Genomic DNA, 223,863 nt, shown 5'->3' with positions numbered 1-223,863 from the left:
CTGCATGGCGATGACGTGATGGTCGATTTTGCCATGCGCTATGGCAACCCCTCCACCGCGTCAAAGGTGCAGGCCATGGTCGCGGCGGGCTGTGAGAAAATCCTGTTTTTCCCGCTGTATCCGCATTACGCAGGGGCCACTTCGGCCACTGCCAATGACGCGTTCTTCCGCGCGCTGATGCAGGAAAAACGCCAGCCCTCCGCCCGCACCGTGCCGGAATATTTCGACCATCCGCTGTATATCGACGCCTTGGCGCAATCGGTGGAGCGTGCCTATGCCGGGCTTGACCGGCGGCCCGATGTTCTGGTGGCCAGCTATCACGGCATGCCGAAACGCTACCTCATGTCGGGCGACCCCTACCATTGCCATTGCCAGAAAACCTCGCGCCTGCTGCGCGAACGGCTGGGCTGGGAAAAGGGCAGTATCGACACCACGTTCCAGTCGGTCTTCGGCCCCGAGGAATGGCTGAAACCTTATACGGTTGAACATGTGGCGGCACTGGCCAAGGCGGGCAAGAAGCACATCGCCATCATGGCACCGGCGTTTTCTGCCGACTGCATCGAAACGCTGGAAGAGATCAACGGCGAGATTCGCGAGGCGTTTGAACACGCGGGCGGTGAGAGTTTCACCTACATTCCCTGCCTGAACGACGATCCGGCGCATATCGCGGCGCTGGTGGCGATCATCGGCGAAAACCTGGGCGGCTGGTTGCGCTGACCGCGCGTTTCAGTCTGCTGATTTCACAAAAGAAAAAGGCGGTGGTTGATGCCACCGCCTTTTTGCATTCGAACGTGCGCCGATCAGGACGAAGCGGCAGCAGCGATAACCAGCAGCAGCAGCAGCGGAACAACGATGCCGCCAGCCGACGAAGAGGTCGCGGCTTCAACAACAGCCGGTTCCATTTCCGGTGCAACGACAACCGGGCCACCAGCGAAAGCGGTGGAAGCAGCGACCGTCAGAGCGGCGGCGAGTGCAAGTTTCTTCATGTTAACCTCCAGTTATTGCGCAGCACCGAATGTTGCAGAGGCGATGATGCGCACCCAAGACTGTACCTCGTAGTTTTTTCTAACCAGCTTAGGGCAAGGAATGCAATCTGGCTCGTGCAGTTCGCCGCGCGCTTAGTGTGGCATCGTCAAATTAGCAACACCTGTGTTCCCACTTTGGTCAGGTCGAACAATTCCAGAATGTGCTCATTGTAAAGACCCACGCAACCGTTGGAAGATTTGCGGCCGATCTTGCGCGTGTCATGGGTGCCGTGGATGCGGTAATAGGTCCACGACAGGTAAAGCGCGCGCACGCCCAAGGGGTTGTCGGGCGAGCCGCCTTCGACCACGTCGGGCCATTCGGGGTTGCGTTCCTTCATCGCCGGCGTGGGCCGCCAGCTGGGGTTCTCGACCTTCTGCGTCACCTCGGTCTTGCCGCGCCGGGTCAGATCCTCGGACAATGGCACCGATGTGGGATAGAGCTTGTACACCGACTGGTCTTCTGACCAGTAGTGCAGCGCCCGCGAGGTCAGATCGACCAGGATGGCCCCGTTGTTCGTATTGGCAAAATATGGCCGCCAGTCCAGCATGCGGAAACTGGAGATGTTGTTGCGCACAGTGCTGGAGGCACCGGATTCGAAAACCGTCGTGCCATCCTGTGCCCAACCGGGCACCGCCATCGCTGCGAGGCCAGCCGCCGATGCCCCCAGCAGCGCCCGACGGTTGAGCCTCATGTCGTGATCGGCACTCATCCGCTTAACTCCTTGCCTGTTGTCCATTCCCTAGAATATCGCCTTGTGGGTTGGCCCGCAAATCAAACAGATGTCAATTGCCGCGGTTGCGAAGGTGCCGCCGCGACACGGGGGTTTGATCGACACGGGGGTTTGAACCTCGCGCTGGCTTTCTGTATGACGGCAGCGCAACCTTTCGGGTGGGAATGATATGAAACGAATGTCTGTCGTGATGCTCTGCGGCCTGCTGGCCCTGTCTGCCTGCGCGACCTCCCCGGCTGTGCAACTGGGCACCGATGGCAAACCACTGCCGCAGCTTTACCGGATCAACCCGGGCGACGAGGCGCGGATTTCGTTTCGCCTGCTCGATTCGGTCAACGCATTGCGCGGCGCAAAGGGTGCCGGGCCGCTGGCATTCAACGCACAGCTGAATGCCGCCGCCGCCGCGCACGCGCGCGACATGTCGGTGCAGAACCGGCCCTGGCATTTCGGGTCTGACGGGTCTTCGCCGCTGGTGCGGGTGCAGCGTGTAGACTATCCGGGCCGGCTTTATGGTGAGCTGATTTCCGAAACCTACCAGACCGAACTGGAAACACTGTCGGCCTGGATGGCGCAGCCCGACACCCGCGATGTGGTGCTGGACCCGAACGCGCGCGAGATCGGTTTTGCCTGGTTCCAGGAACCGACAGGCAAGATCTGGTGGACAATGGTAACAGGCGGTTAAGCCACGCCAGCCAATGGACAAACCGACAAAAAGGGGGCCTTGGCCCCCTTTTTCGCACCGCCCGGATGCCCGAAACCAGATGTCTAGGGCAGTATGTGGATGGTCGTGCCGTCCTTGATCATGGCATAGACCGTCTCCATCTCCTTGTCGGTGACGGCGATGCAGCCATGGGTCCAGTCGCCCCGGTTCTGGCCATTCCAGTTCGACCGGCCATGGATGAAAATGTCGCCGCCCGGCGATTTGCCTATGAAATTGGCATAGGCCACATCCTGCGGCCGGGGGTAGTTTATGCCGACCGACAAGTGAAACTGGCTGTTCGGGTTGCGGCGGTCCACCACATAGGTGCCCTCGGGCGTTCGGCCGTCGCCCTCATACTGTTTGTGGCCATCGGGGTTGAAGCCCAGCGCCACATCGTATTTCTTCAGCACCCGCTCGTTGTGCAGCAGATACATTTTGCGGTCCGCCTTGTGGACCTGCACGCTTGTCACCTTTGGCCCGTTGTAGGTCTTGAACTTTGAACTGCCGCAGGCGGTCAGGCCGATGGCCACCACCAGCATCAGTAGGATTCGGATCACCCGCATTTTTGTACTGCCCCATGCGCTTTTTTTCCAAATGCATAGCGAAAATTGCCGGATTTGCCTAGGCATGGAATCGCCCGCGCCTCTCACGCCATGGTGATGTGTGTCAGCGTTGCCGCGAAAACCGCGCAACAAGCTCCACATGCGCCGCCCAGCGGAACTGATCGACAACCTGCACCCAATCCAGACGGTAGCCGCCGGCCAGCAGCAGTTTCGCGTCACGCGCAAATGTTACCGGGTTGCAGGACACAGCGGCGATCACCGGCACGCCCGACCGGGCCAAGGTGGCCATCTGCGCCTCGGCCCCTGCGCGGGGCGGGTCGATGACCACGGCCTGAACGTGGCGGAACTCGTCAGGCTCCAGCGGGCGGCGGAACAGGTCGCGCAACTCATGCGTCACGCGGTGCAGGCCTTCGGCCATGCGCCAGCCCTTGTCCAGCGCCGCGACCAAGGCCGCATCGCCCTCCACCGCATGCACTTCGGCCTGCGCAGCCAGCGGCAGGGCAAAGGTGCCCGCGCCGGCAAACAGATCGGTGATGCGGCGCGCGGGGCCCACAGCCTCAGCCACCGTAGCCAGCAGCGCAGCCTCGCCCTGCATGGTCGCTTGCAGGAAACCACCGGGCGGCGGGGCGACCAGCGCCTTGCCGAACCGCTGCATCGGGGCCAGCCGCAGCGCCACGACCTCGCCGTTCCAGGTCAGCCGCGCGATGCCGTGCGATTCCGCCACCCGCGCCAGGTTCAGCCGCAATTCGGCATCCAGCGGCTTGCCCCCCGTCACCGCCACATCCGGCCCGGCCAGACTGCGCGTGACATGCAGCGCCACTTCGGCGGACCGTGACGCGCCGGTGACGACCAGCGCCTCCAGCCCCGGAAAGGCCGCCATCAGATCGGGGTGCAGCAACTGGCAGTTGGGCACCGGCACCAGCACATCCGACGCGCGGGCGTGAAAGCCCAGCATCGCCCCGCCCTTGGTGCGCTTGCCCGCCAGCGTGGCGCGGCGGCGCGACCGGGGGGGCGAGGTGACAATGGGGCGGAACGCAGCCTCCAGCCCCTGCCCGGCCAGTGCCGAACGCACGACATCCTGTTTCCAGCCCGCCACAAACGGATCAGAGGCGTGTTGCAGCAGGCAGCCGCCGCAGGTGCGGGCATGCACGCAGGGTGCGCGCACCCGGTCAGGCGATGGGGTGATGATGCGCGGCGCGGTCATGCGGTCGCCCGTCACCTCGCCCTCCACCACCTCACCCGGCAGCATCTGCGGGATGAACACGGGCCCATCAGGGCCCTGCGCGATGGCGTCGCCCAGATGGCCCAGCCGCTCGATGGTCAGAATCACTCGGCAGCCCCTTTCAGATCGTCATCATCAACCCCGATGAAGCCGCCCGATTGCCGGTTCCAGTAGCGCGCGTAAAGCCCGTTCTGCGCCAGCAGCGCCTCATGGCTGCCCTGTTCCACGATGCGGCCCTGGTCCAGCACCACGATCCGGTCCATTTCCGCGATGGTGGACAGGCGGTGGGCGATGGCCAGCACGGTCTTGCCCTGCATCACCCGGCCCAGCGATTCCTGAATGCTGGCCTCCACTTCGGAATCCAGCGCCGATGTCGCCTCGTCCAGCACCAATATCGGCGCGTCCTTCAGGAACGCCCGGGCCAGCGCGATACGCTGCCGCTGCCCGCCCGACAGTTTCACGCCGCGCTCGCCCAGAAAGGCATCGTAACCTTTGCGGCCATTGTGGTCGGCCATCGCGGCAATGAACTGGTCCGCCTCTGCCGCCCGCGCCGCGGCCTGCATTTCGTCATCCGTCGCATCGGGGCGGCCATACATGATGTTGTCGCGGGCTGATCGGTTGAACATCGCGGTTTCCTGCGTGACCATGCCAATCTGCCGCCGCAGGCTTTCCTGCGTGGTCTGGCGCACATCCTGCCCGTCGATCAGCACCCGGCCCTGTTCGGTGTCGTAAAGCCGCAACAGCAACGCCACCAGCGTGGATTTGCCCGCCCCCGACGCCCCCACGATGCCCAGTTTTTCGCCTGCCGCGACGGTCAGGTCGATTCCCTTGACGCCTGCACGGCCGTGGCCGTAGCCGAAGGTCACATTGTCGAACGTGATTTCGCCCTTCACGCGGGGCAGGTCCACCGCACCCGCATTGTCGGCCAGAGTGTGCGGCACAGACAGCGTGCGCATGCCATCCTCAACCTCGCCCACCGAGGTATAGATCGACATCAGCGTGAAACTGACCCAGCCCGACATCTGCGCAATGCGCGTGGCGACCGCCCCCGCAGCGGCAATCGCCCCCGCCGTGGCCAGCCCCTGCTGCCACAGCATCAGCGTGCCGCCGATCAGCAGCACCGGCAAAATGCCCGCCAGCGTCATCAGCGACAGCCGGAACCAGGTGGAGATCACGCCGAATTCCAGCGAACGGTCGCGGAACACCTCCATCGCCTCGATCGCCACGCGGTCCTCGAAGGCCGCATGGGCGAACAGTTTGACCGTCTTGATATTGGTGATCGTGTCCACCACCTGCCCCGACACCATGGCGCGGGCCGAGGCGCGGGCGGCAGAATTGACCCGGATACGCGGCATGAAGAACCGGATCAGCAGGATATAGCCCACCAGCCAAAGGCCAAGCGCCAGCGCCACGCGCCAGTCCACCGCCAGAAGGAAAATCACCGACCCCACCACCGAAGCCAGGGCAAAGGCCACCGTGTTGATCACTTCTGTCGCCACATCGGTCACGGCGCGCGCGGCCTGCATCTGCTTTTGCGCGATGCGGCCGGCAAAATCGTTGTCAAAGAACGTGACTGCCTGCCCCAGCGTCCAGCGGTGCAAACGGCTAAGAACCAGCGGCATCACATTCGGCCCGACGATGATCGAGTTTGTCGCGGCGGCCACGCCGAACGACAACGGCCGCAGCACCATGTAGAACAGCACGAAAGACGCCAGCAGCCAGCGCTGTTCTGCAAAGAACGCCTGCGGCCCGCTTTCCAGCGCCGCATCAATCACCCAGCCCAGGATCAGCGCCGATATCACCTCCAGCGAGCCGGTGACGCAGGACACCGCCCCCGCCAGCCACAGCATCGGCCATGATCCTTTCAGCGCCCAGCGCATGAACGGCCACAGCACCTGCGGCGGCGGGCCGTCGGCGGGGCGGAAGGCGTCTATCCATCCGCCCAGCGAGATCAGGGCCTTCATTCCGCAGCATCCTCCGTTCCGATGAACCCGCCTGATTGCCGCGCCCAGAACCGGGCATATAGCCCGCCACGGGCCAAAAGCTCGGCATGGCTGCCCAGTTCGGCAATCTTTCCGTCATCCAGCACCACGATCCGGTCCATTGCCGAAATGGTGGACAGCCGGTGCGCGATGGCGATCACGGTCTTGCCCTGCATCACACCGTAAAGCGTATCCTGAATCGCCGCCTCGACCTCTGAATCCAGCGCCGAAGTCGCCTCGTCCAGAATCAGGATCGGCGCGTTTTTCAGGATCACCCGCGCAAGGCCGATGCGCTGGCGCTGACCGCCTGACAGTTTCACGCCGCGTTCGCCCACATGGGCGTCATAGCCCCTGCGGCCTTGCGGGTCTTCCAGCGTTGCGATGAATTCATCCGCCTCTGCCTGCCGCGCGGCCAGCATCATGTCCGCCTCACTCGCATCGGGGCGGCCATAGAGGATGTTGTCGCGCACCGAGCGGTGCAACAGGCTGCTGTCCTGCTGCACCATGCCGATGTTGCGGCGCAGGCTGTCTTGCGTCACGGCGGAAATATCCTGCCCGTCGATCAATATCCGACCGGCCTCGGCGTCGTAGAACCGCAGCATCAGCTTTACCAGCGTCGATTTGCCCGCGCCTGAACGGCCCACCACGCCAATCTTTTCCCCCGGACGCACTGACAGGCTGACGCCCTGCAACCCGCCCGAACCGCGCCCATAGTGGTGCGACACACCCTCCAGCGTGATGGCCCCCTGCCGGAAATCCAGCGGTTTGGCACCGGGCTTGTCCACCAGCGTGACGGGCTGGGCAATCGTCTCCATCCCTTCCGCCACCACGCCCAAGGCCTGCACCAGACTGGTCGTGGCCCACATGATCCAGTAGGTCATGTTGTTCAGCCGCAAGACCAGCGTGGTGGCAGCCACCACCACACCCACCGTCGCCTGCCCCTGATACCACAGCGCAATCGACCAGCCGGTCACAGACACGATCAGGAACCCGTTCAGCAGCGTCAGCGTCACATCCATCGAGGTGATGATGCGCATTTCCTTCATGAAGGTCTGGCGGGCGAATTCAATACTTTCGCGTGCATAGGTCAGTTCGCGGTCGTGATGGGCGAACAGTTTCACCGAATGGATGTTGGTATAGGCATCCACCACCCGCCCCGTGATGGCCGAACGCGCATCGGAACTGGCCTTGGATGCCGGGCCTGCACGGCGCAGCGTCCAGCGCACCAGCAGCGCGTAAAGCCCGAACCAGACGATCATCGGCAGCATCAGCCGCGGGTCGGCGTCGCCCAGCATGATCAGCGAGCCGACCACCGTGGTTGCCGCAAAAGCCACGGCATCGAAGGTCTGGAACACCGCGTCGCCCGCCGCAGGTGGCGTCTGCATCACCCGGTTGGCGATGCGGCCCGCAAAATCACTCTCGAACCAGCCAACGGGTTGGCGCAACACATGCGCATGCGCCCGCCAGCGTATCATGGTGCCGAAATTGGGCAGGATGGTGTTGTGCAGAAGCGCCACATCGGCCCCCACGATCACCGTGCGCACCACCAGAATGGCAAAGGCCACCAGCAGAAATTCGGTGCCGTAGTTCGCCCAGACCTCTTGTGGGGTGGCACTGGTCAGCAAATCCACCAGCCGCCCCACATACCAGATCAGCGCCACATCGGCGAAGGCCGCAATCACCGACAGCACCCCCGTCACCGCGAAAACGGTGCGGAACGGCAGCACATATTCCCTCAGGAACGGCCAAAGCCGCCGGGGGGGCGTGTCGCTGGGTGTATAGGGGCCATAGGGATCGACGAGGCCTTCGAAGAAACGGAACACGGGCGTGCCTCTTTCTCAGGTTGCTGCGACGATATAGCGCCATTGCCGGGGAAGGGAAACCTCAGCCGGGCAAAGACAGCAGTTCCCCGCGCGTCAGGGCAAAGCCGGAGCCGATCCACGCGGCCTCCATTGCCCGCAACCGCGCGCCCAGCGCAGGGCCGCCGAGGCCGGGCAGGTCGGCGGCCCTGACCGGAAATCGGCTGGCCGCCCCATGGGCAGCGTCCGCTTCCCAGCCCGGTGGCGGCAGGAGTTCCAGCAAGGCGGCGCGGGTCAGGATGATGTCAGCCGCCAGCGCCGTGCCGTGGCGGTAGCCCAATTCGCCAGCCCCTTGCATGCCTTCGATACCGGCGCGGATCAGCGCCTGTTCGGTGGCCTCGACCCGTGACAGGCGCAATTGCGCTGTGGCATCTGCACCGCCCAGCACGGCCAGACGGCGCGGCCAGCGCGGGGGCATGCCGCCCTCCAGATGCACCAGAACCGGCAGGGCGCGGGCATCGGCGCCCGGCAACACGCGGGCCAGCACACCGGCCTGCGCCATGGCGGCCACCGCAGGCGCGGGGTCGCGCGCGGCCAGCAGCTTGCGCATCTCGGACCCCACACGTTCGCGCGACAGCGTGTCTATCCCGGCGGCATGCGCGGCGCAGGCGGCCAGCCCCTCGGCATCCAGCCCTGCGGCCACATCGCCATAAACCGCATGAAACCGGAAGAACCGAAGGATGCGCAGATAATCCTCGGTGATGCGGGCATCAGGGTCGCCGACAAACCGCACCCGCCGCGCCAAAAGGTCGGGCAGGCCACCCAGCGGGTCGATCACCGCACCCTCCGCCGTGGCGTAAAGCGCGTTCATCGTGAAATCGCGTCGCGCCGCATCCTCGGCCACATCGCTGGCAAAGGCCACCACGGCATGCCGCCCATCGGTCGCCACATCGCGGCGAAAGGTTGTCACCTCATGCGCCACCCCGCCTGCGATCACCGTCACCGTGCCATGGTCCAGCCCGGTGGGCACCGCGCGGAAACCGGCCGTTTCTGCCAGAACAGTCACCGCCTCGGGCCGCGCATCGGTCGCAATGTCAATGTCGCCCACCGCCTCGCCCAGCAGCGCGTTGCGCACGCAGCCGCCCACGAACAGCGCCTGATGCCCTGCCCCGGTCAATGCGGCACAGACCGCTTGCGTGGCAGGGTTGGTCAGCCATTCGCCCGTCACCCTCAAGATGCCAGCCTGTCGGCCAACCCGCGCAGCATGCGCGCGGTGGCCCCCCAGATGTAATAGGGGCCGTAGGGCACGGCATAATAGCGCCGCCACTGGCCACGCCACAGCCGGCGTTCAACCTTGTAATGGTCCGGGTTCAGCACATGGGCCAGCGGCACGCTGAACACCTCATCCACCTCGCCCGCCTCGGCCACGGGGTGAAAATCGCCCGCCACATGGGCCAGAACCGGCGTCACCAGATAGCCGGTGACGGTTTCATGCACCGGCAGCAGGCCCAATACCTGCACCGCCGCCTCGGGCAGGCCAATTTCCTCGCGGGCCTCGCGCAGGGCCGCCGCCTCGGGCCCCGCATCGCCCGCGTCGATCTTGCCCCCGGCAAAGGCGATCTGCCCCGGGTGATGCTTCAGCCGCGACGACCGTTTCGTCAGGATCACCTGCGCGCCCTGCGGCCTGTCCCACACGGCAACCAGCACAGCAGCCGGGCGCAGCACGCGGCCCGGTGGCAGCACGATGCCGGGGTTAAGATCAAAATCCGATGATGCGCCGGTTTCGGCTGTCAGCGCCCGGCGCAGATCGTCAGGCCGCATCTCCCGCTACCCCTGCACCCAGCGTCGCCGGATCAAATTCGTAATGTGCGCCACAGAACTGGCAATCGGCGGTCAGCACACCATCGTCGTTGATCATCTCGGCGATGTCATCAGCGGAATAGATCGACAGGGTTTCGCGCACCCTGTCGGGCGCGCAGGAACAGCCGAAACGCACGGGCTGGGCATCATAGACGCGGGGTTCCTCCTCATGGAACAGGCGCACCAGCAGGTCGGTGGGCTGCACGGTTGGGCCGATCAGCTCCAGCTCCTCCACCGTATCCAGCAGCATGTTGGCGCGGGTCCAGTTCTCGCCGGCCTCGCCGTCCAGAATATCGGCATGCTGCAACAGCCCGCCCTCTCCCGTGCCGCCCGCATCGGCCACAAAGGGCGAGGCTTTGGGCATGTGCTGCAACATCACTCCGCCCGCGCGCCATGCCTCGCCCGCGCCCGGCATCTGCGAGCGGCCAAAGGTCAGCGCGAATCGGGTGGGCAATTGTTCGGACTGGGCAAAATATGTCTCGGCGCAGGCCGACAGCGACCCCCCCGCCAAGGGCGTGATGCCCTGATAGGGCACCGTGCCCTCGCCCTGGTCGATCAGGATGGCAAAATACCCCTCGCCGATCTGGTCGAACGCCGGCCCTGCGGTCAGCGCATCCGCCTCATAGCCCGCATAGGCGCGGATGCGCGCGGGGGCCCCGTCATCCGTGGGGCCATAATAATCGGTGGCGATGAGGCGCACCGCACCGCTGCCCCTGATCTGCAACGACAGTTTCCAGCGCAGCTTTATCGTCTGGCCGATCAGCGCGGTGATCAGCGCCGCCTCGGCCACCAGCGCCTCGATCTGCGGCGGATAGTCATGTTTCGACAGCACCTGATCCAGCACACCGTCCAGCCGCGCCACGCGGCCGCGGATGTCGCAACGGTCAAGCTGAAAGGGCAGGACGGTATCGTCCCAGGCGATTTGAGATCCGAGTGTCATGGGGTTTCCTTGAGGCGCAAGCCTTGGCATACCGCGCCTATATAGGCACGGCAACCGATGCACCAAGGGCAACAGCATGATCAGACGCTTTGGCGACGCCCCAGACCCCGCCCGCCGTTACATCCGCCGCCCCGGTGTCTATGCGATCCTGCTGCGCGAGGGGCAGATACTTGTCACACATCAGGCCGATCCCGTGCCGGAAATCCAACTTCCGGGCGGCGGCATTGACAAGGGCGAACACCCGATCCCCGCCCTGCACCGCGAGGTGATCGAGGAAACCGGCTGGCGCATTGCGGTGCAGCGGCGGCTCTGGGCGTTCCGGCGGTTCACCTACATGCCGGAATATGACCTGTGGGCGGAAAAGCTGTGCACCGTCTACCTTGCCCGCCCGGTGCAGCGGCTGGGGCCACCGACAGAGCCGGGCCATACCGCCATGTGGCTGCCTGCGGCCAGTGCGATCGCCGCATTGGGCAACCCCGGCGATCGCGCGATGCTGACGCGGCTGCTGGGTGGCGCGCCGTGACCGGCTTTCAGCCGCTGTAGTGGAACAGCACGCCCGACACGTCATCGGGAAAGTCGGCCCCGCCGGAATGGCTGTTCAGGTTCCACATCAGCGCCTCCAGCAGATCATCGCTGCCAAGGGCGGCATTGGCGGCCAGAATATGCGCGAGGCCCTGCTGCCCCAGTTCGGTGCCAGCCGGGTCGGGGCATTCCGTCACGCCATCCGACAGCAGCAACAGCCGGTCGCCGGCGGCAAGCCGGGCATCGGTCCGGGCATAGCTTGCCCCGTCGATCAGCCCGATCGGCAGCCCACCCTGGCCCAGAAACTCCACCTCTCCGGATGCGCGCAGCAGCGCCGGATGCGGGTGGCCCGCCTGCACCAGCGCGACATGACCCGTTGCAAGATCAACCTCGGCATAGGCAAGGGTAAAATACTGATCCACCTGAATATCCTGCAACATCAGGCGGTTCAGCCGCTCGGCTACCGCCTCGGGGGGCCAGGCGCCACCCTTTGCGCCCGCAATCAGCGCGATGTTCTGATCGGGCGATGCCCCCGAAAGCAGCCCCGCCAGCCGCGCCGTCATCATCGCCGCCGCCACGCCATGCCCGGCCACATCCACCGAATAAAGCGCAATCCGACCCGGGCTGATGTCGAAACTGCCCACCAGATCCCCCCCCACATGGCCCGAAGGGCGCAGCAGCAACGTCGCCGTGCCGCGCCCGAAATTGCGGCGGCGTTCGCGCATCAGCGTCTGTTGCAACTTGCGCGCCTCGATCAGGTCGCGGTCAAGCGAGTCATACAGCTTTTGCAACTCGGCCAGAGTCGCCCCGACCAGCCGGTTTTTCTGCACCAGCTCTGCCTGCATGCCCAAAATCCGCTCGCCCGCCCGCAGCCGCGCGTGCAGTTCATGCGCGCTGACGGGTTTCGTCAGGAAATCATCGGCCCCGCCATCCAGCCCGTCGGCCACCTCGGCCTTGTCGGATTTGGAGGTGAGCAGGATGAAATAGCCATAGCCCTCGCGCGGCAAGGCGCGGAAAAGCTGGCAGAACTCCAGCCCCGACAGGCCCGGCATCACCCAGTCTGACAGGATGATGTCAAATGCTGTCGCCCGGCACAGATCCAGCGCCTCTTCCGCCGATGCGGCCTCGGTCACGCGGTAGCCCCGGCGCAGCAGCGACAGGCACAGAATGCGCCGCTGCGCCCGGCTGTCATCCACGATCAGCACATGACGGGCCACCGCCGGTTGCGGCGGGGCGGGCAGCGGCATGGGTATTCGTGCTGACAAAGGCCACCTCGCAGAGCGTTTCCGCCGGTATCGCGCCGTGGCCTTAACGCCGGGTGAAGGCTAAAATGCTTTGTTTCTACAACCTGCGGTATTACAGCTTGTTAATGCCACTGGCGCAACTTGGGTCACGTGCGCAGGCAGCAGGGAGGGTGTGATGATTGACTGGGTGCGCGTGGCAGAACTGCGGTCTGAAATCGGGGCGGAAAGTTTCACCGAGGTGGCCGAGCTTTTTCTGCAAGAGGCGGATGAGGCCATCGCACGGCTGGCAGGCACTCCAGCCCCCGAATCAATTGAGGGTTCGCTGCATTTTCTGAAAGGCAGCGCGCTGAACCTGGGTTTCAGCGATCTGGCCGCATTGTGCCAGGACGGCGAACGCATGGCCGCCGCCGGTGCGCCGCAGGATGTCGAACTGGCCCGGGTGCGGCAAAGCTATGCCCAGTCGAAGGAAGAATTTCTGCGCGGCATGTCGCGACTGTCAGCCGCCTGATGCGGGATCAGATCAGAAACTCGGCCAAGGCTTCATCGCCGGTAATATCGCGGTAGCTGAACCCTGCCTCGTCCATCGTCGCGAAAAGGCGCTGGAAATTCTCGGCCTTGCGCGTCTCTATCCCGATCAGCACGGAACCGAAGTTGCGTGCCGATTTCTTCAGATACTCAAACCGGGCGATGTCATCATCCGGCCCCAGCATCATCAGGAATTCGCGAAGCGCGCCGGGGCGTTGCGGCATCCGCAGGATGAAATATTTCTTCACGCCCGAATAGCGTTGCGCGCGTTCCTTCACCTCTGGCAGGCGCTCGAAATCGAAATTCCCACCCGATGTCACACACACCACCGTCTTGCCCGCGATCTGCCCGGCCAGTTCCGGCAGAACATCGACCGACAGCGCACCCGCGGGTTCCAGCACGATGCCTTCGATGTTCAGCATTTCCAGCATGGTTACACAGATGCGGTCCTCGGGTGCCAGCAACACCTGTTCGGGGCGCACCCAATCCAGCATCGCAAAGGTCTTGTCCCCCAGCCGCGCCACCGCCGCGCCGTCAACAAAACTGTTCACCTTTGCCAGCCGCGTTGGCGCACCCGCCTCGATTGCCGCCAGCAGGCTGGCCCCGCCCGAAGGCTCCACAAAGCGGTAGTCGGTGGCCGGGGCCATGGCGCGCAGATAGCCGGTCACACCCGACGACAGCCCACCGCCCCCCACGGGCAGAATCACCAGATCAGGCGCGGTCCCTAACTGATCCAGCATTTCCACGGCCACCGAGGCCTGCCCTTCGATTACATCGGCATCATCGAACGGCGACAGGAAATGCGCGCCACGGTCGCGGCACAGCGCCTGCGCGGCCGCCAGCGTCTGATCGAAATAGTCGCCGGTCAGCACGATCTCGACCCCCTCGCCGCCAAAGGCCCGGGTCTTGTCGATCTTTTGCTGCGGCGTCGTCACCGGCATGAAGATGATGCCCCGCACCCCGAAATGCCGGCAGGCAAAGGCCACCCCCTGCGCATGGTTGCCCGCGCTGGCGCAGACAAACTGCATCTGCGCCGGCTGGTTCGCCCGCACCTTGCGCATCGCGTTGAACGCGCCGCGCAGTTTGTAGCTGCGCACAGGCGTCAGATCTTCGCGCTTCAGCCAGATATCGGCCCCATAGCGCGCCGACAGATGGTCGTTGCGCTGCAAAGGCGTCTCGGGGAACAGGTCGCGCAGGGCGAGTGTGGCCGCACGGGCGGCATCGGTGAACTGGGTCATCGGGCGGAAATGGCGCAAGGCGCGGGTTTTGGCAAGGAAACATGGGCCAAAAGCAACGGAATTGTATCGGTGACGGGGCTGTTCTTGCCCTTCATGCCGTTTGCCAGTAATCGCGGACCAAACCGCGAGGGAGCAGTGCCATGTCGAAACCGAAGAAAGTCGTCCTCGCCTATTCCGGCGGGCTTGATACCTCGATCATCCTGAAATGGCTGCAGACCGAATATGGCTGCGAGGTTGTCACCTTCACCGCCGATCTGGGGCAGGGTGAGGAGCTGGAACCCGCGCGGGCCAAGGCGGTGACGCTGGGCATCGCGCCGGAAAACATCCACATCGTCGATGTGCGCGAGGAATTCGTGCGCGACTTCGTGTTCCCGATGTTCCGGGCCAACGCCTTGTATGAAGGGCTTTATCTGCTGGGCACATCCATCGCCCGGCCGCTGATTTCCAAGCATCTGGTGCGGATCGCCGAGGAAACCGGGGCCGATGCCGTGGCGCATGGTGCGACCGGCAAAGGCAACGATCAGGTGCGGTTCGAGCTTTCCGCCTATGCGCTGAACCCGGCCATCAAGGTGATCGCGCCGTGGCGCGAATGGGATCTGACAAGCCGCACCAAGCTGATCGAATTTGCCGAGGCCAACCAGATTCCGATCTCCAAGGACAAGCGCGGCGAGGCGCCGTTTTCGGTGGATGCCAACCTGCTGCACACGTCATCCGAGGGCAAGGCGCTGGAGAACCCGGGCGACGAGGCCCCGGATTATGTGTATCAGCGCACCGTTGCGCCGGAAGATGCGCCTGATACTGCGGAAATGCTGGAAATCACCTTCGAGGCAGGCGATGCCGTGGCGATCAACGGCGAGGCGATGAGCCCGGCCACCATCCTGACCCGCCTGAACGAAATCGGCGGGCGGCATGGCGTGGGGCGGCTGGATCTGGTGGAAAACCGGTTCGTGGGCATGAAATCGCGCGGCATCTATGAAACCCCCGGCGGCACGATCTTGCTGGAGGCGCATCGCGGGATTGAACAGATCACCCTGGATGCGGGCGCGGGCCATCTGAAAGACAGCATCATGCCGCGTTACGCAGAACTGATCTACAACGGGTTCTGGTATTCGCCCGAACGCGAGATGTTGCAGGCGCTGATCGACAAATCACAAGAACATGTGTCGGGCACGGTGCGGGTGAAGCTTTACAAAGGATCTGTGCGCACGGTGGCGCGTTGGTCTGACCATTCGCTTTATTCCGAAAAGCATGTGACGTTCGAGGAAGATGCGGGTGCCTATGACCAGAAGGATGCGGCAGGTTTCATCCGCCTGAATGCGCTGCGGCTGAAACTGATCGCCACGCGGAACGCGCGGGTGGCGAAAAAGGGCTAACATCGGGGGGCCGTGCGGCATAGCTGTGCGGCCCTTTTTCTGACGCAAAGGCGCGATTGCATGGCGCTGAACCACTCGATTCTGCCACCATCACGCAAGGAATGCCGCCATGACGCTGGAAAGCATCGCGGAAAAGATCAATGCCAATCTGGGCGGTCAGGCCTTTGAAGGCTCGTTGAAATTCGACTGTGCGCCGGACGGAGTGATCGTTCTGGCTGATGGCGCGGCCAGCCTGGATGACCGCGAGACAGACTGCACCTTGCGGATTTCGCAGGACAATCTGGTGAAACTGCTGACGGGAAAGCTGAACCCGATGACGGGCATGCTGACCGGCAAGCTGAAGATTTCGGGCGACCCGGCGGTGGCGATGAAGCTGGCGAAACTGCTGGGTTAGGGGCGCAGGCGGTAGGCGGCCAGCCTTTCGTAAAAGGGCAGCGCCTGATCTGACAGGCGCTGATAGTCTGCCGACAGCACTGGGAACGGCCCTTCCGCCGCCTCAAAACCTGTGGAACGATGCACCGCGCCATACCAATGCGGGGCCCAGACACCGTCGGCGGCGTGGCCACCGGCAGGCCAGTGCAGCATGTTTTCCGTCCATGAAATGCCCAGCGCAGCGCAAAGCCCGGCCAGCGCGCGCGCCGGATCGGCGCGGATTTCGGCGCTGTCGATGACTAGCGGCGCATGGCCAAGCCATTGGCAAACCTCGTCAAACAGATCTGCCTGTTGCACAAAGCCGATGTCGGCCAGCGTGGGGCCTTCGCGCTTTTTGGCATAGGAGGCGACGACGCGGGCGGGGTGGCGGATGAGGAACACGTTTGTGAGGCTGCGCATGAAGGCCCGGTCAAACTGGGGGATCATGTGCACCGTCATGTGCTTCTGGTAGAAAAGCGGCTGATCCGTCGGGGCCGCGCAGGCAAGGGCGACCGAGGCGGGGTCGGGGTCATGTGCCGCGATGATTTCGGCCCGCATCGGGTGGTCGATGCCGGTGGCGGCGAGGTAGGCGGCGTAGAACGGCTCGTCCCAGACGGTGCAATCGCCCCGGGCGGCGAAGGCATACATCAGGGCGGTGGACAGGTTCCGGGGGCCGGACCACATGGCGATTTTCATGATGCACATTGCGTATGATTTCGATGCACAGGTGATGCAGACGGCGGGTGCGTCATGCCGCCACCAGTTTCTTGTAAAGATCACGCAGGTGCTGCGTCATCGGCCCCATGTCACCCGTGCCGATCTGCCGCCCGTCAATCACGCCCACCGGAGTTTGCGCACCGAAGGTGCCTGTCAGAAACGCCTCGTCCGCACTGTAGGTATCGACGAGAGAGAAGTTCCGCTCATACACCGGGATGCCGTTGGCGCGGCACAGCGCGATGACCTTGGCGCGGGTGATGCCGTTCATGCAATAGTCGCCGGTGCTGGTCCAGACCGCGCCTTTTTTCACGATGAAGAAGTTGCAGGCGTTGGTGGTGTTCACGAAACCATGCAAGTCCAGCATCAGCGCCTCATCCGCGCCAGCCTTTTCGGCGGCGATGCAGGCGAGGATGCAGTTCAGCTTGGAATGGCTGTTCAGCTTGGGATCCTGGGTCATCGGCAGGCCGCGCAGGTGGGGCACGGTGGCCAGACGGATCGGGCGGGGGAGTTTGGGTCTGGAATGTTCCATGATGATCGCCACGGTGGGGCCTTGCCGCGCCAGTTTCGGGTGCTGGAAGGGGCGTGATTTCACGCCGCGCGTCACCATCAGCCGGGCATGGGCATCGGTGGTCATGCCATTGGCGGCCTGGGTATCCAGCACCGCCTGAATGACCTGATCGGGCGTCATGGCGATATCGAGGTCAATCGCCTTGGCCGCCTCGAACAGCCGTTCGATATGTTCATCGATGAAGGCCCAGCGGCCATCATAAAGCCGGATACCCTCCCACACGCCATCGCCCAGCATGAAGCCCGCGTCATAGACGCTGACCACGGCCTGCGCCTTTGGCAGGATGCGGCCGTTGACATAGATCCGGATCGCCTCGTTGCGGGTGTCTTCTTCGGCCTGATGGGTGGATATGTGGTCGGTCATCGCATGCTCCGCTTTCGGGGCAGGCTAGACGGGGCGGCGGGCCGCGCCAAGGGGGGCCGATCACTGGTGCGTGAGATCACGGGGCGGTGAGTGGACGGCGGGGCGGGGTGCGCCCATCGTTCCGCCAACAGGAGGATTTGGCATGATGAAATTTGCGGTGATGGCGGCGGTGATGGCCTTTGGCGGGGCGGCACAGGCGGCGACGGAAAAGGCGCTGCTGGCGGGGGGCTGTTTCTGGTGCATCGAGGCGGATTTTGAAAAGGTGCCGGGGGTGCTGGATGTGGTATCGGGCTATACCGGCGGGACCACGGAAAACCCGACCTACAAACAGGTGACGCGCGGCGGCACCGGGCATTACGAGGCCGTCGAGGTGACGTTCGACAACAGCAAGATCAGCTATGCGCAGATCCTTGATCTGTTCTTCCGGTCTGTCGATCCGACCGATGCGGGCGGGCAGTTCTGTGACCGGGGCGACAGTTACCGCACGGCGATTTTCGCCACACCCGCCCAGACGGCAGCAGCGGAAAAGGCCAAGGCAGCGGCGCAGGCGGCTTTGGGCCAGACCATCGTGACGCCGGTGGAGCCTGCGGGCAAGTTCTGGCTGGCCGAAGATTACCATCAGGATTACGCCAAGGGCAGCAATATCATCATCACCCGGGCCGGGCCGAAATCGCAGGCCAATGCCTATAAATTCTACCGCGAATCCTGTGGGCGGGATCAGCGGGTAAAGCAGTTGTGGGGCAGCGCCGCAGCCTTTGCCAGCTAGCGGGCGGCCAGAAAGGCATCAACCTCGGCCGCAGTCGGCATGGCCTGGGCGGCCCCTGCGCGGGTGACCTGAATGGCCGACGCGGCGGCGGCGCGGCGCATGGCCTGATCGGGGGCAAGACCCGCGTCCAGTGCGGCGGCCAGCGTGCCGATGAAGCAATCGCCCGCGCCGGTGGTATCCAGCGGGGTGACGCGGAAGGCGGGCATGGTCAGCGTGGTGGCACCCGGGGTCAGCCATTCGGCACCGTCGGCGCCCTTGGTCACGATCATCGGCACGTCGGGCAGCGCGCCAAGGCCTGCGCGCAGTTGGGCGGCCTCGCCCTCGTTCATCACCAGCAGGCTGGTATGGGGCAGCACCGCCCGCACGGCGGCCAGATCAAAGGGGGCGGCGGAATAGATGACGCGCAGGCCACGGGCGGCGGCCAGTTGCGCGGCCCCGGCCTGCATCGAGGTTTCGTTTTGCAGCAGCAGCGTGTCGCGCGGCCCTGCGGTGCCGAGGGCTGTGGCCACGGTGGCCTCTGTCAGGCTGCGGTTGGCGCCGGGGTAAAGCACGATGGAGTTTTCGGCCCCGGCATCGACATTGATGATGGCATGACCGGTAGGCTCTGCCCCCTCGGCCACATGGGTCACATCCACGCCGTAACCTGCCATGGCCTCGCGCGCCCAGCGCCCTTCATTGCCCACCGCGCCGATATGCAGGATGCGAGCGCCTGCGCGGGCGGCGGCGACCGACTGGTTCGCGCCCTTGCCGCCAAGGCCCATGGTGTAGGATGCGGCCTCCAGCGTTTCGCCGGGCGCGGGCAGGTGGGGCACGCGGTAGACATGGTCGATGTTGATGGAGCCGAGGTTGTAGAGGGTCATTGCATGTCTCCGTTGCGTCGGGTGGGTGCCTTTGTCATCCCGGCCCGATCCTTGCGGATCGGGCGTTCGGCGGAAAATGGTCCCCCGGACCGTTTTCTTGTCCGCCTCACCCCACCTTGCAGGCCGTCATCACGGCCATGTTCAGGATGTCATTCACCGTGGCATTGGTGGAACAGATCTGGATCGGCTTTTTCACCCCGGTCAGGATCGGGCCGATAACCGTGGCCCCGGCCATTTCCTGCATCAGTTTGACCGAGATCGAGGCCGAGTGCCGGGCGGGCACCACAAGGATATTGGCGGGGCCGGTCAGGCGGCAGAACGGGTAATGCGCCATGGCTGCCGGGTTCAGCGCCACATCCACCGTCATTTCGCCCTCATACTCGAAGTCGACCTTGCGGGCGTCCAGCACCTTGGGGGCCTGATGCATCTTTGTCGCGCGTTCCGACACCGGATAGCCGAAGGTGGAAAAGCTGACGAAAGCCACGCGCGGCTCCAGCCCCAGATTGCGGGCCACTGCGGCGGCCTTTGTGGCAATGGTGGCCAGATCTTCGGAATCGGGCCATTCATGCACCAGTGTATCGGCGATCAGCACGATTCGGCCCTTGTGCAAAAGCGCCGTCACACCCACGGCCCCATCCGTCGCGCGGGCATCGAACACATGGTTGATCAGTTGCAGCACATGCGCCGACTTGCGGGTGGCACCGGTGATCAGCCCGTCACCATGGCCATGTTGCAGCATCAGCGCGCCGAACACGTGGCGGTCACGCGCGGCCAGACGGTGAACGTCGATCCGGTCAAAACCATCGCGTTGCAGGCGGGTGTAGAGAAATTCCTTATACGTCTCCAGATGGCGGGAGTTGGCGGCATTCACCACCTCCAGCTCGCGGAAGGCATCGGCCAAGCCCGCGGTTTCCAGCTTTTCGCGCACATCGGATTCGCGGCCCACGACCAGCGCCTTGCCTAGACCGGCGCGCTGCCAGGCCACGGCGGCGCGCAACACGCGGGGATCGTCACCCTCGGCAAAGATCATGCGGGCCTGCGCCTGTTTGGCGCGGGCATGGATGCCTTGCAGGATGGATGCCGTCGGGTCCATCCGCGATTTCAGCGCCTGCACATAGCCGGGCATGTCGATGATCGGGCGGCGGGCCACGCCGGTATCCATGCCCGCCTTGGCCACAGCGGGCGGGATGATGTAGATCAGCCGCGGGTCAAACGGCGTGGGGATGATGTAATCGCGCCCGAAGCTGAGCTTGCGGCCATAGGCCATTGCCACCTCATCCGGCACATCCTCGCGCGCAAGGGCGGCCAGAGCCTTGGCGCAGGCGATCTTCATCTCGTCGTTGATGGCGCGGGCATGGATATCCAGCGCACCACGGAACAGATAGGGAAAGCCCAGAACGTTGTTCACCTGATTGGGGTAATCGCTGCGCCCGGTGGCCACGATGGCATCGGGGCGCACGGCATGCGCCTCTTCAGGGGTGATTTCGGGGTCGGGGTTGGCCATGGCAAAGATGACAGGGTTTTCCGCCATGTTCGAGACCATTTCGGGCGTGACCGCGCCCTTGGCCGACACGCCCAGAAACACATCGGCCCCCCGCATCGCCTCGTCCAGCGTGCGCAGGGGGGTGTTGGCGGCATGGGCCGATTTCCACTGGTTCATGCCCTCGGTGCGGCCCTGATAGATCACGCCCTTCGTGTCGCACATGATGCAATTGTCATGTTTCGCACCCATGGATTTCAGCAGTTCCAGACAGGCAATGCCCGCCGCCCCCGCGCCGTTCAGCACGATACGCACATCGCCGATCTTCTTGCCGCTGAGTTCCAGCGCGTTGATCAGCCCGGCCGCACAGATCACCGCCGTGCCGTGCTGGTCATCGTGGAACACCGGGATGTCCATGATTTCCTTCAGCCGCTGTTCGATGATGAAACATTCGGGGGCCTTGATATCCTCAAGGTTGATGCCGCCGAAGGTGGGGCCCATCAGCGACACGGCCTTGATGATCTCTTCCGCGTCTTCGGTATCAAGCTCTATGTCGATGGCGTTCACGTCGGCAAAGCGTTTGAAGAGCACGGCCTTGCCCTCCATCACCGGCTTGGAGGCCAGCGCCCCCAGATTGCCCATGCCCAGAATGGCCGTGCCGTTGGAAATCACGGCCACCATGTTGCCCTTGACGGTATAGTCATAGGCGGTTTCCGGGTTGTCGGCGATGGCCTGCACCGGCACGGCGACGCCGGGGGAATAGGCAAGGCTCAGGTCGCGCTGGGTGGCCATGGGGGTGGTGGCCACGACCTCATACTTCCCCGGTTTCGGTTCCAGATGATAGGCCAACGCCTCTTCCGGGGTGATCTTGGTCTTGGTCATGGCAGGCTCCCTCCCAGCGGTTCGTTGTCATACCGCCCTGCCGGGCTTGCCACAACGGATTTGCGCCCCGGGCATTTGCCGCTTTTCCCCCCGGATGCGGTTTTGTAGGGTCGCCCGATCAGTCAGGAGACACAGGTGAGCGACGAAACCGTCACGCCGATGATGGCGCAATATCTGGAGATCAAGGCGCAGAACCAGGGCGCCATCCTGTTCTACCGGATGGGCGATTTCTATGAGATGTTCTTTGACGATGCCCGGCTGGCCGCCGAAGCGCTGGATATTGCGCTGACCAAACGCGGCACCCATCTGGGCGAGCCGATTGCCATGTGCGGCGTGCCGGTGCATGCCGCCGAAGGCTATCTGCTGGCGCTGATCCGCAAGGGGTTTCGCGTGGCCATCGCCGAGCAGATGGAAGACCCGGCCGAGGCGAAAAAGCGCGGGTCGAAATCGGTGGTGCAGCGGGCGGTGGTGCGGCTGGTGACACCCGGCACGCTGACCGAGGATTCGCTGCTGGAGGCGCGGCGGCACAATTATCTGGCCGCCTTTGCCGAGGTGCGGGACGAAGGCGCGCTGGCCTGGTGCGACATTTCCACCGGCGAGTTGCGGGTGATGCCCTGCCCCGTGGTGCGCCTGCCCCCCGAACTGGCGCGTCTGGCCCCGCGTGAGGTGCTGCTGGCCGAAGGATCGGGCCTTGCCGCGCTGGTGGAGGAGGCGGGGGCCGCGCTGACCACACTGGCGCGGGCCAGCTTCGACAGCACGGGCGCAGAAAAGCGGCTGTGCGCGCTGTTCCATCTGGCCACGCTCGAAGGGCTGGGCACTTTTACCCGGGCCGAGGTGGCGGCCATGGGGGCGCTGATTGACTATCTGGACCTGACGCAGCGCGGCAAACTGCCCCTGCTGCGCCCCCCGGTGCGGGAAGCGGTTGGCGGGGCGATGCAGATCGACGCCGCAACCCGCCGCAATCTGGAGATCACGCAAGGGCTGTCAGGCGGACGCGAGGGGTCTTTGCTGGCGGCGGTGGACCGCACGGTGACAGCCCCCGGCGCGCGTCTGCTGGAACGGCGGCTGTCCAGCCCGTCCTGCGACCTTGCGCTGATCCGGGCACGGCTGGAGGCGCTGCGGTTTGTGCTGGAACAGGGCAGCCTGCGCACCGACCTGCGCGAGGCGCTGCGCCGGGTGCCCGACATGGACCGCGCGCTGTCACGCCTTGCGCTTGACAGGGCAGGGCCGCGCGACATGGCGGCGATCCGCACGGGGCTGACGCAGGCGGGGGCCATCGCGGCCCTGATGCCCGGTGATGCCCCGCCGGTGCTGGCGGATGCAGGGGCCGCCCTGACCGGCCATGACGCGCTGACCGGGCTTCTGGACCGCGCGCTGGTGGCCGAACCCCCGCTGCTGGCGCGCGACGGCGGCTTCATCGCCCCGGGATTCGATGCAGAACTGGATGAGACACGCCGCCTGCGCGACGAGGGCCGCGCGGTGATTGCCGGCATGCAGGCCGATTTCATCACCCAGACCGGTATCCAAAGCCTGAAGATCAAGCACAACAACGTGCTGGGCTATTTCATTGAAACCACCGCCACCCATGCCGAACGCATGAAGGCCCCGCCACTGTCGGAAACCTTCATCCATCGCCAGACCACCGCCGGGCAGGTGCGCTTCACCACCCTGCGGCTTTCGGAACTGGAAACCCGCATCCTCAACGCGGGCAATCACGCGCTGGAAATCGAAAAGCGCCATTTCGTGGCGCTGCGGCGGGCGGTGCTGGATCAGGCGGGGCCGGTGGGGGCCGCGGCGCGGGGGTTGGCCGAGATTGATCTTTGCGCGGCACTGGCCGATCTGGCGGCATCCGAGGATTGGGCCGAACCCCGCATCGACCTCAGCCGCGCGTTTCATGTGACGGGCGGGCGGCATCCGGTGGTGGAACGCGCGCTGCGCCGCACCGGCACGCCCTTTGTCGCCAATGACTGCGCGCTGACCGGGGCCGACACACCCGCAATCTGGCTGCTGACCGGGCCGAACATGGCGGGCAAATCCACCTTCCTGCGGCAGAACGCGCTGATCGCCCTGCTGGCACAGGCCGGGTCATATGTGCCCGCGACCTCGGCCCATATCGGCCTGGTCAGCCAGCTGTTCAGCCGGGTGGGGGCCTCGGATGATCTGGCGCGCGGGCGTTCCACCTTCATGGTGGAAATGGTGGAAACGGCGGCGATCCTCAATCAGGCCGACGACCGGGCATTGGTGATCCTTGATGAAATCGGGCGCGGCACGGCCACTTATGACGGGCTTTCCATCGCCTGGGCCACGCTGGAACATCTGCATGACGTGAACCGCTGCCGGGCGCTGTTCGCCACACATTACCACGAGATGACCGCGCTGGCGGGCAAGCTGCCCGGGGTGGAAAACGCCACCGTCACCGTCAGGGAGTGGGACGGCGAGGTGATCTTCCTGCATGAGGTGAAAAAAGGCGCGGCTGACCGCAGCTATGGCGTGCAGGTGGCGCGGCTGGCGGGCCTGCCCGCTGCGGTGATCGAGCGTGCCAAGACGGTGCTGGAGGCACTGGAATCAGGCGAGCGCCAGGGCGGCGCACGGCAAAAGGCGCTGATCGACGATCTGCCCCTGTTCCGCGCCGCGCCGCCGCCCGCGCCCAGACCCGTGATCCGCGAATCAGCGGTGGAAGAGCGGCTCAAACACGTGCTGCCCGATGACCTGACACCGATCGAGGCGCTGAAACTGGTCTACGAGCTCAAGGGCCTGAGCGGGGCCTGAGCCAGGCCTGAACCACTTTCTTTCTTCATTTTCTGCCCGGAAATATCCTCGGGGGTGGGGTCCGGGGCGGGGGCAGACAGCCCCCGCCCCGGCGTGTTCAACCCAAACTCAGCCTTGCGTATTCGACGACACACCCACCTGCGCGGGGCGCAGCAGGCGGTCGTGCAAAAGGAACCCCTCGGTCATCACCTGGATGATCTGGCCCGCCTTGGTGCCAGCCACCGGGGCCTCGAACATCGCCTGATGCTGCTGCGGATCAAAGGTGTCGCCGATCTGCGGCGCGATGGTGGTCACGCCGTGCTTGGTCAGCACATTGCGCAATTCGCGCAGCGTCAGTTCCACCCCCTCGAACATGGCCGAGGCTTGGGCGCGCTGCTCGTCCGTCGCCACGGCCAGGGCACGGGTCAGGTTGTCATAGACCGGCAGCATGTCGCGGGCGAGTTTCGATCCGCCATATTGTTCGGCCTCGCGCCGGTCACGTTCGGCCCGTTTGCGGCTGTTTTCCGCATCGGCCAGCGTGCGCATGAAACGGTCGCGCAATTCGTCGCGCTCGGCGCGCAGGGCGGCCAGTTCGTCGTCCGCGATGAAATCCTCGATCTCTTCGATCCCGAGATCCCCCGGTGTTGCCTGATCCTGGGCCATGTCGTCTTTCCTTCGTTTCGTCATCCCGTCATCCCTTGCCGCGTTCGGAAAGTATCCGCCCGACAAGCTGCGCCGTGTAATCGACGATCGGCACGATGCGGCCATAGTTCAGCCGCGTCGGACCAATGACACCCACGGCACCGATGATCTTTCGATCCGCGTTCATATAGGGAGAGACCACCAGAGAGGAACCCGAAAGTGAGAACAACTTGTTCTCCGACCCGATAAAAATGCGCACGCCCTCGCCGGTTTCGGTCAGTTCCAGAAAACGCGCGATGTCGCGCTTGCGTTCAAGATCGTCAAACAGGGTGCGGATACGCTCTACATCCTGCACTTCGGGCCGACCGTCGATCAGATGCGACTGGCCGCGCACGATCAGCCGTTCGGATTGTTCGCCGGCGTTTTCCCACAGCGCAAGGCCGCTTTCCACCAGATCACGCGCCAGGCTGTCGATCTGCTGGCGGCGCGCGGCGATGTCATGGCCGATGGTCTGGCGCAGTTCCGACAGGGTCTTGCCCTCGGCCAGCGCGTTCAGGAAATTCGCCGCCTCGCGCATGGATGACGGGGTTTGCCCCGGCGGCGGGGTGAACACGCGGTTTTCCACATGGCCATCGGCAAAGACCAGCACCACCAGCGCGCGTTCGGCCCCAAGGCTCACAAATTCGATATGGCGGATCGGCGCCTCGTGTTTCGGTGTCAGCACCAGACTGGCGCCGCGGGTGATGCCCGACAGCGCGGAACCCACGCGGTCCAGCAGCGTGGCCACATCGGGTTCGTTCGTGCCCAGCGTCGCATCCATCATCTCGCGGTCCGCATCGGCGACGGTGCCGACCTCCAGCAAGCCATCCACGAACAGCCGCAGGCCCAGTTGCGTGGGCACCCGGCCCGCCGAGATGTGCGGGCTGTCAAGCAGGCCCAGAAACTCCAGATCCTGCATCACGTTGCGCACGGTGGCGGCGCTGACCTTTTCGCTGAGGCTGCGGGTCAAGGTGCGGGAACCCACCGGATCGCCGGATGCCAGATAGCCTTCGACCACGCGGCGGAACACCTCGCGCGAGCGGTCATTCATTTCGGACAGGAGTTTCGGGCTGTCGTTCATCGGGCATGCTTTCCGCAGGTTGCCGAGAGTATCGGCGCGCTGGCGGCTTCGTCAATGGCGCTTGGGCGCAACAAGGGTTGCATCGCGGGGTGCGGGATGGGTATCTGGCGGCATGCAGAAAAAGGAACGTCCGATGCGCCCCTCTGGCCGTGAACTGAATGAAATGCGTCTGGTTTCGATTGAAACGGGTGTGATGAAACATGCCGAAGGCTCTTGCCTGATCAAGATGGGTGAAACGCATGTGCTGTGTTCCGCCACCATCGAGGACAAGGCACCGCCGTTTCTGAAAAACACCGGCCTTGGCTGGGTGACGGCGGAATATGGCATGCTGCCCCGCGCCACCAACAGCCGCAACCGGCGTGAGGCGGCTGCGGGCAAACAGTCGGGAAGAACACAAGAAATTCAACGGCTTATCGGTCGCGCCTTGCGTGCGGGGGTGGACCGTTCGGCTTTGGGCGAACGTCAGATCGTCATCGACTGCGATGTGTTGCAGGCGGATGGCGGCACACGCTGCGCCTCGATCACCGGGGGCTGGGTGGCGCTGCGGCTGGCGATGAACAAGCTCTTGAAAACCGGGGCCATCGTGTCTGACCCGATGATCGACCATGTGGCGGCGGTATCCTGCGGCATCTATGCCGGGCAGACCGTGCTGGACCTGGATTATGCCGAGGATTCGGCGGCGGGCACGGATGGCAACTTCATTCTGACCGGCAAGGGCCGGCTGATCGAAGTGCAGATGTCGGCAGAGGGTGCCACATTCTCACGCGATGAGATGAACGCGCTGCTGGATTATGCCGAAGCGGGCGCTGCAGCGCTGGTGGCCGCACAGAAGGCAGCCCTGGGGTGAGGCGCTTTGACAGCGACCGGCTGCTGGTGGCGACCCACAACCGGGGCAAGCTGGAAGAGATCGCCAAACTGCTGGAGACTTTCGGAATTGCGGTGACTGCGGCAGGCGAAATGGGCCTGCCAGAGCCGGTGGAAACCGAAAGCACATTTGTGGGCAATGCCCGGATCAAGGCGCATGCGGCGGCAAAGGCCACCGGCCTGCCCGCGCTTGCGGATGATTCGGGCATATCGATTGACGCGCTGGATGGTGCGCCGGGCGTTTATACCGCCGACTGGGCCGAAACCCCGCAGGGCCGGGATTTCGTGATGGCGATGCACAAGACCTGGGCCTTGCTCGAATCGCAAGACGCCCCCCTGCCCCGGCTGGCGCAGTTTCGCTGCACGCTGGTGCTGGCCTGGCCCGATGGGCATGACGAGGTGTTCGAGGGCGTGATGCCCGGGCAGGTCGTTTGGCCGATGCGAGGCGATCAGGGGCATGGCTATGACCCGATCTTTCAGCCCGACGGATTCGACGTGACCTTCGGCGAAATGGACCGCTGGCAGAAAAACCAGATCAGCCACCGGGCCGATGCGTTCCGCAAACTGGTGCAGGGGTGTTTCACATGAAGCGTATTTCCACCGGGTCGCCGTTCGAGGCGACGATGGGCTATTCCCGCGCCGTGGTGAAGGGAGGCTGGTGTTTCGTGTCAGGCGTGACCGGCTATGATTATGCGACGATGGTGATGCCTGAGGGCGTGGCCGCGCAAGCGCAGAACTGCTTTGCCACCATCGCGCGGGTGCTGGACGAGGCCGGTTTCGCCATGGCGGATATTGTGCGGGTGCAATACACCGTCACCGATGCGGCGCTGGTTGATGCGCTGATCCCCGTTCTGGGGGCGGCCCTGGGCGAGTTTCGCCCGGCGGCGACGATGGTGATCGCGGGTCTGATCCGGCCCGAGATGCTGGTAGAGATCGAGGTGACGGCCTTCAAGGGCTGATGCCTTTCGGAGGCGATGATGGACGATTGGCGCAACGGGGGCTTCGGGCTGTATCTGCACTGGCCGTTCTGCCAGTCGAAATGCCCCTATTGCGATTTCAACAGCCATGTCGCGGCGTCGATTGACCAAGGGCGCTGGCAGCGGGCCTATCTGGCCGAGATCGACAGGATTGGCGCCGAAACACAGGGACGGGTGCTGAACTCGGTATTTTTCGGCGGAGGCACGCCTTCGCTGATGGAGCCTGAACTGGTGGCCGCGATACTGGAGCGGGTGCGCGCCACCTGGCCTGCCGCCAATGATTGCGAGATCACGCTGGAGGCCAACCCCGGATCGGTGGAGGCCGGGCGTTTTGCCGGCTACCGCGACGCGGGGGTGAACCGCATCTCCATGGGCATTCAGGCGCTGAACGATGCCGACCTGCACCGGTTGGGACGGCTGCATTCGGTGGCCGAGGCGCGAGCGGCGTTTGATGTGGCGCGCGGACTGTTTGACCGGATCAGCTTTGACCTGATCTATGCCCGGCAGGATCAGGGCCTGGACGACTGGCGGCACGAATTGCGCGAGGCGCTGGCGATGGCGGCCGACCACCTGTCGCTATATCAGCTGACCATCGAGGATGGCACCGCCTTTGGCGACCGTTTTGCGCGCGGGCGGCTGCGGGGTCTGCCAGCGGAGGAGCTTTCGGCCGACATGTATGCGGTGACGCAAGAGATTTGCGAGGCGGCTGGCCTGCCCGCCTATGAAGTGTCAAACCATGCGCGGCCGGGTTCCGAGTCACGGCACAACCTGATCTATTGGCGGGCGGGCGACTATGCGGGGATCGGCCCCGGGGCGCATGGACGGCTGACGCTCGGTGGGGTGAAACTTGCCACCGAGGCACCGAAAGCGCCGGGCGACTGGTTGCAGCGGGTGGAACGCGGCGGGCATGGCGAGGTGCCGCGTGTGGCGCTGGATGCGCGCGACCGCGCGTTCGAATACCTGATGATGGCGCTGCGGCTGCGCGAAGGGCTGGATCTGACACGGTATCAGGCGATGGGTGGCCAGTTGAATTCCAGCAAAATCAATGAGTTGGTTGAAATTGGCATGATCGCGCGCGATGATTCGCGCCTGTGGGCCACGGCGCAAGGCCGCATGGTGCTGAATGCCGTCATCACCGAACTGGCTGGAGATTGAGCATGGCGCGGGCACCGGGCACAAGGTGCGCAACAGTCCGGCGGAGCGTCTGATGCGGCTGTTCTGGGCTTTCTGCGGCTTTGCCGCGCTGGCGCTGGGGCTGGTGGGCATCTTTCTGCCGTTGCTGCCAACGGTGCCCTTCCTGCTGCTGGCGGCATTCTGCTTTGCCCGGTCTTCCGAACGGATGCACCTGTGGCTGACGACGCATCCGGTGCTGGGGCCGCCGATCCGCGATTGGCAGGCGTCTGGTGCGATCAGCCTGCGGGCGAAACGGCTGGCCACGGCCTCGATGGCCGTGGTGCTGGTGCTTTCAATCGTGCTGGGGGTGCGCCCACTGATCCTGTCGATTCAGGCGGTGGTGCTGGCCTGCGCCGCATTGTTCATATGGACCCGTCCCTCGGCATGACCGACAGCACGCGGCAAAGATTATCAAGATCTTCCAGCGTGTTGTAGCGGATCGTCAGCAAGCCAGTCTCGCCTCCCGGCTCATGATCGATGCTGACCGCCATGCGCAGATTGGCCGACAGGTCAGCTTCCAGCGCGCGGGTGTCGGCGTCTTTTTCCACCCGACGGCCACGCGGGCCGCTGCCGGGGCTGGACTTGCTGGTGGGCGTTTTCGCCAGAGCCTCCGTCTCGCGCACTGAAAGGCCACGCGCGATGACGGTTCTTGCCAGTTCTGACGGGTTGGCCGTGGTGATCAGCGCGCGGGCATGGCCGGCGCTCAGCTTGCCCTCGCGCAGCCAGGCCTGCACATCATCGGGCAATTGCAGCAGGCGCAGCAAGTTGGCAATGTGGCTGCGGCTTTTCGACAGGGCTTCGGCAAGCTTTTCCTGCGTATGGCCGAAACGGTCCATCAGCTGACGAAATCCCATCGCCTCTTCGATCGCGTTCAGATCAGCGCGCTGGATGTTTTCGATGATGGCGACTTCCAGCACCTCGGTATCGTCAAATTCACGCACCAGCACGGGCAATTCGTGCAACTGCGCCAGTTGCGCTGCGCGCCAGCGGCGTTCGCCTGCGACAATCTCGAACTGGTCAGTTCCCGCAATGGCGCGCACGATCAGCGGCTGGATCACGCCCTTCTGGCGGATGGAGTTCGCCAGATCTTCCAGTGCCTCGGGGCCGAAATCGCGGCGAGGCTGGTTGGGATTGGGGATCAGCTTTTCAACCGGCACCAGCATGTCGGCGCGGCGCGGTGTGGCAGGGCTTTCGACATCGACGTTGATGTCAGCCATCAGCGCCGAAAGCCCGCGCCCCAGGCCGCGGCGTTCCAGTTTCTTGTCGTTCACGATGCCTTCTCCCGTTGCTGCAAGGCCATCCCATGCCGGGCGGCAATCTCGGCTGCCAAAGCGCGATACGCCTCGCTGCCCTTCGAGGTGCTATCGTAACTGAGCACCGGCAGCGCATAGGACGGCGCCTCGCTGACCCGCACATTGCGCGGCACGATGGTGGAGAAAACCAGATCGCCCAAGGTCTGCCTGGCGTCATTTTCCACCATCTGCGACAAGTTGTTGCGCTTGTCATACATCGTCAGCAGCACGCCCTCGATCCGCAGCCCCGCGTTCGCCGTCTGTCGCACTTCGCGGATCGTCAGCATCAATTGCGACAGGCCCTCCAGCGCGAAAAACTCGCTTTGCAGCGGCACCAGGACCGAATGGCACGCCACCATGGCATTGACCGTCAGCAGGCTGAGCGAGGGCGGGCAGTCGATCAGGATGTAATCAAACAGAAAATCGTCAATCGCGGGCTGCCGCAGCGCGTCATGCAACAGAAAGCTGCGCTTTTCATTGGCCACCAGCTCCATGTCTGCCGAAGAAAGATCGGCATTGGCCGGGCAGATCATCAGGCCCGGGAACTTGGTGGACAGGATCACATCGGCCAGCGGAGCCTCGTCAAGCAACAGGTCATAGGTGGTAAAGCGCCGCTGTGCCGTCTCTACCCCCAGCCCGGTCGACGCGTTGCCCTGCGGGTCCAGATCCACCAGCAGCACCTTGGCCCCCAGTTCGGCCAGCCCGGCGGCCAGGTTGATGGCCGTCGTGGTCTTGCCAACCCCGCCCTTCTGGTTGGCGATGGCAATGATGCGCGGCGGCTTGGGTCGCGTCGGATCAACCATGCGGCAGGCCTTTCAGTTGCAGGATCACGGCACCGGCTTCGGTGACGCTGGGGTGGATATCAACCTCGAAGGCCCATTGCCCGCGCGCTTCGGCCAGTTCGCTGGCGTGGCTGGCACCCTTCATGAACAGTGCCGTGCCCCGGGCCGACAGATGACGTTGCGCAAACCCGCAAAGAAGCGTCAACGGCGCGAGGGCCCGCGCCGACAGGACATCGGCATTCAGCGGTGCAATTGCGTCGATTCGTTCGGCCAGCACCTGCGCTTTGAGCCCCAGCGTCTGGCAGGACTGCCGCAGGAACGTGGCCTTGCGCTGATCGGAATCCACCAGAGTGAAGCGGCTGCCGGGCTGCAATTCCGCCCCAAGCACGGCAACAACCAACCCGGGAAAACCGCCTCCACTGCCCAGATCGGCCCAGTGCAGCGGCCCGGGCGGTGCAAGCCGGTAGATCTGCGCAGAATCAAGGATATGGCGGCTCCATGCATCGGCGAGCGTTGACTTCGATACAAGATTGATCGCCGGATTCCACTTGCCCATCAAGGCGACCAGGGCCTCAAGCCGCTGGATTGTTTCACGTGAAACACCCAAGGCCGCGAGTGGATCATTGTGCAGCGTCATCCGGCCACCTTTGCCCGATGGTCCCGGCGAAGCCGCGCCAAGATCAACGTCAAGGCGGCGGGGGTAATGCCCTCTATCCGGCTGGCCTGTGCAATACTGCCCGGCTGCACACGCGCCAGTTTCAACTTCAACTCATGCGACAAGCCGGCAAGAGCGGCATAGTCGAAGCCGGCCGGGATTTGCAGCGCCTCATCGCGTTTGAGGTCGTCGGCATCCTGCTGCTGACGATCGACATACTGCGCGTAAAGTGCGTCTGCAGCCGTCTGTTGCCGAATTGCACGTGGCATTGCTGCAAATTCGGGAACAAGCTGCTCGATCATCTCCGGCGATACTTCCGGAAAGGACAACAAGGCAAAGGCCGATTTGCGTATGCCGTCCTGACTGACCTTGACCCCAAGATCATTGATCTGATGCGGTGTGAGCGAGACGGCGTCCAATGCGTGCCTTGCTCGCGCCAATTGCTCGGCTTTGGCCGCAAAGGCTGTGCCGCGGGCTTCACTGACACAGCCCAAGGCGATGCCAAAAGGCGTCAGCCGCTGATCGGCATTGTCCGCCCTAAGCGTCAAGCGGAACTCGGCACGCGAGGTGAACATGCGGTAAGGTTCGGTGACGCCGCGCGAGACAAGGTCGTCAATCATCACCCCGATATAACTGTCGGCCCGGCTGAACAGAGCAGGCTCGCGGCCAAGCGCGACCAGAGCTGCGTTAAGTCCGGCCACCATGCCCTGCGCCGCTGCTTCCTCATAGCCGGTGGTGCCGTTGATCTGACCGGCCAGATACAGGCCGGGGCGCGATTTCAGCTCCAGCGTCGGACGCAGCTCTCGGGGGTCGAAATAATCATACTCAATCGCGTAGCCTGGTTGCAGGATCGACACATTCTCCAGCCCCCTGATGCTCCGCACATAGACCTCTTGCACCTCGGCGGGCAACGAAGTGGAGATGCCGTTGGGGTAAACCGTGTGATCCTCAAGCCCTTCTGGTTCCAGAAACACCTGATGCTGGGTCTTGTCGGCAAAGCGCACGATCTTGTCTTCAATCGAAGGGCAATAGCGCGGGCCAACGCCTTCGATATGCCCACCATACATGGCAGAACGGCCAAGATTCTCGCGCACGATGTCATGGGTCAGCGAGTTGGTATAGGTAATCCCACAGGTGATCTGCCGGGCCGACGGCGCATGATTGAGGAAGGAGAACATTACCGGCTCGTCATCGCCGGGCTGCATCTCAAGTCCAGACCAGTTGATCGTGCGGCCATCCAGCCGCGGCGGGGTGCCCGTTTTCAACCGCCCCCGCGCAAGGCCAAGGTCTGCAAGCCGGGCCGCAAGCCGCAGCGACGGGGCAGCCCCCATGCGGCCCCCCGGGTGCCGCTTGTCCCCGATATGGATCAGGCCATTCAGGAAGGTGCCCGAGGTCAGCACCACCGCATGCGCCGCGATCTGCGTTCCGTCGGCCAGCTCAACGCCAGTCAGGGCCGTACCTTGCAGCAAAAGGTCAACCACCTCGCCTTCCAGAATATCCAGTCCGGGCTGCGCGGCCAATATGGCCTGCATCGCCTTTCGGTAAAGGCTACGGTCGGCTTGTGTGCGCGGGCCCTGCACAGCGGGGCCCTTCTTGCGGTTCAGAAGCCGAAACTGGATACCGGCCTGATCAGCCACACGGCCCATCACGCCATCCAGCGCGTCAATCTCGCGCACCAGATGGCCCTTGCCCAGGCCACCGATGGCGGGGTTGCAAGACATGACACCCAGGTTGTCGCGCGACAATGTTGCCAGGGCGGTCCGGGCGCCCAGACGTGCGGCCGCTGCGGCAGCCTCTGCCCCGGCATGGCCACCACCAATCACAATCACATCATAATGTTTCACGTGAAACATCCTCATTTTCCGATGCAGAAACTGGCGAAGATTTCGCCCAGCAGCATCTCGACATCCACACGACCCACCAGCGCGTCCAGCGCCCGGATTGCCCGGTGCAGCGCCTCGGCGGCAAGCTCGGCCCGCATCGCCCCTGTGATTACCTCAGCCTGCGCCGATTCCATAGCCCCGATTGCGGCTATGATAGCCAGCCGGTGCCGTTCGCGCGTGAAAATGCCGGCTGAGGCGCTGCGCTGTTGCAAGGTGTGGGCGATGGCGGCCACCAGATCTGCCACTCCCGCCCCGGTCTTCCCCGAAACAGCCAGCCCCGTCGCGATGTGCAAATCCGCCTTGCCCTGCACTACAATATCCCCAGGCTGCACGGGCATGGCGGGCGCATCACCATCCAGCAGGAATACCCGCAAATCTGCCGCCTGTGCCCTTTCAATCGCGCGGCGGATGCCCAGACCTTCCACCAGATCGCCTGTTTCTCGCAGACCGGCGGTATCAAGCAGCGTGACGGCCAGTCCGGCCAACTCCATGCGCACTTCGATCACATCGCGCGTCGTGCCCGCAACCTCTGACGTGATGGCCGCCTCGCGGCCGGCAAGCGCGTTCAGCAGGGTGGATTTTCCGGCATTCGGGGCGCCAACGATGGCCACTTCAAAGCCATCCCTGATCCGCTCAGCCATACGCGTGCCCTCAACTTCAGCGCGCAGGGCCGATAGCAAGTTATCAAGCAACCCCGACACTTCGGGCGTTACGTCAACCGGCACATCTTCATCGGCAAAGTCGATGGTCGCTTCGATCAGCGCCGCCGCGCGGATCAGGTCGCGCCGCCACCCTTCAGCGCGCGCGCCCACTGCGCCCGACAAGACATGCAGCGCCTGCCGCCGTTGTGCCTCGGTTTCCGCCTCTATCAAGTCAGCCAGCCCCTCGACCTGCGCAAGGTCGAGACAGCCGTTTTCCAGGGCGCGGCGGGTGAATTCCCCGGGTGCAGCCAGCCGCAAACCGGGTTGTTCCGCCAGCGCCCGCAGCACGGCATTCACGGTCGCAGTGCTGCCATGCAGATGCAGTTCGGCGACGTCCTCGCCGGTAAAACTGGACCCCTTGGCGAAAAGCAGGACCAGGGCCTCATCCAGCACGACCCCATCCCATACAAGACGCCGCAGCGCGGCTTGCCGGGCAACGGGCAGGCTCACACCAAACGCCGCTACCGCCTGATGCGCCCGAGGGCCGGAAACACGCAACACCGCCACCCCGGCCTTGCCGCGTGCGCTGGCAAGGGCATAGATCGTATCCATTGGCTAACCCTTTGATTCAGAACACTCAGGTGTTCATCGAATCGAAGAACTCCGCATTCGATTTGGTCTGTTTCAGCTTGGAGATCAGGAACTCGATCGCATCCGTGGTGCCCATCGGGTTCAGAATCCTGCGCAGCACATAGGTTTTCTGCAGGTCGGTCTTTTCAACCAGCAGGTCTTCCTTCCGCGTGCCCGATTTGAGGATGTCCATCGCCGGGAACACGCGCTTGTCTGCAACCTTGCGGTCCAGCACGATTTCCGAGTTGCCGGTGCCCTTGAATTCTTCAAAGATCACCTCGTCCATCCGGCTGCCGGTATCAATCAGCGCCGTCGCAATGATGGTCAGCGACCCGCCTTCCTCGATGTTCCGCGCCGCACCAAAGAACCGCTTCGGCCGCTGCAACGCATTGGCATCCACACCACCGGTCAGCACCTTGCCCGACGACGGCACCACCGTGTTGAAGGCGCGGCCCAGACGCGTGATGCTGTCCAGCAGAATCACGACATCACGCTTGTGCTCGACCAGCCGCTTGGCCTTTTCGATCACCATTTCGGCCACGGCCACGTGCCGCGTCGCTGGTTCGTCAAAGGTCGATGACACCACCTCGCCCTTCACAGACCGCTGCATGTCGGTCACTTCCTCGGGGCGCTCGTCGATCAAAAGCACGATCAGATAACATTCCGGGTGGTTGGTGGCGATGGAATGCGCGATGTTCTGCAACAGCACCGTCTTGCCGGTGCGCGGCGGCGCCACGATAAGCCCGCGCTGCCCTTTGCCGATAGGCGCCACCAAGTCGATGATCCGGGCCGAGCGGTCTTTCAGTGTGGGGTCTTCAACCTCCATCTTGAAACGCTCGTCAGGGTAAAGCGGGGTCAGGTTGTCGAAATGAACCTTGTGCTTGGCTTTTTCCGGATCATCAAAGTTGATCCGCGTCACCTTGGTCATGCAGAAGTATTTTTCGGTTTCACGGGGCGCGGCGATAACGCCTTCGATCGTGTCACCCGTGCGCAGCGAGAATTGCCGCAAAATCTCGGGGCTGACATAGATGTCATCCGGGCCCGGCAGATAGTTGGCCGACGGACTGCGCAAGAAGCCGAAACCGTCTTGCAACACTTCCAGCACGCCATCGCCGCCGATCTCCCAGCCTTCCTCGGCATGTTCCTTCAAGATCGAGAACATCATCTCACCCTTGCGCATCGAAGGGGCGTTCTCGATCTCCCATTCCTCGGCCATCGCCAGCAGGTCGGCGGGCGTCTTGGCTTTGAGTTCGGCGAGGTTCAGGCGTTCAATGGTCATGGGAAAAGCGTATCCTTGGCGCTGCCCCGGTGGGGCCTGCATCGGTCATGAATGGGAAATGCGGTGGGCCGGACGGCCCTGCACCGTCGCAATTAAGCGGCGCTGCGCAAAAAGTCAACCAGACAGCGGGCAGTTCAGAACTTCACGATCACCGACAAAACGATCACGATCATCAGCAGGGTCGGCACCTCGTTCATCATGCGGTAGCGGCGGCCGTTCAGCGTGTTGCGACCAACGGCAAAATCCTTGCGGCGCAGGCCAAGCCAATGGTGGAACCAGGTCATTGCCAGCACCGATGCTGCCTTGGTCCAGGGCCAGACCATGCCCCAGTCCACGATGCCTGGCGTGAACACCAGCGCAAGGCCAAAGACCCAGGTGGCCACCATAGCGGGGTTCATGATGGCGCGCAGCAGGCGCACTTCCATGATGCGGAACAGCGTGTCAACCGCCGCGCCCTGTTCGGCGTGATACACGAACAGGCGCGGCAGATAGAACAGGCCCGCCATCCACGCGATGACCGACATCACATGGAAGGATTTCACCCAAGGATACACATCCGCCAGAAAGCTTCCCATGCCAGTCTCCTTGTGCTGCCCTTCTCTTAAAGAAAGAGTCTAAGAAAAGGAATGATGCAGTAGGGGCGGTGGGTAACAGGATTAAGACATTCATCCCGTGATTCATCCCCAGTTCACGATCTGTGGAAAACGCTGTGCATGCATGCGGAAAACCGCCGATTGTGCATTTTTATTACATATAAAACAACAGCTTGCGTTTCCTGGCGCTGTGGAGAACTTTGGTTCCATTCGTGCACATGGCGCAGGAACCTCATTCTATCCCGTGTTCGTGTGGCGGGCACTGCACAGGTGGGTAACTGGCCCGGGCGGGTTGACAAATCGGCCCACGCTCCGCACCAACGGGGTCACAGCCTGATCTCGCCGATTTCGCCGTCAGGAACATAAGCAGATTATCCACAGCATCGCCCCATGACACCAAGCCTTGTCCTCGCTTCAGCATCGCCCATCCGCAGTCTGTTGCTGGCGCGCGCGGGCGTGGCGGTGCAGGCCCTGCCCGCGCGCATCGACGAAGGTAGCATCCGAGCCGCTCTGGAGGAAGAGGCGGCCAGCCCGCGCGACATTGCCGATACGCTGGCTGAACTTAAGGCGCGCAAGATCGCTGAACGGCACCCCGATGCGGTGGTGATCGGCTGCGACCAGGTTCTTGCCTTTGCTGGCCGTGTCTGGGGCAAACCTGCCGATGTTGATGCAGCCCGGGCACAGTTGCAGATGCTTCGTGGCCAGACCCACCAGCTTTTGTCGGCGGTCGTGATATACGAGGGCGCAAAACCAGTCTGGCGGCATATGGGAGAGGTGCGGCTGACCATGCGTGACATTTCCGATGGCTGGCTCGACAGCTATCTGGCCCGCAACTGGCCGGACGTGGCCGATTCGGTTGGCGCCTACAAGCTGGAAGAGGAAGGCGTGCGCCTGTTCACCGCCATCGAGGGCGACTATTTCACCGTTCTGGGCCTGCCGCTGCTGCCCCTGCTGGGCTATCTGGGACTAAGAGGTTTCATCACCACATGACCGACCATCCGCGCATTCCGCTGGCAGGCGTCATCGGATCACCGATTGCCCACAGCCGTTCCCCGATCCTGCATGGCTACTGGCTGAAACGCTATGGGCTGAAGGGGCATTATGTGCCGCTGGACATCGCGCAAGCCGACCTGCGCAACGCATTGCATATGCTGCCGAAACTGGGTTTCGTTGGGGTCAACGTGACCATCCCGCACAAGGAGACCATCCTGGCGCTGGCCGATATTGTCACCGACCGCGCGGCTCTCATCGGGGCGGCCAACACGCTGATCTTCCGCAATGACGGGCGCATCCATGCCGACAACACCGACGGTTCGGGCTTCATCGCCAATCTGCGGCAGAACGCGCCGCATTGGGTGCCGCAGGCCGGGCCAGCCGCCGTGTTCGGTGCCGGTGGTGCGGCCCGCGCGGTGGTTGCCGCGCTGATCGAGGTGGGCGTGCCTGAAATCCGTCTTGCCAACCGCACCCGCCCCCGGGCCGAGGCCTTGCGGTCAGACTTCGGGGCGAAGGTCATCGTGCAAGACTGGGTGCAGGCCGGCAACATGCTGGAGGATGCGATGACGGTGGTGAACACCACCTCGCTGGGCATGGTGGGAAAACCCGATTTCCGGGTGCCGCTGGATGCGCTGAACCCCCGCGCGCTGGTCACGGATCTGGTCTACACCCCGCTGAAAACAAACCTGCTGATCGAGGCCGAGGATATGGGTTGCACCGTGGTCGATGGTCTTGGCATGCTGCTGCATCAGGCCGCCCCGGGGTTTGAACGCTGGTTTGGCCACCGCCCCGAGGTGGACGCCGCCACCCGCGACGCCGTTCTGCGCGGATGAGGCCGTTTCGTCTGGGGCTGACAGGCTCCATCGGCATGGGCAAATCGACCACGGCGGGGTTCTTTGCGGCCGAAGGGGTTCCGGTATGGGATGCCGATGCCGCCGTTCACCGGCTCTATGCGCCGGGTGGTGCGGCGGTGGCCCCGCTTGCCGCATTGCACCCGGCCGCCGTGGCGGCGGGGAGCGTTGACCGCAACGCGCTGAAATCATGGATCGCCGCCGATCCGGCCGCGCTGAAGCGTATCGAAACGATTGTTCACCCATTGGTCGCCGCTGACCGTGCCGCCTTTCTGGCCGATGCCACCGCCGACATCGTGCTGTTCGACATCCCCCTGCTGTTCGAAAAGGGCACCGAAGCGGACATGGACGCCACCCTTGTCGTCACAGCCCCCCCTGCCCTGCAACGCGCCCGCGTGCTGGCCCGCCCCGGCATGACAGAGGCGCAGTTCGCCACCATCCTGGCCCGCCAGATGCCGGATGCTGAAAAACGCGCCCGCAGCACCCATATCATCGAAACCCTGGGGCTGGAGGCGGTGCGCCATGCCGTCCGCGCCCTGATCGCCCATATCCGCGAGGCCCATGATGCGTGAGATTGTGCTGGACACCGAAACCACCGGCTTCGAACCCTCCGAAGGCCACCGGATCGTCGAGATCGGCGCGGTGGAGCTGTTCAACCACATGCCCACCGGCCGCACCTATCACCAGTATATCAACCCGCAGCGCATGATGCCGAAAGAGGCGTTCGAGGTGCATGGTCTGGGCGATGATTTCCTGCGTGACAAACCGCTGTTCAAGACGGTGGGGCCGGCATTCCTTGACTTCATCGGAGATGCGACGCTGGTGATCCACAACGCCAGCTTTGACATGAAATTCCTGAATGCCGAACTGGGCTGGGCTGGCCTGCCGCTGCTGCCCCTCGACCGGGCGCTGGATACGCTGCTGATCGCGCGCAAGAAGTTCCCGGGCTCACCCGCGTCGCTCGATGCGCTGTGCCGCCGCTTTGGCGTGGACAATTCGGCGCGCGAAAAGCACGGCGCGCTCTTGGACAGTGAAATTCTGGCCGAGGTCTATCTGGAACTGATCGGCGGCAGGCAGCCCGATTTCGCCTTGCCGTCCGAGGCGCAAGCGCGGCGCGACGACAGCGGGCCACAGATGGCGTGGCGCCCGCAGCCCCGCCCCGCGCCGCTGCCGCCCCGGATCACCGAGGCGGAATCTGCCGCCCATGCGGCCTTTGTGGCCAAACTGGGCGACGGCGCGATCTGGCTGAAACGTAGTTAGCGGATCACGATACCAGTGTGGGCTGTTCGGCCTTTTGCGCCTCGGCGCGGCGGGCAAGCTCCATGCGGTAAAGCGCCACGAAATCCACGTTGTCCACGTTCACCGGCGGGAAGCCCCCGTCACGCGTCACGTCGGAAATGATCCGGCGGATATAGGGGAACAGCAGGCGCGGGCATTCGATCAGCAGAAAGGCATGCATCTGCTCTTCAGCCACGTTTTCGACGTGGAAGATGCCGGCATATTCCAGCTCCATCAGGAACAGGGTTTCGTTGCTGGCCTTGTTCTTTGATGTGACGCGGAACTTGGCAATCACCTCAAACTGATGATCCGCCGTGCGTTTGCGGGCATCAAGGCTGACCTGCACCTGCATGTCGGGCTGCACGTCTGTGCCTTGCAGCCCCTTGCGGGCCACCATGTTTTCAAACGACATGTCGCGCACGAACTGCGCCAGAACCTGCATCTTGATCTGCGGCGGGGCCTCGGGGGCGGCACCATTGGTTTCGGTCATCACTTTCTCCTGCTGACGCTGCAATCCCCGGCTTTTGCCGGTTTGTGCCCCTGTCTAGCAGGTCAGATGCGGCCTCTCAATGCCGTGTCCAACCGGAGGGGCGGTTTGCGGGCGGGTCGATCCGCCCTGAGTCAAGGTCAATGTATTCGCCGTCGATCGGCATGTCGCGCGCCGGGCGCTGCGGCATCGTCTGAAACCGCATCCGGGTGGCCAGAACTGCGATCAGCACCCGGCGCAGCGGCGGGATCAGCAGCAAAAGCCCCAGCGTATCGGTGAAAAATCCGGGCAGGATCAGCAGCACACCGGCCACAACCGTCAGCGCGGCATGGGCCAGGGGTGACAGCGGATTGGCTGCCTGCGGCCCGGCGGCCCGCATCTGTGCCACAGCCTGCACCCCCTGCCGCCGGATCACCGCACCCCCCAGCAGCGCCGTGCCCAGCACAATCGCCAGCGTCGGCCACAGGCCCAGCCAGGCCCCCACCGTGACGAACAACGCGATCTCGATCAGCGGCACGGCAATGATAATGGCAAACAGCCACATGGCGGGCCCTTTCTGGCAACGCTTTCTTGCGGGCGTGGCGGTGGACTTGGCCGCACCCCTATCCTACATAGGAAACAACGGGGCTGGTTTCCAACCCCCAACATCACAGGGGCCACAGCCCCGCCGCCCGACCGAGGTTAAAGATGAGCTCTTCCCTGATCCAACTGCTTGTTCTGGCCGGGATCGCCGTGTTCCTGATCATCAAGCTGAAGAATGTGCTGGGCACGCGCGAAGGCTTTGAAAAGCCTGCAATCCCGGCGGAAGATGCCCGCCCCGGCCCGCGCCGCGATTTCGAGGTGATCGAGGGAGGCCCCGACCGCGACATCACCGATCATGTGCCTGATGGCAGTCCCTCGGCCAAGGCGCTGGCGGCGATGAAACTGGCCGAGCCCAGTTTTTCGGTGAACGAGTTCCTGCAAGGCGCGCGCGGCGCCTACGAGATGATCCTGATGGCCTATGAAAAGGGCGAGATCGACGCGATCCTGCCCTTCCTGTCAAAGGACGTGTATCAAAGCTTTGCCGATGCGGTCGAGGCGCGCGAGCGCGAAGGCCTGACGGTCGAGGCGAACTTCGTGGGCTTGCGTGAATTGTCGTTGCACGAGGCCAGCTTCAACACCACCACGCGCGAGGCCGAGATTGTGGTGCGCTTTACCGGCGAGCTGACCTCAGTGATCCGCAACAAGGCGGGCGAAGTGATCGAGGGCAGCCCGACCGAGGTGAAAAGCCAGCGCGATCTGTGGAGCTTTGCGCGGCGCATGGGGGCCGATGACCCCAACTGGCAACTCGTCGCTACCGGAGAGTGATGCGTGCCGCGCTCCGCGCCCTGGCGCTGTGCGCCGTGACGGCGATCGGGGGCGGGGCCGCCGCCGAGGAAGTGCTGCATTTCGAGGAGCTTGACGGCTGGGCGCAGGATGACCACCGCGCGGCGCTGCTGGTGTTTCGCGAAACCTGCGACCTGCTGAAGGCACCTGAATGGGGGCCCTTGTGCAAATTCGCGCAGGATGTGCCCGCCACGCCCGATGCCGCGCGCGGGTTTTTTGAACTGTTCTTCCGCCCCGTGCTGATCGGCACGCCCCCCGCCCTGTTCACCGGCTATTACGAGCCGGAACTGGCGGGCTCCCCCGTGCGCACGCCGCGCTTTGCCTATCCGCTTTACGCCAAGCCGCCGGAAATGCGCGAGGGTATGGTCTGGCGCAGCCGGGCCGAAATTGAAAGCGGCATCCTGCGCGGGCGGGGGCTGGAGGTGGCCTGGCTGGATGACCCGGTGGAGGCCTATTTCCTGATGGTGCAGGGGTCAGGCCGCATCGTGATGCCCGACGGGTCAACGCTGCGGCTGGGTTATGGCGGCAAGAACGGCCACCCCTACCGCAGCATCGGGCAGGAACTGATCCGCCGTGGCACGCACCGCTTGCAGGATGTGTCGGCGCAGTCGATCAAGGCCTGGGTGCGCGGCAACCCGGCGGCTGGCGCGGCGCTGCTGAACCACAACCCGTCTTACGTGTTCTTCCGCAAACTGCCGGATCTGCCGCCGGAAAAGGGCCCGATCGGGGCGATGGGCCGGTCGATCACCGGCATGCGGTCAGTGGCCATAGACCCCAAGTTCACCCCTTTGGGTGCCCCGGTCTGGGTGGAGAAAGATGGGCGCGACCCGCTGCGCCGCCTGTTCATCGCGCAGGATACCGGCGGGGCGATCAAGGGTGCGCAGCGGGCGGATATCTTCTATGGCACGGGGCTGAAGGCCGGCAATCAGGCGGGCACGGTCAAGGATGGCGGGCGCATGCTGGTGCTGTTCCCGATCGACCGCGCCTATGCCATGCTGCCCGACGGCTGACGCCATGGCCCGCCGCCGCACCCTGCGCCCCGAGGAGGAAGAGCTTTGGCATGCCGTGACGCGCACCGCGACAGCCATGCACCCCGGCAAGGTGAAAACTCACAATCCCCGCCCGCTGGATCTGCCCGCCGCGCCGGAACCCAAGGCCATCGCCCCTGCCCCTGCCTTCAACCGCTTCCGCATTGGCGAAAAGGTCCGCCACGCCCCCGTGCATGACATTCTGCCACCGCTGCGCGATCAACTGGCCGCAGCGCCCCTGCGGATGGATGCCAAGAACTTCGCCCGGATGGCGCGCGGCAAACTGGCCCCCGAGGCGCGGATCGACCTGCACGGCATGACCCTGGCCGAGGCGCATCCCGAACTGGTGGGCTTCATCCTCAACGCCCATGCGGCGGGGCTGCGGCTGGTGCTGGTGATCACCGGCAAGGGCAAGCAGCGCCCCGACCACGGCCCGATCCCGCAGCGCATGGGCATCCTGCGCCATCAGGTGCCGCAATGGCTGCACCTGCCCCCCTTGGGCCCCTGCGTGCTGCAAGTGGCCGAGGCGCATCTGAAACACGGCGGCGGCGGGGCGTATTATGTGTATCTGCGGCGCGGGCGTTAGCGAGATAGACCGTCTGCGATGTCTGCCACGGGTGACAGGATCACCTCGGTCGCGTTCTGCAGCGTCAGCACGACGCCCGGCAACAGGTCTATGCGCCCGGCCTGGTCTGCGTCAAAGGCCGCGTTCACATCGCTGATGCCCGCCAGAAGACGGATAAGCGCCGGCGATGTGGCCAAGGTGAAATGCCCGTCGCCCTCGGCATAGGCCGCGGTATCCAGATAGGTCACGTTCAGATCGGCCACGGGCGTGATGTCGGCCATGTTGCCCAGCCGTTCACGCTGCCCGGTGATGCGCGCCGAAAGCCCCAGTGCGCGGTCGCGGTTCGACCCGAAGATCAGGAACGGCTGAGGCAGCACACCAATCGCATGCGCCTGCGAGCGGAACACATCGACATCAATATCCGGTGAAATCAGCAGCACGCCCGATATCCGCCCCAGTCCCTGCCGCTGTTTCCGAATGGCCATCTGGCGCAGGGTTTCCATGGTCAGCATCGCGCCCAGAGAATGTGACACCAGATAAATCCGGTCTGCCCCGGCGGCAGAGACTTGCTCGATCAGCCCCTCCAACCCGTCGCGCGCAAAAAGCGCCGAGTCGCGGTCCTGGACATAGCCCAGCGGCTTGCCCGCCGAGGGCCAGGAGTAATGCACCGTGATGCCGGGCAACTCCAGATCGTTGGACAGTTGCGCGATGCGGTAGAGCCCCTCGGCAAACGTGGTGTTGAACCCATGCACAAAGATCACCGCCTCGCGTCCGCCGCGCGGGTCACGCGCCATTGCTTGCGACAGGTCGGCACGAAACACAGGCTCGCCGCCATACAGTTTCTCGGCCACGGTCACGAAATCTGTCAGCGGGTCAGCCTTGCGGCCACGCGCTGGCCAAGTGATTGTCCCCAATTCATGCTCTGCCGGGATCGAGATATCGTAGCGTGCAAAGGCGGTTGCCTCTGATCGCATGGCGCCGAAACTGCCACTTTCAGGGTTCACGGCGCGGGTGGTGCCCACGAACACCGTGCGCATCACACCCAGACCCGCCGCTGACGGATCCACCGTCATGGTGCCGCGCGGCGTGCAGCCTGCAAGCACCAGAACAATCAGCAGCAAACGGATCATGCCCACGCCCTTCGCAACTGTCAGCCCTGCATGGGTGACACGAAAGGCGCGGTCAACCCCGTGCGGTGGGCAGGCTACAGCACATATCGGCTGAGATCCGCCGAACGCGACAGGGCGCCCAGGTTCGCCTCCACATAAGCGGCGTCCACCGTCACCGCTTCGCCGCCCCGGTCGGGCGCGCTGAACGACAACTCTTCGAACACACGCTCCATCACCGTGTAAAGCCGTCGCGCGCCAATGTTTTCCACGCTGCGGTTCACCTCGGCGGCAATGCCCGCCAGCGCCGCGATGCCATCGTCGGTAAAGCGCACCGTCACCTTTTCGGTGCCCATCAGTGCCGCATATTGCAGCGTCAGCGCATTGTCGGTTTCCGTCAGGATACGCACGAAATCGCCCTCGGTCAGCGGCTGCAATTCCACCCTGATCGGCAGGCGACCCTGCAATTCGGGCAGCAGATCCGACGGTTTGGCAATATGGAAGGCACCGGATGCGATGAACAGGATATGGTCGGTTTTCACCGGCCCGTATTTGGTCGATACCGTGGTGCCCTCGATCAGCGGCAGCAGGTCGCGCTGCACGCCCTCGCGGCTGACATCGGCCCCCCTCGCATCCGACCGAACGCAGATCTTGTCGATTTCATCCAGAAAAACGATGCCGTTTTCCTGCACCGCCTCCAGCGCCTGCGCCTTCACCGCCTCGTCATCCAGCAGTTTGTCCGCCTCCTGCCCCAGCAGCAGGTCATAGCTTTCCGCCACCGTCACCCGCTTGCGCGTGGTGCGGGCGCCAAAGGCCTTGAACATGTCCTGCAACCCCTGCATCTGGGTTTCCATGCCGGGGGCCATGGGGAACATGCCGCCCAAGGGGCTGGCACTGTCCTGCACCTCGATCTCGATCAATGTGGCGTCAAGCTCGCCGGCCCGCAGCCGGCGGCGGAACATGTCGCGCGTCTGGTCGCGGGCGTCCTTGCCCGCCAGCGCCTCGATCACCCGTTCCTCGGCGGCGGCCTTGGCGCGGGCGCGCACATCCTCGCGCATGCGCTCGCGGGTGTCGATCATGGCGGCATCCACCAGATCGCGGATGATGCTGTCAACGTCGCGGCCCACATAGCCTACCTCGGTAAACTTCGTCGCCTCCACCTTCAGGAACGGCGCGCGGGCCAGTTTGGCCAAACGTCGGCTGATCTCGGTCTTGCCCACGCCGGTGGGGCCGATCATCAGGATGTTCTTGGGATAGACCTCGTCGCGCAGGTCATCGGCCAGTTGCTTGCGCCGCCAGCGGTTGCGCAAAGCCACTGCAACGGCGCGTTTGGCGTCCTGCTGGCCGATGATATGGCGGTCAAGCTCGGAAACGATTTCGCGCGGCGTAAGGTCGGTCATGACACTCTCCTGTCAAGGGTTTGCGGCAGGGACGGAACATTCGGCGACCGCACTCGTTGGGTCATCACAACCGAAACGGAGGATGGACGATGGCCGAACCGCATGAACTGACCGCAAAATTCTGGAAGGCGCTGCAATCCGACAGGACGATGATGCTGGGTCTGGCTGGCCATGACGACGCGCATACACGGCCGATGACGGCGCAGGTCGAGGGGGATCAGGGGCCGATCTGGTTTTTCACCAGCACTGACAGCGAACTGGCCGCGGCGCTGGGCACCGGCATGGGTGCGCGCGCCATCGCGACCTTCACCTCGAAAGGGCATGACCTGTTTGCCTGCGTTCACGGCAGCCTGGCGCGCGATACCAACCGCGCGGTGGTGGACCGGCTGTGGAACAGCCACGTCGCGGCCTGGTATGAGGGGGGCAAGGACGACCCCAAGCTGGTGCTGCTGCGGCTTGATCCTGCAAGCGCGGAAATCTGGCGCGACGGGTCCAGCCTGTTCGCGGGCCTGAAGCTGCTGCTGGGGGCCGACCCCAAGGAAGACTACAAGGACAATGTGGCCAAGGTGGCCCTGTCCTGACCGTGGCGCGGCGTGGGGTAAAAACCCTGCGCCGCCAGCCACTTGGGCCGGTTCATTTTGCAATCCGTTCCACCGTCAGGTTGCCGTTGGTGTAAACGCAGATGTCGGCGGCGATGGCCATGGCGCGGCGGGCGATGTCTTCGGCAGGCATGTCGGTGGTCATCAGGCCACGCGCCGCAGCCAGTGCGAAATTGCCGCCCGAACCGATGGCTGCGACGTCATGTTCGGGTTCAAGCACGTCACCGGCGCCGGTGATGACGTAAAGATCGGCCCCGTCGGTGACGATCAGCATCGCCTCAAGGTTGCGCAGGTATTTGTCCATCCGCCAGTCTTTTGCCAGCTCCACCGATGCGCGGGCCAGTTGGCCGGGCATCGCCTCCAACTTTTTTTCCAGCCGTTCCAGCAGGGTAAAGGCATCGGCGGTCGATCCGGCGAAGCCTGCCACCACGGGAAAGCCCCCCGGCATCAGCCTGCGCACCTTGCGGGCAGACCCCTTGATAACCGTGGCTCCCAGGCTGACCTGGCCGTCACCGGCCACCACCACCTCGCCGCCGCGCCGCACCGCCAGAATTGTCGTGCCGTGCCAGCCGGGAAATCTGTCATCCGCCATGATGGCCCCCGCCTTGTTCCATCCCTATATGGCGGCAGGCGGGCGGCGTCACAAGCCCCGCACCACCCTGCACAACCCATGCACGGGTGGCACGGTTGACAGCAGACGCAGCGCAGCCAAGACTGGCGACCGCCAGCAGGGGTGAAACAGTGTCGGACCGCGTGCTTCATCTGTATCTTGCCCCGGCGATGCGCGCCGATGCCGAGGCAGGGCAGGTGAACATCGTCAACCGGATTGCGGCGGCGGTGGCCCCTGCAGGGCTGCGGCTGTCCTTTCACGACGACACCGAGGCGGAACGGCAAAAGGCCGCGCGCCGCGCAGGGTGGTCGCTGTTTCACATGCAGCCGCCCATTGGGCCGCGCACGCTGTGCCTGCGGCGGGCGTATCATTATCCGTTCTGGCAGATCGAATCGGTGGCCGAACGCTGGCAATTCGATGTGGCGCTGGCCCGGTTTGATGCGGCCTCGGTCGATCCGGCGCAGGCGCGAGGCTTTGCCCGGCGCTGGCGGGAAAAGCTGCTGGGCGATCCGCCGGTGACGCGCGAGGGGTTCATCTTCGTGCCGTTGCAGGGACGGCTGACCGAGCACCGGTCCTTTCAGGCGATGAGCCCGCTGGACATGATCCGCGCCACATTGGCCGCCGATCCGGCACGCCCCCTGCTGGCCCGGCTGCACCCGAAAGAGGTTTATACCGCCGCCGATCACCGGGCGCTGGCCGCGCTGGCCAAGGCGAACCCGCGGTTTCAGATGTCAGATGCCCCCGGCCCCGACCTGCTGTCGGCCTGCGACTATGTGGTGACGCAAAACTCGGCCATGGCGCTGAGCGGGCTTTTCCTGCGCAAACCGGCGGTGCTGTTCGCGGACATCGACTTTCACCACATCGCCGGATCAGTGCGGCGCGACGGGCTGGCGGCGGCCTTTGCCAGCGTTGCGGGCGAGCCGCAGGATTTTGACGCCTATCTGTGGTGGTTCTTCAAACGCCACACGATCAATGGCGGTTCACCCGAGGCGGAAGACCAGATCAGGGCGCGGTTTGCCCGGCATGGCTGGCAGATCTGACGGGCGGCAGACATGACAAGGGGCACCCCGCAGGGTGCCCCGTTGCCCGGATTTGGCCCGGTCAGATAGCGGTGGCGATCCAATTGGCCAGCGCGGCCTTGGGGGCGGCGCCGACCTTGTTCGACACGACTTCGCCGTTCTTGAACATGAACAGCGCCGGAATGCCCCGCACACCCAGACGTGCCGGGCTGTCGGGGTTTTCATCGACGTTGATCTTCACGATCTTCACCCGGCCCGCATATTCGGCGGAAAGTTCTTCCAGCGCGGGGCCGATCTGGCGGCAGGGACCGCACCATTCGGCCCAGAAATCGACGATGACCGGCACGTCCGACTTGCGGACTTCGGCGTCGAATGTGGCATCGGTAACGGCTACGGTGGCCATGTTGGCTCTCCTGATGATGGGTTGAAAACAAACGTAAGGAGGGGGCGCGCGCCCGTCAAGGGATCGTGGCCGAACGCAAGGCCGACCCCAGCATATCGCATGGCAGCAGCATCAGTTGCGCGGTTTTTGTCCAGAGTATCGCCACTTCGACCTGCCGGTCGGGGTAAATCTGGCGCAATCCTTCGGCATAGGCGGCCATCTGGCGCATCAGGCCGGGCGGCACATCCCCGGGCTGGGCGGGCACCAGCGCGTTGGATTTGTAGTCCACCGCCAGCAACTTGCCCGGCGACAGGATCAGCCGGTCGATCGTGCCCAGCATGCGGTGGCCAAGGATATCGGCGGTGATGGTCACTTCGCGCAGGGCATCGGGGGCAAAGAAGCTGGCCAGCGCGGGCGCGGCCAGCAGGGCCTGCACCTCGGCCAGCAGGATGTCGCGGCCCTCGACCCCCGGCAGCAGGGCATCGGTCAGGCCGGGCCACAGCGCCGCATCCTGCCCCGGCAGATGTTCCAGCAGCAGGTGCAGCCGAGTGCCGCGCAGTTTGGCCGCCTCTTCGCCCAGCAGGGCCGCCTCGCCCGGCAAAGCCTTGGCCCCGCCAAGGTCAGAGGGCGACAGAAGCTGCGGCGGGCGCTGCGGCTCGGCCGCGGGGGAATTGGCCCAAGGGGGCAGGGTGGGCAAGGTATCCGCCGCCGCGGGTGGTGCGGGGGCATCTGCGGGCCAGTCGCCCTCTGTCAGCCGCAGGCCATTGTCTGCGGCCTCGGCCCCCGCTGCCACCATGCCCTGCCGGATCAGATCGTGCCATGCGTCGCCGCGTTCCAGCTTGCCCGCCGCCGCCACGATCAGCCAGCATTGTGCCCGCGTCATCGCCACATAAAGCAGGCGCATGTTTTCGGCGGCGGCCTGCGCCTTGCGGAAATCGCGCGCATTGGCAATCAGCGCCGGGCTGTCAGGTGCCGGGGTTTTCCAGACCGGCACGCCATCGGCCAGAAAAATCTCGCCCCGTTCCGGCGGGTCGCGGTCGGCGGTGTCGGGCAGGATGACCACCGGCGCCTCCAGCCCCTTGGCACCGTGCACCGTCATCACGCGGATACGGCCGCCCGCCGCATCCATCTGGCGTTTCACCTCGACATCATCGGTTTGCAGCCAGCCCAGAAAGCCGGTCAGGCTGGGCACATCGCTGCGTTCATAGGCCAAGGCCTGCGACAGCAATTCATCAATGCCATCTTCCGCCTCGGCCCCCAGCCGCGCCAGCAGGGCCTGCCGCCCGCCATGCCGGGTCAGCATGCGTTCGATCAGGTCATAGGGGCGCAGGTAATCGGCCTGGTCGCGCATGTCCTGCAACACGGCCACCGTGGCGGTATGTGAAGGATCGTTCCGCAACGCCTGCCACAGATACCCCTTGCGCGGCTGGGCGAGGGTGTAAAGCTGCGCTTCCGTCCAGCCGAACAGGGGTGATTTCAGGGCTGCGGCCAGCGATAGGTCATCTTCGGGCGTGGCGAGGAAGGCCAGCAGCGCCGCCAGATCCTTCACCGCCAGTTCGGCCCCCAGCTTCAGCCGGTCAGCCCCGGCGATGGGCAGGCCCGCCGCCTTGCAGGCCGCGATGATGGCGGCGAAAATGTCGGACCGGCGCTGCACCAGGATCAGCACGTCACCCGCATGCATGGCGCGAAACCGCAGCTCGCCCGGCGGGGCGTGGGGGTCGGGTATCTGCGTGCCTGCGTCGATCATCTGGCGGATTCGGGCGGCCACGGCGCGGCCCAGACGGGCGGCGTGGTGTTCCTCGGGCAGCATATCCACCGGGTCGAACCAATGCTCCGGCTCGGGGTCGCTGCCGGCTGCGATCAGCGGCCACAGTTCCACCTTGCCCGGCATCTGCGCCTTGAAGGCGATGTGGCGCAGGCTGCCGCCCAGATCGGCGCTGCGGCGTTCATCAAAGGTCAGATCGACCAGCCGCAAAAGCAGCGGCGCAGACCGGAAGGAATGCAGCAGGTCCAGATCCTGCAAGGGCTGGCCCGCCTCGCCCAGACGGGCGGCGAAATGCGCCTTCATCCGGTCGAAGGCCGCCACATCGGCCCCCTGGAACGAATAGATCGACTGCTTCTTATCGCCCACCACAAAGATGGTGCGGGCCACATCCCGCGCACCCCGGCCTGCGGTGAATTCCTGCGCCAGAAGTTCGATGACGCGCCACTGGTCGGGGCTGGTATCCTGCGCCTCGTCCACAAGGATATGGTCGATGCCACCATCCAGCCGGAACAGCACCCATTGCGCCACGGACGGGTCTGTCAGCAACGCCTTGGCCCGGGTGATCAGGTCATCGAAATCCAGCCAGCCGCGCGCCGCCTTGCGCGCCGCATAGACCGGCAGGAAGGCGGCGGCAAAGGCGTGCAGGGTGGCAGTTTTCTGCGCGGCTTGCAGCGCCTGCCGCAGGGGGCGGGCCTGTTCGACGCGCCGCATCAGGGTGTTCAGCCGGTCTTGCAGATGCGCGAGTTTGGGCCGGGTTTTCAGGGTGGCCAGTTCGTCAAGCTTTGCCGTGAAGCTTTTACCTTCGACCTTGGAGACCCCGAACAGGAGCGCGCCTTCCAGTGCGCGCTGGGTGCCAAGGTCAGGCGCGTCCAGTGACAGCGCGGCGAGTTTGTCAGCCGCTTTCACGTCATTCGTTGAACCTGTTGCCAGTATCGCCGCCGCCTGCGCCAGCAGATCCGCCTCGCCGCCCAGCAACACCTCGGCCAGCAATGCGTGGGCATCAAGGCCGGGCGGCAGGCCGAACAATGCGCGGCTGGCGGCGTCATCCAGCGGGGTGGCAAAGCCCTCGCGCTGGCCGGCGATTTCCTGTGACAGCCGGGCGAAATCCTCGCCCGTATAGGCGCGGGCCAGGGCCTGCACAGCGGCGGGGGCCAGGGTATCGGCCAGCTCCTCGACAATTTCCTCTCGCAGCAGCGTGGCGGCGCGGTCATCCATCTCGGTGAATTGCGGGGAAACGCCCGCCTCCAGCGGAAAGCGGCGCAGCAGGGTGGCACAGAAGGAATGGATGGTCTGGATGCGCAAGCCACCGGGCGTTTCGATGGCGCGGGCGAACAGGCGGCGGGCCTGCGCCAGCGTGTCGTTGTCGGGTGCCGCGCTCATGCCCAGTGTCAGAAGGGCGGCGCGCAGGGCGGCATCATCCAGCATCGCCCATTCGCCCAGACGGCGGAACAGCCGGTTCTGCATCTCGGACGCCGCCGCCTTGGTATAGGTCAGGCACAGGATGCGCTGGGGCTGCACGCCGTCCAGCAAAAGCCGCGCCACACGGTCGGTCAGCACGCGCGTCTTGCCTGAACCGGCATTGGCCGACAGCCATGTCGATGCGGCGGGCTCTGCCGCCTGCACCTGCCGCTCGGTTGCGTCATCGCGCCTCATGCCGCATCCTCCGGATCGGGCGGGCCGACATCTGCGGGCAGGGGGGCATCGTTCATCTCCCATTCGCCGAAGCGGGCCAGATGGTCGTAATCGCCGGGGAAACGTTCGGCAAACACCGCGCGGCGGGCGGCATAGCCCTGTTCGCGCTGGGCGTAGCGGGCGATCAGACGGTGCAATTCCTGCCACACGCGGCCCAGATCGGCGGGCGTCACATCCTGCGCTTCCACCTTGGGGTTGGTGCCAAGGCCGATGTAGCTGATCCGGGCCACCTCGGCGGTTTCCAGCCCCTTGAAGGCGGCGCGTTCGGCCATCGCCGCCTCCAGCAGCAGTTGCTTGTCGAAGGCGGCCTGCTGTTTCTTGCTGGGGGGCGTGCCTGTCTTGTAATCATAGATATGCAGGCGGCCGTCGGGCAGGATGTCGATCCGGTCGGGCGTGGCGGTCAGGGTGAAGGGCAGGGGGTCAAGCCGCACCTTGCCCATCTCCTCGATCACCACGGGGGTGCCGGATTCCGCCGCATCGACATCCAGAAAGAAATCGGCGGCGCGTTCCAGCCGGGCGTGCCACAGCGCGCGGGCGGCGGGCCAGGGGGTTTCGGCGGCCAAGACCCGTGCAGCGATGGCCAGCAGACGCGCGCGCGCCTCGGGACGGGATTCGGGTTGGCGGGTTCTGACGAAATCCTCCAGCACCAGATGCAGCACCGATCCGCGCAGCCGCGCATCGGGGCTTTGGCGCAGGGGATCAAGCGGTTTCAGCCGCAGGATATGTTTGGCATAGATCGCATAAGGATCGCGGATCAGGGTGCGGATGCCGGTGACGGCCAGTTGCGCGGGCCTGACGGCCACCGGCGGGCGCGGGGCCGGGCGGCCGGCGGAGGGCATGGTGGCGGCGGGCATTTCCAGTTGCGCGGCCAGTGCCAGCCAGCCTTGCCCGCGCTGGCGCATGCCCGCCAAGGCGGCAACCCCGCCCTGTTCGCCCAGACCCCCCATCAGGTTCATCAGCCGGTTCAGCCAGCGCGAGGGCACGGTTTCAGCCTCGGCATCGCGGGTGGCGCGGGTCAGCACTACCTCGGGCGCGGTTACTGCCTGCTGATAGTCATGCGCGGAGAGGCCTATGCGGCGTTCGGGCAGCAGCAGCCCGGCCTGAAGCCGCATCTGCCGGTTCATCCACGGATCGGGCGGTGGCAGTTGCGGCCAGATGCCATCGTTCAGCCCGCCCAATATCACCAGATCGGCCCCCTGTTCACGCGCCTCGCGAGGCCCCAGGATGGTGATCAGCGGATGCGGCTCTGCCGCCTCGCGCACTTCGCCGCGCTGGATCAGCGCATCGAAAAGGTCGGTGTAATCGGCGGGCGTCAGGATGCCGCCGTGCGGGGCCTCGGCGGCAAGGTCGGCCATCAGTGCCAGCGCCGCCTCGCCCGCCGCTTCGCGCCACAATTCGCCGGTGGTGGTGCCGCCGGGGCCGGTTGCCAAAGCCTCGGCCAGCGCCAGGTGATGCGCCACGTGATCGGTCAGCGGGCGCGATGTGATGGCATCCACCCCGGCCAGCGCCTGCCCCAGCCACGCGGCCCATTCTACCACGCCCGGCCCGGGCTGCGCTGCGGCCCATGCCGCCAGATCGGCGGGCGAGGGGAATGGCGGGCCGTGGCGGCGCAGGCGCAGTTCCAGATCGCGGGTCCAGCGCAGGTGGTTGCCCCGGTCGGCCCCGGTGGCAGTCAGCGGGTGCTTCAAGAGCACCAGCAGCGCCTCGCCGGTCAGCCGCTGGCCGAACAGCCGCGTGACATGCCGCAGCAGCCGCCCCGGGGCCGACAGGGCCAGTGGGCGGCCCGCCGAATCGTCGGGGCGGATGCCCCAGCGGTCCAGCGCCGCCGTGACCTGCCGCGTCAGGCCCCGGTCAGGGGTGATCAGCACGGCGCTGCGGCCCTGTTCCGCCGCCTGCCGCAGGATCAGCGCCACCGCCAGCGCCTCGGCCCGGGGGCCGGGGGCCTCGATCAGCGTCATGCCTTGGGCGGCAGCGGCCAGATCGGTGAACTGCCGCCCCTCGGTCAGCCACTGGTCGGTCACGGGCGCGGGGCGCAGCGACAGGCTGATCAGCCGCCCGCGCAGGGTGGGTGGCGGGGCCTCGGCCAGCCAGGGGTGAACAGCCTGAGGCCCTACCCCCAGCGCCAGCATCAGGCGGCGAAAGCGGAATTGCGGATGATCCTCGGCCGTCAGCGCGTCATCGAGGCCCTGCCACACTGCCAGCGGTTGATCGAAATCATACCCCGGCAGCAACAGCGCGCCTTGCGGCAGCGCCGCCACTGCCTGCATGAACAGCGCCGTCGTGCCGCGTGACCCGGTGGAGCCTGCCACGATCACCGGCCCCTGCGGCGGCGCGGCTTGCCACTGGGCTGCCAGCCGTTCGACCGCCATGCGCTGCCGTGCCTCGGCATCCGGCGCGTCCTGTGCGGCGAAAAGCGGCGTCACGATGCGCATGAATTCGCGGGTGCGCTGCCAATGCGCGGAATGGTCGGCCACATCCAGCGCGGCAATCGCCTCGGGGCTGACGCCTTCGCCCTGCATCTCGTCCATCAGCGCGGCAAGGCTGTCGGCCAGATCATAGAGTGCGGCGCGCGGTGCTACATCGGGCTGTGCCTCCAGCAGGCGGGCGATGAGCTGGGTAAGCTCCAGCCTTCGGCGCAGGGGCGGCACGGCTGCGGGCAGGCCAGGCACCAGTGCTGCGATGTCTGTCAGCAGCCGGATGCGCGGCAGAAAGCCCGCGCCGGATGCCGCGAAAATCGCCGTCACCCGGCGGCGCATGCGCTGGGTGTTCACGAAAAGCTGCACCTGTGCCATCGCCTCGGGTGGCTGGCCTGCCAGCCTTTCGCGCAGGCCCCGCACCAGCAGCGCCGGAAAATCGACCCCGGGTGGCAGGGCGAACAGGCGGGGTGCGAGGCCGTCAAACATCGGCGGCCAGCAGGGCTTCGGCGGCGGCAATGCCTGCGGGCGTGCCCACATCGCACCATCCGCCCGGGTGGATCAGGCCAAAGGCGCGGCCCCGGGCAATCATCCGGTCCCACAGCCGGTTCAATGAGAACACCTGTTCATGAATATTGGCTAACCCCTCGGTGTGGATGATCTGCGCGCCCAGATAGACCACGCCATCTGTGCCGTTTGCCCGGCTGATCCGCCCGTCGCCGTCCAGCAGGAAATCGCTTTTGCCCGGCGCGCGGCCTGCTTCGCCGGCTGGCAGCAGCAGCAAAAGCGCGTCCATCCGCGCCGGATTCCATGCGTTCAGCAATGTTGTCAGCGGGTTGGGGCCAGACCACACAACATCGGGGTTCAGCGTCAGCACCGGCCCCGTGCCCAGCAGCGGCAGGGCCGCACGCAGACCGCCGCCGGTTTCCAGTATGGCCTCACGCTCCCACGACAGGGCGACATCGGGGCGGCTGGCCAGATGCGCGGCCAGCTGATCGCCCCGGTAGTGCAGGTTGACGACCTTGCGCGCGATGCCCGCCTGATCGGCCAGTTGAAGCGCATGGTCGATCAGCGGGCGGCCCGCCACCGGCAGCAGTGGCTTTGGCCGGTCGGCCGTCAACGCGCCCATGCGGGTGCCGAAACCGGCGGCAAACAGCATCAGGGCTTCGGGGCGCATTGGGCGGTGATCCTTTCCAGCAGCGCAGGCGTGGGTGCGGGCAGCAGGGTGTTGCATATCGCGGCAAGGGGGGCCAGCGCCGGATGCGCCAGATTGCGTTGCAACTGCGCCCAGACCCGGGGGATCAGCGCCACATACTGCGGCTTGCCCGCCACAAGGCAAAGCCGGGCAAAGATACCCAGAATGCGCAGGGTGCGCTGGGCCCCCAGCACCGCATAGCTGGCGGTGAAGGTGTCAGGCAGCCCGTTGGCATCGGCAAAGCGGCGGATCATGGCCGCCTCGACCACGGGCGGCACATCGCGCCGGGCATCTTGCAGCAGCGACACCAGATCATAGCCCGGCTGCCCCAACTGGGCCAACTGGAAATCCAGCAGCCCCACGCGGGCCAGCCCGTCGCGCCCCGGCAGCCAAAGCAGGTTTTCGGCGTGGTAATCGCGCAGGATCATCACGCGTGGGCCATCGGCATGGGCGCGCAGCAGGCCTGCCAGGGTTTCGGTGAAAGGGCCGGTATCGGCCCGGGTGCCGGTGGCGGCGAGGCCATACCAGTCGGGCGCAAAGGCGGCGGCAGTTGCCCAGTCTGCGGCGGTCAGGTCGGGCAGGCCGGGCGGGGCGGGGTGGCGATGCAGATGGGTCAGCACATCGGTGGCGGCGGCGTAGAGCGTTGTTTCTGTGGCAGGATCATCAGGGATCATCCGGGCGAACAGCGCATCGCCCAGATCCTCCAGCAACAAGAAACCCTGCGCCAGATCCTGTGCGATGATCAAGGGTGCCGACAGGCCTAGCCGCCGCAGATGCCCGGCAATGGCGACAAATGCGGCGGGGTCGTCACCCCGGCCCGGCGGCGCATCCATCAGCACGGCAGTCTCGCCCCGCCGGGTCAGCCGGTCATAGCTGCGGTCCGATGCATCGCCCGCCAGAAAGCGGCGCTCTGCCATGCCCCAGCCGCAGCGGTGCAGAAACGCCTTCGATTGCGCTTGGCGGTCAGACATCCTGCGCCCAGTCCTGCGCAAGCCGTGCCAGCAACGGGGCATGGGCCGGGGCCAGAAATTCGGCCTGCCGACCGTCACCATCCGCCCGCAACGTCAGGCGGATGGCATTGGCGGGGGCCAGATTGCCCAGCCGGTCGGGCCATTCCACCAGACAAACTGCGGTTGCGAAAGCTGCCTCCAGCCCCAGTTCCAGCACCTCGTCCGGGTGGGTCAGGCGGTAAAGATCGGCATGCCAGATTTCGTATCCCGCCGCGTCATAGGTCTGCACAAGGGTAAAGGTGGGCGAGGGCACATCCTCGGCCCGGCCCAATGCGGCGCGGATCAGCGCGCGGCACAGATGCGTCTTGCCCGCGCCGATGCTGCCGGTCAGCAGCAGCACATCGCCCGGCCCCAGCGCAGCGGCCAGCCATGCGCCAAGGCGGGCTGTGGCCCTTTCCGAGGGCAAAAAAAGGGTCAGCGCAGCATCATCCGGCATGCGGTGAAGATGACGGGACGCGCGCGCCGCCGCAAGCCGGTTCGGTGACGACGGGGCGGGGGGCCAGTGACGCGGCGCCATGTGCTGGACTTGGCACATTGCGCGCGGCAGGCCGGATCAGGCGGTCTTGCGCACGGTCGCCACCTCGGGCATCACCTCAAGCACCGTGTCAGGCGGCTGCGCCAGACGGAACGCGGCCAGCGTCGCCCCGCCCGCCAGCGGCACGAAGCGGCACGTCACCAGCCGCCCGTCGTTCAGCCGCGCCTCGCCACCCCAAGGGTCACGATCGCCAAGGGTTGCCACAAAATATTCCGCCTCTTGCCACAACGGAGAGGCGGCGGAATGCCCGCGCCAATGCGCGCAAAGCGCCGCAATGCCGCCATCGACCAAGGTGGCCGCAGGGTCATGCCCCCAGAGCGCGGCATAGGCCGTGTTGGTCATCACCAACTGCCCGGCCTGCGAGAATACGGCGATGCCCTCGTCCAGCGCATCAACCACCGCCTGCCCAAGTTCCAGATCGGCGCGGTAGCGGCGGGTGCGCGACATTTCGGTGGAGATATCCTCAAACATCAGGGCCAGCGCACCATTGGGGTGTGGCCGACCGCTGACGCGGTAGGTCTGGCCTGAAGGCAGGCTCCACGTTTCCTCATAAAGGCCTGACAGCGCCGCTTTTTCCAGCGCGGTCATCTGTTTGCGCCAGCCGCGGTAATCTTTGGGCTCGGGGATCATGCTGTTGTCGCGCATCGCGTCGAGAAAGGCGAACAGCGTGGGGCGACGTGACAGGAAATCGGGTTGCAGGCCCGACAGATCCAGCAGCGCCGGGTTGAACAGCGCCAGTTGCCGCTGGTGGTCGAAAATGGCCAGCCCGATGGGCAGATGCGCGAAGGTCTTTGTCAGCGTCTGCATGAAATCGCGCAGCCCGGTTTCGGCCTGCACCGCCGCATCGGCGGGCAGCGCGAACAACAGCCGCCCGGCGCCCTCGGCAATGCCGGTCAGGTCGAACCATTGCGCCGGGCCGCCGGCGGGCTCCAGCCGCTGCCGCTGGCTTTGCGCGCCCTGCGTTGTGGCGGTGCGTTCGAAAATCCGGGGCAGGGGCCATGTCAGATCCTGCCCCGGTTCCAGCGTGCGGCTGGCCTGCATCAGATAGGCTGCGTTGGCCCAGATCACCGCCCCCGCGCCATCTTCGCGCCAGACCAGCACCGGGGCCTGCGCCATGGTTGCGCGCAGTTGATCCAGTTCGTCCTGCATGGCGCGCTGCGCCAGTTGATCAAGGCCCGGCAACCGCGCCGCACTTTCAGGGTCGTGCAGGGTGATGCGGATCAGCCCGCCACGCAATTCGGCCTGCAACAGCAGGGCCACGCCCGCATCTTCGGCCGAGGACATCACGATGCGCCCTTCACCGGGCAGTTGGGCCAGCCGGTCCTCGAACCCGGAAAAGCGGGGCGCAAGATAGGCCAGAAGCCGAACCCACGGCCCCCCGCGGCCGGTGCTGGCCTGCAAAAGCGCCCGCGCGCCCGGAGTAGCATCCAGCAAGGTTTCGCCATCAAACAGGAATACCGTGCCGGACGCGTTTTCAAAAAAGATGCTGGCGCGTGTATTGGATCGCCCCTGCATCGACGACATCAGCAGCGTGCCGCCCAATGCGGCGACAATTGCCGTTAACCCCAGCCAGAATGCCAACATCCAATCAATGTGCATCACCGCATCACCCCGACGCGAACAAATACCCGTGATGCAACCTTGGGTCTATAAGGTTAACGCAGGGTTAAGTCATGGAGGGAACAACCGCGCCAATCATCAGGCCCGGATGGGCTCGTTATCACCCAGCGGGCGGTTTTTCGGGAAAAGGCTTGCGGGCCAGATTACCTCGACAATCGCGCCACAACGTTCCGGGCGTTCGTCCGGGGTCAGGAATGGATCTGCGGCATTGGCAAAGCTCAACTCCGCGCCGGTGCGTTCCAGCAATGTCTTGGCGATGAACAGGCCCAGTCCCATGCCCTCATACTCCGGGCGGCGGTCGGGTTCGGGCACACCACGGCGCTGGCGCAGGAACGGGTCGCCAATGCGGCCCACCACCTGCGGCGGATAGCCGGGGCCGTCATCGACGATTCGCACCAGAATGCGCCCCGCAGTCCACTCGCCATCGACCCAGACGGTGCCATGCGCGAAATCGACGGCGTTCTGGATCAGGTTGCGCAGGCCGTGGATGATCTCGGGCTGGCGTGGAATGCTGGGCTGGCGGTCGCTGCCGCCCGCGCCGGGGGCCAGCGAGAACTCCACCCGCTTGCCGCGCGCCAGATGCGGCTCTGCGGCCTCGCGCAACACCTCGCCCAGCGGGGCTTGCCGCATGTGCAGATCGTCCTTTCCCGCGCGGCCCATCGACCGAAGGATGTCGCGGCAACGGTTGGCCTGATCGCGGATCAGCTGCGCATCCTCGCGCAGGTCGGGGCGGTCGGCCAATTCCTCCATCAACTCGGCACTGACCAGCTTTATCGTGGCCAGCGGCGTGCCCAGTTCATGCGCGGCTGCGGCAATGACCCCGCCCAGATCGGTCAGCTTCTGTTCCCGCGCCAGCGCCATCTGCGTGGCCAGCAGCGCATCCGACATCGAGCGGATTTCCGACGACACCCGCCGCGAATAAAGGCTGAGGAACATGATCCCGATCACGATCGACAGCCAGAAGCCAAACTCGAACAGCACCGGAATTTCCAGCGCCGTGCCATCGGGAAAGCGCAGCGGAATGTTCAGGAACACCGTCAGCGTCACGAACAGAATCGCAAGGCTGCCCAGAATGATCGTGGTGCGCAGCTCCAGCGCCGAGGCGGAAATCGTCACCGGGGCCAGAATCAGCAGAACGAACGGGTTGGTCAGCCCGCCGGTCAGATAGATCAGGAACGACAGTTGCGACAGGTCGAACAGCAGCGTCAGCATCGCCTCCAGCTCTGACAGGCGCTTGTTCTCGGGAAAGACGAAAATCGCGATCAGATTGGCGCAGACCGAGGCGCCCACGGCCATGTAACACAGGCCCAGCGGCAACTGCATGCCATAGTAGCGGTCTGCCACCATGATGGCCGCCAACTGCCCGGCCACGGCCATCCAGCGCAACAGGATCAGGGTGCGCAGACGCACCCAATCGCCCCGCGCGTCACGCGGAAAAATGGCCAGCGGGGCCGGAATCATCACATGTCCTTGCTGTCGCAGGCGTATCTTTCCCATTGTTAAGAGGCCTGCCTTGCAGGATCAATGCAGCAAGAACCAGCTGAGACAAAAGGGGTCGGATGATGACAAAGCTCTATGCGGGTGCGGCGGCCGCCACGGTTGTGGCGCTGTTGGCGGGGTCGGCGGCCTGGGTTTTCCTGTCGGGGTCCGGCGATGATTACGCGAGTTGCCGGGGCGGGCAGGTGGGCGGCGGCGCCATAGGCGGGCCGTTCACGCTGGTCGATGGCACGGGCGCGACCGTGACCGATGCCGATGTGATCACGACGCCTTCGCTGGTCTATTTCGGCTATACCTATTGCCCCGATGTCTGCCCGCTGGACAATGCCCGCAACGCCGAGGCCGTGGACATTCTGGAAGAGCAGGGGCTGGACGTGACCCCGGTGTTCATCACCATCGACCCGGCGCGCGACACGCCCGAGGTGATGGCGGAATACAGCGAACTGGTGCATCCGCGCATGATCGGGCTGACCGGCAGCGAGGAACAGGTGAAGGCCGCGTCATTGGCCTACAAGACCTATTACAAGAAACAGGAAGGCGACGACCCAGAATTCTATCTGATGGACCATTCCACCTTTACCTATCTGGTGTTGCCCGGCACCGGCTTTGTCGATTTCTTCAAGCGTGAGGTAACGGCGGACCAGATGGCACAGCGCGTGGGGTGCTTCCTCAGCGCGGGTTGAAACCCCCGGTTTGACCATCGCATGCGAACGGCCTATCTGTGTTCGGTGGTATGGGATGGGGGTTCGGCGAAAATGGCAGAAGAACAGATGCTCGATCTGGGGGCGGACAGAACCCTGCTGCTGGTTGATGATGACGAATCCTTTGTCAAACGTCTGGCCAAGGCGATGGAAAAACGTGGTTTTCTGCCCGAAACGGCGGAAAGCGTTGCCGCTGGCAAGGCCATGGCCATGGCGCGGCCGCCAGCCTATGCCGTGGTCGATCTGCGGCTGGAAGATGGCAATGGCCTGGATGTGGTCGAGGTGCTGCGCGACCGCCGACCCGATTGCCGCATCGTGGTGCTGACGGGTTACGGCGCGATTGCGACTGCTGTGGCGGCGGTTAAAATCGGCGCGACGGATTATCTTTCCAAACCCGCGGATGCCAATGAGGTGACGCATGCCTTGCTGTCGCGCGGCGAAACCCTGCCGCAGCCGCCCGACAACCCGATGTCGGCCGATCGCGTTCGGTGGGAACATATCCAGCGCGTCTATGAGATGTGCGACCGCAATGTTTCTGAAACCGCGCGGCGATTGAACATGCATCGGCGCACGCTGCAACGCATATTGGCAAAGCGCAGCCCCAAATAAGCCACCCTTCACACCCGTTGCAGCGCCGGTTTTTAACTGGCACTGTCGCCTATTTTACACTGGATTGATCATTATTTAAATCTGTTTTACACAGGGTCATCGAAATCTGTAAGGACGCGCCCTGTGGACATCAATCTGAACGAGCTTTCGCTCAAAGAACTCAAGGATCTGCAATCGCAGATAGCAAAGGCCATTGCCACCTTCGAGGACCGCAAGAAGAAAGAAACCATTGCCGAGCTTGAAGAAATGGCGCGCGCGCGCGGTTTCTCGCTGGCGGAACTGACCGGGCTTCCGGTGGGCCGCAAGCGCGCGCCTGCTGTGGCCAAATATGCCAATCCCGCCGATGCGTCGGATACATGGTCGGGCCGTGGCCGCAAACCGCGCTGGTTCGAGGCGGCGCTGAAGGGCGGGGCCTCCGCCGAGTCGATGATGATCTGACGGCAAAGGCGCGGGCGATCACGCCTGCGCCACCAGCCAGGCAAGAAACCGGCGCACGGCGGGGCGTTGTGGGCCGGCCTGCGTGATGATGAAATAGCCTGGCAGGGCATCCTGATTGTCCTGCACCAGCACCAGCCGCCCGGTTTTCAGGTCATCCTCCAGCAAGGCCAGACTTTCGACGATGACGCCAAGCCCCTGGCGCGCGGCGGCCAAGGCCAGCTCTTCATTGGGAAATTCGGTCATCAGGCAGCCAGCCGTATCGATGCCGATGCTGCGCATCCAGTTTTCCTGTTCGGGCCAGTCCTGCGTCAGAACCCAGGGCAATGCGCCCAGATCAGGCTTTGCGGACCCTGCCAGCAGCCCCGGCGCCGCAGCCACCACCAGCCGGGCCGAGGCCAGCAACTGCGCCTGCACCCCCGGCCATTGACCGTCACCATAGCGGATGGCCACATCCATGCCTTCACGCCGCAGATCCAGAACGCGGGGGTCGGGGTGCAGGGACAGGCCGATATCGGGATGCGCCGCCCAGAAACCGCGCAACCGGGGCATCAGCCATTGTGTTGCAAAGCCGGTGGTCAGGGTGATGCGCACCGGCCCGTCGGCCCGCCCGGCGCGGGCAGCGGCGACTGCCGATTGCAGCGTGCCAAAGCCTTCGCCCAGGGCCAGAGCCAGCCGTTCGCCCGTATCAGTCAGCGCCAGCCCGCGCCCGTCGCGCTGCACCAGCGCCGCGCCCAGATGATCCTCAAGTCCCCGCACCTGCTGGGCGACCGCCGCAGGCGTCACGTTCAGCGCGCGGGCGGCGGCGCTGAAGCCTTGCAGCCGCGCCGTGGCCTCGAACGCGCGCAGGGCGGTGAGCGCAGGCATGGACTGCCAGTCTATCGGCATCGCACCTCCGGTAATATGATAGTTGGGCTAATAGGCCGGAAATCTTCCTGACGGGATCATGCCCCGATATTACTGTATAAATGCTCCATCGACGCAAGAGAATGGAGTTACAAAATGTTGCATATCTTTGCCAATGCGCTGCTGATCGCCGCCAGGTTCGACCCACCGCAGCCAATGCCACGCCTCCGCCCGCAGCCGCAGGATGAGGCGGCCCCCACCCGCCGCTGGCTGCGCATCGCCGGGCTGCGGTTTTAAACCGTGCAGGCAGCCAGCAGTTCCGCGTGCCTTTGCACATAGTCCGCCCGCACCGCGACGGGCGGACGCAAGCGTATTTCCAGCCCGGCAAGCAGCGCATTTTCCGGGGCGCCGAAAAACCTGTCGGCCTCGGCCACTGTGAACCCCGCAATCTGCACAGCCTCCAGCCACGCCGAGATGCGGTCGGCCTTCTTGATCTCCTTCTTCACCGCTGCCGGAAGGACCATCGGCAGGCCAAAGCGCAGATGCACCGCTGCTGTCAGCCGCGCATCCAGTTCGCCATAGCTGGGGCCCACCGCCGCTTTTACCGGGCTGATCATGTCGCCGATCACATATTCCGGCGCGTCATGCAGCAGCGCGGCCAATTGCCAGCGCGGCGGCTGCGCGGGATTCATCCGGGTAAAAATCTGTTCCACCAGCAATGAATGTTCGGCCACCGAATAGGGCCAGTCGCCGCGTGTCTGCCCATTCCAGCGTGCGACAAAGGCCAGGCCATGCGCGATATCCTCGATTTCGATATCCACCGGCGTGGGGTCCAGCAGATCCAGCCTGCGGCCGGAAAGCATGCGCTGCCAGGCGCGTTGCGGCTTTGCCATGTGTCACCTCCGGCACCCGGGAATACGGCGCAAAAGCAGGGCGCGCAACGACGGCGCGCGCCGGTTGCGGAACTTTTGCCGGGTGAGGGGCGTTGTGCCACCAGAATTCAGATGTGCAGCAAGGAAGGTCGACTGATGCAACGCAACGTGAACTTTCTGCGCATGGGTGTGCTTGGTGCGGCGGCCACGGCCGTTCTGGCGGCCACGCTGCCGGTGAGTGCGGCGCTGTGGCCTGCGACGCCGGCGCCCGATACCGATGCGGTCAATCTGGCGGTCTACGACACCATGCCCCGGGTGGGTGCGGCCCAGCTGCCGACCGACCCGTTCTGCGACAGACCGGATGTTGTTGCGATCAGCCTGACCGAAGACTATGCCGAAGAGATCACGCTAAGCGCGATGAACGACGATGGCACGCGGTTTGATTTCTGGGCGTCGGATCTGTCGGGCACCTGGACCGTGACCTATACCCGCGCCGATGGCAGCGCCTGCGTGGTGGGTTCCGGCACCGGGTGGAGCGATGGCGCCGCCCCGGCAGATTTCCTGCAACAGGCGGGCGTGGCGCTCTGACGCTGCGCCGGGGCGCATGCGCGGGGCTACATGCAATTGCTGGACCCTGCCCTTGATGCTATGGCTCCTGCCAAAGCGAAACAGGAGCGCCCCATGGCCGATTACATTGTCAAAGACATTGCCCTTGCCGATTTCGGGCGCAAGGAGCTGACGATTGCCGAAACCGAAATGCCGGGCCTGATGGCGCTGCGCGAAGAGTTTGGCGAGGCAAAGCCTCTGGCTGGCGCGCGGATTGTCGGTTCGCTGCACATGACGATCCAGACTGCCGCGCTGATCGAAACACTGGTGGCGCTGGGCGCGGATGTGCGCTGGGCCTCGTGCAACATCTTTTCCACACAAGACCACGCCGCAGCCGCCATTGCCAAGGCTGGGGTTCCGGTGTTCGCCATCAAGGGCCAGACCCTGACGGAACATTGGGATTACCTTGACCGTTCCTTCATGTTCCCTGAAGGCGCGAACATGATCCTCGACGATGGTGGTGATGCGACGCTGTATGTGCTCTTGGGCGCGCGGATGGAGGCGGGCGAGGATGTGCTGTCGGTGCCCCAGTCCGAAGAGGAAGAGGTGATCAAGCTGCAAATCCAGAAACGGATGCAGCAGTCGCCCGGCTGGTTTGCAAAAACCAAGGCCGCGATCAAGGGCGTGTCCGAGGAAACCACCACGGGTGTTCACCGTCTTTATGATCTGCACAAGAAGGGCCAGTTGCCCTTCCCGGCGATCAACGTGAATGACTCGGTGACGAAATCGAAATTCGACAACAAGTATGGCTGCAAGGAATCGCTGGTTGACGGCATCCGCCGCGCGACCGACACGATGATGGCTGGCAAGGTGGCCGTGGTCTGCGGCTATGGCGATGTGGGCAAGGGGTCTGCCGCCAGCCTGCAAGGCGCCGGTGCGCGGGTGAAAGTCACCGAGGTGGACCCGATCTGCGCGCTGCAAGCCGCGATGGACGGGTTCGAGGTGGTGCTGCTGGAGGATGTGGTGGCATCAGCCGACATCTTTATCACCACCACGGGCAACCGCGACGTGATCCGCATCGAGCATATCCGCGAGATGAAGGACATGGCGATTGTCGGCAACATCGGCCATTTCGACAATGAAATTCAGGTCGCCGCGCTGAAGAACCACAAGTGGACGAACATCAAGGACCAGGTGGACATGATCGAGATGCCTTCGGGCAACCGGATCATCCTGTTGTCCGAAGGCCGCCTGCTGAACTTGGGCAACGCCACCGGCCACCCCAGTTTCGTGATGTCGGCCAGCTTTACCAATCAGGTGCTGGCGCAGATCGAGCTGTGGACCAAGGGCGCGGATTATGCGCCGGGCGTCTACATCCTGCCCAAGGCACTGGATGAGAAGGTGGCGCGCCTGCATCTGAAGAAGATCGGCGTCAAGCTGACCGAACTGCGCAAGGATCAGGCCGACTACATCGGCGTCAAGGTCGAAGGGCCGTTCAAGTCGGAACACTACCGCTACTGATCGGGCGCTACTGATCGGGCGCACCTGATCGGCAAAGCTCCGCCCGGCTGCCGTCACGGGGAACGGCAGCCGGATTTCCCCTTTGCCGCTCTCCGGCTTTCGCCTAGGCTTCCTGCATCCCGCCCGGCCAATGCGCCGGACCCGCGGCAATGATGAACCGACAGGAACGAGGAGAGACGACATGAGCAAACGTGACGATCTGATCGCCAAATATGCCGAGGCCCTGCGCGACAAGTGCAAGATCGACCCCGACATGGCCTTGCTGACCAAGGTGACGATCGGCTGTGGCCCGGCGATCTACAACGCCGACAGCGAAACCGTCGCATCCAGCGACCAGTCCGAGCTTGAGACGGTGAAAAACAACTTCCTCGTCAAGAAACTGGGGCTTGATGATGGCCCCGACCTGATGGCGGCGATCAACGCGGTGATCGAGACCTATGGCAAATCCGATCGCAACAAATATCGTGCCGTGATCTATTACATGCTGGTGAAGCATTTCGGCAAAGAAGCGGTTTACGCCTGAACCGCATCGGCGGGTGCGGTTGTCGTTGGTCCTGCCGGCATGATCCGCCGCAAATCCCTGCATCACAGAAAACCGGCAGCAAGCCCTGAAGACCTCCCGGTCTTTGGGGCTGATGTTTAATAAAATGCCATGGGCTTGGGGTTTGGCGCAGGCACCGATTGCGCCTATGTTCCGATCATCAGGGCAGGACGCCCGGGACCGTTTCAGAACACGTGTGGTGCCGTTGGGGAGCACGTGGGGTGGGTGGAGGGTCTCGGTGTGGGTCGGGGCCCTCCATTTTTTTGCCCCGGCCCGATGCGCATGGGCGCTGAACCGCGCCGCCCGGTTCAGAACAAGGCCAGCACCAGCCCGATAACTCCGCAGCCCGCCACCGCATAGCCGCCATCAATCATCGCCAGCCGTGCCGGGCGGCCCGCAAAGCCATAGCACATCGCCAGCCATGGCGTGATGAAGAACGCCCCGATCCCGAGGCCCGAGGTCAGCCCCTCAAACACCGTGTCGATAGCCGACATGGCAAAGACATGCCGCATCATCCCCGCCACCACGACCATCGCCACAAAACCAATGATCATCGGCGACACGCCCTCGGCCTTCGCTGGTCGGCCGTCGGGCCCCAGCCGCACGCCCGAGGCCGCGATCCACGGCGCGGACAATGTCATATACCAGACCGCGCCCACGGCAAAACCCGCCACAGCCGCCACCAGAACCGCCAGAAACCCCATCTCTGCCCCCCTGCTGCCGATGGCATCAGCATAGCGGTGCCGTGCGTCTGGACAAAGGGCTTTATCGCCAACAAAAGCACGGGCACACTGGCCGAAAACGGGGGTTTCGCCATGCGGATGCTGGTCGGTTTTCTGCTGGGTCTTGTTGTCGGTGGCGTGACCACGATGACACTTGGCATCCTCGCGGGCGATGTGTTTGACATATCGCAGCGCGAAGGGGCCTATGCGATGGGCGTGGCGTTCTTCTATACGCCCGTCGGAGCGGTGATCGGCGGCATCATCGGCGCCATGCTTGCCCGCAGGCGGCGCTGATCACAACCCGCCCAGGGCACAGATCACCTGCCATTCATCCGCGCTGACCGGCTGCACCGACAAGCGGGAATTGTTCACCAGAACCATGCCCGACAACCGGGGATCGGTCTTGCAGGTGTCCAGCGTCACCGGATGCAGCAGGGGGCGCACGGCGCGGATATGCACGCAATCCCAGCGCGGATCGTCGGTCGTGCTGTCGGGTGCGCTGGTCTGGCTGACCTCGACGATGCCCACCACTTCCTTGCCGATGTTGGAATGGTAGAAGAACCCCAGATCGCCCACCTGCATCGCGCGCATGTTGTTGCGTGCCTGATAGTTGCGCACGCCATGCCATTCCTCGCCTGCGGCACCCTTGGCCACCTGGTCATCCCAGCTCCAGGTGTCGGGTTCCGATTTGAACAGCCAGTAGGGCATCAGCCGATCACCTTTTTCCATTCGATGACGGTGACAGAGGCGAACAGCCCGGCCTTGGCATAGGGATCAGCCGCCGCCCACGCCTGCGCCTGCGCCAGATCATCCACCATCAGCACGACCAAAGATCCGCACATCTGCCCGGCGGCGTCCAGCAGCGGCCCGGCCATTTCCACCACGCCCGACGATTCAATATGCGCCAGATGCGCCGCGCGGTTTTCAAGGCGGACCGGCAGGCTATCCGGTTTGTCATGGCAGAAAAGGGCAACGCGCATCATCTATTCCTGTTTCAAGGGGCGGGAAAGCAGGGCCTGAATGGCCTCGGGCAAGGTTATCTGACCAAGGGTCAGCGCCGCAACCATCACGGCCAGCGGCATGTCGATGTCATGGCGGGCGGCAAGCGCCGTCACGGCCCTTGCGGTGGCCACGCCTTCGACGGTGATGGCCGTGTCAAACGGCTCGCCCGCCCCCAGCGCGCGGCCATAGCGGAAATTGCGCGACTGGTCCGATGTGCAGGTCAGCACCAGATCACCAAAACCCGACAGACCGGCCAGAGTTTCCGCCTGCGCACCCAGGGCCTGCGCCAGCCGCACCATCTCGGCATAGCCGCGCGTCATCAGGGCGGCCCGGGCCGAATCGCCCAGACCCGCGCCGATCACCACGCCCGCCGCAATCGCCACCACGTTCTTCAGCGCGCCACCCAGTTCGGCCCCCGTCACGTCGGTGGTGCGGTAAAGCCGCAGCGCGGCGGTGGAAAGCTGCTGCTGCAACGCCGCCCCCGCCGCATCATCGGCACAGGCCAGCGTCAGTGCCGTGGGCAGGCCGCGCGCGATGTCGGTGGCAAAGCTGGGGCCGGTCAGGATGGCGGGTATGGCCGCGGGGCAGGCGCGGGCGATCAGCCCGGTGGGGCCCAGCCCGCTGGCCAGATCCACCCCCTTGCAGCAGGCGACCAACGCCCGCCCGTTCAGCCAGCCATGCGTGGCCAGAACCCCGGCCAGCGCCTGCGCGGGCACCGCCAGCAGCACGGTTTGGGCGCGCGCCAGATCTGCGCAATTTGCCGTCACGGTGACGTTTTCCGGCAGCACGACCCCCGGCAGCCGCGCCCCCGCACCGCTGCGGCCCCACAACATCACCGGCCCTTCGCGGCCCAAGGCCACCGCCAGCGCCGTGCCGAATGCCCCCGCGCCCAGAATGCCGATCATGCCTTGGCCCCCTTCTTGCCAAAGCCCAGCAGGGGCGCGCTGGTCTGGTCCAGCGGCCAGCGCGGGCGGGCGGCCAGATCCATCCCGTCGCGCAGGCCCAGACGAAACCGTTCGATCCCCGCCCAGGCGATCATCGCCGCGTTGTCGGTGCAAAGCCGCAGCGGCGGCGCCAGAAAACGCACGCCCGCCCCGGCGCAAACAGTTTCCAGCGCCTCCCTGATACGGCTGTTAGCCGCTACGCCGCCCGCCACGGCAAAGGCGGGGGCAACCGGTGCATCGGCGCTGTAAACTGCCAGCGCCCGGCGGGTCTTTTCGGCCAGCACGGCCGCCACAGCCTCTTGAAACCCGGCGCACAGATCGGCGCGGTCCTGCCGCAGCAACCCGCCCTGCGCTGCGATCAGCCCATCACGCGCCCGCAGCACGGCGGTTTTCAGGCCGGAAAAGCTCATGTCGCAGCCCGGCCTGTCCAGCAGCGGGCGGGGAAAGGCGAAACGCCGGGGGTCGCCCTGCCGTGCCTCGGCCTCCACCTCCGGCCCGCCGGGCTGGCGCAGGCCCAGCAGTTTCGCGGTCTTGTCAAACGCCTCGCCCGGTGCATCGTCGATCGAGCCGCCCAGCCGGGTGAAATCTTCAGCCCCGCGCGCGATCAGAAGCTGGCAATGGCCGCCCGAGACCAGCAGCATCAGATAGGGAAATTCCAACCCGTCGGTCAGGCGCGGGGTCAGCGCATGGCCCGCCAGATGGTTCACGCCCACCAGCGGCAGGCCCGTGGCCGCCGCAATCCCCTTGGCACACATCACACCTGACAGCACGCCGCCGATCAGCCCCGGCCCCGCCGTCACCGCCACGCCATCCAGATCGGCCAATGTCAGCCCCGCCCCGGCCAAAGCCGCCTCGACGCAATGATCCAGCCGTTCGGCATGGGCGCGTGCGGCAATTTCCGGCACCACGCCGCCAAAGGGCGCGTGCAGCGCCGTCTGCCCATCCACCACGGATGACAATATTTCGGCCCGCCCGCCCGGCACATGGCGCACGACCGCCGCAGCCGTATCGTCACAGCTGCTTTCAATGCCAAGAAAGGTTAGCCTGTTCTGCATGGGCCGCCGGTTGCCAGAAGGGTTCCCCGCAGGTAACACCGGAACCATGGCCCGACAATCCCATGTCCCCCCCATCCTGCTGACCCGGCCCGCAGCGCAGGCCGACCGGTTTGCGGCGCTGCTGCGTGCGCGGATGGGGGAACTGGCCATCGTCACATCGCCCTTGCTGGCCCCGGAGTTTCTGGCCACGCCGCTGCCCGCCGCGCCTGTGACGGGACTGGTCTTCACCTCGGAAACCGGGGTGGCGGGGTTCTTGCGCCTGCCTGCCGCTGCCAGTCTGGCCGGCCTGCCGGTCTGGTGCGTGGGTGATCAGACGGCACGGGTCGCGCGGGCGGCGGGGCTGGCGGCACGTTCGGCCAGCGGCGATGCGGCGGCCCTGCTGACAGCGATTGTTGCGGCGGGCGGCAAGGGGCCGCTTCTGCACCTTTGTGGGCAGGACACGCGGGGCAATCTGGCGGCGCGGCTGACCGGGGCGGGCATTTCCACCACAGCCGTCACGGTCTATGCGCAGCGGCCACAAGGCCTGACGCCCGGTGCGATGGCCCTGCTGCATGGCCCGGCGCCTGTGGTGGTGCCGCTGTTTTCCCCGCGCACGGCGGCGCTTTTTGCCGCAGCGGCAGGAACCATCACCCCGCTTGCCCCGTTGTGGGTTGTGGCGTTCAGCCCGGCGGTGGCCGATGCTGTGCCGCAGCAACTTTCCACCCGGTTGCGGATTTCCGCCGCCCCCGATGCCGCCGCCATGGCAGAAGCGGTGGCGGCGCTGATTGCCGCAGCGCCGCATGCTTGAGACGCATCGCCGCAGCGGATAGGCTAAACATGCTCCGGTCAGGATGCGGACAGTGACGAAAGGCAAGGCCATGGCAGACACCGACCCCCGCCCGACCGAGGATGCGACCGTTCCCGTTGCCGCGGATACGCCGGATTCCGCGCCCGATCCGGTCATTCTGCCCGAGCCCGAGCGTGATCTGTGGCGCGCAGGGCCAGATGAGGCCGAAATCATGGCCACCCTGCCGCCCGCGTCGCCGCCCGAATCCGCTGCCGAACCCAGCCTGGCCCCGCGGCAGGCCGAATCGCCCGTGGCCGCAGCCCCGCAAAAGCGCGGTGGCTTTGCCGCCTTGCTGGCCGGGGGCGTGATTGCGGCCGGTTTGGGCTTTGGTCTGGCGCAGGTGGTGCCGAACGGCTGGCCTATCGGCAGCACGGCCGAGCTTGAGGCCGCATTGGCCGCGCAGGCGACGGAAACGGCAGACCTCAAGACCCGGATCGAGGCCTTGGCCGCCCGCCCCGAAGGCATCGGGGATGATGCGCTTGCGCCGATCAGAACCGAAGCCGAGGCTGCCGGGGCTGCGGCCACCGCCGCATCCGATGCCGTCGCCGCGCTGGACCCCCGCCTTGCAGCGCTGGAGGACCGCCTGACCGCGCTGGAAAACCGCCCCGCAGGCGAGGGCGGCGCATCATCTGCGGCCCTGTCGAATTACGAGGCCGATCTTGCCGCCCTGCGCGCGGAGCTTGAAGCGCAGAAAGGTGCCGGTGCCGCACTGGTCAGCGATGTCGAGGCTGCCGCCAAGGCCGCCGAGGCGCGTCTGGCCGAAGCCGAGGCGCAGGCCGCCACCCTGACAGCCGAGGCCGAGGCTTTGGCGTTGGCCGCGACCACTGCCGCTGCCGTTGCCCGCGTGCAGGCGGCGCTGGACAGTGGCGCAGGCTTTGCCGACCCGCTGGCCGATCTGACCGCCGCCGGGCTGGAGGTGCCACCCATTCTGGCCGAGGGTGCCGAGGGTGGCCTGCCCACCATGGCCATCCTGCAATCGGCCTATCCCGACGCGGCCCGCGCCGCCTTGGAGGCGTCGTTGCGCGCCGACATGGGCGACAGCCTGACCGAACGCCTGGGGTCTTTCCTGCGCAGCCAGACCGGTGCGCGGTCCCTTGCCCCGCGTGAGGGTGCCGACCCCGACGCCATCCTGTCGCGCGCCGAAGCGGCGCTTGTCGCCGAGGATCTGCCGCTGGCCTTGCAGGAACTGGCCGCCCTGCCGCCCGATGGCCAGGCCGCCATGGCCGAGTGGACCGCCGAGGCACAGCGCCGCATCGACGCAACCGCAGCCGTGGCGAGCCTCGCCACCGCCGCCGAAACCATGTGAGGGGCGCGGCATGATCTGGTCTTTGGTCAAGGTTCTGCTGTTTGTCGTGCTGGTGGGTGCGCTGACGCTGGGTGCGGGCCTGCTGCTGGATACCAGCGGGGGCATCCGCGTTGCGGTGGCGAATTTCGAATTCACGCTGGGGCCGTTGCAGGCGCTGATCGCGGCGCTGCTGCTGATGCTGGCGCTGTGGTTCGTGATGAAACTGGTGGGCTTTCTGATCGCTCTGCTGCATTTCCTGAACGGCGATGAAACCGCGATTTCGCGCTATTTCGACCGCAACCGCGAACGCAAGGGCTATCAGGCGGTGGGCGAAAGCCTGATGGCGCTGGCCTCGGGTGAGGCGCGGGTGGCGCTGTCGCGCGCGGGCAAGGCCGAACGCTATCTGAACCAGCCGGAGCTGACGACGCTGCTGATCGCGCAGGCGGCCGAACAGACCGGCGACAGCAGCCGCGCGACCGAGGCTTACAAGGCCCTGCTGGGCAACGACAAGACCCGCTTTGTCGGCGTGCGCGGGCTGATGAACCAGAAGATCGCCGAGGGCGACCGGGTGACGGCGCTGAAACTGGCGGAAAAGGCCTTTGCGCTGAAGCCCCGGCACCCGGAAACGCAGGACATCCTGCTGCAACTGCAATCGGAACAGGCCGACTGGAAGGGCGCACGTTCCACCCTGGGGGCCAAGCTGAAATCGGGCGCATTGCCCAAGGCTGTCTATCAACGCCGTGACGCCGTGCTGGCCCTGCAAGAGGCCAAGACGCTGGTGGATGAAACCGCCAGCATCGAGGCGCAAGAGGCCGCGATCGAGGCGAACCGCCTGTCGCCCGACCTGATCCCTGCCGCCGCCATGGCCGCCCGCAGCTATATTGCCAAGGGCGATGCGAAACACGCGACGCGCGTGTTGAAAAAGGCCTGGGCTGCGCGACCCCACCCCGATCTGGCCGCCGCCTTTGCCGAGATCGAGCCGGATGAAACCGCCAGCCAGCGCCTGAAACGGTTCAAGCTGCTGACCGCCCTGCACCCCGACCATGACGAAACCCGGATGCTGCTGGCCGAGCTGAACATCGCCGCCGAGGAATTTCCCGCCGCGCGCCGCGCGCTGGGCGATCTGCCAACCCGTCACCCGACCGCCCGCTCGCTGGCGATCATGGCGGCGATCGAGCGCGGCGAAGGCGCCGATGACGCAGTGGTGCGCGGCTGGCTGGCCCGGGCGCTGACCGCGCCGCGCGGCCCGCAATGGTGTTGCGACAAATGCCAGAACATCCACGCCGCATGGGGCCCGGTCTGTGACAATTGCGGGGGCTTCGACACGCTGAGCTGGCGCGAACCTGCCGAAAGCGCGGGCCCCAGCGCCACCGGAAGCGAGCTTTTGCCGCTGATCGTCGGCTCCCCCACCCCGCCGCCGCGCGTGTCAGACGAACCTGTGCAGAACGCAGATATCGTGGAGGGCGAGGCGCTGGGCCGCGCGGCGAACTAAGCGGGTTGCAACAGCGGCCTGCCCAGCAAACGGCGCTGTGATGCCGCAGCACCCCTTGGCCTTGGGTCTGGTCTGCTGACCCCCCAAGGTCAGACGCCAGCCCTGCGCCACCAAACAAAATCAGATTTCCGCGTGCCCCAAGACGGATTCGAACCGCCGACCTCTTCATTACGAATGAAATGCTCTACCAGCTGAGCTATTGGGGCTACGCGGCTGTGCGTTTAAACGACCATTGGGGTTCCTGCAAGGTCGAAAAGGCTGGGCGCTGCGTGGATCACAGCGGGATGGTGCGCAGGTCAAGGGCCTGTGTGGACAGATGCTGTTCGGGGTAGCCTTCCGGCAGATCAGCGATCAGCAGCGCGGGGGTGGTGCCTGCCTGCGCCGGAATGCTGCCATCGGCAGCGGCGATCAGAGAGCCGCCAACATAATCGAGATCGCCTTCGCTGCCGCAGTAATTGGCATAGACGATGCTGACAGCATGGTTGGCCGCCATGGCGGGCACGGTATGGCGCACGACATGGGTGTAGGGCTGCATGTTGGCGGTGGGCACGAGGATGATTCTGACCCCTTGCGCCGCAAGCGCCGCAACATGCGGGGCAAATTCGATGTCATAGCAGATCAGGATAGCGGCCTTTGTGCCGTTCATATCAAAGGTCACATAGGCGTCGCCCTGTGTGTAGAGTGCCTTTTCGCGCGGGCCGTAGAGCTGGATCTTGCGGTAATGTGCCACCTGCGCGCCGCGATCATCCAGCACCAGCGCAGAATTGCAAACCGTTGCGCCATCGCGTTCTGCATAGCCCAGCACGATGCCGCAACCGGCCTTGCGGCAGAACGCGGCCACCGTCCCATGCCATGCGCCACCCCGCGGCTGTGCGTGGTCGGCGATGGCCGGGTGGTTGTAGCCGGGCAGGTAGATTTCCGGGGTGACGAGGGTTGTGGCCCCTGCCGCACCTGCGGCGTTGAGCGCGGTTTCAAGCGCGGCCATCGCGGCGGAAATGTCGCCCGCCGGGGAGTGGCCCTGCCAGAGGGCGAGCCTCATGGGCGGCGCCGCGGGCCGGCTGCCCCCGGACCCCCGTGGATACTTCTGCCAGGATGAAATGACATGGGAATTGAGCCTCGTGCGGGGGCGCGTGGGAATGCGGTTGTGGGGGGCTGCGCGGGCCGGGGTGGCCCGCGCCGCAGGGTCACTTTTTCAGGTTGGTCCAGATGGCGTCGTAGAACTGCTGCGTTTCCTGATCGCAGGCCTGCGCGAAAACGCCGGGGGTGGCATCGGCGGGCGGGTTGTTTTCGGGGCTGGTCTTGATCGCCTCGTCAAGGAAAGGGGCCACGTCCTTTACCCCCGCCGTATAGGCCGCGTAATTCGTCACGGCGGCGGCGTTTTCCGGCACCAGCAGGAAGTTCATGAACTTCAGCGCGTTCTCGCGGTTCGGCGCGTCTTTCAGCAGCACCACGTTGTCCATCCACAGCACATGGCCTTCCTTGGGATAGGCATATTCCACATTCGCGCCTTCGGCCCGCGCCTTGGCGGAGAAGCCGTTGTAGATCATGCCCGCCGCCGCATCGCCCGACACCAGAACGTCCTTCGCGGTGTCGGACCCGAAGCTGGCCCAGCCTTCCTTGGCCGCCAGCAGCATGTCGTTCAGCGCCTTCAGCTGTTCGCGGTCAGTGGTGCATTGCGGGATGCCGAGGAACAGCGAGCCCAGTATCAGCACCTCGTTCTGGCTATCCAGCGAGTTGATCTTGCCCGCCAGTTCCGGCGGCGGGGTAAAGATCACGCCCAGGCTGTCGATCGGGCCAGTATAGACATCACGGTTCACGGCGTAGGAGGTAGAGCCCCACTGGTAGGGGATCGAGGATTTGCGGCCCGGGTCGAAATACACATCCAGCCATTGCTGTTCGATATTGCCGAGGTTGGGCATTTCTTCGGGCGTGAAGGTATCCAGCATCCCGTCGGCCGCCATGATGCTGACCATGAAATCGGCGGGAACGGCCACGTCATACTGGCCCAGCTTGCCCGCCTTCAGCGAAGCCAGCATCGCCTCGTTGCTGTCGTAGGTGTCGATGGTCACGGCGATGCCGGTCTCGGCGGTGAATTTGTCCACCAGTTCCTGCGGGATGTATTCGAACCAGTGATAGACCGAAAGCGAGCCCTCGGCATGGGCGGCCCCGGCAAGGCAGGCAAAGGCGGCGGCGGTGGTAAGAAGGCGGTTCATGGGATCTCCTTGTTGGATTAGGCGCGGGTCTTTTGCCCGGCTCTGTTGACGAAATAGGACAGGGTGACGAGCAGCACCGACACGGCCAGCATCATGGTGGAAATCGCCATGATGTTGGGCTTTATGCCCTGTTTGACCGAGCCGAAGATGGCGGTGGGCAGGGTTTCCATGCCCGCGCCCTTGACGAAATTTGTGATGATGAAGTCATCGAGGCTGATGATGAAGGCCAGAAGATAGCCCGAGATGACGCCCGGCATCATCAAGGGCAGCAGGATCAGCCGGAATGCCTGCGCGCGGGTTGCGTAAAGGTCGCGGGCCGCCTGCTCATACGTCGCCTCGATGCCTTGCAGCCGGGCGGCGATGGGCAGGTAGGCGAAGGGGATGCAGAAGGTGATATGGGCGATCAGTATGGTCAGATAGCCGGTTGTCAGCCCGATCATGGAAAAGAAGATCAGCGTGGCCACAGCGATCACGATTTCCGGCACCATCAGCGGCAGGTTGATCAGCGTGAAGGTGGCGGATTTGCCCCGGAACCGCCCGCCCCGCACCATGGCCACGGCAGCGGCCGTGGCGATCAGCGTGGCCGTGGTGGCGGCGATCAGCGCAATCGTCAGCGAGTTCCACGCGGCGGCGCGGAAACGCGGGGCTTCGGGGCCAGTAAAGACATCTGCATACCAGCGCCAGGAAAACCCGCCCCAGGTGGTGATGCTGGTCGATGCGTTGAAACTGTAGACGGTGATGACGATCAGCGGGGTATAAAGGATCACCAGACACAGCAGCGTCATGGCGCGGAAACCGGGGTAGCGGCGCAGATCCATCAGCCACCCTCCGCACGGGATTGCTGGCGGGCATAGGCGATCAGCACGATCATCACCAGCGTCATCAGGATCATCGCGCAGGCCGCGCCAAAGGGCCAGTTGCCCTGGCTGCCCTTGAACTGTTCCTCGATCAGTGACCCGATCATGAATGTTTTCGCACCGCCCAGCAGGTCGGGCGCAAGAAAGGCCCCAAGCGACGGCACGAACACCAGAATGCAGCCCGCGATGATGCCGGGGCGCACCACGGGCAACACGATTTCCCGCAGCGTGACCCAGCGGGAGGCGTAGAGGTCAGCCGCAGCCTCGGACAGCGCAAAGTTGTAACGCTCGACGGCGGCGTAGATCGGCAGCACCATGAACGGAAGATAGCTGTAGAACAGCCCCAGCTGCACGGCCAGGTTGGTGTTCACCAGCGGCAAAGGGCCATCGATCAGGCCAAGACCCATGAGTGATTCGTTCAAGGGCCCGTTGTCGCGGATCAGGAACTTGAGCGATACGGTGCGGATCAGCAGGTTCACCCAATAGGGAATAGTGATCAGGAACAGCCACAACTGGCGGCTGGCAGGGGGCCGTGTGGCGATGAACCAGGCCGTAGGGAAGCCCACGATCAGGCAGACCAGCGTCGCCACGCCCGCCTGCCAGATCGACCGCCAGAAAATGCCGATATAGGTCCACTCGATCGCCGCTGGTTCGTCTCCGAACAGGCCACGGGTGACAAAGAACTGGTCATAGGCGGCGGTGGTGAAATCCCAGATCACGCCGCCGCGGAATTCCTTGGTCAGAAAGGAGTAAACCGCCATCAGCGCCACCGGCAGCACAAGGAATATGCCGATCATCGCCCAGGTGGGCAGCAGCAATGGGCCGACGATGCGGGTGTATCCCGTGCCCTCTGCCCCGGTCTTGGGTGCAAAGCCAGCCATCAGTCGGCCAGAAGGCGGGCCGCGCCTTCCTCCAGCTGCAGGCCTATCCGCGTGCCGGGTGCGGGCACCTGACCCCGGGCAGAGTTTTGCATGCGCAGGTGCAGGGCAGCGCCCGAATCCAGCCGGGTCAGCAGTTGCAGGTCGCTGCCCAGATAGACCACCCGTTCCACCACCACGTCCAGATCGCCGCCGGTGGGAACGATGGACAGGCGTTCGGGGCGGATCGACACATGATGCGGGCCGGGGGCCATGCCCGCCGCAGCGCAGGTGATACGGTGGCCGCCGGGCAGCGTCACAGCGGCGACGCCCTGCGCCACGCTTTCAACCGTCACCGGCAACAGATTGGTTTCTCCGATGAAATCGGCAACGAAACGATTCACCGGCGCCTCGTAGATGTCGCGCGCCGTGCCGATCTGTTGCACATGGCCCTGGCTCATCACGGCGATGCGGTCGCTCATCGTCAGCGCCTCTTCCTGATCATGCGTCACGAAGATGAAGGTGATGCCGGTGGTTTCCTGCAACTGCTTCAATTCCACCCGCATGGCCTGGCGCAGCTTCAGGTCCAGCGCAGACAGGGGTTCGTCCAGCAGCAGCACCTTGGGTTCGGGGGCCAGCGCGCGGGCCAAAGCCACGCGCTGCTGCTGCCCGCCCGAAAGTTGCGCGGGCAGGCGGTCGGCAAAGGCCGACAGATGCACCATTTCCAGCATCTTGCCCGCACGCGCATTGCGTTCAGCCAGCCCCATGCCCTTCATCTTCAACCCGAAGGCCACGTTGTCGCGCACGGTCATATGCGGAAACAGCGCGTATTGCTGAAAGACGGTGTTCACCGGGCGATGATTCGGCTCCAGCGCCGCGATGTTCTGGCCGTGCAGGCGGATCTCTCCGCCCGACACATCCTCGAACCCGGCGATGCAGCGCAGAAGCGTGGTCTTGCCGCAGCCGGAAGGGCCCAGCAGGGTGAAAAACTCGTTCTCGCCAATCGCCATCGACACGCCATGCAGTGCCGTGACCGTGCCGTAGCGCTTGACCACCTGACGAATATCAACCGAAACGTTCATCCAGTCTCCGCTGGCGGCGGGCTGGTTCATACCCCCGCAATCTGGTAAAAAGGCTAAACCCCTGTGTTCTGGGGGGTATATACCCCCAGAGAGGTATGACCGGCGAGGTATCATGCAAAGCCTGCCCAATTCCGCCGAGACACAATTGGCGCAGACCATCCGCAGGCTGGGGCAGAACGGGTTTGAATCCGCCCTGCGAGATTTTTTGCACCGCTGCCTGCCGTTCGACAATATCATTGTGATGGCCTACCGCGATGCCGGGCCGCCGCAGGCCCTGTTCCGGCAGGCCGACGGGCCGCAGGTGTTTGCCGCGATGGACACAACCTATCTGGCCGGGGCCTATCTGCTGGACCCCTACCACGATCTGCATCTGGCCCGCGCGCCCGCCGGGGCCTACCGCCTGCGCGACGTTGCCCCCGATGCGTTCCAGCGCAGCCGTTATTTCCTTGATTATTATCAGCAAACCACGCTGATCGACGAGATCGGCTTTGTCGCCTATCCGGTGGCGGGGGTGTCGCTGAACATCTGCCTTGGCCGCGACGCATCCTCGGGCCAGAACTTTGCCCCGCGTGAGATCGAGACGGCCAGCCGCATCGCGCCCATCGTCACGGCGCTGGCCGAGGCGCACTGGGCGGGTTTGGTGGGTCAGCCCGGCCCGGCCCCCGATGTGCCCGATCAACTGACGCGGGCCGCATTGGCGGCGCATGGCATTCGCCTGTCGCAGCGGCAGGCCGAGGTGGCGCTGTTGATCCTGCGCGGGCATTCCTCGGTGTCGATCGGCCTCAGGCTGGGCGTGGCGGCGCAAACGGTAAAGGTGTTCCGCAAACAGCTTTACGCGCGTTGCGGGATTTCATCGCAGGCGGAACTGTTTGCGCTGATGCTGCCGCTGTTGACCGGACGCGGTTAGGCCAGCGGCAACGCCAGACCGGCCAGCGCGATGGAAACTCCCATGGGAAAGCGCTTCGTGCGCAGCGCGGCCGAGGGAGATGTGGGAAGGCCGAAACCCCACCGGGCCAGCGCCAGCGCGCCGATGCCCAGAAACAGCGCCGCCGACAGCGCCAGCAGAAACAGCGACAGCCCCTGCGGCGGCACGAACAGCATCAGCGCCGACAGGCCTTTTACATCGCCGCCACCCACCCACCCATCTGCTTTATGCGGGCCTGTTTCGGGGGGTGCTGCTGTTTCGGGGGCTGCGGCAGCTTTTGTCGGGAGACCATGGGCACGAGGATGCCCGCACCCGCCGCCTGACCCTGTTGAAGGCGGGCAAGACCGAGGCCGAGGAGATCCGGATTCTGCAAACCCGGCCACGGTCCTGGGTGCAGGAGGGCGTGCCGCTGATCGGCACCCTGCCGGTCAGGCTGCGGCAGGCGGGGCTGGCCCTGCGCCCCGGCGCCTGTCTGGCGTTGTGTCTTGGCATTACCCTCATCAGCGCGGCGCATGCTGGCTCTGGTCCGCCCCGTGGAGGCAGGCCGCGCGGCCGGGCCCAGCCTGCGCAAGACCGCCGACACCACGCCGCAAGGCCTGCTGAAATCGCTGATCCCCGAGGATCGCAGCGAACGGGTGCAGATCCGGTTTCAGCTGAACAATGCGGGCTGGACCGGCGCGCATGCCGTGCGCAACTTTTTCCTGATGCGGCTGGCGCTTGCGATGCTGGGGCCGGTGATCCTGCTGACGGCGCTGGGGCTGGCACAGACCGCCGTGCTGCCCGACGCGGTGTAGGCCCCGCTGATCGGCCTCGCCCCGCTGCGCATCTTGCAGGTGATCGCAGTATCGGTGGCTGTGGGGTTTTACGGCCCCGGCTGGTGGCTGAAATCGCGCATCACCGCACGGCAGGGCCGCATCGAGGACGGCTTTCCCAATGCGCTGGATCTGTTGCAGATCTCGGTCGAGGCGGGCATGGGCTTTGACGCCGCCCTGTCGCGGGTGGGGGCCGAACTGGCGGTGATCTGCCCCGACATTTCCACCGAATTCCTGACTGTGCAGCAGGAGATTCTGGCAGGCCGCGACCGCGTACTGGCGATGGGCGACATGGCCACCCGTATGGGCATCCGCGAGGCCACGTCTTTCGTGAATGTGGTGGCGCAGCCGATGCAATACTTCACCAGCCTGTCAGAGGCGCTGAATTGCCATGCCGTGGAAATGCGGGTCAACCGCGAACTGAGGGCACAGGAAAAGGCCAACAAGCTGCCAGTGCAGAAGTCGGCGGTCATGGAATTCCTGATGCTGCCCGCCTTGTTTCTGATCACACTCTGCCCGATCGTGATCCGCTATATGGACATGTATGCCGCGCGCTGATCACGTGGGGCTGCGGTCCGGGCAGGGCCGATGCCGCGCTTGCCTTCTGCCCGGAACCGGGCATGATCCGGCCCATGACGCAGCGGAACTGCCCGAAATGTGGTGACAGCCTCGGCCCGCAGTTCGCGCGGCTGAAGATGATGAATTGCCCCTCCTGCGGCACCAGCCTGTTCGTGCAGGATGACCAGATGCGGCTGGCGGGCGAGCAGGGCGTCATGCATGACGTGCCGCTGCTGTTCGGGCTGGGCGACCGGGTGGTGATCGGCGGGCTGACGTATCATCCGGTGGGCCATGCGCGCTACAGCTATGGCCGGGGCACCTGGGATGAATTCTGGACCACCTCCGATACCGGCGCGGGGCGCTGGATTTCGGTGGATGAGGGCGATGTGGTGGTGCAGGAACCGCTGGACGGGGGCATGCCTGCGTTCAGCACGCCGCCCGCCCTTGGCAGCGCATTCCGCTGCCTTGACGGGCATTTCACCGTGACCGAGGCCGAAGAGGCCACTTGTGTGGCGCTGCGCGGCAATTTCCCCGACCTTCTGCTGATCGGCGAGGTGCATCACTTCATCAACGCCACCGCCGCCGATGCCACGCTTCTGTCAGGCGAATTCGGCCCTGACGGCGCGCGCTGGTTTCTGGGCGAATGGGTGGACCCGTTCGATGTGCGGGTGGACCGGCGATGAGCGTCAGCGCCGATCTGCGCAGCATCAGTTGCACCGGCTGCGGGGCGGGCCTGCCAGTGCTGGGCGGCGGGCGGGTGACGACCCATATCTGCGGCTATTGCGGCAGCGAACTGGATGCGCTGGACAATTACCGCATCCTGCGCACCTTCACCGAACTGGATCGCCCCGCCACCCCCCTGCGCATCGGGGCGGAGGGAGCGGTGGCCGGAGTAGCTTACCGGGTGATCGGCGTCATTGGCCTGTCGGAAAGCCATGGCGGGCGCAGTTGGGTCTGGGTGGATCACCTGATCTATTCCGACACGCATGGCTATGCCTGGCTGACGCTGGAAGACAGCCATCTGATTTTTACCCGGCGCTGGCGCAAGCCGCTGCGCCCGGAATGGATCAGCCCTGCCGAGGTGGAACGCGCCGAAACCCCGCCCCGTGCCATGGCCGAAGGCAAGGGCTTCACCTATTACGAAACCACAACCAGCGTGATCACCTTTGCCGAGGGCGAGTTCACCTGGCGGCCTGCGGTGGGTGACCGGTCGCAGACTGTCAGCGTGCTTTCGGAAGATGCGATGCTGCATTACACGCAAAGCGGCAGCGAAAGGGCTATTGAACGGTCGGTCTATCTGCCGCAGGCTGAAACACTGGCCGCCTTTGGCATCCCCCGAGCCTTGCCGCCAGCGGGCATCCACCCGCTGCAACCCTACGCCGCGGGCCCCAACGATGCGTTCCTGCGCAACGCGGCCATCGGATTTGGCGGCGTGTGTCTGGCGCTCAGCCTGTGGATGGTGACGATGGGACGCCCGATCCTGCCACCCCAGACCTTTGCCGCCGACCAGTTGCCCACAGAACTTGTGCTGGAAATCGACAGCCCCGGGCGGCTGGCCGAAATCGCCGTCAGCGGCACGGTGAACAACGGCTGGGCCTTTGTCGAACTGACGCTGACCGACCCGGATGACCAGCCGGTGTTCATTGCCGGGCGCGAGATCGCGCATTACAGCGGCTATGATGACGGGCCCTGGACCGAGGATGACAGCCGCACCCGGTTGCTGTTTCGCCCCGCCGAGGCCGGCACCTACACGCTGGAGATCGACGTGCCCGAGGCGGGTCTGGGCGAGGCGGCCGGCGGTGGCCCGGTGCCCGCCGTCACCGTATCGGCCAGCAATGGTGCGGGGCATCCGTTGTGGACGCTGCTGGCGGCGCTGGCCTTTGGTGCCGTGGCTTTGTGGAAGGCCGCGGGCCCCTTCCAGCACCGCCGTGCCCGCTGGAAGGGCACCGACTGGACAGATGAGGACTGACAGATGAATGCCTTTCGCATCGTCATTCTGGCCGGGGCGCTGCTGACCACAGCGGGGGCGGGGTATCTGTCCTACCACGGCATCGGCAATGAAAGCACTGATCTGGATCGTTCGATCCGCATGGGCAGCGGCATCGGAGGCTATTCTTCCAACTCACGCGTCAAATAGCGAGGATCACAATGGATATCATGGCAGCAATCAACCCGTCCGAGGTGATCGGGACGCTGTTCTACACCATCATGGGGGTGAGTATGATGGCGCTGTGCTGGTGGATCATCACCCGCATCGCACCCTTTCCGGTGGTCAAGGAAATCGAGCAGGATCAGAACGTTGCATTGGCCGTGCTGATCGGGGCTGTGTTTCTGTCACTGTCGATCATCATTGCGGCTGTCATCCTGTCATGATGCCCTGCCGGTGCTGACGCCATCCAGAGGCCCGCAACTGCGCGAGGTCTGGCTGCTTGGCGCGACCTTCTTGGTTGCGGTGGCGGGCCTGATCTATGAGCTGATTGCGGCCACCCTTTCCAGCTATCTGCTGGGTGATTCCGTGCGGCAGTTTTCGCTGGTGATCGGGGTGTTTCTGGCCGCGATGGGGCTGGGGGCGTGGCTGTCGCGCTTTGTCACCCATGCCTTGCCGGGCTTTGTCTGGGCGCAGATCCTGCTGGGAATCCTGGGCGGGTTTCTGGCCCCGGTGCTGTATTTTTCCTATATGCTGGCGGGGGTTGTCGGCCTGCCGCTCTATGCGATGCTGATCTGCATCGGTGTGCTGTCGGGCATGGAGATTCCGCTGATCGCCCGGGTGCTGAAGGAAATCGGCGCGCCGGAATTCCGGTTCGAGAATGTGCTGAGCGTGGATTATGTGGGCGCGCTGGTGGCATCCGTCGCCTTTCCGCTGCTGATCCTGCCGCATCTGGGGCTTATGTCGGCCAGCCTTGCCTTTGGCTGTCTGAACCTTCTGGTGGCGGGCCTGTCGCTGTGGATCTTTCGCGACCGCATGGGGGGCCGGGTCTGGGCAGTCTGGGGCGTGGCGCTGGTGCTGTCGCTGGCCGCCTTGGTGCAGGCCGAACGGCTGGTGTCGGTGGTCGAGGCGAACCTGTTCGAGGATGACGTGATCCTGTCGGAAACAACGCCCTATCAGCAGATCACCCTGACCCGGTTTCGTGACCGCACACGGCTGTTTCTGGATTACTCGATCCAGTTCGATACGCTGGACGAATACCGCTATCATGAATCGCTGGTGCATCCGGCCATGGCGCTGGCCCCGCGCCGGTCGCAGGTGCTGATACTGGGCGGCGGCGACGGGATGGCCGCGCGCGAGGTGCTGCGGCATGCGGATGTGCAGGCGGTCACGCTGGTCGATCTGGATGCGCGGGTGACGGAACTGTTCGCGGGCCATGCCGATCTGGTGGCGCTGAACGGCAACGCGCTGAACGACCCGCGCCTGATGGTGGTGTCGCAGGATGCATGGGCATTCGTCGGGGAAAGCCGCGCGGTCTATGATGTGGTGATCGTCGATCTGCCCGACCCGAAATCCATCGCCCTGTCAAAACTCTACAGCCTTGAATTCTATGGCATGCTGGCCGATCGGATCAGCGCGCAGGGGTTGATCGCGGTGCAGGCCGGATCGCCCATGTTCGCGCGGCAGGCCTATTGGTCGGTGGTGCAGACGCTGGCTGCCACCCGCAACCCGCAGGTGCCGGGGCAGGGGCTGGCGGTGGTGCCCTATCACGCCTATGTGCCCAGCTTTGGCGACTGGGGCTTTGTGCTGGCCAGCCCGCGCCCGCTGGCCCCTCGCCCGCTGCAACTGCCGCCCGGTCTGCGTTACATGACCGATGCCATCTGGCGCGAGGCGCAGGTGTTTGCCCCCGATGTGGCCGACATGGCGGCGGATCTCAATCGCATCCAGTCACATGCGCTGGTCGGCTATTACAATGAAGGCTGGGATTACTGGTTTCGCTGATCCCGGGCCTGCCCCCGCGCCACGGCCACAACCTCGGCCCGGGTGGGTGCCATCGCAGCCTCCAGCGCCATGCGGGCGGCATCGGCATCGGCGGCGCCGCACATGAAGATGTCCACCGCCGCAAAGCCCAGCTCCGGCCACGTGTGGATCGAGATATGCGATTCCGCCAGCAGCACCATGCCCGTCACCCCCGCAGCACCCGGAAACACCCGGAAATGCGTGGCAATGATGGTGGCCCCTGCCGCACCTGCCGCATCGCACAAGATGCGCTCCAGCGCCGCCGCATCGGTCAGATGCGCGGCCCCGTAAAGGTCAACCAGCAGATGCGTGCCGGGCAGATGGTCGGCGGGCGTTTCCATACCGCTGCGATAGCTGAAACGGCGGCCCGGCACAAAGCCGAACTGGGGGCGGCTTGACTTCGGCCAAGGCACCCGGTCTTTTGAACGGGGGGTGGCGATGACAGACGTGTTTCAACTGAAAGGTCGCCCGCGTGATCTGGCGGTGCTGGATTACGGCCTGTTCCGGGTGCATGCCAACGGGCGGGTGATCGGCATCAGCGGCTTTCTGATCCGCACCGATGCGGGGGAACATGTGCTGGTCGATACCGGCTTTCCGCCCGCCTATGCCGTTGATCCGCAGGCGGCCAGCGAGGCCGACAATCTGGGCGAGTTTGGCGAGGTGCTGGCGCTGACGGCGGAAAACCTGCCTCTGGGGCAATTGGCGCTGCTGGGCCTTGGGCCGCAAGACATTGATCTGCTGATCCTGACCCACAGCCATATCGACCATGTGGGTGGGCTGGCCGGTTTTCCCGGTGTGCCGGTGTTGATGGCGGCTGCCGAGCGGGCCTTGCCGCGCCCACTGTATTGGGGCGCGGCACAGCCGATGGACTGGCCCGAGGCTGATTATCACCTGCTGGCCGGCGATGCAGATCTGGCCCCGGGATTTCGCGTGTTGCTGGTGCCGGGCCACGCGCCGGGGCAACTGGCGCTGTTGCTGGACCTGCCGCAGACCGGGCGCGTGCTGATCACCAGTGATGCCATTTCCCGCCCGGCCGAGGTGGTTGAGGGGTTTGCCGGTGCGCATGACCCCGCACAGGCTGCGGCCAGTGCCGCGCGGCTGATGGCGCTGGCCGAGGGGGCATTCGTGATCTGGGGCCATGCGCCGGATCAATGGCCAAAGCTGCGCAAGGCCCCGCTGCGCTATGGCTGACAGAACGCACCAGAACTGACATATCACGCTGGCCCCCGTTGGCGGGTCGCGTTATCCCGGTTGCAACGCAATGAACGGGGCAGCAGATGCAGGGCGACGGTTCGGCTTATTTCCTTTACCACTCCATCGGGCAATATCCGGGCAAGGCGCAGGATCTGGCGCAGGCCATGGCCGGGTTTGCCGCAAGCTGGGCCGCACCGGATGACCTGCAATGGGGCTATGCCTTGGGCAAACGGCAGGGTTTCATCGACCGCTGGCGCGACCTGATCGGCGCGGCCGAAGGCACGCTGACCACGACCGAGAATGTGACGGCCGCGCTTTATGCCGTGATCGGCGCGCTGCCCGCGGGCCATCTGGCGGGGCGCACGCTGCTGGTGGCGGGTGATTGCTTTCCCTCGCTGCATTTTCTGTTGGCCGGGCTTGCCCCGCGTTTCGGCTTTACCCTGAAAACCGTGCCGCTGCGCCCGGGCGCGCACTGGGTGCAGGATGAGGATGTGATCGCCGCCTGGGGCCCGGATGTGGCGCTGGCGCTGCTGACCTGGGTCAGCTCGATCTCCTCGCACCGCAGCGATATTTCGGCGCTGGTGGCACATGGTCGCGCACAAGGCAGCCTGATCGGGGTGGATGTGACGCAGGCCGTGGGGCTGCTGCCGTTTGATGTGAACGCGCCTGCGGTGGATTTCGCCGTTTCGACAAGCCTGAAATGGATGTGCGGCACGCCGGGCGCGGGCATGCTTTATGTCGCGCCCGCACTGATCGCCGCCAGCCAGCCCGAGTTTCGCGGCTGGTTCAGCCAGCCCAACCCGTTTTCGTGGGATCTGGACAAATTCGCCTATGCCCCCGACATCCGCCGTTATGACAATGGCACGCCTTCGGTCATGTCGGCTGTCATGTCCTTGCCAGCGATGGATTGGCACGCGGCGCAGGACAAGCCCGCCCTGCTGGCGCATACGCAACGGCTGGGCGAGCGGCTGATGCAGGCGATGGAAGGGCTGGATGTGACCTTTGCCACCCCCCGCGCCAAGGATCAGCGCGGCGGCAGCGTGATGGTGAAACTGCCGCCGGAAAAGCCCGCGGCACCGATCATCGTCAGCCTGCGCGCACAGGGCATCGCCGCCGATGCGCGCGATCAGCTGATGCGTTTTTCCCCCGGCAACATGACGACCGATGACGGCGTGAACCGGCTGATCGCGGCGCTGGAGCAGGCCATCGGATCACGCTAGGGCGGCTTGCCTGCCGGTCTGGCCTGCCAGCAACTGCGCGTCCAGCAGGTCGAAAAGGCGATGCAGATCGTCGGTGGTGTAGCGGTCTGCGTCCGTCATGCACATCTGCACGATGCCTTGGGTTGCCAGAAACACCAGTTCGGCTTGCGCTGGGTCGGGGCAACGGCGGAACAGCGCCTCTACCTCGGTGCGGAAGGCCAGCATCGGTGCCAGGAAGCCCGCATCCTCGGCCATGGCCGCCAGAACGCCCGCCAGGGTCGCATCCATGCGGCAGATGCGGCGACGGCTGACCGCCAGATAGGCCCGCGCCCCGGCAAGCGCCGGGCCTTCGGGGCCAAGACAACCGGGCGCCTGCGCCTGCATGTCGGCACGTATGCCATCGACATGCTGCGCCACCAGACCGCGCAAGAGATCGTGCTTGCTGGGAAAATGATACAGCAACCCGCCCTTTGAAATGCCGGCGCGTGCCGCCACGGCATCCAGCGACAAGTGGTTTGCCCCCAGTTCGGCGCTGAGAATATCGGCGGCTTCCAGAATCCGCTGCCGCGTTTCCGCCTTTTTCTGGGGTTTTAGTTGCACATGCAGCATCCGGTGGATTGACTTTACCGACCAGACGGTACAGTGACCCTGGGTATAAAGTAAAGCGGTCCTGATGAACCATTCGCAGGCCGCCCCAGATTCGCCTGACACGGAGCCCCGTCATGGTCAAACGCCTCATCATCGCCATCATCCTGCTGGGCGCCATCGTCGGTGGCATCGTGTGGTTCAACATGTTCCGCGCCAGCATGATCGCCCAATACTTTGCAACCATGACGCCGCCCGCCCAGCCTGTCGCCGTGGAAGAGGCCGCACCCGTGACCTGGGTGTCGGGCATTGACGCCATCGGCACCGCGCTGTCGGCGCAGGGGGTTGATCTGGCGGTGCAGGCCGGTGGTCTGGTGCGGCAGGTGCAGTTTGACGCCAATGATGCCGTGGCCGAAGGACAGACACTGGTGCAGATTGACGAACGCATCGAGCAGGCCGATCTGGCCGCCGCCCGTGCCTCGCTGGAACTGGCCGAGGCGGAGCTGGCCCGCAACCGCACCTTGCAGGAACGCGGCATCAGCACTGCCACCACGCTGGAAAGTGCCGAGGCGCAGCAAAAGAACGCGCTGGCGCAGGTGGCGCGGCTGACAGCCGTGCTGGAGCAAAAGGAATTGCTGGCCCCCTTTGCCGGGGTGATAGGCATTCCGCAGGTCGAGGAAGGGCAATATGTGACCCCGGGCACCGTGTTTGCCACGCTGCAAAATCTGGATGCGATGCGCGTCGATTTCGCCGTGCCGGAACAGCAGATTGCCCGTGTCGCCCCCGGCACGTCGGTGACTGCCAGCACCGAGGTGGGTGATCTTAGCTTTACCGGCCAGATCATCGCGATCGAGCCGCGTGTCGATCCCGGTTCGCGGCTGGTGACGGTGCGGGCGGAAATCAAGGATACAAATGGTGCGCTTTATCCCGGGCAGTTCCTGCGCGTGCGGGTGGAATTGCCCGCCGAAGAGGGTGTGCTGGCCGTGCCGCAGACGGCGATCAGTTCCAACCTCTATGGCGATTCGGTGTTTGTGGTGCGCGATGGCGAAGACGACACGATGACAGTCGAACAGGTGTTCGTGCAGGTGGGCCGCCGGTCAGGTGGCCGGGCCGAGATCACCGAAGGCGTGGCTGCGGGCGACCGGATCGTGACGGCAGGCCAGAACCGCCTGACCAGCGGCGGGCCCGTGACCATCGACAACAGCGTCGCCCCTGCGGCAGCTTTGGGCGAGTGAGGACAGCACGATGAACTTTTCTGAAATCTTCATCCGCCGCCCGGTGCTGTCATCGGTGCTGGCCGCGCTGATCCTGCTGTTGGGCTTGCAGGCCATCAGCAGCCTGCCGGTGCGCCAATACCCCGAGGTCGAAGAAACGGTGGTGACCATCACCACCGTCTACCCCGGCGCGGCACCCGAGCTGATCCAGGGCTTCATCACCGCGCCCATCGCGCAGGCGGTGGCGACCACGGAAAACATCGACTATGTGACCAGCTCCTCGCGGCAATCGGCATCTGTCGTGTCGGTGCAGATGCAACTGGGGGCTGACCCCGACATCGCGCTGACCGAAGTGCTGTCAAAGGTGCAGCAGGTGCGCGGCCAACTGCCGGGCGAGGCCGAGGATCCGGTGATCACCAAGGGCACCGGCCAGACCTTCGCGCTGATGTATCTGGCGGCGCTGAACCCCAACATGACGCCCGAACAGCTGACCGAATATCTGGAACGGGTGATCCGCCCGCGCGTGTCCACCATCGACGGCGTGGCGGAAATGCAGATCATCGGCGCCGCGAATTACGCCATGCGCGTCTGGATCGACCCGTTGAAACTGGCCGCGCGCGGCGTGACCGCGACCGAGGTTCTGGCGGCCATCCGCGCGTCAAACTTCCTGTCGGCACCGGGCAAGACCCGCAACGAATATGTCGCCTATTCCATCACGCTGGAATCGACCCTGCAAACCGCCGAGGCCTTTGGCGCGCTGCCGCTGACAAAGACAGATGCGGGCGTGGTCTATCTGCGCGATGTGGCCAATGTGGAACTGGCGTCGGAAGAAGCGTCAGAGATCGTGACCTTTGACGGGCGCGCGGGCACGTTCATCGGCATCACGGCCACCCCCGCCGCCAACCCGCTGGATACGGCGGCGGCGGTGATTGCCGAATTGCCCGCGATCAACGCCACCCTGCCCGATGGCATGACCATCGAAATGGTCTATGATGCGACCGAAACCATCAGCGCCTCGATCGAAGAGGTTTTCATCACCATTGCCGAGGCCGTGGCCATCGTGGTCGTGGTGATCCTGCTGTTCCTGGGGTCGTTCCGGTCGGTGCTGATGCCGGTGGCCACCATTCCGCTGTCGCTGATCGGCGTTTGCACCATCATGCTTGCGCTGGGCTATTCGATCAACCTGTTGACGCTGCTGGCCATGGTGCTGGCCATCGGTCTGGTGGTGGATGATGCCATCGTGGTGGTGGAAAACATCCACCGCCATATCGAAGAGGGGCTGACCCCTGCCCGCGCCGCCATCAAGGGCATGCAGGAAATCACCGGGCCTGTCATCGCCATGACGATCACGCTGGCCGCCGTGCTGACGCCGCTGGCCTTTACCGGCGGGCTGACGGGTGCGCTGTTTGCCGAATTCGCGCTGACACTGGCGGGGGCGGTGATCATCTCCGGCATCGTCGCGCTGACCATCACCCCGATGATGGCGGCGAGGCTGCTGAAGCACGGGCAGGGCGGGCGGTTCCAGCGCGTTGTTGACCGCACATCGGACCGCGTGTCGAACTGGTATGAACGCCGGGTGGCGTCGTCGCTGGATTACCGGCCTGTCACCATGCTGATGGTTCTGGCGCTGCTGGGGGCCACCGGCTACATGTTCATGAACACAACCACCGAACTGGCACCCGAGGAAGACAGCGGAGCGCTGTTCGCCCTTGTCAACGGCCCGCGCTATGCCACGACCGATTATACCAGCCTTTACACCGACCAGATCTCGGAACTGACTGCGGACATTCCCGAGGTTGATGTCAGCTTTTCCATCGCCGGCTTCGGCGGGGCGACCAATTCGGGCATCTATATCTGGGCGTTGAAGGACTGGGCGGAACGTGATCGCAGCCAGGCCGAGTTGCAGCAGGAAATCCAGGGCCGTCTGGGCCAGGTCAACGGGGTGCAGGGGTTTGTCTTTGCCCCGCCGACCCTGCCAGGTGCCGGGGGCGGCCTGCCGGTGTCGCTGGTGATCCAGTCGATCTTCGGACCGGAGCGGGTGGTCGAAGTGGCCGAAGAGATCAAGAACAAGGCCATGGCCACGGGGCGGTTCATCGTGGTGCAGAACTCGCTGTCGTTCGACGCGCCCAAGGTCACGGTGACAATCGACCGCGATCGGGCGGCCAGCCTGAACGTGGCCGTATCCGAAATCGGCAACACGCTGGGGCTGCTAGTGGGTGGCGGGGCCGTGGCCCAGTTTGACCGCGATTCCAACAGCTATGACATCATCACCCAGGTGCCGCAGGAATGGCGCGACAACCCCGAACGGCTGGGCGAGTTTTTCGTGCGGGCGGCCACGGGCGAAATGGTGCCCCTGTCCTCGGTTGTCAGCGTGAAGACCGGGGCGGGCGCGGCCAGCATCGAGCAGTTCAACCAGCTCAACTCGGCCACGCTGACGGCGCTGCCCTCGATCGGAACTTCAACCGGCGACGGTCTGGCAGAGCTGGAACAGATCGCGCGCGAGGCGCTGCCCGACGGGTTCTTCATCGACTATTCCGGCCAGTCGCGGCTGGAAGTGGCGCAGGGCAACGCGATTCTGTTCGCCTTCGCCGCTGCCATCATCGTGATCTATCTGGTGCTGGCCGCGCAGTTCGAAAGCTTCCGCGACCCTTTCATCATCATGATGTCGGTGCCGCTGTCGATCTTTGGCGCGCTGCTGCCGCTGAATCTGGGGCTGGGCACGCTGAACATCTATACGCAGGTGGGTTTGATCACGCTGATCGGCCTGATTACCAAGCACGGCATCCTGATGGTGGAATTCGCCAACCAGCAGCGCGAGGAACACAACATGTCGCGCCGGCAGGCCATCGTGGCGGCGGCCAAGACCCGGCTGCGCCCGATCCTGATGACCACGGCGGCCATGGCGCTGGCGGTGGTGCCGCTGATCATCGCCGAGGGTGCGGGGGCTGCGGCGCGGCAGGCCATGGGTATCGTGATCTTTACCGGCCTTCTGGTCGGCACGATGTTCACCCTGTTCGTGGTGCCGATGTTCTACACGCTGATCTCGCGTTCGGATGCCGAGTTCCACCTGAACAATGCGGCGCAGAAAACGATGTTTGCCGAAGGCAAGCACCCGGCCTGAACATGCCAGTTGCGCGCAAAGCCCCCGTCGCAGCCATCTGCGGCGGGGGCTTTCGCGTTTGCCCGACGATGGCCTAGCGCCCGCCCACGGCCCTGCGCCCCAGCGCCGAGATTGACACCGCCAGCACGATGATCAGACCCACCAGCACCTCGCGCACATAACTGTCGACCTGCAACTGGGTCAGGCCGTTGTCCATCACCCCCAGCACGGCCACCCCCGCCAACGTGGCCAGCACGCGCGGCTGGCCGTTTTCCGAAACGGTCATGCCCAGAAACACCGCAGCAATCGCCGTCAGCATCAGCCCCGACCCTTGCGTGGGGTTGGCGGATGCCACGCGCGCGGCATACATCAGCCCGGCCAGCGCCGCCCCGGCCCCGGTGAACACAAAGGCCGACAGCCGCAGCCGCGTGACCCGCACCCCGGCCAGACGTGCCGCCTCGGGGTTGGCACCGATGGCATAAAGGCGGCGGCCATAGGTGGTCTGTTCCAGCAGCACCCAGACCAGCGCCGCCACCGCCAGCGCCAGCAGCGTCAGCCACGGCAGCAGCAGCGCGCGTCCGTCAAGCTGCCCCAGGGACAGCCCGCCGCGCGCAAAATCCGAAAACGCCGCCGGGATGTCACGGCCAAAGATGGTCTTGCCGCCCGACACCATGAAAGCCGCACCGCTGAACATGGTCAGCGTGGCCAGCGTGGCGACAAAGGGCAGGATGCCGATCAGGCTGATCAGAACCCCGTTGATCAAACCGCCCAGCAGCCCCACCGCCAGCGCCGCCACAAGGCCGGCCCACAAGGGCCAGTCATGGGTAAACAGCACCGCTGCCACCACGCCCGCAAGACTGGCCATTGACCCCACAGACAGGTCGAAATCGCCCATCACCATCACCACGGTCATGGCCACCGCCACCACCGTCAGCATGGAAATCTGCTGGCTGATGTTGATAAGGTTGCGCGCGGTCATGAAAGTGTCGGGCAGCATGGCCCAGAAGAACAGCACGATGGCCAGCATGCCGATCAGCGTGCCATAGCGGCGCAGGGTCTGGGCCATTCAGATGTCCTTTGATGGGGTGTCGCCATAGCAGCGGGCCAGCAATGCGGCCTCGGTCAGGCCTGCCGCCGGGGTGATGCCCGTCAGATGCCCCGCCTGCAAGATGGCGATACGGTCGCAGAGGCCGATCAGTTCGGGCAGGTCGGATGAGGCCACCAGCACAGCCGCCCCTGTGCCTGCCGCGTCGCGGATCAGCCCGTAAATGTCGAATCTTGCGCCCACATCCACGCCGCGCGTGGGTTCGTCCAGCAGCAGCACCCGGGGGCGGCCCGCCAGCGCGCGGGCGAACAGCACCTTTTGCTGGTTGCCGCCGCTAAGCTGCCCGCAGGGCTGTGCCGCGCCGCTGGCCTTCAGCCGCACCTGCGCGGCCAGCGTGTTCACCTGCGCGCCCTCGGCCCGCCGGTTCACGAAGCCACCGCGCGACAGCCGCGACAGATGCGGCAACGCCACAGTCTCACCCAAGGCGCGGCCCAGCATCACGCCCTCGGCCCGGCGTTCGCGGGGCACATAGGCCATGCCCTGCGCCCAGCAGGCGGCGGGCGTATCGCCCAGTGGCGCACCATCCAGCGTCACCCGGCCCCGACGCGGCACCGCGCCGATCAGCGCCTTGAGCAGATCATTGCGCCCTGATCCTGACAGCCCCGCCAGACCCAGCACCTCACCCGCGCGCAGGGTGAAAGCGGCGTCATGCAGCGCACCTGCGGCCAGCCCCGCGACATCCAGCACCACCGTCCCCGTGGCCGTGCCACGCGGCGGGTAAAGATCGCGCATCTCGCGCCCCGTCATCTCGGCGATGATGCGGGCCTGCCCGGTATCGGCGATGGCGCGGGTGGATACATGTGCGCCGTCGCGCAGCACCGTCACCCGGTCGGCCAGCCGCAACACCTCGTCCATGCGGTGCGAGACATAAAGTACCGCCGCACCCCGCGCCCTCAGGCCCGCGATGGCGGCAAACAGCCGCTCGGCCTCGGCCCCGGTCAGTGCGGCGGTGGGTTCATCCATCACATAGGCCCAGGGGGTGCTGGCACCCGGCAGCAGCGTAGCCGCGATGCGCACCAGCATCTGATCGCCCGGCCCCAGCGCATCCATCGCCGCCTGCGGGCGGATATGCGTGACATCCAGCCGGTGCAGCGCCTCTGCCGCCGCCGTGCGCAGTGCCCGCCAATGCACCAACCCCGCCCGCAACGGGTAGGCCCGCCCGGCGAACATGTTTTCCGCCACCGACAGCCCGGGGAAAATCTGCAACTCCTGATGCAGGAAACGCAATCCCGCCGCCTGGGCCTCGGCGGGGTTGCCAAGGCGCAGAGGTGTGCCGTCCAGCGCAATCACCCCGGAATCGGGGCGCTCCAGCCCGGCCAGCAGGCGGATCAGCGTGCTTTTGCCCGCGCCGTTTTCACCCATCAGGGCATGCACCTCGCCGCCGCGCAGGTCCAGCGCGGCACCGTTCAGCGCCCGGGCCGCGCCATAGGTCTTTTTCAGCCCGGTCAGGGCCAGATGCGGCATGCCAGATTTCCCCCGTCGCGGCCCCGCCCGACCATGACCGAGCGGCGTTGCGCAGGCAAGCGGCCAGGCCCGCCGATTTTTCCGCCGCGCAGCCCCGAAGCAGGTGCAGGCCGTGGGAAAACATACTAGCATGTCAGTCAGGATGGAGGCGCAGATGCAATTGAAGACGCGGCACTGGGACAGGATCGGCAACGGCGGGCTGACATTCACCGAACTGGGCTTTGGCGCGGCCCCGATCGGCAACCTTTACCGCGCGATCAGCGATACTGAGGCCGATGCGGTGTTGCAGGCCGCCTGGGATGCGGGGGTGCGCTATTTCGACACCGCGCCGCTGTATGGTCTGGGCCTGTCGGAAACCCGGCTGAACCGCTTTCTGCGTGGCAAGCCGCGCGATGAATACGTGATCTCGACCAAGATCGGGCGTCTGCTGCAGGTCTGTGCGCCGGAAAGCCGCGACTGCATCGGCAAGTTCTTTGACGTGCCCGCAAGGCAGGAGGTCTATGATTTCAGCTATGACGGCACGCTGCGTTCGGTCGAGTTTTCGCTGGAAAGGCTGGGGCTTGACCGGCTGGATGTGCTGTTCGCGCATGATCTGGATGTGTTCAACCACAAGAGCCAGGGCGCTTTGGATGCACGGCTGGCCGAGTTCATGGCGGGCGGCTATCGCGCCTTGCAGGCGCTGCGCGATCAGGGGGTGATCAAGGCCTTTGGGGCCGGGGTCAACGAATGGCAGCCCTGCCAATGGCTTACCGAACGCGGCGACTTCGATCTGTTCCTGCTGGCCGGGCGGTATACGCTGCTGGAACAGGCGGCGCTGGAAACGTTTCTGCCCATGGCGCAGGCGCGGGGCATCGGCATCGTGATCGGCGGGCCCTACAACTCGGGCATTCTGGCGACGGGGCCACGGCCCGGTGCTTTTTTCAACTATGATCTGGCCCCGCCGGAAGTGCTGGACCGTGTGGCGCGGATCGAGGCGGTCTGCGCAGGGCACGCGGTGCGGATGGTGGATGCCGCATTCCAGTTCGCGCTGCGGCATCCGGCGGTGGTGTCGGTGATCCCGGGGGGGCAGGGTCTGGCGGAAATGGCGTCGAATGTGGCGGCGTCACGGGCAAGGATTCCGTCGGAGCTTTGGGCCGCGTTGAAGGCTGCGGGCCTTTTGCGGGCCGATGCGCCGGTCTCGTGATCGGCCATTTCACCCTGCCGATGGCTTTGCGCGCCGTTCAGCCCTGCCGGAACAGGTCGGGGCGGGCGTCGGCCAGCGGTTCCAGAAAGGTGATCAACTGCCGCAGGTGATAGCGGGTCGCGGCCCGGGCCAGAGCCGGATCGCGCGCCTCCAGCGCCGCGACCATGGCCTGATGCTCGGCAAGTGTCGCCGCCACCCTGCCTGGCGCGGGCAGGATCAGCCGCCGCGCACGGTTCACATGGACCCATGTGGTTTCAGCCAGCAGCGCCAGCCGACGAAAGCCGGTGAACGACAGCATCAGCTCGTGCATTTGCCCGTCGAGTTCGTAGAACCCCTCGGTATCGCCATCCTGCACCAGCGCCTCTTGCACCCGCAGGTTGCGGCGCAGCAATACAAGCTGGTCTTCGGTGATGGTGGTCGCCACCTGCTCCACCGCCGCCAGTTCCAGCGCCTCGCGCAGAAAGGCTCCTTCGCGGATCTCATCCATCGAAAACCGCGCCACGAATGTGCCGGCCTGCGGCACGACATCCACCAGCCCCTCGGCGGCCAGCCGTGCCACAGCCTCGGCCACGGGCGAGCGCGACACGCCCAGCTCGCTGCAAATCTCGGGCTTGCGCAGGATCTCGCCGGGGCGGAAGGTCAATGTCAGGATCGCATCTTTCAGCGACAGATAGACCTTGTTGGCCAATGACCCTGGAAACAGGTCAAGTCCGCGCAGCGGGCGGCGCGGGGCTGATACAGCTTGCAGAGGCTGGTCTGTTGCTTGTAGCATACTAACATGTTAGCTAAGGCCGCCGCGCTGTCAAGCCACCCTCCCACACGCGCGCGGCACCGATTGTAACGGAGACGGCCATGGCCCCCGCACCGACACTTGATTCCGCAAAGCCCGCGGTGATCCGTCTGCATCCGCATGACAATGTTATCATCGCCTTGCAAGACCTGTCAGCAGGCACGCTGCTGCCCCAGATCGGCGCGCCGCTTTTGCAGGCGGTTCCGCGCGGCCACAAGATCGCCTGCGCGCCGATTGTGCAGGGCGCTCAGGTGATCCGCTATGGACAGATCATCGGTGTGGCCACGCTGCCGGTCGCGGCGGGGGATCATGTGCATGTGCACAATCTGGGCATGGGCGCGCATGATCAGGATTATGCGTTTTCATCCGATCTGCGGCCCTTGCCCGCCATAGACGGCCCCCGGTATTTCATGGGCTATCCGCGCGATGACGGGCAGGTGGGCACGCGCAACTATCTGGGCATCCTCACTTCGGTGAACTGTTCAGGATCAGTGGCGCGGTTCATTGCCGAGGCGGTGGAACGGCAGGGATGGCTGGCGGATTTTCCGCATGTCGATGGCGTGGTGCCCATCGTGCACGGGTCAGGCTGCGGCATGTCGGGCAAGGACGAGGGCTATGCCACGCTGTTCCGCACCTTGCAGGGCTATGCGCGCAACCCCAACTTTGGCGGGATTTTGCTGGTGGGGCTGGGGTGTGAGGTGATGCAGATCCCCGATCTGATCGGCACGGGGCGCATGCGGGGCGACGGCAATTTCCGCTATATGACGATCCAGCAGACCGGCGGCACCCGCAAGACCATAGAGCGTGGCGTGGCGGTTTTGCGCGAAATGGCCGAGGTGGCCAACCGGGTGCAGCGCCAGCCTGCGGGGTTGCAGCATCTGATGATCGGCATGCAATGCGGCGGGTCAGACGGCTATTCCGGCATCACGGCCAACCCGGCGCTGGGGGCGGCATCCGACCTGCTGGTGGCACATGGTGGCACGACGATCCTGTCGGAAACCTCTGAAATCTATGGGGCCGAGCATCTGCTGACCCGCCGCGCGGTGACGCCCGAAGTGGGTGCCAAGATCGTCGAGCGGATCCGGTGGTGGGAGGATTACACCGCAAGAAACGGCGGCGAGATGGACAACAACCCTTCGCCCGGCAACAAGAAAGGCGGGCTGACCACGATCCTTGAAAAATCGCTGGGTGCGGTGGCCAAGGGCGGCACGGCCCCGCTGACACAGGTGTATAAATTCGCCGAACCGATTACCGAACGCGGGTTCGTGTTCATGGACAGCCCGGGGTATGACCCCTGTTCCGTCACCGGGCAAATCGCCTCGGGGGCCAATCTGATTGCCTTTACCACCGGGCGGGGTTCGGTTTCGGGCTACAAACCCACGCCCTGCATCAAGCTGGCAACCAACTCGGAAATGTATGGCCGCATGTCCGAGGATATGGACGTGAACTGTGGTGACATCATCGACGGGGTGACGATCGAGGCCAAGGCGCGCGAGATTTTTGAGTTGTTCATCCGCGTGGCCTCGGGAGAGCAGACGAAATCCGAGGAACTGGGCTTTGGCGGGGCCGAATTCGTGCCCTGGCAGATGGGCGCGGTGATGTAGCGCAAGAGGGTTCGCAACGGCCGCTCGTCAGCCCCGCCGGGCGTTCCGCGTTGCGGCAAAGCGACGATGCCCGGCAGGGCTGATAAGCGGCTGATCCCGCAAGGCCCTATCGGCCCGCCACATGGGCGGCGGCGGCATTGCTGCCTTTCTGGCAGGCCGATTGCAGCGTTTCACCCTGCGCCAACGCCGCCGCCAGCGTGCCGGTGAACATGTCGCCAGCGCCATGGGTGCTTTGCACGGCGACTGGCGTCGCGGGGATGGTGAATGCCTCGTCCAGCGCCGACCAGGCTGCCAGCCCTGCGCCGCCTGCTGTCACCACCACTGCGCTGAACCGGGCTGCCAGCGTTTCGGCGGCCGTGGCGGCACTGTCCAGATCGGTGACGGGCGCGGTGCCCATCATCTCGGCCTCCACCGCGTTCACCACCAGCACATCAACCAATGCGGCAAAATCGGCCCCCAGCGCCCGGGCGGGTGCAGCGTTCAGCACCACAGTCACGCCGCGCGCCCGTGCGGCCCGCGCCGCCGCAAGGTTCAGCACCTCGGGCACCTCGTTTTGCAACAGCAGCACCGTCACATCCTGCCACAGCGCATCCCCGGTCAAAGGCGCGTGATCCACCGCCAGATTGGCCCCGGACACGATGATGGCCGCGTAGTCACCCGAAGGCTCGCTGATCGCCACGCTGATGCCTGTGCCCAAGCCCGCAACCACCTGCACGCAATCCTGCACCCCGCCCGCCTGCAACCCCGCGCGCATGAAGGCCCCGAACCCGTCATCCCCCACCGCGCCCAGCATGCGACACGCACCGCCGCGCGCCGCTGCCACCGCCTGATTGCCGCCCTTGCCGCCGAATTTGGCGAACCAGCCGGTGCCCACCATGGTTTCATCGCGGCGCGGCAGGCTGGGGGCGGCAACCATGATGTCATGGTGCAGGCTGCCGCAGACAAGGACGGTAGGCATCGGCATGTCCCTATGGTTTGCGTTTGGAGGCGACGGCGCGCATCGTGCGCTCCATGTTCGCCTCGGCGGCCTTGCGGTCGCGCTGCGCAGTTGCCACGAACAGCGCATCAAGGATGTTCAGCTGCGCGATGCGGGCCGTGGCATTTTCACCCAGAAGGGGCGAGTTCTGTGCGGTGGAACACAGCACCAGATCGGCGATCCGTGCGGTGGGGCTGTCGTCGTAGTTCGTCACCGCGATGGTGCGCGCGCCATTCTTGCGGGCCAGCTCCAACGGTTCCAGCACCGCGGTGGTCTTGCCGGAATGCGAAAACACCACCGCCACATCCTCGGGGCCCAGCAGCGCCGCCGACATCATCATCATATGGGCATCGTCGAACACCGACACCCGCAGCCCGATGCGCAGGAATTTATGCGCCACGTCGCGGGCGATCTGGGCCGACCCGCCCACGCCATAGAAATCGCGCTGCTTGGCCCGGTGCAGGTAATCGGCGGCACGCTCGAACGCCTCAAGATCCAGAATGGCAAAGGTTTCCTCCAGCGCCTGCATCGAGGTGCGGAACACTTTCTGGATGATCTGGCCAGCCGTATCCTGTGGCGAAATCTCGGAATAAAGCCCCGCCGTGTCGGAACGGTAATAGTCCATCAGCCCCTGCCGGAATTCGCGGAACCCCGCGAAGCCCAGCTTTTTCGCCACCTTCACCACCATCGCATCCGACACGCCCGACCCCACGGCCACATCGCGCAGCGACATGCTGGCGTCGATATCTTTCTGCGCCAGGATATGCTCGGCCACCTTGGCCTCCAGTGGCGTCAAGGTGGGCAGGCGCATGCGGACCTGTGCGGCGACGGTGCGGGGGTCGTTCATTCAGTGCCCTTCTTTGCCAGCGGTGGCCCGGTCGATCAGCATCGCCACGATGATGATGATACCCGTCGCCAGCAACTGATAGAAAGCCTGAACATTCATCAGCGTCAGACCGTTGCGCAACGCCCCCAGAATGATGCAGCCGACCAGCGTGCCGATGATGCTGCCCCGCCCGCCCATCAGGCTGGCCCCCCCGATGGCGGCGGCGGCAATCGCATCCAGTTCCCACAGGTTGCCCATGGTGGGTTCGGCTGCCCCCAGACGGCCCAACAGGATCAGCGCCGCCACCGCTGCCAACGCGCCGGAAATCATGTAGGCGGCCAGTTTTGTCAGCGTTACCGGGACCCCCGATATGCGCGCAGCCTCGGCATTGCCGCCCACGGCCATCAGATATTCACCCAGGGGTGTCTTGTTCAGCACCACCCAGGCCAGCAGCGCCAGCACCGCCACCACCACAACCGGGTTCGGCACGCCCAGCAACGTGCCGTTGGTCAGCGCGCGGAACCCGTCGGGCAGGCCGAATATCGGCGTGCCCCCGGTGAATATCAGCGCCAGCGCGCGGTAGAGCGACAGCCCGCCCAGTGTGACGATGAAGGGCTGCAACCCGCCAAGGGTTATCAGCACGCCGTTCATCAGCCCGCACAGCATGCCCACCCCCAGCGCCGCCAGCACCGCCACGGCAATCGGCGCACCGCCCACCATCAGCGCCGCCCCGACCACCGCAGACAGCGCCGCCACCGGCCCCACCGACAGGTCGATGCCGCCCGAGATGATGACCAGCGTCATCCCCAGCGCGATGCAGGCGTTGATCGAGGATTGTTGCAGGATGTTCAGCAGGTTGGGCGCGGTCAGAAACACCGGCGTCAGCACGGCAAACACGCCCCCGATCAGCAGAAGGCCCAGCAGGGTGCCCGCATCGCGCAGCCGCAGGTGACGGAAGGGGGATTTTGTCATGGTATCCTCAGGGCCGTGTGGCGGGAATGGCGTGGCGGGCGATGTTCGCCTCGGTGATCTCGGGGCCGGGCAGGGTGGCGGCGATGCGCCCCTCGCGCATCACCAACACGCGGTCAGACAGGCGGATCACCTCGGGCAGTTCCGACGACACCACGATGATGCCATGCCCCTCGGATGCCAGCCGTTCGATCAGGGCATAGATCTCGGCCTTGGCCCCCACGTCGATGCCGCGTGTGGGTTCGTCAAACAGCAATATCTGCGCACGGGCCGCGATCCAGCGCCCGATGATGGCCTTTTGCTGATTGCCGCCGCTGAACGTGCCGATGGCGCGGCGCACCGCCAGCGGGCGCAACTGCATGTCGCCCATCACCGTCTCGGCGGTGCGGTTCAGATGCGCCGCCCGCGTGATGCCAAGGCGCGAAAACAGCCGCATCGAGGGCAGCGCCATGTTCACCGCCACCGGGCGGTGCCGGATGATGCCCTCGCGCTTGCGTTCTTCGGGCACCAGACCCAGACCGGCGCTGATCCGCGCCCGCACGCCCTGCGGCACCACACGCCCGGCGATTTCCACCGTGCCCGCCTCGGCCCGGTCCACCCCGGCGATCAGGCGCATCAGTTCGGTCCGGCCCGAGCCGACCAGCCCCGCCACGCCCAGAACCTCGCCCCGGTGCAGGGTGAAACCGGCATCCTGCACATGCCGCCCGCGCGTCAGGCCCTGCACCCGCATCATCACCTGACCGGTGGCAAAGCTGCGGTGGCTGGCCTGCGCCAGTTCGCGGCCCACCATCATCTCGATCACCTGCGGGGGGCTTACATCGGCGATGTCCACCTGCCCCACCCGCCGCCCGTCGCGCAGCACCGTGGCGCGCTGGCACAGGCGAAACACCTCATCCATCTTGTGCGAGACATAGATCACCGACACCCCCTGCGCGGTCAGCGCCGCGATCACCTGCACCAGCCGTTCAAACTCGGTGGGGGTCAGGCTTGATGTGGGTTCATCCATCGCGATGATCCGCGCATTGCCCAGCAGCGCCTTGCCGATCTCGACTATCTGGCGCTGCGCCACCCGCAGCCGGCCCACGGGGGCGGCAGGGTCAATGCCCGGGTCAAGCTGCGCCAGAACGGCCCGCGCGCGGGCCTCTTGCGTGCCCCGATCCACGATTAGGCCGCCCAATCGGCGCAGGGGGCGGCCCAGATACATGTTCTGCGCCACGGTCAGTTCGGGCACCTGCTGCAATTCCTGATGAATCATGGCAATGCCCGCTGCCCGCGCGCCCTGCGGCGAGGCGATGGTCACGGGCGCGCCATCCACCGCGATGCTGCCGCCATCGGCGCGGATCACGCCTGACAGGATGTTGAGCATGGTCGATTTGCCTGCGCCATTCTCGCCCAGCAGGCCATGCACCTCACCCTTGGCCACGGTCAGATCGACCCCGTGCAACACCTGCACAGGGCCGTAGGATTTGGTGATGCCGGTCAGGGTCAGGCGCGCCATGTGCATTCCGTTCAAAAAGGCCCGCCCCGGCAAGGGACGGGCCACAGGGGCTATTGAGCCAGCAGCGCCGCGCGCAAAGCCGCCATGTCGGATGTGGCAAAGGTTTCCACATTGTCCGCCGTCACCAGCGCCTGCGGCGTGGCCACGACGCGCGGCAGATCCTGCCCCGCCAGCAGGCGCAGCGCGACCTCCAGCGCCACTTCGCCGGTCAGCACCGGAAAGCTGTCAACCGTGCCTGTCAGATCGCCCGCGCGGATCGCGGCATAGGCATCGGAAATGCCGTCGGTGCCAAAGACAGCCACCTGTTCGGCCTTGCCCGCCGCCTTCACCGCCTCGACCACACCCAAAGCCATGCCGTCATTGTTGGCATAAAAACCGATCAGGTCGGGGTGCTGTTGCAGGATGGTCGCCGCGGCGTTGAAGGCCAGTTCCCGGCTCCAGTCGGCGGGGACCGAGGCCACAACCTCGAAATTGCCCGCGGCCGTGATGGTTTCTGTAAAGCCCGCCGTGCGCTGGCCTGCCGCGTAAACGCCCGGCTGGCCCTCGATCACCGCCACCTTGCCGCCATCGGGCCGGTTGTCGATGAACCATTGCGCCACGTTCACGCCGTTGCCCTTTTGCACATTGCCGACATAGTTCTTGGCGCTGGGGATCACCGCATCATTCACGTTCAGTATCGGCACGCCCGCCGCTTCGGCCTTTTCCACCGCCGGGATCAGGTTGGCGTCGGTCTGGGGCGAGAACAGCAGCACGGCAAACCCTTGGGTTATCAGGTTTTCCGCGATGGAAAGCTGGCCCAGCTGGTCGCCTTCGGATTGCGCGGCCTGATAGACGAATTCCAGCCCCTCGGCCTTGGCGACATTGGCATAGCCCTCGCCCAGCGACCGCCAGTATTCGTTGGTCAGGGTTTTCGACACGCCGCCCACCTTGGTGCCCGCGGGGGTTTCGGGCATCGGGCCGAACCTGGCCTCCAGCTCTGACCAGTCCATACGGTCGGGTTCGGCGTCGGAATTCAGGGGTGTCAGGTCTTGCGCCTGGGCGATGCCAAGGGACAGCGCAAAGGCGCTGCCCAGAAGGCAGGTCTTGAGAATGTGTTTCATAGGTTCCTCCCGTTTCAACACAGTATTTTTGTATGATGTGAAGTAAGCGGGTCAGCCCCCCGCCATCGTCTCCTGCACGATGTCTTGCGCGGCCACGGCATCCTGCCGTGCCTGCGCCTCGCCCAGCCGGTTGTCACCCTCCATCCGCGCCACCTGGGCCAGCATGCGGCGCACGGTGCGGATGTTCACCTCGCATTCGCGCACCGGGTCGAGGCCCGATGCGTCGGGGAAGGTGTCAAAGTAGATCGCGCCGTCCCAGCCCGCCCGCGCCACCTGCCGCAAGAGTTCCAGCGTGGCCTGGCCATGCACCGCGCCCACCATCAACCCGTCGTCACGCTTGGCATAGCCGTCGTTCAGATGCAGGCCCAGAAGCTGCGAGCGGCGCAGGATCATCGCGGCGGCATTGGCGGGCTGTTCATCGGCGTAAAGCGAATGCGCGAAATCTAGCGTCACGCCCAGGTTGGCCGCCCCCACATCGGCAATCGCCAACAGCGTGGTGGCGGCATCGGGCAGAAGGCTGTAAGCCCTTGGTTCATTGGGCTTGTATTCAATGCTGATCTGGCAGTCGGGGTCATGCGCGGCCACTTCGGCGATGCCGGCCACCTCATCATCCCACAAGGCCTGATAGTCGCATTGAAAGGCATAGTCGAAGCCATCCTGCCCCAGCCACAGTGTCATCAGATTTGTGCCAAGGCTGCGCGCCGCGTCGATGCCGCGTTTGGTCAGGTCAATCGCCTCGCGGCGCACGGCCCGGTCGGGGTTGGTAAAGGCCCCCAGCTTGAATGCGGGGTTGGAGTAATAGCGCATGGCCAGCCCGTTCACGATCAGCCCTGTGCCGGAAATGATCGCCGCCGTTTCCGCCAGATTGCCGCCAGCGTGGTCGGGAAAGTTCAGGTCAACCTCTGTCAGCCCTTTCGCCGTGGCGGCGCGTTCCACCAGATGCCGCAGCGTCGGCTTGCCCGCCAGATCAGGCCAATAGACCTGCGCCCCCGAGGCAAAGGAGTTGAGACGGGTGGCGAATCTTTGTCCAAGCATCATGTTCTCCCTGATTCACAGAAAACTATAAATTTGTGAAGTTTACAAGCGGTTTCCTTTTGGCAGGCGGCGCGGCCTGCGATCGTCGCACGCTGAACGCAACAGGGTGGCACAAGCGATACACAGCGCATGCACAGGTGATGCATATCCGCATGCCGATGCCGTGGATGTCACGCGGTGGCAAAGCCCGCATTCACCGGGCGCATCTGCTGGTAAAGCTGCTGCCAGCGCGTGAAGCGCGCATTGGCCAGCGCCTGCCGGGCGGGGTCTGGCAAAAACCGCCGCTCGGGCTGCACCAGTGCCCGCGCGGCCTGCGCCAGATCGGGCATAGCGCCACAGCCCACGCCCGCCATCACGGCCGCCCCCACCGCCCCCGGATCTCGCCCCTGCATGCGCAGCAACGGTTTGCCCAGCGCATCGGCCCGCATCTGGCACCAGAGATCGGAGCCCGCGCCACCGCCGCCCAGCCGCACCTCGGGCGGCACCATGGCGCCCGACCGCTCCAGCGCCTCCAGCGCCAGCCGGGCGGAAAAGGCCACACCCTCCAGCACAGCCGTCACCAAGGCACCTGCGCCATGCGCGCCGGTCAGCCCGGCAAAGGCCCCGCGCGCCGTGGCATCCCACAGGGGCGCGCGTTCGCCTTGCAGATGCGGCAGGAACAGCGGGCTGTCGGCGGTCACAGGCCGGGCCAGCGCCAGTGCCGCCTCGACCGGCAGGCCCAGCAGGCGCGCCACCCAGCCCAGCGATGCCCCCCCCGCCTGAGTGGGGGCGGCATGCAGCGTGATTGCGGCCCAATCGGGAAAGGTGATGACGCCCGGTTCGCCATTGCGGTGGGGGGATACCAGACCCAGCACCTCGCTGGTCCCGCTCAGATACATCGCCTGCCCGGGTTCGGCGACGCCCAGACCCAAGAGGCTGGCCCAGGCGTCCATCGTGCCCGGCACCACCGGCACCCCGGCAAAGGGCCCAGCGGCCATGGTGCCGCCGATGCCCAGCGGGTCGGCGAGGGGGGCCAGCCGCGCCGCAGCCCCGGGCACCAGTGCGATCAGGCCAGCCGCATAGGCCAGATCCGGCCCCACCAGCCCCACCGAGGCCAAAGGGTCGGCCAGCACAGCACCGGTCAGCCGCGCCAGCACCCAATCCTTTGGCGCCATCACATGCGCGGTCTGCGCCCACAGGTCAGGCTCTGCCCCCGCCAGCCAGACCATCCGCGCCAATGCGTGACTGGCATCGACGGGGATCGGCGCGCCCAGCCATGCCAGCTTTTGTGCCGCCGTCACAAGCGCATCGACCGCCGCCCCGGCGGCTGCCGCGCGCTGATCCTGCCAGGTGATCGCGGGCCGCAGCGGGGTGAAACCTGCATCGGCAAAGACATGGGTGTTGACCTGGCTGGTCAGCCCGATGGCCAGCACCTGTGCGCCGTCAAACTGCGCCAGCGCCGCCTCGGCCAGCCGCAGCCAATCGGCGGGGTCTTGCTCGGCCAGCCCGGGGCCGGGGTGTTGTGTGGGGTAGGGTGCCGAAAATTCGCCCCGCCGCTGCCCGTCCAGCCCCAGCAGCACCGCCTTGACCGAGGTGGTGCCGATGTCGATCCCGATCAGGCTGTCACCCTGCATTGCACCCTCGCCTATTCTCTGGACGGCGGAACACTGGCCTGCCAAGCTGCCCCCCGCAAGCAAAATGAAATCTGGCGGGAGGCCACAGAATGCTTCGTTCCCTCATGACTTCGGCAGCCCTTTTCGCCTCGGCGCTCGCGGCGCAGGCGCAGGAAAAAGTGGCGGTGATCACCCCCTATCTGGCCCAGCCCGGCACGCAGTTTTATGTCGAGGCGTTTCAGGCCCGCGCCACAGAACTGGGGTGGGAGGTGAATGTGATCGACACGGCGGGCGACGTGGCGGCGGTAATCAGCCGCATCGAGGATGTGGTGACGCAGGGGGTGGATGCCATCGTGATCAACGTCGATCCGGCGCAGGTGGGCGCAGGGCTGGCGGCGGCCGATGCGGCAGGCATTCCAGTGGTGGGCATGGATGCGGGCACCGACGCGCTGCTGGCGGCCAATGTCACGTCGAACGGCTATGCGATGGCTGCGGAGACGGCGGTTTATGTGGCCAACCGGATGGGCGGGGCGGGGAATGTGGTGATGTTCACCTTTGATCCGTTTCCCCCGGTGCAGGCGCGCGGCGTGATCGCCGATGCGGTCTTTGCCAACTTTCCCGACATAAACGTGCTGGACCGCATCACCCCGGCGGTGGATGACGGCGGCATCGCCGACAGCCGGGCCAAGATGGAGGCGCTTCTGGCCGCCAACCCCGAACCCGGCAGCATCAAGGCGGTCTGGGCCGCGTGGGATCAGCCGGCGCTGGGCGCATTGCAGGCCATCGAGGCGGCGGGGCGGCAGGGTGAGGGTATCGTGATCACCGGCATCGACGCCAACCCGCAGGCGCGTGTGGCGATTGCGGCGGGCGGCAGTTTCGAGGCCTCTGTGGCGCAGGATTTCGCGGGCATCGGGCGCACGACTGCCGATACCGTGGCGCGCGTTCTGGCGGGTGAGGAGTTGCGGGCGAATGTGATCTATGTGCCGACGGTGCTGATTACCGGGGCGAATGTGGCGACGGCAAAGTAAGGGCTATGCCGCTGCGGTCAGTCAGGCCAGCGGCGGCAGATCCACCACGCCCTTTTTCAGGATGAAACAGCCATAAGGCCCTGAATCGGCGGTGCGGATGATGCAGAAGCTGCGTTTGGCGGTCTCGTAGAACGCAAAACGCTCCACCGCCAGCATCGTGACAGCGCGGCCCTCGGCGGCATCGCATACCGCCTGCATCGCCGCAAAGACCGGCATCTGCGCCCCGGGGTTGCCCACCACCTGCATCCGCGTGACGGGGGCGGGCACGAATGTATCCAGCGGCATCAGGGTCAGGATGGCGCGGGCGGCGGTGGGAATGTCGCAGCCCGGCATCGCGATCAGGCGGCCATGGGTGGTTTCTTTGGCAATGGTCGCGGCAGGGTGGTTCACGTCGCAGATCACCAGATCGTCGCCGTGCCCCATCAGCATCAGGGCGTGAACGATGTCGGCTGACAGCCGTTGGTCGATGCCTTTCAGCATGGCGGGCGATCTTTCTGCGAAAGATCATGGCGCATCCCTGATTTTTCGCAGGAAAATCGTGGCGTCACTTCACCGCCCCCGCCGCCATGCCCTTGATGATATACCGCTCCAGCACCACGCCGATCACGATCAGCGGCAGGATGGCGGCAAAGCTCAAGGCTGCCATGGACCACCAGCTTATGCCCTGCGATCCGGTCTGGCTGGCCACCATCACCGGCAGGGTGTTGGCATGGGTCGAGGTCAGCAGCGCCGCAAAGAAATACTCGTTCCACGTCAGCACCAGCGACAGGATGAAGGCCGCCACCATGCCCGGCAGGGCAATCGGCATGACGATGGTGGCAAAGGCCCCCCAGATCGACAGGCCGTCCACCATCGCCGCCTCTTCCAACTCGGTCGGGATGCCCGCGAACTGATCGCGCATGATCCAGATCACAATGGGCAGCACCGTTAAAGTATACAGCAGTATCAGCCCGATGCGGGTATCCAGCAGGGCCAGCGATTTATACAGAACCAGAAACGGCAGGGCCAGCACCACCGGCGGCAGGATCAACTGGCTGAGGAAGAAAAACGATATGTCGCTGTTGCGCATATAGCCGAATTTGTAGGAAAACCGCGACAGGCCATAGGCGGCCAAAGACCCCAGCACCACCGCCAGCGCCGAGGATGACACCGAGGTGATGACCGAGTTCAGGAACCGCTTCATGAATTCGTCCCGCACCGTCGATTCCGCCCCGATCGTGTCGGGTGACAGGCCAAGCGACTTCCACCCCAGCCATTTCGGCGTGTAATCCCACCATGGCACCATGTGGCCCTTCATCACGTCGGGCGCCATCTTGAAGCTGGTGGTGATGGTCCAGTAGATCGGGAACAGGCAGATCACCGTCCACAGGATCAGCGCGCCATAGATCGCCACGCGGCCGGTGAACCATTTGGCGCGATGCGCAAGATCACTTTCGCTGTCGCGGAAAATCTGGGTCATCAGTATTTCGGCCTCATCCAGCGGTCCACCAGTTTCATGAACAGGGTGATCGCCAGGATGATGATCACCAGATAAACCATTGCCAGCAAGGTGCCGTAGCCCACGTTCGACCTGTCCCGGTATTCGCGGAAGATGAAGCTGGTGACGCTGTCTGTGGCCCCGCCCGGCCCGCCCGCCGTCACGTTGATGATGATGTCGGCCAGCTTCAGCTTGAAGATGATGCGGATCAGGATCACGGTGATGGTGACGGGCAGCATCAGGGGAAAGGTGACTTCCCAGAACCCGCGCCAGCCGTTTGCGCCATCAACCTTAGCGGCTTCCTGCACTTCCTTCGGGATGGCCTGAAGCCCGGCAAGGATCATGATCATCATGAAGGGGATGAACGTCCAGGCATCCATCAGCATGATGGTCAGTTTCGCCATCCACGGGCTGCCGAAAAATGATGGTTCCGCCCAGCCGAGTTCGCGGGCAAGGCGGGCGAGGGGGCCAAAGCGGATTTCCATCATCGACTTGCCGACCATCCAGCTTACCGCGACGGGCGACAGCATCAGCGGCAAAAGGAACGCCACGCGGAAGAATTTCCGCGCCCGTATCTGGCTGTTCAGCATCAGGGCAAGGCCAAATGCGATGGCATATTCCACAATGATCGCAAGCGTATACCAGACCATGTTGCGCAGCGCGTTCCAATAGAACGGGTCGCCCCACATCTGGATCAGGTTATCGACCCCGTTGAACTTGCGGCCCGTGGGGGACGACAGGTTCCAGTCGGAAAAGGCGATGACGAGCCCGAAGAGCAGCGGGAATACCACCATGGAGATGACGAACAGCGCGGCGGGCAGCACGAACAGCACGCGCTTGCCCTGCTCGCCCCGCACCAGCACCTGACCCCAGCAAAAGCAGATGGCCCAAAGCACATAGGCGTAAAGCGTCGGCCGCCATGTGGTGAGGCCGACGTCGATCTGCCCGGTGGCATGCAGGGTTTGCAGCAGCGCCACCAGCGCCAGCACCCCCGCCGACCCCCAGATCACCGCACGGCCAAACGCCACCCGCCGGGGCGAGAGGTTGTCGTTGGTCACGGTATGCAGGAGATCGCCGGTGTCAGCCACGGGTCAGCCTTTGCAGAAATGGGCGGCGGGTTGGCCCCGCCGCCCTGTGCGGTCACATGCCCAGAGATGCCTTGTAGAGCGCAATCTGGCTGTCGCGGCCGATCTGGTCGGTGATCTTTTCCCAGGCGGCTGCAATGGCATCGGCGGTTTCCTGGGCCGAAGCGTATTGCCCGGCAAAGCCCTTGGCCAGTTCATCCTCGGCGACGGAATAGTATTGGAAGATGCCGGGGATGCGGGGTTCGATGGCCGCGTTCGGGTGGTTGTAGCTGTCGGCGTTCGAGCCCAGATAATCCTCGACAAAGGCCCGGTCATAACCCGCCGTTTCCCATTCCTCATACTGGAAATGCGAGTTGCGGTAGGGCTGGAAGCCCGAGGGATAGGCGGCGGTCCACAGCGACAGATCCTTGCCGCCCAGATGGGCCGCGGCGGACCATGCCGCCTTCTTGCGTTTCTCGTCGCTGTCCACCCGGGCCATCACATAGACGCCCCAGCCGATATAGGCCATGTTGGGCGCATAGTTGGGGCCGGAAGGCAGCGTGTCCCACGCGCCGGTCACGTTGTTGTAGACGTCATCCGATCCGGGCAGGATGGAAAAGCCCACCACATCGCCCACGACCGAACCATCGGATGTGCGGGCGGATGAGCCCACATCGCCCCACCAGCTGATCCCGGATCCGGTGCCTGCCAGGAACTGCTGGAACGCGGTGGTGCCCGGATCGGCGTTGATCTGGTCGGCGGGCTGTGTATCCATCACATCCATCACATCCTGAATGGCGCGGACGAATGCGGGGTTGTTGACATAGGGCTTCATGGTTTCGGGGTCGAAGAGCCAGGCCTTGTTGTCGGGATGTTTGGCATAGGCGGTGGCGCGGCTTTCAAGGAAGTAGAAACCAAAGCCACCCCAGCCTTTCAGCGGGTCAAGATAGCCATGCGCATCCAGCCCCGTCAGCGGGTCTTTCTGGCCTTTCAGCGCCTTGGTATAGGCCTGCACCTGCTGCCATGTCGCGGGCGGTTCGGTCATGCCGGTGGCGGCGGTGATCGCCGGATCGGTCAGGTAGTCGGTGCGGTAGGCAAAGGTGTGGCAGTCGCCGTCAATGGAAATGCGGTAGGTCTTGCCATCCCATGTGCCGACCGGGTCTTTCAGGTAGCCAACGTAATCGTCCATGTCGATCTGGGCCTTGACCCAATCGGGCATTTCCGAGGCCAGACCCTTGCCGCAGACATCACCCTCGAACGGCGCACCCATTTCGGCAATGTCGAAATCAACGGTGCCGGTGGCGATGGCCTGTTGCAGGCGGGCGTTGTAATCGGCCTGCGCCAGGTCGATCCAGTTGATCTTGGCGCCGGTATAGGCCTCCCACGGTTTCAGGAAACCGCGGAACAGGAAATTGTGCAGGTTCTGGTTGTTCAGGCCAAGGAAGGTCAGCTCCACCCCGGCAAATTCACCTTCGGCCACGCTTTCCCTTGTGGCGGCAAGGCACATTTCGCCCACCTTCTGCCAGTCGGCATCAGTGGGCGAACCGGCACCCACGCCCGGAATTTTCAGGATGGCGGCGCGCACATCGCTGTGCGCATCGGCGCGGGCCATGCGGGGCAGGCCGCCCATCAGCGCAAGACCCCCCATGCTGGCCGCCGATTGCAGCAGGCGGCGGCGGGTCAGCGCCGACCGCACCGCATGTTCGTAAAGTTCGACTTTCATGCAAAGACCTCCCTAAAGGTTGCCCGCCCGTTGCGGGCGGTCCGTTCCGGTGTGGCCATTGCCCCGTTCGGGGTCATGTGCCGCCTTCTGCCACAGGCCGGGCCCGGGCTTTGCCGGGCGTGGGCAGACATTCTCAGCCTTCATGGAACCTGTCAAGCATCTAACATGTTAGTATGTCTAGATGATGGACAGGGGCAATTCCCTGCGTTATCCCTTGGGCAGCAACGGGCACGGGGGGACGCATGGCCGAGGTGACGATCAGCGATCTGCGCAAGTCCTATGGCGGGTTGGACGTGATGCATGGCGTCAATGTCGACATTCCCGATGGCGAGTTCGTGGTGCTGGTCGGTCCGTCGGGCTGTGGCAAATCCACGCTTTTGCGCATGATCGCGGGGCTCGAAGGCGTGACCGGCGGCACGATCCGTATCGGCGGGCGCGTGGTGAACAACCTGCCCCCCGCGGAACGCAACATTGCAATGGTGTTCCAGAACTATGCGCTTTACCCGCACAAGACAGTGGCCGCGAACATGGGTTTCGCGCTGAAGATGCAGCGGATGGACAGGGCAGAGATTGACGCCCGGGTGGCGCGGGCGGCGGATATTCTGGGGCTGAAGCCCTATCTGGCGCGCTTTCCCCGCGAATTGTCGGGCGGGCAGCGGCAGCGCGTTGCCATGGGCCGGGCCATCGTGCGCGACCCCGAGGTGTTCCTGTTTGACGAACCGCTTTCGAACCTTGATGCCAAGTTGCGGGTGCAGATGCGGTCGGAAATCCGTGAATTGCACCAGCGGCTGTCCACCACCACGGTCTACGTCACCCATGACCAGATCGAGGCGATGACCATGGCTGACCGGATCGTGGTGATGAAGGATGGCCATGTCAGCCAGATCGGCGCACCGCTGGATCTGTATGACCGCCCGGCCAATGTATTTGTCGCGGGGTTCATCGGGTCACCCGCGATGAACCTGATCGAAGGCGTGGTGCGGCGTGACGGCGGGGTGGTGGTCGAGGCGGGCACAGACCGGCTGCCAGCCCCCGATCTGCCGGGAATGGATGACGGGCGGCGGGTGATTTTCGGCATCCGCCCCGAACATCTGCTGCGCGACGATGCGGGCTTTGCCGCGGCCGTCGCGGTGGTGGAACCGACGGGCGCGGAAACCCATGTGGTGCTGCGCATGGGCGCGCGCGATGTGGTGGCGGTGTTCCGCGACAGGCTGGGGCTGCGGCCGGGTAATACGCTGCGCCTGTCGCCCCAGCCCGGCATGGTGCATGTGTTCGATGCCGAAACCGGCCAAAGGATAGGGTAGGAGGATGACATGCTGAAAGGGCTGGACAACCGGCTGAACGCCGATGTGCTGTATGCGCTGCGCGCCATGGGGCATGGCGATACGCTGGTGATTGCCGACACCAACTTTCCTGCCGATGCCATCGCGCGGCAGACCGTGCTGGGCAAATTGCTGCGCATGGAAAACCTGACCTGCGGGCAGGCGGCCGAAGCGGTGCTTTCGGTCTTTCCGCTGGATACATTCGTGGATGATTTTGCGGGGCGGATGCAGGTGGTGGGCGACCCCGACCAGATAGAACCCGTGCAGGCCGAGGTGCAGGCGGTGATTGATGCCTCCGAGGGGCGCCCCCGCCCCATGATCGGGATCGAGCGGTTTGATTTCTATGACCGTGCCAAGGGGGCCTATGCCGTGATACAGACCGGCGAGCGGCGGTTCTATGGCTGTTTCATCTTCCGCAAGGGCGTGATCCCGCCGGAGGCATGATGGGCCGCGTGGTGATCCTTGGGGTGTTCGTGGCCGATACGGCTTACCGCGCCGACCGCCAGCCGCGCACGGGCGAAACCATCATGGGGCAGGGCTTTGCGCTGGGGCCGGGGGGCAAGGGATCAAATCAGGCGGTGGCCGCTGCCCGGGCCGGGGCCGAGACGCATTTCATCAGCCGTCTGGGGCGTGACCCGTTTGCCGACATGGCGTTGAAGACATGGGCCGGGGCCGGGGTGCATGCCGCGGTGACGCAGCATGACGACAGCTATACCGGGGCCGCCTATATCTTTGTCGAGGCGGCCACGGGCAACAATGCCATCATCGTCTGCCCCGGCGTGGCGGGGCATATCAGCGAGGCGGATATTGACGCGCAATCGGCCCTGATCGGCGGGGCGGCGGTGTTTGTCACCCAGTTGGAACAGCCGTTGCCCGCCGCCCTGCGCGCCTTGCAGATTGCACGGGCCGGTGGCGCGCGCACGGTGCTGAACCCCGCGCCAGCCGCACCATTGCCCGAAGGCATGCTGGCCCTGTGCGATTTCGTGACGCCGAACGAGTCAGAGGCCGAGGCGCTGACCGGCCTGCCTGTGACGACTGTGGCCGAGGCGATTGCCGCCGCGCAGGCGCTGCGCGCCATGGGGGCGGGTGCGGCGATCATCACGCTGGGCGACAAGGGCGCGCTCTATCACGATGCAGGCCAGACCGTGCATGTGCCGGTGATGGTGGCGGGGCCGGTGGTGGAGACGACCGGCGCGGGCGATGCGTTCAACGGCGGTTTCGCGGCGGCCTTGGCAGGCCGGGCCGACCCGGTGGCCGCCGTGCGGTTCGGCTGCGCCACGGCGGGCATTTCGGTGACGCGGGCCGGCACCGCACCGTCAATGCCCGGCCGCGCCGAGATCGAGGCGCTGCTGGCGCGCAATGCCGGATAGGCAACCGGAAAAGGCGGGTCTGGGGTATCCTGCGGCGGCTTGCAGGGGTGCCGGGCATTCTGCCCCTTGCGCGCTGGTAAGGAACGGGCGCTGATCCGGGGTGGTGTCTGTGGATGATGTGAGCAACAGAAAATGACGGTGGCTTTGCAATGGGCCGGGGGCGCGGTGGGCCTGCAACCCCTGGGGGCGATGCTTGACGGGCTGAGCCTGCGCCTGCCCGACGGGCGGATGGTTGAACCGCTGCACACCGCCCCTTGGGCAGATGAGCCGGGGGTCGAATCCTTGCCCGGCATCCTGCGGCGGTTGCGCGGCGAATGGCCCTGCGTGCCGTTCGGGGCCGATGACCCCGCCCCCTTGCCCGACCGCTGGCGGGCGGAACCGGGCGCGCCACATGGCCCGCCGCATGGGTTCGGGTCCAACGAGGTCTGGCAGGTCTGGAGCGACGGAAATGCGCTGCGGGCCGGGATCACCTATCCTGCCGACAGCCCCGTCGTGCGGTTGGCCCGCAGCGTCACGCCCTGCGCGGGCGGGGTGGAAATCACGCTGGCCGTTCACCCGCGGCGCGATTGCCAGCTGCCGCTGGCCCTGCACCCCGTGTTCCGCCTGCCTGCTGCGCCCGGCATGGCGCGGCTGAACCCGGGCACGCATGGCCCGGTGTGGACGCATCCGGCGCAGTCGCCGGATACCTGCCTGCTGCGGCCTGACAGCAACTGCGCGGGGCTTGCCCAGATGCCGGGGGCGGATGGCGGCGTGGTGGACTTTACCCATCTGCCGCTGGCGGACGCCACCGAAAGCCGCATCCTGCTGACCCATGCGCCGGGCGTTTTCGCGCTGGACAATCTGGCCGAGGGCTTCCGTGCGGTGCTGGAATGGGAAACCGCCGCCTTTCCGCATCTGATGCTGTGGATCAGCAACCGGGGCCGCGCGCATGGCCCCTGGAACGGGCGGCATCTGGCGCTGGGGGTTGAACCCTGCTGCGCCGCCTTTGACCTTGGCACCGCAATTTCGGCCCGGCCAAACCCGCTGAGCAAGGCCGGTGCGGCCACGGCTGTCAGCCTGACGGCAGGCCAGCCCTGGACCACCCGCTACCGCATCGGGGTGGAGCCGCTGTAGCGGCCCGTGTGGCCGCAGCAATGCCGGTTTGCCCCGTTCCGCGCGCGCAAGCCAGTCGGGCGCGGCGCTGCCGCTTCGGTGGCTGGTGCTGCGGCGCAGGGCAATGGCCGCGCCGGTCGGCTGGCCCGGCAAGAGGCTGACCGCCTGCCAGTTGAAGTTTCGCCATTTAAACCGTGGGTTGCGGACTCTGGCCGCGAGGCTGGTCGGCCTGCGCCGTGCATCCTGTTGCCGCAATTGGCATTCTTGTGCAAATTCCCCCTTTTGTCGGCTGGGCGACATCACTAGGCTGCGGATTGAGTATCATTCCCCTGTGTTGCAATACGAGTGGCAACCCGCCCGCGCGGTCATGTCTCATGTCCCCGAAGCAATCCGCGCGGGCTTTCCACCGAGGGCCGGTCTGATGAATACCCCGTTCCCCCCGCAACACCCCGTCCGGCTGACGCGCCGGGTATTCTTGCAGGCAACCAGCGGCGTCGTGGCCGTCAGCATTCTGGGCGTGCCCGGTCTGCGCGCGCAGCCTGCAACAGATGCGCCGCAGACCGCAGGCGTGGCCACCGAACGGATCGAGGGTCGCGCCAAGGTCACGGGGCAAAAGGTTTACGCCCGCGATTTCAACGCGCGTGACATGGCGGGCTGGCCTGCGGGCCAGTGGTATGCGCTGTATCTGCATGCGCTGACCACCGACCATGCGTTTCTGGGCATTGATCTGTCGTCGCTGCCGCCCGCAGCGCAGCCGACCCGGGTGGTGATGGGCGATCACCTTAGCGACAGCCAGCGCGCGCCGAAACTGCGCTTGCAGCGCGACCTGCATATCGACGATCTGGTGGTGGCCGCCCCGGGCACAGCGCCGCGGGCGACAGCCCCCACCGCGCAGACCGGCAGTTTCGACAAGCCGCCGTCGATTGACTACGACCTCATCGTGGTTCCCGGCAATGTGCCCGATTATCTGGGGCAGGCGGTTGCGCTGCTGATGTTCGACAGCCTGGCCGCCTATCGCGCCGCGCGGGTGTTCATGCAGTTCCGCGATGCGGATTTCCAAAGCTATGCTGCGGCCGAAACCCCCTCTCCCGGTCTTGGCCAGCCGTTTTCGCCGCAGACCACCTATGTGAAATATGCCGAGGGCGGCGAGCATTTCAGCTATGCCAGTGCTGACCCATCCACCTACATGACTGATGTGCCGCAATGGCAGGCGAAGATCGCCGACACCATCGCCGGAAATCCGCAGTTCATCCGGCAGTCCATCGGCTGCGACATGCAGGCGATGGACCCGGTGTTCATGGAGCCCGAGGCGGGTATCGTCTGGCACGAGGCGGCAACCGAAACCCTGCATATCGTGCTGGGCACCCAGTCGCCCGACGGCGATGTGGGCGACATTCTGGCGATGTATGAAGAGGCGGATGCGCCCTTCACCCTTGCCAACGTGGTGCTGACCAGTTGCTACCCGGGTGGCGGGTTCGGGGGCCGCGACAGTTCGCCGTTTTCGCTGATGCTGGCGCTGGCGGCGGCCTATTCCGGTGACGCCCCGGTGCGGCTGGAATATGACCGGTTTGAACAATTCCGCATCGGGCTGAAACGCCATGCGGCGGTGATCACCGGGCAGGTGGTGGCGGCCCCCGACATGACGCTGCAACTGGTCGAGGCGGCGCTGACCTTTGACGGCGGGGGGCTGCGCAACCTCAGCCCCTATGTGGCGGGGTTGGCCTCGCTGTGTGTGGGCGGGTCATACCGCTGCCCGATGGCGAATATCTTTGGCGAGGCCGTGCATACCGAAAACGTGTCGGGCGGGTCGCAGCGCGGCTTTGGCGGCACGCAGGCGTTCTTTGCGATTGAAACCGCGCTGGACGAGATGGCCATCGGGCAGGGTTGGGATCCGGTGGCGCTGCGCCGCGCCAATCTGCTGGTGCAGGGCGATACCACCGTGGTCGGCGGCCCTGTGGTGCAGGAGCTGCGGCTGGCCGAGATGCTGGATCTGGCCGAGGCGCATCCGCTGTGGGCCGACCGTGCCCAGATCAAGGCCGACTATGCGGCACGCGGGCTGACCTATGGCACGGGGCTGGCGATGTCGTTGCAGGCCTATGGCACTTCGGGCGACGGGGTGGTGGCGGCGGTGTTGCTGGAGCGTGACGGCAGCCTCACCGTGCAGTCGGACGGGGTGGATATGGGCAACGGGTCGGCCACCACGCTGGGCGTGGTGGTGGGGCCGATCCTGGGCAACAACGCCCGGCGGGTGGACATGGGCTGCTATACCCTGTTCGGCCAGACCGGGCTGACCACATCCGACCCCGCAGGCCAACGCTGGGCCAACCCTGACTGGACGCCCAAATCGGTGGGCTCGTCATCCGCCTGCCTGACGGCGCTGCATCAGGTGCATGTGATGCAGCAGACGGCGCAGGGGCTGTTTGCGGGCGCGATCCTGCCTGCCGCGCGTGATCTGTGGGGGATGCCTGCGCTGATGGCCGGGGAAACCGCGTGGTCGAACGGGCTGCTGGTGCTAGCCGCCGGGGGTATGCCGCCGCTGTCGATGCAGGCGCTGGCCGATGCGATCTATGCCCGCGACCTACCGCGCGGGGCGCTGGGCCATGCCTATTTCCAGCAGTTCTGGGCCGAGGCCGATTTTCCAACAGCAGGCGGGCTGGCGCATCTGGCGCTGGACGGGCTGTCGTTCTACCTGCCCGACACGGCCACCCCGGTGCAGGTCACGCGGCAGAACGCCACCGGGCCGGGCACGGAATCATCGCGGTTTTCGCGCACGGTCTGGGCGCCCTGTATCAACATCATCGGGCTGGTGGCAGACCCTACCAGTGGCGCGGTGCAGGTGGAAAACGTGGTCAGCATCCTGAACGCCGGAAAGGTGCATGTGCCGCAGCTTGTGTCGGGGCAAAGTCAGGGCGGCGTGGCGATGGCGATAAGCTATACCTTGCTGGAGGATATGCCGCCCGGCATGGCGGGCCCTGCGAATGGCACCTGGAACCTGAACATCTACCACATGGCGCGGGCGCAGGATGTGCCGATGGCGCCGGTCTACACCCCGGGCGGGCGGGCGCAGGAACTGGTTATCCTGCCGGAAAGCCCGGGCGACAACGGCGCGGGGCGCGGCATTGCCGAGGCGGTGATGTGTTCGATCGCGCCCGCCATTTCCAATGCTTTGCGCGATGCGCTGGGCGTGCGCTATTCATCGCTGCCGATCACGCCGCAAAAGATACGCGAGGGGCTGGGCCAATGATTTCCTTTACTGTCAACGGCATGGCGCAGCAGGTGGATGATGCGCAGGGCGATGACAAGCTGGTGGATTACCTGCATGACCAGATGAACCTGACCGGCACAAAATTCTGCTGCGGTATCGGCGTGTGCCGGGCCTGCACCGTGGCGGTGACAAAGCCGCCCAGCCTTGCCGCCTCGCCGGTCATCGCCTGTTCCACCGCGCTGGCCAGCCTTGATGGCTGTGCCATTACCACGGTGGAAGGCGTGTCGCAGGGGCCGGACCTGCACCCGGTGCAAGAGGCGTTCCTGCAGGATTTCGCCTTTCAATGCGGCTATTGCACGCCGGGTTTCGTGATGGCGTCGAAGATATTCCTCGACGGGCTGGCGGTGCGGCCGGTGGCCCCGGATCAACTGGATGCCGCGATCAGTGACGCGATTGGCGCGCATATCTGCCGTTGCACCGGCTATGTGCGCTATTATCAGGCGCTGCGCCGCACGGCGGTGGCGGTGATGGCGGGGGTAGGGCCATGATCCGCCCCGCACTGATCCACTTGACACTGGCGCTGATGTTGATGGCGGGCGGGGCGCAGGCCCAGACCAGCAACGCCGAATATGCCGCCGCCTGTCAGGCCGCCGTGGGGCCGCTGCCCGCGTTTTCCTGCGCCGATGGCGTGCCGGTGCCGGTGACGGTGGATGGCCAGACGCCTGCCACCTACACACCCGGCATGACATGCGACCGCCCGGCGCTCTTGAACAACGGGTCAACCTCTGACGGCCAATGCGTGCCTTACTCGCGCATCCTGTCGCTGAGCACCGACACACATCAGGTGTCTGTCATGTGCCGCCAGAAGATGATCCGCAGCGCCGACAGCATGGATTTTGACGAGATCGACGTGATCGCCCACAACCCGGCCACCGGGGCGACCTGCTGGTTTCAGGCCAAAGGCACGGATGCGCCGGTGAACGGGGCCGCCGTGCCCTCGCCCACCGAGGCCACAGACGACAGTTTCTGGCAGACGCCCGAGGCGGTGGTGCAGGATGGCTGCGGCAATTGCCATGACAATGACCCGTTCATGTTCTCGGCCTTTGTGGGGCAGGTCTGGGCGCATGTGCCGGTGAACCCGTTCGGCCCCTATGCCCATGTGGCCCCCGAGTTCGGTTTCGGTGACTGGCCCACGCAATCCATCGCGCCGCGTGACAACACCTGCGTGGGCTGCCACCGCGTCGGCATTGACCAGACCTGCAACAGCCTTACGCTGTGGATGACGGGCCGCGACATTCCGCCGGGGGCCAATGCGCTGGCGTCCACTTACCCGCTGTCGCATGCCATGCCGCCCGGCTTTGGCCAGACCGAGGCTGCGTGGAATCAAATCTACGCGCAGTCGGTTGATCAGCTGCGCGCCTGCTGCGATGATCCCGGCCAGGCCATGTGCCAGATGGAGCCGATACCGGGGGACGCCGAGTGAAAAACAGCCTCCGCTACCCGCATCTGCTGAAATGCAGCCTGTTGAACGATCTGCCTGATGACCAGAAGGTTGGTTTTATCGACCAATGCGCGCTGCGGTTCTATGAAGCGGCGACGCCCGTGCTGGTGCAGGGTGAAACCACGTCGGGGCTGCTGCTGGTGGCACATGGCACGATCGAGCTGGCCTATCACAGCCAGGACGGGCACAAGACCATCATCCATCTGGCCGGCCCCTGCGAAGTGGTGGGCGAGGTCGAGGCGATTGCCGACAAGCCCTGCGCCGCCACCTGCACCGCCCTGCCCAACACCGCGCTGCTGTTCTGCGCCACGCCGCTGATCTTTGAACAGCTGAAATCACCCGTGTTCGTGCGCAATCTGGCGGGCATCTTCTATGACCGGCTGGTGCGCGACAACAAGCTGAAATCGGTGGATCAGTTCTACACGGTTGACCAGAAAATCTGTAGCTACCTCAGCCAGTTGTCCAGCAAGAAAAAACCCCTGATCACCCAGAGCCAGGCCTATCTTGCCAATGTGGTGGGCTGTTCGCGCCAGACGATCAACCGCACGCTTGGTGTGCTGCGTGATGACAACATCATCGCCCTGCGCAAGGGGGCGATCGAGGTGCTGGACCGCGCCGCGCTGGAGCGGCGCATCCAGCACGGCACGGCACCCGACAGCGGGCGGATCAACTGACGGCGCGGTTACGGCGCTGTTGCCGCAGCATAAATCCCCAGCACCCGGGCGATGCCCGCCTCCAGCAGCATGTCGGCGGTGCAGGCGGGGTGCATGGCTGCGAAGCCATCCAGCAGGCCCAGATGGCGGCTGATCAGCGGGCGCGGAATGGGGCGCGGGCCAAGGGCGGCCAGCAGGGCTGACACCGCGCCTTCGGCCTCCGGCTGCGGCCAGTAATAGCGGATGCGGTCGCTGTAGGACGCATGGCGTTGCAGCCGCTGGTCCACCGCATCGCCGGGGTAATAGGCCGCCCAATGCGCCGGATCGGCCAGCATCAGACGCTCCATCACCTGCGGCAGCGGTTCGGGCGGATCGGGCAGCATGTCTGCGGCAATCGCCGCCAGACCATACAGCGTTTCCCGCAGGGCGAAGGTCAGCCACGGCCCGACCTTGAGAATGGCAAATCCATCGGAAACCAGCGCCCGCAAAGCGTCGGTTGGCTGGTAGTCGGTCGAATGCGCCTCGAACACCACGCCGGGCAGGGGGGTCTGCACCAATGCGCGCGCCGCATCGGGGGCATAGACCGCCACATCGGTGCTGCCGAATTCCACGCCCGGCTGCACCACGATGCCGATCACACGGCGAAACGCCGCGTCCAGCCCGCGCGCGGCAAAGGCCCGCCGGTGCGCGGCCAGGGTGGCGGCGGCACTGGCGGGTGTGGTGACGGCCAGCGCGTGCAGCGGTTCGGCCGCGCCACCCGGCACCGGCACTTCGGACCCGATGACATAGACCGGCAGGCGGGCGGGGTTGGCGTTGGCCTCGGCCACCTGCGCCAGTTCGGCAGCGCGGGTGGCAATCAGGTCCAGCGGCAGGGGCAGGGGGTCATCGGCGCAGGCCATGCTGGTATCCAGATGCAGCTTGGCAAAACCCGCCTGCGCATAATCCGCCATCATCCGCGCCGCCTCGGCCATGGCCTGTGCCGCGGGCAGGTGCCGCCAGGGGTTTGGCCCCAGATGGTCGCCGCCCAATATCAGCCGGTCTGCCGGAAAGCCCGCCTGCCGCGCCAGCGCCAGCACGCCGTCGCGGAACATGGCCGGTGTCTGCCCGGTATAGCCGCCCTGATGGTTCACCTGATTGCAGGTCGCCTCGATCAGCACCGGGCCGTCGCGGTCGCGCCCGTGCCGCAGCGCCGCCGCGATCACCCGGGGATGCGCCGAGCAGACAGATGCAATGCCGGGCCGCGCCCCCGCCTGCCGCAGCGCGGGAAAGGCAGCCAGCCACGCCGCAGCCCCGTCACCATGCTGCGTTGCCAGAAACGCCTCTGCATGCGGCAGGGTGCAGATACCCTCCATCGGCCCTTGGCGGGTGACGGCCAGCGCGCCGCAGGCCGCCGCCACCTGCAAGGCCTGTGCAGGTGCCGCGCCGCGCAGCCACAGCGCGACGAAAGCCCCGCCAAAGCAATCGCCCGCGCCGGTCGGGTCCACCTCGGCCACGGCAAACGCCGGCTGCGCAATGCGCTGCGTCGCGTCGAAATAGACCGCGCCTTGTATGCCGCATTTCAGCACCACGGCCCTGATGCCTCGCGCCAGCAGGTCTGCGGCGGCCGCATCGGCATCGGTCATGCCCGGCGGGGCGAACAGGAAAATCTCGTCACCGCTGGGCAGGAACAGATCCGTCGCGGCCAGCACATCGGCCAAGGCGACGCGCATCGGCTCTGTCATCATCTCGGGCCGGATGTTGGGGTCGAACGATACCGTGCCGCCCCGGCCCTTCACCGCCGCAATGCCCGCCATCGCCATGGCCACAGCCGCATCGGAAAACAGCGATGACCCCATCACATGCAGATGGTCCGCCCGGCCCAGCAGCGCCCGCGCCTCTGGCCCCTGCACCAGTTCTGCCGCAGCACTGTGGCGGATGTTGAACACGAATTGCCGGCTGCCATCGGCGCGGTAGCTGACAAAGGCGCTGCCGGTGGCCCGGCCCGGCAAGCAGGCCACCGCCGACACATCCACCCCCAACCCGCGCAGCCGGTCAAGGTTCAGCGCACCGAAAGCATCATCGCCCACCGCGCCGATCATGCCGCAGGGTTGGCCCAACGCCGCCGCCTGCGCCAGAAAGATGGCGGGCGCCCCTGACGGGTAAGGCCCGGTCAGCGGGCCGGCAGCTAGCAGGCTTTGGCCGCGGTGCCTGGCCATCACCTCCACCACGATCTCGCCTGCGCTGACCAGCGTTTTCATGCCCGCCTCCCTGTATCCCAGCGCAACAGCTAGGGCGCAAAATTTAATGCGTCAAACAATAAATTTACATGCGTATAGAAAAATACTGACAGCGTAAGCAAAAACCAGTTGCTTCGGGCAACTGCGGCTGTGCTACTGCGGGGCAGCGGGATAAGCGCGGAAAGCAGATACGGGATGACCAGACAGGCCAGCCACAAGACCATGGATGATTTCGCGCGCGCCTGCGGCGTGTCGCGGCCCACGCTGTCAAAATACTTCGATGATCCGGGCAGCGTGAAAGCCTCGACCCGCGAACGGATCGAACTGGCGCTGGCGGCGTCGGATTACCAGCCGAACCTGTTCGCGCGGAACCTGAACCGAAAGCGCACCCGGCATATCGGCATCATCGTGCCCTCGATGTCGGACCCGTTCTATGCCGAGGTGGTGGGCCGGATCGAGCTGCGCCTGCGCGACGATGGCTATTGGCCGATCCTCATCGCCACGCACAGCCGCGCCGATCTGGAGGCAGAGGCCGTGCGCACGCTGCTGGCGCTGAAGGTGGCGGGGGCGGTTGTGGCGCCCCTGGGCCATGACAGCGAGCGCGGCACCTTCGACCGGCTGACCGAGGCGATACCCGTGGTGTGTTTCGACAGCCATATCGGCCCCGGCATGCCGTTTGTCGGCAACAACAACGGGCAGAGCATGTCGGTGATTGTCGAATATCTGTGCCGGTCGGGCGAACCGCCGCTGTTCTTTGACATTCCGCATGTGAACAACAACTCGCCCGAGCGGTTGAACAGTTACATTTCGGCCATGCAGGTGCAGGGCCATGCGCCCGAGGTGATCGCCTGCCCGGCCCGCTATTGCTGGGACTTCGAGCGTGCGGGGTATGAACAGATGCAGGCGATGCTGGCGCGCGGCAGCCTGCCGGGGCAGACGGTGCTGTGTGCCAATGACCGCATGGCCTTTGGCGCGATGGCGGCGGCCTTTGCCGCGGGGCGCAAGGTGGGGCGGCGGCGCGACAGCGATCTGCGCATCGCCGGGCATGACGACCACCCGCTCAGCCGATATACCTGCCCGCCGCTGACAACCATGGCGCAGGATGTCAGCGCGATGGCGGGCCGCAGCGTGGAAATGCTGCTGGCGCGGATGGACGATGCCGACGAAGGCCGCGAAAGTGCGGCGGAAAGCGTGATCCTGGATGCGACACTGGTGATGCGGGATTCGGCCTGACCCTCAGGCTTGATCCAACGTCAGCCATGCCGCCGCTGCCGCTGCAAGCGCCTCTGCCGCCTCGGGGATGCGCGCGCCCTGTGACACAAAGCCGTGCAACTGTCCGGGCCATGTCTGCACCTCTGCACGGGACTCGCCCCGCAACCGGGAGGCATAGGCGGCCCCCTCGTCGTGCAAAATGTCATGTCCCGCCAGCGCGACAAAGGCCGGGGCCACGCCCTGAAGGCTGGGCGCGCGCAAGGGCGACACGCGCCAGTCGTCGGCCTGTGACGGATCGGTCAGATACAGATCGCGGAACCAGCGCATCGTGCGGGCGGTCAGCCCATGGCCGCTGGCAAAGCGCCGATAGCTGGCATGGGTCTGCCCCGCATCGGTGTTGGGGTAGAACAGCAGTTGTGCTGCCAGTGGCGGCAATGCCCCGTCGCGCGCCATCAGCGCCAAAACCGCCGCCAGATTGCCACCCGCGCTGTCGCCGCCCACGGCCAGCCGGGCGGGGTCAATGCCAAGCCTACCCGCCTGATCCGCCATCCAGCGCAATGCGGCGGCCCCATCCTCCAATGCAGATGGAAAGTGGTGTTCGGGGGCAAGGCGATAGTCCGGGCTGATTACCACCGCGCCCGCGCTGTGGGCCAGAGTGCGGCAGATATCCTCGTGGCTTTCGGGGCTGCCGATCACCCAGCCGCCGCCGTGCAGATACAGCAGCGCGCGGGCCCCGGTGGCGGGTGCCGTGACGCCGCGCCACAGCCGCAGGCGCAGGCCGTCATGCCAAAGAGTGCGGCTTTCCGCCACCGGGGCCAGCGGCCCCAGCGCCGCCTGCCATGACGCGGCATAGGCGGCGCGCGCCTCGGCCACCGTGCCATCCTCAAACGGGCGGCCCGGGGCGGCGCTTGCCAGCAAGTCCCGGGCCGAGGGGTCGAGCCCGGTCATTCCAGCAGCGCCTGCGCTTCGTCATCGCCCAGCGGCTGCGGCTGCGCGGTGTCGCCGCCGATGGTCTGGGCGCTGCCGGTTTCGCCTGCACGCAGCACCGCCTCCATCACCTCCAGCACATGCAGGGCCAGCCGCCCCGAGGCCCGGGGCGCGCGGCCCGTGGCCAGTGCCGCCGCCAGATCGGCCACGCCCAGCATGCGGTAATTCGCGCGGTCTGGTGCCGCGAAGGGAAAATTCAGCGCGCCATAAAGCTGCGGCTCGCTGGCAAAATCCTGCCAATGCGCGCCATGGTCTGACAGGCTGACGGTGCCGCCGAATGTGTCGGGGTCGGGCAGGCGCAGCGAGCCCATGGTGCCATGCAATTCGATCGGCGGGATGGAATGGCGATACACATCCCACGACGCGCCGAATGTCACCGTGGCCCCGCCCGCGAATTGCAGCAGCGACATCACGTTGGTCGGCGTGCCCACGGCAAAGCGGGTGCCCTTGAACGGCCCCTCCGCCGTGATCAGGCGTTCGGTCTGCCCGGATGTCGCCACCGCCTGAACCCGCGCCACCGGCCCCAGCAGGTTGACCAGCATCGTCAGGTAATAGGGCCCCATATCCAGCACCGGCCCGCCGCCCGGCTGGTAATAGAACTGCGGGTTGGGGTGCCAGTGTTCCATCCCGCGCCCCATCATGAAGGCGGTGCCGGTCACAACCCGGCCGATCGCCCCGCCATCCACCAGCCGCCGCGCCTTCCGCCCCGCCGCGCCCAGAAACGTATCGGGCGCCGAACCGATCAGCAGGCCGCGCGCCTCGGCCTCCTCCACCAGCCTGCGCCCCAGATCGGCGGTCACGGCCAGCGGCTTTTCAGTGAACACATGCTTTCCGGCGGTCAGCGCGCTGTGCGAGACGTCGAAATGCGCAGCGGGAATCGTGAGGTTCAGCACCAGATCCACCTCTGGGTCGGCCAGCAGCGTATCGACCGGCACGGCCCGCAGCCCGTATTCCGCCGCCCGCTGTGCCGCAAGTTCCGCGTTCAGATCGGCGCAGGCCACCAGGCGCACGCCCGGAAACAGCGCGGCATTGCGCAGATAGGTCATTGCGATATTGCCGCATCCGATAACGCCGATGCCCAGTTTGCGTGTTGATTTTGTTGTCATTTTCATTTCCTTCCCTCATCGTCGTGGCGGGGCCTGCCCTTCGTGCGGGCAGCATCCCTGCTGGCTGCCCGCATTTAAAGCATGTTTTTTGTTGACGCGCGATAAATTTTTAAACTACGTTCGACAAGTCAGCGATGGCGTGAGGGCCGCTGCCGACCATCAGGGAGGATGAAATGACACATACAGCCAAAGGGCCGGTTCACGGCCCCGTCAAACTGGCCGACCGCAGCATGACCAGCCGCCGCCAGTTCCTGCAAACCTCTGCCGCCTTTGGTGCTGCCGGCATGGCGGGCCTTGGCGTCACCCGCGCCCGGGCGCAAAGCCGGGTCGAGATCTCCTTTGCCAGCGCCGCCTTCTTCGGCAAGGAAAGCTTTGGCGACCTGTGCGACACGTTCAACGAATCGCAGGACCGCATCTTTGTGCGCTTTATCGAACTGCCGCCGCCCAGCTCTTCGACCGAGGTGTTTCAGGGGCTTGTGCAGCAGCTGGCCCGCGCTGACGGCACCCCCGATGTGTTCAGCCAGGATGTGATCTGGATCGCCGGCTTCGCCGAGGCCGGATGGGCGCTGCCGCTGGGCGAATATTTCCCCGATACCAAGGATTACTTCAGCGGCACCGTGGCCGCCTGCACCTACAACAACCAGTTGACCGCGCTGCCCTGGTTCATGGATTCGGGCATGCTGTATTACCGCCGCGACATTCTGGAAAAGATGGGTGCCGAGGTGCCGACCACCTGGGATCAGATGGCCACGCTGGCCGCCGCCGCCCAAGGTGCGGGCGACGCCGAATTCGGCTATCTGTGGCAGGGCAAACAGGCCGAAGTGCTGGTTTGCGACGCGGTGGAAATCATCACCTCGAACAACGGCGCGATCCTTGCCGCCGATGGCAAGAGCGCGCTGGTCAACCAGCCCGAGGCGGTGGCCGCGATCCAGTTCCTGTATGACACGATCGCTACCACCAAGATCAGCCCGCAGAACGTGCTGAGCTGGGATGAGGAACCCTCGCGCATGCCGTTCACGGCGGGCCGGGGCACGTTCATGCGCAACTGGTCCTATGTCTATCCGATCGCGCAAGACCCTGCGGCGTCGGATGTGGTGGACAAGGTGGGTGTCGCCCCGCTGCCCGCCTTTGATGGTGGCAAGAGCGCGGCCTGTCTGGGCGGCTATCAGCTGGGCATCAACGCCAATTCAAAGTACCGCGAGGCCGCGGTGGAATTCCTGACCTGGCTGTCGTCGGCCGAGGTGCAGCAGCGCATTGCGCTGAACTTCGGTCTGGCCCCCACCCGCGCCAACCTGTTCGACGATGCCACGATCAAGGCCGAACAGCCCTTCATGGCAAGCCTGCAAAGCGTGTTCACCGGGGCCACCGCCCGCCCGATCACGCCCAAATATTCCGAAGTGTCGCTGGCGCTGCAATCGGGCATCTCCAAGGCCTTCGTTTCGGGCAATGTGCAGGCCGAAATGGACGCGCTGGCGACCGAGATCAACCGGATCGTGGCCTGACCCATGGCAGAGGCGTCTCATCCAGCACCGCGCCCGCCGGGTGGGACAGGGAGGGTGCTTCGCGGCACCCTCTGGCCCTGGCTGCTGCTGCTTCCGGCCTTTGTCGCACTAGGGTCGGTGGCGCTTTATCCGATTGTGAATGGCATCTACCTGTCGTTCACCAATACCTCGCTGATTTCGCGCACAGATGATTTCACGGGTTTCGACAATTACGCCCGCCTGATGGGTGATGCGCTGTTCTGGAAGGCCTGGGGCCATACGATGTGGTTCACCGCCGTTTCCACCCTGCTGGAAACGCTGATCGGTCTGGCCATGGCGCTGGTGCTGGTGGAGGCGTTTCCGGGCCGGGGCATCGTGCGCGCGGCGATGCTGATCCCCTGGGCGATGCCCACGGTAGTCACGTCAAAGATGTTCGGCTGGCTGTTCGACGGGCAGTTCGGGGTGATCAACTATGTGTTGCTGCAACTGGGGCTGATCGACCAGAACGTGAACTGGTATGGCTCGCCCGACACCGCGATGTGGACCATCATCATCGCCGATGTGTGGAAAACCACGCCCTTCATGGCGTTGCTGCTGCTGACCGGGTTGCAGACCATCCCGGCCTCGCTGACCGAGGCGGCGCGGATGGACGGGGCAAAGGCCTGGGCGACCTTCTGGCATGTGCGCCTGCCGCTGCTGCTGCCCACGCTGCTGATCGCGGGCATGCTGCGGGCGCTGGATGCGTTTCGCGTGTTCGATCTGGTTTATGTGCTGACCGGCGGCGGGCCGGGCGACAGCACCGAAACCCTGTCTACCCTGTCTTACAAGGTGCTGTTTGCCACGCTGCAATTCGGCTACGGCTCCACCATATCCACCGCGATGTTCATCACCGAGGGGCTGATCGCGTTGGTCTTCGTGATCTTCATGGTCAGCCAGTTGCGGAGGCTGTCATGACCGGCCGCCGCACGCCCCTGCGCCGCGCCCTGATCGGGCTGGCGGCGGCGCTGATCCTGATCTGGTCGGTCGGGCCGTTCATCTGGCAATTCTCGACCTCTTTGCAGATGGACAAGGCGCTGACATCAGGCACGCCGCGGCTGATCCCCGATCCGGTGACATTCGTGCATTATTTCAACGCCTTCGTTGAAAAGGGCCTGCACCGCTACATGATAAACTCGGCCATCGTGTCGGCCTGCACCACGCTTTTGTGCCTGACGGTGGGGTCACTTGCGGCCTTTGCGCTGTCGCGGCTGCGGATCAGGGGGCGTTATGGCATCCTGTTCCTGATCCTGTCGGTGTCGATGTTTCCGCAGATCGCGCTGGTGGGGCCGCTTTACCTGCTGGCCTCGGCGCTGGGGCTGCTGGATACCTATGCGGTGCTGGTGCTGACCTATCTGGCTCTGTGCCTGCCCATCGTCACCTGGGTGATGTTCGGCTATTTCGAAACGCTGCCGCGCGAGATCGACGAGGCCGCGCGGATGGATGGCGTCTCGACCCCCGGGCTGCTGTGGTATGTGATCCTGCCGATGTCGGGCCCGGGTCTGGTGACGACCGGCCTTTTGGCCTTCATCACGGCCTGGAACGAGTTTCTCTTTGCGCTGGCCTTCACCTCGGACGAACGCACCCAGACGATTCCGGTCGGAATCGCCAATTTCACCAACCTTTACTATGTGCCCTGGGGCGACATTGCGGCGGCCTCTGCCGTGGTGACGCTGCCGTTGATCCTGCTGGTGCTGTTCTTCCAGCGCCACATCATCGAAGGCCTGACCCAGGGCGGCATCAAGGAATGACCATGACAAAGTTGCAGATCGCCTGCCAGACCTTCACCTGGGAAATGCTGGGCCCCCGTTTCACCGGCGGGCCGGATGACCTGATCCGCGCGATTGCCGACGGTGGCTATGCCGGGATCGAGATCACCGACACGATGATCGGCCATTACGCCACTGATCCCGCCGCCTTTGGCCGCGCGCTGGATGCGGCGGGGCTGCGGCTGGTGGCCTTTGCCTTTGGGTCCGACAGCGGCTTTGCCCGCCCCGACCACATCGCGGCGGATCTGGAGGCTGCGAAACGCTGGGTCGGCTATGCCGCACATTTCCCCGGCGCGCTGGTGTCGATGGGGTCGGCCACCGTGGTGACAGACGGGCCACGCGATGCGCATTTCGCCGTGGCGGCAGAGGTTTACAACCGCGCGGCCGAGATCGGGCAGGCGGCGGGCGTGCAGGTGGCGGTGCATCCGTCCTCGCATCACAACACGCTGCTGTTCGACCGCGCCGATTATGACCGCATCTTTGCCCTGCTGGATCCCGGCGTGGGCTGGGTGCCCGACACCGGCCATATCCTGCGCGGCGGGCAGGACATGGGTGATACTCTGGCCAGCCATGCCGCGCGCATCCGCTATGTCCACCTCAAGGATGTGGATGCGCAGGGCCAGTGGGCCATGCTGGGCGACGGTGTGTGCGACACGCCGGCCGTCATCGCTGCCGCCACGGCTGCCCCGCAGTTCAACGGCTGGCTGGTGCTGGAGGAGGAATCCGCCACCGCCGCAGCCGATCCTGCCGCCGCCGTGAAAACCAACCGCGCCACGCTTCGCCGTCTCGGGCTTTAGGAGAAACGACATGATCCGCAAGCAAGACCGACGCCTGCGCGTCGGCGTACTGGGCTGTGGCCCGATCGCACAATTCGCCCATCTGGAATCCTGCACCAAGGCGCGCAACGCCGATCTTTACGCCATCTGCGATACGGCACCTGACCTGCTGGCGCGGATGCAGGCCACCCATGCCCCGCAAAAGGCCTTTGCCGATTACGACATGATGCTGGCCGACCCGGATCTGGAGGCGGTGATCATCGCCACATCCGACGCCTGGCATGTGCCTATGGCGATCAAGGCGTTGCAGGCGGGCAAGCATGTGCTGTGCGAAAAACCCATCGGCGTGTCGGTCGAAGAGGGGCAGGCGCTGGCCGATGCCGTGGCCACCTCGGGCTGCCTGTTGCAGGTGGGGCACATGAAGCGCTTTGACCCGGCGCTGGAGGCCGCCCGCGATTTCGTGCAGCAGGACATGGGGCAGGTGCTGGCGCTGAAGGCCTGGTATTGCGACAGCACCCACCGCTACACCAACACCGACGCCATTCAGCCTCTGCCGGTGACAAGCGCGCTGGCGCGCAAGCCCGCAGGCAACCCCAAGGCCGACCTGCGGCAGTATTTCATGCTGGCCCATGGCTCGCATCTGGTGGACACGGCCCGCTTCCTGTGCGGCGAGATCGTGGCCGTGCGTGCCCGCCTGCTGGAACGGTTCGGCGCCTATTGCTGGTTCGTCGAGACCGAATTTGCCAGCGGTGCCCTGGGCCATCTGGATCTGACGGTGGCCGTGCGGATGGACTGGCACGAGGGGTTTCAGCTTTACGGTGAAAACGGGTCAGTCACGGCGAAAATCTTCAACCCATGGTATTTCCGCGCGGCGGAAGTCGAGATTTTCCACGAAAGCGATGCGACGATCCGCAAGCCGCTGGGGGCCGACGGCCATTTCTTCCGCCGTCAGCTGGAGGGGTTGGCCGATGCCGCGCTGACCGGCGCGCCGCTGCGCGGGGCCGATGTGCAGGATGGCATCGCGTCGATCCGCGCCATGGTGGCCATTGCCCGGTCTGTGGAAAGCGGCGGGCGGGTTGCGCTGGCCTCCGTCACGGGGGCGGTGTGATGCGGCTGGGCATCTTTGCCAAGACCTTTGCGGGCACACAGCCGCTGGCGGTGCTGGGGGCTGCGCGTGATGCGGGCTATGGCGCGGTGCAGTTCAATCTGGCCTGTGCCGGGCTGCCGTCGCTGCCCGCAGACCTGCCGCCCGATGCGGTGCTTGACGGTATCGCCGCTGCGGCCACGGCCACGGGCGTGGAACTGGCGGCGCTGTCGGGCACCTACAACATGGCGCATCCCGATCCGGCGCAGCGCGCGGCGGGGCTGGGGGGGCTGGGGGTGGTGATCGCGGTCGCGGCCCGCCTTGGCATTCCGCTGGTGACGCTGTGCACCGGCACGCGGCATGCGACTGACCAATGGGCGCATCACCCCGCCAATGCCGAACCGGCGGCATGGGCCGACATGGCGCGCGAGATGGCTGCGGCCCTGACCTTGGCCGAGGCGGCAGGCGTGACGCTGGGCATCGAGCCTGAACAGGCGAATATCGTGACCTCGGCGGCGGATGCGCGGCGGCTGATCGGCGAGATGGCCTCGCCGCGCCTGAAAATCGTGCTGGACCCGGCTAACCTCTTTGAACAGGCGACCCCGGATCAGGCCCGGCGCATCGTGGCGGCGGCCATAGACCGGTCGGCGGGCCATATCGCCATGGCCCATGCCAAGGACCGGCAGGCCGATGGCCGTTTTGCCACGGCTGGCGCGGGGATCGTCGATTTTCCGGCCTTTGTCGCAGGGTTGCGGGCCGCGGGGTTTGACGGCCCGCTTGTCACCCACGGGCTGGAGGCTGCCGAGGCCCCGGGCGTGGCGCGTTATCTGAAGGCGCTGCTGTGACGGTGGTTCTGTTCCAGCACGGGCTTGGCGGGGATGAGGCGCAGGTGATGCGTCACTGGCCCGAAACACCGGCGCAGCGCGTGACGCGCAACAGCCGGGGCCATGGCGGCACGGGCCTTGGGGCGGAGCGGCCGTTTTCGCTGGCGATGTTTGCCGATGAAGCGCTGGCGGCGGTGCAGGCTCCGCGTTTTGTGGCGGCGGGCATTTCCATGGGGGCCGCGATCGCGCTGCGGCTGGCCTGCCTGCATCCCGCACGGGTGGCGGGTCTGGTCCTGATACGCCCGGCATGGGGGTTTGACCCGGCACCCGCCAACATGGCCCCGGTGCGCGACATCGCCGGCCTGCTGCGCCGCATGCCACCCGCAAAGGCGCGCGCCACCTTTGCCGCCAGCGCCTTGGGCCAGCGGCTGGCGCGCGATGCGCCCGACAATCTGGCCTCGCTTCTGGCCTATTGCGACCGCCCCGATGCCGCGGAATTTGCCACGGTGCTGGCCGATATTGCCGCCGATGGTCCGGGCATCACGCCACGGGATGCCGCAGCCTTGCGCCTGCCATGCCTGATCCTGGCCAATGACGGCGACATGATTCACCCGCTGGCCACCGCCGGGCAACTGGCCGCCGCCATTCCCGGTGCGCGGCTGGCCGAAGTGCCGCCCAAATCCACCGCCCCCGAGGCGCATCTTGCTGCCATCCGCACGGCGCTTGCCGCTTTCCTGTCCTCTGTTGCCAAGGCCCAGCCATGACCCCCGACCATCTTGCCGCCATTGCCCGCCTGCCCGGCCACCGCCTGCTGGCCGAGTTTTCGCTGTGGTCTGCCGATCTGGCGAACATGCAGCGCGATCTGGAACGGATCGAACCCCTTGCCGATCTGCACCACATCGACGTGGCCGATGGTCGTTTTGCCCCCGGCTATCTATTCTTTCCCGATCTGGTGGCCCGCATCGCGCAGCTGACCGCCGTGCCGATCCATGTGCATCTGATGGTCGGGGCCGATGTGGTCGAGGACCAGACACGCCAGTTCATCGACGCGGGGGCCAGCCTGATCTCGGTCCATGCCGAAACCGGCGAGGCCGGGCTGCGGGCGCTGGCGCTGGCGCAGGCTGCGGGTGTGGCGGGCGGCGTGGTGCTGCGGCTGGAAACGCCGGTGGAGGTGGCCGCACCCTTTCTGCCGCAGGTGCAGATGTTCACCCTGCTGGGCACCCGCATCGGGGTGAAGGGGCAGTCGCTGGCCCCCGAGGCGGCTGACCGGCTGGCCGAAGCGCGGGCGCTGATCGCCGCCATGCCGCAGCGCATCATTCTGGCGGCGGATGGCGGCATAAGGCAGGAAACCGTGCCCCTGCTGCGCCGCGCGGGGGCTGAAACCGTGGTTCTGGGCTCGCTGGCCTTTGGCGACCCCGATCTGGCGGCGTGTATCGGCTGGCTGCACGGGATGGAGCCTTTGGCATGACAGCCGAGGCCGCCCTTGCCGTCGATCTGGGGGGCACGGATCTGCGCGCGGCCTTGGTGGCCCGTGACGGCAGGGTGCTGGCCCATGCGGCGGAACCCACGCGGGCCCGTGCCGGGCCAGAGGCCGTGATCGCCCAGATTGCGGCGCTGGCCGGGCGGGTGATGGCCGAGCGCCCGGGGTTGCGGCCCATCGGCATGGGCATCGGCGCGCCGGGGCCGCTGGACCCGCTGGCAGGGCTGATGATCGCGCCGCCCACGCTGGATGGCTGGCAGAATGTGCCGCTGGCCGCACGGTTGCGCGAACGGCTGGGCCTGCCGGTCTGGCTGGAGAATGACGCCAATGCGGCGGCGCTGGGCGAATGGCGCTTTGGCGCGGGGCGCGGGCAGGGCACGGTGGTGTTTGTCACCGTGTCCACCGGAATCGGCGGCGGGGTGATCACGCAGGGCCGGGTATTTCACGGCAGCCGGGGGCTGGCCGCCGAGATCGGCCACATGACCATCGCGGGCAGCGGTCCGCGCTGTTTTTGCGGGGCCGTGGGCTGTTTCGAGGCGCTGGCCTCGGGCACCGCGCTGGGCCGCAACGGCGGGCGTCTGGCGAAACGGCCCGGGGGAGAGGCGATCGCGCAGCAGGCCGAGGGTGGACGCATCACCGCCCGGTCGGTGGTGGGTGCAGCCCGGGCGGGCGATGCCATGGCCGCAGGTCTGGTGGCGGATGAGGCGCGCTGGCTGGGCCGGGGGTTCACCAACCTTTTGCACCTTTATTCGCCCGATGTGATCGTGCTGGGCGGCGGGCTGGCGAATGCCTTTGACCTGCTGATCGGCGGCATCAGGGCCGAGATCAACCGCCGCGCCATGCCTGCCTACCGCGATGTGGCGGTGGTGCCGGCGGCGCTGGGCAGCCGCGCCGGGCTGATCGGCGCGGCGGGGCTGGTGTTCACGGCGCAGGATATGCAGCCCGGTCCCCATGGGGCCGGGGCAATGGAAGGGGGGCGGCAGGATGGCTGATCTGAAACTCACGGGGCTGACGAAATCCTTCGGGGCGGTGCAGGTGATCAAGGGCATCGACCTTGACGTGCAGGACCGCGATTTCGTGGTGTTTGTCGGCCCGTCCGGCTGCGGCAAATCCACCCTGTTGCGCATGATCGCGGGGCTGGAGGAAATCACGGCGGGCGAGCTGACCATCGACGGCACCCGCGCGAACGAGGTCGACCCCTCCAGCCGGGGGCTGGCCATGGTGTTTCAAAGCTATGCGCTTTACCCGCATATGACGGTGGCCGAAAACATGGGTTTCGCGCTGCGCATCGCGGGCGTGCCCCCGGCAGAGCGTGACCAGCGCGTGCGCGCCGCCGCCGATGTGCTGCAACTGACCCCGCTGCTGGACCGCCGCCCCAAGGCGCTGTCGGGCGGGCAGCGGCAAAGGGTGGCCATCGGGCGGGCCATCGTGCGCCAGCCCAAGGTGTTTTTGTTCGACGAGCCGCTGTCGAATCTGGATGCCGCCTTGCGGGTGAACATGCGGTTGGAACTGATGCGCCTGCACCGCGAACTGAACGCCACCATGATCTATGTGACCCATGACCAGATCGAGGCGATGACCATGGCCACCCGCATCGTGGTGATGAATGCCGGGCGTATCGCACAGGTCGGCCCGCCGCTGGAGCTTTACCACCACCCGGCCAACATCTTTGTCGCGGGCTTCATCGGCTCGCCCCGGATGAACTTTCTGCCGGTGACGGTGCAGGGCAGCGATGCGGCGGGCACGGCGCTGGCGCTGCCGGGCGGTGGGGCGCTGGTGCTGCCACGGCGGCTGGTGGCGCGCGCCGGTCAGGCGCTGACGCTGGGCATTCGCCCCGAACATCTGCGCCTGACCGGCGGGCCCGCCATGTTCACGGGCCGGGTGCAGGTGGCCGAACATCTGGGCGGGCTGACCCTGCTGCATGTGCCGCAGCCGGGGGCCGAGGCGCTGGTGGTGCAGATGGACGGGGCGCAGGTGATCGGCGCGGGGGCGGATGTGGCCCTGACCGCCGACCCCGGGCAATGCCACCTGTTTGGTGCGGACGGTGCGGCGTTGGCCTGACCGGCACCGCGCATGCAAAAAGCCCCGCCGTTTCGGGCGGGGCTTTGGCGATGGTTGCAGCCTCAGTCGCTTTCGGTGAACACCTCGTCGCGCTTCTTGCGGACCTGCGGCAAGAACACCACCACCAGCACCGCCAGCGACAGGATCAGCAGCGTCAGGCTGATGGGCCGCGTCAGGAAGGTGGTCGGGTCGCCCCGGCCCAGGATCATGGCGCGGCGCAGGTTTTCCTCCAGCATCGGGCCAAGGACAAAGCCCAGCAGCAGGGGTGCAGGCTCGCACCGCAGCTTCAGCAGGACGTAGCCCAGCAGGCCGAAGAACGCGACGGCGTAAAGGTCATAGACATTGGAATTGACCGAATAGACCCCGATGGAACACATCGCCATGATGATGGGAAACAGCACATAATAGGGCACGGTCAGCAGTTTCACCCACAGCCCGATCAGCGGAAGGTTCAGGATCACCAGCATCAGGTTGCCGATCCACATCGACGCGATGATGCCCCAGAACAGCGCCGGTTGTTCGGCGGCCACGTTCGGCCCCGGCACGATGCCTTGGATGATCATCGCCCCCACCATCAGCGCCATCACCGGGTTGGCCGGAATGCCCAGTGTCAACAGCGGAATGAAACTGGTCTGCGCGCCCGCGTTGTTGGCCGATTCCGGCCCCGCCACCCCGGCAATCGCGCCATGGCCGAATTCCTCGGGGTGTTTCGACATCTTCTTTTCAACGGTGTAAGAGGCAAAGGAAGCCAGAATGGCCCCGCCCCCCGGCAAGATGCCCAGTGCCGAACCAATGGCCGTGCCGCGCAGCACCGGGGCGATCATCGCGCGGAAATCCTCTTTCGAGGGCAACAGGCTGCTGACCTTGGTCTTGATGACCTCACGCTGCACTTCACCTTCCAGATTGCGCAGGATCTCGGCGATGCCGAACACCCCCACCGCCAGCGCCACGAAATTCAGCCCGTCGGCATATTCGCGGATGCCAAGGTTGAAGCGCGGTGCACCGGTGTAGATGTCGGTGCCCACCAGCCCCAGCAAAAGGCCCGTCACCACCATGGCCAGCGCCTTGAGTATCGAGCCATGCGCCAGCGCGATGGAGGATACCAGCCCCAGCACCATCAGCGAGAAATACTCTGCCGCACCGAATTTCAGCGCAACCACCGTCAGCGGAATGGCAAAGATAGCCACCAGCAGGGTGGAGACGGACCCGGCAAAGAACGACCCCAGCGCGGCAATCGCCAGCGCCGTGCCCGCCTTGCCCTTGCGCGCCATCTGATAGCCGTCGATGGCCGTGACAGCGGACGACGATTCGCCCGGCAGGTTGATCAGGATGGCGGTTGTCGATCCGCCATATTGTGCGCCGTAATAGATGCCGGCCAGCATGATCAGCGATGACACCGGTTCCAGCTGGAACGTGATCGGCAGCAGCATGGCGATGGTGGCCGTGGCCCCGATGCCCGGCAAAACCCCGATCAGCGTGCCAAGGATGACGCCGATCAGGCAGAAGAACAGGTTTTCCAGCGATCCGGCTGTGGAAAAACCCAATGCGAGGTTGGATAAGAGTTCCATGATGCGCCTTTCAGAACGAAAGCCACGGGCCGAACCGCCGGAACGGCAGGCCAAGCGCATAGCTGAACACCAGCGTCGAAAACACTGCGACCACGACCGACAGCAGCAGCGCGGGCAGCGGCTTCATCTTCAGCGACGCGAAACAGGCGATGAATGTGGTCAGGAAGATCGAGGGCACAAAGCCCAGCCCCCGCACCGTCAGCCCGAAAAAGATCGGCGCGGGCAGGATATAGATCATGCCGCGCGCGGCCAGCGACCCGATGGGTTCACCGGGCTGTTTGGTGGCGTTGACCACCACGGCAGCCCCCAGCAACACAAGGATCACAGACAGCACCAGCGGGAAATAGCCCGGGCCCATGCGCAGCGCGGTGCCGATATCCAGCCACCAGGACTGCACCCCGAACCCGAGGCCGATGAGGATGAAAAGCACGCCCGCTGCCGCGTCGGCCTTGTCGTAGGATTGCGATGTCATGGATAAGGCTCCGCCTTGGCAAAGGGGCTGAAGTTGCGCGACGTCCCCGGCACCAGTGGCGGTGCCGGGGGTTTGCGACGTCAGTCGGCGTAAACGCCGGCGGCTTCGATCACCGGCTTCCAGCGGCCGATTTCGGTTTCCAGCGTGGCTTTCAGCGCAGCCGGGGTCGCCTCTTCGGCGGTCGAGGGCGCGGTGCCCAGTTCGGCAAAGCGCGCCGCGATGTCGGCATCGGCCAGTGCCTTTTGCAGCGCGGCGGACAGACGGTCGTTCACCTCGGCCGGTGTGCCCTTGGGGCTGTAGATGCCGTGCCAGATCGACACTTCAAAGCCATCCAGCCCGCCTTCGATGGCGGTCGGCATGTCGGGGAAGATGTCCAGCCGCGCGGGGGATGTCACCGCATAGCCCTTGATCGTGCCGCCCTGGATCTGCTTGGTGGTGTTGGTGGTCTGGTCGCACATGATGTCAACCTGCCCGCCCAGAAGGTCGGTCATCGCCGGGCCGGTGCCCTTGTAGGGCACAGTGACCAGCGGCACGTCCAGCGCGCTCATGAACATCATGCCGCACAGATGCGAGGCCGCACCGATGCCCGCATTGGCCATGGTCACGGTGTCGGCATTGGCCTTCACATAGTCGATGAAGGCCGGGAAATCGGCAGGCTCGAAATCGGCGCGCGCCACGATGGTCATCGGCACGGATGTGACGAGGCCCACATATTCGAACGCATTCAGCGTGTCATAGGCCAGGCTGCGATACAGGGTTGCGCTGGTGGCCATGCCGATGTGGTGCAGCAGCACGGTATAGCCGTCAGCCTCGGCACTTGCCACGCGGCCCGCGCCCAAGGTGCCACCGGCACCGCCCACGTTTTCCACGATGATCTGCTGGCCGAGGTCGGCCGACATCTTTTCGGCCACCAGACGGGCAACGGTATCGGTCGGGCCACCGGCGGCGAAAGGCACCACCATGGTGATCGACCGCTCCGGATAGGCCTGCGCGAAGGCACCCGATGCCGCAAGGATAGCTGCGACGGTAAACCCGCCGACTTTTACGGAAACTGCCATAATCTCCTCCCGAGGTTCTTGGCTATGTCTGCCGCGCGACCCCTCCCGGGTTGCGCGGTCCCGTCCACGAAACCGATAGGCGGGCTGTGGCGCAACGCATTTGCGCGGGCGTTTGCGGAAATTGCGGCCTGCCGCTGCGGCAATGGGTGGAAAGCGGAACATGGCGGGAAAGGGGTGGGTGGAAATCCACCCATCGGCGGCAGGCACCCGGCTGTCGCCACCCCTGCCCACACCTCAGGGGCTTTCGGCGTCACTTTCCGGCGGCTCGACGATCAGCCGCCGGTCAAGCCCGTGTTTCTGCATCTTTTCGTAAAGCGTCTTGCGCGAGATCCCCAGCGTTTCATAGACCGCGCGCAGCCGCCCGCCATGCGCCGCAATCGCGCCCGCGATCACGCTGCGCTCAAACCCCGCCACCCGTTCGGCCAGCCGTTCCACCGTGCCGCCCGCCACGGGTGATCCGTCCAGCCCCAGCACCACCCGCTCGGCCATGTTGCGCAATTCGCGCACATTGCCGGGCCAGTCTTGCGCGGGCAGCATCGCCAGCAGATCGGGCGGCGGGCTGCGGTCCTCGACCCCGTGCCGGGCGGCGGATTCGCGCAAGAGTTGCAGGAACAGCAGCGGAATATCCTCGCGCCGCGCCGACAGGGGCGGCACCCGCAGAACCGCCACGTTCAGCCGGTAATACAGATCGGCGCGAAACCGGCCCTGTGCCACCTCGGGCTCCAGATCGGATTTGCTGGTGGCCAGAAACCGCACATCCAGCGGAATGGGCTCGTTCGAGCCCAGCCGGGTGATCACCCGTTCCTGCAACACCCGCAGGAATTTCGCTTGCAGGTCAAAGGGCATGGACCCGATCTCATCCAGCAGGATTGTGCCGCCCCGCGCATGTTCGAACTTGCCGAAGCGGGCACGCAACGCGCCCATGAAGGCCCCGGCCTCATGCCCGAACAATTCGCTTTCAATCAGCGTTTCCGGCAGGGCGGCGCAGTTGATGGCGATGAAGGGCCGATTGGCCCGCGTCGACAGGTCATGCAGGGCGCGCGCCACCACCTCTTTACCCGCGCCGGTAGGGCCGATGATCAGCGCATCGGCATCCGACGCGCCGATGGCCCGCAGGCGGTAGCGCAGGTCCACCATCACCTGACTGCGCCCCGGCAGCCGCGCCTCGACATCATCGCGCTTGCCCGCCACCGCCCGCAACCGGCGGTTTTCCAACACCAGCGCGCGATGGTCCACCGCACGCCGCAAGACCGAGGCCAGCGCCTGCGTGGTGAAGGGCTTTTCAATGAAATCATAGGCCCCGCCGCGCATCGCCTCGACCGCCAGCTGCACCTCGGCATGGCCGGTGACAAGGATCACCGGAATATCCGGGTCAATCTCGCGCAGGCGTTGCAGCAGGGTCATGCCATCCATTCCCGGCATCCGGATGTCGCTGACCACTGCTGCCGTCAGCCCCGGCCCGGCCAGCGCCAGCACCTCTTCGGCCGATGACACCGCCTCGACCGTGAAACCCGCCAGATCCAGCGCCTGTTCGGTTGACCGGCGCATCTGTTCGTCGTCATCGGCCAGCAGAACGCGGATCGGGGCGGGCAGGTTCATTCGGCGGCCATCCGGCGGGGCAGGGCGGATTGCAGGATCAGGCTGAACACCGCACCGCCATCCGGGTCGTTGGCCACGCGCAGCTCACCGCCGAAATCCTTCATGATGTTGTAGGAAATCGACAGGCCCAGCCCCAACCCCGACCCCACCCTTTTGGTGGTGAAGAACGGGTCGAAAATGCGTTCCGCAATCGCCGCAGGCACCCCCGGCCCATGGTCGCGTATGTGGATCACCACCGCGTCGCCCTCGGCGTGGGCGGTCAGGTGGATGCGGCGGTCGGGGCCATCCTCGGTGGCATCGGCGGCGTTGGACAGCACGTTCACCAGCACCTGTTGCAGCCGCACCGCGCCACCGCGCACCGGGGGCAGGTCGGGGGCAAGGTCAACCAGCACCTCGGCGCCCGCCGCCTGCAAGCGGTTGCCCACGATCTGCATCGCCTCGGCCACAACCAGCGGCAGCGCCAGATCCTTCAGCGGCTCGTTGGGCTTGCGGGCCACATTGCGCAGATGTTTGGCGATGGCCGCCATCCGGTCGATCAAGGACAGGATCTGCCCCACGTTTTCGCGCGCGCGGACCGGTTCGCCCCGGTCGATCAGGATGGCCGCGCTGTCGGCATAGTTGCGCGCGGCGGCGAGGGGCTGGTTGATTTCATGCGACAGCGCCGCCGACATCTGCCCCAGCGCCGCCAGCTTGCCCGCCTGCACCAGATCGGCCTGCGTGCGGCGCAGCTCCTGTTCGGTCAGGCGGCGCTCGGCAATCTCCATCTCGATCAGGGCATTCACCCGGGCCAGATCGGCGGTGCGTTCGTCGACCCGGCGTTCAAGTTCGACCTGTGCCGCCGCCTGCATCTGCATGCGTTCGGCCAGCCGCGCCCGGCGCTGCCAGACCAGCACCGCGCCAAAGCCCGCGGCACAGATCAACAGCAGCAGCGCCACAACCGCCAGCCGCGCCTGCCCGCGCAGATAGGCGGTATCGACCAGCACATGCACCGTCCAGCCCGCGTCAGGCATGGCCTGTGTCGCCTCCAGATACTCCTGCGGCGGGGCGTCACGGTTGGCCAGCCGCAGCAGGGGCATGCCTTGCTCGGCGCTGCGGCTGTGCGGCAGAAGCCCGATCGTGGCATCGGAATAGCGGCGCGAGGCGGTGGTGCGCTCGCTGCGTTCGCCGGTCAGGGGCAGCATCGCGGTATAGCGCCACTCGGGTTCCGACGACATGAAGATGATGCCCTCGGTATCCAGCACCAGAATGCGGAACTCACCCCCCGCCCAGCTGGATTCCAGCGCATCAAGGCCGATCTTGAACACGATCACCCCGGCCACCGCACCATCCGCCCCCCGCACCGGCGCCGAGAAATAGTAGCCCCGCACCCCCGATGTGGTGCCCAGCGCATAGAACCGCCCGTTGCGGCCCGCTGCCGCCTCGGTGAAATAGGGGCGATACGCGAAATTCTGGCCGATGAAACTGTCAGCCCGTTGGTAATTGCTGGCGGCGATGGTGGTGCCGTCCATTCCCATCACGTAGATGTCAGACGATTGCAGCACATCGTTTGTTTCCTGCAACCACATGTTCATGGCCTGCCGCCGCCCCTCGGCCCCCGGCGCGAACAGCGCGCGGATATCGTCGTGATCGGCCAGCAGTTCTGGCAGCGCCTCATACCGGCGCAGGTGGCCTTCCAGCCCGTTCACCGTCAGCCGCAGGGCCGTATCGGCGCGCGACATGCCTTCGCTGAGGTAGAACCGCGTGGCCAGCCGATCACCCTGCAACATCACGGCAAACAGCGCCAGCACCGCCAGCGCCGATAGCACCACCCTGCGCACCGTCATCGCGGTCTCCCTGATCCCTGGCCGCATCTTGGGCGATGGGGCGCGGGTTGTATAGGGGGCAGCCCGGTCAGGGCTTGCCGGGCGCCACCAGCCCCTGTGCCACCCAGCCATCAAGCACCGCCAGCGCGGCTTCGGCAAAGGCAGCGTCGTTGATATGGCCGGGCACCTGTTGCAGCGTCACGTTTGCCGGGCATTCCGCAACCAGTGCAGCACAAAACGCCGCCAGCCCGGCTGCATCATGCAGGGGCGCGCCCGGGCGGTCCCATTCGTTGCAGCCGGCCGTCGGCATCAGCAGCGTCACCGGGCCATTGGCCTGCGCCAGCCGCGCGCAGATCGCCTGCGCCAAGCTGCGCCTTTCGGCCGTGTTCAGCACAACCGAGGTGATCAGCCGGTTATGGGCATGCTGCACACTGTCCCTGAATCGTTCCGGCAGCGGGTGCCATCCCACTAGATCGACCAGATCATAGCAGCCGGGTGCCACCATCTGCGGGATGCCGCGCCGCCCCGCCGCCATTAGCCGTTCCGGGCCCGCCGAAATGGCGGAACCGAACAGATGGTTGCCCAGTTCCTGCGGGGCAAAATCCATCACGGCGGCAAAGGCCCCGTCTGCCGCCATGCACTCGAACGCCCGCCCGCCCATGCCGGTGGCGTGAAACACCGCCACCTCGTATCCGCGCGCCTCCAACGCGGGTTTCAGCGGCACCATGTAACGCAGCACCGTCTTGCCGAAACTGGTCATGCCGATCAGCGGGCGGTCGCGTGCCGGAGGCTCCACCGCCCGCGCGGCGCCCAGCACCGCCCCCGCCGCCTGTGACAGTGACGCCTTGCAGACCGGGTTCAGCCCGTAAAGCCCCCCGGCCCACAGGATCATCTGAACATCCGCCGCCAGCCGTTCCGGCGGGATCATCGGCGAAAAGCTGACGGTGGAGACGATGTATTTCGGCACGCCCAGCGGCAGGGCCGCGCAGACATCCAGCGCCAGATCGGTGCCCATCGACCCGCCCAGAATGATCACCCCGTCAAACCGGCCCTCATCGAACAGCCGCCGCACCAGTGCCGCCGCCCCGCTGGCCATCATCTGCATGGCGTGGTTTTCATTCTGCGACGCAATCGCGGCCGCGATGTTGGAACCGGCCTCTGCCGCGACATCATGCTTTGACCAGTCGGTCGCCAAACGGGGGTCGCCCAGCACCGACACATCCATGGTCAGCACCTCGCCCCCCTGCGACCGGATGCGTGCGGCCAGATAGGACAGCTCATCATCCTTGGTGTCATAGGTGCCTATGACGAGAATACGGTTGCCCATGCCTGCCCCCTTACAGCTGAATCCAGGCGGTTTTCAGATCGGTGTATTTGTCCAGCGCGTGCAAGGATTTGTCATGCCCGTTGCCCGATTGTTTCACCCCGCCAAGGGGCACGGTGTTGTCGGCCCCGCCATAGGTATTCACATGCACCACGCCCGCGCGGATACCCCGCACCATGCGGTGTGCGCGGGAAAGGTTGCTGGTCCAGACCCCCGCCGCCAGCCCGAAATCGGTGCCATTGGCCAGACGCAGCGCCTCGGCCTCATCGGCAAAAGGGGTGACGGCCAGCACCGGGCCGAACACCTCGGCCTGTGCAAGGCGATGGTCCGGTTGCACACCGGTCAGGATCGTGGGTTGCATGTAATAGCCGCCAGTGCCCTCCAGCGCCCGTGCGCCGCCAAGCGCAAGCGTGGCCCCTTCGGCCTGCGCCTCGGCCACGAAACGCAGGTTGCCCTGCAACTGCGGCAGGCTGTTCACCGCGCCGATCTGTGTGGTCAGGTCCAGCGGATTGCCCAGCCGCATCGCCGCCGTGGCCTCGGCCACCGCCGCCACGAAATCATCATGCACCGATGCTTCCACCAGCAGGCGCGACCCCGCCACGCAGACCTGCCCCGCATTGCGGAATATGGCCGTGGCCGCCACCTTGGCCGCCTGCGCCAGATCGGGCGCATCGGCAAAGACGATGTTGGGGCTTTTGCCGCCCAATTCCAGATAGACACGTTTCAGGTTTGACCGCGCCGCATATTCCAGCAGCCTGCGGCCCGTAGGGCCGGACCCGGTGAACACCAGCACATCCACATCCATCGACAGGGCCAAAGCCTCGCCCGTCACCCGGCCCGGGCCTGTGACCACGTTCAGCACGCCGGGCGGCAGGCCTGCCTCCAGCGCCAGTTCGGCCAGACGCAACAAGGAAAGCGAGGCGGTTTCCGCCGGTTTCAGCACCACCGAATTGCCCGCCGCCAGCGCCGGGGCCAGTTTCCATGCCCCGATCATCAGCGGAAAGTTCCACGGCACGATGGCCGCCACCACGCCCACGGGTTCGCGGTGGATCAGGCCCAGAACGCCCTCGGGCGTGGGGGCAATCTGGCCATACACCTTGTCCAGCGCCTCGGCATAGTAGCGGAAGGTGCCTGCCGCCGATCCGGGTTCGGCCTTCAGAGCCATCGCAATCTCGGTGCCGTTGTCGCGCACGCCCAGCACGGCCAGTTCCGGCGCATGCCGGTCGATCAGGTCTGCCAGCCGGGTCAGCACCGCCTTGCGGGCGGCGGGGGGCTGGCGCGACCAGCGGCCATCGTCAAAGGCCGCCCGCGCCGCCGCCACCGCACGGTTCACATCGGCGGCCGATGCGGATGCAAGCGTGGTCAACACCTGCCCGTCGATGGGCGATAAAACCTCCAGCGGCGCATTCTGCCCCTCCACCCGATCAGCCCCGATCAGCAGGCGGCCCGGTGCGACCGGCGCTGCGGCCAGCCGGTCAATCGTTGCTTGGTCAAGTGTCATTGATCTGCCAGTCCTCGCGCGGGCGGCGGCGTTTCAACCCGCCCCTTATGGTGAAGAAAATCAGCAGCGCCAGCAGCGCCACCATCAGCGCCGATATGGGCCGCGTCACGAAAATGGTCAGATCGCCGTTCGATCCGCCCAGCGCCTGCCGCATCCGCCCTTCCAGTATCGGGCCCATCACCAGCCCCAGCAAAATCGGGGTCAGCGGCCAGCGGTGGCTGCGCAGGATGAAGCCCAGAAGGCCGAACACCATGGCAATGCCGCAATCCGCCAGCGAATAGTTGCTGGCATAGGTGCCGATCAGGCTCAGCGTCAGGATCACCGCACCCAGATAGCGTTTGTCCACCAAAGTGGCCCGCGCGATCCATTTCGTTGCCACCATCAGGAACAGGATGATGACCACATTCATCGCCAGCAGCGTCCAATAGAGGCCCGATACAAACTCGGGCCGGTTCAGGAACAGGTCTGGCCCCGGCACCACGTTGTGTACCAGAAACACCGCCAGCATCATTGCCGTCAGTTCCTCGCCCGGGATGCCCAGTGCCAGCATGGGGATCAGTGCGGCGGGGGGCACGGCGTTGTTGGTGGCCTCGGACACGATGATGCCCTCGGGCGAGCCTTTGCCGAACAGTTCCGGGTGCTTTGACACCTTGCGCGCCCAGACGTAATTCACCTGCTGCGCCAGAAATTCGCCTACCCCCGGCATGATGCCGCAGATGATGCCGACCAATGACGAGCCATAAAGCGTGACCGGATAGCGGAACACCTCGGCAAAGCCGGAAAAGAACCGGCCGCCCAGTTGCACTGGCGGGCGGGCATGTTCGCGCCGCGTCAGTTGCACCAGCGCCTCGGACATGGCGAACAGGCCGATGACCGTGGGCACCAGCGGGATGCCCGACAAAAGGCTTTGAAAGCCGAAGGTATATCGCTGCGTCGCATAGGCGGTTTCCACCCCCACCGTGGCCAGAAACAGGCCGAAACACAGCGCCGCCGTCGCCTCGACCCGGCGCCCGGCATGGCCGATGACCACCAGAACCAGCGCCGCCAGCGCCACCATGGCAAATTCGGCCGATCCGAAATGCCGCGCCACCTGTGCCAGCGGCTGTGTCAGCAGCATCAGGGCCAGCACCGCCAGCACACCGCCCACAAACGACGACGAATAGGCCAGCGACATGGCCCGCCGCGCCTCGCCCCGTTCAACGAAGGGTTTCGCCTCCAGCGCGGTCAGCACCGCCACGGGCGAGCCGGGCGTGTTTATCAACACCGCCGGGATGGCCGACCCATAGGCCGATCCGCAATAGACCCCCAGCAGCAGGGTCATGCCGGTCAGCGGGTCCATGGAAAAGGTGGTGGGCAGCAGGATCGAGATTGTCACCGCCGCCCCGGCCCCCGGTATGGCCCCCACCACCACCCCCAGCATCGCGCCAAACACCATGACGGCAAATACCGTGGGATCGGCCAGTTGTTGCAGGCCCAGCAGGATGAAATCCATGATATGTCCTCAGAACCAGCGGGTCAGGGCGGTGCGGATGGCGGCAGGGAACAGGTCATAGGCCATGGCGGGCGGCATCCAGACCCCCAGACCCATGCGGAACACCGCCGTCAGCGCCAGCGCGGTCAGCGCACCGGCCAGCAGCCAGCGCGGGCTGCGCAGCCCCACGCGCAGCATCAGCCCCAGCAGAAACAGCAGCGTGGCGGCAAAATAGCCGACAAGGCCCAGCGCCCAGATGTAACCCGCGAAATAGGCCAGAAATTCCAGCGGTCGCAGCCAGCCCAGCATCCTTGCCCGCGCCTCGGCCCGCTCGGCGGTTGTGGCCGGACGGCGGCGCAGATCAACAGCCGACCGGGCCAGCGTCACCAGATTAGCCAGCACCAGCAGGCCCAGCGCCACACCGGGGGCCAGCGCCGGGCGGGTCCACCAGCCGCCCGACGCCTGCCCGGGCCGGGTGACGGCAAACAGCGCCAGCAGCAGCGCCAGCGATATGGCGAAGAACAGCACTGTCAGGGCCATGCTTTCCAACCGGTTCGCCTTGTCCTCGTCATTGGTCATGCCGCACCCCGCCTGCGTTTCAGCCCGGCCCCCGGGCCAAAGAAAAGGGCGCGGCGGTTGCCCGCTGCGCCCGGCTGGTCAGATCACTCGGTCACACCCAGCGTTTCGCGCACGCGGGTCAACTGGTCGAAGTCAAGGTTGATGCGTTCGGCGCTTGCCGCCTGATCCATCCAGTAAACCAGCGCGCCGGTGGTTGCGGCAATCTCTTGCGCCTCGGGGCTGGCGACAACGGCCTGCGCGGCTGCGGCGATCTTGTCTTTCACCTCTTGCGGGGTGCCTTTGGGCACGAAAAGGCCGTTCCACAACGTGCTGTCAAGGCTGGGCTCCAGTTCGCCCAGCGTGGGCGCGTCGGGGGTGATGCCCATCCGCTCGCCGGTGATGGTGGCCAGAACCTTGATCTCGTTCAGGCAGGGCAGCACAAGCTGCGCGGTGGTGTTGATCACATCGGCATCGCCGTTGGCGAGGGTGGAGCAATCCAGCGCATCAAACGCCGCCTCGGCCCCGAATGTGCCACCCAGTTCCTGCACGCCCAGCACGGTCAGCAGCGTGGGTTCCAGCCCATAGCCGAAATGGCCCAGACGCACGGTGTTGGTCTTGGAATAATCGGCCAGTTCCTGCAACGAATTGTAGGGCGCATCCGCGGCCGCCGCGATGAGGAACGGGTAGGTCAGGAAAATGCCCACCGGTTCGAACGTGTCGCGGGCCACCTGCGCATCCGGCCCCATCGTCTTGACCGTGGGAATGCCCAGAACGAACGACCCGATCACATGGCCGTCGGGGGCCGCGCCAGCCACCTCCAGCGCGCCCACGATGCCGCCGCCGCCGGGGCGGTTCACCACCGCAGCGGGTGCGCCATACATCGACTGGAACTCCTCGGCGATCATGCGGGTCAGCACATCCTCCAGATCACCGGGCGGCCATGGCACGATGAAGGTCACGGGTCTTTCGGGGTATTCGGCCAGCGCCGCACCCCCAAAGGCAGAAAGCGCCAGCGCACAGGCACCGGCCAGAAGGCCCGTCTTGGTCATGATCGTCTCCCGGTTTTGTCGGTTCATTATTTGAACCATTGGTTTGAATTTAGATTGACAGACCGCCCGCCAATCTGTCAACAAAAATGAAACCACATCTGCACAGCCGACTTCCGGCGGCGCAGGGCACGGGCAAGGGGCGAAAAAATGGGCACCGTTGGAAAGGCGCTGGAACTGCTGGATTACTTCAGCCGCGCCCGGCCGCAGATCGGGCTTAGCGATTTTGCGCGGCTTTCGGGGCTAAACAAGGCCACCTGCCACCGCCTGCTGACCGAGTTGCAGGAGTTTGGTTTTGTGGAACAGGCGGGCCTTGCCCGCGAATATCGGCTGGGGCCCGCAATGCTGCGTCTGGCCGCGCTGCGCGAGGCCCATGTGCCGATGCAAGAGGCTGCGCAACCGGTGCTGCGCCGTCTGGCGCTTGCCACAGGCGAAACTGCGCATCTGTCAGTGATCGTTGGGGAAAAGCTGGCGTTGATCGGCTTTGCCTATGCTGCGGCGCACGGCACTAAGGTGACGATGGAGGATACCGAGATCCTGCCGTTTCACGCCACATCCTCGGGTCTGGCGCTGATGGCCTTTGCCGCACCCGCGCTGTGCGAAAGGGTTTTGGCGCAACGGCTGGAGGCCTATACACCGCAGACCGAAACCGACCCGGCCCGCCTGCGCGCAAAGCTGGACCAGACCCGCGCCATTGGCATGGCGGAATGCACCAGCGCCTTTGAGGCCGATGTTCACAGCTTTGCCGTGCCGCTGTTCGATGCGACCAACAACTGCACCGGCGCGCTGGCCGTGGCCGCGCCCGATGCCCGGGTGACGACCGCACTGGCGGCGCTGATTCGCACCGAACTGGGCCGCGCCGGGGCCGACATTACCGCACTCTGGGGGGGCAGCCTGCCGCCCGAACTTGTCACCCGCTGGCAGAACCGCTGACCCGCATCCGAAAGGCACGCCATGAAAGATCAGAATTTCCTCAAGGCCAACAATGCCCGCAGTTTCTGGCACCCGATGACGCATCCTGCCGACAGCCTGAAAAACGCGCCCACCATCATCACCGGGGCCAAGGGCGTGCGCATCCGCGACATTGACGGGCACGAGGCGGTGGATGCCGTGGGGGGCCTGTGGAACGTGAACCTGGGCTTTTCCTGCGACGTGGTGAAACAGGCCATCGCGGCACAGCTTGACCGGCTGCCTTATTATTCCACCTTTCGCGGCACCACGAATGACGCGGTGATCGAACTGGCCGAGGAACTGCGCCTGTTCTTTGAACCCGACGGGCTGAGCCGCGCGTTCTTCACCTCGGGCGGGTCGGATTCGGTGGAAACCGCGCTGCGGCTGGCGCGGCAGTATCACAAGGTGCGGGGCGAGGCGGGCCGGGTGAAATTCCTGTCGCTGAAAAAGGGCTATCACGGCACGCATATCGGCGGCGCGTCGGTGAACGGCAACGCCAATTTCCGCACGCAATATGAGCCGCTGCTGCCCGGCTGCTTCCATGTGCCCGCACCCTACACCTACCGCAACCCCTTCAACGAAGCTGACCCCGCACGGCTGGCGCAGCTGTGCCTTGCGGCATTGGAGGATGAGATCGCCTTTCAGGGGGCAGGCACCATCGCCGCCTTCATCATGGAGCCCATTCTGGGCGCGGGCGGTGTGATCCCGCCGCATCACAGTTTCATGCCCGGGGTGCGCGAGATTTGCACGCGGCACGGCATCCTGCTGATCGCGGATGAGGTGATCACCGCATTCGGCCGCACCGGGGCCTGGTCAGGGTCGCGCCTGTGGGGGGTGCAGCCTGACATGATGTGCACGGCCAAGGCCATCACCAACGGCTATTTCCCCTTTGGCGCGGTGATGATCTCGGAAAGCGTGGCGCAGGTGTTCGAGCGGGATGAGACAGGCCGCGCCGCCATCGGCCATGGCTATACCTATTCCGGGCATCCGGTGGGGGCGGCGGCGGCGCTGGCCTGTCTGGCGGAAACGCAGCGCCTGCGGGTGAACGAAAACGCGGCGGCACGGGGGGCAGAACTGCATGCGGGCCTGCTGGCCTTGCAGGGCAGGCACGAGGCCATCGGCGATGTGCGCGGAGGCCACGGCCTGATGCTGGCGCTGGAACTGGTCGCCGACCGGGCCACGAAAAAGCCCGCCGACAAGGCGGTGCCCGCCCGGGTGCAGCAGGTGGCCTATCAGGAGGGCGCGATGGTGCGGGTTTCGGGGGCCAACATCATCCTGTCGCCACCACTGATCCTGACCTCGGGCGATGTGCAGGTGATCCTGTCGGCGCTGGACGCGGGCCTGTCGGCAACGGGCGGGTGAGGCGCGGGCGGGGCAACGCCCGCCTCAGCGTTTCGCGCTCCAGCTCATCGAGGCATGTTTGCGGGTGTAGAATTCACCCATCAGCCCGATCATCACGCAGGCGATCATCACATAGATCGGATAGGCGATCGAACTGTAGCGCGGGTAATAGTCGAGAAAGATAAAGCCGCGCCCCTGGTCGATGGTGTGAAACAGCGGGTTCCAGTCAAACATCGCCAGCATGTAGCCAGGCAGGGTGTTGGCGACGAACATCTTTCCTGACGCGATCATGTTGGCGCGCATGTAGATCTGCGCGGCGATGTTCACCACATCGGGCTGCCAGGGCTTTGCGGCCAGAAACACCATGCCGATCCCCACGCCCGACCCCCAGGACAGCAGGAACATGCCCATCATCCCCACGGGTTCATCAATGGTGATCGGGGTGAAGATGGCATGGTAGAAATACAGCACCACCCCCGCCGACAGAACCTGCGTGTAAAGTGACCCCAGCGCCGCTGCCGTGATCGACACGATCGGGTTCATCGGCGAATGTTTCATCATCGGCGAGGTCGGCCCCTCGGCGGCCACCACCGCCCCCATCGCCTTGGCATGGGTCATGAACATGAAGATGCCGGACATCACATACAGCAGGAAATCCCCGCGTATCGCATTGCCGCGCATGCCCAGCAGATCGAACATCAGGAAAAAGATCACCACCAGCAGCACGGTCTGGAAGATGTTCATCAACAGGCCGATCAGCGCGTTGCCATGGCTTTTGCGCACGTTGCGCACCGTGGCGTGGAACACCAGTTCCAACAGGCCTATGGCCGTGCGCGCGCCGCTTTTCCTGACCTCGGTTCGAAACATGCCTGCCCTCGCCTTCATCCTGCGGCGATACCACAGTATCCCGGGAAATCTTGATGTTCCCCCAACAAGGCATGATAAGGGCAAAGGCAAGATTTTTCAACAACGCGGCCCCCGCGCCACGGAGACGGAGCACAGCATGAACTTCGATACCCTCATCCCGGTCATCCGCCGTCTGGCGCTGGAGGCGGGCGACCGGATCATGCAGGTCTATGACGGCCCCGATTTCGCGGTGAAGGCCAAGTCGGATGCCAGCCCGGTAACAGAAGCCGACGAGGCGGCGGATGCGATCATCTCCGCAGGCCTGCGCGATGCCTTTCCCGATGTCGTGCTGATCACCGAGGAACAGGCCGACAGCCACAGCCTTTCGGCCAGCACGTTCCTCATCGTCGATCCGCTGGACGGCACCAAGGAATTCGTGCAGCGGCGCGGTGATTTCACGGTGAACATCGCCTATGTCGAAAACGGCGTGCCGGTGCGCGGCGTGGTCTATGCCCCGGCGCAGGGGCGGCTGTTCTACACCCAGGCCGATGGCACCGCGGTTGAGGAAACCGGCGATCTGGCCAAGGATGCGCCGGGGGTTGTGACACCGATCCGCGTGGCCGATGCCGACAATGCCGCGCTGATGGTGGTGGCGTCAAAATCGCACCGCGATCAGGCGACCGATGACTACATCGGCAAATACGCGGTGAAGGATATGAAATCTGCGGGATCGAGCCTGAAATTCTGTCTGGTCGCCACCGGCGAGGCCGATCTTTACCCGCGTCTGGGCCGCACGATGGAATGGGATACGGCGGCGGGCGATGCCGTGCTGCGCGGCGCGGGGGGCCAAGTGGTGCGGTTTGATGACCACACACCGCTGGCCTATGGCAAACCGGGCTGGGACAACCCGTTTTTCATCGCCTATGCCCCCGGCGTTGACCTGAAGGCGTAAGATGTCGGTCCTCATCGCCATTCCCGCGCGCTACGCCTCGACCCGTTATCCGGGCAAGCCATTGGTGGAATTGCGCGGCGCGGATGGCGTGGCCAAGACCCTGATCCGCCGGTCGTGGGAGGCGGCGATGGCCGTGCGCGGCATCGACCGCGTGGTTGTGGCCACCGATGACGACCGCATCCGCGACCATGCCGAAGGGTTCGGGGCCGAGGTGGTGATGACCTCGGCCACCTGCCAGAACGGCACGGAACGCTGCGCCGAGGTGGTGCAACACTTGGGCGGGTTCGAGATTGTCGTGAACCTGCAAGGCGATGCGCCGCTGACGCCCGCATGGTTTGTCGAAGATCTGGTGGCGGGCCTGCGGGCAGATCCGGGGGCCGAGGTGGCCACCCCTGTGCTGCGCTGTGACGGGCGGGCGCTGAACGGCTTTCTGGCTGACCGGCGCGCGGGCCGGGTGGGCGGCACGACGGCGGTGTTCGGGGCCGACCGCCGCGCGCTGTATTTTTCCAAAGAGGTGATACCCTACACCGGCAAGACCTGGGCCGACGACGCCGAGACCCCGGTGTTCCACCATGTCGGGGTCTATGCCTATCGCCCGGCGGCACTTGCCGCCTATCCCGGCTGGCCGATGGGGCCGCTTGAGGTGCTGGAAGGGCTGGAGCAGCTGCGGTTTCTGGAACGTGAACGCCCGGTGCTGTGTGTCGAGGTTGAGGCGCGCGGCCGGCAGTTCTGGGAGCTGAACAACCCCGAGGATGTGGCGCGGATCGAGGCGATGATGGCCGAAATGGGGATGGCGGGCTGAGATGGCCGCGGCCATCCCCGCGCTTGCCGCCCAGCCCGCCAGCCTTGTCGTCGTCAGCCGCCACCGCCCAGACGCCCTGTTGCGCGCCATCACCGGCATCGGCCAGATGGATCACCCCTGTTTCGAGCTGATCGTGGTGGCAGACCCTGCCGCCTGTGCCGCCGTGCAGGCGCTGGGCCTGCCGGTGAAGCTTGTTGCTTATGACGAACCCAACATCTCCGCCGCGCGCAATCTTGGGCTGGCGCAGGCCGCCAGCGACGTGGTGGCTTTCCTTGATGATGACGCCGTGCCGGAACCCACTTGGCTGTCGCGGCTGGTGGCCCCGTTTGCCGACGAACGGGTCGTGGCGGCGGGTGGTTTCGTGCGCGGGCGCAACGGGATTTCCTATCAGTGGCGCGCATCAATGGTTGACTATCTGGGGCAGGATCAGCCGCTGGACGTGGATCACGGCGCGGTCAGCCTGCACGCGGGCACGGCGGCGCTGGCGGTCAAAACCCAAGGCACCAACTGCGCCTTTCGCCGCGCCGATCTGCTGGCCATTGGCGGGTTCGACCCGGCCTACCGGTTTTATCTGGATGAGGCCGATGTGAACCTGCGGCTGGCCGCGCGGGGCGGGCTGACCGCCATCGTGCCCGGTGCGCAGGTGCATCACGGCTATGCCGCCAGCGCCCGCCGACGGGGCGACCGCGTGCCCCTGTCGCTGCATGAAATCGGGGCCAGCAGCATGGTGTTCCTGCGCCGCCATGCGCCCCAGCGCGACTGGCCAGCCGCGCTTGCCACCCTGCGGGCCGGGCAGCGCGCCCGGGCGCTGCGCCACATGGTCAGTGGCGGGCTGGAACCCCGGCAGGTTGCGGCCCTGCTGGACAGTCTGGAACGGGGTCTGGCCGAGGGGCGCGCGCGGCCCCCGCCGGTCAGCCAGCCGCTGTTGCCAGATCCGCCCGCCTTTCTGGCGCTGCCCGGCACAGGGCCGCGGCCGGGCCGCCTGATCGCGGGTTACCGGCGCGACCGGCGCGCGTTGCTGCATGAGGCCCGGCTTGTCGCGGCCGGTGGCGCGATTGTCACGCTGCTGTGTCTTGGCCTCCATGCGCGGCCCCACCGGCAGATGTTTTCCCCCGATGGCTTCTGGATCCAGGATGGCGGTCTCTTTGGCCCCGCCGACCGCAGCGAACCCCGGCTTTGCCGGACCACGCTGGCCCGGCGAGCGGACGCCGAGGCGCAAAGGCTGGCCCCGTTCCGCCCGGTCGGTCCCGCATGACCGCCACAAACCCGCAGAAAACCAAGATTTTATGTTGCAACGGGCCATTTGCCCCGCTTATCCCCGCTGACAGGCGCATTTTTGCCGGAATCATCACGTAAGGACGTGCCAATATGCCCAAATCCGTATAGGTTCGCGGGAACATGTTGCGGCCAACGGCTGTTGCATAGGCTGGTGCGGACAGTTTGAGACGTTACAACGAATTGCCCTCAGCACGGGGCGGTGAACAGAGTGAGAGCGATGAAGATCAAAAAGGTCACCAAGGCAGTCTTTCCCGTCGCCGGGCTTGGCACGCGGTTTCTGCCCGCTACCAAGTCTATCCCGAAAGAGATCATGACCCTGGTTGACCGGCCGCTGATCCAGTATGCCATCGACGAGGCGCGCGCGGCCGGCATCAAGGAGTTCATCTTTGTCACCTCGCGCGGCAAGGGCGCCTTGGAAGATTACTTCGACCACGCGCCGGAGCTTGAGGCGTCGCTGCGCCGGTCCGGCAAGGATCAGCTTCTGGAGATCCTCAAGGACACCAACATGGACAGCGGCGCGATTGCCTATGTGCGCCAGCACAAGGCGCTGGGGCTGGGCCATGCCGTGTGGTGTGCCCGCCGCCTGATCGGGGACGAGCCTTTTGCTGTGATGCTGCCTGATGACGTGATCGCCGCCGAAAAGCCTTGCCTGCAACAGATGGTCGAGGCCTATGCCCAGACCGGCGGCAACATGGTAGCCGCTATGGAAGTGTCGCCAGAAAAGGCCTCGTCCTATGGCATGCTGGACATTGCCGAGGATATGGGGTCGATCGTGCGCGCGAAAGGCATGGTTGAAAAGCCCAAGCGCGAGGACGCGCCGTCGAACCTGGCCGTGATCGGTCGCTATATCCTGACGCCGAACGTGCTGAACAACCTGAACCGCATGAAGCAGGGCGCGGGTGGCGAGATTCAACTGACCGACGCGATTGCCGAAGAAATCGACGGCGGAGATTCGGTCTATGGCTTCCGCTTCCGCGGACAGCGGTATGATTGCGGATCGAAGGCCGGCTTCCTTCAGGCAACTGTGGCTTTCGGGCTGGCCCGTGAGGAATTGCGCGAAGAATTCTCGCAATATCTGAACGACATGGTCGCCCAGCAAAAGGCCGCGCAGTAACTTCGTGGTTACGCCCTGTTCGGCGCGGCTTGCCCCGGCTTCGCGGCTGATCGACTTGACGCGGTTGGTGTCGCGTCTGGGGCGCGGTGCGCTGACCGGGGTTGACCGCGTGGAACTGGCCTATCTGACCCATCTGGCAGCGGCGGAAACGCCGCTGTTTGCTTTGGTGCGCAGCGCCGTGGGTCATGTGCTGCTGGACAGGGACGGCGCGCGCATGATCGCCCGTCTGGCCACGGCGGATGTCAGGCTTGGCCCGCCCGACCTGCTGTCGCGGATGTTCTGGCGCGGTGATACCTTGCGCGCGCGGGCCGAGGCCACGGCGCGCAGGCTGGCCATTGCGCGCTGCCCACGGCCCTTGCTGGCGCGGATGCTGCGGCGGCATCTGCCGCCGGGTTCCAGCTATGTGAATGTGGGCCATGCCAATCTGTCGGCGCGGTCGCTGGCGGCGATCAGGGCGGCAGGTCTGCGCGTGGCGGTGCTGGTGCATGATGCCATTCCGCTGGATTACCCGCAGTTCACCCGCCCCGGCATTTCGCAGGTATTCGCGCGCAAGATGGCGGCGGTGGCGACCCATGCCGATCTGGTGATCTACAGCACCGCTGATGCCCGCACGCGGGCTGAGGCGCATTTTGCCCGCATGGGCCGGGTGCCGCCCGGCGTGGTGGCAGCGCTGGGGGTGCCGGTGCCGCAACCCGATGCAGCGGCGATTCCACCCGGGCTTGATCTGGCGCGACCCTATTTCGTTACCCTTGGCACCATCGAGCCGCGCAAGAACCATGCACTTTTGCTGGATGTTTGGGACGGCATGCAGGCCGATGCGCCCGCAGCCGTGCCACAGCTTTTCATCATCGGCGGGCGTGGCTGGGCGAATGAAGATGTGTTCGGCAGGCTGGATGCCCTGCCCCCCGGCAGCCCGGTGCGCGAACTGCCGGGCCTGCCCGATGGCGTGGTGGCGGCGCTGGTGCAGGGGGCCGAGGCGCTGCTGTTTCCCAGCCTGGCCGAAGGTTACGGCCTGCCCCCGGTCGAGGCCGCGGCACTGGGCGTGCCGGTCATCGCCGCCCCGCTGGCCGTGACCCGCGAAACATTGGGCGACTACCCGGTTTACCTTGACCCCGCTGACAGTTATTCTTGGCTGGAAACAATAAACAACTGGGGGCAGCAGGGCAGGGCAGACCGGAACAGGCGCGCATCTCGTGCCGTTCCGCGATGGGAAGACCACTTCAACCGGGTCTTAAACCTTGTCTGATAGCGCTGGCCGAACGGGTCTAGGCCCATGGGGACGCTGACGGGTGGGATTGCTTTCGACATACAGCCTGCGTCTGGCCCGCAAACGCTGGCGTATCCGCGCCTTCCGCAAACGCCGCGAATTGCGCGCGGTCAGTGCCCGCACCGACAAGATAAAGCCAGATGACATTCTGGTGTTTTCCACCCTGCGCAACGAACGGGTGCGTCTGCCGTATTTCCTGCGCTACTACCGTGACATGGGCGTCAACCATTTCCTGATCGTGGACAATGACAGCACCGACGGGTCGCGCGAATATCTGGCCGAACAGCCGGATGTGTCGCTGTGGCACAGCGCGCACAGCTATAAACGCGCGCGTTTCGGGGTGGATTGGCTGAACTGGCTGCAAATCCGCTATGCGCACAAACACTGGATTCTGGTCGTCGATCCTGACGAATTCTTCGTCTATCCATTCTGCGATACGCGGCCCCTGCGGGCCTTGACCGACTGGCTTGATGCGTCCTCGATCAAATCCTTTTCCGCCATGCTGCTAGACATGTATCCCAAAGGGCCGATCGGCGCGCAGCCCTACCGCGAGGGGCAAGACCCGTTCGAGATCGCCAATTGGTTCGACAGCGGAAACTATATGATCAGCCGCAACCGCAAATACGGCAACCTGTGGATTCAGGGCGGCCCGCGCGCCCGCGCATTTTTTGCCGATGCGCCGGAACGCGCGCCTGCGCTGAACAAGATACCGCTGGTGAAATGGCACCGTGATTACGCCTATGTCAGCTCCACCCACAACCTTCTGCCGCGCGGGCTTAATCTGGTTTATGATGAATGGGGCGGAGAAAAAGCGTCAGGCTGCCTTCTGCATGCCAAATTTCTGGATACATTTGCGGTCAAGGCCGAGGAGGAAATGCAGCGCAGGCAGCATTACGCCAATAGCCATGAATACAGGGCCTACAAGGCCGCGTTGAACGATCATCCCGACTTGTGGTGCAAGTGGAGCGAGAAATACATCAACTGGCGGCAACTGGAGATTTTGGGGCTGATGTCCAAAGGCAACTGGGCGTGAAAGGGGGCAGGGGGTGAGCGTCGGCTTTGTCATGCTGTGCCACACCGCGCTGGACCGTGCGGCGCAGGTGGCGCGGCACTGGGCCGAAAACGGCTGCCCCGTGGTCATCCATGTGGACCGGCGCGTGCGCAAACGCCCCTACAACAAACTGGTGCGCGATCTGTCTGATGTGGCCGATGTGCGTTTTGCCGACCGGCACGCCTGCGAATGGGGCACTTGGGGCATTGTGGGGGCCACGCAATCGGCAGCCACCATCATGCTGCGTGATTTCCCCCAGGTGCGGCATGTGTATCTGGCCTCGGGCTCCTGCCTGCCGCTGCGCCCGGTGGAGGAGTTGGTGGCCTATCTGGCCGAACGCCCGCGCACTGATTTCATTGAATCGGTCACGACCGAAGATGTGGGCTGGACCATCGGTGGCCTGAACATCGAGCGTTTCACCCTGCGGTTCCCGTTTTCATGGCGCAGGCAGCGGCGGCTGTTTGACGGCTATGTGCGGTTGCAACGCCTGCTGCGGTTCAAGCGCCGCATCCCGGCGGGGCTGGAGCCGCATCTGGGCAGCCAGTGGTGGTGCCTGACCCGCCAGACGCTGAGCGCGATTCTGGAAGACCCGGAGCGTGAGACCTATGACACCTATTTCAAAAAGGTCTGGATCCCGGATGAAAGCTATTTCCAGACGCTTGTGCGGCTTTATTCCTCGAATGTCGAAAGCCGGCCGCTGACGCTGTCGAAATTCGATTTTCAGGGCAAGCCGCATATCTTTTACGATGACCACCTGCAATTGCTGCGCCGGTCCGATTGTTTTGTGGCCCGCAAGATCTGGCCGCATGCGGGCAAACTCTACCGCAGTTTCCTGTCACCCGATGCTGCCACCCAGACCCGCGCAGAACCGAACCCCGGCAAGATCGACCGGCTGTTTTCCAAGGCGGTGGAACGGCGCACCAAGGGGCGGCCCGGGCTTTACATGCAAAGCCGCTTTCCCAACGACAATTGGGAAAATGGCAAGACAGCCGCGCCCTATTCGGTGTTCTGGGGCTTTGCCGATCTGTTCGACAATTTCGAACCCTGGCTGGGCAAGGTGGCGGGCACCCGGGTGCATGGCCACCTTTTTGCAACCGACCGGGTGCATTACGCCGGGGGCGAGACGGTGTATAACGGGGCCATGCCGGATTCACCGCCGATGCGCGACTACAATCCCAAAAGCTTTCTGGTCAATCTGGTCTGGAACACCCGTGGCGAACGCCAGTGCTTTCAATTCGGCCCGGCGGATGTGCAAAAGGTGGGTTCGTTTCTGGCCTCGGACCCCAATGCCCAGATTTCCGTGATTTCCGGGGCCTGGGCCGTGCCGTTGTTCCATTCCAACCGAAATTTCGGTGAAATCCGCAAAGAGGCGGCGCGCCTGCAAAAAATCGAGGCAGAGCATCTGAACCTGCTCCGCAGCCCCTGGGTCAAGGCGCGGGTGCGCGTCTGGACGCTGGCCGATTTTGTGGAAAACCCGATGGAGCCGCTGCAAGTCATCGTGGACGAGATAAGCCCCCGAGCCCTGCGCCGCCTGACCGAGGCACCGCGCATGGCTGATCTGACCGGCTTTGGACAGTTTTTGCAGAACCTGCGCAATCAGGGCATGCAACCCGTGCTGATGGGCGATTTCCCGACCGGCGACGACCCGAAACCCTCGGCCAACCGGCGCGGTCGGCCCTATCTGGTGAAATGATCCTTGGCGCAGAAGTTCCAAAGTTTTGTGATGTTCGCGGAGATGCGGACGGGTTCCAACTTTCTTGAGGCCAATCTGAACGCCTTGCCGGGCGTGCGGTGCCATGGTGAGGTGTTCAACCCGCATTTCATCGGCAAGAAAGACCAGATGGCGCTGTTCGGCATCGACATGGCCGCGCGCGCGGCGGACCCTCTGGCGCTGGTGGCAAGGTTGCGCGCGGAAACTGACGGGTTGGCGGGCTTTCGGTTTTTCCATGACCACGACCCGCGCGTTCTGGCGGCGGTGCTGCAAGATCCCGGCTGCGCGAAGATCATCCTGACGCGCAACCCGGTGGAAAGCTATGTCAGCTGGAAGATCGCGCAGGCAACCGGCCAGTGGAAACTGACACAGGCGAAACGCCTGAAAACTGCCCGCGCCCGGTTTGATGCAGACGAATTCGAGGCGCATCTGGCCGCCCTGCAGGAATTTCAGGTGCTGTTGATGCACGGCTTGCAGGTGACTGGGCAAACCGCGTTCTACATCGACTATGATGATATTCAGGATGTGGCCGTGCTGAACGGCCTGGCGCAGTTTCTGGGGGTGGATGCAGCACTTGCCGCCCCGGATGACACGCTGAAAAAACAGAACCCCGAGGAAATCACCGACAAGGTGGAAAACGCCGAGGACATGACGGCGGCGCTGGCCCGGCTTGACCGTTTCAACCTGGCGCGCACCCCGAATTTCGAACCCCGCCGGTCAGCGGCCATTCCCGGCTTTCTGGCGGCGGGCGATCTGGTCTACATGCCGGTGCGCGGCGGACCCGAGGCTGCCGTGCAGGCCTGGCTGGCGGGTATTGGCGAAGTGCAGGGCGGGTTCGCGCAGAAAACCCTGCGCCAGTGGAAACGCGCGCATCCCGGCCACCGCAGTTTCACCGTGTTGCGCCACCCTGTCGCCCGCGCCCATGCCGCGTTTTGCAGCCAGATCCTGACCGGCGCGCTGGCCGAGATCAGGGGCACATTGCAGCGGGTCTACAAGATCGACCTGCCGCCGCCGGGCAAGGGGCACAAACAGGATGCCGCAGCCCATCGCACGGCTTTCCTTGGCTTTCTGCGGTTTCTGAAGCTGAACCTGTCGGGCCAGACCGGCCTGCGCGTGGATCCGCATTTTGCCAGCCAGTCGGCGGTGTTGCAGGGCTTTGCGCAATTCCACGGCCCCGATCTGGTGCTGCGCGAGGATCGTCTGGCCGAGGGGCTGGCCTATCTGGCTGCGGATACCGGCACCGCCTGCCCGCCGCTGCCCCCCGTGCCCGAAACGGCACCGCATGCGCTGGCGACCATCTGGGATGCCGAAATCGAAGACGCCGCGCGCGAGGCCTATCAGCGCGATTACATCGGCTTTGGTTTCACGGGCTGGCGCTGAGGGCAGACAAAAAGCGGCCCGCCGGCCGCCCCCGATGCCGCTCAGGCGGCCTGCGGTGCGCGGGCTTCTGTCAGGATCGCGTGCAGTTTGGCCGGATCGGTGTTGGCGCGCAGTTTGGCGCAGATCGCCGGGTCGCGCATGGTGCGCGACACCAGCGCAAGTGCCTTGAGGTGATCCACGCCCGAATCCTTGGGCGCGAACAGGGCAAAGATCAGATCCACCGGCTGACGATCCACAGAATCATAATCCAGCGGTTTTTCCAGCCGCAGGAAAACGCCGATGATTTTCGACAAATCTTCCAGTCTTGCATGGGGCAGCGCGATGCCATGGCCCACGCCGGTCGGCCCAAGGCTTTCGCGTTCCTGCATGCCATCCACCGCAACGGCGGCGTTCAGGCCGTAGGCGGCGGCGGCCACCTCTCCCAGATCCTGGAAGAGGCGCTTCTTGCTGGTCAGATGGCCCAGAACCCGAACGGCCTCCGGCATCAGTAGTTTTGAAAGTTCCATAGGCCGATGTCTGTCCTGCGCTGTGGCGCGTTACTTGCTGTTGCGCGGGTCGATCCAGCCGATATTCCCGTCATCCCGACGGTATACGACATTCACTCCGCCATGTCCTTCATTGCGGAACACCAGCATGCGTTGCCCGGCCAGCTCCAGCTGCATGACCGCTTCGCCCACGGTGATGGAGGGAACTTTCGTCTCCATCTCGGCGATGATCATCGGCGTCAGCGTATCGGGTTCGACATCCTCGGGTTCCTCGGATGCGGCGAGGATATAGGAGGAACCGCCGTCGAACTCAACAGGTGCCGTGCGGTCACGGTGATGATCGCGCAGCCGGCGCTTGTAGCGGCGCAGCTGCTTGTCCATCTTCTCGCGGCAAGATTCAAAAGCCGCATAGATTTCATGGGCATGGCCCTTGGCCTGCGCGTTCAGCCCGGTGGAAAGGTGAATGGTCGCCTCGCAGACATGTTCATGCGCGACACGCGAAAACACGATGACGGCCTCGGTCGGGCGTTGGGCATATTTTTCCACCACCTCGCCCAGTTCGGCCTTCACATGGGTCTGAAGTGCCTCGCCGATGTCAATCTGTCTTCCGCTGATCTGGTATCGCATGATCCCTCCTTCTAATGCACGGCAAGACGATGCCCTGCGGAGTGCAGGGCGGCCCGCCGCTTCGTCACTTCGGGGTGCGTTTTCGGCGAAACCGGGCCGCGGCGGGGCAGGGTGCCTGCCGCATCGGGTGCTTCAACAAGGGTGGGTTTCGCACGCATCACGGGTATTTGGCGGCAGGAGGGCAGCCCTTGTCAACAGCTTCGTCATGCAACTGTTACGGATCGGCAGTCACTGGCCCGAAGCGGCCTAGCTGATGCGAAAGTTCTGGCCCAAATAGACGCGCCGCACGGTTTCGTCGCGCACCACCTCATCTGTCGTGCCGCTCATCAGCACGGTGCCGTCATGCAGGATATAGGCGCGGTCCACGATCTCCAGCGTTTCGCGCACGTTGTGGTCGGTGATCAGCACGCCGATGCCGCGGCTTTTCAGATCCTGCACCAGATGGCGGATCTCGCCAACCGCGATCGGGTCCACCCCGGCAAAAGGTTCGTCCAGCAACAGATACTTCGGATCGGCGGCCAGACAGCGGGCAATCTCCACCCGCCGCCGCTCGCCGCCTGAAAGCGCCAGTGCGGGCGCGCGGCGCAGGTGGGTGATCGAAAACTCGCCCAGCAATTCTTCCAGCCGCTCACGCCGCTTGTGGCGGTCGGCAATCACGATCTCCAGCACCGCCAGGATGTTGTCTTCGACCGACAGGCCGCGAAAGATGGAAACCTCTTGCGGCAGATAGCCGATGCCCATCCGTGCGCGGCGATACATTGGCAGCGCCGTCACATCGCGCCCGTCGATCAACACTTGCCCGCCCTCGGGCGTGACCAACCCGGCGATGGAATAAAAACAGGTGGTCTTGCCAGACCCGTTCGGGCCCAGCAGGGCCACAACCTCGCCCCGGTTCAGATGCATGGTCACATCGCGGATAACCAGGCGTTTCTTGTAGCTTTTGCGCAGGTTGCGGATATGCAGCCCGGCGTCGCCCTGTGTGACGGTCAGGGGTGGCGTCATTCCGAACCGGCCCCGCCGCCGACCGATCCGCCCGGCTGGAACACGGTCTGCACCCGGCCCTCCATCACGCCGGTGCCGGCCTTCAGGTCAATCACCAGCTTTTGCCCCGACAGCGCGCTTTGCCCTTGGGTCAGCAGCACGTCGCCGGTCATCACCACCTGACCGGAGGCGATGGTATAGACCGCCTCGACCGATTCGGCGGCCTCGGCCTTGTTGGCAAGGGTAACACCGCCCGAGGCATGCAGCCGCTCGATCGACCCGCCCTCGGGCCCGTACTCCACCCGCACCTCGCCCGCCGACAGCCGCATCTCGCCCTGCCCCACCAGCACATTGCCGGTAAAGGTAGCACTTCCATCGGCCTGATTCACCGCCAGTTGGTCTGCCTGGATTTCCACGGGCAAGGATGTGTCCTGTTGCAACCCGCCAAAGGCCACGGTGGCCCCCTGCGCGCGCGCCGCTAGGGGGGCCGCAGCCAGCGTGCAGGCCAGAACGAGCGACAATAAAGGGTGCGACATGCCTTGCCTCAATTCAGCGGGTCAATTCGCTGGCCGGTATATCAGCTTCACGCGATCTTGGAACAGAAGAAGGTAGCTGCCGCTGGATGCCGTGTCTTCGCCCAGCGTCATCCGCCCCGCCGTCAGATCACCCATCGGTGTGGTCGCGCTGATGGGGCCTGCCGTCTGCACATCGGTGCGTTCCAGCGCCGATGTCACCTGATCGGTGGTGATGCGGTAGCCGGTCGAAGTGGTGATTTCCACCGCGCCCATCAGCGTCAGCAACCCCTCGCGGGCGTCCAGACTGCCGCTGTCTGCCAGAAGGTCGGCCTGCCCGCCATCGGGCGTGGCAATCTGCGCGCGCAGGCGGGTGGCGCTGGCGGTATCGCTGCCTTCGGGGGCGGGGCGGGCCTCATCCGCCGCGACGGTGACGGATGCGCCATCGGTTGTGACCCCGGCATAGGTGGGGCTGGTCATGCGCGGCTCGCGGATGCGTTCCTCGATATCCACCTCGGCATAGGGAATAGCATCCGACGGGTCGATGGTGCGCGACACCAGGAACAGCGTTGACAGCAGCGCCAGCGCCGCCACCGGCAGGATGACCTTCAGCCAAGCCACCAGCTTCGAATGCAGGTTGTCATGCGCGGTCATGCCACCCCGGCGCGCAGGCAGTCATGGATGTGGATCAGCCCCACCGCGTTGCCGCTGCCCGCAGGGTCCACCACGAACAGCGAAGTGATCTTTTTCGCGTTCATCACCGCCACAGCCTTTTCCGCAAGCGCATCAGGCCCGATGGTGCGGGGCGCACGCGTCATCACCTGATCGGCAGTCAGTGACAAGAGCCCTTCCATATGCCTGCGCAAGTCGCCGTCGGTGATCACACCTATCAACTGGGCGTCCGCACCCGTCACGCCAACCACGCCAAAGCCCTGTCGGCTCATCGTCAGCAAGGCTTCGCTCATCATGCTGCCACTGGGCAACAGCGGCAAGTCGCGGTGCATCAGGTCACGCACCAGCGCCAGCTTGGCCCCCAGCTTGCCGCCGGGGTGAAAGATGCGGAACTGGTCGGGCGTGAACTGCCGGTGCTCCATCAGCGCTATGGCCAGCGCATCGCCCAGCGCCAGCGTCATCGTGGTGGATGACGTGGGCACGATGCCGGTATCGCAGGCCTCGGGGGCGGCGGGCAGCAGCAGCGCCACATCGGCCTGCCGCATCAGCGTGCTTTCCGCACGACTGGCCACGGCGATCAGCGGAATGTCAAAGCGGCGGGTATGGGCGATGATATCGGCCAGTTCCGGTGTCTCGCCGGAATTGGACAGCACCAGAACCACATCGCCCCGCATCACCATGCCCAGGTCGCCATGGCTGGCCTCGGCCGGATGCACGAATTGCGCGGGTGTGCCGGTGGAGGCAAAGGTGGCGGCGATCTTGCGCCCGACATGGCCCGATTTGCCCATGCCCGACACGATCACTCGGCCCCGGGCCTGCATGATGGTTTCCACCGCCTGCCCGAAACTGTCGCCCAGACCGGCCCCCAGCAGCGCCAGCGCCTCGGCCTCGCGCGCGATGACACGGCGGGCGGTGGCCAAGAAAACGGAATGGGGCAAGTCAGTGGTGGAAGATGTCATTGGGTTCATCCCAGCCCATCAGGTCAAGCTGCGCGCGGGTGGGCAGGAAATCGAAACAGGCCTGCGCCAGTTCCATGCGCCCCTCGCGGATCAGCCGGGCCTGCAATTCCGCCATCAGCTTGTGCAGATACAGCACATCCGACGCGGCATAGTCCTTCTGCGCATCGGTCAGGGTTTCGGCGCCCCAATCGGATGTCTGCTGCTGTTTCGACACATCCACGCCCACCAGCTCCAGCAACAGGTATTTCAGGCCGTGCCGGTCGGTAAAGGTGCGGATCATCCGGCTGGCGATCTTGGTGCACCACACCGGCGCCGTGACCACGCCAAAGGCATTGTGCAGCGCCGCAATGTCGAACCGGCCGTAATGGAACAGTTTCAGCGTATGGGGATCGGCCAGCATCCGTTCCAGATTGGGCGCAGATTTCTGGCCCTTGGCGATCTGCACCAGATGTGCATGCCCGTCACCCGACGACAATTGCACCACGCACAGCCGGTCACGCCGGGGGTCCAGCCCCATGGTTTCGGTGTCGATGGCCACAACGGGGCCAAGGGTCAGCCCGTCGGGCAGGTCATTCAGGTGGAAATGGATTGTCACGGGGTGCTTTCAACGGGCAAAGGGGCCGGGCCGGGCGCGGGATGCTGCTGGCAGCAATATAAGGCGGCCCCCGGGGGGTCAACAGGGGCGGGCCCGAATGGCAAAGGGCCGCCCGAGGGCGACCCTTTGATTTCAGGATTTTCAGTGCCTTACGACCATTTCCCCCTTTCGGGATGATGGTGCCCAGGAAAGGACTCGAACCTTCACACCTTGCGGCACACGGACCTGAACCGTGCGCGTCTACCAATTCCGCCACCTGGGCAGATGTCGTGAGCGGGGATTTAAAGAGGGCCGCAGGGACTGTCAACGGGGTGTCATGAAAATTCGTCACGTTGATTTGCCGCGCCTCTGCCGGGCCCGGCCCCGTGATTGCCGCTTGTTCGCAAGGCCCCGGAAAGTTATGCAAACGGCAGGCAACCAGCAGCGGCAGGGTACGGCAGATGAGCAAACTTGTCACGATCTACGGCGGTTCGGGCTTTGTCGGGCGCTATATCGCGCGCCGCATGGCGAAAGAGGGCTGGCGCGTGCGGGTGGCGGTGCGGCACCCCAATGACGCGCTGTTCGTGAAACCCTATGGTTATGTCGGTCAGGTGGAGCCTGTGTTCTGCAACATCCGCGACGATGCCTCGGTGCTGGGCGTGATGCGCGGGGCCGATGCGGTGGTGAACTGCGTGGGTGTGCTGTGCGAGGTGGGCAAGAACGGCTTTGCCGCCACGCAGGCCGAAGGTGCGGGGCGGATTGCGCGGCTTGCGGCTGAGCACGGGGTTGCCCACATGGTGCATGTGTCGGCGCTTGGGGCGGATGCCGCCTCGCCCAGCCTTTATTCTCGCACCAAGGCGGCGGGCGAGGCGGCGGTGCTGGAAGCGTTTCCGGCTGCCGTTATCCTGCGGCCATCGGTGATCTTCGGCGCCGAGGACCAGTTTTTCAACCGTTTCGCCGCGATGTCGCGCCTTGGGCCGATTCTGCCGGTGGTAGGGGCGGGCACGAAATTCCAGCCGGTCTATGTCGATGACGTGGCGCAGGCGGCGGTTCTGGGGGTTTTGGGTCAGGCTGCGCCGGGGGTGTATGAGCTTGGCGGCCCGGATGTGGCGACGTTCCGCGATCTGATGGCGCAGATGCTGGCGGTGATTCAGCGGCGCAGGCTGGTGCTGAACATTCCGTTCTTCGCGGCACGGCTGATGGGCTTCGGGTTCGACATGGTGCAGACGCTGACGCTGGGCCTGATTACCAACCGCATGCTGACGCGCGATCAGGTGCGCAATCTGGCCCGAGACAATGTCGTGGCGGATGGGGCGAAAACCTTTGCCGATCTGGGGCTTGTGCCCACGGCGATGGGTGCCGTGCTGCCGGAATACCTGTGGCGTTACCGCCCGTCGGGGCAATATGCCGCGATCAAGGATTCGGCCAAGAACCTGCGCAAGACCTGACGGAAAGGGCCCTTCATGGCGGATAACACGCTGGCCGCGCTGTTTCTTGGCGCGCTGGAAGGCCTGACAGAGTTCATTCCGGTATCCTCCACCGGGCACATCCTGCTGGCGGGGCATTTCATCGGGTTTGAAAGCGCGGGCAAGACGTTCGAGGTGGTGATCCAGCTTGGCGCCGTGCTGGCGGTGCTGTCGGTTTATGCTGCAAGGCTGTTTGCCGTGTTTCGCGCCGCCCCGCATGACCCGGCGGCGCGGCGGTTCATCATCTCGGTTCTGCTGGCGTTTCTGCCTGCGGTGGTGATCGGCGTTCTGGCGCATGACATCATCAAGACCGTGCTGTTTGAAACGCCCATCCTGATTGCGGTGATGCTGATTCTGGGTGGCATCGTGCTGCTGGTGTTGCACCGCATCACCCCGCCGCCGCAGTATGAGGATGCCATGGCGCTGCCGCTGGGGGTGGCGGTGAAGATCGGGTTCATCCAGTGCCTTGCGATGGTGCCGGGGGTGTCACGTTCGGGGGCGACCATCGTGGGGGCGATGATGTTGGGCGCGGGCAAGCGTGCGGCGGCGGAGTTTTCGTTCTTCCTGAGCATGCCCACCATGGCGGGGGCCTTTGCCTATGATCTCTACAAAAACCGCGATGTGCTGGATTCTTCGGCATTGACCGAGATCGCCATCGGCTTTGTCACCGCCTTTGTGGTGGCGGTCTTTGTGGTGCGCTGGCTGCTGGGCTATGTGTCGCAGCATGGTTACGCGCTGTTCGGCTGGTGGCGAATCATTGTCGGAAGCGTTGCCTTGGTGGCGCTTTTGCTGGGGTTTTGAGGCAATAGGTAACTTCTGCTGACCTAAATTCGTAAAAATCAGGCAGTATTTTTGACCTAACTGTGAAAAATCCGGTTATTAGGTCAGCATTGCTGACTTTTCATTGAAAAACACCCGCAGTATCAAGGCGTCACCCGCAGCAGTTCAAGGGACGCGCAGCCATGGCCAAGCAACGCATGCTCCAGTTCGTGACCACCGAGCGCGAGATGCCGGAAAAACGCCCCCCCAATCTGCGGGCGCAGGATTTCCATGAGATCTACCGGGAGTTCGCAGCCCAAAAGGCGGCGGAGCAGGCGGGGCGGTGCAGCCAGTGCGGCGTGCCCTATTGCCAGACCCATTGCCCGCTGCACAACAACATCCCCGACTGGCTGCGCCTGACCGCCGAAGGGCGGCTGCAAGAGGCCTATGAGCTGAGCCAGGCCACCAACACCTTCCCCGAGATCTGCGGACGCATCTGCCCGCAGGACCGGCTGTGCGAAGGCAATTGCGTGATCGAACAATCGGGCCATGGCACCGTGACCATCGGGTCGGTGGAAAAGTATATCACTGATACGGCATGGGAAAACGGCTGGGTCCAGCCGATCCGCCCGCATGCCGAACGCACGGAAACGGTGGGCATCATCGGGGCTGGCCCGGGTGGGCTGGCGGCGGCGGACTTTCTGCGGCGCAAGGGCGTGCAGGTGACGGTTTACGACCGCTACGACCGCGCGGGCGGGCTGATGACCTATGGCATCCCGGGCTTCAAACTGGAAAAACCCGTTGTCATGCAACGGGTTGAGCAGTTGGAACAGGCGGGCGTGCAGTTCGTGATGAATTGCAACGTGGGCGTGGATCTGAGCTTTGACGCCATCCGCGGACGCCATGATGCGGTGCTGATTGCCACCGGCGTCTACAAGGCGCGCGACATTGCCGCCCCGGGCGTGGGCGCGAAAGGCATCGTGCAGGCGCTGGATTATCTGACCGCCAGCAACCGCAAAAGCTTTGGCGATGATGTGGCGGCGTTCGACAATGGCGATCTGAACGCGGCGGGCAAGCGGGTGGTGGTGATCGGCGGCGGCGACACGGCGATGGACTGCGTGCGCACGGCGATCCGGCAAGGGGCCGTCAGCGTGAAGTGCCTTTACCGCCGCGACCGGGCCAACATGCCGGGCAGCCAGCGCGAAACCCAGAACGCCGAGGAAGAAGGCGTTGAATTCGTGTGGCTTTCCGCCCCGCGCGGCTTTACCGGCGGCGAGGGTGTGGAAGGCGTGATCGTGCAGAAGATGCGGCTGGGCGACCCCGATGCGACGGGCCGCCAGATGCCGGAAATCATCGAAGGTGCCGATTATGTGGAGCCCGCCGAACTGGTGGTGATGGCGCTGGGGTTTGAACCCGAGGCGCTGCCGGTGCTGTGGCAGGTGCCCGAACTGGGCGTGACGCGCTGGGGCACGGTGAAGGCCGATTTTCGCAGCCATGCCACCAACCTGCCGGGCGTCTATGCGGCGGGCGACATCGTGCGCGGCGCGTCACTGGTGGTCTGGGCGATCCGTGACGGGCGCGAGGCCGCCGAGGCGATCATCGACTATCTGGCGCAACCGGCGGCGGTGGCGGCAGAATAAGGCATGTGAAACCCGTGCACATCCGATGCACGGGGCATTCATGCGGTGTGCAGGAAATAAAGGGCGGTATAGCTGACCTTTTTTCGGCGGGAGTGGTGGCGATGGCAAAGGCAATGATCTTGGCAGCGGTTCTGGTGGTGGGCTCGGCTTTGGCCGCACCCGCCCAGACCTTCACCCCGCCCGAGGGCTGCACCGGGTTCATGACCGTGCAGGCGCGGGGCTGCCGGGTGTCGAACCATTACCGCTGCGAGGCGGATGCGCCGGGCGATCAGTGGCGGGCCGATTTCGATGCCGAGGGCATTTATTTTGTCAGCCGGATCGATGTTGAGACCCAGTGGGTCGAAAGCTATGACATGTTTCCCACGGTGAAGCAGACGCTGGATGCCAACCCCGAAGACCCGGCCTCGTTTACCGAGCTGCTGGCGGGGGCCGACAGTTTCGCCTTTGGCCTGTCAAAGGACAACGGCGAGCGCAGCAAGGTCACGGGCTATGACCGGCTGACCGGCAAGACGGTGGTGATTGACGGGATACGCCTGTTGCAGACCGAGTTTGATTTCACCGAGACCAGCATCGGCGGCACGGTGCTGCGCCGGGCGAAGGGCAATGAATACATCCACCCCGATTGGCGGTTGTTCTTTGCCGGGCCGTCGCAATGGGATGGCTCGGGTGAGGGCAATTATGTGCCGGTGGATGGCAGCCCGGTGCAGTTCATCTTTCCGGGCGAGCCGGGCTATATGGCGACCGAGCCGCTGTTTGAATGCGATGCGCTGATGTCGGCGCTGCCGCCGGCCGTGGTGCCGGTGGGGTTGCGCCAGCGGCTGCATGCCTTGTCAGGGGGCTGAGCGATGCGGCGGTTTGACCTGAGACCGGCGAAAAAACTGCGGGGCCGGGCGCGGCAGGAACGGGCGTTTCATGCGGCGATGGACGGGATGGCGGGCTGGTTTCCCGACCGGGCGCTGTGGGATGGCGATTTCGCGCAGGTGAAGCTGCCGGGTTTTGCCAAGGCTTACGGCACGCGCCACGGATCGGCTGCATTCCGCGCGGCGGTGGTGGGGCGGCTGGTGGGCACGGCGGCGGCTGTGGCAGGCAACCGCCCGGGGGGTTGCCGCGCACGGGTGGCGGCGCTGATCGACTGGCCGGAACTCTGGGGGTCAGAAATCTGCGTGTTTTTCGATGCCGCGCAGGCCAAGGGGTTTTCGCCCGAACACCGCGCGACGCACCGGCTGCCCAGCCGCACCACATGGGACGGTGGCTGGGTCGAGGCCAGCGCGCCGGATGAGGATTTGCTGGCAAGGACGGGCACGGCGCTGCCGACCGGCTTTGCCGCACACGGAACACAGCTGCGGGAACACCACAGCGACAGCGGCCTGACCTTCGTGCGCGAAGAATGGGTCGTGATGGAAACAGCCACGTCAGAGGGGATATTGGGATGACCACTTATGATGCAGCCTGGGTTGCAGCCGAAGAAGCCAAGCGCGCCTGGCTGGACGCCAATGGTCTTTACAAGGCCGATGACGAGAAATCCTCTTGCGGGGTGGGGCTGGTGGTGTCCATCTCGGGCAAGCCGATGCGCAAGGTGGTGGAAAACGGCATCAACGCGCTGAAGGCGATCTGGCACCGGGGCGCGGTGGATGCCGATGGCAAGACCGGCGACGGCGCGGGCATCCATGTGCAGATTCCGGTGAAGTTCTTCTACGATCAGGTGCGCCGCACCGGGCACGAGCCCGACATGAACAAGCTGATCGCCGTGGGCCAGGTGTTCCTGCCGCGCACGGATTTTGGCGCGCAGGAACGCTGCCGGACCATCGTGGAATCCGAAGTGCTGCGCATGGGCCATTACATCTATGGCTGGCGGCATGTGCCGGTGGATGTGTCGGTGCTGGGCGAAAAGGCCAATGCGACCCGCCCCGAGATCGAACAGATCCTGATCCGCAACGAAAAGGGCATTGATGAGGAACAGTTCGAACGCGAGCTGTATATCATCCGCCGCCGGATCGAGAAGGCGGCGCTGGCCGCGCAGATCCAGGGTGTGTATCTGTGTTCCCTGTCGTGCCGGTCTATCATCTACAAGGGCATGATGCTGGCCGAACAGGTGGCGGTGTTCTACCCCGATCTGATGGACGAGCGGTTTGAATCGGCCTTTGCGATCTATCACCAGCGTTACAGCACGAACACCTTCCCGCAGTGGTGGCTGGCCCAGCCCTTCCGCATGCTGGCGCATAACGGCGAGATCAACACGTTGAAGGGCAACGTGAACTGGATGAAAAGCCATGAGATCCGCATGGCATCCAACAACTTTGGCGACGCGGCCGAGGATATCAAGCCGATCATCCCATCGGGCACATCCGATTCGGGTGCGCTGGATGCGGTGTTCGAGGTGATGGTGCGGTCTGGCCGGTCGGCGCCGATGACCAAGACGATGATGGTGCCCGAGGCGTGGAGCAAAACCACCACCGACATGCCGAAGGCCTGGGCCGATATGTATGCCTATTGCAACGCGGTGATGGAGCCGTGGGATGGCCCTGCCGCGCTGGCGATGACCGATGGGCGCTGGGTCTGCGGCGGGCTTGACCGCAACGGGCTGCGGCCCATGCGCTATGTCGTGACCGGTGACGGGATGCTGATTGCGGGTTCCGAGGCCGGGATGGTGCCGATTGACGAGACCACGGTGCGCGAAAAGGGCGCGCTGGGGCCGGGGCAGATGATTGCCGTCGATATGGTTGAAGGCAAGCTTTACCACGACGCGGCGCTGAAGAACAAACTGGCGGCGGCCCAGCCCTTTGGCGACTGGATCGAAAAGGTTGTCGATCTGAACGCGCTTCTGAAAGACGTGCCCGAAGCGCCGCTGTTTGGCGGGGCCGAGCTGCGCAAGCGGCAGATTGCGGCGGGATACACGGTGGAGGAGCTGGAGCAGGTTCTGGCCCCGATGGCCGAGGACGGCAAGGAAATGATCGCCTCGATGGGCGATGACACGCCGGCGGCGGTGCTTTCCAGCATCTACCGCCCGCTGTCGCATTACTTCCGCCAGAACTTCAGCCAGGTGACGAACCCGCCAATCGACTCCTTGCGCGAAGGCCGGGTGATGAGCCTGAAGACCCGGTTCGGCAACCTCAAGAACGTGCTGGACGAAAACTCGTCGCAGGCCGAAATTCTGCTGCTGGAAAGCCCGTTCATCGCCAATGCCGAGTTTGACGTGATGGTGCAGAAATTCGGCGCGCAGGTGGCGCTGATCGACTGCACCTTTGCGGCCAAGGTGGGGCTGGACGACCTGCGGCAGGGGTTGGAGCGTATTCGCGCCGAGGCAGAGGATGCCGTGCGGTCAGGTGCCGGGCATATCGTGCTGACCGACCAGCATCAGGGGCCTGACAAGGTGCCGATGCCGATGATCCTGGCCACATCGGCGGTGCATTCATGGCTGACGCGCAAGGGGCTGCGCACCTTCTGTTCGGTCAACGTGCGGTCTGCCGAATGTATCGACCCGCATTATTTCGCGGTGCTGATCGGCTGCGGGGCCACCACGGTGAACCCCTATCTGGCGCAGGATTCGATTGCCGACCGGATTTCGCGGGGGTTGATTGATGGTTCGCTGACCGATGCGATGCGCCGCTACCGCGATGCCATCGACGCAGGGCTGTTGAAGATCATGGCGAAGATGGGGATTTCGGTGATTTCCTCGTATCGCGGTGGGCTGAACTTTGAGGCCGTGGGGCTGAGCCGCGCCATGGTGGCCGAGTATTTCCCGGGCATGCACAGCCGTATCTCGGGCATCGGCGTTTCCGGGATCGAGCAGAAGCTGGAAGAGGTGCATGCACGCGGCTGGCGCGGTGGCAGCGACGTGCTGCCCATCGGCGGGTTCTACAAGGCGCGGCGGTCGGGCGAGAAACACGCATGGGAAGCGCAGACCATGCATATGCTGCAATCGGCTTGCGACCGGGCGTCCTATGACATCTGGAAGCAATACAGTGCAGCGATGCGGGCCAACCCGCCGATCCATATCCGCGATCTGCTGGACATCAAGGCTTTGGGCAAACCCGTGCCGATCGAGGAGGTGGAGTCGATCACCTCGATCCGCAAGCGGTTCGTGACGCCTGGCATGTCGCTGGGGGCCCTGGGGCCAGAGGCGCACAAGACGCTGAACGTGGCGATGAACCGGATCGGGGCCAAGTCTGACAGTGGCGAGGGCGGCGAAGACCCGGCGCATTTCCACCCCGAGGCGAACGGTGACAACCCGAGCGCCAAGATCAAGCAGGTGGCTTCCGGGCGCTTTGGCGTGACGGCGGAATATCTGAACGCCTGCGAGGAGCTGGAGATCAAGGTGGCGCAGGGGGCCAAGCCCGGCGAAGGCGGGCAATTGCCCGGCATGAAGGTGACAGAGCTGATCGCGCGGCTGCGGCATTCGACCAAGGGCGTGACGTTGATTTCGCCACCGCCGCACCATGACATCTATTCCATCGAGGATCTGGCGCAGCTGATCTACGACCTGAAGCAGATCAACCCGCGCGCCAAGGTGACGGTAAAGCTGGTGTCGGCCTCGGGTGTGGGAACGATTGCGGCCGGGGTGGCCAAGGCCAAGGCCGATATCATCCTGATTTCCGGGCATAATGGCGGCACCGGGGCGTCGCCCGGCACGTCCATCAAATACGCCGGTCTGCCGTGGGAAATGGGGCTGACCGAGGCGCATCAGGTGCTGGCGATGAACAACCTGCGCGAGCGGGTGACTTTGCGCACCGATGGGGGGCTGCGCACGGGCCGCGATGTGGTGATGGCGGCGATGATGGGGGCCGAGGAATATGGCATCGGCACCGCAGCGCTGATCGCCATGGGCTGCATCATGGTGCGCCAGTGCCAGTCGAACACCTGCCCGGTGGGTGTCTGCACCCAGAACCCGGAACTGCGGCAGAAATTCACCGGCACGGCGGACAAGGTGGTGAACCTGATCACCTTCTACGCGCAGGAGGTGCGGGAACTGCTGGCCAGCATCGGCGCGCGGTCGATGGACGAAATCATCGGGCGGGCGGATCTGTTGACGCAGGTCAGCCGTGGTGCGGCCAATCTGGATGATCTTGACCTGAACCCGCTGCTGATCACCGTCGATGGGGCGCAGAAGATCACCTATGACCGCTCCAAACCCCGCAACCATGTGCCCGACACGCTGGATGCGGAGATCGTGAAGGATGGCGCGCGGTTCTTCGAGGACGGCGAGAAGATGCAGTTGTCCTATGCTGTGCGCAACACGCACCGCACCATCGGCACCCGGGCATCGTCGCATATCGTGCGGAAATATGGCATGCGCAACAACCTGCAGGCCGACCATCTGACGGTGAAACTGTCGGGTTCCTGCGGGCAGTCGCTTGGGGCTTTCGCCACCAAGGGGCTGAAGATCGAGGTGATGGGCGATGCCAACGATTATGTGGGCAAGGGCCTGTCGGGAGGCACCATCGTGGTGCGCCCGCAGATGGCCAGCCCGCTGACGGCGAATGAAAACACGATCATCGGCAATACCGTGCTGTATGGCGCGACCGACGGGTTCCTGTTTGCCGCTGGCCGGGCGGGTGAGCGGTTTGCTGTGCGCAACTCGGGCGCGTCGGTGGTGGTGGAAGGTTGTGGCACCAACGGTTGCGAATACATGACCGGCGGCGTGGCGGTTATCCTGGGGCGGATCGGGGCCAACTTTGGCGCCGGGATGACCGGGGGCATGGCCTATCTTTACGACCCCAAGGGGATTGCCGAAGATTTCATGAACCTGGAATCGCTGGTGACGTGTGCAGTGACGCATCCCTATTGGGAGGCACAGCTGCGCGGCCTGATCGAGCGCCATGTCAAGGAAACGGGCAGCCGCCACGCCGCCCGCATCTTGCAGGACTGGGCGGTGGAGCGGGCGAATTTCCTGCAAGCCTGCCCCAAGGAAATGCTGGTGCATATCCCCTATCCGCTAAGCGACGAGGCGCAGGCGATGCCGGCGGAGTGAGTGGCGGCGGCGGGCCATGCCCCGCCGCCCGGCATGTTGCGAAGGAATTTGACCCCCTGCCACCGGCAGGGGGTTTTTCGTGTGCGCGGGCAGCGCAAGCCGGCCGAAGAATCGCACCCAAACCGCTTTGGCTGTGCTAGCATCCGCCTGCCGCGGAGGAGCGGTGTTCATGACTGCGGAGAACCCCCGATGTCCGATCTGATTGTCGTCGCCTTTCCTGATGAAGCCACCGCGTTCGAGGTGCGGGCCGAGCTGGTGCGGTTGCAAAGGGAATATCTGATCGAGATGGAGGATGTGGTGATCGTCACCCGGCAGGACAGCGGCGAGGTGCAGCTGCATCAGGCCGTCAATCTGGTGGCGGGCGGGGCGGTCAGCGGCGGGTTCTGGGGTGCGCTGGTGGGGCTGCTGTTCCTTAGCCCCCTGGTGGGCGCGGCTGTGGGGGCCGGGGCCGGGGCGCTGGCGGGGCGGGCCACCGATATCGGGATTGACGATGATTTTCTACGCGACGTGGGCCGGTCGCTGGACAAGGGCGGTTCAGCCGTCTGCGTGCTGGTGCGCAAGATGACCGCCGACAAGGTGCTGGAGCGTCTGTCGGCCTTCCGCGCCAAGGGGCGGGTGGTGCAGACCTCGCTGTCGAAAGAGGCAGAGGCGCATCTGCGCGGCATGCTGGAGCCTGTGGCCACGCTGGGCCTGCCCTCGGACCAGTTGGGCGGCGGGCGCGGCTGACGCCTGCTTGACCGCGGCGGGGGCTTCGTGGCTAAAGAACCCATGACCGACCGTAAAGCCTCCCCCCGCTCGGCCCCCCGCAGCAAGGCCCCGCCTGCGCCGCCGCGCCGTTCGTTGCTGCGCCGCGCCTTGCGGCTGGTGCTGCGGGGGGTGCTGGGGGTTGCCGCATTTTTCGTGGCGCTGGTGCTGCTGTTTGCCGTCGTGAACCCGCCGACCACGATCTACATGTGGCAGGAGGGGCAGCGGCTGGGCGGGGTGGAGCAGGACTGGGCGGACTGGGACGAGATTGCCCCGGTGGTGGCGCGATCCGTCGTGGCGGCGGAGGATGCCAACTATTGCCTGCACTGGGGCTTTGACATGGCTGCGATCCGGCAGGCGCTGGACGAGGGCGGCAACCGTGGGGCCTCCACCCTGACGCAGCAGGTGGTGAAAAACGTGTTCCTTTGGCACGGGCGCAACTGGTTTCGCAAATCGGCCGAGGCGGTGCTGACGCCGCTGGTCGAACTGGTCTGGTCAAAGCGCCGGATTCTGGAGGTTTACCTGAACGTGGCCGAATTCGGCGAGGGCGTTTTTGGCATCCGCGCTGCGGCGGCGCGGCATTTCGGGGTGGAACCTGCCGATCTGACGGCGGTGCAGGCGGCGCGGCTGGCCGCGATCCTGCCCGACCCCAAGGGCCGCGATCCGGTGAACCCGTCAAGCTTTGTGCGGGGGCGGTCGCGCGCGGCGCTGGGCGGGGCGGAAACCATTCTGGCCGACGGGCGGGCGGCCTGTTTCGAGGGCTGAAGCGGCCGGGCATTGCCCATGCTGGCCAGAACGGCATTGAATTTCCGGCCCCGGCGCGCGATGAAGGCAAACGCCTTGCCCGGAAAGATGTTGCCCGCAATGAACCGTCTCTATCACGTTCCCCTGTCGCCCTTCTGCCGCAAGGTGCGCCTGACCCTGGCCGAAAAACGGATCGAGGTGGAACTGGTCGAGGAACGCTATTGGCAGCCCACACCCGATTTCCTGCGGCGCAACCCCGCGGGCAAGGTGCCTGTGCTGCGGATGGACACGCGGGTGATGAGCGAAAGCCAGGCGATCTGCGAATGGCTGGAGGACATGATGCCCAGCCCGCCCCTGATGCCGCGCGATGCGGACGGGCGATACGAGGTGCGCCGGCTGTGTGCGTGGTTTGACGACAAGTTTCACAACGAGGTGACCTCGAAGCTGCTGTATGAGCGGGTGAACAAGCGCATCACCGGGCAGGGCTATCCGGATTCCAAGAACATGAAATTCGGCGCGACGCGGATCAAGACGCATCTGGACTACATGGCGCATCTGCTGGACCAGCGCCGCTGGCTGGCGGGTGATGCGATGACGCTGGCCGATTTCACCGCGGCCGCGCATCTGAGCTGTCTTGATTATGTCTCGGACGTGGATTGGGACCGGCATGCGGTGGTGAAGGACTGGTATGTGAAGATCAAGTCGCGCCCCTGTTTCCGCACGCTGCTGGTCGATCAGGTGCCGGGGCTGCTGCCCCCCGCGCATTACGCCGATCTGGATTTCTGAGGAAAGCGCCGGGGGGTTTCACACCCCCCGGACCCCCCGTGGGATATTTGAGTCTGGAAAGAGGGGAAGAGAGTGGAGCCTGCCGTGCTGAAGGAGCGGCTGGCTGTGCGGGCTTTGGAGGAGGGTTTCTCCAAGCTGGGGATTTGCGCGCCGGATGCGGTGCCCGAGGCGGCGGGGCGGCTGCGCGCGTTTCTGGCAGCGGGGCGGCACGGGCAGATGGGTTGGATGGCCGAGCGCGAGGGCTGGCGTGGATCGGCTGCCGCACTTTGGCCCGCAGCGCGGTCGGTGATCATGCTGGCCGAGATGTATACGCCCGCGGGCGATCCGCTGGCGGTGCTGGAACAGCGCGACCGGGCGGCGGTGTCGGTTTATGCGCAGGGCAAGGATTACCATGATCTGGTGAAGCGGCGGCTGAAGCGGCTGGGTGGGTGGTTCGCCGGGGTGGCGGGGGCCGAGATCAAGGTATTTGTCGATACCGCGCCGGTGATGGAAAAGCCGCTGGCGCAGGCGGCGGGCCTGGGCTGGCAGGGCAAGCATACCAATCTGCTGAGCCGCGATCTGGGGAACTGGTTCTTTCTGGGCGCGATATTCACAACAGCCGACCTGCCGAAGGATCAGGCCGAGGCGGAGCATTGCGGATCCTGCACGGCCTGTCTGGATGTCTGCCCGACGCAGGCCTTTCCCGCGCCGTTTCAACTGGATGCGCGGCGCTGCATTTCCTATCTGACCATCGAGCACAAGGGGCCGGTGGAGGAGGGTTTGCGCGGGTTGATGGGCAACCGGATTTATGGCTGCGATGATTGTCTGGCGGTCTGCCCGTGGAACAAGTTTGCCGTGGCCGCGCGGGATATCGGCTATGCCGCGCGGGTGGGGGCGCCGCCCTTGGCGGAACTGGCGGTGCTGGACGATGCGGCGTTTCGCGCGCGGTTTGCGGGCAGCCCGATCAAGCGCATCGGGCGCGACAGATTCGTGCGTAACGTATTGTATGCGATCGGCAATTCGGGCGATGCGGGCTTGCGCGGGGTGGCGGCGGGGCTGGTGGGGGATGCCGATGCGGCTGTGGCGGATGCGGCGCGCTGGGCGGTGGCGCGGCTGGCGTGACGGCGGGGGCGATTTGCCCGGCACGGCGGGGGCACATCTTGCGCGAAACTGTGCTATGCTGGCCGGGCTGAACCATTGGAGGACATGATGATGAGCCGACATGTAGCAGACAAAAGGGTGTCAACGAACACGGCGCGGGTGATCCATTTCCTGCGCATTGCACGGGGGCGCACGACCCATTGGCACCGGCCCGAGGCCAAGCCCGACAGCGCGCGGCGTCTGGTGGAGTTCTTGCGCATTGCGCGGGGTCGGACGGCCTGAGGGCTGCGGCAGCAAAAGGGGGCAGGCGGGGCCTGCCCCCTTTGATGTTCAGCGGCGGACCAGCTGTTCGTAGTCGGTGGCGATTTCCCTGGTCAGCGCGCCGACCTCGAAGTTATAGTCGCCGATCTGGCCCACCGGGGTGACTTCGGCGGCGGTGCCGGTCAGCCAGCATTGCTGGAACCCTTCGAGTTCGGCGGGTTCGATGTGGCGTTCATGCACCGTCACGCCCTTGTCGCGCAGCATGCCCAGCACGGTCTGGCGGGTGATGCCATTCAGGAAGGCGTCGGGCTTGGGTGTGTGCACCTCGCCATCCTTGACGAAGAAGATGTTCGCGCCGGTCGCCTCGGCCACGTAGCCGCGGTAGTCGAACATCATCGCGTCAGAGCAGCCCTTCGCCTCGGCCGCGTGTTTCGACATGGTGCAGATCATGTAAAGCCCGGCGGCCTTGGCGGCGTGGGGGATGGTTTCGGGGCTGGGGCGTTTCCATTTCGCGATGTCCAGCTTTGCGCCCTTGAATTTCGCATCGCCATAGTAGTTGCCCCAGGTCCAGCAGGCCACGGCCATGCGGATGGGGTTTTTCTTGGAGGCGACGCCCATATCCTCGCCTGCGCCGCGCCAGGCGATGGCGCGCACATAGGCGTCGGTCAGGTTGTTGGCCTTCAGCGTGGCCTCTTTGGCGGCCTCGATCTCGGCCACGGAATAGGGCAGTTCCATATCCAGCAGTTCGCCCGACTTGCGCAGGCGTTCGGAGTGTTCGACCGATTTGAAGATCTTGCCGTTGTAGCAGCGCTCACCCTCGAACACCGAGGAGGCATAGTGCAGGGCATGGGTCAGGATATGGACATTGGCCGCGCGCCAGTCCACCAGTTCCCCATCCATCCAGATGAAGCCGTCACGATCGTCATAGCCTGCCATGGTCCCGTCCTCCTGGGCGATTTGCGAATGTTGCGCCTGATAGGTCCGACACGGACATAAAGTTGCGCGAAATCTGGGTTTCGCTAACAGTTGAGTCTTGGAAAGTCAACAAGGCTGACATAAAATCATGGCGGAACGAGGGAGCATCGGATGAGCACGGGCAATGCGGGGCCGGGGGGCGGGGAAAGCCTGCTGTTCCTGACGGATGAGCAGCTGCGCAAGGGCATCGAGGCGATGTTCTTTGCCTATCGGGGGTTTACGGCTGATCCTGACCGGATACTGGACGGGCTGGATTATGGCCGCGCGCATCACCGGGCGATCCATTTCATCCACCGCTGCCCGGGCACGACGGTGAACAACCTGCTGTCCATTCTGGGCGTGACCAAGCAAAGCCTGAACCGCGTGCTGCGCAGCCTGATCGAGGATGGTCTGGTGGAAAGCCGGGTGGGCCGGGTGGACAAGCGCGAACGCCATCTGCACTTGACGGAGAAGGGTGCGACGTTGGAACGTGCGCTGTCGGATGCGCAGCGGGTGCGGATGCGGGCGGCCTACCGGGCCGCCGGGCCGCAGGCGGTGCAAGGGTTCCGGCAAGTGTTGGAGGCGATGATGGACCCGGATCTGCGGCGCCAGTATCAGACGCTGAAGGAGGGCGGGGCATGACCGAACCACAGGCGCATCTGCTGGTTGTCGATGATGACGAGCGTATCCGGGGGCTGTTGCAGAAGTTCCTGATGCGCAACGGTTTTCTGGTGTCGATCGCCCGCGATGCGGCGCAGGCCCGGCGGCTGCTGGGCGGGCTGGAATTTGACATGATCGTGCTGGATGTGATGATGCCGGGTGAGGACGGCATTTCGCTGACCCGTGCCTTGCGCGCGAAGATGCCCACGCCGATCCTGCTGTTGACCGCCAAGGGCGAGACGGCCAACCGGATCGAGGGGCTAGAGGCAGGGGCGGATGATTATCTGGCCAAGCCGTTCGAGCCCAAGGAACTGCTGCTGCGCATCAATGCCATCCTGCGCCGGGTGCCGCAGGTGAAACCCGAGGTGGGGCCGAAGGTGCTGCATCTGGGGGCGGTGCGCTATGATCTGGAACGCGGCGAATTGTGGCGCGGGGCCGATCCGGTGCGGCTGACGGCAACCGAGGCCGCCTTGATGCGGATCTTTGCCGCGCAGCCCGGCGAGGCGGTCAGCCGCGAGCGTCTGGTGGGCGATCTGGGCCGCGACGAGGCCGGAACCGAGGAACGTGCGCAGGAACGGGCGGTGGATGTGCAGATCACCCGGCTGCGCCGCAAGATCGAGGCCGATCCGAAACAGCCGCGCTATCTGCAAACCGTGCGCGGCGCGGGCTATTTGCTGGCCCCGGATTGATGCCCGGACGGAGCCGGGGGTTTTGCACCCCCAGCCCGGCCACGGGCCGGGCGTTCTTCGCGGAAATCGTCCACTGGACGATTTCTGATCGCTCATCACCCCCGCGGGATATTTTCATCTGGAAAGAGAGGCGGAACCATGGCGACGGCATTCTTCAGCCATGGCGCATTTGACGGCCATGTGACGCCGCCGGGCCACCCTGAACAGGTGGCGCGGTTGGCGGCGGTGGCGCGCGGGCTGGCGGAGCTGGACCTTGACCGGCGCGAAGCCCCGCTGGCCGGGGACGCCGAGGTGTTGCGTTGCCATCCTGCCGCCTATGTGGACCGGGTGCGCCGTGCGGTGCCCGCGCAAGGCTGGGCGCAGCTTGATGGCGATACCTATCTTGCCCCGGGGTCGCTGGAGGCGGCGTTGCGTGGCGTGGGCGGGGCCTGTGCGGCGGTGGATCTGGTGATCGGCGGCGGGGCGGCCAATGCCTTTGTCGCGCCGCGCCCGCCGGGGCATCATGCGGAACGTGACACCGCCATGGGATTTTGCCTGTTCGGCACGGTGGCGATTGCGGCGAAACGCGCGCTGGACCATCACGGCCTGGCCCGCGTGGCGGTGATGGATTTTGACGTGCATCACGGCAATGGCACGCAGGATCTGCTGTGGGACGAGGCGCGCGTGCTGTTCTGTTCCAGCCAGCAGATGCCGCTGTATCCCGGCACGGGCGCATCCAGCGAAAAGGGCGCGCATGGGCAGATTGTGAATGTGCCGCTGCGGGGCGGGTCGGACGGGGCCGACATGCGGGCCGCCTATGCCGCGCGGGTGTTTCCGGCCGTGCAGGCGTTTCGCCCCGAGCTTATCCTGATCTCGGCGGGGTTTGATGCCCATGCCGATGATCCGCTGGCCGGGTTGAACTGGCGCGAGGCCGATTATGCCTGGCTGACACGGCGGATTTGCGACCTGGCCGATGCACATTGCGGCGGGCGGGTGGTATCGGTGCTGGAGGGCGGCTATGATCTTGATGCGCTGGCGGCATCTGTTGCGGCGCATGTGGGCGTATTGAAGGAGCGTGGCGATGGCCGAGAAACCCGTGGCTGACATGACATTCGAAGAGGCGATGGCCGCGCTGGAACAGGTGGTGGGCGCGCTGGAAAAGGGCGATGTGCCGCTGGACCAGTCGATTGCGCTGTATGAGCGCGGGGCGGCGCTGAAGGCGCATTGCGCGGGCAAGCTGAAGGATGCCGAGGCCAAGGTGGAACTGATCCGCGCCGCCGAAGGGCGGGCCGTGGGCACCGTGCCTGCGGAGGGGATGTGAGCTTTTCCTACGCCCTGGCCTTTGCCGCCGGTGCCGTGCAGGCGCGGCTGGACAGCGCGATGGCGGGGCTGGCCGATGTGCCGGTGGTGCATGCGATGCGCTATGCAGCGCATGGCGGCAAGCGGTTGCGCGGCTTTCTGGTGCTGGAGTCTGCGCGGCTGCACGGGCTGGATCCGGTGCAGGTGGTCAGTGCGGCGGCGGCGGTTGAGGCTTTGCATGCCTATAGCCTGATCCATGACGATCTGCCCTGCATGGATGACGACGACCTGCGGCGCGGATTGCCCACGGTGCATGTGAAATGGGATCAGGCCACGGCGGTGCTGGCGGGCGATGCCTTGCAGACGCTGGCGTTCGAGTTGCTGTGCGACCCTGTGCTGGGCGGGGCCGAGGTGCGGCTGGCGCTGGTGGCCAGCCTTGCGCGCGCATCGGGGGCCGAGGGCATGGTGCTGGGGCAGGCGCTGGACATTGCGGCGGAACAGGCGACCGTGCCGCTGACGCTGGCCGAGATCACGCATTTGCAGGCGGGCAAGACCGGCGCGCTGATCCGCTGGTCGGCCGAGGCGGGGGCCGTGCTGGCCGGGGCCGATCCTGCGGCGATGGGGCGCTATGCCACGGCGCTGGGCCTTGCCTTTCAGATCGCCGATGACATCCTTGACGTGACGGGTGATGCCGCCAAGGCGGGCAAGCGGCTGGGCAAGGATGCGGCGGCGGGCAAGGCCACGTTCGTATCCTTGCTGGGGCTGGATGGTGCCCGGGCGCGGGCAGGCGCATTGGTGGCCGAGGCCGAGGCGGCGCTTACCCCATACGGGGCTGGGGCGGAAACCTTGATCGAGGCGGCACGTTTCGTTATTGCCCGCGAACACTGACCGCCCCGGGGAGGGGAGCATGACCGACCGACCAAAGACCCCGACGCTGGACCGCGTGACCCTGCCCGCCGATCTGAAACGCCTTTCGGACCGCGAGTTGCGGCTGCTGGCCGATGAACTGCGGGCCGAAACCATTTCGGCGGTCAGCGTGACCGGCGGGCATCTGGGCGCGGGTCTGGGCGTGGTGGAACTGACCGTGGCGCTGCATGCGGTGTTCGATACCCCGCGCGACAAGATCATCTGGGATGTGGGGCATCAGTGCTATCCGCATAAAATACTGACCGGGCGGCGCGACCGTATCCGCACGCTGCGGATGAAGGACGGGCTGTCGGGGTTTACCAAGCGGTCTGAATCGGCGTTCGACCCGTTTGGCGCGGCGCATTCGTCTACCTCGATCAGTGCCGCGCTGGGTTTTGCCGCCGCGCGGGATCTGGGCGGTGATCCGGGCGATGCGGTGGCGGTGATCGGCGACGGGTCGATGAGCGCGGGCATGGCCTATGAGGCGATGAACAATGCGGGCCACCTGAAGAAGCGTCTGTTCGTGGTGCTGAACGACAATGAGATGTCGATTGCGCCGCCGGTGGGGGCGATGTCGGCCTATCTGAGCCGCCTTTACGCCGGTGCCCCGTTTCAGGAACTGAAGGCGGCGGCCAAGGGGGCCGTGTCGCTGTTGCCCGAACCCTTTCAGGAAGGCGCGCGGCGGGCCAAGGAAATGCTGAAAAGCATGACCGTGGGCGGCACGTTGTTTGAGGAGCTGGGGTTTTCCTATATCGGCCCGCTGGATGGCCATGATCTTGACCAGTTGCTGCCGGTGTTGCGCACGGCGCGGGTGCGGGCGACGGGCCCGGTGCTGATCCATGTGATCACGCAGAAAGGCAAGGGCTATGCGCCTGCCGAGGGCGCGCGCGACAAGGGCCATGCGACGGGCAAGTTCGATGTGCTGACCGGTGTGCAGGCCAAGGCGGCGTCGAATGCGCCCAGCTATACCAAGGTGTTCGCGCAAAGCCTGATCGCCGAGGCCGAGCGTGACCCCGCGATTGTCGCGGTGACGGCGGCGATGCCCGACGGCACGGGGCTGAACCTGTTTGCGGAACGCTTTCCCAAGCGGTGCTTTGACGTGGGCATTGCCGAACAGCATGCGGTGACGTTTTCGGCGGGCATGGCGGCGGGCGGCATGAAGCCGTTTTGCGCGCTGTATTCCACGTTCCTGCAACGCGGATACGATCAGGTGGTGCATGACGTGGCGATCCAGCGCCTGCCGGTGCGTTTCGCCATCGACCGGGCGGGGCTGGTGGGGGCCGATGGTGCGACCCATGCCGGGGCGTTCGATGTGGCATTCCTTGCCAACCTGCCCGGGTTCGTGGTGATGGCGGCGGCGGATGAGGCGGAACTGGTGCATATGGTTGCCACGGCGGCGGCGCATGACGACGGCCCGATTGCCTTCCGTTTCCCGCGTGGCGATGGCGTGGGGGTGGAGATGCCCGCGCGCGGCGTGCCGCTGGAAATCGGGCGTGGCCGGATGATCCGGCAGGGCGCGCGGGTGGCGCTGCTGTCCTTTGGCACGCGGCTGTCCGAGGTGCTGGTGGCCGCCGAGGCGCTGGCCGCGCGGGGCATTTCGCCGACCGTCGCCGATGCCCGTTTCGCCAAGCCGCTGGACCGTGCGTTGATCCTGCAACTGGCCCGCGACCATGAGGCGCTGATCACGATCGAGGAGGGCGCGGTGGGAGGCTTTGGTTCCCATGTCGCGCAACTGCTGGCCGATGAGGGCGTGTTCGACCGGGGGCTGAAATACCGGTCGATGGTGCTGCCCGACACTTTCATCGACCAGGCCAGCCCCGAGGCGATGTATGCGGTGGCCGGCATGAACGCCCCCCAGATCGAGGCAAAGGTGTTGGAGGTGCTGGGCGTGGCGGTGGTTGGGCTGCGAGGCGCATCCTGATCTTTTTATGAATTACTATTGACGGATATAAGTATGAACATTATACATTGTCAGGCATCCATGGAGATATGCAATGACAAGCGACTCGGTTGAGAAAATTTCCCACACGCTGCCCGGCCCGGTTTTTGCCGGTCTGTGCAAGGAGGCCTCTGATAAAGGCCGTGAAGTGAATGACCACATCCAGAAAATCCTGACGCGGCACGTGATCAAAACCGGCAGCATCGACAAAGCCGATGCCGCGCGCATCGTGCTGCTGTTCAGCCTGGTGGAGCGCGCTGTGCAGCAGGCCCGGCTGATCTGCCGCAACGGCGGCTTTTCGCGCGACATCACGTTGCATGCGATCATGGCCTGTCTGGCGGACGTGCGCTGGACCGCCGACTACCGGACCTATGTGCAGGACGACATCTACAAGAACGGCAACCCGCTGAAAGGCCGGATCAACCGCGACATCGGCTTTCGCATCCGCGAAGGAATTGGCGCAGTAGTCGAGACCACGGATGGCAAGGTTGTTCCGGTCAAGGTGCTGGGCAGCATCATCCAGAGCTATTCGCCCATGGCCAGCTTTGACCCGGCGGCGGTCGAAAAGACCGATCTGGAATGGACAGAGGGGCAGATCTGAGGGGTCGGCTTTACCTGCCAGCGCCGGGGGGCTTCACGCCCCCCGGACCCCCCGTGGGATATTTAGAGACAGAAAATGAAGTGAGGATGGCCGAAGCTGCGGCCATGCCCCATTGTTACTTTGCCACCAGTTGCACCGGGGCATCGTTGCGGCTTTTCCACAGGCTGTAGACGATGCCGGTCGCCAGGATGGCAAAGGTGATGCCCAAGCTCCAGCTCGGGGGGAATTTCTGCCAGCCCAGCAGATCGGCCACAAAGACCTTCGACCCGATGAACACCAAGAGGATCGCCAGCGCGTATTTCAGATAGTGGAAGCGGTGCAGCACCGCTGCCAGAGCGAAATACAACGCGCGCAGGCCAAGGATGGCGAAGATGTTGGAGGTATAGACGATATAGGGGTCGGTGGTGATGGCGAATACGGCGGGCACCGAATCAACCGCAAACACCAGGTCGGCGATTTCGATCAGGCACAGCGCCAGAAACAGCGGTGTCATCCAGCGCACCAGATTGCCCTTGGCGTCCGGCTGTTTCACGAAGAACGCGTTGCCATGCAGGGTATCGGTGACGCGGAACCGCTTGCGCATGAAGCGCAGCACGGGGTTGGCGTTCAGATCCATTTCCTTGTCATCCGTGACCAGCATCTTGAGGCCGGTGAAGATCAGGAAGGCGGCGAAGATATACAGGATCCAGCCGTATTGTGCGACCAGTGTGGCGCCGACGCCGATCATGATGCCGCGCAGCACGATCACGCCCAGGATGCCCCAGAACAGCACCCGGTGCTGATAGACGCGGGGAATCGCGAAATAGCTGAAAATTAAGGCGATGACGAAGACATTATCCAGCGCCAGCGTCTTTTCCACCACGAAGGCGGTCAGGTATTCGGCGGCGGACTGCGCGCCCATCTGATACCAGACGAAACCGCCGAAGCTGACGCCGAGGGTGATGTAAAGCGCCGACAGCTTCAGGCTTTCGGCAATGCCGATCTCGTGGTCGGTCTTGTTCAGGATGCCCAGGTCAAAGGCCAGCAGGGCAAGCACGATGCCGATGAAGCTGAACCACAGCCACAGCGGGGTTCCCAGAAACAGGGTGAATAGCAGGGTGTCCATATGCGTCCTCTCGCGATTCATGAAACATGCGAGGGCTGGCCGCGAAGGATCACCGGGCTGGCACCGAGCATGCTCGATGCGGTCCGACATCACGACACAATGTCGTCAGAGGGGCCCGGTCCGCTAGCCAAAGATGGGCAGGCTGCACAGGGTTGCAAGGGGACGCAGCGGAAATTTGTTTTGCCGGCGCGCCGCTGTGGTGTTCAAAGCCTTGCGCCAGATGCATGGCGGGCATGCGCAGGGAACCCCGGGTGGCTGCTTGCCAGTGCCGCCGCGCCACGCGACACCGGGCATGGCGAAGGTGTGTGCGCGGGCACGGGCCTGCGACAGGAGTGCTGACATGGCCGACATTTCCCTTTCCACCGGCCATGCCACGCGCCCCGTGCGCATCAGGCTTGTGCTGTTCGCGCTGGCCATGGGCGGGTTTTCGATCGGCACGGCGGAATTCGCGGCGATGAGCCTTTTGCCCTATTTCTCGGCCACGCTGGCGATTGACGAGGCGACGGCCAGCCATGTGATCAGCGCCTATGCCCTGGGAGTTGTGGTGGGTGCGCCGGTGTTGGCGGTGCTGGGCGCGCGGATGTCGCGGCGCTGGCTGCTGGTGGGGCTGATGATGGCTTATGGTGTGTTCAACCTGCTGTCGGCCCTGGCCCCCAGCTATGGCGCGATGGTGGCGCTGCGGTTCATGGCGGGGCTGCCGCATGGGGCCTATTTCGGTGTGGCATCCCTGTTGGCCGCGTCGCTGGTGCCCGCGCATCAGCGCACGCGGGCTGTATCGCTGCTGATGGTGGGGCTGACGGTGGCGACGGTGGTGGGCGTGCCTTTTGCGACGGTGCTGGGGCAGACGGTGGGCTGGCGCTGGGGCTTTGGCCTGGTGGGGGTGCTGGCCGCGACCACCGCCGCGCTGATCCTGACCCATGCGCCGCGCGATGTGGCCGACCGCCGCGTGAACCCGCTGCGCGAGTTGGGGGCTTTGGGCAACCGGCAGGTGCTGCTGACGCTTGCCACGGCGGCAGTGGGCTTTGGCGGGTTTTTCGCGGTTTATACCTATGTGGCGTCAACGCTGCTGGAGGTGACGCAGGCGGGCCCGGCCTCGGTGCCCATCGCGCTGGCGCTGATGGGCATCGGAATGACGCTGGGCACATTGGGCGCGGGCTGGCTGGCCGACAAGTCGCAGGTCGGGACCATCATCGGCATCATGGTTGTTTCGGGCCTCTTGATGCTGATCTATCCCTTTGCCACCGGCTCGCTTTGGGCGATCATGCCGGTGCTTTTCCTGATCGGGCTGACGGCTTGCCTTGGCACCGTGCTGGAAACCCGGCTGATGGATGTGGCGGGCGACGCGCAGACCATGGCAGCGGCGATGAACCATTCGGCCTTCAACGCGGCCAATGCGCTGGGGCCATGGCTGGCGGCCATGGCGATCACGGCGGGCCATGGCCTGCCATCGGCGGGGTTTGTGGGGGCGGGCCTGTCGCTGGCGGGGCTGGTGGTTTACGGCATCACCCTGTGGGATGCTCAGCGCCCCGCCAGCAGGGCGGCCAGCCCGGCGCGGTAATCGGGGTAGGCCAGCGCCACGCCCAGTTCGGTCTTCATCCGGTCATTCCGCACCCGCTTTGATTCCGCGTAAAAGCTGCGGGCCATGGGTGTCATCTCGGCCTGTTCATAGGGAATGGCCGGGGGGCGGGGCAGGCCCAGCAGTTGCGCGGCATGGGCGATCACATCCTGCGGCGGGGCGGGATCATCATCGCAGATGTTGTAGACAGCCCCGGGGCGGGGGGCGTTCATCGAGGCCTCCAGCGCCTGTGCGATGTCATCGACATGGATGCGCGAAAACACCTGACCGGGTTTGATGATCAGCCGCGCGGTGCCGTCGCGCACCTTTTCAAACGGGCCCCGCCCGGGGCCGTAGATGCCGGCAAGGCGGAAGATATGCAGCGGCAGACCCAGCGCCTGCCATTGCGCCTCGGCCTTCACCCGCATCTGGCCGCGCGGCGTGCCGGGGGTCAGGGCCGTATCTTCATCCACCCAACCGCCGTGATGATCGCCGTAAACGCCGGTGGTTGACAGATAGCCCGCCCATTCCAGGGGCGCGGCGGCGATCTGGTCGGCATGGGCGGCCAGCATCGGGTCGCCTGCGGCATCGGGCGCGGCAGAGGCCAGCAGATGCGTGGCCTGCGCCAAGGCAGGGCCAAGGTCGGCGGGCCACAGCAGCGGCTCTACCCCCGTCGCGGCGATGGCGCGGGCCTTTGCGGCATCGCGGGTTGTGCCGATCACGCGCCATCCCTGCGGGATCAGGCGGCGGGCAAGGGCGGCGGCCGAATAACCATGGCCAAGGGAAAGCAGGGTGCGTGTCATGCCGCAGACTATCCCGCGCGCGGCGGGCGGGTGCAAGCGCCCGTGGCTGTCACGCGTTTGAAACAGCTATCGGGCAAGGGATGCCAGACCACTTGCACGGGATGCCCGGTTTCGTGTTAGATGCCGGATCATTTCAGAGACAAGACACATGCAAGACGCTGATACCATCCACTCCATCCTGCTGCCCGAGCCGGTCGTCGCCGAGGCCTTTACCGATGCCGAGGCCGCCGTGGCCCGGCTGGAAGAGATATACACCGCCGCCACTAGCTTTCTGTCGCAGCATTTTGCCGCAACGATTGCGGGCCAGCGCCCGCCCGCCCGGGTGCGCGCCCATTATCCCGAGATCCGGCTCACCACGGTCAGTTTCACCAAGGCCGACAGCCGGCTCAGCTTCGGCCATGTGGCGCAGCCCGGCACCTATGCCACCACGGTCACGCGGCCCGACCTGTTCCGCAATTATCTGGTGCAGCAGATCGGCCTTCTGGTGCAGAACCATGGCGTGCCGGTGGTGATCGGCCTGTCGGACACGCCGATGCCGGTGCATTTTGCGGTGGCGGGCCAGACGGTGAACGTGCCGCAGGAAGGTGCGCTGGAGTTCAGCCTGCGCGATGTGTTCGACGTGCCGGACCTTGCAACGACCAATGATGACATCGTGAACGGCGAGCGGCTGGTGAACCACGACGGATCGCGCCCGCTGGCCCCGTTTACCGCGCAAAGGGTGGATTACAGCCTGGCCCGGCTGGCCCACTACACCGCGACCGAACCGCGGCATTTCCAGAACCATGTGCTGTTTACCAACTATCAGTTCTATGTGGACGAGTTTGAAGGCTATGCCCGCGCCGCGCTGGCCGACCCTGACAGCGGCTATACCGGCTTTGTCGCGCCGGGCAATCAAGAGATCACGACGCCGGATGGTGCGCTGCCCTTCAACCCCAAGATGCCGCAGATGCCCGCCTATCACCTGAAACGGGCCGACGGGCAGGGCATCACGCTGGTGAACATCGGGGTCGGGCCGTCGAATGCGAAAACCGCGACAGACCATATCGCGGTGTTGCGCCCGCATGCCTGGCTGATGGTGGGCCATTGCGCGGGGCTGCGGAACTCGCAATCCTTGGGCGATTTCGTGCTGGCCCATGCCTACCTGCGCGAAGATCACGTGCTGGATGACGACCTGCCGGTCTGGGTGCCGATCCCGGCCTTGGCCGAGATCCAGATCGCGCTGGAAGATGCGGTGGAGGAAGTCACGCAGCTGGAAGGCTATGAGCTGAAACGCATCATGCGCACCGGCACCGTGGCCACCATCGACAACCGCAACTGGGAATTGCGCGACCATTCCGGCCCGGTGCAGCGGCTGTCGCAATCGCGCGCCATCGCACTGGATATGGAAAGCGCCACCATCGCCGCCAATGGTTTCCGGTTCCGGGTGCCCTATGGCACCCTGCTGTGCGTGTCTGACAAGCCTCTGCATGGCGAGCTGAAACTGCCCGGCATGGCCTCGGATTTCTACAAGACCCAGGTGGCGCGGCATTTGCAGATCGGCATCCGCGCGATGGAGCGTTTGCGCGAGACGCCGATCGAGCGCATCCACAGCCGCAAGCTGCGCAGTTTCGAGGAAACGGCGTTTCTGTAGCCGCCTGCCCTGCGCTGGAAAAATCACGCCTGCCATCGGCGGGTTGACGCCGGGTTTTATGGCCGAAAGGGCTTGATCCTGCGGCGGAAAAGCTGTTGATGCGGCGTCATTCGCCTTTTGCGGGCAGGAACAGACCCAGCGGATCAGCCGGGCAAACAGGAGACAGTTCATGTCGAAACCGATGACCAAGACGCAACTTGTGGCCAGCCTTGCCGACGAAATGGGTGCCGACAAGAAAACCGCCACCGCCGCGCTGGATGCCGTGGCCGCAATCGTGGCGCGCGAAGTGGCCGCTGGCGGCGCCGTGACGCTGCCGGGCCTTGGCAAGGTGATGTGCCGCGCCCGCCCCGAGCGGATGGTGCGCAACCCCGCCACCGGCGAGTCGGTGACGAAAGCCGCCGACAAACAGGTGAAATTCACCATCGCCAAGGCGCTGAAAGACAGCGTGAACGGCTGATCCTTCGGGCATTTGCCGGTGTCTGGGCCGCCCGCAGGGGCGGCCTTTTTCATGCGCCTGTCGCTGATGGGCCGGTGCCTTTCAACCGCCGGAGCGCCGAGCTATAGCGGGCGGGCCGCTGTCGCCGGGTGCAGCAGGAGAATGCCAATGGATCTGCGCGCCATCGCCATGGGGCTGGCCTTTGCCCTCATGTGGTCATCGGCCTTCACCTCGGCCCGGATGATCGTGGCCGATGCGCCGCCACTGACGGCGCTGGCGCTGCGGTTTCTGGTGTCGGGGCTGATCGGCGTGGCGCTGGCGGCGGCGTTGGGCCAAAGCGCGCGGCTGACCCGGGCGCAATGGAAGGCCACGACGATCTTTGGCCTGTGCCAGAACGCGCTGTATCTGGGGTTCAATTTCGTGGCGATGCAATGGGTGGAGGCCAGTCTTGCCGCCATCGTCGCCTCGACCATGCCGTTGCTGGTGGCGCTGTCGGGGTGGCTGATCTTTGGCGAAAAGCTTCGGCCATTGGGTGTTCTGGGCCTGATGGCCGGGGTGGCGGGCGTGGGGCTGATCATGGGCACCCGGCTGTCGGGCGGGGTGGATGCGCTGGGGCTGTTGTATTGCGGCATCGGGGTGCTGGCGCTGACATTTGCCACGCTGTCGGTGCGGGGGGCATCCTCGGGTGGCAACCTGCTGATGATCGTGGGGTTGCAGATGCTGGTGGGGGCGGCGCTGCTGGGCGTGGCGGCCCTTGCGCTGGAAACATGGGCGGTGAACTGGACGCCCCGGCTGGGGCTGGCCTTTGCCTATACCACTCTGGTGCCGGGGCTGCTGGCCACGTTTGTATGGTTCCTGCTGGTGCAGCAGATCGGGGCGGTGCGGGCCGCGACCTTTCACTTTCTGAACCCGTTTTTCGGTGTGGCCACGGCGGCGCTGCTGCTGGGTGAGCGGCTGGGGGTCTGGGATGTGGTGGGCGTGGTGATCGTGGCCTTCGGCATTCTGGCGGTGCAGATGGCGAAGGCCACGCCTCTGCGCTGAGGCGTCAGGCCGCCAGCGCCTGCGTGTCATAGGCCGTGGTGATGGCCCGCGATTCCCGTGCCATGCAGCGGTCCACCCAATCACTGATCTTCGGGTCAGCCGGGGTTTCGTCGCGGAACCAGGCATAGGGCGAATGCACCAGCAGATCGGCGGCGGAATAGCTGTCGCCCAGCAGATAGGGCCGGTTGGCCAGTGCTGTGGCCAGCCGCGCTGTCAACTCGGGCACACCGCGAAAGGTGGCGGTCAGGAATGGATGCTCCAGCCCCGCCGCGTTGAACACCATCACCGGCTCCATCACCGACCCATACCAGAACAGCCAGCTCAGGTATTCGCCGCGGGCCGCGGTGCCCGGGGCGGGTGCCATGCCCGATTCGGGGAACAGCGCCGTCAGATACAGGATGATCGCGGCGGTTTCGGTAATCAGCGTGCCGTCATGCAGCAGGGCGGGCACCTTGCCCTCGGGGTGGGGGTTGGCCGGGTCGCGCCCGCCGCTGCCATCCTGCCGGGGGATGGTGACGATGCGGATATCCACCTTGTTGGCGATGCCCATTTCATGAATCAGCCCGATGATGCGGGACGAGCGGCTGTGCGGGGCGTGGAACAGGGTCAGCATGGTCAATCCTCTGGTGTTTTGCGATGCTCCCCTTATGCTCCACCCATCCTGCCAGTTTCCGTCAGTAGCAAATGGCCCGTGCCGACCGTCTTTTCCGCCTGCTTGACGCGCTGCGCCGCCTGCCTGCGCCTGCGACGGCTGCGCGGCTGGCCGAAGAGACAGGCGTATCGGAACGCACGCTTTACCGCGACATCGACAGCCTGCGCGCCGGTGGTGCGCTGATCGACGGGGCGGCAGGCTATGGCTATACCCTGACCGAAGACCCGGCCCTGCCGCCGCAGATGTTCACCCGGCTGGAGGTGGAGGCGCTGGTGCTGGGGTTGGCAGAGGTGCGGCAGGCGGGCGATGCCGATCTGGCCCGGGCTGCGGAATCTGCGCTGGCCAAGATCACCGCCACCCTGCCCGAACGGGTGCAGCGGCAGGCCATCCATGCCGTGCAGATGACCTACCGCTATGAGAAACGCAGCCCGCCGCCGCATCTGGCATTGATCCGAAGCGCCTGCTGGGACGAACAGGCGCTGGATATCGCCTATCTGGACAACGCAGGCACCACCACACGCCGCCGCGTCTGGCCGCTGTCTGTGGTGTTTCTGGACCGTTCGCTGATGCTGCTGGCCTTTTGCACGCTGCGGCAGGATTTCCGCCGGTTCCACCTGCACCGCATCAGCGAAGTGGCGGCAACCGATGACCATTTCCGCCCGCGCAGGGTGCCCCTGCTGCGTGCGTTCCTGCGGCAGATGCGGGGCGCTGCTGGCCCGCCTGCAACCGCGCCAGCAGCGCCGACAGCGTGAAGGACGAGTTCACACTGGCCCCCGCATCGCGATCCACGCCATGCCCTTCGCGGCAATGTCCTGCCCGAAGGACGGGCAGATACCCGGCATCGGCACGGCGGCGGCAATCAGCATGCGGTTGCGCCATGCGGGCGACAGGCGGAAAGACTGGTCGGCCTCACCCCCGCAAGCAGCGCGATGGTTCTGACCATCCATCCGAAAGCCCGGATGTCTGCCGCGTGAACAGCCGGCAACCAGTGGTCACATGGCCCGGCCCGATGAGGACAAAGACCGGGAGCATGGCGGAAAGGCAACCAGCACCGGATCAGCCGATCTGCCCCCGCGCGCCCCCGGTCTGCCCCCGGTCCAGCAAAAGGTGGTCAAGGATCACGCAGGCCATCATCGCCTCGCCCACCGGCACGGCGCGGATGCCCACGCAGGGGTCGTGGCGGCCCTTGGTGATCAACTCGCGTTCCTCGCCCGCCATGGTGATGGTGCGGCGCGGTGTCAGGATCGACGAGGTGGGTTTGACGGCGAAACGCACCACCACATCCTGCCCGGTGGATATGCCGCCCAGAATGCCGCCCGCGTGGTTTGACAGATAAAGCGGACCGTCATTGCCCATGCGAATCTCGTCGGCATTGTCCACGCCGGTCAGCGCGGCCACCGCCATGCCATCGCCGATCTCCACGCCCTTGACCGCGTTGATCGACATCATCGCGGCGGCCAGATCAGAATCCAGCTTGGCATAGACCGGCGCACCCAGACCTGCGGGCACGCCCGACGCGACCACCTCGATGATCGCGCCCACCGAATTGTGCGACTTGCGCAGGTCGTCCAGCGTTTCGGCCCAGCGCGACGCGGCGGTCGCGTCGGGGCACCAGAACGGGTTTTCGCCAATCTGGCCCGCATCGAACCGGTCCCGGTCAATCGCATCGGCCCCCATCTGCACTATGTAGCCCGTGATCGTCAGCCCCGGCACCAGAGCCGCCAACGCCGCCCGCGCCACGCCACCCGCCGCCACCCGCGCTGCCGTTTCGCGCGCGGATGACCGCCCGCCACCCCGGTAATCGCGCAGCCCGTATTTCTGGTGATAGGTGATGTCGGCATGGCCGGGGCGGAAACTGGCGGCGATGTCGCCATAGTCCTTTGACCGCTGGTCAGTGTTTTCGATCATCAGTTGGATCGGCGTGCCGGTGCTGACGCCCTCGAACACCCCCGACAGGATGCGCACCGCGTCATCCTCGCGCCGTTGGGTGGTGTATTTGTTCTGCCCCGGCTTGCGCTTGTCCAGCCAGACCTGCAACGCATCCACCGTCACCGGCACGCCGGGCGGGCAGCCGTCAACCGTGGCCCCCAGCGCCGGGCCATGGCTTTCGCCCCATGTGGTGACGCGGAACAAATGGCCGAAGGTGTTGAAGCTCATGGCGGGCATCCCTGATTGCGCGCCCAGTCCTAGGGCAAAGGTGGCGGCGGATAAACCCGATTTTGCGCCCGCATCAGCCCCGCGCCGAAGTGGCCGCGTGATTTCAACCGGCAGGGGCTGCACATTTGGGGCTTGCACCCCCCGCAGGCCACGTTAGTTTTAGCAACACCTCGGGGTGCCCACAGGGCTGAGATGCGAAAGCGGACCCGTCGAACCTGACCCGGTTAAGACCGGCGGAGGGAAGGTGTTGGAATGGCTCCATCCCCGTCTCCGCCCGCGATGTGAGAAAGAGGATGCGATGAATTATCCGATGCTTGCTGCGGGAATTTCTGTTCTGGCCCTGCTGGCCACAGAATCCCTTGCCCAAGAAACCCCTGCGCAGGAAAAGCCCGTGTTGACGGTGCTGACCTATGACAGTTTCGTCCCCGACTGGGGCCCCGGCCCGGCCATCAAGGCGGCGTTCGAGGAAACCTGCGCCTGCGACCTGCGCTTTGTCGCCGGGGGTGACGGGGCGGCATTGCTGGCCCGCCTGCAACTGGAGGGCGCCAATACCGATGTCGATGTGGTGCTGGGGCTGGATACCAACCTGACTGCCGCCGCCAATGCCACGGGCCTTTTTGCCCCGCACGGCCAGACCGGCAGTTTCGACCTGCCGCTGCCGTGGCAGGATGCCAATTTCGTGCCGTTCGACTGGGGCTGGTTTGCCTTTGTGCATGACAAGACCAAACTCGCCACACCGCCCGCCTCGTTCGAAGAGCTGGCGGCATCGGATCTGAAGATCGTGATACAAGACCCCCGTTCATCGACCCCCGGGCTGGGGCTGCTGATGTGGGTCAAGGCGGCTTACGGGCCAGAGGCGGCGGGCATCTGGGAAGGGCTGGCCGACAATATCGTCACCGTTTCCCCCGGCTGGTCCGAGGCTTATGGCCTGTTTCTGGAGGGAGAGGCGGATATGGTGCTCAGCTACACCACATCGCCCGCCTACCACCTGATCGCCGAAAGCGATGACACCAAGGCGGCGGCGCTGTTTGCCGAGGGGCATTACCTTCAAATCGAGGTGGTGGGCAAACTGGCCGCCACCGATCAGCCGGCACTGGCCGATGCGTTCCTGGCGTTTCTGACATCGGATGCGGCGCAGGCTGTGTTGCCCACGACCAACTGGATGTATCCGGCGAAAACCCCCTCTGCCGGTCTGCCCGAAGGGTTTGGCACGCTGATCACCCCGGAAACAAGCTGGCTGATCCCCGATGCCGAGGCGCAGGCCATTCGGCAGGAGGCGCTGGACGAATGGCAGGCCGCATTGGCGCGTTAGCCATTGCCGCCATTCTGCTGGCGCTGACCTTTGGCACGCTGGCGCTGGTGGGATGGCGGGCCGGGGCAGGGGCAGGGGGCTTTGCCCTTGGCCCGGCTGATTGGGCGGCGGTGCGGTTCACCCTGATGCAGGCGGCGCTGTCGGCGCTGTTTTCGGTGGCGCTGGCGGTGCCGGTGGCGCGTGCGCTGGCGCGGCGGCGCTTTGCCGGGCGAGGGGCGCTGATCGCGCTGCTGGGTGCGCCGTTTCTGTTGCCGGTGATCGTGGCGGTGCTGGGCTTGCTGGCGGTGTTCGGGCGGGCGGGTGTGCTGAACTCCGCTCTGGGCTGGGCGGGCCTGCCGCCGGTCAGCATTTACGGCCTGCATGGCGTGGTGCTGGCCCATGTGTTCTTCAACATGCCGCTGGCGGTGCGGCTTGTGCTGCACGGCTGGCAGGCGATCCCGGCCGAGCGGTTCCGTCTGGCCGCCGCTTTGGACTTTGCACCCGGTGATGTGGCCCGGCATCTGGAGCGGCCGATGCTGCGCGCCGTGCTGCCCGGGGCGGCGGTGGTGATCTTTGTGATCTGCCTGATGAGCTTTGCCGTGGCCTTGACGCTGGGCGGCGGGCCCGGGGCCACGACAGTGGAACTGGCGATCTATCAGGCGCTGCGGTTTGATTTCGACCTTAGCCGCGCCGCGCTGCTGGCGCTGGTGCAATTCGCGCTTTGTGCGCTGGCGGTGGGATTGGCCGCTGTTTTCGCGCTGCCTGCGGGCTTCGGTGCAGGGCTGGACCGAGCGGCGGCGCCCTTTGCGGCCGGTGGCTGGCGGCGCTGGGTTGACGGGCTGGCGATTGCGCTGGCGGCGGGATTCGTGGCGTTGCCGCTGGTGATGGTGGGTTTGCGCGGGGTGCCGGGGTTGGCCGATCTGCCGCCCGTGGTCTGGCCTGCGGCGGGGCGGTCGGTGGTGATTGCGCTGGCGTCTTGCCTGCTGTCGGTGGGGGCGGCGCTGGTGCTGGCGCTGGCGGTGGCCCGGGGCGCGCGCTGGTTCGGGCTGGTGGCGATGCTGCCGCTGGCCGCGTCATCTTTGGTGCTGGGCACCGGGCTGTTTCTGGCGGTGCATCCGTTCCTGCGGCCTGAATCACTGGCCCTGCCCGTGACTGTGCTGGTGAATGCCACGCTGGCGCTGCCCTTTGCCTACCGCATCCTGTTGCCCGAGGCGCAGGGACTTGAGGCCGGTTTCGGGCGGCTGGCGGCGGCGCTTGATCTGCGCGGCTGGGCGCGGCTGCGCTGGCTGGTGCTGCCACGCCTGCGCCGCCCGCTGGGGTTCGCGCTGGGGGTGACGGCGGCGCTGTCGATGGGTGATCTGGGGGTGATCGTGCTTTTCGCCGGTGATTCTGCGGCCACGCTGCCGCTGATCGTGCAGCAGTTGATGGGGGCCTACCGCATGACCGAGGCCGCGGCGGCGGCGCTGCTGCTGGTGGGGCTGAGTTTTGCGCTGTTTGCGCTGTTTGATCTTGGGGGGCGGCGCGGTGTTGCAGCTTGAACGGGTGGTGCTGGCGCAGGGCGCGTTCCGGCTGACGGCGGACTGGGCGGCGGAACCGGGGGCGCTGATAGCGGTGATGGGGCCGTCGGGCGCGGGAAAATCGACGCTGCTGATGGCGATTGCCGGGTTTCTGGCCCCGGCCGCGGGGCGCATCCTGTGGAATGGCAGCGACCTTGGCCCGCTGCCGCCGGGCCAGCGCCCGGTCAGCATCCTGTTTCAGGACCAAAACCTGTTTCCGCATCTGACGCTGGCGCAGAACCTTGGCCTTGGCATCTCACCCCGCCTGCGGCTGGGGGCGGCGGATCACCGGCGGGTTGCGGCGGCGCTTGACCGTGTGGGGCTTGGCGGGCTGCACAACCGCCGCCCGGCGCAGCTTTCGGGCGGGCAGCTGGGTCGGGCGGCGCTGGCGCGCGCCTTGTTGCGCGCCCGGCCCCTGCTGCTGCTGGACGAGCCGTTTGCCGCCCTTGGCCCGGCGCTGAAGGCCGACATGCTGGCGCTGGTGGGCGAAATTGCCGTCGAAACCGGGGCAACCGTGCTGATGGTGACGCATGACCCGCAGGATGCGCGGCGGTTCGCCGGGCAGGTGGTGCTGGTGGCAGATGGCGTGGCCGCAACGCCAGTGGCGACCGCTGATCTGTTCGCGCGTCCCCCGCAGGCGCTGCGCGACTATCTGGGATAGCGCCCATGAAAAAACCCGCCCGTTGCGGGGCGGGTTTCGGTGTCAGGTCACAGCGACGCGTCAGGCGTGTTTCTTCTTGCCTTTGACATTCGCCCAGATGCGCTTGTTCGTCAGATACAGCAGCACCGACAGCAGCGTGAGAAAGATCACCGCCGTCAGCCCCGCCTGTTTGCGCGCCATCATTTTCGGTTCCGCCGTCCACATCAGAAAGGCGGTCACGTCCTCGGCCAGGTGGTGCATGTCATTGGAATGGCCATCGGCATATTCCACCAGCCCGTCAGCCAGCGGCGGGCCCATGGCGATCCAGCCGCCGGGGAAGGCGGTGTTGGCGTAAAGGATCACGCCCGCCTCTTCCTTTTCCTCGCCGGTGTAGCCGGTCAGTACCGACACGATGTATTCCGGTCCGCCGATCCCGTTGAACAGCTGGCTGATGCCGGTGCCATAAGGGCCGTGGAACCCGGCCCGCGCCTTGGCCATCAGGCTGAGGTCGGGCGCATTTTCCAGCCCCGATTCGGGGAAGTGGTCAGAAGGCACGCGGTCGCGGTCTTCGCCCGTTTCGGGGTCGGTGATGCCGAACTGTGTGGCATAGGCGCGGATCTGGTCTTCGGGCATGTGCGGCCCGCCCTCGTCCGACAGGGTGCGGATCGGCACCTGTTTCAGCCCGTGACAGGCCGAACAGACTTCGGTGTAAACCTGCAAGCCGCGCTGAAGCTGGTTCTGGTCATAGGCGCCGAACGGGCCTTCAAAGCTGAAGTCCACATCCTCGATATGCCCGTCGGCCCCGGCGGCAAGCAGGCCACCGGTGGACAGGACGAGGGCGGCAATGGCGCTGAGTGCGATGTTACGGATCATGGCGATCTGTTCCTTTTCTCTCACTCGGCCGGTTTGGCGTAGTGGCTGTTGAAGTCGTCTTCGATGGTCGCGGGGGTGGCCAGCGGTTTTTCGATCACACCCAGCAGCGGAAGGATGATCAGGAAATAGGCGAACCAATAGGCCGAGGCGATCAGCGAGATCCAGTCATAGGGGAACTCGGCCGGTTGCGCCCCCACCCAGGTCAGCACCACGAAATCGACGCACAGCAGCGCAAACCACCATTTGAACATCGGGCGGTAACGGCCCGAACGCACCGAGGATGTGTCAAGCCAGGGCGTCAGCGCCATTACGGCGATGGCGCCAAACATTGCCAGCACGCCAAAGAACTTGGCATCGACAATGCCGAAGGTGACGAACTGTGTCAGCTGCACCAGCCAGACATCAGCGGTGAAGGCCCGCAGGATGGCGTAGAACGGCAGGAAGTACCATTCCGGCACGATATGGGCGGGCGTCGAAAGCGGGTTTGCCTCGATATAGTTGTCGGGGTGGCCCAGGTAGTTGGGCATGAAGCCGACGATGGCGAAAAACACCGCCAGAATGACCGCCAGCGCGAACAGATCCTTCATCACATAATAGGGCCAGAAGGGCACGGTATCCTTGGCCGCCTCTTCCTTGGACGTGCGGCGCACCTCAACCCCGGTGGGGTTGTTGTTGCCGGTGGTGTGGAAGGCCCAGATATGCACCGCGACCAGCGCCGCGATGACGAAGGGCAGCAGGTAATGCAGGCTGAAGAACCGGTTCAGCGTGGCGTTATCCACCGCAGGCCCGCCCAGCAGCCAGGTTTGCAGCGATTCGCCAATGCCGGGGATAGCGCCGAACAGGCCGGTGATCACGGTGGCCCCCCAGAACGACATCTGGCCCCAGGGCAGCACATAGCCCATGAAGGCGGTGGCCATCATCGCCAGATAGATCAGCATGCCGATGATCCACGTCACCTCACGCGGGGCCTTGTAGCTGCCGTAGTAAAGACCGCGGAAGATGTGCAGATACACGGCGATAAAGAACAGCGACGCGCCGTTGGCATGCAGATAGCGGATCATGTGCCCGCCGTTCACGTTGCGCATGATGTGTTCGACCGACGCAAAGGCGTAATCGACATGCGGCGTGTAATGCATGACCAGCACGATGCCGGTGACAATCTGCAGCGCCAGGCAGAATGTCAGCACGATGCCCCAGATCCACATGAAATTCAGGTTCTTGGGGGTGGGGAACATGATGGTGTCATACGCCAGTCCGACGATCGGCAGGCGCGAATAAAGCCACTTCTCGCCGCCCGACTTCGGCTCGTAATGGTCGTGGGGAATTCCGGCCATGATCTATCCTTACCCGAGCTTGATGGTGGTTTCGTCGGTGAACGCCGCAACCGGCACCGGCAGGTTGGTGGGCGCCGGCCCGCGGCGGATGCGGCCCGACGTGTCGTAATGCGAGCCGTGGCAGGGGCAGAACCAGCCGCCGAAATCGCCCGCGCCATCGCCCAGCGGCACGCAGCCCAGATGGGTGCAGACCCCCATCATCACCAGCCATTCGCCAGCCTCGTCCAGCGCGCGGTTCACGTCCGACGCATCGGCGCCCTGCGCGGCATTGGCGTTTTCGGCGCCCTGATCGGGCAGGTCGGCCAGCGGCGTGTTGCGGGCGGCCTCGATTTCTTCGGGGGTGCGGCGGCGGATGAACACGGGCTTGCCCAGCCATTTCACCGTCAGCTGCGTGCCGACCTCGACGCCCGACACATCGACAAAGATCGACGACAGGGCCTGCACATCGGCCGAGGGGTTCATCTGGTTGACCAGCGGCCAGACGGCTGCGCCTGTGGCGACAGCCCCGGCCCCGGCCGTGGCGTAATACAGGAAATCCCTGCGGGTGCCTGCGTGATCGTCAGCGTGGGACACGAGAATTTCTCCCTTTCAGGCCCGGGGTGGCAGGCCCATACCATTGAGGGGCCGCGGTTTCCCGCAGCCCTACCGGGGCCGGTTTTAACCGCCGTGCCGCGCTGCGTCCAGCGGACATTCGGGCGCAGGCCCCGCCAAGCCCCTGCAATTGTGTCGCATCCGCTGCGGCTCGCGGCATTGCCGCGCGAATGTCGTCAATCTGTGGTATATCTGTCATCAGCGCCCATTACGCTTGCCTCGCCGGAAGGATGGGGATCCGATGCTGGGGACAATGCTGCGCGGGGTCGGTCGGGTGCAACTGGTGCTTGCGGCACTGGCCCTGGCTGTGTTGTTTTGCGAACCCACGGCGCGCCGCTATGGCGACCGGATCCAGGTGGCTTTGCCGCTGATCGCCTGGGGATGCGCCGCGCTGAATCGCAGCGGACCCGAATATTTCGCCCGGTTCGTCACAATGATGACAGTGCTGCACGGCACGAAGCACGGCCTTGGTGACGCGCCGATCAACCGCAGGCCTTCGGGCGGGACCGAGGGTTTTCCGTCGGGCCACACGGCGGCTGCGGCCTTTGGCGCCAGCGCGCTGGTCCATGACTGCATAGCCGCCAGCCCGGGGGCAAAGGCGGTGGTGGTGATCGCGGCGGCCTATGTGGGCGGATCGCGGATCGAGGCCGGGGCGCACAACATCTGGCAGGTTCTGGCGGGTGGCCTGCTGGGCTGGGGCGCCGACCGCGTTCTGCGCCGCGACCATCGGCTGCGCGCCCGGATCGCGGCACGGGCCTTGGTGCTGCGCGGCCATGGCCTGCGCGTGTTGCGGCGGATCAGGGCCGCGTCATTGCGCGGTCTTGCGGCAGCGGTGGCCATGGCGGCGGCACTGTGGGCCGGCACGGCGCGGGCCGAGATCGAGCTTTCGCTTTATGGCGGGGTGCAGACCGCGCCGCACAGCACCATCCGTCACCCCACCCTCGGAAATGATTTCGTGCAGTGGCAGGGCGATTCGTTCGCGATGCCGCCCTATTACGGATTGCGTGCCACTTGGTGGCGGAATGCGCGGTTTGGTTACGGTGTGGAATTCAACCATGCCAAGGTCTATGCCCGTGATCCGCTGTCGCATGGATACGAGAAGCTGGAATTTACCGACGGTCTCAATCTGGTGACGCTGAACGTCTGGCGGCGCTGGCAGGGCGGACGGCTTACGCCCTATGTCGGGGCAGGCCTCGGCATTGCCGTGCCGCATGTGGAGGTAGAGCCCGTGGGGCAGGTGCTGACCTATGGCTACCAGGTGACAGGCCCTGCGCTGCAACTGGTGGCCGGCGCGTCGCTGCCGCTGAACGGCAACTGGGCGTTGTTCGGCGAATGGAAGGGCACATGGTCGCGCCACAAGGCCGATCTTGATTCGGGCGGCACGCTATCCACCGAGATCATCACCAATGCGCTGAACATCGGTGTCAGCTACCGTTTCTGAGGCGGGTCAGTCTTGCGGCGGCTCAGGCTGGCGGCAGGGTGGCCTGCATCGACAGGCGCGCGGCAAATCCCGCCTCCCATGCCGCAAGATCGGGGCGGCCTGCGCGCCAGTCGCGCCCGGCGTGGCGGAAATCCAGATAGCCCAGCGCGCAGCCGATGCTGACATGGCCGATGTCGGCCGCGCCGTTCAGATGGCTGATCCAGCGGCTTTCCAACGCGTCCAGCGCGCGGTCGATCTTGGCCCATTGCCCCTCGACCCAGGGGTCAAACCGCTTTTCCTCGGGCCGCACCCGCGATTCGTAAACCATCAGGATGGCTGCATCGGTGATGCCGTCGCCTGTCGCCTCCAGCGTCAGCGTGTCCCACAGGCGGGGGGCGGGCGGATACATCCGGTTGCCTGCCTGCGCATCCAGATAGCGGCAGATCACCCGGCTGTCATAGAGCGCGGGGCCATCGTCACGCTCCAGCGCGGGGATCTTGCCCAAAGGGTTCTGCGCCAGAGGCATCGAGCCTGGGTCAACCGGCGTGCCGGTGGCGGCGATCAGCGCAACACGATCAAGCATGCCGGTTTCATGCAGCAGAACCATGACCTTGCGGACATAGGGCGAGGTCGGCGAGTGGAACAGCCGCATCAGACGCGCCTGATGCGCAGGCGGCCCAGCAGGGCGGCATCCACCTCGACCCCGCGTTTGCCCCAGCGGATCGTGCGGCGGAAACGGGCGGCGGCGTTGGTCTGGCTTTCGTCATCGGTGCGGCGGTCGGCGGGGCGGTGCAGCGCCAGCCCTTCATCCATCGCATCCAGCGCATCCTCGGCCCGCTGGTCGGTGCGCCCCGGGGTTTGCCGAGCGGCCCAGGCGGTGCGCACCGCCCAGACGGCAGCGGCGGCGACGCCCGTGCGCAGGGCGAAAACGGCGATGGGGGCAAGTGGCAGGGGCATGGCAACCTCCGGTCAGGGTTGCGGTGATTCTAGGGGGCCAGCGGCGTTCTGTAAATCATTCCCTCTGCATCAGCGCCGCAATCCCGGCGGCATCCAGCCCGATGGGGCTGGCCGCGATACCCGCCGCAGCACCTGCACGCTGCGCGTGGGTCTTGTTCTGGTTCAGCTTTACCGTGCTGTCGATGCCGCGGATCACCAGCCGGAACGGAAGTATCATGCGCATCAGCCGCTCCATCGCGCTTTGGGTCATCTTGGCGGTGGTCCAGGGGGCTTTCGGGGCCAGTTGCCCCTCCATATGCGCCGACACCGCATCAAGATGCGGCAGCAGCGCCTCGGGCCCAAGCGGTTCAAGCACCCCGCGCAGATGCACGGCGGTGTAGTTCCACGTTGGCACCTGATCATCCGCGCCATACCAGTCGGGCGAGACATAGGCATCGGGGCCCGATACCGCCAGCAGGGCGGGCGAGGGCAGGACGGCGCGGGCAATGGGGTTTGACCGCGCCAGATGCAGCAAAGCAAGACCGCCATCCGCCGCCAGATCGAAGGGGATATGCGCGGCCAGCGGGCCATCCGGGCCATTCACGCTGAGGATGCCGAAACTGCGGGCGCGGGCCATGGCGATGGCCTCGGCCGTTGCGGTCTGGCGGAAGGCAGGGTTGGGGTGCATGCGGCGCTCCTCTGGCAGCAAATGGGTAAGATGGCGCGCGCATCGGCGCAAGCCGGACGCTTTGCGCGCCAAGCAGGGTGACGCCGCTTGTCAGTTGCGCGCCGCCCCGGCTTTGCGCAGACTGTCGCTGTTCATACCGCCTTTTTCCGAACGGAAACACCGTGCTTTACATGCCTTTCCGCGCGCTGCGCCCTGCCCTTGCCCTGATGGCAACCCTGTTGCCGCACATGGCACAGGCCGAGAATGCCTTTCGCTGGGTGGTGGAACCGGCGTTTGACGATGCCGGTTCGGCACATCGCGGGGTGGTGCCGCTGCAACAGGGCGGGCTCTGGGGGCTGATGGGGCCGGCTGGCCAGTGGATCGTGCCGCCATCGTTTCAGGCGGTGGGGGCGGCGGGTGACGGGCGCTTTGCCGTGCAGCAGCGCGGGTTGTGGGGCGCGGTTGATCTGGCCGGGCAGGTGGTGATTCCCGTGGAGTTCGAGGCGATCGGCACGCCCGCCGAAATCACGCCGGTGCGCTGGCAGGGCCAATGGTATGCGCTGAACCGCGACGGGTCGGCGCAGGATGTGCCCTTGGCCATCGACACGCTGGCGGGCAATGCGGGCACCTGCATCACTGGCACGGCGGGCGGCATTCCTGTGCTGGAAAACCGGGGAGTCGAGCCAGCCCTGCACCAGCCCGAGGGCATTGACCGCATCTTTGGCCCGTCCGAGGGTTTTGCCGTGGCCGTGGCGGGCGACAAGCGGGGCTTTCTCGACTGCGAATATGGCGTGATGATCGGCGGCGTGGCGGAATATGACGAGGCGCGGCGCATGGCCGAAGGGCTGGCGGCGGTGCGCGACGGCGACCTGTGGGGCTATACCGGGCCCTATGGCAGCTATGAGATCGACCCCCGGTTTCCCGCCGCCCGCGAATTTGCCGAAGGCGTGGCACCCGCGCAGGATGCGGGCGGCCTTTGGGGCTATGTGGACCGCGTGGGGCGGTGGAAGATCGCGCCGCAGTTCGATCAGGCCTACAGCTTTGCCGATGGCATAGCGGGCGTGCAGGTGGGCGAATTGCGCGGCTTCATCACGCCGGACGGGGCCTTCGCCGCCGACCCGCAGTTTCAGGATTTCTGGCGGCATGACGGCGGGGTGGTGCCGGTGCAAACGGGCGACCTTTGGGGCATCATCGCACCCGATGCCACCGACCCCGCCACCCGGCTGAACCTGCCGCTGGCCGATCTGGCCGCCAGCCTGCAAGGCCGCGCGCCGCGCTATGATCTGGTGCCATCCGCCCCGCACTGGTATTTTGCGCAGGATATCGTCTCGATGCATTCGCTGCATATCAGCGCCGATGCGCGGGTGATGGTGACGGTGCTGAACAACGGCGCGCTGGGCGAGGTGGCGCTGTGGGACATGGCCAGCCACCGGCTGATCCGCAAGATCGCGCTGCCCGAGGTGACGCAAGCCGTGATGCTGCCGGGGTCGGGCCTGCTGTCGGCGGGCACGACCACCGGGCATCTGGTGCTGATCGACGCCGAGACGGGCATCGTGCTGCACCGCATCCGCCCGCATGAAGGCGCGGTGCTGGACATGGCGCTGTCGCCTGACGGTGCATCACTTGCCACGACCGACGGGGCGTTGATCCGCCGCTGGGCGCTGGCCGACGGGCAGGCCGGGCCCGCGATTGTCTATCCCGCGCAGAAGATCCGCTTTGCCGGTGACAGTGCCGCGCTGGACGCGGGCACGATTCGCGGCGGTCTGGCCCGGTTCGGGCTGGATGGCACCCCACTGGCCGACCAGCCCGAAGGCCCGCCGCTGGAGTTTGGCGGCGGCCCCTACAACGGGGCCGTGACCAACATGGCGCTGGGCCCGGATGGCGTGCTGGCCGTGGTGCGCTCGGCGCTGGAACAGCAGCCGGATGGATTCTACGCCGAGGTGAACCAGATCGAGATCACGACCGAAGATGGCCGCCGCAGCCTGACCGTGACCAAGGGCATCACCATGCTGCTGAGCATCGACATTTCCGACGATGGCCGCACGCTGGCCTATGCCGGGCTGCGGGATGAGGATTTCTCGGTAGTGCTGGAAACCCGTGACACGGCGACGGGGGATGTGACCTTTACCCAGACCCTCAGCCGCGAAGACCCGGGCGATGGCATCGCGCGCTACATGTTCTCGGTTGACCGGCTGGCCTTTGTGCCCGGCACCGGGCGGCTGGTGCTGATCGGGGCCGAAGGCTATGCGATCGTCGAATATGACCCGGTGCAGGGCAAGATGACCGGGGCCTTCGGAGAGCCGCTGGTCGAAGGCTTTCCGAATTTCACCCGGCCGCAGGGGACCGGGTTTTATGTGTCCGACGGCGCAAGCAAACTCTGGGCCTGGGATCTGGCCGAAGGGCGACTGACCGGCGCGGTGCCGCTGGGCACCTCGATCAGCAGCGAGCAGATGTCGGATGCGCAGGGCGACATCCTGACGCTGTTTGATGCGCTGGATGATACGCAGGCGGTGCGGATTGATCTGGGCACCCTGACCGCCCGCGAACCGACGCCCGACGAACGCCAGCAGGCGCTGGACCGGATCATCGCGCTGGGCGGCGAACTGCCGGTCAGCCCCTATGCCGCGGCGCTGGAACGGCTGCCGGGCGGGGGAATCGGGGCGGTGACGCTGGCCGAGGGGCGCATGGCCGTGGAATCCGAGGGCGTGGGCCTGCACCGCGCCTATGATCTGGCGACGGGCGAATTGCTGGTGCAGTTTCTGGCCACGCCCGATGGCGAATGGCTGATGCTGACGCCCGAAGGGTTTTTTGCCGCATCTGCGAACGGTGCGCGGCTGGTGTCGGTGTCATCGGGCCTGCGGGCATTCTCGGTGGATCAGGTGTATCAGGCGCTGTATCGCCCCGATCTGGTGCAGGCCAAACTGGCGGGCGACCCCGAGGGATTGGTGGCCGAGGCGGCGCGGGGCCTGAACCTGGGCCTGATCCTGCAAACCGGGCCTGCGCCGCGCACCAGGTTTTCGCTGCCGCTGGAAGGCGCGCGCGCGGTGGACGAGGTGATCGAGGTCAGCGCCGAACTGGTGGACGAGGGCGGCGGCGTGGGCCGCGTGGAGTGGCGGGTGAACGGCCTGACGGTGGATGTGCAGACCCGCGCCGCCGAAGCGATGGAGGACAGCCCTGAGGGCCCGGTGGTGCGCACCCGCGTGGCGCTGGAACCCGGGCAGAACGTGATCGAGATTGTCGCCTACAACGCCGCCGGCCTGCTGGCCTCGGCCCCGCAGACGCTGACCGTGACATGGGATGGCGTGGCCAGCCTCGTGCCCCCCACGCTGCATGTCTTGTCAGTGGGGGTGAATGACTATGCCGACGGGCGGCTGAAGCTGAACTACGCCGCCGCCGATGCCAAGGCGCTGGCCGCGGCGCTGCAAAAGGCCGGCGAGGGGCTGTTTTCCGGCGTCAACGTGGTGACATTGCTGGATGCCGAAGTGACAGAGGCCAATCTGGACGCGGCCTTTACCGCCATGGGCGAACAGGTGAAGCCGCAGGACGTGTTCCTGTTCTTCCTTGCCGGGCATGGCAAGACGGTGGAGGGCAAGTATTACTTCATCCCGCAGGATTTCCGCTTTGTGGGCGACAACCCGATTGTCACGGGCGGCATCAATCAGGATCGCTGGCAGGAATGGGCGGCGCGGGTGAAGGCGCGCAAATCGGTGATGATATATGACACCTGCGAAAGCGGGTCGCTGACCGATACCCGGTCGGTCGATGCCGCCATGGCGCAATCGGCGGCGGTGGAGCGGCTGACGCGCGCAATGGGCCGCACCATCCTGTCAGCATCAACCGACGATGCCCCGGCGCTGGAGGGCTACAAGGGCCATGGCGTGCTGACCTATGCCTTGCTGGATGCGCTGGACGCGGGGGATACCAATGGCAATGCGACCATCGAAGTGACGGAACTGGCAGGCTATATCGACCAGATGGTGCCGGAATTTTCCAGCACCGCCTTTGGTTTCCGGCAGGTGCCGCAGATGTCGATCAAGGGCAGCGATTTTGCCCTTGGTGCCCGCGTGGCGGTTCTGGGTGGCGCGCAGGCGGAACGCTTCCCTGCCACGCTGACTCATGTGGTCGCGGGTGGCACTCCGGTGGCCGACGGGCCGGGCGGCGCGCAGGTGATGGTGATCGACGCGGGCGTGTTCTTTGGCGTCCACCGGATCGAAGAGGCGGATGGCTGGGCGCGGGTGGCCAAGGATGGCGCGGCGCTGGGCTGGGTGCCGGTTGCGGCGCTGGTGCCGTTGCAATAGCGCGCACCTGCACCGCCCATCACGCCTGACGACCTTCTTCGCGTCGCGCAGCGGGACCGACCGCAAGAAAGGGGCAAGCGCAGCGGCAGCAAGCCAATTTCGGCGTGAACATGAAAAAGCCGCCCAAGGTTGCCCCCGGCGGCCCGTTCAACGCTATCCGAAACGCCTCAGCCCTGACGGGCCTTGTAACGCTTCTGGGTCTTGTTGATCACATAGACCCGGCCCTTGCGGCGCACGACCTGGCAGTCGCGGTGGCGCAGCTTGAGCGAGCGGAGCGAGTTCGCAACCTTCATCTCTTTTCTCCCATTCGCGGCGCGCGTGCGCCTTGAAAAAACATAAGCCCCCGAAGGGGCGGTGACATGGTGGGCGGTACTGGGATCGAACCAGTGACCACTACGATGTCAACGTAGTGCTCTACCGCTGAGCTAACCGCCCACGCTGGCCTTGCCTTTCCACCCGGTATCATCGGGGCGGGCCCCAACAAAAAGGACGCGGGTGGAACCGCGTCGGCTGGCCGTGTCTATAAATAGAGTCGCCAGCCTGTTCAAGGGGTTTTGGCGCGCTAAAAAAAGCGGCTATACCTGCGGGTGATGGAGGCCCGATGACCGCTGCGCCCTATGACCTGTTCGCCCCGCACCGCCGCGAAACGCCGGTGATCTTTTCGTCACCGCACAGCGGGCGCGATTACCCGGCAGCTTTTCTGGCCCGCAGCCTGCTGGACGCGCATGAGATCCGGTCATCGGAAGATGCCTTTGTCGATCAGCTGTTTGCCTCTGCCCCGGCCTGCGGTGCGCCACTGATCGCCGCCCGTGCGCCGCGCGCCTATATCGACCTGAACCGCGCGTCGGATGAGCTTGACCCCGCGCTGATCGACGGCATCACGCGCGCGCCGCACAATCCGCGCGTGAACTCGGGCCTAGGCGTCATCCCCCGCGTGGTGGCGAATGGCCGCCCGATCTACCGCGGCAAGCTGAACCTGATCGAGGCCGAGGCGCGGATTGCCCGGCTGTGGCACCCCTATCATGCCGCCCTGCGCGAACTGATGCACGACAGCCACATGGTCTTTGGCCAGGCCGTGCTGGTCGATTGCCATTCGATGCCGCATGAGGCGATCGAGGCGCATGCCCGCCCCGGCCAGCCCCGCCCCGATGTGGTGCTGGGCGACCGTTTCGGCGCGGCGGCAGGGCGCGACGTGGTGGAACAGATCGAGGCGGCGTTTCAGGCGGCGGGCCTGCGCGTGGTGCGCAACGCCCCCTTCGCCGGCGCCTATATCGCGCAGGCCTATGGCCGCCCGTCACGCGGGCATCATGTGGTACAGGTCGAGATTGACCGCGCGCTGTATATGAATGAGGCGAGGGTGGAACCATCCGCCGATTTCCGCGCCTTCCAGCGGCTGATGACCGGGGTGGTGGCCGAGATCACCCGGATCGGGCGGCGGGCAATGCCGCTGGCGGCAGAGTAGCTTCAGCGGTTTGTCCCTTTCCTGACCCAAGTATCCTGCGGGGGTGGTCGGTAGTTCAGGAACCAGTCAGCGACAGAGTGTGAAACCCCCGAAGCCGACCGTGGCGATCAGCGCAACGCCCGCCCCTTGATGATCGCATCCTTGCCGAACTTCTCGCGTATCCGGTCTGTCGCGCGTTCTGCCGCCGACCGTTTCGCCGCCCCCGGGTCCAGCAGATCGCCGATCCTGTCGGCCTCGCCCGCCGGGCTGAGGTCGGATATCCCCACCCCGATCAGCCGGAACGGCCCCGGGTCGCGCAAGGCATCCATCAGCGCGCGCGCCTCGCGGTAGATGCGGTCGGCGGTCTGGGTCGGCTCGGGCAGGCTGTGGCGGCGGCTGACCAGCGCGAAATTGCTGCGTTTCAGCTTCAGCGTCACGGTGCGTCCCGCCATATCCTTGGCCTTGGCGCGGTCGGCCACCTGTTCGGCCAACCGCCACAGATGGCCATCCAGCAGGCTGGCATCGCCCGTATCCTCGTTGAAGGTGGTTTCCTTCGAGATGGATTTCAGCGCGTGGTCGGGCGAGATGCGGCGGTTGTCCTGCCCGCGCGCAAGGTGCCACAGCCGCTCGCCAGTGGATCCGAACCGCGCGGTCAGATCGGCCCTGTCCCAGCGCAACAGATCGGTGATCGTGCGGATGCCCGCCTGTTCCAGCGCGGTCTGGGTGGCGGTGCCCACGCCCCAGATGATCCGCACGGGTTTGCTGCGCAGGAACGCTTCGGTTTCGGCCCGCCCGATCACCGAAAACCCGCGCGGCTTGTCAAGGTCTGACGCGATCTTGGCCAGAAACTTGTTGTGGCTGAGGCCAATGGAGGCTGAAATACCCACCTGATGCTCGATTTGGCGCACCAGACGGGCCAGCAGCAGCGCGGGCGGCGCACCGTGCAGGCGCGCGGTGCCGGTCAGGTCAAGAAACGCCTCGTCCAACGACAAGGGCTCGATTGCCGGGGTCAGCGCCTCCATCAAGGCCTTGATCTGGCGTGACGCCTCGACATAGGCGGCAAAGCGCGGCTTCACCACCACCGCCTCGGGGCACAGTTTCAGCGCCTGAAACATCGGCATGGCCGAACGCACACCAGAAACTCGCGCGATGTAGCAGCAGGTGGAAACCACCCCCCGCGTGCCACCGCCCACGATCACCGGCCGGTCGCGCAGCGCCGGGTCATCGCGCTTTTCCACCGCGGCATAGAACGCGTCGCAATCCATATGCGCGATGGACAGGGCATCAAGCTCTGGATGCGCAGCAACGCGCGGCGACCGGCAGGCGGGGCAGCGCGCGCCGGTATCGAACGGTGTCAGGCAATCGCGGCAAAGGGCGGGCATGGGGCAATTATGCGCCCCGTGGCAGGGGCTGTCCACCGCGCGCTTGGTGCCGGGACATGTCGCGGGACACTTGCGGTTGCGCGCCGTTCAGCGCAAGGATTGCGTCGAAAGCCCGCTGATCCGGGCGCAAGCGATGCAGGAGCGAAACCATGGATCCGGCCGAATTTCTGGGCAGCAACGCGGTGTTCTTGGCCATCGCTGTCTTCATCATCATCTGCATCTTTCTGGGTGTGCGCATCGTGCCGCAATCGGAAAAGCATGTGGTCGAACGCTTTGGCCGGCTGCGGTCGGTGCTGGGGCCGGGGATCAACTTTGTCGTGCCCTTCCTTGACCGGATCGCGCACAAGATCTCGATTCTGGAGCGGCAGTTGCCCACGGCGCAGCAGGATGCCATCACCACCGACAACGTGCTGGTCAAGGTGGAGACGTCGGTGTTCTACCGCATCACCGAGCCGGAAAAGACCGTCTACCGCATCCGCGATGTGGATGCCGCGATTGCCACCACGGTGGCGGGGATCGTGCGCAGCGAGATCGGCAAGATGGAACTGGATCAGGTGCAGTCCAACCGCAATGGCCTGACCAGCAACATCCGCGAACAGGTGCGCGCCATGGTCGATGACTGGGGCATCGAGGTGACGCGGGCCGAACTGCTGGATGTGAATCTGGATGAGGCGACGCGGGCGGCGATGTTGCAGCAACTGAACGCCGAACGGGCACGGCGCGCGCAGGTGACAGAGGCCGAGGGCGCGAAGCGGTCGGTCGAGCTGAACGCCGATGCGCAATTGTATGCCGCCGAGCAGGAGGCCAAGGCCCGCCGCGTGCTGGCCGATGCCGAGGCCTATGCCACGGGCGTGATCGCCGATGCGATCAAGGAAAACGGGATCGAGGCGGCGCAATACCAGGTGGCGCTGAAACAGGTAGAGGCGCTGACGGCGGTGGGCCAGGGTGCCGGCAAACAGACGATCATCGTGCCGGCATCTGCGATGGATGCCTTTGCCGATGCGTTCAAGATGCTGAAAGGGCGTGCATGATGTTGAACATCTGGTGGGTCTGGGTGGTGGCGGGGTTTGGCCTTGGCGTGCTGGAGGTGCTGCTGCCGGGCTATATCTTTCTTGGCTTTGCCGTGGGCGCGGTGGTGACGGGGGTACTGGTGGGCTTTGGCCTGTCGGTCGGCGTGGCGGCGCTGCTTCTGGTCTTTGGTCTGGTGTCGCTGGCGGCCTGGTTCGTGATGCGGCAATTGTTCGGCCTGCGCGAGGGTCAGGTGAAGATCTGGCACAAGGACATCAACGACTGAGGGCACAATGCCCCGATGCTGGCAGCGCAGCCTTGCCGCAGGGGCTTTGCCTCTGAAACGGCAATGAACCTTTGGCGCCTCACGCCATCGCTGCCCTGATGTGTCTTCGCCGCCGCCTGCAAGATGCGCGTGGGCCAAGGGCTGCACGCTCATTCGCGCTGAACCGCGAGCCTCGCCCTCAGCAAGCGGTCCCCGTGGGTCAGGCTGGCTGCAAACTGCGGCCGGGGCCGATGGCTGTGTGTGTAACAAGGCCTTGGCTCAAGTGTGATGCGGTGCTGCCCCGGGCGGCAATCCGCGCGCGGGCGGCACGGCAAGGAACCAGACCGATGCGCAGCGGGTTGTAGCGGTATCTGACCAGAAATGGAGACGACCCATGAGCGACTATCGCACGCAGAATGATCCGCAGCCCAACACGACCGTTCATGTGGACGGAACGCGCGGGTCGGGCAACACGATCTATTTCATCCTGGGCGCCGTTGTGGTGCTGCTGGGGGTGTTGTGGCTGGCCTTTGCAGGCACGCCGGATGCCGTCGGGCCCGCTGACGCCCCGGCTGTAAGCATCGAGAACAATGCAGCCCCGGCAGATCCCGTGGCCCCCGCCCCCGCGGCACCGGCACCCGAGGCGACCATCACGCCGGATACACCAGCACCGGACGCGCCTGAAGCGGCCCCCGCCCCCGAAGCGGCCCCCGCCGCCCCTGAAACCCCGGCTCCGGCAAACTGACGGACGGGTTTTCTGAATTTACCAGTGACGGGCAGCCTTCGGGCTGCCCTTTTTCATGTGTCGCGGGCAAGCAGGCCCGCAGCGCCGTTCACAGCGGCGGCAGTTCGGCCAGCACGGCCAGCGCCGCCTTGCGCGGGTCGGCGGCCTGCCAGATCGGGCGGCCCACCACGATATGATCGGCCCCGTCACCTATGGCCTGCGCCGGGGTGGCAATGCGTTTCTGATCACCCGCCACCGCCCCCTTGGGCCGCACGCCGGGCGTCACGATCAGCCTGCCGCGCGCCTCGGGCAGCGCGCGGATCGCCGCCGCCTCTTGCGGGCTGGTGATCACGCCATCGGCCCCGGCGGCCAGCGCTCGCGCGGCACGCTCGACAGCCACCTCGGACAGATCACCGGCGCGGATCATGTTGGCATCCAGATCGGCCCGGTCCAGCGAGGTCAGCACCGTTACCGCCAGAATCTTCATCCCCGAGCCGCCCTTGCCGATGGCCGCAGCGCGCACCACCTGCGGGTCGCCCTGCACCGTCAGGAAATCAAGGTCATACTGGGCGATGCCGCGCACGGCAGCCTCGATCGTGGCGCCGATGTCAAACAGCTTCAGGTCAAGGAAGATGCGCTTGCCATGTTCCTGCTTCAGCTCGTTGGCCAGGGCAAAACCGCCGCCGGTCAGCATGCCCAGACCGATCTTGTAGAATGACACCGCATCGCCCAACCGGCTGGCCAGTTCCAGCCCCTGCACGATATTGGGCACATCCAGCGCCACGATCAGGCGGTCATCGGCGGTTGGGGCTGCGGCCATGATGTTTCCTTCCCGGCAAGGCCGGGCGGTGATGCGGCGCGCGGGGGCGGCTGTCAAGCCGCGTTTGTTGACGGCGCTGCGGGGCGTGGTATCGGGGAAAAAACGGGGGCGGAATGCTGATAGCATGTGACATAGGCGGCAGCCGGATCAAGGCGGCGCGGGTTGGCGCCGGCGGTGCCTTGACCACACTGGGCGATACGCCGACGCCTGCGGAGTTTCCCGCCTTTGTGGCTGCCTTGGCGGGGTTCTTGCCGCCCGGCGCGCGGGGGGTGGCGATTTCCATCGCCGGGGTGGTGGATCCGGAAACTGGCGTGCTGACCTGCGCCAATGTGCCAGCGGTGAACGGGCGGGTGGTGGCGGCCGAACTGGCCGCCGGGCTGGGCCTGCGGGTCTGGGTTGGCAATGACGCCGATTGTTTCGCGCTGGCCGAGGCGGTGCAGGGCGCGGGCGCAGGGCACCGCAATGTCTTTGGCGTGATTCTGGGCACCGGTGTGGGTGGCGGGCTGGTGATCGACGGGCGCATCGTGACGGGGGCGGGGGGCTTTGCCGGGGAATGGGGGCACGGGCCGGTGCTGAACGCGCGGCCACTGGGGGTGGATGTGCCGCATTTCGTTTGCGGCTGCGGGTTGGCGGGTTGCGTCGATACCGTGGGCGGCGCGCGCGGGATCGAGCGGCTGCATGCACATCTGACGGGGCAGGCCACGGATTCGGTGGCGTTGCTGGCGCGCTGGCAGGCCGGCGATGCTGACGCAGGGCGCACGGTGGCGGTGTGGCTGGATCTGGTGGCAGGGCCGCTGGCCATGGTGCTGAACGTGGTGGGGGCAACCATCGTGCCGGTGGGTGGCGGGCTGGCGAATGTGCCTGCATTGATTGCCGCACTGGATATGGCCGTGCGGGCGCGGGTGCTGCGCGGTGGCACGGCCCCGCTGCTGGTGCCCGCACGCAACACGGTGGAGCCGGGGCTGATAGGCGCGGCGATTGCAGGGGGGCAGGCCTTTGCTGCTTGAGGTGTGCGTCGATACGGTCGCGGGGCTGGAGGCCGCTGTTGCGGGCGGGGCCGACCGGATCGAGTTATGTGCCGCGCTGGAACTGGGCGGGCTGACGCCCTCGGCGGGGTTGATGGCTGCTGCTGCGGGCTGTGGCCTGCCGGTGTTTGCAATGATCCGGCCCCGGGCGGGGGATTTTGCCTTTTCGGCTGCCGAGGTGGCGGTGATGCGTGCCGACATCCGCGCGGCGCGGGCGGCGGGGCTGGCCGGTGTGGTGCTGGGGGCCACGCGTGGCCGCGCCCTGGACCACACCGTTCTGGCCGAACTGGTGGCCGAGGCGCGGGGCATGGGGCTGACGCTGCACCGGGCCTTCGATCTGTGCGGGCCGGATTTCCGCGCGGCCATTGATCTTGCGGTGCAACTGGGGTTTCAGCGGATTCTGACATCCGGCGGGGCGCTGACTGCGCCGCAGGGGGCGGCGGCGCTGGCCGGTATCTTCGCCCATGCGGCGGGGCGGATTGCGGTCATGCCGGGGGCTGGAATCACGGCAGAGACCATCGGGGCGCTGCGCCATCTGCCGCTGGCCGAGGTGCATGCGTCCTGTAGCGCGGCTTTCGCTGCCGACACTGCGGCAGTTGCCCTTGGCTTTGCAGCGCCGCAGATGCGCCAGACCGATGCCTCCCGGGTGCGCGCGCTGAAATCGGCGCTGACCGGTTGACTTCGGGACAGGCGGCAGGTGACGGTGGCAGCAAAAGACAGGGGGTCGGCATGCAGATCAACATCACCCATACCCGCGAGGACGACGGGCCAAAGAACGGCCCGATCACCGTGGGCTGGTTTCTGACACAGGACAAGGGCGCGGTGCTGTATGACCCGCCGGAACGGGTGATGTTCCGCCAGACCAACAAGGCGCATGCCAAATCGGCCAGCCGCTGCCCGGCGGTGATCCAGATGGAAAGCCGCTATTTCGTGGTGAAATGCCCGTTCGACATCCACATCGGCTTTGGCCGCGACGACAAGGGCAAGGCCCATCTGATCAACCGTGCCGGGGTGGCCAGCCCGGTGCGCGGCTCAAAGCTGGCCGAGGTGCTGACGCTGGTATCCGAGGTTGAATGGCGCTACCCCGACCGGCCCACGGTGCAGTTGAGCCTGCCCTACTGCTTTATCGCCGATGAAATGGTCTATCTGACGCAGCTTGCATCCTTTGCGCATTACCGCCCCACGCCGCTGCCCGGCACGATCTTTGGCGGGCGTTTCCCGATCAATGTCTGGCCGCGCCCGCTGATGTGGGCGTTCGAGTGGCACGAGCCGGCCAAGGACATCATCCTGAAACGCGGCGAGCCGCTGTTTTATGTGCAGTTCGAGGGCGATGGCCCCGACCGCCCGGTGCAGGTGGTGGAGGTGGAACGCACGCCGGAACTGACCGGCTACATGGAAAAGATTTCCGGCGTGGTGAACTACGTCAACCAGACCTTCGCGCTGTTCAAGGCAGCCGAGGATATTCGCCCGGCACGGCTGGTAAAGCCTAAGCCGCGCGACTGAAGGGCATTTCCGGCGCGGCAAAGCGCGCCAGATACAGCGCCTTTGCACTGTCCTCCAGCCGCTTGCGCAAGGGTTCGGCGCCGCGTGCCGGTTCGGTGGTAAACAGGCGCACGATATAGGGAACCGGGCGGCCCATATCCTTGATCAGCAGGCTCACCGTCGCCTCGACCTGCCCGAAGTCACGGGCATAGCGGGCATGTTCAACCTGGGCAGAGATGATACGCATGGCGGACCTCATGGGAACAACGTGGATCATGTCAGGTTCTGCGCCCGGCAGCGCGCATCTGCTGGCGCAAGGTGGCCGGGTGACTTGTCGTCACGGCAACGCGCAGCGGAATCGGCTGTGGCGGGGCCATGCCTGTGGCAACAAAGGCCACGGCGGCCTCAAGATGGCGAAACACGGCCTCATGGATGACGGCGGCGATGCTGGCGGCGGTGGAGGCCATGTCGGCGTTTCCTTTGTGCCTGAACGTGATCACAACTGTGGTCACAATGCAGACATGGGCAAAAAGTTCCGCATTTGCAGGGGCAGGCAGCATCACAGCTGCTTGAAGCACGGGCTTGAACTTCGCCCCGCAGGTTCCCAGATCTGACACAAGACCCGGACGGGCCGTGCCGCGCAGCGGGCGGGGGAATGCCGGGGGCTTTTGCACAGGAGAATGCCGATGAACATTGAAAAGTTCACGGAACGGTCGCGCGGTTTCCTTCAGGCTGCCCAGACCATCGCGATGCGGGAAAGCCACCAGCGGCTTGCGCCCGAACATCTGCTGAAGGCGCTGATGGATGACGATCAGGGGTTGGCCAGCAACCTGATCCGCCGCGCGGGGGGCGAGCCTGCCCGTGTGGTCGAGGCTGTGGATGCGGCCCTTGGCCGCTTGCCGAAGGTGACCGGTGATGCCCAGCCCTTCATGGACCCGGGCCTTGTGCGCGTGCTGGACGAGGCGGAAAAGGTGGCCAAGAAGGCGGGCGATTCCTTTGTGCCGGTGGAACGCATCCTGATGGCCCTCGCCATGGTGGCCAGCAAGGCCAAGGAGGCGCTGGATGCCGGTGCCGTGTCGGCGCAGAAACTGAACGCGGCGATCAATGACATCCGGAAGGGCCGCACCGCCGATACGGCCTCGGCCGAATCCGGCTATGACGCGCTGAAGAAATATGCCCGCGACCTGACCGATGCCGCGCGTGACGGCAAGATCGACCCGATCATCGGCCGGGACGAGGAAATCCGCCGCGCCATGCAGGTGCTGTCGCGCCGCACCAAGAACAACCCGGTGCTGATCGGCGAACCCGGCGTGGGCAAGACGGCGATTGCAGAGGGTCTGGCGCTGCGCATCGTCAACGGCGATGTGCCCGAAAGCCTGAAGAATAAGAAGCTGATGGCGCTGGACATGGGCGCGCTGATCGCCGGTGCCAAATACCGTGGCGAATTCGAGGAACGGCTGAAAGCCGTGCTGAACGAGGTCACGCAGGCCGCAGGCGAGATCATCCTGTTCATCGACGAGATGCACACGCTGGTGGGTGCGGGCAAATCCGAAGGCGCGATGGACGCGGCCAACCTGATCAAACCCGCCCTCGCGCGGGGTGAATTGCATTGCGTCGGTGCCACCACGCTGGATGAATACCGCAAATATGTGGAAAAGGACGCGGCCTTGGCCCGCCGGTTCCAGCCGGTCATGGTGTCGGAACCCACGGTGGAGGATACGATTTCCATCCTGCGCGGCATCAAGGAAAAGTATGAACTGCACCATGGCGTGCGGATTTCGGACTCGGCGCTGGTGGCGGCGGCGACGCTTTCGCACCGCTACATCACCGACCGTTTCCTGCCCGACAAGGCCATCGACCTGGTGGACGAGGCCGCCAGCCGCCTGCGGATGGAGGTGGACAGCAAACCCGAGGAGCTTGACCAGCTTGATCGCCAGATCCTGCAATTGCAGATCGAGGCCGAGGCGCTGAAGAAAGAAGATGACGCGGCCAGCAAGGACCGGCTGGAAAAGCTGGAAAAGGAACTGTCGGGTCTGCTGGAACAATCGGCCGAGATGACGGCGAAATGGCTGGATGAACGCGACAAGCTGGAAGCCTCGCGCGAGGTGAAGGAACAGCTTGACCGCGCCGGTGCGGAACTGGAGCAGGTGAAGCGCGAGGGCAATCTGGCGCGTGCGGGCGAGCTGACCTTTGGCATCATCCCCGACCTGCGCAAGAAACTGGAAGCCGCCGAGGCGCGCGAGGGCGACCTTCTGGTGTCCGAAGCCGTGTGGCCGGAACAGATCGCCGAAGTGGTGGAACGCTGGACCGGCATTCCCACCACCAAGATGCTGGAAGGCGAGCGCGAGAAGCTGCTGCGCATGGAAGGCGAACTGGGCAAGCGGGTGATTGGCCAGCGCGCCGCGCTGACGGCTGTGGCGAATGCCGTGCGCCGCGCGCGGGCCGGGCTGAACGACGAGGGGCGGCCCTTGGGCAGCTTCCTGTTCCTGGGGCCGACCGGCGTGGGCAAGACGGAACTGACCAAGGCGGTGGCCGAATATCTGTTCGACGACGATCAGGCCATGGTGCGCATCGACATGAGCGAATTCATGGAGAAACACGCCGTCGCCCGCCTGATCGGGGCACCGCCCGGCTATGTGGGCTATGAGGAGGGTGGCGTTCTGACCGAGGCCGTCCGCCGCCGCCCCTATCAGGTGGTGCTGTTCGACGAGGTGGAAAAGGCCCACCCCGATGTGTTCAACGTGCTGTTGCAGGTGCTGGATGACGGCGTGCTGACCGATGGCCATGGCCGGACGGTGGATTTCAAGCAGACGCTGATCATCCTGACCTCCAACCTCGGGGCCTACAGCCTTAGCCAGTTGCCAGATGGGGCCGACCCCACGCAGGCGCGGGCCGAGGTGATGGAGGCGGTGCGCCAGCACTTCCGCCCCGAATTCCTGAACCGGCTGGATGACCAGATCATATTTGACCGGCTGGGACGGGCCGACATGGGGGCCATCGTGACGATCCAGTTGCAGCGGCTGGAAAAGCGGCTGGCCGCGCGCAAGATCACGCTGGAACTGGACGAGGCGGCGAAAGGCTGGCTGGCGGATGAGGGCTATGACCCGGTGTTCGGCGCGCGTCCGCTGAAACGGGTGATCCAGCGCCATCTGCAAGACCCGCTGGCCGAGATGATACTGTCGGGCGATGTGCGCGACGGGGCGGTGGTGGTGGTCAGTGCCGGGGCCGAAGGGCTGATTATCGGCGACCGGATCAGCGCCTCGCGCCGCGAACGGCCGGCGCAGACCGTGGTGCATTGACCGTGCATCGGTTGAACGGGCGTGTTTCAAGGGAAAGGCCCCCGTCACCGGGGGCCTTTTTGTTGCCCGTGCCGGATCACATCGGCGGCAGGATAACCTTGTCGATCACATGGATCACGCCGTTCGACGCGGCGATGTCGGCGGTGACGACATTGGCGTCATTCACCTTCACGCCGCCTTCGGTCATGATGGTCACTTCACCACCCTGCACGGTGGCGGCCTTCATGCCGTTGCTCAGGTCGGTCGACATCACCGCGCCCGGAACAACGTGATAGGTCAGCACGGCCACCAGTTGATCCTTGTTTTCAGGCAGCAACAGGTTGTCTACCGTGCCGGCGGGCAGGGCCGCAAAGGCCTCGTCCGTGGGGGCGAAAACGGTGAACGGGCCTTCGCCCTTCAGCGTTTCCACCAGACCGGCAGCCTGCACGGCGGCGACCAGCGTTGTGAAGCTGCCCGCTTCGACAGCGGTATCAACGATGTCCTTGGTCATGGCATGGCTGTCGGCAAAGGCCGGGGCAGCCAGAAGCGTGGCGGTGGTCATTGCCAGAAAGGTTCTGCGGATCATTGGTGTCACTCCCGTTTGATCGCCAAATTGGCTTGGCATCAGGGAGACGCAGCAGCGCTGCTGCCGGATGACACTCGCATTCGCGTGAGCGGGGATTGACCCGGTGGGAACGAAAGCTAAGCCGCAGGTTGTGGAATCATCCAGTCAAAAACCTGTGACGCAGAGTGATCGCCCGTGACGGGCGCCGGTGTAACGAAACTCTGCCCAAGGCGAAGCATCTGCCTGTTTCCCGCCGCGGCGCGGGCCCGATGTTTCAGCAGCGTATCCCAAACGTGAGACAAGTTTTCTTGGTTTTTCATCGCGGATGGCGCATTTTCGCAAGGCAAGGATGATGAGGGAAAAGATGCGCAATGTCTACCGGAGTGACCTGAACTGGTCAGATGTGACGCCGCGGGCGGTGTGGATGAGCCGCCGCCAACTGATCGGCGCCGCCGGGGCACTGGCGCTGGCCGGGCCCGCCGCTGCCAGTATCGGCGCGGGCAAGAGCGCCCTTTCCACCGACGAAACCCCGAACACGCTGGAAGAGATTTCCAGCTACAACAACTTTTACGAGTTCGGTCTGGATAAGGCCGACCCCGCCCGCTATGCCGACGCGCTGACCGTGGACCCCTGGGCAATCGAGATCGGCGGGCTTGTGGACAAGCCCGGCAGCTATGACCTGGCCGACATCCTGACCGGCGTGACGCTGGAGGAACGCATCTACCGCTTCCGCTGTGTCGAGGCCTGGTCGATGGTGATCCCCTGGGTGGGGTTTGAACTGGCCACATTGCTGAACCGCGTGGGCGTGCAGCCGGGCGCGAAATTCGTGGCCTTCGAGACGCTGGTGCGCCCCGAGGAAATGCCGGGCATCGGCGCAGGCTACCTCGACTGGCCTTACCGTGAGGGCCTGCGGCTTGACGAGGCGATGAACCCGCTGACCATCCTGGCCACGGGTCTTTATGACGAACCCATGCCGAAACAGAACGGTGCGCCGATGCGGCTGGTGGTGCCGTGGAAATACGGCTTCAAGAGCATCAAGAGCATCGTGAAGATCAGCCTCGTGGAAGAGATGCCGCAGACCACCTGGAACATGCTGCAACCGCGTGAATACGGGTTCTATTCGAACGTGAACCCGACGGTCGATCACCCGCGCTGGAGCCAGGCGTCAGAGCGTCGCATCGGTGGTGGCTTCTTTGCGCCGCGCGTGGATACGCAGATGTTCAACGGCTATGGCGAACAGGTGGCAAGCCTTTATGCCGGGCAGGATCTGGCGCAGGATTTCTGATGAACGCGCAGCGCATCAACGGCGCGTTGCGCCCTGTGCCGCCCTTGGCGGTTTATCTGCTGGGGCTGGTGCCATTGGGGCTGCTGGTGGTGCAGGTGTTCACCGGCGGGCTGGGTGTCGATCCGGTCAAGGTGATAGAGCGGCAACTGGGCGAGGTGGCCCTGCAACTGATCGTGGCGGGGCTGTGCATCACCCCGCTGCGCTGGCTGACCGGGGTGAACCTGATCCGTTTCCGCAGGGCGGTGGGGTTGCTGGCATTCTTCTATGTGGCGCTGCATCTGCTGACATGGCTGCTGCTGGACCTGCAACTGCGCTGGGGCGAAATCGGGGCTGATCTGACGAAACGCCCCTATATCATCGTGGGCATGGTGGGATTCGCGCTGTTGCTGCCGCTGGCCATCACGTCGAACAACCTGTCGATCCGGCGCATGGGTGCTGCGGGCTGGCAGCGGCTGCACCAGCTGACCTATCTCGCGGCCATAGCGGGAGCGGTGCACTATGTGATGCTGGTCAAGACCTGGGCGGCCGAACCGCTGCTCTATCTGGGTCTGGTTGTGGCACTTCTGGCGTGGCGCGCTGCGCGGAGTTTGCGCCGAGCGGGGCTGCGCAGCGCCTGAATCGCAGTTTGACCGTCCGATCAAAGCCTGAGTCTGTGGATAACCCGCGGCCTCGGGTTTTTGTTTGTGCAGGCCCGGGCCCGCCACGTTTCGCCCCGACAAAAAGTTGCGCCAACCCGGGGGCATTTTGTGGCTATAGTTGCGCCAACCCCAAGATATTGCGCAACATATGGCCATTTCGAAAAAAGTGTCATCATTCTGTTTTTTTGCTCTTGCGGGTTTTTTCCTCTGGGCCTAAACACCGCCTCACCGAAGCGGAAGTGACGGTGGACGGAACGGCGGGGCGGCGCGGAAGTGCTGCGGAAGTCGGGAAGTTTGGAAATCTGGAGATGAGGCGGTTGGTTGCGCTGAGGTATTGGCGCTGCTGATTGTTTTGTGTCTGCGCTCTTTGACATTGATGATATCTGAAGAGATATGCGGGCGGTTTGGTCGTTTCGACGATCGAAAGCTAGCATATCGGGTCTCTAGGCTTTGGCCGATGATGGGATTGAAAGCTTCACGGTTTGTGGGTTCTGGTTACTTCGGTAACTTGAGCACATGAATTGTTAAGACCTGTGTTCTTATGGGATGCAGGCAGATGTGCGAAGGTTCGACGTCAAG

Annotated in this window: 220 protein-coding genes, 3 tRNA genes and 1 riboswitch (1 of these 224 only partly in view); of the genes, 115 read left to right on the top strand and 108 right to left on the bottom strand. The window is 65.4% G+C overall.

What is annotated here, in order from left to right; translation table 11 throughout:
* Positions 1 to 717, top strand: partial view of a ferrochelatase gene (gene hemH / locus GEU84_RS13365; protein WP_152826850.1) — the 3' portion only. 384 nt of this gene lie to the left of the window's left edge; only the last 717 of its 1,101 coding nucleotides appear in the window; its start codon lies beyond the left edge, outside the window; the stop codon is at positions 715 to 717.
* An 83-nt stretch (positions 718 to 800) separates the two neighbouring features.
* Here the strand turns inward: hemH and GEU84_RS13360 are convergent, their stop codons facing one another.
* Both GEU84_RS13360 and GEU84_RS13355 read right to left on the bottom strand, forming a co-directional pair.
* Positions 801 to 986, bottom strand: a complete 186-nt coding sequence (locus tag GEU84_RS13360) for a hypothetical protein (RefSeq protein ID WP_152826848.1) — start codon at positions 984 to 986, stop codon at positions 801 to 803.
* A 146-nt stretch (positions 987 to 1,132) separates the two neighbouring features.
* Positions 1,133 to 1,735, bottom strand: coding sequence for a L,D-transpeptidase (locus GEU84_RS13355; RefSeq protein ID WP_174539861.1), 603 nt, complete (start codon positions 1,733 to 1,735; stop codon positions 1,133 to 1,135).
* Positions 1,736 to 1,925: 190 nt separating this feature from the next.
* Between GEU84_RS13355 and dalA the strand changes: the two genes are divergently transcribed.
* Positions 1,926 to 2,438: a divisome-associated lipoprotein DalA gene (dalA, locus tag GEU84_RS13350; RefSeq protein ID WP_152826846.1), complete on the top strand. Its 513-nt coding sequence runs from the start codon at positions 1,926 to 1,928 to the stop codon at positions 2,436 to 2,438.
* Between the two features lie 83 nt (positions 2,439 to 2,521).
* Here dalA and GEU84_RS13345 read toward each other — a convergent pair whose 3' ends face one another.
* From GEU84_RS13345 to hslO, 7 genes are all read right to left on the bottom strand, one after another.
* Positions 2,522 to 3,019, bottom strand: coding sequence for a L,D-transpeptidase family protein (locus GEU84_RS13345; protein ID WP_152826844.1), 498 nt, complete (start codon positions 3,017 to 3,019; stop codon positions 2,522 to 2,524).
* 103 nt (positions 3,020 to 3,122) lie between these two features.
* Entirely contained in the window at positions 3,123 to 4,349 is a 1,227-nt protein-coding gene (locus tag GEU84_RS13340; RefSeq protein ID WP_174539860.1) for a class I SAM-dependent RNA methyltransferase, read from the bottom strand.
* A complete protein-coding gene (locus GEU84_RS13335; RefSeq protein WP_152826842.1) occupies positions 4,346 to 6,205 on the bottom strand; it encodes an ABC transporter ATP-binding protein in 1,860 nt (619 codons plus the stop codon). The genes GEU84_RS13340 and GEU84_RS13335 overlap by 4 nt, the downstream gene beginning before the upstream one ends.
* A complete protein-coding gene (locus GEU84_RS13330; RefSeq protein WP_174539859.1) occupies positions 6,202 to 8,046 on the bottom strand; it encodes an ATP-binding cassette domain-containing protein in 1,845 nt (614 codons plus the stop codon). The genes GEU84_RS13335 and GEU84_RS13330 overlap by 4 nt, the downstream gene beginning before the upstream one ends.
* A 61-nt stretch (positions 8,047 to 8,107) precedes the next feature.
* Positions 8,108 to 9,256 carry a CCA tRNA nucleotidyltransferase gene (locus GEU84_RS13325; protein ID WP_152826839.1) on the bottom strand — a complete coding sequence of 383 codons (1,149 nt, stop codon included), beginning with the start codon at positions 9,254 to 9,256 and terminating at the stop codon, positions 8,108 to 8,110.
* The gene (locus GEU84_RS13320) at positions 9,253 to 9,843 is read right to left on the bottom strand and encodes a CoA pyrophosphatase (RefSeq protein WP_152826837.1); all 591 of its coding nucleotides are present in this window, start codon (positions 9,841 to 9,843) and stop codon (positions 9,253 to 9,255) included. The genes GEU84_RS13325 and GEU84_RS13320 overlap by 4 nt, the downstream gene beginning before the upstream one ends.
* Entirely contained in the window at positions 9,833 to 10,822 is a 990-nt protein-coding gene (gene hslO, locus GEU84_RS13315) for an Hsp33 family molecular chaperone HslO (RefSeq protein WP_152826835.1), read from the bottom strand. The genes GEU84_RS13320 and hslO overlap by 11 nt, the downstream gene beginning before the upstream one ends.
* 76 nt (positions 10,823 to 10,898) lie before the next feature.
* On the opposite strand from hslO, the gene GEU84_RS13310 reads away from it, so the two are divergent.
* Positions 10,899 to 11,345, top strand: coding sequence for an NUDIX hydrolase (locus GEU84_RS13310; protein ID WP_152826833.1), 447 nt, complete (start codon positions 10,899 to 10,901; stop codon positions 11,343 to 11,345).
* Positions 11,346 to 11,352: 7 nt separating this feature from the next.
* Here GEU84_RS13310 and GEU84_RS13305 read toward each other — a convergent pair whose 3' ends face one another.
* On the bottom strand, positions 11,353 to 12,591 hold the full coding sequence (locus tag GEU84_RS13305) for a PP2C family protein-serine/threonine phosphatase (protein ID WP_152826831.1): 1,239 nt from the start codon (positions 12,589 to 12,591) through the stop codon (positions 11,353 to 11,355).
* A gap of 172 nt (positions 12,592 to 12,763) precedes the next feature.
* Between GEU84_RS13305 and GEU84_RS13300 the strand changes: the two genes are divergently transcribed.
* The gene (locus GEU84_RS13300; protein WP_152826829.1) at positions 12,764 to 13,096 is read left to right on the top strand and encodes an Hpt domain-containing protein; all 333 of its coding nucleotides are present in this window, start codon (positions 12,764 to 12,766) and stop codon (positions 13,094 to 13,096) included.
* Positions 13,097 to 13,103: 7 nt separating this feature from the next.
* On the opposite strand, the gene ilvA is transcribed toward GEU84_RS13300, so the two are convergent.
* Positions 13,104 to 14,351 (bottom strand): threonine ammonia-lyase IlvA, encoded by a 1,248-nt coding sequence (gene ilvA, locus GEU84_RS13295; protein WP_152826827.1) that lies wholly within the window; start codon positions 14,349 to 14,351, stop codon positions 13,104 to 13,106.
* 140 nt (positions 14,352 to 14,491) lie between these two features.
* Between ilvA and GEU84_RS13290 the strand changes: the two genes are divergently transcribed.
* The gene (locus tag GEU84_RS13290) at positions 14,492 to 15,724 is read left to right on the top strand and encodes an argininosuccinate synthase (protein ID WP_152826825.1); all 1,233 of its coding nucleotides are present in this window, start codon (positions 14,492 to 14,494) and stop codon (positions 15,722 to 15,724) included.
* Between the two features lie 109 nt (positions 15,725 to 15,833).
* Entirely contained in the window at positions 15,834 to 16,118 is a 285-nt protein-coding gene (locus GEU84_RS13285; RefSeq protein WP_152826824.1) for an SCP2 sterol-binding domain-containing protein, read from the top strand.
* Here the strand turns inward: GEU84_RS13285 and GEU84_RS13280 are convergent.
* On the bottom strand, positions 16,115 to 16,831 hold the full coding sequence (locus tag GEU84_RS13280; RefSeq protein WP_152826822.1) for a sulfotransferase-like domain-containing protein: 717 nt from the start codon (positions 16,829 to 16,831) through the stop codon (positions 16,115 to 16,117). The genes GEU84_RS13285 and GEU84_RS13280 overlap by 4 nt on opposite strands.
* A 52-nt stretch (positions 16,832 to 16,883) precedes the next feature.
* The gene (locus GEU84_RS13275; RefSeq protein WP_152826820.1) at positions 16,884 to 17,783 is read right to left on the bottom strand and encodes a D-amino acid aminotransferase; all 900 of its coding nucleotides are present in this window, start codon (positions 17,781 to 17,783) and stop codon (positions 16,884 to 16,886) included.
* Positions 17,784 to 17,925: 142 nt separating this feature from the next.
* Here GEU84_RS13275 and msrA point away from each other — a divergent pair, with 142 nt between their 5' ends.
* Positions 17,926 to 18,549 (top strand): peptide-methionine (S)-S-oxide reductase MsrA, encoded by a 624-nt coding sequence (gene msrA, locus GEU84_RS13270; RefSeq protein WP_152826819.1) that lies wholly within the window; start codon positions 17,926 to 17,928, stop codon positions 18,547 to 18,549.
* Here the strand turns inward: msrA and GEU84_RS13265 are convergent.
* Together GEU84_RS13265 and GEU84_RS13260 are read right to left on the bottom strand one after the other, a co-directional pair.
* Complete coding sequence (locus GEU84_RS13265) at positions 18,546 to 19,409, bottom strand: ribokinase (RefSeq protein WP_152826817.1); 864 nt, start codon at positions 19,407 to 19,409, stop codon at positions 18,546 to 18,548. The genes msrA and GEU84_RS13265 overlap by 4 nt on opposite strands.
* Before the next feature lie 106 nt (positions 19,410 to 19,515).
* On the bottom strand, positions 19,516 to 21,771 hold the full coding sequence (locus GEU84_RS13260) for an NADP-dependent malic enzyme (RefSeq protein ID WP_152826815.1): 2,256 nt from the start codon (positions 21,769 to 21,771) through the stop codon (positions 19,516 to 19,518).
* Between the two features lie 135 nt (positions 21,772 to 21,906).
* Between GEU84_RS13260 and mutS the strand changes: the two genes are divergently transcribed.
* Entirely contained in the window at positions 21,907 to 24,540 is a 2,634-nt protein-coding gene (gene mutS, locus GEU84_RS13255; RefSeq protein ID WP_174539858.1) for a DNA mismatch repair protein MutS, read from the top strand.
* A gap of 108 nt (positions 24,541 to 24,648) precedes the next feature.
* On the opposite strand, the gene GEU84_RS13250 is transcribed toward mutS, so the two are convergent.
* A complete protein-coding gene (locus GEU84_RS13250; protein WP_174539857.1) occupies positions 24,649 to 25,206 on the bottom strand; it encodes a nucleotide exchange factor GrpE in 558 nt (185 codons plus the stop codon).
* Positions 25,207 to 25,210: 4 nt separating this feature from the next.
* Positions 25,211 to 26,281, bottom strand: coding sequence for a heat-inducible transcriptional repressor HrcA (gene hrcA, locus GEU84_RS13245; RefSeq protein ID WP_152826810.1), 1,071 nt, complete (start codon positions 26,279 to 26,281; stop codon positions 25,211 to 25,213).
* 133 nt (positions 26,282 to 26,414) lie between these two features.
* Here hrcA and rph point away from each other — a divergent pair, with 133 nt between their 5' ends.
* The 5 genes from rph to GEU84_RS13220 are packed head-to-tail and all read left to right on the top strand — an operon-like array spanning position 26,415 to position 29,683.
* Positions 26,415 to 27,128 (top strand): ribonuclease PH, encoded by a 714-nt coding sequence (gene rph, locus GEU84_RS13240; protein WP_152826808.1) that lies wholly within the window; start codon positions 26,415 to 26,417, stop codon positions 27,126 to 27,128.
* Positions 27,125 to 27,733 (top strand): RdgB/HAM1 family non-canonical purine NTP pyrophosphatase, encoded by a 609-nt coding sequence (rdgB, locus tag GEU84_RS13235; protein ID WP_174539856.1) that lies wholly within the window; start codon positions 27,125 to 27,127, stop codon positions 27,731 to 27,733. Before rph ends, rdgB begins: the two co-directional genes overlap by 4 nt.
* The gene (locus tag GEU84_RS13230; protein WP_152826806.1) at positions 27,730 to 28,104 is read left to right on the top strand and encodes a RidA family protein; all 375 of its coding nucleotides are present in this window, start codon (positions 27,730 to 27,732) and stop codon (positions 28,102 to 28,104) included. The genes rdgB and GEU84_RS13230 overlap by 4 nt, the downstream gene beginning before the upstream one ends.
* Before the next feature lie 18 nt (positions 28,105 to 28,122).
* Positions 28,123 to 29,277 (top strand): radical SAM family heme chaperone HemW, encoded by a 1,155-nt coding sequence (gene hemW / locus GEU84_RS13225; protein WP_152826973.1) that lies wholly within the window; start codon positions 28,123 to 28,125, stop codon positions 29,275 to 29,277.
* A gap of 52 nt (positions 29,278 to 29,329) precedes the next feature.
* Positions 29,330 to 29,683, top strand: a complete 354-nt coding sequence (locus GEU84_RS13220) for a YbaN family protein (protein WP_152826971.1) — start codon at positions 29,330 to 29,332, stop codon at positions 29,681 to 29,683.
* On the opposite strand, the gene GEU84_RS13215 is transcribed toward GEU84_RS13220, so the two are convergent.
* From GEU84_RS13215 to GEU84_RS13185, 7 genes are all read right to left on the bottom strand, one after another.
* Positions 29,658 to 30,566, bottom strand: a complete 909-nt coding sequence (locus GEU84_RS13215) for a ParB/RepB/Spo0J family partition protein (RefSeq protein WP_338144799.1) — start codon at positions 30,564 to 30,566, stop codon at positions 29,658 to 29,660. The genes GEU84_RS13220 and GEU84_RS13215 overlap by 26 nt on opposite strands.
* Positions 30,563 to 31,390, bottom strand: coding sequence for a ParA family protein (locus tag GEU84_RS13210; RefSeq protein ID WP_152826804.1), 828 nt, complete (start codon positions 31,388 to 31,390; stop codon positions 30,563 to 30,565). Before GEU84_RS13210 ends, GEU84_RS13215 begins: the two co-directional genes overlap by 4 nt.
* Entirely contained in the window at positions 31,383 to 32,006 is a 624-nt protein-coding gene (gene rsmG, locus GEU84_RS13205; protein WP_152826802.1) for a 16S rRNA (guanine(527)-N(7))-methyltransferase RsmG, read from the bottom strand. The genes GEU84_RS13210 and rsmG overlap by 8 nt, the downstream gene beginning before the upstream one ends.
* Positions 32,003 to 33,868, bottom strand: coding sequence for a tRNA uridine-5-carboxymethylaminomethyl(34) synthesis enzyme MnmG (gene mnmG, locus GEU84_RS13200; protein ID WP_174539855.1), 1,866 nt, complete (start codon positions 33,866 to 33,868; stop codon positions 32,003 to 32,005). Before mnmG ends, rsmG begins: the two co-directional genes overlap by 4 nt.
* A gap of 11 nt (positions 33,869 to 33,879) precedes the next feature.
* Positions 33,880 to 35,160 carry a tRNA uridine-5-carboxymethylaminomethyl(34) synthesis GTPase MnmE gene (mnmE, locus tag GEU84_RS13195; RefSeq protein WP_152826800.1) on the bottom strand — a complete coding sequence of 427 codons (1,281 nt, stop codon included), beginning with the start codon at positions 35,158 to 35,160 and terminating at the stop codon, positions 33,880 to 33,882.
* Between the two features lie 25 nt (positions 35,161 to 35,185).
* Positions 35,186 to 36,457 (bottom strand): transcription termination factor Rho, encoded by a 1,272-nt coding sequence (gene rho, locus GEU84_RS13190; protein ID WP_152826798.1) that lies wholly within the window; start codon positions 36,455 to 36,457, stop codon positions 35,186 to 35,188.
* Positions 36,458 to 36,591: 134 nt separating this feature from the next.
* Positions 36,592 to 37,032, bottom strand: a complete 441-nt coding sequence (locus GEU84_RS13185; RefSeq protein WP_152826796.1) for a CopD family protein — start codon at positions 37,030 to 37,032, stop codon at positions 36,592 to 36,594.
* A gap of 408 nt (positions 37,033 to 37,440) precedes the next feature.
* On the opposite strand from GEU84_RS13185, the gene GEU84_RS13180 reads away from it, so the two are divergent.
* Genes GEU84_RS13180 through dnaQ form a run of 4 tightly spaced genes read left to right on the top strand, consistent with a single transcriptional unit; the run spans position 37,441 to position 40,154 of the window.
* Positions 37,441 to 38,040, top strand: a complete 600-nt coding sequence (locus tag GEU84_RS13180; RefSeq protein ID WP_152826793.1) for a Maf family nucleotide pyrophosphatase — start codon at positions 37,441 to 37,443, stop codon at positions 38,038 to 38,040.
* Positions 38,037 to 38,876: a shikimate dehydrogenase gene (locus tag GEU84_RS13175; RefSeq protein WP_152826791.1), complete on the top strand. Its 840-nt coding sequence runs from the start codon at positions 38,037 to 38,039 to the stop codon at positions 38,874 to 38,876. Before GEU84_RS13180 ends, GEU84_RS13175 begins: the two co-directional genes overlap by 4 nt.
* Positions 38,873 to 39,466 (top strand): dephospho-CoA kinase, encoded by a 594-nt coding sequence (gene coaE, locus GEU84_RS13170; protein WP_152826789.1) that lies wholly within the window; start codon positions 38,873 to 38,875, stop codon positions 39,464 to 39,466. The genes GEU84_RS13175 and coaE overlap by 4 nt, the downstream gene beginning before the upstream one ends.
* The gene (dnaQ, locus tag GEU84_RS13165; protein WP_152826965.1) at positions 39,459 to 40,154 is read left to right on the top strand and encodes a DNA polymerase III subunit epsilon; all 696 of its coding nucleotides are present in this window, start codon (positions 39,459 to 39,461) and stop codon (positions 40,152 to 40,154) included. The genes coaE and dnaQ overlap by 8 nt, the downstream gene beginning before the upstream one ends.
* 4 nt (positions 40,155 to 40,158) lie before the next feature.
* Here dnaQ and secB read toward each other — a convergent pair whose 3' ends face one another.
* Positions 40,159 to 40,662 carry a protein-export chaperone SecB gene (gene secB, locus GEU84_RS13160; protein ID WP_152826787.1) on the bottom strand — a complete coding sequence of 168 codons (504 nt, stop codon included), beginning with the start codon at positions 40,660 to 40,662 and terminating at the stop codon, positions 40,159 to 40,161.
* Positions 40,663 to 40,738: 76 nt separating this feature from the next.
* A complete protein-coding gene (locus tag GEU84_RS13155; RefSeq protein WP_152826785.1) occupies positions 40,739 to 41,203 on the bottom strand; it encodes an FxsA family protein in 465 nt (154 codons plus the stop codon).
* Between the two features lie 143 nt (positions 41,204 to 41,346).
* On the opposite strand from GEU84_RS13155, the gene GEU84_RS13150 reads away from it, so the two are divergent.
* The 3 genes from GEU84_RS13150 to GEU84_RS13140 are packed head-to-tail and all read left to right on the top strand — an operon-like array spanning position 41,347 to position 43,638.
* The gene (locus GEU84_RS13150) at positions 41,347 to 42,006 is read left to right on the top strand and encodes a Tim44/TimA family putative adaptor protein (protein ID WP_152826783.1); all 660 of its coding nucleotides are present in this window, start codon (positions 41,347 to 41,349) and stop codon (positions 42,004 to 42,006) included.
* Positions 42,006 to 43,034 carry a murein transglycosylase A gene (gene mltA, locus GEU84_RS13145; protein WP_152826781.1) on the top strand — a complete coding sequence of 343 codons (1,029 nt, stop codon included), beginning with the start codon at positions 42,006 to 42,008 and terminating at the stop codon, positions 43,032 to 43,034. Before GEU84_RS13150 ends, mltA begins: the two co-directional genes overlap by 1 nt.
* A 4-nt stretch (positions 43,035 to 43,038) precedes the next feature.
* A complete protein-coding gene (locus tag GEU84_RS13140; protein ID WP_152826779.1) occupies positions 43,039 to 43,638 on the top strand; it encodes a Smr/MutS family protein in 600 nt (199 codons plus the stop codon).
* On the opposite strand, the gene GEU84_RS13135 is transcribed toward GEU84_RS13140, so the two are convergent.
* Together GEU84_RS13135 and hslU are read right to left on the bottom strand one after the other, a co-directional pair.
* Positions 43,635 to 44,747, bottom strand: a complete 1,113-nt coding sequence (locus GEU84_RS13135) for an alpha/beta hydrolase (protein WP_152826777.1) — start codon at positions 44,745 to 44,747, stop codon at positions 43,635 to 43,637. The genes GEU84_RS13140 and GEU84_RS13135 overlap by 4 nt on opposite strands.
* 74 nt (positions 44,748 to 44,821) lie before the next feature.
* Positions 44,822 to 46,123: an ATP-dependent protease ATPase subunit HslU gene (gene hslU, locus GEU84_RS13130; protein WP_152826775.1), complete on the bottom strand. Its 1,302-nt coding sequence runs from the start codon at positions 46,121 to 46,123 to the stop codon at positions 44,822 to 44,824.
* Positions 46,124 to 46,212: 89 nt separating this feature from the next.
* Here hslU and GEU84_RS13125 point away from each other — a divergent pair, with 89 nt between their 5' ends.
* Positions 46,213 to 46,704 carry a pyridoxamine 5'-phosphate oxidase family protein gene (locus GEU84_RS13125; RefSeq protein WP_152826773.1) on the top strand — a complete coding sequence of 164 codons (492 nt, stop codon included), beginning with the start codon at positions 46,213 to 46,215 and terminating at the stop codon, positions 46,702 to 46,704.
* Between the two features lie 52 nt (positions 46,705 to 46,756).
* Here GEU84_RS13125 and hslV read toward each other — a convergent pair whose 3' ends face one another.
* Positions 46,757 to 47,314, bottom strand: a complete 558-nt coding sequence (hslV, locus tag GEU84_RS13120; protein WP_152826771.1) for an ATP-dependent protease subunit HslV — start codon at positions 47,312 to 47,314, stop codon at positions 46,757 to 46,759.
* Between the two features lie 149 nt (positions 47,315 to 47,463).
* Between hslV and GEU84_RS13115 the strand changes: the two genes are divergently transcribed.
* Positions 47,464 to 48,372: a capsular polysaccharide export protein, LipB/KpsS family gene (locus tag GEU84_RS13115; RefSeq protein ID WP_338144797.1), complete on the top strand. Its 909-nt coding sequence runs from the start codon at positions 47,464 to 47,466 to the stop codon at positions 48,370 to 48,372.
* Positions 48,373 to 48,433: 61 nt separating this feature from the next.
* On the opposite strand, the gene trxA is transcribed toward GEU84_RS13115, so the two are convergent.
* The 8 genes from trxA to regB form a co-directional block, all read right to left on the bottom strand.
* On the bottom strand, positions 48,434 to 48,754 hold the full coding sequence (trxA, locus tag GEU84_RS13110; protein WP_152826769.1) for a thioredoxin: 321 nt from the start codon (positions 48,752 to 48,754) through the stop codon (positions 48,434 to 48,436).
* Positions 48,755 to 48,809: 55 nt separating this feature from the next.
* Positions 48,810 to 52,151, bottom strand: coding sequence for a double-strand break repair helicase AddA (gene addA / locus GEU84_RS13105; protein WP_152826767.1), 3,342 nt, complete (start codon positions 52,149 to 52,151; stop codon positions 48,810 to 48,812).
* Positions 52,148 to 55,093, bottom strand: a complete 2,946-nt coding sequence (addB, locus tag GEU84_RS13100; RefSeq protein WP_152826765.1) for a double-strand break repair protein AddB — start codon at positions 55,091 to 55,093, stop codon at positions 52,148 to 52,150. The genes addA and addB overlap by 4 nt, the downstream gene beginning before the upstream one ends.
* A complete protein-coding gene (locus tag GEU84_RS13095) occupies positions 55,086 to 55,781 on the bottom strand; it encodes a nucleotidyltransferase family protein (protein WP_152826763.1) in 696 nt (231 codons plus the stop codon). Before GEU84_RS13095 ends, addB begins: the two co-directional genes overlap by 8 nt.
* Complete coding sequence (locus tag GEU84_RS13090; RefSeq protein WP_152826761.1) at positions 55,763 to 56,770, bottom strand: aminoglycoside phosphotransferase family protein; 1,008 nt, start codon at positions 56,768 to 56,770, stop codon at positions 55,763 to 55,765. Before GEU84_RS13090 ends, GEU84_RS13095 begins: the two co-directional genes overlap by 19 nt.
* Positions 56,763 to 57,245: a tRNA (adenosine(37)-N6)-threonylcarbamoyltransferase complex ATPase subunit type 1 TsaE gene (gene tsaE, locus GEU84_RS13085; protein ID WP_152826759.1), complete on the bottom strand. Its 483-nt coding sequence runs from the start codon at positions 57,243 to 57,245 to the stop codon at positions 56,763 to 56,765. The genes GEU84_RS13090 and tsaE overlap by 8 nt, the downstream gene beginning before the upstream one ends.
* Positions 57,246 to 57,362: 117 nt before the next feature.
* A complete protein-coding gene (locus GEU84_RS13080; protein ID WP_152826757.1) occupies positions 57,363 to 58,943 on the bottom strand; it encodes a PAS-domain containing protein in 1,581 nt (526 codons plus the stop codon).
* 99 nt (positions 58,944 to 59,042) lie between these two features.
* Complete coding sequence (regB, locus tag GEU84_RS13075) at positions 59,043 to 60,425, bottom strand: sensor histidine kinase RegB (protein WP_152826755.1); 1,383 nt, start codon at positions 60,423 to 60,425, stop codon at positions 59,043 to 59,045.
* A gap of 101 nt (positions 60,426 to 60,526) precedes the next feature.
* Here regB and GEU84_RS13070 point away from each other — a divergent pair, with 101 nt between their 5' ends.
* The 3 genes from GEU84_RS13070 to GEU84_RS13060 all read left to right on the top strand — a co-directional run bounded on the left by GEU84_RS13070 (position 60,527) and on the right by GEU84_RS13060 (position 62,209).
* Positions 60,527 to 61,144: an SCO family protein gene (locus tag GEU84_RS13070; protein ID WP_152826753.1), complete on the top strand. Its 618-nt coding sequence runs from the start codon at positions 60,527 to 60,529 to the stop codon at positions 61,142 to 61,144.
* 72 nt (positions 61,145 to 61,216) lie between these two features.
* Positions 61,217 to 61,771 carry an ActR/PrrA/RegA family redox response regulator transcription factor gene (locus GEU84_RS13065; RefSeq protein ID WP_152826961.1) on the top strand — a complete coding sequence of 185 codons (555 nt, stop codon included), beginning with the start codon at positions 61,217 to 61,219 and terminating at the stop codon, positions 61,769 to 61,771.
* Positions 61,772 to 61,894: 123 nt separating this feature from the next.
* Positions 61,895 to 62,209: an H-NS family nucleoid-associated regulatory protein gene (locus GEU84_RS13060; protein WP_174539854.1), complete on the top strand. Its 315-nt coding sequence runs from the start codon at positions 61,895 to 61,897 to the stop codon at positions 62,207 to 62,209.
* Positions 62,210 to 62,227: 18 nt separating this feature from the next.
* Here GEU84_RS13060 and GEU84_RS13055 read toward each other — a convergent pair whose 3' ends face one another.
* Positions 62,228 to 63,073 carry a LysR family transcriptional regulator gene (locus tag GEU84_RS13055; protein ID WP_174539853.1) on the bottom strand — a complete coding sequence of 282 codons (846 nt, stop codon included), beginning with the start codon at positions 63,071 to 63,073 and terminating at the stop codon, positions 62,228 to 62,230.
* A gap of 135 nt (positions 63,074 to 63,208) precedes the next feature.
* Here GEU84_RS13055 and GEU84_RS13050 point away from each other — a divergent pair, with 135 nt between their 5' ends.
* Positions 63,209 to 63,349, top strand: a complete 141-nt coding sequence (locus GEU84_RS13050) for a hypothetical protein (protein ID WP_174539852.1) — start codon at positions 63,209 to 63,211, stop codon at positions 63,347 to 63,349.
* Here GEU84_RS13050 and GEU84_RS13045 read toward each other — a convergent pair.
* Positions 63,346 to 63,945: an HD domain-containing protein gene (locus GEU84_RS13045; RefSeq protein WP_152826747.1), complete on the bottom strand. Its 600-nt coding sequence runs from the start codon at positions 63,943 to 63,945 to the stop codon at positions 63,346 to 63,348. The genes GEU84_RS13050 and GEU84_RS13045 overlap by 4 nt on opposite strands.
* 135 nt (positions 63,946 to 64,080) lie before the next feature.
* Between GEU84_RS13045 and GEU84_RS13040 the strand changes: the two genes are divergently transcribed.
* The 3 genes from GEU84_RS13040 (at position 64,081) to GEU84_RS13030 (ending at position 66,514) form a co-directional block, all read left to right on the top strand.
* Positions 64,081 to 64,512 (top strand): hypothetical protein, encoded by a 432-nt coding sequence (locus GEU84_RS13040; protein ID WP_152826745.1) that lies wholly within the window; start codon positions 64,081 to 64,083, stop codon positions 64,510 to 64,512.
* 93 nt (positions 64,513 to 64,605) lie between these two features.
* Complete coding sequence (ahcY, locus tag GEU84_RS13035; RefSeq protein ID WP_152826743.1) at positions 64,606 to 65,991, top strand: adenosylhomocysteinase; 1,386 nt, start codon at positions 64,606 to 64,608, stop codon at positions 65,989 to 65,991.
* Positions 65,992 to 66,172: 181 nt separating this feature from the next.
* Entirely contained in the window at positions 66,173 to 66,514 is a 342-nt protein-coding gene (locus GEU84_RS13030; RefSeq protein ID WP_152826741.1) for a DUF2853 family protein, read from the top strand.
* Positions 66,515 to 66,840: 326 nt separating this feature from the next.
* On the opposite strand, the gene GEU84_RS13025 is transcribed toward GEU84_RS13030, so the two are convergent.
* Positions 66,841 to 67,236 (bottom strand): DUF1761 domain-containing protein, encoded by a 396-nt coding sequence (locus tag GEU84_RS13025; RefSeq protein ID WP_152826739.1) that lies wholly within the window; start codon positions 67,234 to 67,236, stop codon positions 66,841 to 66,843.
* A gap of 111 nt (positions 67,237 to 67,347) precedes the next feature.
* Between GEU84_RS13025 and GEU84_RS13020 the strand changes: the two genes are divergently transcribed.
* Positions 67,348 to 67,548, top strand: a complete 201-nt coding sequence (locus tag GEU84_RS13020; protein WP_152826737.1) for a hypothetical protein — start codon at positions 67,348 to 67,350, stop codon at positions 67,546 to 67,548.
* Here the strand turns inward: GEU84_RS13020 and GEU84_RS13015 are convergent, their stop codons facing one another.
* Genes GEU84_RS13015 through tsaD form a run of 4 tightly spaced genes read right to left on the bottom strand, consistent with a single transcriptional unit; the run spans position 67,549 to position 70,255 of the window.
* A complete protein-coding gene (locus tag GEU84_RS13015; protein WP_152826959.1) occupies positions 67,549 to 67,962 on the bottom strand; it encodes an EVE domain-containing protein in 414 nt (137 codons plus the stop codon).
* Positions 67,962 to 68,234 (bottom strand): YciI family protein, encoded by a 273-nt coding sequence (locus GEU84_RS13010; protein ID WP_152826735.1) that lies wholly within the window; start codon positions 68,232 to 68,234, stop codon positions 67,962 to 67,964. The genes GEU84_RS13015 and GEU84_RS13010 overlap by 1 nt, the downstream gene beginning before the upstream one ends.
* Positions 68,235 to 68,237: 3 nt before the next feature.
* Positions 68,238 to 69,161, bottom strand: a complete 924-nt coding sequence (locus GEU84_RS13005; RefSeq protein WP_152826733.1) for an NAD(P)H-dependent glycerol-3-phosphate dehydrogenase — start codon at positions 69,159 to 69,161, stop codon at positions 68,238 to 68,240.
* The gene (tsaD, locus tag GEU84_RS13000; protein ID WP_152826731.1) at positions 69,158 to 70,255 is read right to left on the bottom strand and encodes a tRNA (adenosine(37)-N6)-threonylcarbamoyltransferase complex transferase subunit TsaD; all 1,098 of its coding nucleotides are present in this window, start codon (positions 70,253 to 70,255) and stop codon (positions 69,158 to 69,160) included. The genes GEU84_RS13005 and tsaD overlap by 4 nt, the downstream gene beginning before the upstream one ends.
* 46 nt (positions 70,256 to 70,301) lie before the next feature.
* Here tsaD and GEU84_RS12995 point away from each other — a divergent pair, with 46 nt between their 5' ends.
* From GEU84_RS12995 to GEU84_RS12985, 3 genes are all read left to right on the top strand, one after another.
* On the top strand, positions 70,302 to 71,042 hold the full coding sequence (locus GEU84_RS12995) for a uroporphyrinogen-III synthase (RefSeq protein WP_152826729.1): 741 nt from the start codon (positions 70,302 to 70,304) through the stop codon (positions 71,040 to 71,042).
* Positions 71,043 to 71,112: 70 nt separating this feature from the next.
* Positions 71,113 to 72,387 carry a COG4223 family protein gene (locus GEU84_RS12990; RefSeq protein WP_152826727.1) on the top strand — a complete coding sequence of 425 codons (1,275 nt, stop codon included), beginning with the start codon at positions 71,113 to 71,115 and terminating at the stop codon, positions 72,385 to 72,387.
* A gap of 10 nt (positions 72,388 to 72,397) precedes the next feature.
* On the top strand, positions 72,398 to 73,858 hold the full coding sequence (locus GEU84_RS12985) for a heme biosynthesis protein HemY (RefSeq protein WP_152826726.1): 1,461 nt from the start codon (positions 72,398 to 72,400) through the stop codon (positions 73,856 to 73,858).
* 133 nt (positions 73,859 to 73,991) lie between these two features.
* Here the strand turns inward: GEU84_RS12985 and GEU84_RS12980 are convergent.
* The 6 genes from GEU84_RS12980 to GEU84_RS12955 form a co-directional block, all read right to left on the bottom strand.
* Positions 73,992 to 74,064: transfer RNA gene (locus tag GEU84_RS12980), tRNA-Thr, on the bottom strand.
* 68 nt (positions 74,065 to 74,132) lie between these two features.
* Entirely contained in the window at positions 74,133 to 74,897 is a 765-nt protein-coding gene (locus GEU84_RS12975) for a nitrilase-related carbon-nitrogen hydrolase (protein ID WP_152826724.1), read from the bottom strand.
* 145 nt (positions 74,898 to 75,042) lie between these two features.
* The gene (locus GEU84_RS12970; protein WP_152826722.1) at positions 75,043 to 76,071 is read right to left on the bottom strand and encodes an extracellular solute-binding protein; all 1,029 of its coding nucleotides are present in this window, start codon (positions 76,069 to 76,071) and stop codon (positions 75,043 to 75,045) included.
* A 17-nt stretch (positions 76,072 to 76,088) separates the two neighbouring features.
* Positions 76,089 to 76,889 carry an ABC transporter permease gene (locus GEU84_RS12965; protein WP_152826720.1) on the bottom strand — a complete coding sequence of 267 codons (801 nt, stop codon included), beginning with the start codon at positions 76,887 to 76,889 and terminating at the stop codon, positions 76,089 to 76,091.
* Positions 76,889 to 77,809, bottom strand: a complete 921-nt coding sequence (locus GEU84_RS12960) for an ABC transporter permease (protein ID WP_152826718.1) — start codon at positions 77,807 to 77,809, stop codon at positions 76,889 to 76,891. Before GEU84_RS12960 ends, GEU84_RS12965 begins: the two co-directional genes overlap by 1 nt.
* Complete coding sequence (locus GEU84_RS12955; RefSeq protein WP_152826716.1) at positions 77,809 to 78,867, bottom strand: ABC transporter ATP-binding protein; 1,059 nt, start codon at positions 78,865 to 78,867, stop codon at positions 77,809 to 77,811. The genes GEU84_RS12960 and GEU84_RS12955 overlap by 1 nt, the downstream gene beginning before the upstream one ends.
* A gap of 112 nt (positions 78,868 to 78,979) precedes the next feature.
* Between GEU84_RS12955 and GEU84_RS12950 the strand changes: the two genes are divergently transcribed.
* Positions 78,980 to 79,774 (top strand): helix-turn-helix transcriptional regulator, encoded by a 795-nt coding sequence (locus tag GEU84_RS12950; protein WP_152826715.1) that lies wholly within the window; start codon positions 78,980 to 78,982, stop codon positions 79,772 to 79,774.
* Here GEU84_RS12950 and GEU84_RS12945 read toward each other — a convergent pair.
* On the bottom strand, positions 79,771 to 80,004 hold the full coding sequence (locus GEU84_RS12945; protein ID WP_152826713.1) for a hypothetical protein: 234 nt from the start codon (positions 80,002 to 80,004) through the stop codon (positions 79,771 to 79,773). The genes GEU84_RS12950 and GEU84_RS12945 overlap by 4 nt on opposite strands.
* A gap of 300 nt (positions 80,005 to 80,304) precedes the next feature.
* Between GEU84_RS12945 and GEU84_RS12940 the strand changes: the two genes are divergently transcribed.
* From GEU84_RS12940 to GEU84_RS12910, 7 genes are all read left to right on the top strand, one after another.
* Entirely contained in the window at positions 80,305 to 80,586 is a 282-nt protein-coding gene (locus tag GEU84_RS12940; RefSeq protein ID WP_152826711.1) for a hypothetical protein, read from the top strand.
* A 39-nt stretch (positions 80,587 to 80,625) separates the two neighbouring features.
* A complete protein-coding gene (locus GEU84_RS12935; RefSeq protein ID WP_338144801.1) occupies positions 80,626 to 81,162 on the top strand; it encodes a type II secretion system F family protein in 537 nt (178 codons plus the stop codon).
* 62 nt (positions 81,163 to 81,224) lie between these two features.
* Positions 81,225 to 81,845 (top strand): DUF4178 domain-containing protein, encoded by a 621-nt coding sequence (locus GEU84_RS12930; RefSeq protein ID WP_241427677.1) that lies wholly within the window; start codon positions 81,225 to 81,227, stop codon positions 81,843 to 81,845.
* A complete protein-coding gene (locus GEU84_RS12925; protein ID WP_174539851.1) occupies positions 81,842 to 83,131 on the top strand; it encodes a DUF4178 domain-containing protein in 1,290 nt (429 codons plus the stop codon). The genes GEU84_RS12930 and GEU84_RS12925 overlap by 4 nt, the downstream gene beginning before the upstream one ends.
* A 3-nt stretch (positions 83,132 to 83,134) precedes the next feature.
* The gene (locus GEU84_RS12920) at positions 83,135 to 83,299 is read left to right on the top strand and encodes a hypothetical protein (RefSeq protein ID WP_174539850.1); all 165 of its coding nucleotides are present in this window, start codon (positions 83,135 to 83,137) and stop codon (positions 83,297 to 83,299) included.
* Between the two features lie 11 nt (positions 83,300 to 83,310).
* Positions 83,311 to 83,535 carry a DUF350 domain-containing protein gene (locus GEU84_RS12915; RefSeq protein WP_152826705.1) on the top strand — a complete coding sequence of 75 codons (225 nt, stop codon included), beginning with the start codon at positions 83,311 to 83,313 and terminating at the stop codon, positions 83,533 to 83,535.
* 13 nt (positions 83,536 to 83,548) lie between these two features.
* A complete protein-coding gene (locus tag GEU84_RS12910; protein WP_152826955.1) occupies positions 83,549 to 85,090 on the top strand; it encodes a polyamine aminopropyltransferase in 1,542 nt (513 codons plus the stop codon).
* Here the strand turns inward: GEU84_RS12910 and speD are convergent.
* Positions 85,075 to 85,482, bottom strand: a complete 408-nt coding sequence (gene speD / locus GEU84_RS12905; protein ID WP_338144796.1) for an adenosylmethionine decarboxylase — start codon at positions 85,480 to 85,482, stop codon at positions 85,075 to 85,077. The genes GEU84_RS12910 and speD overlap by 16 nt on opposite strands.
* A gap of 64 nt (positions 85,483 to 85,546) precedes the next feature.
* Between speD and GEU84_RS12900 the strand changes: the two genes are divergently transcribed.
* Together GEU84_RS12900 and GEU84_RS12895 are read left to right on the top strand one after the other, a co-directional pair.
* Positions 85,547 to 86,299 carry an MBL fold metallo-hydrolase gene (locus GEU84_RS12900; RefSeq protein ID WP_152826703.1) on the top strand — a complete coding sequence of 251 codons (753 nt, stop codon included), beginning with the start codon at positions 85,547 to 85,549 and terminating at the stop codon, positions 86,297 to 86,299.
* 86 nt (positions 86,300 to 86,385) lie between these two features.
* Entirely contained in the window at positions 86,386 to 87,522 is a 1,137-nt protein-coding gene (locus GEU84_RS12895) for an aminotransferase class V-fold PLP-dependent enzyme (protein ID WP_152826701.1), read from the top strand.
* On the opposite strand, the gene GEU84_RS12890 is transcribed toward GEU84_RS12895, so the two are convergent.
* Positions 87,514 to 88,101, bottom strand: coding sequence for a TetR family transcriptional regulator (locus GEU84_RS12890; RefSeq protein ID WP_174539849.1), 588 nt, complete (start codon positions 88,099 to 88,101; stop codon positions 87,514 to 87,516). The genes GEU84_RS12895 and GEU84_RS12890 overlap by 9 nt on opposite strands.
* 122 nt (positions 88,102 to 88,223) lie before the next feature.
* Here GEU84_RS12890 and GEU84_RS12885 point away from each other — a divergent pair, with 122 nt between their 5' ends.
* Positions 88,224 to 89,321 (top strand): efflux RND transporter periplasmic adaptor subunit, encoded by a 1,098-nt coding sequence (locus tag GEU84_RS12885; RefSeq protein ID WP_152826697.1) that lies wholly within the window; start codon positions 88,224 to 88,226, stop codon positions 89,319 to 89,321.
* 10 nt (positions 89,322 to 89,331) lie between these two features.
* Positions 89,332 to 92,421: an efflux RND transporter permease subunit gene (locus GEU84_RS12880; protein ID WP_152826695.1), complete on the top strand. Its 3,090-nt coding sequence runs from the start codon at positions 89,332 to 89,334 to the stop codon at positions 92,419 to 92,421.
* Positions 92,422 to 92,494: 73 nt separating this feature from the next.
* On the opposite strand, the gene GEU84_RS12875 is transcribed toward GEU84_RS12880, so the two are convergent.
* Entirely contained in the window at positions 92,495 to 93,466 is a 972-nt protein-coding gene (locus GEU84_RS12875) for an ABC transporter permease (protein WP_152826693.1), read from the bottom strand.
* A complete protein-coding gene (locus tag GEU84_RS12870; protein WP_152826691.1) occupies positions 93,467 to 94,969 on the bottom strand; it encodes a sugar ABC transporter ATP-binding protein in 1,503 nt (500 codons plus the stop codon).
* Positions 94,970 to 95,123: 154 nt separating this feature from the next.
* Here GEU84_RS12870 and GEU84_RS12865 point away from each other — a divergent pair, with 154 nt between their 5' ends.
* On the top strand, positions 95,124 to 96,152 hold the full coding sequence (locus GEU84_RS12865) for an aldo/keto reductase (RefSeq protein WP_152826689.1): 1,029 nt from the start codon (positions 95,124 to 95,126) through the stop codon (positions 96,150 to 96,152).
* Positions 96,153 to 96,189: 37 nt separating this feature from the next.
* Here the strand turns inward: GEU84_RS12865 and GEU84_RS12860 are convergent, their stop codons facing one another.
* Entirely contained in the window at positions 96,190 to 96,924 is a 735-nt protein-coding gene (locus tag GEU84_RS12860; protein ID WP_152826687.1) for a GntR family transcriptional regulator, read from the bottom strand.
* Between the two features lie 80 nt (positions 96,925 to 97,004).
* Between GEU84_RS12860 and GEU84_RS12855 the strand changes: the two genes are divergently transcribed.
* A complete protein-coding gene (locus GEU84_RS12855; RefSeq protein WP_152826685.1) occupies positions 97,005 to 98,546 on the top strand; it encodes a UxaA family hydrolase in 1,542 nt (513 codons plus the stop codon).
* Positions 98,547 to 98,652: 106 nt separating this feature from the next.
* On the opposite strand, the gene GEU84_RS12850 is transcribed toward GEU84_RS12855, so the two are convergent.
* From GEU84_RS12850 to GEU84_RS12820, 7 genes are all read right to left on the bottom strand, one after another.
* On the bottom strand, positions 98,653 to 99,504 hold the full coding sequence (locus tag GEU84_RS12850) for a PfkB family carbohydrate kinase (RefSeq protein ID WP_152826682.1): 852 nt from the start codon (positions 99,502 to 99,504) through the stop codon (positions 98,653 to 98,655).
* A 10-nt stretch (positions 99,505 to 99,514) separates the two neighbouring features.
* A complete protein-coding gene (locus GEU84_RS12845; RefSeq protein ID WP_152826680.1) occupies positions 99,515 to 100,369 on the bottom strand; it encodes a MurR/RpiR family transcriptional regulator in 855 nt (284 codons plus the stop codon).
* Positions 100,370 to 101,320 (bottom strand): ABC transporter permease, encoded by a 951-nt coding sequence (locus GEU84_RS12840; protein ID WP_152826678.1) that lies wholly within the window; start codon positions 101,318 to 101,320, stop codon positions 100,370 to 100,372. It abuts the gene before it with no gap.
* Positions 101,321 to 101,327: 7 nt separating this feature from the next.
* Complete coding sequence (locus GEU84_RS12835; RefSeq protein WP_217438568.1) at positions 101,328 to 102,815, bottom strand: sugar ABC transporter ATP-binding protein; 1,488 nt, start codon at positions 102,813 to 102,815, stop codon at positions 101,328 to 101,330.
* A gap of 50 nt (positions 102,816 to 102,865) precedes the next feature.
* A complete protein-coding gene (locus tag GEU84_RS12830; protein WP_152826674.1) occupies positions 102,866 to 103,915 on the bottom strand; it encodes a sugar ABC transporter substrate-binding protein in 1,050 nt (349 codons plus the stop codon).
* 51 nt (positions 103,916 to 103,966) lie between these two features.
* Positions 103,967 to 104,950, bottom strand: a complete 984-nt coding sequence (locus GEU84_RS12825; protein WP_152826672.1) for a sugar phosphate isomerase/epimerase family protein — start codon at positions 104,948 to 104,950, stop codon at positions 103,967 to 103,969.
* Positions 104,951 to 105,120: 170 nt separating this feature from the next.
* The gene (locus tag GEU84_RS12820) at positions 105,121 to 106,563 is read right to left on the bottom strand and encodes a xylulokinase (RefSeq protein ID WP_152826670.1); all 1,443 of its coding nucleotides are present in this window, start codon (positions 106,561 to 106,563) and stop codon (positions 105,121 to 105,123) included.
* A gap of 89 nt (positions 106,564 to 106,652) precedes the next feature.
* Here GEU84_RS12820 and GEU84_RS12815 point away from each other — a divergent pair, with 89 nt between their 5' ends.
* Complete coding sequence (locus tag GEU84_RS12815; RefSeq protein WP_152826669.1) at positions 106,653 to 107,570, top strand: substrate-binding domain-containing protein; 918 nt, start codon at positions 106,653 to 106,655, stop codon at positions 107,568 to 107,570.
* 21 nt (positions 107,571 to 107,591) lie between these two features.
* Here the strand turns inward: GEU84_RS12815 and GEU84_RS12810 are convergent, their stop codons facing one another.
* The 4 genes from GEU84_RS12810 to GEU84_RS12795 all read right to left on the bottom strand — a co-directional run bounded on the left by GEU84_RS12810 (position 107,592) and on the right by GEU84_RS12795 (position 111,834).
* Positions 107,592 to 108,050, bottom strand: coding sequence for an RbsD/FucU family protein (locus GEU84_RS12810; RefSeq protein WP_152826668.1), 459 nt, complete (start codon positions 108,048 to 108,050; stop codon positions 107,592 to 107,594).
* Between the two features lie 64 nt (positions 108,051 to 108,114).
* A complete protein-coding gene (locus GEU84_RS12805; protein WP_152826667.1) occupies positions 108,115 to 109,029 on the bottom strand; it encodes a carbohydrate ABC transporter permease in 915 nt (304 codons plus the stop codon).
* The gene (locus GEU84_RS12800; protein ID WP_174539848.1) at positions 109,029 to 110,135 is read right to left on the bottom strand and encodes an ABC transporter permease subunit; all 1,107 of its coding nucleotides are present in this window, start codon (positions 110,133 to 110,135) and stop codon (positions 109,029 to 109,031) included. Before GEU84_RS12800 ends, GEU84_RS12805 begins: the two co-directional genes overlap by 1 nt.
* A 52-nt stretch (positions 110,136 to 110,187) precedes the next feature.
* Entirely contained in the window at positions 110,188 to 111,834 is a 1,647-nt protein-coding gene (locus GEU84_RS12795) for an extracellular solute-binding protein (RefSeq protein ID WP_152826665.1), read from the bottom strand.
* 242 nt (positions 111,835 to 112,076) lie between these two features.
* On the opposite strand from GEU84_RS12795, the gene GEU84_RS12790 reads away from it, so the two are divergent.
* From GEU84_RS12790 to GEU84_RS12755, 8 genes are all read left to right on the top strand, one after another.
* Positions 112,077 to 113,138 (top strand): ABC transporter ATP-binding protein, encoded by a 1,062-nt coding sequence (locus GEU84_RS12790; RefSeq protein ID WP_152826663.1) that lies wholly within the window; start codon positions 112,077 to 112,079, stop codon positions 113,136 to 113,138.
* 9 nt (positions 113,139 to 113,147) lie between these two features.
* Positions 113,148 to 113,600, top strand: coding sequence for an RbsD/FucU family protein (locus GEU84_RS12785; protein ID WP_152826661.1), 453 nt, complete (start codon positions 113,148 to 113,150; stop codon positions 113,598 to 113,600).
* The gene (locus tag GEU84_RS12780) at positions 113,600 to 114,526 is read left to right on the top strand and encodes a ribokinase (RefSeq protein ID WP_152826659.1); all 927 of its coding nucleotides are present in this window, start codon (positions 113,600 to 113,602) and stop codon (positions 114,524 to 114,526) included. Before GEU84_RS12785 ends, GEU84_RS12780 begins: the two co-directional genes overlap by 1 nt.
* A gap of 132 nt (positions 114,527 to 114,658) precedes the next feature.
* The gene (locus GEU84_RS12775; protein WP_152826657.1) at positions 114,659 to 115,639 is read left to right on the top strand and encodes a hypothetical protein; all 981 of its coding nucleotides are present in this window, start codon (positions 114,659 to 114,661) and stop codon (positions 115,637 to 115,639) included.
* A 475-nt stretch (positions 115,640 to 116,114) separates the two neighbouring features.
* Complete coding sequence (locus tag GEU84_RS12770; protein WP_174539847.1) at positions 116,115 to 118,862, top strand: molybdopterin cofactor-binding domain-containing protein; 2,748 nt, start codon at positions 116,115 to 116,117, stop codon at positions 118,860 to 118,862.
* Positions 118,859 to 119,371, top strand: coding sequence for a (2Fe-2S)-binding protein (locus GEU84_RS12765; RefSeq protein ID WP_152826653.1), 513 nt, complete (start codon positions 118,859 to 118,861; stop codon positions 119,369 to 119,371). The genes GEU84_RS12770 and GEU84_RS12765 overlap by 4 nt, the downstream gene beginning before the upstream one ends.
* Positions 119,368 to 120,306: a hypothetical protein gene (locus tag GEU84_RS12760; protein WP_152826651.1), complete on the top strand. Its 939-nt coding sequence runs from the start codon at positions 119,368 to 119,370 to the stop codon at positions 120,304 to 120,306. The genes GEU84_RS12765 and GEU84_RS12760 overlap by 4 nt, the downstream gene beginning before the upstream one ends.
* Positions 120,303 to 120,998: a helix-turn-helix domain-containing protein gene (locus GEU84_RS12755; RefSeq protein ID WP_152826649.1), complete on the top strand. Its 696-nt coding sequence runs from the start codon at positions 120,303 to 120,305 to the stop codon at positions 120,996 to 120,998. Before GEU84_RS12760 ends, GEU84_RS12755 begins: the two co-directional genes overlap by 4 nt.
* Positions 120,999 to 121,006: 8 nt before the next feature.
* Here GEU84_RS12755 and GEU84_RS21135 read toward each other — a convergent pair whose 3' ends face one another.
* A complete protein-coding gene (locus GEU84_RS21135) occupies positions 121,007 to 123,214 on the bottom strand; it encodes a PfkB family carbohydrate kinase (protein WP_152826647.1) in 2,208 nt (735 codons plus the stop codon).
* A gap of 174 nt (positions 123,215 to 123,388) precedes the next feature.
* On the opposite strand from GEU84_RS21135, the gene GEU84_RS12745 reads away from it, so the two are divergent.
* A complete protein-coding gene (locus tag GEU84_RS12745; RefSeq protein ID WP_152826645.1) occupies positions 123,389 to 124,426 on the top strand; it encodes a LacI family DNA-binding transcriptional regulator in 1,038 nt (345 codons plus the stop codon).
* Between the two features lie 3 nt (positions 124,427 to 124,429).
* On the opposite strand, the gene GEU84_RS12740 is transcribed toward GEU84_RS12745, so the two are convergent.
* A complete protein-coding gene (locus GEU84_RS12740; protein WP_152826643.1) occupies positions 124,430 to 125,353 on the bottom strand; it encodes an alpha/beta hydrolase in 924 nt (307 codons plus the stop codon).
* On the bottom strand, positions 125,350 to 126,498 hold the full coding sequence (locus GEU84_RS12735) for a Gfo/Idh/MocA family protein (protein WP_152826641.1): 1,149 nt from the start codon (positions 126,496 to 126,498) through the stop codon (positions 125,350 to 125,352). Before GEU84_RS12735 ends, GEU84_RS12740 begins: the two co-directional genes overlap by 4 nt.
* Positions 126,499 to 126,671: 173 nt before the next feature.
* Between GEU84_RS12735 and GEU84_RS12730 the strand changes: the two genes are divergently transcribed.
* Genes GEU84_RS12730 through GEU84_RS12685 form a run of 10 tightly spaced genes read left to right on the top strand, consistent with a single transcriptional unit; the run spans position 126,672 to position 136,009 of the window.
* Positions 126,672 to 128,000: an ABC transporter substrate-binding protein gene (locus GEU84_RS12730; protein ID WP_152826639.1), complete on the top strand. Its 1,329-nt coding sequence runs from the start codon at positions 126,672 to 126,674 to the stop codon at positions 127,998 to 128,000.
* A gap of 54 nt (positions 128,001 to 128,054) precedes the next feature.
* Complete coding sequence (locus tag GEU84_RS12725; RefSeq protein ID WP_217438567.1) at positions 128,055 to 128,933, top strand: carbohydrate ABC transporter permease; 879 nt, start codon at positions 128,055 to 128,057, stop codon at positions 128,931 to 128,933.
* A complete protein-coding gene (locus GEU84_RS12720) occupies positions 128,930 to 129,766 on the top strand; it encodes a carbohydrate ABC transporter permease (protein ID WP_152826635.1) in 837 nt (278 codons plus the stop codon). The genes GEU84_RS12725 and GEU84_RS12720 overlap by 4 nt, the downstream gene beginning before the upstream one ends.
* Positions 129,767 to 129,768: 2 nt before the next feature.
* Positions 129,769 to 130,581: a sugar phosphate isomerase/epimerase family protein gene (locus GEU84_RS12715; RefSeq protein ID WP_217438566.1), complete on the top strand. Its 813-nt coding sequence runs from the start codon at positions 129,769 to 129,771 to the stop codon at positions 130,579 to 130,581.
* A 10-nt stretch (positions 130,582 to 130,591) separates the two neighbouring features.
* The gene (locus GEU84_RS12710) at positions 130,592 to 131,668 is read left to right on the top strand and encodes a Gfo/Idh/MocA family protein (protein WP_152826631.1); all 1,077 of its coding nucleotides are present in this window, start codon (positions 130,592 to 130,594) and stop codon (positions 131,666 to 131,668) included.
* On the top strand, positions 131,668 to 132,489 hold the full coding sequence (locus GEU84_RS12705; RefSeq protein ID WP_152826629.1) for a sugar phosphate isomerase/epimerase family protein: 822 nt from the start codon (positions 131,668 to 131,670) through the stop codon (positions 132,487 to 132,489). Before GEU84_RS12710 ends, GEU84_RS12705 begins: the two co-directional genes overlap by 1 nt.
* Positions 132,486 to 133,232, top strand: coding sequence for an alpha/beta fold hydrolase (locus GEU84_RS12700; RefSeq protein ID WP_217438565.1), 747 nt, complete (start codon positions 132,486 to 132,488; stop codon positions 133,230 to 133,232). Before GEU84_RS12705 ends, GEU84_RS12700 begins: the two co-directional genes overlap by 4 nt.
* Positions 133,229 to 133,936, top strand: a complete 708-nt coding sequence (locus tag GEU84_RS12695; protein ID WP_152826627.1) for a ribulose-phosphate 3-epimerase — start codon at positions 133,229 to 133,231, stop codon at positions 133,934 to 133,936. Before GEU84_RS12700 ends, GEU84_RS12695 begins: the two co-directional genes overlap by 4 nt.
* Positions 133,933 to 134,940, top strand: a complete 1,008-nt coding sequence (locus GEU84_RS12690; RefSeq protein ID WP_152826625.1) for an ROK family protein — start codon at positions 133,933 to 133,935, stop codon at positions 134,938 to 134,940. Before GEU84_RS12695 ends, GEU84_RS12690 begins: the two co-directional genes overlap by 4 nt.
* On the top strand, positions 134,933 to 136,009 hold the full coding sequence (locus GEU84_RS12685; protein ID WP_152826623.1) for an ABC transporter ATP-binding protein: 1,077 nt from the start codon (positions 134,933 to 134,935) through the stop codon (positions 136,007 to 136,009). The genes GEU84_RS12690 and GEU84_RS12685 overlap by 8 nt, the downstream gene beginning before the upstream one ends.
* 62 nt (positions 136,010 to 136,071) lie before the next feature.
* Here the strand turns inward: GEU84_RS12685 and GEU84_RS12680 are convergent, their stop codons facing one another.
* The 10 genes from GEU84_RS12680 to GEU84_RS12635 form a co-directional block, all read right to left on the bottom strand.
* Positions 136,072 to 137,577: a tripartite tricarboxylate transporter permease gene (locus GEU84_RS12680; protein WP_152826621.1), complete on the bottom strand. Its 1,506-nt coding sequence runs from the start codon at positions 137,575 to 137,577 to the stop codon at positions 136,072 to 136,074.
* Between the two features lie 10 nt (positions 137,578 to 137,587).
* On the bottom strand, positions 137,588 to 138,049 hold the full coding sequence (locus tag GEU84_RS12675; RefSeq protein WP_152826619.1) for a tripartite tricarboxylate transporter TctB family protein: 462 nt from the start codon (positions 138,047 to 138,049) through the stop codon (positions 137,588 to 137,590).
* An 80-nt stretch (positions 138,050 to 138,129) separates the two neighbouring features.
* The gene (locus GEU84_RS12670) at positions 138,130 to 139,107 is read right to left on the bottom strand and encodes a tripartite tricarboxylate transporter substrate-binding protein (RefSeq protein ID WP_152826617.1); all 978 of its coding nucleotides are present in this window, start codon (positions 139,105 to 139,107) and stop codon (positions 138,130 to 138,132) included.
* 234 nt (positions 139,108 to 139,341) lie between these two features.
* Entirely contained in the window at positions 139,342 to 140,706 is a 1,365-nt protein-coding gene (locus GEU84_RS12665; protein WP_152826615.1) for a sigma-54-dependent transcriptional regulator, read from the bottom strand.
* On the bottom strand, positions 140,703 to 142,529 hold the full coding sequence (locus tag GEU84_RS12660; protein WP_152826613.1) for a sensor histidine kinase: 1,827 nt from the start codon (positions 142,527 to 142,529) through the stop codon (positions 140,703 to 140,705). Before GEU84_RS12660 ends, GEU84_RS12665 begins: the two co-directional genes overlap by 4 nt.
* A 67-nt stretch (positions 142,530 to 142,596) precedes the next feature.
* The gene (locus tag GEU84_RS12655; RefSeq protein ID WP_152826611.1) at positions 142,597 to 143,835 is read right to left on the bottom strand and encodes a Tm-1-like ATP-binding domain-containing protein; all 1,239 of its coding nucleotides are present in this window, start codon (positions 143,833 to 143,835) and stop codon (positions 142,597 to 142,599) included.
* 10 nt (positions 143,836 to 143,845) lie between these two features.
* The gene (locus GEU84_RS12650) at positions 143,846 to 145,333 is read right to left on the bottom strand and encodes an aldehyde dehydrogenase family protein (RefSeq protein ID WP_152826609.1); all 1,488 of its coding nucleotides are present in this window, start codon (positions 145,331 to 145,333) and stop codon (positions 143,846 to 143,848) included.
* Positions 145,323 to 146,825: a tripartite tricarboxylate transporter permease gene (locus GEU84_RS12645; RefSeq protein WP_152826607.1), complete on the bottom strand. Its 1,503-nt coding sequence runs from the start codon at positions 146,823 to 146,825 to the stop codon at positions 145,323 to 145,325. The genes GEU84_RS12650 and GEU84_RS12645 overlap by 11 nt, the downstream gene beginning before the upstream one ends.
* A 9-nt stretch (positions 146,826 to 146,834) precedes the next feature.
* A complete protein-coding gene (locus GEU84_RS12640) occupies positions 146,835 to 147,383 on the bottom strand; it encodes a tripartite tricarboxylate transporter TctB family protein (protein WP_152826605.1) in 549 nt (182 codons plus the stop codon).
* Between the two features lie 83 nt (positions 147,384 to 147,466).
* Positions 147,467 to 148,411 (bottom strand): tripartite tricarboxylate transporter substrate binding protein, encoded by a 945-nt coding sequence (locus GEU84_RS12635; RefSeq protein WP_152826603.1) that lies wholly within the window; start codon positions 148,409 to 148,411, stop codon positions 147,467 to 147,469.
* A gap of 147 nt (positions 148,412 to 148,558) precedes the next feature.
* Here GEU84_RS12635 and GEU84_RS12630 point away from each other — a divergent pair, with 147 nt between their 5' ends.
* On the top strand, positions 148,559 to 149,341 hold the full coding sequence (locus GEU84_RS12630; RefSeq protein ID WP_152826601.1) for an IclR family transcriptional regulator: 783 nt from the start codon (positions 148,559 to 148,561) through the stop codon (positions 149,339 to 149,341).
* Positions 149,342 to 149,362: 21 nt separating this feature from the next.
* Positions 149,363 to 150,721, top strand: a complete 1,359-nt coding sequence (locus tag GEU84_RS12625; RefSeq protein ID WP_152826599.1) for an aminotransferase class III-fold pyridoxal phosphate-dependent enzyme — start codon at positions 149,363 to 149,365, stop codon at positions 150,719 to 150,721.
* 24 nt (positions 150,722 to 150,745) lie between these two features.
* Here the strand turns inward: GEU84_RS12625 and GEU84_RS12620 are convergent, their stop codons facing one another.
* Positions 150,746 to 151,567 (bottom strand): ABC transporter permease, encoded by an 822-nt coding sequence (locus tag GEU84_RS12620; protein WP_152826597.1) that lies wholly within the window; start codon positions 151,565 to 151,567, stop codon positions 150,746 to 150,748.
* A 136-nt stretch (positions 151,568 to 151,703) separates the two neighbouring features.
* Between GEU84_RS12620 and cysQ the strand changes: the two genes are divergently transcribed.
* The 8 genes from cysQ (at position 151,704) to GEU84_RS12580 (ending at position 161,101) form a co-directional block, all read left to right on the top strand.
* Positions 151,704 to 152,498 (top strand): 3'(2'),5'-bisphosphate nucleotidase CysQ, encoded by a 795-nt coding sequence (cysQ, locus tag GEU84_RS12615; RefSeq protein ID WP_152826595.1) that lies wholly within the window; start codon positions 151,704 to 151,706, stop codon positions 152,496 to 152,498.
* Position 152,499: 1 nt separating this feature from the next.
* Positions 152,500 to 153,300 carry a 3-deoxy-manno-octulosonate cytidylyltransferase gene (locus GEU84_RS12610; protein ID WP_152826594.1) on the top strand — a complete coding sequence of 267 codons (801 nt, stop codon included), beginning with the start codon at positions 152,500 to 152,502 and terminating at the stop codon, positions 153,298 to 153,300.
* Between the two features lies 1 nt (position 153,301).
* Positions 153,302 to 154,555, top strand: coding sequence for a glycosyltransferase family 2 protein (locus GEU84_RS12605; protein ID WP_152826592.1), 1,254 nt, complete (start codon positions 153,302 to 153,304; stop codon positions 154,553 to 154,555).
* A 240-nt stretch (positions 154,556 to 154,795) separates the two neighbouring features.
* Entirely contained in the window at positions 154,796 to 155,692 is an 897-nt protein-coding gene (gene galU, locus GEU84_RS12600; RefSeq protein ID WP_152826590.1) for a UTP--glucose-1-phosphate uridylyltransferase GalU, read from the top strand.
* Positions 155,693 to 155,696: 4 nt separating this feature from the next.
* Positions 155,697 to 156,938, top strand: coding sequence for a glycosyltransferase (locus tag GEU84_RS12595; RefSeq protein WP_174539846.1), 1,242 nt, complete (start codon positions 155,697 to 155,699; stop codon positions 156,936 to 156,938).
* Positions 156,939 to 156,981: 43 nt separating this feature from the next.
* Positions 156,982 to 157,992 (top strand): glycosyltransferase family 2 protein, encoded by a 1,011-nt coding sequence (locus GEU84_RS12590; protein WP_174539845.1) that lies wholly within the window; start codon positions 156,982 to 156,984, stop codon positions 157,990 to 157,992.
* A 13-nt stretch (positions 157,993 to 158,005) separates the two neighbouring features.
* A complete protein-coding gene (locus tag GEU84_RS12585) occupies positions 158,006 to 159,703 on the top strand; it encodes a DUF5927 domain-containing protein (RefSeq protein WP_174539844.1) in 1,698 nt (565 codons plus the stop codon).
* Between the two features lie 3 nt (positions 159,704 to 159,706).
* The gene (locus tag GEU84_RS12580) at positions 159,707 to 161,101 is read left to right on the top strand and encodes a nodulation protein NodH (RefSeq protein WP_152826588.1); all 1,395 of its coding nucleotides are present in this window, start codon (positions 159,707 to 159,709) and stop codon (positions 161,099 to 161,101) included.
* 41 nt (positions 161,102 to 161,142) lie between these two features.
* Here the strand turns inward: GEU84_RS12580 and GEU84_RS12575 are convergent, their stop codons facing one another.
* From GEU84_RS12575 to GEU84_RS12540, 8 genes are all read right to left on the bottom strand, one after another.
* A complete protein-coding gene (locus GEU84_RS12575) occupies positions 161,143 to 161,607 on the bottom strand; it encodes a PTS sugar transporter subunit IIA (RefSeq protein ID WP_152826586.1) in 465 nt (154 codons plus the stop codon).
* A 30-nt stretch (positions 161,608 to 161,637) separates the two neighbouring features.
* Positions 161,638 to 162,213 (bottom strand): ribosome hibernation-promoting factor, HPF/YfiA family, encoded by a 576-nt coding sequence (hpf, locus tag GEU84_RS12570; protein WP_152826584.1) that lies wholly within the window; start codon positions 162,211 to 162,213, stop codon positions 161,638 to 161,640.
* Between the two features lie 246 nt (positions 162,214 to 162,459).
* Positions 162,460 to 163,215, bottom strand: a complete 756-nt coding sequence (lptB, locus tag GEU84_RS12565; protein ID WP_152826582.1) for an LPS export ABC transporter ATP-binding protein — start codon at positions 163,213 to 163,215, stop codon at positions 162,460 to 162,462.
* Entirely contained in the window at positions 163,212 to 163,730 is a 519-nt protein-coding gene (locus GEU84_RS12560; protein WP_152826580.1) for an LptA/OstA family protein, read from the bottom strand. The genes lptB and GEU84_RS12560 overlap by 4 nt, the downstream gene beginning before the upstream one ends.
* A gap of 21 nt (positions 163,731 to 163,751) precedes the next feature.
* Positions 163,752 to 164,360, bottom strand: a complete 609-nt coding sequence (gene lptC, locus GEU84_RS12555; RefSeq protein WP_152826578.1) for an LPS export ABC transporter periplasmic protein LptC — start codon at positions 164,358 to 164,360, stop codon at positions 163,752 to 163,754.
* Positions 164,357 to 165,337 (bottom strand): KpsF/GutQ family sugar-phosphate isomerase, encoded by a 981-nt coding sequence (locus GEU84_RS12550; protein ID WP_152826576.1) that lies wholly within the window; start codon positions 165,335 to 165,337, stop codon positions 164,357 to 164,359. The genes lptC and GEU84_RS12550 overlap by 4 nt, the downstream gene beginning before the upstream one ends.
* Positions 165,318 to 165,932 (bottom strand): ribonuclease D, encoded by a 615-nt coding sequence (locus GEU84_RS12545; protein ID WP_174539843.1) that lies wholly within the window; start codon positions 165,930 to 165,932, stop codon positions 165,318 to 165,320. Before GEU84_RS12545 ends, GEU84_RS12550 begins: the two co-directional genes overlap by 20 nt.
* A gap of 177 nt (positions 165,933 to 166,109) precedes the next feature.
* A tRNA-Leu gene (locus tag GEU84_RS12540) sits at positions 166,110 to 166,194 on the bottom strand.
* Between the two features lie 178 nt (positions 166,195 to 166,372).
* Between GEU84_RS12540 and GEU84_RS12535 the strand changes: the two genes are divergently transcribed.
* The 11 genes from GEU84_RS12535 to GEU84_RS12485 all read left to right on the top strand — a co-directional run bounded on the left by GEU84_RS12535 (position 166,373) and on the right by GEU84_RS12485 (position 179,380).
* The gene (locus tag GEU84_RS12535; protein ID WP_152826575.1) at positions 166,373 to 167,359 is read left to right on the top strand and encodes a complex I NDUFA9 subunit family protein; all 987 of its coding nucleotides are present in this window, start codon (positions 166,373 to 166,375) and stop codon (positions 167,357 to 167,359) included.
* A gap of 15 nt (positions 167,360 to 167,374) precedes the next feature.
* On the top strand, positions 167,375 to 168,178 hold the full coding sequence (locus tag GEU84_RS12530; protein ID WP_152826573.1) for an undecaprenyl-diphosphate phosphatase: 804 nt from the start codon (positions 167,375 to 167,377) through the stop codon (positions 168,176 to 168,178).
* Positions 168,179 to 168,339: 161 nt separating this feature from the next.
* Positions 168,340 to 169,776 carry an NAD(P)-dependent oxidoreductase gene (locus tag GEU84_RS12525; RefSeq protein ID WP_152826571.1) on the top strand — a complete coding sequence of 479 codons (1,437 nt, stop codon included), beginning with the start codon at positions 168,340 to 168,342 and terminating at the stop codon, positions 169,774 to 169,776.
* A 101-nt stretch (positions 169,777 to 169,877) separates the two neighbouring features.
* Positions 169,878 to 170,618: a hypothetical protein gene (locus GEU84_RS12520; RefSeq protein WP_152826569.1), complete on the top strand. Its 741-nt coding sequence runs from the start codon at positions 169,878 to 169,880 to the stop codon at positions 170,616 to 170,618.
* A 3-nt stretch (positions 170,619 to 170,621) separates the two neighbouring features.
* Positions 170,622 to 171,209, top strand: a complete 588-nt coding sequence (locus GEU84_RS12515) for a DUF3916 domain-containing protein (RefSeq protein WP_152826568.1) — start codon at positions 170,622 to 170,624, stop codon at positions 171,207 to 171,209.
* Positions 171,206 to 175,744: a glutamate synthase large subunit gene (gltB, locus tag GEU84_RS12510; protein WP_152826566.1), complete on the top strand. Its 4,539-nt coding sequence runs from the start codon at positions 171,206 to 171,208 to the stop codon at positions 175,742 to 175,744. The genes GEU84_RS12515 and gltB overlap by 4 nt, the downstream gene beginning before the upstream one ends.
* A gap of 189 nt (positions 175,745 to 175,933) precedes the next feature.
* Positions 175,934 to 176,470, top strand: coding sequence for a DUF1269 domain-containing protein (locus GEU84_RS12505; protein ID WP_152826564.1), 537 nt, complete (start codon positions 175,934 to 175,936; stop codon positions 176,468 to 176,470).
* A gap of 42 nt (positions 176,471 to 176,512) precedes the next feature.
* The gene (gene mtgA, locus GEU84_RS12500; protein ID WP_152826562.1) at positions 176,513 to 177,253 is read left to right on the top strand and encodes a monofunctional biosynthetic peptidoglycan transglycosylase; all 741 of its coding nucleotides are present in this window, start codon (positions 176,513 to 176,515) and stop codon (positions 177,251 to 177,253) included.
* 99 nt (positions 177,254 to 177,352) lie between these two features.
* On the top strand, positions 177,353 to 178,018 hold the full coding sequence (fzlA, locus tag GEU84_RS12495) for an FtsZ-binding protein FzlA (protein WP_152826560.1): 666 nt from the start codon (positions 177,353 to 177,355) through the stop codon (positions 178,016 to 178,018).
* A gap of 72 nt (positions 178,019 to 178,090) precedes the next feature.
* Positions 178,091 to 179,119, top strand: a complete 1,029-nt coding sequence (gene queG / locus GEU84_RS12490; protein WP_338144794.1) for a tRNA epoxyqueuosine(34) reductase QueG — start codon at positions 178,091 to 178,093, stop codon at positions 179,117 to 179,119.
* A gap of 117 nt (positions 179,120 to 179,236) precedes the next feature.
* Positions 179,237 to 179,380, top strand: coding sequence for a hypothetical protein (locus GEU84_RS12485; protein ID WP_174539839.1), 144 nt, complete (start codon positions 179,237 to 179,239; stop codon positions 179,378 to 179,380).
* 48 nt (positions 179,381 to 179,428) lie between these two features.
* Here the strand turns inward: GEU84_RS12485 and GEU84_RS12480 are convergent, their stop codons facing one another.
* Positions 179,429 to 180,295, bottom strand: coding sequence for a branched-chain amino acid aminotransferase (locus tag GEU84_RS12480; RefSeq protein WP_152826557.1), 867 nt, complete (start codon positions 180,293 to 180,295; stop codon positions 179,429 to 179,431).
* Positions 180,296 to 180,445: 150 nt separating this feature from the next.
* On the opposite strand from GEU84_RS12480, the gene GEU84_RS12475 reads away from it, so the two are divergent.
* From GEU84_RS12475 to GEU84_RS12445, 7 genes are all read left to right on the top strand, one after another.
* Positions 180,446 to 180,955: a MarR family winged helix-turn-helix transcriptional regulator gene (locus GEU84_RS12475; RefSeq protein WP_152826555.1), complete on the top strand. Its 510-nt coding sequence runs from the start codon at positions 180,446 to 180,448 to the stop codon at positions 180,953 to 180,955.
* A complete protein-coding gene (locus GEU84_RS12470; protein ID WP_152826553.1) occupies positions 180,952 to 181,662 on the top strand; it encodes a response regulator in 711 nt (236 codons plus the stop codon). The genes GEU84_RS12475 and GEU84_RS12470 overlap by 4 nt, the downstream gene beginning before the upstream one ends.
* 138 nt (positions 181,663 to 181,800) lie before the next feature.
* Positions 181,801 to 182,745, top strand: a complete 945-nt coding sequence (locus GEU84_RS12465) for a histone deacetylase family protein (RefSeq protein WP_152826551.1) — start codon at positions 181,801 to 181,803, stop codon at positions 182,743 to 182,745.
* Positions 182,723 to 182,962 carry an exodeoxyribonuclease VII small subunit gene (locus tag GEU84_RS12460; protein ID WP_152826549.1) on the top strand — a complete coding sequence of 80 codons (240 nt, stop codon included), beginning with the start codon at positions 182,723 to 182,725 and terminating at the stop codon, positions 182,960 to 182,962. Before GEU84_RS12465 ends, GEU84_RS12460 begins: the two co-directional genes overlap by 23 nt.
* The gene (locus GEU84_RS12455; protein ID WP_174539842.1) at positions 182,959 to 183,828 is read left to right on the top strand and encodes a farnesyl diphosphate synthase; all 870 of its coding nucleotides are present in this window, start codon (positions 182,959 to 182,961) and stop codon (positions 183,826 to 183,828) included. Before GEU84_RS12460 ends, GEU84_RS12455 begins: the two co-directional genes overlap by 4 nt.
* Before the next feature lie 19 nt (positions 183,829 to 183,847).
* Positions 183,848 to 185,767, top strand: a complete 1,920-nt coding sequence (gene dxs / locus GEU84_RS12450; protein WP_152826547.1) for a 1-deoxy-D-xylulose-5-phosphate synthase — start codon at positions 183,848 to 183,850, stop codon at positions 185,765 to 185,767.
* Between the two features lie 166 nt (positions 185,768 to 185,933).
* Positions 185,934 to 186,386, top strand: a complete 453-nt coding sequence (locus GEU84_RS12445; RefSeq protein WP_152826545.1) for a hypothetical protein — start codon at positions 185,934 to 185,936, stop codon at positions 186,384 to 186,386.
* Between the two features lie 115 nt (positions 186,387 to 186,501).
* On the opposite strand, the gene GEU84_RS12440 is transcribed toward GEU84_RS12445, so the two are convergent.
* Positions 186,502 to 187,491, bottom strand: a complete 990-nt coding sequence (locus tag GEU84_RS12440) for a TerC family protein (RefSeq protein ID WP_152826543.1) — start codon at positions 187,489 to 187,491, stop codon at positions 186,502 to 186,504.
* A 340-nt stretch (positions 187,492 to 187,831) separates the two neighbouring features.
* On the opposite strand from GEU84_RS12440, the gene GEU84_RS12435 reads away from it, so the two are divergent.
* Positions 187,832 to 189,049, top strand: coding sequence for an MFS transporter (locus GEU84_RS12435; protein ID WP_152826541.1), 1,218 nt, complete (start codon positions 187,832 to 187,834; stop codon positions 189,047 to 189,049).
* Here GEU84_RS12435 and GEU84_RS12430 read toward each other — a convergent pair.
* Positions 189,010 to 189,849, bottom strand: a complete 840-nt coding sequence (locus tag GEU84_RS12430; RefSeq protein ID WP_152826539.1) for an SDR family oxidoreductase — start codon at positions 189,847 to 189,849, stop codon at positions 189,010 to 189,012. The genes GEU84_RS12435 and GEU84_RS12430 overlap by 40 nt on opposite strands.
* Before the next feature lie 148 nt (positions 189,850 to 189,997).
* On the opposite strand from GEU84_RS12430, the gene GEU84_RS12425 reads away from it, so the two are divergent.
* The 3 genes from GEU84_RS12425 (at position 189,998) to GEU84_RS12415 (ending at position 192,956) form a co-directional block, all read left to right on the top strand.
* Complete coding sequence (locus GEU84_RS12425) at positions 189,998 to 191,479, top strand: AMP nucleosidase (protein WP_152826537.1); 1,482 nt, start codon at positions 189,998 to 190,000, stop codon at positions 191,477 to 191,479.
* Between the two features lie 169 nt (positions 191,480 to 191,648).
* The gene (locus tag GEU84_RS12420) at positions 191,649 to 191,936 is read left to right on the top strand and encodes an HU family DNA-binding protein (protein WP_152826535.1); all 288 of its coding nucleotides are present in this window, start codon (positions 191,649 to 191,651) and stop codon (positions 191,934 to 191,936) included.
* A gap of 147 nt (positions 191,937 to 192,083) precedes the next feature.
* Positions 192,084 to 192,956, top strand: a complete 873-nt coding sequence (locus tag GEU84_RS12415; RefSeq protein ID WP_152826533.1) for a DMT family transporter — start codon at positions 192,084 to 192,086, stop codon at positions 192,954 to 192,956.
* A gap of 4 nt (positions 192,957 to 192,960) precedes the next feature.
* On the opposite strand, the gene GEU84_RS12410 is transcribed toward GEU84_RS12415, so the two are convergent.
* Positions 192,961 to 193,569, bottom strand: coding sequence for a glutathione S-transferase family protein (locus tag GEU84_RS12410; protein ID WP_152826531.1), 609 nt, complete (start codon positions 193,567 to 193,569; stop codon positions 192,961 to 192,963).
* A 71-nt stretch (positions 193,570 to 193,640) separates the two neighbouring features.
* Between GEU84_RS12410 and GEU84_RS12405 the strand changes: the two genes are divergently transcribed.
* The gene (locus GEU84_RS12405) at positions 193,641 to 194,360 is read left to right on the top strand and encodes a helix-turn-helix transcriptional regulator (RefSeq protein WP_152826529.1); all 720 of its coding nucleotides are present in this window, start codon (positions 193,641 to 193,643) and stop codon (positions 194,358 to 194,360) included.
* Between the two features lie 9 nt (positions 194,361 to 194,369).
* Here the strand turns inward: GEU84_RS12405 and GEU84_RS12400 are convergent, their stop codons facing one another.
* Together GEU84_RS12400 and aroC are read right to left on the bottom strand one after the other, a co-directional pair.
* Positions 194,370 to 194,555, bottom strand: coding sequence for a hypothetical protein (locus GEU84_RS12400; RefSeq protein ID WP_152826527.1), 186 nt, complete (start codon positions 194,553 to 194,555; stop codon positions 194,370 to 194,372).
* A 109-nt stretch (positions 194,556 to 194,664) separates the two neighbouring features.
* Complete coding sequence (aroC, locus tag GEU84_RS12395) at positions 194,665 to 195,765, bottom strand: chorismate synthase (RefSeq protein ID WP_152826525.1); 1,101 nt, start codon at positions 195,763 to 195,765, stop codon at positions 194,665 to 194,667.
* A 161-nt stretch (positions 195,766 to 195,926) separates the two neighbouring features.
* Positions 195,927 to 196,024: riboswitch (TPP riboswitch) on the top strand.
* 39 nt (positions 196,025 to 196,063) lie between these two features.
* Here aroC and thiB point away from each other — a divergent pair.
* From thiB to GEU84_RS12380, 3 genes are read left to right on the top strand one after another with little or no spacing between them, the layout of a single operon-like run.
* A complete protein-coding gene (gene thiB / locus GEU84_RS12390) occupies positions 196,064 to 197,077 on the top strand; it encodes a thiamine ABC transporter substrate binding subunit (protein ID WP_152826523.1) in 1,014 nt (337 codons plus the stop codon).
* The gene (locus GEU84_RS12385; RefSeq protein WP_152826521.1) at positions 197,053 to 198,594 is read left to right on the top strand and encodes an ABC transporter permease family protein; all 1,542 of its coding nucleotides are present in this window, start codon (positions 197,053 to 197,055) and stop codon (positions 198,592 to 198,594) included. Before thiB ends, GEU84_RS12385 begins: the two co-directional genes overlap by 25 nt.
* Entirely contained in the window at positions 198,581 to 199,273 is a 693-nt protein-coding gene (locus GEU84_RS12380; protein ID WP_174539841.1) for an ATP-binding cassette domain-containing protein, read from the top strand. The genes GEU84_RS12385 and GEU84_RS12380 overlap by 14 nt, the downstream gene beginning before the upstream one ends.
* A gap of 60 nt (positions 199,274 to 199,333) precedes the next feature.
* Here GEU84_RS12380 and GEU84_RS12375 read toward each other — a convergent pair whose 3' ends face one another.
* The 3 genes from GEU84_RS12375 to petA are packed head-to-tail and all read right to left on the bottom strand — an operon-like array spanning position 199,334 to position 202,032.
* Positions 199,334 to 200,125 (bottom strand): cytochrome c1, encoded by a 792-nt coding sequence (locus GEU84_RS12375; RefSeq protein WP_152826519.1) that lies wholly within the window; start codon positions 200,123 to 200,125, stop codon positions 199,334 to 199,336.
* Positions 200,126 to 200,145: 20 nt separating this feature from the next.
* Positions 200,146 to 201,459, bottom strand: coding sequence for a cytochrome b (gene petB, locus GEU84_RS12370; protein WP_152826517.1), 1,314 nt, complete (start codon positions 201,457 to 201,459; stop codon positions 200,146 to 200,148).
* A gap of 9 nt (positions 201,460 to 201,468) precedes the next feature.
* On the bottom strand, positions 201,469 to 202,032 hold the full coding sequence (petA, locus tag GEU84_RS12365; protein ID WP_174539840.1) for a ubiquinol-cytochrome c reductase iron-sulfur subunit: 564 nt from the start codon (positions 202,030 to 202,032) through the stop codon (positions 201,469 to 201,471).
* A gap of 259 nt (positions 202,033 to 202,291) precedes the next feature.
* Here petA and GEU84_RS21455 point away from each other — a divergent pair, with 259 nt between their 5' ends.
* Positions 202,292 to 203,491, top strand: coding sequence for a phosphatase PAP2 family protein (locus GEU84_RS21455; protein ID WP_152826515.1), 1,200 nt, complete (start codon positions 202,292 to 202,294; stop codon positions 203,489 to 203,491).
* A gap of 22 nt (positions 203,492 to 203,513) precedes the next feature.
* On the opposite strand, the gene GEU84_RS12355 is transcribed toward GEU84_RS21455, so the two are convergent.
* From GEU84_RS12355 to GEU84_RS12345, 3 genes are read right to left on the bottom strand one after another with little or no spacing between them, the layout of a single operon-like run.
* Positions 203,514 to 204,122: a glutathione S-transferase gene (locus tag GEU84_RS12355; RefSeq protein ID WP_152826513.1), complete on the bottom strand. Its 609-nt coding sequence runs from the start codon at positions 204,120 to 204,122 to the stop codon at positions 203,514 to 203,516.
* Entirely contained in the window at positions 204,122 to 204,427 is a 306-nt protein-coding gene (locus GEU84_RS12350; protein WP_152826511.1) for a hypothetical protein, read from the bottom strand. Before GEU84_RS12350 ends, GEU84_RS12355 begins: the two co-directional genes overlap by 1 nt.
* A gap of 55 nt (positions 204,428 to 204,482) precedes the next feature.
* Positions 204,483 to 205,094: an FMN-binding negative transcriptional regulator gene (locus tag GEU84_RS12345; RefSeq protein ID WP_152826509.1), complete on the bottom strand. Its 612-nt coding sequence runs from the start codon at positions 205,092 to 205,094 to the stop codon at positions 204,483 to 204,485.
* Between the two features lie 170 nt (positions 205,095 to 205,264).
* Between GEU84_RS12345 and GEU84_RS12340 the strand changes: the two genes are divergently transcribed.
* Positions 205,265 to 209,371: a WG repeat-containing protein gene (locus tag GEU84_RS12340; protein ID WP_241427678.1), complete on the top strand. Its 4,107-nt coding sequence runs from the start codon at positions 205,265 to 205,267 to the stop codon at positions 209,369 to 209,371.
* Positions 209,372 to 209,538: 167 nt separating this feature from the next.
* On the opposite strand, the gene ykgO is transcribed toward GEU84_RS12340, so the two are convergent.
* Positions 209,539 to 209,664 (bottom strand): type B 50S ribosomal protein L36, encoded by a 126-nt coding sequence (gene ykgO / locus GEU84_RS12335; RefSeq protein WP_002722020.1) that lies wholly within the window; start codon positions 209,662 to 209,664, stop codon positions 209,539 to 209,541.
* Between the two features lie 67 nt (positions 209,665 to 209,731).
* Positions 209,732 to 209,806, bottom strand: a tRNA-Val gene (locus tag GEU84_RS12330).
* A 166-nt stretch (positions 209,807 to 209,972) separates the two neighbouring features.
* Between GEU84_RS12330 and GEU84_RS12325 the strand changes: the two genes are divergently transcribed.
* Entirely contained in the window at positions 209,973 to 210,833 is an 861-nt protein-coding gene (locus tag GEU84_RS12325; protein ID WP_152826505.1) for an N-formylglutamate amidohydrolase, read from the top strand.
* Between the two features lie 107 nt (positions 210,834 to 210,940).
* Here the strand turns inward: GEU84_RS12325 and GEU84_RS12320 are convergent, their stop codons facing one another.
* Positions 210,941 to 212,194 (bottom strand): DNA polymerase IV, encoded by a 1,254-nt coding sequence (locus tag GEU84_RS12320; RefSeq protein WP_152826504.1) that lies wholly within the window; start codon positions 212,192 to 212,194, stop codon positions 210,941 to 210,943.
* Positions 212,195 to 212,343: 149 nt separating this feature from the next.
* Between GEU84_RS12320 and GEU84_RS12315 the strand changes: the two genes are divergently transcribed.
* The 3 genes from GEU84_RS12315 (at position 212,344) to GEU84_RS12305 (ending at position 214,212) form a co-directional block, all read left to right on the top strand.
* Positions 212,344 to 213,225, top strand: coding sequence for an SPFH domain-containing protein (locus GEU84_RS12315; RefSeq protein ID WP_152826502.1), 882 nt, complete (start codon positions 212,344 to 212,346; stop codon positions 213,223 to 213,225).
* Positions 213,222 to 213,488, top strand: coding sequence for an NfeD family protein (locus tag GEU84_RS12310; RefSeq protein WP_152826500.1), 267 nt, complete (start codon positions 213,222 to 213,224; stop codon positions 213,486 to 213,488). The genes GEU84_RS12315 and GEU84_RS12310 overlap by 4 nt, the downstream gene beginning before the upstream one ends.
* 373 nt (positions 213,489 to 213,861) lie before the next feature.
* Entirely contained in the window at positions 213,862 to 214,212 is a 351-nt protein-coding gene (locus GEU84_RS12305) for a hypothetical protein (protein WP_152826498.1), read from the top strand.
* A gap of 88 nt (positions 214,213 to 214,300) precedes the next feature.
* On the opposite strand, the gene pyrF is transcribed toward GEU84_RS12305, so the two are convergent.
* Positions 214,301 to 215,011: an orotidine-5'-phosphate decarboxylase gene (gene pyrF / locus GEU84_RS12300; RefSeq protein WP_152826496.1), complete on the bottom strand. Its 711-nt coding sequence runs from the start codon at positions 215,009 to 215,011 to the stop codon at positions 214,301 to 214,303.
* Between the two features lie 113 nt (positions 215,012 to 215,124).
* On the opposite strand from pyrF, the gene GEU84_RS12295 reads away from it, so the two are divergent.
* The 3 genes from GEU84_RS12295 to GEU84_RS12285 are packed head-to-tail and all read left to right on the top strand — an operon-like array spanning position 215,125 to position 217,539.
* Positions 215,125 to 216,018, top strand: a complete 894-nt coding sequence (locus GEU84_RS12295) for an ROK family protein (RefSeq protein WP_152826494.1) — start codon at positions 215,125 to 215,127, stop codon at positions 216,016 to 216,018.
* Positions 216,008 to 216,715: a copper homeostasis protein CutC gene (locus tag GEU84_RS12290; protein ID WP_152826492.1), complete on the top strand. Its 708-nt coding sequence runs from the start codon at positions 216,008 to 216,010 to the stop codon at positions 216,713 to 216,715. Before GEU84_RS12295 ends, GEU84_RS12290 begins: the two co-directional genes overlap by 11 nt.
* Before the next feature lie 50 nt (positions 216,716 to 216,765).
* On the top strand, positions 216,766 to 217,539 hold the full coding sequence (locus GEU84_RS12285) for a hypothetical protein (RefSeq protein ID WP_152826490.1): 774 nt from the start codon (positions 216,766 to 216,768) through the stop codon (positions 217,537 to 217,539).
* Here GEU84_RS12285 and GEU84_RS12280 read toward each other — a convergent pair.
* A complete protein-coding gene (locus GEU84_RS12280) occupies positions 217,523 to 217,765 on the bottom strand; it encodes a hypothetical protein (RefSeq protein WP_152826488.1) in 243 nt (80 codons plus the stop codon). The two genes, GEU84_RS12285 and GEU84_RS12280, sit on opposite strands and share 17 nt — an antisense overlap.
* Positions 217,766 to 217,796: 31 nt before the next feature.
* A complete protein-coding gene (locus tag GEU84_RS12275) occupies positions 217,797 to 217,985 on the bottom strand; it encodes a hypothetical protein (RefSeq protein ID WP_152826486.1) in 189 nt (62 codons plus the stop codon).
* Positions 217,986 to 218,204: 219 nt separating this feature from the next.
* Between GEU84_RS12275 and clpB the strand changes: the two genes are divergently transcribed.
* On the top strand, positions 218,205 to 220,817 hold the full coding sequence (clpB, locus tag GEU84_RS12270) for an ATP-dependent chaperone ClpB (RefSeq protein WP_152826484.1): 2,613 nt from the start codon (positions 218,205 to 218,207) through the stop codon (positions 220,815 to 220,817).
* Positions 220,818 to 220,893: 76 nt separating this feature from the next.
* On the opposite strand, the gene GEU84_RS12265 is transcribed toward clpB, so the two are convergent.
* Entirely contained in the window at positions 220,894 to 221,382 is a 489-nt protein-coding gene (locus GEU84_RS12265) for a fasciclin domain-containing protein (RefSeq protein WP_152826482.1), read from the bottom strand.
* A gap of 343 nt (positions 221,383 to 221,725) precedes the next feature.
* On the opposite strand from GEU84_RS12265, the gene msrP reads away from it, so the two are divergent.
* Together msrP and msrQ are read left to right on the top strand one after the other, a co-directional pair.
* On the top strand, positions 221,726 to 222,646 hold the full coding sequence (gene msrP / locus GEU84_RS12260) for a protein-methionine-sulfoxide reductase catalytic subunit MsrP (protein WP_152826931.1): 921 nt from the start codon (positions 221,726 to 221,728) through the stop codon (positions 222,644 to 222,646).
* Positions 222,646 to 223,263, top strand: coding sequence for a protein-methionine-sulfoxide reductase heme-binding subunit MsrQ (msrQ, locus tag GEU84_RS12255; RefSeq protein WP_152826480.1), 618 nt, complete (start codon positions 222,646 to 222,648; stop codon positions 223,261 to 223,263). Before msrP ends, msrQ begins: the two co-directional genes overlap by 1 nt.
* Positions 223,264 to 223,863: the final 600 nt, after the last annotated feature.

Source organism: Fertoeibacter niger (assembly GCF_009380135.2).
GTDB lineage: Bacteria > Pseudomonadota > Alphaproteobacteria > Rhodobacterales > Rhodobacteraceae > Fertoeibacter > Fertoeibacter niger.
The sequence above is the reverse complement of the archived record's forward strand: the minus strand, read 5'-3'. Positions and strand labels throughout refer to the sequence as shown.

Excerpts from the sequence above, each read along its gene's own strand:
- GEU84_RS12315 (WP_152826502.1), top strand. The coding sequence starts at position 212,344 with ATGGATCCGGCCGAATTTCTGGGCAGCAACGCGGTGTTCTTGGCCATC.
- GEU84_RS12735 (WP_152826641.1), bottom strand. The coding sequence starts at position 126,498 with ATGACAACAAAATCAACACGCAAACTGGGCATCGGCGTTATCGGATGC.
- GEU84_RS12960 (WP_152826718.1), bottom strand. The coding sequence starts at position 77,809 with ATGGCTGGCTTTGCACCCAAGACCGGGGCAGAGGGCACGGGATACACC.
- GEU84_RS12645 (WP_152826607.1), bottom strand. The coding sequence starts at position 146,825 with ATGGATTTCATCCTGCTGGGCCTGCAACAACTGGCCGATCCCACGGTA.
- GEU84_RS12265 (WP_152826482.1), bottom strand. The coding sequence starts at position 221,382 with ATGATCCGCAGAACCTTTCTGGCAATGACCACCGCCACGCTTCTGGCT.
- GEU84_RS12885 (WP_152826697.1), top strand. The coding sequence starts at position 88,224 with ATGGTCAAACGCCTCATCATCGCCATCATCCTGCTGGGCGCCATCGTC.
- GEU84_RS12535 (WP_152826575.1), top strand. The coding sequence starts at position 166,373 with ATGAGCAAACTTGTCACGATCTACGGCGGTTCGGGCTTTGTCGGGCGC.
- mnmE (WP_152826800.1), bottom strand. The coding sequence starts at position 35,160 with ATGGATACGATCTATGCCCTTGCCAGCGCACGCGGCAAGGCCGGGGTG.
- addA (WP_152826767.1), bottom strand. The coding sequence starts at position 52,151 with ATGAGGCGCGATGACGCAACCGAGCGGCAGGTGCAGGCGGCAGAGCCC.
- GEU84_RS12275 (WP_152826486.1), bottom strand. The coding sequence starts at position 217,985 with ATGGCCTCCACCGCCGCCAGCATCGCCGCCGTCATCCATGAGGCCGTG.
- GEU84_RS12950 (WP_152826715.1), top strand. The coding sequence starts at position 78,980 with ATGCAAAGCCTGCCCAATTCCGCCGAGACACAATTGGCGCAGACCATC.
- hrcA (WP_152826810.1), bottom strand. The coding sequence starts at position 26,281 with ATGAACGACAGCCCGAAACTCCTGTCCGAAATGAATGACCGCTCGCGC.
- lptB (WP_152826582.1), bottom strand. The coding sequence starts at position 163,215 with ATGACGCCACCCCTGACCGTCACACAGGGCGACGCCGGGCTGCATATC.
- GEU84_RS12525 (WP_152826571.1), top strand. The coding sequence starts at position 168,340 with ATGGCCAAGCAACGCATGCTCCAGTTCGTGACCACCGAGCGCGAGATG.
- GEU84_RS12740 (WP_152826643.1), bottom strand. The coding sequence starts at position 125,353 with ATGACCGGGCTCGACCCCTCGGCCCGGGACTTGCTGGCAAGCGCCGCC.
- secB (WP_152826787.1), bottom strand. The coding sequence starts at position 40,662 with ATGACCGAAACCAATGGTGCCGCCCCCGAGGCCCCGCCGCAGATCAAG.
- GEU84_RS12990 (WP_152826727.1), top strand. The coding sequence starts at position 71,113 with ATGGCAGACACCGACCCCCGCCCGACCGAGGATGCGACCGTTCCCGTT.
- dxs (WP_152826547.1), top strand. The coding sequence starts at position 183,848 with ATGACCGACCGACCAAAGACCCCGACGCTGGACCGCGTGACCCTGCCC.
- GEU84_RS13310 (WP_152826833.1), top strand. The coding sequence starts at position 10,899 with ATGATCAGACGCTTTGGCGACGCCCCAGACCCCGCCCGCCGTTACATC.
- rho (WP_152826798.1), bottom strand. The coding sequence starts at position 36,457 with ATGACCATTGAACGCCTGAACCTCGCCGAACTCAAAGCCAAGACGCCC.
- GEU84_RS12425 (WP_152826537.1), top strand. The coding sequence starts at position 189,998 with ATGCAAGACGCTGATACCATCCACTCCATCCTGCTGCCCGAGCCGGTC.
- lptC (WP_152826578.1), bottom strand. The coding sequence starts at position 164,360 with ATGACCGCGCATGACAACCTGCATTCGAAGCTGGTGGCTTGGCTGAAG.
- GEU84_RS12530 (WP_152826573.1), top strand. The coding sequence starts at position 167,375 with ATGGCGGATAACACGCTGGCCGCGCTGTTTCTTGGCGCGCTGGAAGGC.
- GEU84_RS12720 (WP_152826635.1), top strand. The coding sequence starts at position 128,930 with ATGACCGGCCGCCGCACGCCCCTGCGCCGCGCCCTGATCGGGCTGGCG.
- GEU84_RS12780 (WP_152826659.1), top strand. The coding sequence starts at position 113,600 with ATGGGCCGCGTGGTGATCCTTGGGGTGTTCGTGGCCGATACGGCTTAC.
- GEU84_RS21135 (WP_152826647.1), bottom strand. The coding sequence starts at position 123,214 with ATGAAAACGCTGGTCAGCGCAGGCGAGATCGTGGTGGAGGTGATGGCC.
- GEU84_RS12420 (WP_152826535.1), top strand. The coding sequence starts at position 191,649 with ATGTCGAAACCGATGACCAAGACGCAACTTGTGGCCAGCCTTGCCGAC.
- GEU84_RS12695 (WP_152826627.1), top strand. The coding sequence starts at position 133,229 with ATGACCCCCGACCATCTTGCCGCCATTGCCCGCCTGCCCGGCCACCGC.
- GEU84_RS12575 (WP_152826586.1), bottom strand. The coding sequence starts at position 161,607 with ATGGAACTTTCAAAACTACTGATGCCGGAGGCCGTTCGGGTTCTGGGC.
- GEU84_RS12430 (WP_152826539.1), bottom strand. The coding sequence starts at position 189,849 with ATGACACGCACCCTGCTTTCCCTTGGCCATGGTTATTCGGCCGCCGCC.
- GEU84_RS12850 (WP_152826682.1), bottom strand. The coding sequence starts at position 99,504 with ATGCCTACCGTCCTTGTCTGCGGCAGCCTGCACCATGACATCATGGTT.
- GEU84_RS12955 (WP_152826716.1), bottom strand. The coding sequence starts at position 78,867 with ATGAACGTTTCGGTTGATATTCGTCAGGTGGTCAAGCGCTACGGCACG.
- petB (WP_152826517.1), bottom strand. The coding sequence starts at position 201,459 with ATGGCCGGAATTCCCCACGACCATTACGAGCCGAAGTCGGGCGGCGAG.
- GEU84_RS13050 (WP_174539852.1), top strand. The coding sequence starts at position 63,209 with ATGTTGCATATCTTTGCCAATGCGCTGCTGATCGCCGCCAGGTTCGAC.
- GEU84_RS12505 (WP_152826564.1), top strand. The coding sequence starts at position 175,934 with ATGTCCGATCTGATTGTCGTCGCCTTTCCTGATGAAGCCACCGCGTTC.
- GEU84_RS13090 (WP_152826761.1), bottom strand. The coding sequence starts at position 56,770 with ATGTCTGACCGCCAAGCGCAATCGAAGGCGTTTCTGCACCGCTGCGGC.
- GEU84_RS12310 (WP_152826500.1), top strand. The coding sequence starts at position 213,222 with ATGATGTTGAACATCTGGTGGGTCTGGGTGGTGGCGGGGTTTGGCCTT.
- GEU84_RS13275 (WP_152826820.1), bottom strand. The coding sequence starts at position 17,783 with ATGACCGACCACATATCCACCCATCAGGCCGAAGAAGACACCCGCAAC.
- GEU84_RS12895 (WP_152826701.1), top strand. The coding sequence starts at position 86,386 with ATGCAGGGCGACGGTTCGGCTTATTTCCTTTACCACTCCATCGGGCAA.
- hpf (WP_152826584.1), bottom strand. The coding sequence starts at position 162,213 with ATGCGATACCAGATCAGCGGAAGACAGATTGACATCGGCGAGGCACTT.
- addB (WP_152826765.1), bottom strand. The coding sequence starts at position 55,093 with ATGTTTGACGGCCTCGCACCCCGCCTGTTCGCCCTGCCACCCGGGGTC.
- pyrF (WP_152826496.1), bottom strand. The coding sequence starts at position 215,011 with ATGGCCGCAGCCCCAACCGCCGATGACCGCCTGATCGTGGCGCTGGAT.
- hslV (WP_152826771.1), bottom strand. The coding sequence starts at position 47,314 with ATGGCGGATGACAGATTTCCCGGCTGGCACGGCACGACAATTCTGGCG.
- GEU84_RS12640 (WP_152826605.1), bottom strand. The coding sequence starts at position 147,383 with ATGACCAATGACGAGGACAAGGCGAACCGGTTGGAAAGCATGGCCCTG.
- GEU84_RS13015 (WP_152826959.1), bottom strand. The coding sequence starts at position 67,962 with ATGCCCTACTGGCTGTTCAAATCGGAACCCGACACCTGGAGCTGGGAT.
- gltB (WP_152826566.1), top strand. The coding sequence starts at position 171,206 with ATGACCACTTATGATGCAGCCTGGGTTGCAGCCGAAGAAGCCAAGCGC.
- GEU84_RS12520 (WP_152826569.1), top strand. The coding sequence starts at position 169,878 with ATGGCAAAGGCAATGATCTTGGCAGCGGTTCTGGTGGTGGGCTCGGCT.
- GEU84_RS13320 (WP_152826837.1), bottom strand. The coding sequence starts at position 9,843 with ATGCGGCCTGACGATCTGCGCCGGGCGCTGACAGCCGAAACCGGCGCA.
- GEU84_RS12325 (WP_152826505.1), top strand. The coding sequence starts at position 209,973 with ATGACCGCTGCGCCCTATGACCTGTTCGCCCCGCACCGCCGCGAAACG.
- trxA (WP_152826769.1), bottom strand. The coding sequence starts at position 48,754 with ATGGCCACCGTAGCCGTTACCGATGCCACATTCGACGCCGAAGTCCGC.
- GEU84_RS12670 (WP_152826617.1), bottom strand. The coding sequence starts at position 139,107 with ATGGCAGTTTCCGTAAAAGTCGGCGGGTTTACCGTCGCAGCTATCCTT.
- GEU84_RS12515 (WP_152826568.1), top strand. The coding sequence starts at position 170,622 with ATGCGGCGGTTTGACCTGAGACCGGCGAAAAAACTGCGGGGCCGGGCG.
- tsaD (WP_152826731.1), bottom strand. The coding sequence starts at position 70,255 with ATGCAGAACAGGCTAACCTTTCTTGGCATTGAAAGCAGCTGTGACGAT.
- GEU84_RS13040 (WP_152826745.1), top strand. The coding sequence starts at position 64,081 with ATGCAACGCAACGTGAACTTTCTGCGCATGGGTGTGCTTGGTGCGGCG.
- GEU84_RS12405 (WP_152826529.1), top strand. The coding sequence starts at position 193,641 with ATGGCCCGTGCCGACCGTCTTTTCCGCCTGCTTGACGCGCTGCGCCGC.
- GEU84_RS12610 (WP_152826594.1), top strand. The coding sequence starts at position 152,500 with ATGTCGGTCCTCATCGCCATTCCCGCGCGCTACGCCTCGACCCGTTAT.
- GEU84_RS12280 (WP_152826488.1), bottom strand. The coding sequence starts at position 217,765 with ATGCGTATCATCTCTGCCCAGGTTGAACATGCCCGCTATGCCCGTGAC.
- GEU84_RS12355 (WP_152826513.1), bottom strand. The coding sequence starts at position 204,122 with ATGCGGCTGTTCCACTCGCCGACCTCGCCCTATGTCCGCAAGGTCATG.
- GEU84_RS13005 (WP_152826733.1), bottom strand. The coding sequence starts at position 69,161 with ATGATCGGCATTCTGGGCGCGGGGGCATTCGGCACGGCGCTGGCGGTG.
- GEU84_RS13230 (WP_152826806.1), top strand. The coding sequence starts at position 27,730 with ATGAAGCGTATTTCCACCGGGTCGCCGTTCGAGGCGACGATGGGCTAT.
- GEU84_RS12285 (WP_152826490.1), top strand. The coding sequence starts at position 216,766 with ATGCAGATCAACATCACCCATACCCGCGAGGACGACGGGCCAAAGAAC.
- GEU84_RS13025 (WP_152826739.1), bottom strand. The coding sequence starts at position 67,236 with ATGGGGTTTCTGGCGGTTCTGGTGGCGGCTGTGGCGGGTTTTGCCGTG.
- GEU84_RS12305 (WP_152826498.1), top strand. The coding sequence starts at position 213,862 with ATGAGCGACTATCGCACGCAGAATGATCCGCAGCCCAACACGACCGTT.
- GEU84_RS13030 (WP_152826741.1), top strand. The coding sequence starts at position 66,173 with ATGAGCAAACGTGACGATCTGATCGCCAAATATGCCGAGGCCCTGCGC.
- GEU84_RS12860 (WP_152826687.1), bottom strand. The coding sequence starts at position 96,924 with ATGCTACAAGCAACAGACCAGCCTCTGCAAGCTGTATCAGCCCCGCGC.
- GEU84_RS12635 (WP_152826603.1), bottom strand. The coding sequence starts at position 148,411 with ATGACCAAGACGGGCCTTCTGGCCGGTGCCTGTGCGCTGGCGCTTTCT.
- GEU84_RS12915 (WP_152826705.1), top strand. The coding sequence starts at position 83,311 with ATGGATATCATGGCAGCAATCAACCCGTCCGAGGTGATCGGGACGCTG.
- rsmG (WP_152826802.1), bottom strand. The coding sequence starts at position 32,006 with ATGACGCTGCACAATGATCCACTCGCGGCCTTGGGTGTTTCACGTGAA.
- GEU84_RS13360 (WP_152826848.1), bottom strand. The coding sequence starts at position 986 with ATGAAGAAACTTGCACTCGCCGCCGCTCTGACGGTCGCTGCTTCCACC.
- GEU84_RS13290 (WP_152826825.1), top strand. The coding sequence starts at position 14,492 with ATGTCGAAACCGAAGAAAGTCGTCCTCGCCTATTCCGGCGGGCTTGAT.
- GEU84_RS12665 (WP_152826615.1), bottom strand. The coding sequence starts at position 140,706 with ATGAACCTGCCCGCCCCGATCCGCGTTCTGCTGGCCGATGACGACGAA.
- GEU84_RS12995 (WP_152826729.1), top strand. The coding sequence starts at position 70,302 with ATGGCCCGACAATCCCATGTCCCCCCCATCCTGCTGACCCGGCCCGCA.
- GEU84_RS12855 (WP_152826685.1), top strand. The coding sequence starts at position 97,005 with ATGGCCCCCGCACCGACACTTGATTCCGCAAAGCCCGCGGTGATCCGT.
- GEU84_RS12940 (WP_152826711.1), top strand. The coding sequence starts at position 80,305 with ATGCTGGCTCTGGTCCGCCCCGTGGAGGCAGGCCGCGCGGCCGGGCCC.
- dnaQ (WP_152826965.1), top strand. The coding sequence starts at position 39,459 with ATGCGTGAGATTGTGCTGGACACCGAAACCACCGGCTTCGAACCCTCC.
- clpB (WP_152826484.1), top strand. The coding sequence starts at position 218,205 with ATGAACATTGAAAAGTTCACGGAACGGTCGCGCGGTTTCCTTCAGGCT.
- GEU84_RS12340 (WP_241427678.1), top strand. The coding sequence starts at position 205,265 with ATGCCTTTCCGCGCGCTGCGCCCTGCCCTTGCCCTGATGGCAACCCTG.
- GEU84_RS12900 (WP_152826703.1), top strand. The coding sequence starts at position 85,547 with ATGACAGACGTGTTTCAACTGAAAGGTCGCCCGCGTGATCTGGCGGTG.
- GEU84_RS12605 (WP_152826592.1), top strand. The coding sequence starts at position 153,302 with ATGGCCGCGGCCATCCCCGCGCTTGCCGCCCAGCCCGCCAGCCTTGTC.
- GEU84_RS13335 (WP_152826842.1), bottom strand. The coding sequence starts at position 6,205 with ATGAAGGCCCTGATCTCGCTGGGCGGATGGATAGACGCCTTCCGCCCC.
- GEU84_RS13045 (WP_152826747.1), bottom strand. The coding sequence starts at position 63,945 with ATGGCAAAGCCGCAACGCGCCTGGCAGCGCATGCTTTCCGGCCGCAGG.
- GEU84_RS12620 (WP_152826597.1), bottom strand. The coding sequence starts at position 151,567 with ATGTTTCGAACCGAGGTCAGGAAAAGCGGCGCGCGCACGGCCATAGGC.
- GEU84_RS12685 (WP_152826623.1), top strand. The coding sequence starts at position 134,933 with ATGGCTGATCTGAAACTCACGGGGCTGACGAAATCCTTCGGGGCGGTG.
- GEU84_RS12480 (WP_152826557.1), bottom strand. The coding sequence starts at position 180,295 with ATGGCAGGCTATGACGATCGTGACGGCTTCATCTGGATGGATGGGGAA.
- GEU84_RS12320 (WP_152826504.1), bottom strand. The coding sequence starts at position 212,194 with ATGCCCGCCCTTTGCCGCGATTGCCTGACACCGTTCGATACCGGCGCG.
- GEU84_RS13280 (WP_152826822.1), bottom strand. The coding sequence starts at position 16,831 with ATGAAAATCGCCATGTGGTCCGGCCCCCGGAACCTGTCCACCGCCCTG.
- GEU84_RS12710 (WP_152826631.1), top strand. The coding sequence starts at position 130,592 with ATGATCCGCAAGCAAGACCGACGCCTGCGCGTCGGCGTACTGGGCTGT.
- GEU84_RS13140 (WP_152826779.1), top strand. The coding sequence starts at position 43,039 with ATGGCCCGCCGCCGCACCCTGCGCCCCGAGGAGGAAGAGCTTTGGCAT.
- GEU84_RS12550 (WP_152826576.1), bottom strand. The coding sequence starts at position 165,337 with ATGACATCTTCCACCACTGACTTGCCCCATTCCGTTTTCTTGGCCACC.
- GEU84_RS12790 (WP_152826663.1), top strand. The coding sequence starts at position 112,077 with ATGGCCGAGGTGACGATCAGCGATCTGCGCAAGTCCTATGGCGGGTTG.
- GEU84_RS13055 (WP_174539853.1), bottom strand. The coding sequence starts at position 63,073 with ATGCCTGCGCTCACCGCCCTGCGCGCGTTCGAGGCCACGGCGCGGCTG.
- thiB (WP_152826523.1), top strand. The coding sequence starts at position 196,064 with ATGAATTATCCGATGCTTGCTGCGGGAATTTCTGTTCTGGCCCTGCTG.
- GEU84_RS12350 (WP_152826511.1), bottom strand. The coding sequence starts at position 204,427 with ATGCCCCTGCCACTTGCCCCCATCGCCGTTTTCGCCCTGCGCACGGGC.
- coaE (WP_152826789.1), top strand. The coding sequence starts at position 38,873 with ATGAGGCCGTTTCGTCTGGGGCTGACAGGCTCCATCGGCATGGGCAAA.
- ilvA (WP_152826827.1), bottom strand. The coding sequence starts at position 14,351 with ATGACCCAGTTCACCGATGCCGCCCGTGCGGCCACACTCGCCCTGCGC.
- GEU84_RS12970 (WP_152826722.1), bottom strand. The coding sequence starts at position 76,071 with ATGAACCGCCTTCTTACCACCGCCGCCGCCTTTGCCTGCCTTGCCGGG.
- ykgO (WP_002722020.1), bottom strand. The coding sequence starts at position 209,664 with ATGAAGGTTGCGAACTCGCTCCGCTCGCTCAAGCTGCGCCACCGCGAC.
- GEU84_RS12835 (WP_217438568.1), bottom strand. The coding sequence starts at position 102,815 with ATGGCGCGCCTGACCCTGACCGGCATCACCAAATCCTACGGCCCTGTG.
- GEU84_RS13095 (WP_152826763.1), bottom strand. The coding sequence starts at position 55,781 with ATGCGCCCCGAAGCCCTGATGCTGTTTGCCGCCGGTTTCGGCACCCGC.
- GEU84_RS12375 (WP_152826519.1), bottom strand. The coding sequence starts at position 200,125 with ATGATCCGTAACATCGCACTCAGCGCCATTGCCGCCCTCGTCCTGTCC.
- GEU84_RS12660 (WP_152826613.1), bottom strand. The coding sequence starts at position 142,529 with ATGACGGTGCGCAGGGTGGTGCTATCGGCGCTGGCGGTGCTGGCGCTG.
- mltA (WP_152826781.1), top strand. The coding sequence starts at position 42,006 with ATGCGTGCCGCGCTCCGCGCCCTGGCGCTGTGCGCCGTGACGGCGATC.
- GEU84_RS12975 (WP_152826724.1), bottom strand. The coding sequence starts at position 74,897 with ATGAGGCTCGCCCTCTGGCAGGGCCACTCCCCGGCGGGCGACATTTCC.
- GEU84_RS12655 (WP_152826611.1), bottom strand. The coding sequence starts at position 143,835 with ATGGGCAACCGTATTCTCGTCATAGGCACCTATGACACCAAGGATGAT.
- GEU84_RS13155 (WP_152826785.1), bottom strand. The coding sequence starts at position 41,203 with ATGTGGCTGTTTGCCATTATCATTGCCGTGCCGCTGATCGAGATCGCG.
- GEU84_RS12840 (WP_152826678.1), bottom strand. The coding sequence starts at position 101,320 with ATGACAAAATCCCCCTTCCGTCACCTGCGGCTGCGCGATGCGGGCACC.
- GEU84_RS12475 (WP_152826555.1), top strand. The coding sequence starts at position 180,446 with ATGAGCACGGGCAATGCGGGGCCGGGGGGCGGGGAAAGCCTGCTGTTC.
- galU (WP_152826590.1), top strand. The coding sequence starts at position 154,796 with ATGAAGATCAAAAAGGTCACCAAGGCAGTCTTTCCCGTCGCCGGGCTT.
- GEU84_RS13220 (WP_152826971.1), top strand. The coding sequence starts at position 29,330 with ATGCGGCTGTTCTGGGCTTTCTGCGGCTTTGCCGCGCTGGCGCTGGGG.
- msrA (WP_152826819.1), top strand. The coding sequence starts at position 17,926 with ATGATGAAATTTGCGGTGATGGCGGCGGTGATGGCCTTTGGCGGGGCG.
- GEU84_RS12730 (WP_152826639.1), top strand. The coding sequence starts at position 126,672 with ATGACACATACAGCCAAAGGGCCGGTTCACGGCCCCGTCAAACTGGCC.
- GEU84_RS12805 (WP_152826667.1), bottom strand. The coding sequence starts at position 109,029 with ATGACCCAGATTTTCCGCGACAGCGAAAGTGATCTTGCGCATCGCGCC.
- GEU84_RS12465 (WP_152826551.1), top strand. The coding sequence starts at position 181,801 with ATGGCGACGGCATTCTTCAGCCATGGCGCATTTGACGGCCATGTGACG.
- dalA (WP_152826846.1), top strand. The coding sequence starts at position 1,926 with ATGAAACGAATGTCTGTCGTGATGCTCTGCGGCCTGCTGGCCCTGTCT.
- GEU84_RS13345 (WP_152826844.1), bottom strand. The coding sequence starts at position 3,019 with ATGCGGGTGATCCGAATCCTACTGATGCTGGTGGTGGCCATCGGCCTG.
- GEU84_RS13010 (WP_152826735.1), bottom strand. The coding sequence starts at position 68,234 with ATGCGCGTTGCCCTTTTCTGCCATGACAAACCGGATAGCCTGCCGGTC.
- rph (WP_152826808.1), top strand. The coding sequence starts at position 26,415 with ATGCGCCCCTCTGGCCGTGAACTGAATGAAATGCGTCTGGTTTCGATT.
- GEU84_RS13175 (WP_152826791.1), top strand. The coding sequence starts at position 38,037 with ATGACCGACCATCCGCGCATTCCGCTGGCAGGCGTCATCGGATCACCG.
- GEU84_RS12715 (WP_217438566.1), top strand. The coding sequence starts at position 129,769 with ATGACAAAGTTGCAGATCGCCTGCCAGACCTTCACCTGGGAAATGCTG.
- GEU84_RS12415 (WP_152826533.1), top strand. The coding sequence starts at position 192,084 with ATGGATCTGCGCGCCATCGCCATGGGGCTGGCCTTTGCCCTCATGTGG.
- GEU84_RS13070 (WP_152826753.1), top strand. The coding sequence starts at position 60,527 with ATGACAAAGCTCTATGCGGGTGCGGCGGCCGCCACGGTTGTGGCGCTG.
- GEU84_RS12925 (WP_174539851.1), top strand. The coding sequence starts at position 81,842 with ATGAGCGTCAGCGCCGATCTGCGCAGCATCAGTTGCACCGGCTGCGGG.
- cysQ (WP_152826595.1), top strand. The coding sequence starts at position 151,704 with ATGAACTTCGATACCCTCATCCCGGTCATCCGCCGTCTGGCGCTGGAG.
- GEU84_RS13125 (WP_152826773.1), top strand. The coding sequence starts at position 46,213 with ATGGCCGAACCGCATGAACTGACCGCAAAATTCTGGAAGGCGCTGCAA.
- GEU84_RS12650 (WP_152826609.1), bottom strand. The coding sequence starts at position 145,333 with ATGACACTTGACCAAGCAACGATTGACCGGCTGGCCGCAGCGCCGGTC.
- GEU84_RS12295 (WP_152826494.1), top strand. The coding sequence starts at position 215,125 with ATGCTGATAGCATGTGACATAGGCGGCAGCCGGATCAAGGCGGCGCGG.
- GEU84_RS12795 (WP_152826665.1), bottom strand. The coding sequence starts at position 111,834 with ATGAAAGTCGAACTTTACGAACATGCGGTGCGGTCGGCGCTGACCCGC.
- GEU84_RS12745 (WP_152826645.1), top strand. The coding sequence starts at position 123,389 with ATGACCAGACAGGCCAGCCACAAGACCATGGATGATTTCGCGCGCGCC.
- GEU84_RS12985 (WP_152826726.1), top strand. The coding sequence starts at position 72,398 with ATGATCTGGTCTTTGGTCAAGGTTCTGCTGTTTGTCGTGCTGGTGGGT.
- GEU84_RS12965 (WP_152826720.1), bottom strand. The coding sequence starts at position 76,889 with ATGGATCTGCGCCGCTACCCCGGTTTCCGCGCCATGACGCTGCTGTGT.
- GEU84_RS13065 (WP_152826961.1), top strand. The coding sequence starts at position 61,217 with ATGGCAGAAGAACAGATGCTCGATCTGGGGGCGGACAGAACCCTGCTG.
- hslU (WP_152826775.1), bottom strand. The coding sequence starts at position 46,123 with ATGACCGACCTTACGCCGCGCGAAATCGTTTCCGAGCTTGACCGCCAT.
- GEU84_RS12775 (WP_152826657.1), top strand. The coding sequence starts at position 114,659 with ATGACGGTGGCTTTGCAATGGGCCGGGGGCGCGGTGGGCCTGCAACCC.
- GEU84_RS12345 (WP_152826509.1), bottom strand. The coding sequence starts at position 205,094 with ATGCACCCCAACCCTGCCTTCCGCCAGACCGCAACGGCCGAGGCCATC.
- regB (WP_152826755.1), bottom strand. The coding sequence starts at position 60,425 with ATGATTCCGGCCCCGCTGGCCATTTTTCCGCGTGACGCGCGGGGCGAT.
- GEU84_RS12705 (WP_152826629.1), top strand. The coding sequence starts at position 131,668 with ATGCGGCTGGGCATCTTTGCCAAGACCTTTGCGGGCACACAGCCGCTG.
- GEU84_RS12815 (WP_152826669.1), top strand. The coding sequence starts at position 106,653 with ATGCTTCGTTCCCTCATGACTTCGGCAGCCCTTTTCGCCTCGGCGCTC.
- GEU84_RS12870 (WP_152826691.1), bottom strand. The coding sequence starts at position 94,969 with ATGCCGCATCTGGCCCTGACCGGGCTGAAAAAGACCTATGGCGCGGCC.
- GEU84_RS13355 (WP_174539861.1), bottom strand. The coding sequence starts at position 1,735 with ATGAGTGCCGATCACGACATGAGGCTCAACCGTCGGGCGCTGCTGGGG.
- GEU84_RS12760 (WP_152826651.1), top strand. The coding sequence starts at position 119,368 with ATGATCCGCCCCGCACTGATCCACTTGACACTGGCGCTGATGTTGATG.
- mtgA (WP_152826562.1), top strand. The coding sequence starts at position 176,513 with ATGACCGACCGTAAAGCCTCCCCCCGCTCGGCCCCCCGCAGCAAGGCC.
- fzlA (WP_152826560.1), top strand. The coding sequence starts at position 177,353 with ATGAACCGTCTCTATCACGTTCCCCTGTCGCCCTTCTGCCGCAAGGTG.
- hslO (WP_152826835.1), bottom strand. The coding sequence starts at position 10,822 with ATGACACTCGGATCTCAAATCGCCTGGGACGATACCGTCCTGCCCTTT.
- hemW (WP_152826973.1), top strand. The coding sequence starts at position 28,123 with ATGGACGATTGGCGCAACGGGGGCTTCGGGCTGTATCTGCACTGGCCG.
- aroC (WP_152826525.1), bottom strand. The coding sequence starts at position 195,765 with ATGAGCTTCAACACCTTCGGCCATTTGTTCCGCGTCACCACATGGGGC.
- GEU84_RS12820 (WP_152826670.1), bottom strand. The coding sequence starts at position 106,563 with ATGCAGGGTGACAGCCTGATCGGGATCGACATCGGCACCACCTCGGTC.
- GEU84_RS13180 (WP_152826793.1), top strand. The coding sequence starts at position 37,441 with ATGACACCAAGCCTTGTCCTCGCTTCAGCATCGCCCATCCGCAGTCTG.
- msrP (WP_152826931.1), top strand. The coding sequence starts at position 221,726 with ATGCGCAATGTCTACCGGAGTGACCTGAACTGGTCAGATGTGACGCCG.
- GEU84_RS12680 (WP_152826621.1), bottom strand. The coding sequence starts at position 137,577 with ATGGAACTCTTATCCAACCTCGCATTGGGTTTTTCCACAGCCGGATCG.
- GEU84_RS12460 (WP_152826549.1), top strand. The coding sequence starts at position 182,723 with ATGGCCGAGAAACCCGTGGCTGACATGACATTCGAAGAGGCGATGGCC.
- GEU84_RS13150 (WP_152826783.1), top strand. The coding sequence starts at position 41,347 with ATGAGCTCTTCCCTGATCCAACTGCTTGTTCTGGCCGGGATCGCCGTG.
- GEU84_RS12865 (WP_152826689.1), top strand. The coding sequence starts at position 95,124 with ATGCAATTGAAGACGCGGCACTGGGACAGGATCGGCAACGGCGGGCTG.
- GEU84_RS13300 (WP_152826829.1), top strand. The coding sequence starts at position 12,764 with ATGATTGACTGGGTGCGCGTGGCAGAACTGCGGTCTGAAATCGGGGCG.
- GEU84_RS12435 (WP_152826541.1), top strand. The coding sequence starts at position 187,832 with ATGGCCGACATTTCCCTTTCCACCGGCCATGCCACGCGCCCCGTGCGC.
- GEU84_RS12630 (WP_152826601.1), top strand. The coding sequence starts at position 148,559 with ATGGGCACCGTTGGAAAGGCGCTGGAACTGCTGGATTACTTCAGCCGC.
- GEU84_RS13285 (WP_152826824.1), top strand. The coding sequence starts at position 15,834 with ATGACGCTGGAAAGCATCGCGGAAAAGATCAATGCCAATCTGGGCGGT.
- GEU84_RS12675 (WP_152826619.1), bottom strand. The coding sequence starts at position 138,049 with ATGACATCGCAATCCTACGACAAGGCCGACGCGGCAGCGGGCGTGCTT.
- GEU84_RS12765 (WP_152826653.1), top strand. The coding sequence starts at position 118,859 with ATGATTTCCTTTACTGTCAACGGCATGGCGCAGCAGGTGGATGATGCG.
- GEU84_RS13080 (WP_152826757.1), bottom strand. The coding sequence starts at position 58,943 with ATGCACATTGATTGGATGTTGGCATTCTGGCTGGGGTTAACGGCAATT.
- GEU84_RS12830 (WP_152826674.1), bottom strand. The coding sequence starts at position 103,915 with ATGAAACACATTCTCAAGACCTGCCTTCTGGGCAGCGCCTTTGCGCTG.
- GEU84_RS12920 (WP_174539850.1), top strand. The coding sequence starts at position 83,135 with ATGAATGCCTTTCGCATCGTCATTCTGGCCGGGGCGCTGCTGACCACA.
- GEU84_RS13250 (WP_174539857.1), bottom strand. The coding sequence starts at position 25,206 with ATGACGAAACGAAGGAAAGACGACATGGCCCAGGATCAGGCAACACCG.
- GEU84_RS12440 (WP_152826543.1), bottom strand. The coding sequence starts at position 187,491 with ATGGACACCCTGCTATTCACCCTGTTTCTGGGAACCCCGCTGTGGCTG.
- GEU84_RS12690 (WP_152826625.1), top strand. The coding sequence starts at position 133,933 with ATGACAGCCGAGGCCGCCCTTGCCGTCGATCTGGGGGGCACGGATCTG.
- GEU84_RS12470 (WP_152826553.1), top strand. The coding sequence starts at position 180,952 with ATGACCGAACCACAGGCGCATCTGCTGGTTGTCGATGATGACGAGCGT.
- msrQ (WP_152826480.1), top strand. The coding sequence starts at position 222,646 with ATGAACGCGCAGCGCATCAACGGCGCGTTGCGCCCTGTGCCGCCCTTG.
- GEU84_RS13210 (WP_152826804.1), bottom strand. The coding sequence starts at position 31,390 with ATGGTTGATCCGACGCGACCCAAGCCGCCGCGCATCATTGCCATCGCC.
- GEU84_RS12400 (WP_152826527.1), bottom strand. The coding sequence starts at position 194,555 with ATGGATGGTCAGAACCATCGCGCTGCTTGCGGGGGTGAGGCCGACCAG.
- GEU84_RS12385 (WP_152826521.1), top strand. The coding sequence starts at position 197,053 with ATGGCAGGCCGCATTGGCGCGTTAGCCATTGCCGCCATTCTGCTGGCG.
- GEU84_RS21455 (WP_152826515.1), top strand. The coding sequence starts at position 202,292 with ATGCTGGGGACAATGCTGCGCGGGGTCGGTCGGGTGCAACTGGTGCTT.
- GEU84_RS12785 (WP_152826661.1), top strand. The coding sequence starts at position 113,148 with ATGCTGAAAGGGCTGGACAACCGGCTGAACGCCGATGTGCTGTATGCG.
- GEU84_RS13020 (WP_152826737.1), top strand. The coding sequence starts at position 67,348 with ATGCGGATGCTGGTCGGTTTTCTGCTGGGTCTTGTTGTCGGTGGCGTG.
- GEU84_RS13135 (WP_152826777.1), bottom strand. The coding sequence starts at position 44,747 with ATGATCCGTTTGCTGCTGATTGTTCTGGTGCTTGCAGGCTGCACGCCG.
- tsaE (WP_152826759.1), bottom strand. The coding sequence starts at position 57,245 with ATGCCGGATGATGCTGCGCTGACCCTTTTTTTGCCCTCGGAAAGGGCC.
- GEU84_RS12845 (WP_152826680.1), bottom strand. The coding sequence starts at position 100,369 with ATGAACGACCCCCGCACCGTCGCCGCACAGGTCCGCATGCGCCTGCCC.
- GEU84_RS12625 (WP_152826599.1), top strand. The coding sequence starts at position 149,363 with ATGAAAGATCAGAATTTCCTCAAGGCCAACAATGCCCGCAGTTTCTGG.
- GEU84_RS12560 (WP_152826580.1), bottom strand. The coding sequence starts at position 163,730 with ATGTCGCACCCTTTATTGTCGCTCGTTCTGGCCTGCACGCTGGCTGCG.
- GEU84_RS12930 (WP_241427677.1), top strand. The coding sequence starts at position 81,225 with ATGATCCGGCCCATGACGCAGCGGAACTGCCCGAAATGTGGTGACAGC.
- GEU84_RS13260 (WP_152826815.1), bottom strand. The coding sequence starts at position 21,771 with ATGACCAAGACCAAGATCACCCCGGAAGAGGCGTTGGCCTATCATCTG.
- GEU84_RS12810 (WP_152826668.1), bottom strand. The coding sequence starts at position 108,050 with ATGCTGAAAGGCATCGACCAACGGCTGTCAGCCGACATCGTTCACGCC.
- GEU84_RS13185 (WP_152826796.1), bottom strand. The coding sequence starts at position 37,032 with ATGGGAAGCTTTCTGGCGGATGTGTATCCTTGGGTGAAATCCTTCCAT.
- ahcY (WP_152826743.1), top strand. The coding sequence starts at position 64,606 with ATGGCCGATTACATTGTCAAAGACATTGCCCTTGCCGATTTCGGGCGC.
- GEU84_RS13305 (WP_152826831.1), bottom strand. The coding sequence starts at position 12,591 with ATGCCGCTGCCCGCCCCGCCGCAACCGGCGGTGGCCCGTCATGTGCTG.
- GEU84_RS12880 (WP_152826695.1), top strand. The coding sequence starts at position 89,332 with ATGAACTTTTCTGAAATCTTCATCCGCCGCCCGGTGCTGTCATCGGTG.
- GEU84_RS12875 (WP_152826693.1), bottom strand. The coding sequence starts at position 93,466 with ATGGCCCAGACCCTGCGCCGCTATGGCACGCTGATCGGCATGCTGGCC.
- GEU84_RS13265 (WP_152826817.1), bottom strand. The coding sequence starts at position 19,409 with ATGACCCTCTACAACCTCGGCTCCATCAACATCGACCATGTCTACCGC.
- GEU84_RS12825 (WP_152826672.1), bottom strand. The coding sequence starts at position 104,950 with ATGCTTGGACAAAGATTCGCCACCCGTCTCAACTCCTTTGCCTCGGGG.
- GEU84_RS12410 (WP_152826531.1), bottom strand. The coding sequence starts at position 193,569 with ATGCTGACCCTGTTCCACGCCCCGCACAGCCGCTCGTCCCGCATCATC.